Raw genomic sequence first — 207,282 nt, forward strand, 5'->3', positions numbered from 1 at the left:
ACGTTGACCCGTGCGTGCCGGTTGTCAATAACGGCGCGCACCGCCGACCAAGCCCCCCCCCTACAGAGACAGGCCCCGATGGACCCCATACCGACGACGATGAAGGCGATCGACCCTGCGGAGCCGGGCGGGCCGGAGGTCTTGCGGCTGGTCGACCGGCCGGTGCCGCGGCCCGGCGCGGGCGAGGTGCTGATCCGCGTCGCCGCCGCCGGCGTCAATCGGCCGGAGGTGATGCAGCGTCAGGGAAAATATCCGCCGCCGCCGGGCGCGTCGTCGATCCTGGGGATGGAATTGTCGGGCACGATCGTGGCGGTCGGCGACGATGTGGAGCCGTTCCAGATCGGCCAGCCGGTATGCGCGCTGGTGACGGGCGGCGCCTATGCCGAATATGCGGTCGCCCCGTTCGGGCAATGCCTGCCGGTGCCGGAGGCGGTGACGATGGCGGAGGCGGCGGCGCTGCCGGAGACGCTGTTCACGGTGTGGACCAACCTGTTCGAGCGCGCCTATGCCGCCGAGGGCGACAGCGTGCTGGTGCATGGCGGCACATCGGGCATCGGCACGATGGCGATCACGCTGGGCAAGTTGTTCGGCCTGAAGACGATCGTGACCGCGGGCAGCGACGACAAATGCGCCGCCGCCCGGCAACTGGGCGCGACCCATGCGATCAACTACAAGACGGAGGATTTCGTCGAGCGGGTGAAGGCGATCACCGGGGGGCGCGGCGTCGATATCGTGCTGGACATGGTCGGCGGCGATTATGTGCCCCGCAACCTGCAATGCCTGGCGGAGGATGGCCGCCACGTGTCGATCGCGGTGCAGCGCGGGGCGTCGGCCGAAATTCCGCTGTTCGAGATGATGCGCCGCCGCCTGACGCTGACCGGATCGACGCTCCGCCCGCGCAGCGTGGCGTTCAAGTCGCTGGTCGCCGAGGAGATCGTGCGCACCGTGTGGCCGTTCGTGGAATCGGGGCAGTTGAAGCCGGTGATGGACCGCAGTTTCCCCTTCGCCGAGGCCCCCGCCGCCCACACCCGGATGGAGGCGGGCAACCATGTCGGCAAGATCGTGCTGACGATGGAGTAATCGGGGGGAGTAACTGGGACGTGATCGGGCGCGCGGCCGGTGCCGGCGGGCACGGCGGCGGCGCCCGACCGACCGGATGATCGGTGGCGGCCGAAGGCGGTGTCCCGCCGGGCGCCAACGGCTTTACCGCCCGCGCCTTGCCCCGAAGGCCGGTTCGCACTAAGTCCGTATCACGTGTGGCCGCTCCGGAAAGGGGCGGCCCTTTCTGTTTATACGGAGTCTGCCCCCGTGGCCCAGCCCCTGATGCCCCATGCGACCGCTTCCTGGCTGGTCGACAACACCTCGCTCTCGTTCGAGCAGATCGCCGAGTTCTGCGGCCTCCACATCCTGGAGGTGCAGGCGATCGCCGACGATACCGCCGCGACCAAGCTGACCGGCCGCGATCCGGTGCGCGCGCACGAGGTGACGCAGGACGAGATCGACAAGGGTCAGGCCGACCCCGAATACCGCCTGAAGATGACCAAGGGGCCGGAACAGGTCCGCCGTACCAAGGGCCCGCGCTATACCCCGGTGTCGAAACGGCAGGACAAGCCGGACGGCATCGCCTGGATCATCCGCAACCATCCGGAAATCACCGACGGCGCGATCGGCAACCTGATCGGCACCACCCGCACCACCATCGCCGCGATCCGCGACCGCAGCCACTGGAACATCGGCAACATCACGCCGAAGGACCCGGTGACGCTGGGCCTGACGACGCAGCGCGAACTGGACGCCGCGGTGTCGAAGGCCGCCAAGGCGACCGGCGGCGATGCGCAGCCGACCGATACCCGGCTGGAGGGTGACCGCGAGGCGCTGATCGCGCAGTTGCAGGCGGAGCGCACCAATGCCGTGCGCGACCCCGACGCCGGCCCGCAGGGCGATGCGGCGTCGCAGGCACGCGCGCTGTTCGAGGACCCGTTCCGCCGCTGATCCGAAGGGGGCCACGGCCCCCTTCTTTTCATCCCCGTTGCACCGCGCCGCGACGTTGCTTACACCAATGTCAATGAGCACCGAATCTCCCTGGATCGACCATTATCGCCACCCCACGCGGTGGGATGAACCGATCCCGGTGCAGACGATGGTGACGTTGTTCGAGGCATCGGCCGCGCGGCGCGGGGCGGCGCCGCTGATTGACTTTCTCGGCCGCCGCTACAGCTATGCCGAGACGCTGGACGGCGCGCGGCGCGTGGCGTGCGGGCTGGCGGCGATGGGATACGGCCCCGGCGATCGCATCGGCCTGTTCCTGCCCAACGTGCCGCATTACGTCGCCGCCTATTATGGCGCGCTGATGCTGGGGGCGACGGTGGTGAACTTCTCGCCGCTGTATTCGGCCGGCGAACTGGCGGATCAGGTCAACGATTCCGGCACGCGGCTGCTGTTCACGCTGTCCGCCAGCGCGCTGTTGCCGACCGCGATCCAGGTGCTGGAGCGCAGCGGGCTGGAACGGCTGGTGGTCGGCTCGATCGCCGGCGCGCTGCCGCCGGCCAAGTCGCTGGTCTATCGCCTGTTCCGTCGACGCGAGATCGCGCCGCGCCCCGACGATCCCCGCATCGTCGCGTTTTCGGCGCTGATCGCGAACAAGGGCACCTGCACCGTGCCGGCGATCGATCCGGACCGCGACATCGCGCTGATCCAGTATACCGGCGGCACCACCGGCACGCCCAAAGGCGCGATGCTGACCCATGCCAATCTGGCCGCGAACGCCGAACAGGTCGCGCGGCTGGACCCCGATCGCGGTACCGGCGTCGATCGCATCCTGGGGGTGCTGCCGCTGTTCCACGTCTTCGCCAACACCTGCGTGCTGAACCGCACGGTGCTGACCGGCGGCGAGATCGTGATGCTGCCCCGGTTCGATGCCGGGCAGACGCTGGCGGCGCTGGCGCGCACCGGCGCGACCACCCTGCCCGGCGTGCCGACGATGTACCGGGCGCTGATCGACCACCCGCGCGCCGCCGCCGCCGATTTCTCGTCATTGCGCGTCTGCGTGTCGGGCGGGGCGCCGCTGCCGCTGGAGTTGAAGCAACGGTTCGAGGCGGTCACCGGCGCGACGCTGGTCGAAGGCTATGGCCTGTCCGAAAGTGCGGGCGTGGTATCCAGCAATCCCTATTTCGCGGAAGGGCGCACCGGATCGATCGGACAACCCATCCCCGGCACCGAGGTGAGGCTGGTCGACAAGGAAGACCCGACCCGGCCGGTCGCCGCCGGGGAGCCGGGCGAGATCGTCATCGCCGGCCCGCAGATCATGCTGGGATACTGGCAACGGCCCGAGGTGGACGACACGACGTTCGTCGTCGATCGCGACGGCCGGCGCTGGTTGCGGACGGGGGATGTCGGGGAGATCGACGCGGATGGCTTCATCCGGATCGTCGACCGGCTGAAGGACATGATCGCGGTGAGCGGGTTCAAGGTGTTCCCCAGCCAGATCGAGGCGGTGTTGCACCATCATCCCGCGATCAGGGAGGTGCTGGTGGTCGGGCTGCCCGATCCCTATCGAGGGGAAGCGCCCCATGCCTATGTCACCGTCGCGGACGATCAGGCGATCACCGGCGAGGCGTTGCGCGAGTGGCTCAATCCGCAACTGGGCCGGCATGAGCGGGTCGACCGGGTGGTGATCCGCGCCGCGCTGCCGAAGACGATGATCGGCAAGCTGAGCCGCAAGGACCTGCTGGCCGACATCGCGGCGGAACGCGGCTTGTAAGTCTATCAAATACGCGAACCGTGCCCCCGCATTGGGCGGGAACACGGTTCGGACGTATCGGCTATCGGATCGACACGGCGGCCTATGCCACCGGCCGAAACCGATCAGCGCGGCGGCGTGCCGGGGCTGGTCGTGGTCGGCGTGCCGGGCGCGTCGCCCATCGTGCCGGTCGTACCCATCGTTCCCGTGGTGCCGGGCGTTCCCATCGTCCCGCCCATGGTCCCGGCCGTGCCGGTGCCCATGGTGCCGCTCGGATCGGTGGGCGTCGTGGTGCCCGTGCCGGCCGAACCGGGGCGGCGGGTACGGTTGGTCGAACGCTGGCCGTTACGGTTGCCGGTGGTCGACCGCACCGACGAGTCCGGCGTGCCGGGATTCACTTGGGTGGAACCCATAGTGCCAGGGGTCGATCCGGCATTGTCGATTGTCTGGCCGGCCGTCGGCATACCGGTGCTGCCCATGGTGCCCGTGGTCGTGCCGTTCGTAGGCGATGTCGGCATGGTCTGGGCAAATGCTGCGGCAGGAATCAAGAGTCCAACGGCGATCGCCGGCAGATGAATACGCATGGTTTCTCTCCTGTATATTGTAAGAAGCCAAACGTATCTGATAGTTAACCGTTCCGTCTATTATCCGCACTGGGCGCGGTGGAGCAACGCCTGGTCGGCCAAGACCAGTGCGACCATCGCTTCCACCACCGGTACGCCGCGAATGCCGACACAGGGATCATGACGGCCACGCGTCGCGATTTCCGCCGCCGCGCCGTCGCGGGTGATGGTTTCCACCGGGGTCAGGATCGAACTGGTCGGCTTGAACGCGACCCGGAGCCGGATCGGCTGACCGGTGGCGATGCCGCCCGCGATCCCGCCGGCATGGTTGGCGAGGAATTCGGGTGCATCGGCGCCGGGTCGCATCGGATCGGCGTTCTGCTCGCCCGACAGCGCGGCGGCGGCGAACCCGTCGCCGATCTCCACCCCCTTCACCGCATTGATCCCCATGCAGGCGGCGGCCAGTTCGGCATCCAGCTTGGCATAAAGCGGCGCGCCCCAGCCGGCCGGCACCCCGGTCGCCTCGCACGCCACCACCGCCCCCAGCGACGATCCAGCCTTACGCGCGGTATCGACCAGTTCCTCCCAGCGGCGAGCCGCCACGGGATCGGGGCAGAAGAACGGGTTGCGATCGATTTCGGCCGGATCGAACGCGGCGGGATCGATCGCGTCGCCGCCGATCGCCTCCACCCATGCCCGCACCCGCACCTGCGGGATCACCAGCCGCGCCACGGCGCCGGCCGCCACGCGCGACGCGGTTTCTCGCGCCGACGAGCGACCGCCACCGCGATGGTCGCGAAACCCGTATTTCGCGTCATAGGCGTAATCAGCATGGCCGGGGCGATAGGCCTTGGCGACCTCCGAATAATCCTTCGATCGCTGGTCGACATTCTCGATCATCAGGCTGATCGGCGTACCCGTCGTCCGCCCCTCGAACACGCCGGACAGGATGCGCACCGCATCCGGTTCACGCCGCTGCGTGGTGAAGCGCGAGGTGCCGGGGCGGCGGCGGTCCAGCCATGGCTGGATATCGCCTTCCGTCAGCGCGATCCCCGGCGGACACCCGTCGACCACCACGCCGATCGCCGGGCCATGGCTTTCGCCCCACGTCGTGAAGCGCAGGACGCGGCCGAAGCTGTTCCAGCTCATGCGGCGCGCGATGCCGCGCGGGTCATGTCGCCGCGCCCCGCCAGGATGCCGGCGATCGAGATATCCTCGTCGAGCACTTCCCAATGCAGCCCGCCAGCACTGATCTCGACCTGCCGCCGCGCCTCGGCCGAACCATGGAGCAGGCGGGGAAACCACGCCAGGGGCACACCTACGGTGCGGCCATCCTCCAGCCTTACCCACATCTGGTCGTCATCGAAATCGACGCTAAGCGCCCGTGCCGAAATGGTCATGCCACGCTCCTTCAATTTCGTTCCGGCGTGCCTCGACAATGGCGGCGATCCACCGCCGGGTGCGGACATCGAAGCCATTGTTATCGGCATAGGCCACCTCGGGGTAAAGCCATAGCTTCGCATCGACGCCATCTTTCAGGACATGGATGTGCAGCGGCTCCCGCGGATCGCCTTCGTTCGAGAAGAAGTAGAACCGGAATCCCCGTTCCCGAAAGACGACCGGCATTACGCCAGTGCGATGTCGGGCGCGTCCTCGGCCTTCATGCCGATCACGTTGTAGCCGGCATCGACATGATGGATCTCGCCGGTCACGCCGCTGGCGAGATCGGAGAGCATGTAGAGGCCAGCGCCGCCGACATCCTCGATCGTCACGGTGCGGCGTAGCGGGCTGTTCAGCTCGTTCCATTTCAGGATGTAGTTGAAATCGCCGATGCCGCGCGCCGCCAGCGTCTGGATCGGGCCGGCGGAGATCGCGTTGATCCGGATGTTCTCCGGCCCCAGATCGACCGCGAGATACTTCACGCTGGTTTCCAGCGCCGCCTTGGCCACGCCCATGACGTTGTAATGGGGAATGACCTTTTCCGCGCCATAATAGGTCAGCGTCAGGATCGAGCCGCCGTTCGGCATCATCCGGCGCGCGCGCTGTGCGACCGCGACCAGCGAATAGGCGGAGATGTTCATCGTCATCAGGAAATTGTCGAGCGTGGTGTCGTAATAGCGACCGCGCAGCTGCGACTTGTCCGAAAAACCGATCGCGTGGACGACGAAGTCGATCGTCGGCCATTCCTCGGCCAGCGCGGCGAACGTGGCATCGAGCGCCGCCATGTCCGACACGTCGCAATCGAACAGCCGCGCGGTGCCCAGTTGTTCGGCCAACGGGCGGACCCGCTTGGCCATCGCCTCTCCCTGATAGGAGAAGGCGAGTTCGGCCCCCGCCGCCGACAGGGACTTCGCGATCCCCCATGCCAGCGACTTGTCATTGGCGAGGCCCATGATGAGCCCCCGTTTGCCTGCCATCAATCCGTTCACGCGATCCATCGCCCTATGCCGTCACTTGTGCCGTTGTTATCGGGGCATCGTGTAGCGCCGCTTCGGGCGGTTCCGCCAGTGCCGCGTTCAAATGCGCACCGAAAACCAGCCCCAACCCGATGATATAGAAGAACAGCAGCATCACGATGACGCCCGCCAGACTGCCATAGGTGAGATCGTATCCGCCCAGTTGCGCCAGCGCGACCGGCAGCAGCGCGGTCATGCTGACCCACCAGATCGTCGTGAAGGCGGCACCCGGCCATTTGCGGCTGTCGGTGTAGCGATACTTGGACGGGGTCACCGAATAGAACAGCATGTACAGCGCGCCGAACATGATGAGCCCGGGAATGAAGCGGGCCAGCCCGATCAGCCCGACCCAGTCCTGCGCGAACGGCAGCAGGCGATAGACGAACTGTTCCGCCGCGGTCAGCAGCCCCTGCGCCAGGAACGAGAACAGCGCGACGACGACCGAGAGGATGATGACCCCGGCCGACGACAGCCGCGATTTCCAGAAGGCGGCGGTCGCCTTCAGCCCATAGGCGCGGTGGAAGATGTCGCGGATCGTCTCGACGAAGCCGCTGACCGTCCACAGGCCGACCAGCCCCCCCAGCCACAGCAGATTGCCGGTCCGCGCCGCCAGCACGTCCGCGATCGGCTTTTGCAGCAGCGCGGCGACATCGGGCGGCAGGACATGCAGGAAGCCGTTGACGGCGCGGATCGTCTCCTCGCTCTGCCCCAGCAGCGACAGCAGCGCCGCCGCGGTGATGAAGAACGGGAACAGCGTCATCAACGCCAGATAGGCGAGGTTGCCGGCATGGGTGAAACCGTCGTTAAACACGCCGATCGCGGCGCGCTTCATCACCTCGAACGCGTAGCTGCCCGGCCGCACCTTGGCCAGCTGGCGGTCGAAGCGCGCCCGCGTGCCGTGCCGGCTGCGCGATTCGGGGGTAAGGTCATCATCGTCCACGAGGCGTTCAGACGCCCATGGCCGCCCGCGGGTTCCCCTTGTCGCGTCCCGGCCACCCCTCGACGAAGCCGCGCAGCGCCGCATCGTCGGCGGGCAATTCGACCATCAGCGTGACGAGCTGGTCGCCGCGCTCGCCGCCCTTGCGGGGAAAACCCTTGCCTTTCAACCGCAGGACCCGGCCCGAGCTGGTGCCGGCGGGAATGGTGAGCATCACCGGATTATCCACGGTCGGCGCCTTCACCTTGCCGCCCAGCACCGCCTCCGCCAGCGAGATCGGCAGGTTCAGGCGGATATCGTCGCCGTCCCGCTCGAAGAAGCGGTGCGGCTGGATATCGATCGTGACGATCGCGTCGCCCGCGCCGCCCGGCCCCGGATCGCCCTTGCCCGACAGGCGCATCTGCGTGCCGGACTGGACGCCGGCGGGCAGCTTGACCTCGATCGCCTTGCCGTCGCCCAGCGTCACCCGCTGCGGCGCGAGCGTGGCGGCATCGGTGAACGACACCTGCAACCGGTACTGGACGTCCGCGCCCTTGGGCAGGGGCTGGCGTCGCCCGAACCCGCCCTGGAAGCCACCGCGCGGCGCGCCGCCACCGCCGCCGCCGAACAGCCCCTCGAAAATGTCGCTCATATCGGCGCCGTCGCCGCCGAAGTCGAAGCCCTGCGGCCGGGCACCGGGCCCCGGGCCATAGCCGGGGCGGCCGCCGGCCGGGCCACCGCCGCCGAAGCCGAACGGCGCGGCGGGATTGCCATCGCCGTCGATCTCGCCCCGGTCGAAACGGGCGCGCTTGTCCTTGTCGGACAGCAGGTCATAGGCGTTGGTGACCTGGCTGAACCGTTCCGCCGCCTTCGGATTGTCGCGATTGCGGTCGGGGTGCAGCTCCTTGGCGAGCTTGCGATAGGCTTTCTTGATATCGGCCTCGGCCGCCGTTCGGGCGACGCCGAGGGTCTTGTAGGGATCGGCCATTCACGCGTCCTTGGTGTATTACCCGGCTATGTTGGTCGGCTATGTGGGGCAGCGCGCGGCACAGTGCAACGCACTTGCCGCCCCCCGATCGCGGACCCGTGCGTTATGCCATGCGACGACATGGAACGTGGGAGAAAAAGCATGAGCGACAAGCAACCGATGCAGGCGGCGGGCGACGGCAACAATGCGGGCCGCCCCGACGGCGTGTCCGACACCCCCGCCAAGGATGCCGGCGGCGAAAGCGGCGGCGGCGCCTATCCCAATCCGCAGACGGGCAAGAAGCCGAAGAGCGGCGATATCATGGGCCATGGCGGCCAGACCGAGATCGATTACTCCGGCCCCGGCGGCAACGGCGATGGTGGTGACAATCCCAATGCCGCGACGGGAACCTGACGACAGGGTCGATCGACGGATGATATCCCGTCATTAAGGGCGGGGCGAAGCAACCCGGCGTTCCGTGTGACGCGCTGGATTGCTTCGCTTTGCTCGCAATGACGGGAAGAAGATGCCGTCAGGGCTGGATCACCAGCCGGGCATTGAGGAAGGCCGGGATCGGGCCGTTCCAGCCGTCATCGGGACCATCGTCCACCTGATGGCGGCGATAGTCGCGGCGGGGTTCGCGCTCCTGACGCTCCGGCCGGCGATCTTCCCGCACCGGCGAGGGCGCGGCGGCGCGCGGCGGCGCGGCGGGCGCCTCCACGGGAGCAACCGCCTCGTAGGCCGATTCGTCGCGCACTGGTTCGTTGCGCACCGCCTCCGGGGCCGGACGTTCACGCCGGTTGCGGCGGGGGCGCTCCTCACGCGGGGCAGGTGCTTCCGCCACCGGTGCGGCGACCGCGACGGGTGCGTCGAGCCGCGGAATCTGCTGCCCGGTCAGCTTTTCGATGTTGGCGATGTTCTCGTCGTCGTCGGGCGCGACGAAGGTATAGGCCGTGCCGGTGGCCCCCGCCCGACCGGTGCGGCCGATGCGGTGGACATAATCGTCCGGATGCCACGGCGCGTCGAAATTGAAGACGGTGCTGACACCCTTGATATCCAGCCCGCGCGCCGCGACGTCGGACGCGACGAGGATGTTGATGTGCCCGTCCTTGAACAGGTCGAGTTCGGCGATCCGCTGTGCCTGTTCCATGTCGCCATGGATTTCGCCGGACTTGAACCCGGCCTGTTTCAGCGTCTTGTTGAGTTCGCGCACCGTCGTCTTGCGGTTGCAGAAGACTATCGCGTTGGTGACCTCTTCCTGCGCCAGGATCTGGCGGAGCCGGTCGCGCTTGGCGGCGGTCGATCCGGCGACGGGGACCACCCACTGCTTGATGTTGATGTTGGTCGACGCGGGACGTGCGACCTCGATCATCTTGGGGTTTTCGAGGAACTTGTCCGCCAGCTTCTTGATCGGCGGCGGCATCGTCGCGGAGAACAGCAGGGTCTGGCGCTGCTTGGGCAGCTTGGTGCAGATTTCCTCGATATCGGGGATGAACCCCATGTCGAGCATCCGGTCCGCCTCGTCGATCACCAGCAGCGAACAGCCGTTGAGCATGATCTTGCCGCGGTTGAACAGGTCCATCAGCCGGCCCGGCGTCGCGATCAGCACGTCGACGCCCTTTTCCAGCGCGGCGAGCTGGTCGCCCATCGACACGCCGCCGATCAGCAGCGCCATCGACAGGTTGCTGTTGACTCCGTATTTCTCGAAATTCTCCGCCACCTGCGCCGCGAGTTCGCGGGTAGGCTCCAGGATCAGGCTGCGCGGCATGCGCGCCCGGCTGCGGCCATGGGCGAGGATGTCGATCATCGGCAGCACGAAACTGGCGGTCTTGCCCGTGCCCGTCTGCGCGATGCCGATGATGTCGCGCATCATCAGCACCGACGGGATCGCCGCCGCCTGAATCGGTGTCGGCTCCGTGTAGCCGGCATCGGTGACGGCGTTCAGCAGTTCGTCGGATAGGCCGAGATCGGCGAAGGGCATGCAGTTGTCCGGATAGGAGGCGCGGTTGCCGCACCCGTGCTTGTCGGGCGCTCGCCGAAACGGCCATTAAAGTCAAGGAAAGAGCGCGATTCGCCGGCCATCCCGCCCGATGCGACGAATATTCTGCGCTATCGCCGCGCCACCAGCAGCTTGAACGCGTCGATCGCGCATTTCGCGCCGGACCGGATGCGGATGACGTCGCGGTCGGCGCACAGGCGGCCATCGGGGCCGGGACGGATATAGAGGCCGGCATAGAAATCGGCGGACCGGCAATCCCCGTCCAGCCGCGCGCGCATCCAGCGGCCGTCCCCCAGCAACAGGTCGACCGAGGCGGGGACCGCGATCACCGCACCGGCGACGTCGCCGATATCGATGCACGCCGGCCCCTTCTTCTCCTTCCAGCGGCTGGCCACCGGCGCGGGGCGCGAGATCGCGGCGGGCATGCGCGGCACCCGGACGGTGATGCGTTCATGAATCACCAGTTGCGCCGTCGCAGGCGTCGACGGGCCGGCCAGCGCGACCAGCAGGACGGGCAAGGACAGGGCCAGCAGGGCGGCGGGGATCGCGGGATGGGACATGGACTGGTGGTGACGGTGGGTCGCGGTGATTGAACGGTCGATGAACCTGCCGTCATTTTGCCGCTTTTGCCAGCGGCCCAAGCGGTTGCCAGCCCCGGTTGCCAGTCCCGGCCTGCGATCGTAGCGAGGCCGGATGACCCCTGCCCAGCAAGCGATGCTCGACGATCTGGCCCGCGATCTCGACCCGGCCGCGATCGTCACCGACCGGGACCTGATCGCGCCATGGGAAGTGGACTGGCGCCAGCGCTATCGCGGCCATGCGCCGGCCCTGCTGGCTCCGCGCGATACCGCCGCGGTGACGACGATCGTGCGCGCGGCGGCACGGCACCACGTGCCGCTGGTGCCGCAGGGGGGCAACAGCTCGATGGTCGGCGGCGCGACCCCGCCGGCGGAGGGCGATGCGCTGCTGCTGTCGTTGCGGCGGCTGAACCGGATTCGGAACATCGATGCGGCGGCGGGGCTGGCCGTGGTCGAGGCGGGGGTGATCCTGTCGACGCTGCACGACGCCGCGCTGACGCAGGGCTGGCGATTCCCGCTGACGCTGGGCGCGCGGGGAACGGCGACGATCGGCGGGCTGGTGTCGACCAATGCCGGCGGCACGCAGGTGCTGCGCTTCGGCACGATGCGCGGGCTGGTCGCGGGGGTGGAGGCGGTGATGGCGGACGGCCATGTCCATGACGGGCTGGCCGCGCTGGCCAAGGACAATCGCGGCTACAGCCTCGACCAGCTGCTGATCGGGGCGGAGGGGACGCTGGGGATCGTGACCGCCGCGACGCTGCGGCTGGCGCCGGCGGTAGTGGCGCGCGGCACCGCCTGGGCCGGGGTGGCGAGCCCCGCCGACGCGCTGACGCTGCTGCGCCAGTTCCAGCGCGCCGGGCGGGCGGTGGAGAGTTTCGAGATCATGCCCGCGGATACGATGGCGGCGGCGGTGGCGCATGTGCCCGGCGCCCGCGCGCCGCTGGCCGGCCCGCATCGCTGGCACCTGCTGATCGAGGCGACGGCGGGATCGGTGGAGGAGGAGGCGCCGGACGCGCTGCTGGAGCGGGTGCTGGCGGCGGCGACCGGCGACGGGCTGGTCGGCGACGCGACGATCGCGGCCAGCGAGGCGCAGGCCGATGCCTTCTGGCGGCTGCGCGATTCGCTGTCGGATGCGGAGCGCGCGCGGGGGCCGGCGGTGCAGCACGACATCGCGGTGCCGGTGGCGGCGATGCCCGGCTTCATGATCGACGCGGCGGCGGCCTGCGATGCGCGCTTTCCCGGCACCCACGCCTCCGGCTTCGGGCATCTGGGCGACGGCAACATCCATTTCCACGTCCGTGCGCCTAAGGGGATCGATCGCGACCGCTGGTATGCCGAAGACGCGCCGGGCATCACCGCCTTCGTCCATGATCTGGTGACGGCGGCGGGCGGCACCATTTCAGCCGAGCATGGCATCGGCCAGATGAAGCGCGGCGAACTGGCCCGCCTCGCCCCGCCGGGCCGGCTGGCGGCGATGCATGCGATCAAGGCCGCGCTCGACCCCAAGGGACTGTTCAATCCGGGCAAGTTGCTTGCCCCGCACGATCCCGCACCGTAGAGCCACAGCCCATCCGGCGAGCGGGGGGTCTGCGCGCCGCACATGACAACGGAGATTCCCGCATGGCCAGCGCGCCGCAAAACCTGCCGCTCTTCTATCAGGCGCTGGAACCGCTCTCCAGCCAGATCCATGCCGATCACCGCATCCGGCCGCAGGAAACCGCGCCGTTCCTGATCGGCCAGCACGCCGTACCGGTGACGGTCGACGAATTCCCGCTGGTGCAGCGGCACATGCCGATCGTGTTCTCCAGCGGTGACGATGCGATCCCGCTGGCGCTGATGGGCCTGAACGAGGGCAGCAACGTGTTCGTCGATGGCGAAGGCAAGCTGACCGAGACGAACTTCTACGTTCCCGCCTATGTCCGCCGCTATCCGTACATGCTGGCGCGGCTGCGCCCCGAGGCGGAAGAACTGTCGCTGTGCTTCGACCCGACCTCGCCGTCGGTCGGCGTGTTCGACGAGGGTGACCGCCTGTTCGAGAATGGCGAGCCGAGCGAGGTGACCAAGCAGATCCTCGCCTTCAACGAGACGTTCGAACAGGCCGGCCAGCGTACCCAGCAGTTCATGAACGAACTGCGCGAACAGGGCCTGCTGATGGACGGCGAAGTGACGATCCAGATCGACGGCAACGCCCAGCCGTTCATCTATCGCGGTTTCCAGATGGTGAACGAGGAGAAGCTGTCGGGCCTGCGCGGCGACCAGCTGCGCAAGATGAGCCAGTCGGGGATGCTGCCGCTGCTTTATGCGCACCTGTTCTCGCTGTCGCTGATGCGCGAGATCTTCGCGCGCCAGCAGGCGACCGGCCAGATGCCCGCGCCGCAGCTTCAGCCGGCGGGCTGATCCCGCCCTCTTGCCTTTCGGGGTGATCCGCAGTCTGCTGGGCGAACCATCCGGCAGACTGCGGAGCATTTCACCCATGACCATCGGCCGCAGCATCGGAGACGCCCCGATGCTTCGTTATTCCACCGTCGCGATGTGGTTCCACTGGACGATCGCGGCGCTGGTGATCGCGAACCTGACCATCGGCCTGTTCCACGATGCGTTGCCGGGCGGATCGATGTCCGCGCACAAGGCGATCGGGCTGACCGTGCTGGCACTGACCCTTGCCCGGATCGCGTGGCGGCTGGGCCACCGGCCCCCGCCCCTGCCCGCCACCACCCCCGGCTGGGAACGCGGCGCGGCGCATGCGACGCACTGGCTGCTCTATATCCTGATGGTGGCGATGCCGGTGACGGGGTGGATGATGGTGTCCGGTTCCGCCACCCGGCGGCCGCTCGACTGGTTCGGGCTGTTCGACCTGCCCTATCTGCCGGTCGGGCCGCAGGCGGGCGGGATCGGGCATAATGCCCATGCGATCCTCGGCTGGCTGATGCTGGCGCTGGTCGCGCTGCATGTCGCCGCGGCGCTGCGCCACCGGCTGATCCTGCGCGACGGGATGCTGGCACGGATGGCACCCGCGCTGGATCGATGATTCCCGCCAGGGCGACGACTTTTTCGTCATGGCCCTTGAACCAAATCGGCCCTCACCCATTTATCAATCGTACGGTTCTTGTGTCCCCCCTTTCGCAAGGCCGTACGACACGCTTTTAGCGTGTCTCCTCCCTGAACCTCGGCCACCTCGCGCGGATTACCGCACGAGGTGGTTTTTTTATTCGGCGGCCTGTGCCAGCGGCAGCGCCCGTGCCTCGTCGGCCAATGCATCGATCATCTCGCGCACCAGCGTGGCGGTAGCGGCCAGACCGGTGCCGGTCCCATTGAGCGCGGCGTCGAGATACAGCGAGCGATCGAGTTCGAGCTGGATGGCATGGATACCGCGACCGGGCCGGCCATGGCGCTCCACGATATACCCGCCGGCATAGGGCATGTTGGCGGCGCAGGCGATGCCGGCATCCGCCGCCACGCGCTCGACCCGCGCCGTGAACCTGGTGCCGCAACTGCGCCCGAACCGGTCGCCGATCACGACATGGGGTCCACGGGGCGACAGCGGCGGCATCGAATGGAGGTCGAACAGTATCGCGATCCCGAACCGGGCACGCGCCGCCGCCAGCAGCGCGTCGAGCGCCCGGTGATAGGGATGGTGATCGGCGGCGATGCGCGCATCGATTTCCTCGCCGGTGAACCGCCGCCGCCACAGGTCGCCCGCGCCCGAGACGCGGCGCGGCACCAGCCCCAGTCCGCTGCGCAGCTTTGCCGAGGGCTGGCGCTGTGGCACCGCACCGGCATCGACCTGCGGATCGCGTTCCCGCTCGGCGCGGTTCAGATCGATCCACGCGCGGCCACGCCGCTGGACCAGGACGGTTTCGGAGCGGCACGCGGCGGCGGCGACGCGATCGACGTACCGGTCTTCCAGTGCCGCCAGCGCGGTGACGGGCACGCGCAACGCATCCAGCAGGGCGGCGGGATATTCCCTGCCGGCATGGGAGACGGAGACGATGACCGGCGATGCCGGATCGTCGCTGCCCCAGCAATCATAGCCCTTGTCCATCGGCGGCAGCGTAAGGCGGATCGCGGCGGGTGCAAGGGGAGGTACAAAGAGGCGGCGCTGCGGCCAACGGTGGCGACACGAACGGCGCGATAACGAAAGGGGCCGCCGTGGCGATCCACGACGGCCCCTTTCAGACGATCCGAGCGATCAGTTCTTGTCGATCTTGATCGGCAGGAACCGGGCCGGGGTGCGGCCACGCTGGGCGAGGACCAGCACCTGCGGCCGGCCCTGCTGGCGGGCCTGTGCGATCGCCGCGGTCATTTCCGCGGGGCTGCGCACCGGCGTGCCGTTGATCGCCGAGATCACGTCGCCGCGGCGCAGCTTGCCGGCGGCATCGCTTGACCCGTCGACCTGCGCAACGACCACACCCTGCACGGTGGAATCGACATTCACCTGCCGGGCGATCGCCGGGGTCAGCGTCTGCACGGTGAGGCCCAGCGTGTTGCTGCCGGCAGGGGCGACCTGTCCGGTGGTGGCACCCTCTTCCTCGCTGCCGAAATCGTCACCCTGCCCGGTCAGCGCCGCCAGTTGCTGCGTCGACGGACGCGCCGCGACCGTCACGCTGGCGGTGGCGGGCCGGCCGCCACGGATGTAATCGAGCCGCGCGGTCTGCCCCGGCGTCACGTTCGACACCAGGTAGGACAGCGTCGTATCCGGCGTCACCGCCTGACCGTTGACCTTCGTCACCACGTCACCCGCGCGCAGGCCCGCCTTGGCAGCCGGACCGCCCGGCGAGACGCCGGCGAGCAGTTCGCCCTGGTTCTTGGCGATGCCGAGGGCGGCGGCGGTTTCGTCATCGACCGGACCACCCTGAAGCGTCACGCCCAGATAGCCGCGCTGGATCTTGCCGCCCTTCATCAGCGTGCTGATGATGGGCTTGGCCTCCTCGGCGGGGATCGCGAAGCCGATGCCGATATTGCCGCCCGACTGCGAGAAGATCTGGCTGTTGATGCCGATCACGTCGCCGTTCAGGTTGAACATCGGGCCGCCGGAGTTGCCCTGGTTGATCGAGGCGTCGGTCTGGATGAACCGGTCATAGGCACCGCCCTGCCCGGTCACACGGTGGACAGCGGACACGATCCCCGCCGTCACCGTGCCGCCAAGGCCGAACGGCTGGCCGATCGCGACCACCCAGTCGCCGACGCGCGCCCGCGCGGAATCGCCGAACTTCACGAACGGCAGGTTGGCGGCATCGATCTTCAGGACCGCGAGATCGGAATCCTCGTCGCGGCCGATCAGCCGGGCGGTATATTCCTTGCGGTCGTTGAGCGTGACGGTGATCGATTCCACCGTCGCCCCGCGCGCCGGCGCGACGACGTGGCTGTTGGTCACGACATAGCCATCGGGCGAAATCAGGAAGCCGGAACCGAGCGACTGGCCTTCACGCTTCTGCGGCTGGCCGCCACCGCCCTGCCCCTGACCGAAGAACTGCTCGAACGGCGTGCCGGCGAACGGGTTCGCCTGCTGCGCGGGTGCTGCGATCGACTGTTTGGTGGAGATGTTGACCACCGCGGGCTGCAGCTTCGCGACCATGTCGGCGAAGCTCATCGGCGCGCCGGCCTTGGGGGACGCGGCCTGGATCGTGCCGGGCTCGTTCTGGGCAGTCTGCGCGGTGCTCGGTTGCAGCGCGACCGTCGCGGTCGCACCGCCGAGCAACAGGGCACCGGTAATGGCGTAGGCGTAGCGCACTTTTGTCACTTCCTCTCGTTCGTCGTTCGAACCCGGCGATCTATCGCCGAAATCGGCTGAACGATGGTTGAATATGAACGGATCGGCCCGAATGGGGCCGACGCGTTCCGTCTTTAACGTCCCCGGCCCTCGAACTCCCGAAGATATGAATTGTTCGGCGACAGGATGATCGAGGTGGCACCACGCCCCTCGGTGTTGCCGTCACCCACGAAGGTACGGCGATAGGACTGCATGGCGCGGTAGAAGTCGTAGAAATCGGCGTCCTTGCCAAAGCTCTGCGCGTAGATGCGCGACGCTTCGGCATCGGCGTCCGCCTGCACCACACGGGCGCGACGCTGCCCCTCGGCGGTGATGGTGATCGCCTCCTGCTGGCGCGCGGTCTGCATCCGGCGGAGCGCGCTGTCGAGCGGCGTCCCCTCGGGCAGTTCGGCCTGCTTGATCCGCACATCGACGATCTCGACACCGTACTGGCGCGCGCGACGATCGAGCCCGGTCTGGATATCGTCCATCACCTGATTGCGCTCGGCAGTCAGCAACCGCGCGAACGGCACCTTGCCCAGTTCGTTGCGCAGCGTGGAGCCGAACAACGGACGCAACTGGTTCTGCACCCCTTCCTCGCCACCGGCGGTCGCCAGCATCAGCCGGGGATCGATGACGCGAAAGCGTGCAAAGGCGTCGACGTTCAGCCGCAACTGGTCGCTCGACAGCACCGGCGTGTTTTCCAGATCGAGGTCGAGCGTGCGCTTGTCGACCCAGGTGATGCGATCGAGGAACGGCACGCGCGCGATCAGCCCGGCGCCGGAATTGCCCGGCTGTTCGTTCGCCTGATAGCGATTGACCACCCGGATCGGCTGGGCGAGGCGATAGACCACCGCCTGCTTCGTCTCCGGCACGATCGCGAAGGTCGCGGCCGCCAAGATCACCAGCAGCAACGCGGCGATCCCGAGGAAGACGGGGTTCTTCCAGTTCAGCTCGTTCACTGGCCGGCTCCCGCCTGAACGGTGGGTTGCGGCGCGGCCTGCGCCTCGGGTGCGCGGCGCGCCTGCGGCAACGGCAGATAGGGCACCACGCTGGACGGCTCCACGATCGTCTTGTCGGATTTGGCCAGCACGGCCTCCATGGTCTCGTAATACATGCGGCGACGCGTCACTTCGGGCGCGAGGCGATACTGGGCATAGACGCGGTCGAATGCCGCCGCCTCACCCTGCGCGTTGGCGATCACCTGTTGCGCATAGGAGCGCGCCTTGTTGACCGCGCCGACCGCTTCCTGCTGGGCCGCCGTCACCTTGTTGAAATCGTCGACGATCTGCTGCGGCGCGGCGGCGCGGTTGATCGAGACGCCCTGGATGCGCACGCCGGAACGGTAGCTGTTGAGGATCGACTGCATCGATTCCGCCACCCGCTGCTCGATCGTGGTGCGGCCGGCGCCCAACGCCTGATCCAGCGTGGTGGTGGCGATCACCGCGCGCATCGCGCTCTCGGCGGCGGCGCGCACCGTTTCCTCCGGCTGGGCGAGCTGGAACACGTAGTCGCGCGGATCGCCGATGTTCCAGCGGACCGAGTAGGTGAGGTCGACGATGTTCTGGTCGCCGGTCAGCGCCAGATTGACGCCGTCGCCACGAGGGAAGTTCTCGGTGCGGAACCGCTGCACGTCCACCGTCTGCACGCGTGCGATCGGCGCGGGCGGGGTCAGCTGCACGCCCGGCTGCAAGGTGCCGGCATAGCGGCCGAAATAGGTCACGACGCCGCGCTGCTGCGGCCCGATCTGATGGATGGAGGTGAACAGCAGCCATGCGACCACGATCGCCCCGATCCCGATGCCCCACAGCGCCCGTGGATTGGCCCCGCCGGGCAGGCCGGGAAAGCCGCCGCCGCCACCGCCGCCGGGACCGCGCGCCTTCTTCAGGAACTCGTCGAGCGCGGTAGGACGCGCGGCCCCCTTGCGGCCGCCGGGGGGCAGCGCCCATGGATTGCGCGGGCCGCCGCCATTGCCGCCGTCGTCGCCGGCGCCTCCCCATGGGCCCTTGGGATTGTCGGTGGCAAGGATAGTCGGGCGCTTCCACCAGCGCGGCAGGATCGTCATGCACCCTGTATAGGAAGGCTGACGCGCGAAAAACAGTGCCAAGCGGGACCTGTGTGCCTATCTGCGCGGACATGGCCGATAAAGACAGGATGACGACCGCCATCGCGGCGGTGGCGGGCGACCGCGCGACGGTGCGGATGGATGGCGAGCGGATGGGGGTGGTGCTGGACGCCACCGGCCTGTCCCCCGCCGCCCGCGACGCGCTGGAGGCCGCGGTGCGCGCCGCCGCGCCGGGCGCGCGGGTGATCGTGACGGCGGAACGCACCGGCCGCGCGCTGATCGCGGTGGCCAGCGGCAAGGGCGGGGTCGGCAAGTCGACGATCGCCGCCAATCTGGCCATCGCCCTCGCCCGGCGCGGCCGGCGCGTGGGGATGGTGGATGCCGACATCTACGGCCCCTCGCAACCGAGACTGCTGGGCGCGGAGGGCACGCGGCCACAGGCGCTCGACCAGCAACTGATCCCGGTCGCCACGCCTTATGGCGTGCCGCTGCTGTCGATGGGCCAGCTGGTCGAGCCGGGCCGGGCGATCGCATGGCGCGGGCCGATGACGGCGGGCGCGCTAGGCCAGCTGGTGGAGGGCGCGTGGGGCGCCGCGGATACGCTGGTGGTCGATATGCCGCCCGGCACCGGCGACGTGCAGCTGACCATGGTGCAGAAGCATCGCCCGACCGGCGCGGTGATCGTCTCGACACCGCAGGATCTGGCGCTGATCGACGCCACCCGCGCAATCGACCTGTTCGTGAAGGCGAACGTGCCGATCATCGGGCTGATCGAGAACATGGCCGGTTATCGCTGCCCGCATTGCGGCGAGAATTCCGATCCGTTCGGGCGGGGCGGGGCGGAGGCCGCGGCGGCGGAACTCGGCATCCCGTTCCTAGGGCGAGTGCCGCTGGAACTGGCGATCCGCACCGCCTCCGATGCCGGTCGACCCCCGGCATGGGAGCCGGACGACACGGTCTTCGCCGGGCTGGCCACCCGCGTTGCGGAATGGCTTGCGGCCCGGTAAAACGATTACCGCAGAGGACCGAAGGAAGCGCCGCCATGCCGTTGACCACCGATGCCGATATCCACGACCTGCTCGCCGGCGCGCGCACCATCGCGCTGGTCGGCGCCTCGGACCGGCCAAACCGCCCCTCCTATGGCGTGATGGCGGCGCTGCAACGCCATGGCTACCGCGTGATCCCGGTCAATCCGCAGATCACCGGCGAACATGTCCATGGCGAATTCGTGTTCCGCGAACTGGCGCAACTGGGCGATCCGATCGACATCGTCGACATCTTCCGCAATTCCGCCGCCGCGGGCGAGGTGGTGGATCAGGCGATCGCGGCGGGTGCGAAGGCGGTGTGGATGCAGCTCGGCGTCATCAACCACGACGCCGCCGAACGTGCCGAGGCCGCAGGACTGAAGGTGGTGATGGACCGCTGCCCCGCGATCGAACTGCGTCGGCTCGGCGTACCGTCGGTGGCCTGACTCCGCCGGCATCTTTGCATCTTTATCGACCGACCCGTTTCGGCCACAATCGTGGACCAGACTGCGAATCGGGAGGTACCCATGCTACCATTGATGCTGGCCCTGATCGATGACGTGGATGCACTGGTCCGTTCCGCGCGGACGCTGACCGCCGCCGAACAGCGGTGCGTCGTCGCCGCCGATACCACCGACATCACCGTCTGCGGCCGACGCCGCGCCGACCGGTTTCGGGTGCCGTTCATCGTGTACGAACCCGGCGATCCCCGGCACGAGGGGGTCGCGGCCGAACGTCACCGGCTGCTGGCGAAGACCGATAATTGCCAGGAACGCCGCGCCATCATGGTCAGCTGCGGCTTCGTCGGCGTGACGATGACCAGCGGCGGCGGCAAGACCGCGGTGGGCGGCGCGCGCAAGCTGGCACCGTGACGATGATCGCCCTCGCCCTGCTGCTCGCCGCCGGTCAGGTCGCCACCCCGGCGATGCCGCTGCCCGCCGCGCGCACCCCCGGCACGCCGCCGCAACGGATCATCCTGAGCAATTGCCCCGACGGGGTCGACGGGGAGATCGTCGTCTGCGGCACGCCGGACAAGCCACGCCTGCCCCTGCCCGACGAACGTGGCCCGCCCGATCGGCCGATCCCGTCCAATCCGGGCGTGACGGGCATGGGCGCACTGGCCCAGACGGAAACGCCCTGCGCAACGCTGCAGGGCGGGTGTCAGGCGGGAGTGGACATATTCGGTGCAGGCACCGCCGCGATCCGGCTGGTGGGCAAGCTGATCGATCCGGACAGTTGCTGCGAGCGGCAGGGCGAATCGACCAATCCCGGCATGCTGATCAGCGACGCCGTCGGTGGCCTGAAACGGGCGTTCGGCAAGAAGCCCGACAAATCCGGCCGCGTCGCCATCTCGCTGGACGAGCCGCCCCGCGTATCGACCGAGGGCCGGCTGCTGCCCTGAAGCACCGCAAGCCTGTCCCAGCATGGCTGCCTCACCGGCGGTTCCGGTGAGGCGATAGGTATTTGTGTCGAAGTTCGATATTCGTAGGGGAAAGCGACCGCCCCCTCACCCCAAAATCGGCATCCATAGCGGCTGACCGGCGACGCTTTGCGAACCGCGCAGCCGTTCCAGCGCCTGCGCGACGCAGCGTTCCGGGCCGTCATGCGTCACGATCGCGACCAGCACCCGCCCGTCCTGCGTCGCGCCACGCTGGATCAGGCTTTCGATCGACACGCCCGCATCGCGCATCGCCGCCGCGATCTCGGCGAGCACGCCGACCCGGTCCTCGACCATGAAGCGGACATAGGCGCGGCCGCGCCGCTCGCCGCTGTCAGCCGGGTGGGGGACGGTGAGCGAGGCGGCGGGCATCGCGAAGGGAGGACCATATTCCCCGCGCGCGATATCGATCAGGTCGGCGACCACGGCGCTGGCGGTCGGCCCCTCGCCCGCGCCCGCGCCCTGGAACAGCAGGCGACCGACGAAATTGCCCTCCGCGACCACTGCGTTGGTGGATCCCGTGACGTGCGCCAGCGGATGATCGAGCGGGACGAGATGCGGATGGACGCGCTGGAACAACCCGCCCGTCCCGCTGTTGTCCGGCCCGGATTCCGCCAGCCCGATCAGCCGGATGCGATGTCCCAGCGCCGCCGCCTCGGCGATGTCGGCGCCCAGCACGTGGCGGATGCCCTGCGCGACGACATCGCCGAACGCGGGCCGGGTGCCGAACGCGACGCTGGCGAGGATCGACAGCTTGTGCGCGGCATCGATACCGTCGATGTCGAAGGTGGGGTCCACCTCGGCGAAGCCCAGCGCCTGCGCTTCGGCCAGCACCTCTGCGAAGTCGCGGCCCTCCGCTTCCATCTTGGACAGGATGAAATTGCAGGTGCCGTTGAGGATGCCGTAGACGCGGGCGATCTCGTTCGCCGCCGCGCCGTCGCGCAAGCCCTTGATGACCGGGATGCCGCCGGCGACCGCCGCCTCGAACTTCAGCGCGGCCCCGGCGCGCTCGGCCGCCTCGGCCAGTTCGAGGCCGTGATGCGCCAGCATCGCCTTGTTCGCGGTGACGAGGCCGCGCCCCGCCGCCAGCGTGGCCCGGGCCAGCGTCAGCGCCGGGCCGTCCGACCCGCCGATCATCTCCGCCACGACATCGACGTCGGGATGCGTCGCCAGCGCCGAGGTATCGTCGACCCAGGCGAAGCGCGACAGGTCGATCCCGCGATCCCGGCTCCGGTCGCGCGCGGATATCGCGACGATCTCGATCGCGCGGCCGGCGCGACGGGTAATCAGGTCGCGATTGGCGTCCAGCAACCGGACGACGCCGCCGCCCACCGTGCCCAGCCCGGCCAATGCCACCCGCAATGCTTCCGCCATCGTCGCTCGTTCCCTTGATAGAATGTTGCGACTAGGCGAGCGGGGCGGCTTTGCAAAGCGCCCGCGTTGCCGCCATGCTGTTTCGATGACGACGACCACATCCCGCCCGATCGCCGAACTGACGCTGCGCGGCGTCCTGCTCGGCGGGCTCATCACGCTGCTGTTCACCGCCGCCAACGTCTATCTGGGGCTGAAGGTCGGGCTGACCTTCGCCACCTCGATCCCCGCGGCGGTGATCTCGATGGCGATCCTGCGTTATCTGCCCGGGGCCACGATCCTGGAGAACAACATCGTCCAGACGGTGGCGTCGGCGGCCGGCACGCTGGCGGCGATCATCTTCGTGCTGCCCGGCCTCGTCATGATCGGGTGGTGGCAGGGCTTTCCCTATCTGACGACCGCGGCGATCACCGCCACCGGCGGCATCCTGGGGGTGATGTTCTCCGTGCCGCTGCGCCGCGCGCTGGTGATCGACAGCCCCCTGCCCTACCCCGAGGGCCGCGCCGCCGCCGAAGTGCTGAAAGTGGGCGCCGGCAGTCGCGAGGGCGCGGCGGAAAGCGCGCGCGGACTGTGGACGATCGTGTGGAGCGCGCTGGCGTCCGGCGGGTTCGCGATCCTGACCCAGACCCGGCTGGTCGCGGCGGAGGCGACGATGTGGTTCCGGGTCGGCGCGGGCGCGACCGGGATCGCCGGCGGCCTGTCGTTCGCGCTGATCGGCGCGGGTCATCTGGTCGGCCTGTCGGTGGGGTGCGCGATGCTGGTCGGTATCGTGCTGGGCTGGTGGATCGTGCTGCCGATCCTGACCGCCGCCGCGCCGATGCCCGCCGCCACGCTGGCGGAATGGGCGGGCGGGGTGTTCCGCAGCGACGTGCGCTTCTTCGGCGCGGGCGTGATCGGGGTGGCGGCGATCTGGACGCTGCTCCGCATCATCGGCCCCGTCATCGGCGGTGTCCGGTCCGCGATCGCGGCGTCGCAGGCGCGGGCCGGGGGCGCGATCATCGCGGACGCGGAGCGCGACCTGCCGATCGGGCTGGTCGCGCTCGTGTCGCTGGGGATGCTGGTGCCGATCGCGGTGCTGCTGTGGTCGGTGATCGCCGGAGGGCCGCTGGCGGGATCGGCGGTGGCGCTGATCGCCGGGGCGCTGCTGTTCGTCGTCGTCGTTGGCCTGGTGATCGCGGCGGTGTGCGGATACATGGCCGGGCTGATCGGGGCCTCGAACAGCCCGGTTTCGGGGATCGGCATCCTGTCCGTCCTGGCCGCCAGCCTGTTGCTGGTCGGGTTCTTCGGGCGCGGCACTCCGCCGGATACGACGCAGGCGCTGGTCGCCTATGCGCTGATCGTCACCGGCATCGTGTTCGGCGTGGCGACGATTTCGAACGACAATCTTCAGGACCTGAAGACCGGGCAACTGGTCGGCGCGACGCCGTGGAAGCAGCAGGTGGCACTGGTGCTGGGGGTGATCTTCGGATCGCTGGTGGTGCCGCCGGTGCTCAACCTGCTCGGCTCGACGCTGGGCTTCGTCGGGGCGCCGGGCGCGGGACCGAACGCGCTGGCGGCACCGCAGGCAGCGCTGATCTCCGCGCTGGCGAAGGGGGTGCTGGGCGGCGACCTGAACTGGGCGATGATCGGCTGGGGCGCACTGGCGGGGGCGGGACTGGTGGCGCTGGACGAGGGACTGGGCCGGGCCGGGCGGTTGCGCCTGCCGCCGCTGGGCGTGGGGCTGGGCGTCTATCTGCCGATGTCGGTCACGCTGACGGTGGTGGTCGGCGCGGCGATCGGCGCGGTGTACGACCGCTGGGCCAGACGGAGCGCCGATCCGGAGGCGGCGGAACGGATGGGCGTGCTGGCGGCGACGGGCATGATCGTCGGCGAAAGCCTGTGGGGCGTGGCGTTCGCGGGGATCGTCTATGCCACGGGCAGCGACGCACCGCTGGCGCTGGTCGGCGCCGGCTGGGAAGTGCCCGGTGCGATCGGCGGGACGATCCTGTTCCTTGCCCTGATCGCAACACTATATCGCCAATCGGCACGCGCCACCCGGCATTGAGCAAGCAAGCTGACCTGTCGACACCATTCAACAAACGGTTGTTAAAGTAATCTATACTGATAACATCGTATCTGTTTGGTATAACATCCGTAATGCTTCAATTACGCGGCCCGATTGATTTGCCCTATAGTTTCGATTAGGCGTTTGGCTTGCCATATGGGACGCCGCGACAATGGTTTTCAGCGTTTATCAGGTCGCACCCGAACCGGCGAACGAGGCGATCCGCGAAGCCGCCGTAATCCGGTCCGAGGCGCTGAACGCCACCGGGGTGGCGAAATTACAGGCAGTGGTCGATCGGGCCAGCGCGCTGTTCGATACCAGCATGGCCGCGATCTCGATCGTGTTCCGTGACTGGCAGTATTTGATCGCGACGAAGGGAGTGAAGCCGGGCGTCTATCGGCGTGCGACCTCCTTCTGCGGCCATGCGATCATGACCCCGGACGACGTGTTCCTGGTGGAAGACGCCGCGCGCGATGTCCGTTTTGCCGGAAACCCCAGCGTGCTGGATGATCCCGCAGTGCGTTTCTATGCCGGCGCGCCGTTGCTGGATGCGCAGGGACTGCCGCTCGGCACCCTGTGCGTGTTCGATGGGGCGCCCCGCGATGCATTGCCCCGCGTACAAACCACGATACTTGCCGCCATGGCCCGCGAGATCGTCGCGGTGCTGGGCGATCATGCGGTGATCGCCAAACCGCCCGGCGAGACCATCGAAGCCGAGAGAATCCGCCGGATGTCGATCTGACATGTGATGGACCGGCCGGCTCGACCCCGGGCCGGTCCATGACCCGTCACATGGCGGCGAGCAGATCCGCGATCGGGACGAAGGCGAACCCGATCGAACTGTCGGCGATGCCGTAAGGCAGGAACAGCCGGTCGCCGTGGCGGATCGCGCCGCAGGAATAGACGACGTTGGGGACATACCCCTCACGGTCCTGATCCTTCGCCGCCAGCAGGGGCTGCTGCATCCGGCCGATCACCTTCGAGGGATCGCGCTTGTCGAGCAGCACCGCACCGATCGAGTATTTGCGCATCGCGCCGACGCCGTGCGTCAGCAGCAGCCAGCCCTCGTCCAGCTCGATCGGCGGACCGCAATTGCCGATCTGCACCAGTTCCCACGGATATTGCGGCGTCAGAATCTTAACGCCGTCATCCCAATGGGTCAGATCGTCGGACTTCAGCAGGAACAGGTTCTCCCCGTCCGACCGGCCGATCATCATATACCGGCCGTCGACCATGCGCGGGAACAGCGCCATGCCCTTGTTGCGGCTGGCATTGCCCGTCATCGGCACCAGATCGAACGCCCGGAAATCGCGCGTGCGCATCAGTTCGGACTGGATCTGCGAACCGTTATAGGCGGTGTAGGTACCGATCCATTCCCAGCTGCCGTCGTCATGCTGGAAATGGACGATGCGCAGATCCTCCAGCCCCTTGGACTGGGCGCCGGTCATCGGGAAGATCACCGTGCCCGACAGCGTCGAATCGCGGTGGCGATAGACGGTGATCGGGCCTTCGGGCATCGTCTCGTAATCGGTGCCGACCGCGTCGGTGGCGGTCGCGAAGGGCGGTTCGGGCGCCAGCTTCATCTGGTTGCCGTCGGTAATGATCCCCTCGCGGAAGGCGACGGACGAGATATGCCCCTCCCCCACCGCGCGCATCGACATCAGGATGCGCAGCGACCCCGGCGGCATCCCGGACTGGTCGAAATGCGGCACCGCGCTGGGGTTCATCAGCGCGGCGGCGGCATAGCTGTATTCGTGGCAGAAATAGGCGCCGATCAACTGCCGTTTCTCGTCGCCGATCTCGGTGCCGTTCAGGTTCAGCAGTTCCTCGATCTCGTCGTAACGGGTCATGAAGACACGACGCGTCTGCCAATGGCGCGCCTCGAAATCCTTCAGCACCACTTCCAGCTGCTCGCGTGCCTCGGCCGGGGTCATCTTCAACACCTCGGCGACCAGCCGCTCGGTACGGCTGGGCATACCGCCGCTGCCGCCCCACGCGATATGGAAGGGCCGCACCACCACCCGTGACGGATCGGCATGCAACCGTAGTTCGTGATTGACCAGATTCATCGCAGGAACATCGCCTCGTCCGTGAGCGGCCGTCATGGCCATCGCAAGCGAGGCTATGCGACGACGCGGGATGTCCCTGCCACGGAGACGGGGCGTTGCGAAAGCCCCGAAATCGCACAATTCGCCAGTTGCAGCGCCAGGATCGACTCTGCGCCCTGGTTTCGGTTGAGTCCGGTCGGCATCAGCCCGTCGAAACAGCCGCCATCGGCCGGGCTAGCGAGCGGCAGGTCGAGGTCGTTGAGGCCGATGAACCAGCCATAGGCACGCTCCGCCTCCTGCACCCAACGCGTGTCGCCGGTCGCCTCATAGGCGGCGATGCAGGCATCGACCGTCGCCTGCGCTTCCAGCGGCTGCTGGTCGAACTGCAGGGGCGGCGAATAGGCGGGGCGGTTGAAGCTTTCCGTACCGACCGCGCGGAACCGACCCTCGGGCGAGGTCTGGCGCGCACAGATCCAGTCCAGCGTCGACAGGGCGCATTCGATCAGGTCGCGGCGGTCCAGTGCCTGTCCGGCGCGGATCAGCGCTTCCGGCAGACGGGCATTGTCATAGGCGAGAACGATCTCGAACCACTGCCACTCGGGCCGTCGCGTCTCTTCGAGCAACTGGAGGTGCATGTCGGGAAAGCGTTGCAGGATCGATCGCGACAGTTCGTGGCCCGGCTTCGCCTGCAACATCGCCGCCGCCCCCAGCATCGCGAAGGATTGCGCGCGCGGCGATCCCAGATCGAACGCGATGCTGCCGGTGGTATCGAACATCGCGCTCGCCCAGTCGCGATGCTTGGGATCGCGCGCGTCGCGGGCCGTGACACCCAGTGCCCAGAGCGTGCGGCCGTTGGAATCCTCGGACCCCTCGTCCTCGCACCATGTCCGGTCGAAGTTCATGAAATTGCGGAAACGGCGCTTGTCCGGATTCCAGGCATATTGCACGAACGAGGCGTAGATCGTGGTCCACTTGTCCCGCGCCACCGCGTCCATGTCGGCGATCGCACTGACCAGCATCAGCGCGCGGGCATTGTCGTCGATGCAATAGCCATGGCGGCGATCGGGCACCGAATAGATCGAATGCTGCAACATGCCGGTCGAGTCGCTCATGCGTTCGACCGCGGCGAAGTCGGGGGCCAGCGCCTTCAGCCCGGGAGCGGGCTTGGCGATGCGTCGCGGGCGGCCGGCTACCGCTGCCTCGGTCTCCCGCATCGTCGCTTCGGCCAGACGCGGCCAGATCATCGTGCGGCCACGGGCATAGGCCCGCGCCGCCAGCCGGTGCCGGTCGCGATCGTTGGACAGGAGGGAGTCGATCTCGCGCGCGAAGGCGGCGACGTCCCCGAAATCGACCAGCACGCCGTGCCCATCGGCCAGGATTTCGGTAGCGTGGACGTAAGGGGTCGACACCACCGGCTTGCCGATGCCGACCGCATAGGACAACGTTCCGCTCGTGATCTGGGCAGGGTTGGTATAGGGCGTCGCATAGATGTCGGCGGCTTCGAGATAGCCGATCAGTTCGTCATGCTCGACAAAGGCATCGATGAACTGGACATTGTCCGCCACGCCATGCTGCGCCGCCAGCGCCTTCAGGCGATCGCGATATTTCTCGCCCTCGTGCGCGACGAGGTTCGGGTGGGTGGCGCCCAACACCACGTACAACAAGTCGGGATGGCGCTCGACGGCGGCCGGCAAGGCCGCGATCATCGTCTCGATCCCCTTGTTGGGCGCGAGCAGACCGAAGGTCAGCACCACCTGCCGCCCCTGCCAACCGAACCGGTCCTTGACCGTGGCGGGATCGACCAGCGCCCGGTCGGGGACGCCGTGCGGGATCATCACGACCTGACGGAGATTGGCGCCATAGACGCGCTGGAGGATATCGCGTCCCCGCTCCGCCATCACGATGATCTTGGCGGCGCGGCGCAGCAGCCCTTCCAGCACGCGGCGTTCGTCCGCGCTGGGCTTCTCCAGCACGGTATGCAGCGTCACGATGACCGGCAAGGTCGTGCGGTCGAGCAGCGCGAGGATATGCTCACCGGCGGGGCCGCCATAGATGCCGTATTCGTGCTGAATCCAGATCGCCTGCGCGCCGCTCGCCTCGATCGTCCGGGCGGTGTCGAGATAGGCCGACAGATCCTGTTCGGGTATCGTGCCGACCACCGCATCGGGATAGTCGTAGCGGCCGACATGGTCGTCCATCGCGTAGACATCGACCTGCACGTCGGGAAAGCGATCGCGCACCGCGGTGTAGACATCGGTCGTGAAGGTCGCGAGCCCGCACTGGCGTGGCAGGAAATTGCCGATCAACGCCAGATGCCTGATTGCCGCCGCCTCCACCGATACCGCCATCGCCGTTCCTCTTGTCGGGTGTGGGCGCATGGATACACCACCGCCCTATCACCGCGATAAACCGTTCAGCGATCAGAAAGTTTCACCTCCGTGACGCGGTGCAGCACGATGTGTCGCCGATGACGCGTCCGAACCCCCGGAGTCTGTTTCGAAACTCGCGAAAGGGCGAGTTTCGGAGGCGCTCAGCCCCGCCCGCGATAGGGCGCGACGCCCTGATCCGGCAGCCAGCAACTGGCGGGGGGAGTCCCGGACTGCCAGAACACGTCGATCGGGATGCCGCCGCGCGGATACCAGTAGCCGCCGATCCGCAGCCAGCGCGGCTGCATCTCCTCGAACAGGCGCTCGCCGATGCCGACGGTGCAGTCCTCGTGGAACGCGGCATGGTTACGGAAGCTGCCGAGGAACAGCTTGAGCGACTTCGATTCGACGATGGTCTTGCCGGGTACGTAGTCGATCACGAGATGCGCGAAGTCCGGCTGCCCCGTCACCGGGCACAGCGAGGTGAACTCGGGCGCGGCGAAGCGCACCATATAGGTGCGGCCGGGGCGCGGGTTGGGAACATAATCCAGCACCGCCGCTTCGGGGGAGGCGGGCAGTGCGCTGGTCTGGCCGAGGTGCATAGGGGTCATCCCCGACCATGTAGGAGGTACGGACCGCGATGAAAACGCTGATCCCGATATTGGGCGACCAGCTGTCGCTCGACCTGTCGGCACTGGCGGGCGCCGATCCCGCCGACAGCGTGCTGCTGATGATGGAGGTGGCGGACGAAACCGGGTATGTGCGCCATCACCGCAAGAAGATCGTCTATATCCTGTCGGCGATGCGGCATCACGCCGCCGCGCTGACCGCGGCCGGCTGGACCGTCGATTACGTCAGGCTGGACGATCCCGATGCCGCCGACAGCTTCACCGGGGAGATCGCCCGCGCCATCGCCCGCCACGCGCCCGACCGCATCGTCGTGACGGAGGCGGGCGAGTGGCGCGTGGCGGCGATGCTCGACAGCTGGGAAACGCTGTTCGGCCTGCCGGTCGACATCCGTGCCGACACCCGGTTCGTGGCGAGCCATGCCGACTTCGCCGACTGGGCCGACGATCGTGCCACCCTGACGATGGAGTATTTCTATCGCCTGATGCGCCGGCGCACCGACCTGTTGATGGAGGGGGACAAGCCGGTCGGCGGGCGCTGGAACTTCGACAAGGAGAACCGCAAACCGGCGGCACGCGACCTGCTGATGCCCCGGCCCCACATATTCCCTCCCGATGCAATCACGCAGGAAGTGATCGATCTGGTGCAGGCCCGTTTCGCGGATCACCCCGGCGCGCTCGACGGGTTCGATTACGCCGTGACCGCCGGGGATGCCGAACGACAGGCCGCCGCCTTCTTCGCCCATGCGCTGCCGCATTTCGGCGATTACGAGGATGCGATGCTGACCGGCGAGCGGTTCCTGTGGCATTCGATCCTCAGCCCCTACATCAATTCGGGGCTGCTCGACCCGCTCGACCTGTGCCGCCGGGCGGAGGCGGAATATCGCGCCGGTCGCGCGCCGCTCAATTCGGTGGAGGGCTATATCCGCCAGATCATCGGCTGGCGCGAGTTCATGCGCGGCATCTACTGGCGCGAGGGGCCGGATTATGTCGACCGCAACTTCCTGGATCATCACCGCCCCCTGCCCGGCTGGTACTGGACCGGCGATACCGACATGCACTGTCTGGCGGAGGCGATCGGCCAGACGATGGAGACCGCGCACGCGCACCACATCCAGCGGCTGATGGTGACGGGCAATTTCGCGCTGCTGATCGGCGCGGATCCGGCGGCGGTGCATCGCTGGTATCTGGAAGTCTATGTCGACGCCTATGAATGGGTCGAGTTGCCCAACACGCTGGGGATGAGCCAGTTCGGCGATGGCGGGCTGGTGGGGTCGAAACCCTATATCTCGTCGGGCGCCTATATCGACCGGATGTCGGATTATTGCCGCCATTGCCGCTACGACGTGAAGCAGCGGATCGGGCCGGATGCCTGCCCCTTCAACGCGCTGTACTGGGACTTCATCGCGCGGCACGAGGACAGGCTGGCCGACAACCACCGCATGGCGATGCCGTACCGCACCTGGGCCAAACAGTCGCCAAAAGCACAGGCGGCCACCCGGGCACAGGCGGCGGCATTCCTCGACAGTCTCGACGCGGGGGGCGACGCCGGTTACTGATCGGCGATGGACCCGCTGGTATCCGCCGACTGGCTTGCCGATGCGCTCGGTGGCCCCGATCTGATCGTCGTCGATGCGACGTTGCTCGACCCGGCCCTGGGGCGCGATGCACGGGACGAACATCGTGCGGGGCATATTCCCGGCGCGGTGTTCCTCGATCTGGCCGCGTTGCGCGATACCGCGTCGCCTCTGCCCAACATGCTGCCGGATGCCGCGCAGGTCGCCGCGCATTGCGGCGCGCTGGGGATCGGCGACGGGATGCGGATCGTGCTGTACGACGATTCGCCGTGGCGAAGCGCGGCGCGCGCGTGGTGGTTGTTGCGCAGCTACGGCATCGGCGATGTCGCGATCCTCGACGGCGGGCTGGCGGCGTGGCGCGCGGCGGGGCATCCGCTGGAAACCGACACCGTCATTCCGGTGGCGCGCACGCTCACGCCGCGACTCGATACCGCTCGCTGGCGCGACCTGGCGCAGGTCCGCGCCAATCTGGCGAGCGGGGCGGAGCAACTGGTCGATGCCCGCTCGGCTGCCCGCTTCACGGGCGCGGAGGGCGATCCGCACGGTGCCGCCCCCGGCCACATCCCCGGATCGCGCAACATCCCCTATGCGCGGTTCTTCGACGCCGACGGCCGGTGGAAGCGCGGCGACGATCTCGCCGCGACGCTGGCCGGCCTCGATCCCGATGCACCGGTGATCGCGACCTGCGGGTCGGGCATCACCGCCGCGGTGATCGCGTTCGGCCTGCACCTGACCGGGCGCGAGGCGGCGATCTATGACGGCAGCTGGTCCGAATGGGGCCGCGATCCCTCCACTCCCAAGGCGACCGGTTCCGATGAAGCATGATCCCGATACCCGGCCGGCCACGCAGGTGGTGCAGGCCGGCCGCCGCCCGGAATGGACCGGCGGCATCGTCAACCCGCCGGTGTGGCGCGCCTCGACCATCCTGTACGATTCGGTCGCCGATCTGCGGTCGGCGGCGGGCGTCGACACGCATCATCGCCTGTTCTACGGCCGGCGCGGCACGCCGACCCAGTGGTCGCTGGCGGAGGCGCTGACGGAACTGGAGCCGGGGGCGGAGGGGACGTTCCTCTACCCGTCCGGCGTCGCGGCGATCGCCGCCGCGCTGCTCGCCACCCTGTCGCCGGGCGACGAACTGCTGGTGCCCGACAGCGCCTATGATCCGACGCGCGGCTTCGCGACGGGGATGCTGGCGCGGTTCGGCATCGCCACCCGCTTCTACGATCCGCTGGTCGGCGCCGGGATCGCCGACCTGATCGGCCCGGCGACGCGGGCGATCTTCATGGAAAGCCCCGGCAGCCTGACGTTCGAGGTGCAGGACGTGCCCGCGATCGTCGCGGTCGCCCGGGAACGCGGGCTGGTGACGCTGCTGGACAACACTTGGGCGACGCCGTTGCTGTTCCCGGCGATCGCCCACGGCGTGGACTATGCGATCCTCGCCTGCACCAAATACATCGTCGGCCATTCCGACGTGATGCTCGGGTCCGTCACCGCCGGGCCGGGCCGCTTCGCCGCCCTGCGCGACACCAGTTTCCAGCTTGGCCAGCACGTCGCGCCCGATGACGCATGGCTCGCCAGCCGGGGTCTGCGCACCATGGCGGTGCGCCTGCGCCAGCATGGAGAAAGCGCGCTGGCGATCACCCGCTGGCTGGCGGACCGGCCGGAGGTCGCCGCCGTGCTCCACCCCGCCCTGCCCGACTGTCCCGGCCATGATGTGTTCGCCCGCGATTTCCACGGGGCATCGGGGCTGTTCTCGTTCGTGCTGAACGGCGGCGACGATGCCGCGCGGGCCGCGCTGATCGACGGGCTGACCCATTTCGGCATCGGCTATAGCTGGGGCGGTTACGAAAGCCTGGCGCTGCCCGTCGACCCGCATCGCCATCGCACCGTCACCCGCACCGATCGCGCCGGGCCGATGATCCGCCTGCAGATCGGGCTGGAGGACCCCGCCGACCTGATCGCCGACCTCGACCGCGGCCTTGCCCGCTTCGCCGCCGCGCGGGGGTAAGGCAGCGACCGCTGTGTCGCCTGCGCAACAACCGGTCCCGAACCGGCTGGATCGCGCAACGAATCCCTTGTGCGGGTGCAAAGCCGCTGGCATGTCGCCCCCGTCGGCGGAAAGATCGCGCACGGGTTTGACCCGGTACAGATGCGGCATCCCCGATATGCAGGCGTGAACATCGGATTCATCCCATGAAGGGGACAACGATGCGCTTCTCGCACCTTCTGGCCGGCGGGCTTTGCCTGATGGCCGCTACTCCCGCTCTCGCGCAGGAGGAAACCGCTCCTCCCCCGCCCGTCACCGTCACCGGCTCGGTCGGCCTCGTCTCGGACTATCGCTTTCGCGGCGTGTCGCAATCGGATCGCAACCTGGCGGTGCAGGGCGGCGTGACGATCGCCCATGAAAGCGGGCTCTACATCGGCACATGGGCATCAAACCTGGCGGGCTGGGGCACGTTCGGCGGCGCCAACATGGAACTCGACCTGATCGCTGGCTACAAGCTGCCGGTCGGCGGCGGTACGCTGGATGTCGGGGCGACGTGGTACATGTACCCCTCCGGCTTCGACAACACCGACTTCATCGAACCCTATGTGAAGCTGTCCGGCACGCTCGGCCCCGCCAGCCTGACCGCCGGTGTCGCCTATGCCCCCAAGCAGGAGGCGCTGGGCGCCTGGTCGTCGACCGGCGCGATCGCCGCCAATGTCGATTACGACAACGGCATCGGTTACGACAATCCCGGCGACAAGAACGACAATCTGTACCTGTGGGGCGACGCCGCCGCCGCCATCCCGAACACCGGCCTGACCGCCAAGGCGCATATCGGTTATTCGAACGGCAACAAGGGCCTGGGACCGTTCGCGACCAGCGTCGCGCCGACCGGCGAGTATTTCGACTGGCTGATCGGGGCGGACTACGCGATCAAGGGTACGCCGCTGACGCTGGGTGTCGCCTATACCGATACCGACATCAGCAAGGCCGATTCCGCCTATCTCCAGCCCAGCTTCAGCAAGGGTCAGGACGGGGCGGGCACGATCGCCGGCGCGACGGTGGTGTTTTCGCTCACCGCCGCGTTCTGAGCGGACGGGCGGCGCGTCCCGTTCGGGGGACCGGGATGCGCCGCCCGTTAGCGCGTGATAACATCAGGTCGAACCAGATATCCGTCATGGCGGGCGCGGCGAAGCAATCCAACGTGTCCTGATCCGGCACTGAATTGCTTCGCCGCGCTCGCCATGACGGATTGGGTCAGGCCAATGTCATCCTGCCATAGACCATGAAAAAGCCCCGTCTGCGACCATCGCAGGCGGGGCTTTTTCACTACCGGTCGCGCGGGTAGCGCGTCCGTAATCACGGACGCGGCGTCGGGCTTGCCGTCGGCGCGGGGGCTGCGGTCGTACCGCCGGCGGTGGCGCGCGCGTCCTGCCCGTCGCTCGCCGGGGCGGCGACGATCGCGCGGGTGGCCGCCCCCTTGTCGACCACGTTGGTGCCGGGATCGCCGACCGACGAGCGGATGCCCGGATCGGCGGCGTCGACGCCCGCCTCGCTCAGCGTCGCGGTTTCGGCGGCGCTGCGCGGCGCGCGGCCCCCAAACAGCGCATCCAGCGTCTGCGTCTGTCCCTGCGCGTCCTGCGGACGGGCGGCGCCCGGCTGCGGCGGGACCAGCGCGTAATCGGGCGGGATCACCAGCGGTGCCTGCCGCGCGACCGCGAACTCGTCGGGCCGGGCCCGATCGAGCGACTTGCCCGCGCACCCCGACAGGAGCGCAAGCCCCGCGGCCAGAACAACGACGTTACGCATGGGGACTCTCCACAATAGGCTGAGGCTTGTCGCGGGTCAGCAGCGCACGGACGAGCAGCACCAGCACTCCCACCGTAATCGCCGCATCCGCGACATTGAAGACCAAAAACGGACGCCAGTCGCCGATATGCAGATCGGCGAAATCGACCACGAAACCGAACCGGATGCGATCGAGGATATTGCCGAGCGCCCCGCCCAGCACCAGCCCCAGCGCGATCTGGTCGGTCGGGTGCTTCTCGCGCGTCATCCACACCGCGACGCCCGCCGCGATCAGCGCGGTCATCGCGACCAGCGCCCAGCGGCTGGCGTCGCTGTCCGCCGAGAGCAGCCCCAGCGAGACGCCGACATTGGGCACGAAGCGCAGCGCGAAGAACCCGGTGATCTCGCGCGCGGCGCCGAGATGATCGATTCCCAGCGGCCCGGTGATCGCCCATTTGCTCAACTGGTCGGCCGCGAACAGCGCGACCGCCGCGACGATCCCGCGCACCGGCAGCATCATGCCACCACCGTCGCGCAACGATCGCACAGCGCGCCGTCCACCGTCACTTCGGGCAGATGCCGCCAGCAACGGCCGCACTTGTGCTTGTCCGTCGGCGTCACCGTCACCTCGACCCCGGCGGCCGGCGTGTCGCCCGGTGCGACCTCGACCGAGGCGGCGATGCAGAGTTCGGTGAACACATCCAGCCCGACCTCCTCGATCGCGCGCAGCGGCGGGGCGAGCGGGATGCGGACACCCAGATCGGCCTCCAGCCCGGTCCGCACGCGCTTTTCGCGCCGGGCGCTTTCCAGCGCGACGTTGATATCGCCGCGCACCAGCCGCAGCGTCCGCCACCGCTCGACCAGCCCGGCATCCACCGCCAGATCGGGCAGCACCGGCCATTCGAGCAGATGGACCGACGCCTCCTCGTCCGGGAAGCGCGTCTGCCACACTTCCTCGGCGGTGAAGCACAGCACCGGCGCGGCATAGCGGACCAGCGCGTGGAACAGCGTGTCGAGTACCGTCCGGTAGGCACGGCGCACCGGGCTGTCGGCGGCGTCGCAGTACAGGCTGTCCTTGCGCACGTCGAAGAAGAACGCCGACAGGTCCTCGTTGGCGAAATCGGTCAGCAGCCGGATATAGCGATTGAACTCATAGCCCGTCGCCGCCTCGCGCAGCTCGATGTCGAGCATCGCCAGCCGATGCAGGACATAGCGTTCCAGCTCCGGCATCGCCGCCGGCTCGATCTTCTCCGCGTCGGTGAAGCCGTCGAGCGCGCCCAGCAGATAGCGGAACGTGTTGCGCAGCTTGCGATAGGCGTCGGACGCGGTGGCCAGCACCTCCTTGCCGATCTTCACGTCGTCGAAATAATCGGTGGAGGCGACCCACATGCGCAGGATATCCGCACCGCTCTCGCCGATCACCTTCAGCGGATCGACGACGTTGCCGAGCGATTTCGACATCTTGCGCCCCTGCCCGTCGAGCGCGAAGCCGTGGGTCAGCACCGCGTCATAGGGCGCACGGCCCCGCGTGCCGCAGCTTTCCAGCAACGACGACTGGAACCAGCCGCGATGCTGGTCGGACCCCTCCAGATACAGGTTCGCGCGGGTGCCCTCCCCGTAGCGCGCCTCGACGGTGAAGACGTGGGTGCAACCCGAATCGAACCACACGTCGAGGATGTCGCGCTGCGGCTCGTACGCGGCCAGATCGTGGTCGCTACCCAGCAGCGCCTGATGATCCGCGGTGAACCACGCATCCGCCCCGCCATCGCGGAAGGCGGCGACGATGCGGGCGTTGACGGCCGGATCGTTCAGATACTCGCCGGTCTGGCGATGGACGTAGAGCGCGATCGGCACGCCCCATGCCCGCTGGCGGCTGATGACCCAGTCGGGACGGCCCTGCACCATCGAGGTGATGCGGTTCTCGGCCCGCGCGGGCACCCACTTCGTGGCGGCGATGGCGTCTAGCGCGATCTCGCGCAACGTGGCGCCGTTGCTGGACCCAGGCCCTTCGACTTCGCTCAGGGCGAACGGCGTAGGGGCATCTTCATCTCCACCCCCGTTCGTGCTGAGCGAAGTCGAAGCACCCTGCGCCCGGTCCATCGGAATGAACCATTGCGGCGTCGCGCGGAAGATCACCTTCGCCTTCGACCGCCACGAATGCGGATAGCTGTGCGAGAAGTCGTCGCTGGCCGCCAGCAAGGCGCCGACGCCACGCAGGTCGGTGCAGATCGGCCCGTCCGCACCGACGAATTTCTTGTTGATAACCGAGCCCTGCCCGCCCAGCCACGCCCAGTCCGCGCGGTACATGCCCGCGCCGTCGACCGCGAAGACGGGATCGATGCCGTATTGCTTGCACAGCAGGAAATCGTCCTCGCCGTGATCGGGCGCCATATGCACGAGGCCGGTGCCCGCATCGGTCGTGACGAAATCGCCCGGCAGGAACGGGCGCGGCTTGGCGAAGAAGCCGCCGAGGGCGTGCATCGGGTGGCGCGCGGTGGCGCCTTCTAGTTGCGAGCCTTTGATCGTCCAGTGTGGCGCGCTATTGATGTCTTCATTTCGAAGACCGGTACGCTTTTCAAAATCTCCGACCAAATCCATGGCAACCAGAACTTGGATCAGACGATCATCCGAAGCCATCCAATAGGCACCATACTCGATCTCAGGTCCGTAACTCAGCGCCTGATTGACCGGGATCGTCCACGGCGTCGTCGTCCAGATCACCGCATGGGCGCCGACCAGTTCGGGCGCGTTGGGCGCGTCGACGATCTCGAACGCGACGTCGATCTGGGTCGACACCACGTCCTCATATTCGACCTCCGCCTCGGCCAGCGCGGTCTTTTCGACCGGCGACCACATCACCGGCTTGGCGCCGCGATAGAGCTGGCCGCTCTCGGCGAATTTCAACAGTTCGCCGACGATCGCCGCCTCGGCGTCGTACTTCATCGTCAGATACGGGTCGGCCCAGTCGCCCATGATGCCCAGACGCTGGAACTGCTCACGCTGCACCGCGACCCATTTCTCGGCATAGGCGCGACATTCGGCGCGGAACTGCTCGACCGGCACGTCGTCCTTGTTCAGCTTCTTCGCGCGATACGCCTCCTCGACCTTCCATTCGATCGGCAGGCCGTGACAGTCCCAGCCTGGGACATAGGGCGCGTCCTTGCCCATCAGCGACTGGCTGCGGACGATGATGTCCTTCAGCACCTTGTTCATCGCATGGCCCATATGGATGTCGCCATTGGCGTAGGGCGGGCCGTCGTGGAGGATGAAGCGTTCGCGCCCGGCGCGCGCCGCGCGCAGCCGGTCGTACAGCCCGATCCGCGCCCAGCGATCGAGGATCGCCGGCTCCTTGGCGGCGAGACCCGCCTTCATCGGAAAGTCGGTCTTCGGCAGGAAGACGGTGTCGCGGTAATCCCGTTGGGGGGCGCCAGCGGGTTCGGGGGTGGGTTTGGTTGCGTCGGTCATGGGTGCCCGCCGCTTAGAACCTCCCGCGCCCGCGCACAATCGGCCTCCATCTGCGCCATCAGCGCATCGAGGCCATCGAACTTCGCCTCGGGTCGCAGATACTCGATCAGTTCGACCTCGATCGTCTGCCCGTACAGTTCGCCGGCGAAGTCGAAGAAATAGGGTTCGAGCAGTTCCTTGGGCGGCTCGAACTGCGGCCGGATGCCCAGATTCGCCGCGCCGTTCAGCACCCGCCCGTCCGCCAGCCGGCCGCGCACCGCATAGATGCCGTAGGCGGGGCGCAGATACTTGCCCATGTTCAGGTTGGCGGTAGGGTAACCGATCGTGCGGCCAACCTTGTCGCCATGTTCCACCACGCCCCGGATCGCGAACGGCCGGGTCAGCAACCGGGCAGCGGCGACCGGGTCGCCGGCGCGCAGCGCGTCGCGGATGCGGGTGGAGGACACCGGCTCGCCGTCCAGCGTGACCGGGCCGATCGCGGTGGCGTGAAAACCGTGGCGCAGTCCCGCGTCGCGCAGCAGGGCGACATCGCCGCCCTTGTGCCGGCCGAAGGTGAAATCCTCCCCCGTCACCACCCCGCCGACGCCCAGCGCCGCGACCAGCCGCCGTTCGACGAAATCGGCCGCGGTCAGCGCGGCGAGATCGCCATCGAAGCGGAACACCACCATCGCATCCGCCCCCGCTAGGGCGAACAGCCGTTCGCGCTGGTCGAGTGTGGTCAGCCGGAACGGCGGCGTATCGGGGCGGAAATGGCGCACCGGATGCGGATCGAACGTCGCGACCAGCGCCGGCCGCCCCTCCGCGCGGGCGCGCGCGATGGCGGCCCCCACCACCGCCTGATGTCCCAGATGGAACCCGTCGAAATTACCGAGCGCGACGATCCCGCCGGCAAGATCGCGCGGAATGGCCGAGCCGCCGTCAAGCCGCTGCATCGCCGCGCTCTAGCGGCGTCGAAGGCGGATGGCGAGTGGGTCCGCTATCGGACCAGTGTCACGAAGCTGTAGGCCGGCCGGTCGCCGTCCGCCGCGTGATCCTCGCGGAAAATCTCGCGCCAGCCGGTGAAGGCCGGGACGACCACGTCACCGGTCGGCGTGGCATGGACTTCGGTCAGTTCGATGCGGTCCGGGGTGAACAGCGCGAAGATCTCCGCGCCGCCGATCACCGCGGCATCGTTCCCCGCCAGCACCAGCGCATCTTTGGGGGAATGCACCACCTCCGCACCGGTGGCCCGCCACGCCGGATCGCGGGTCATCACGATATGCCGACGACCGGGCAAGGGCGCGGGAAAACTGTCGAAGGTGCGGCGACCCATCACCATCGCCCGACCCAGCGTCTGCGCCTTGAACCGTTTCAGGTCGGCCGGGATATGCCAGGGCAGGCGACCATCGATACCGATGACGCCGTTGTCGGCCCGCGCGAGGTGGAAGCTGATCATCGGTGCCTTATGGCGACACCCGACAGATTGAGACAGCCCGACCGGTAGCATCCTGCCGCGCGGGCATCCTGTCCCGTTCCGGGACCGACGCCGTCGGTCTCATCCAAATGGCGTATTGCGTGCTGGTGATGACAGCGCCCATGGCCAATTCGGCTTCATTGCCAAGGGGGTAACCGGGGGGTTTTACCATGAAGACAATATCGATACGCCGCTTTGCAACGATGGCCGGCATGGCCTGTGCAGCCTTTATCGCCGCCTCACCGGCCGCGGCAGTGGTGATGGTCGCGACATACCGGGGCACGGTGGCGGCCGGTGTGGATACGGCGGGGTTGTTCGGTGGCGGCTCGCTGGCCGGCAAGGCGTATGAGGCGATGTACACCTATAACACCGATGATTTCTCGGGCGACATCGACGGGAGTTCCTACGAAACCAAACATGTCGTTACCGGACGGTACAGCCTGACCATCGACGGGACGACGGTCGGCGACGTATCCCAGTTGACCATCCGGCTGGGCGACGAGCGCCCCGCCCGGAACGGCGCCCCGATAACTCATGATCTGGTCGGACACGGCACCCAGGTCGTGCCCGGCGATACCGGATCGCGACTTTCCCTGTTCGTGATCGACGAACTGGATTTCGTAGACGGCCTGTCGCCGACGCAGACGATCGAGTACCGGCGGGACTTCCGGTTCTTCGAAAACGGTGGGACGTTCACCTATGCCGATGGTTCGGAAATCTTTTTGGACGCGACGCGCGTCGACATCATTCCCGCTGCGATCGCGGCGGTGCCCGAGCCGGCAAGCTGGGCGCTGATGCTGGCCGGTTTTACCATGGTCGGTACGGCGATGCGGGTCCGGCGGCGGCGCGTGGCGTTCGCCTGATACGCGTAACGCGGTCTGACGACGGCGCCGTCAGACCGCGACCGGCGCCTTGATATGCGGCTGCGCGACGTAATCGTGCAGCACGAAATCGCCTTCGTCATAGCCGTCGATCGCATCGGGCCGGCGCAGTATCTCCAGCCGGGGCAACGGCCCGGGCGGGCGCGTCAATTGCAGTTCCGCCTGCTCCAGATGGTTGAGGTACAGGTGGCAATCACCGCCGGTCCAGATGAAGTCGCCCACCTCCAGCCCGCATTGCTGCGCCAGCATGTGCGTCAGCAGCGCATAGCTGGCGATGTTGAACGGCACGCCGAGGAAGATATCCGCCGACCGCTGGTAGAGCTGCAACGACAGCCGGCCGTTCGCGACATGGGTCTGGAACAGGCAGTGGCAGGGCGACAGCGCCATCGCGTGCAGTTCGCCCGGATTCCACGCGGTCACGATCTGGCGGCGGGATGACGGGTTGTCGCGGATCGTCGTGACCAAGTCGGCGATCTGATCGAGATGGCGGCCGTCCGCCGTTTCCCAGTCGCGCCACTGCTTGCCATAGACCGGGCCGAGATCGCCCGCCTCGTCCGCCCACTCGTTCCAGATGCTGACCCGGCGGTCCTGCAACCATTTGACGTTGGTGTCGCCGCGCAGGAACCACAGCAGCTCGACGATGATCGAGCGCAGGTGAAGCTTCTTGGTCGTCAGCACCGGGAAACCGGCGGACAGGTCGAACCGCATCTGATGCCCGAAGACGGAACGGGTGCCGGTGCCGGTGCGGTCCATCTGCACCGCGCCGTCGTCCAGCACGCGACGCATCAGATCGAGATATTGTTTCATGGATGCATCGTCCGGGCAGGAGCGGGGGCGGGCGATTGCAGCCGGCACGGCTTGATCGCGGCGGGTTCGGGCCGTGGCCCCTCCGCCCGGAACGTCGCCATATAGCCGCCCGCGCTGCGCATCGGCACCTGCGATACCTGCACATAGCCGACCGCGGCGAACTCGCACGCCAGCAGCGGCGGCGGCGTGCCGTGCGCCTGGGTGGGACGGTTGGCGTCGACCACTACGACCAGACCGTTCGGCTTCAGCGAGGGCCGCAGCCGCCACAGGAATTCATAGGGCTGGGCGATCTCGTGATACATATGGACCATCAGCACCCGGTCGAAACTGGCATCGGGCAGCTTGGGGTCGGCAGCCTCGCCCAGCCGGACGCTGACATTATCGAGCCGTTCGCGCGATACCCGTTCGGCCAGCTGGTCGCGGGTGGCGGCGACGATATCCTCGGCCAGCACGCGCCCGTCCTCGCCGACCCGCGCGGCGAGGCGGATCGTGTAATAACCCTCGCCCGCGCCGATATCGGCGACGGTCATGCCACGGCGGATTTCGGCCTTGTCCATCACCTGTGCGGCCTCACGCAGCCGGTCGCGCGCCTCCTCGTTCGACCACCGGGCCGAGACGATCGTCGCGACCGGGCGATCCGCGGCGGGGAACGGGCCGGGCTTTTCGGCCTCGCGCTTGATGAGCGGCTTGGAGCCGTCGCAACCCGCCGCCAGCAGCAGGAGCATCGCCAGCCCCGTCCCCCCCATCGTCATCCGTCTCAATCGACGTCCTCCACCTCGGCCACCTCACCCGTCACCCGCTGCGACAGGGCCGCCGCCATGAAGGGGTCGAGATCGCCGTCCAGCACGTCGGACGGGCTGGTGGAGGTGACGCCGGTGCGCAGGTCCTTCACCAGCTGATAGGGCTGGAGAACGTAGGAGCGGATCTGGTGGCCCCAGCCGATATCGGTCTTGCTGGCATTCTCCGCGTTCGCCGCCTGTTCGCGGATCGCCAGTTCGCGTTCGTACAGGCGGGCGCGCAGCTGGTTGTACGCCTCCGCCTTGTTCTTGTGCTGCGACCGCTGGTTCTGGCACTGCACGACGATCCCGGTCGGGATATGAGTGATCCGCACCGCCGAATCGGTGGTGTTGATGTGCTGCCCGCCCGCGCCCGATGCGCGATAGGTATCGATGCGCAGGTCGCTTTCGTTGTATTCGACCTCGATATTGTCATCGACGACCGGGTAGACCCAGACGGACGCGAAGCTGGTGTGCCGCCGCGCCGCCGAATCATACGGGCTGATCCGCACCAGCCGGTGAACGCCCGATTCGGTCTTGGCATAGCCATAGGCGTTCTCGCCCTTCAGCAGCAGCGTGGCGGATTTGATCCCCGCCTGCTCGCCCGAATGGCTGTCGATCACCTCGACCTTCAGGCCGTGGCGTTCGCCCCAGCGCGAATACATCCGGCTGAGCATCCCGGCCCAGTCCTGCGATTCGGTGCCGCCGGCACCGGCATTGACCTCGATATAGGTGTCGTTGCCATCCGCCTCGCCGGCCAGCAGCGCCTTCACCTTGTCGCGGTCGGCACGCGCGGCCAGTTCGGCGAGGCTCCTGGCCCCTTCGTCCGCCAATTCGGTATCGCCCTCGGCATCGGCCAGTTCGATCAGTTCGACCGTGCCTTCCAGTTCCGATTCGATCGCGCGCGTCGCGGCGATCGCCTCGTCCAGGCGGCGACGCTCGCGCATCACCTCCTGTGCGGCCTTCGGATCGTTCCACAGCGCCTGGTCCTCGACGCGCGCGTTGAGTTCGTCCAGCCGGCGCAGCGCGCGGTCCCAATCGAGGAACCGGCGCAGCAGCGCGAGGGCATCGTTGATCGTATCGACATGAGCCTGCGCTTCGGCGCGCATGGTAATTCTCCAACGGATCGGGGACGATCCGATTATGTAGGGATGCGGCTAGTAGATTCCGCCTTCCCTTTGCAAGAAATCGCTGTCGCGGGGTGCCTGCGTCGCCGCGGCGACGGGGGCACCGGTCGTGGCGGCGCGGGTGCTGCGGCGGCTGGCGCGGCGTGGTTCGGTTTCCGCCTTGAACGCCTCCCAGATCACCGCCGCCTTCGGATCGGACGTATCGGGCCATGCACCGAACACCGGCCGGCCGCTGCGACGATCGATCCTGACCATCCGCATCCCCGGCGGCGCCCGGAACGGCAGCTTCTCCATCCCCTCATACGCCTTCGTCGCGAACTGCTTGAAGATCGGCGCGGCGACCGTGCCGCCCTCCGCCGCGCCCAGCTTGCGGGGATTGTCGTAGCCCATATAGAGCCCGGCGATGAACTGCGGCGTACCGCCGATGAACCAGACGTCGGTCGGCCCGGTCGTCGTGCCGGTCTTGCCGAACATCGGCCGGTCCAGATCGCGCAGCACGGTGGCGGTGCCGCGCTGGATCACGCCTTCGGTAATATGCACCATCTGATATGCGGTCTGCGCGTCGATCGCCTGGCGCATCCGGCTGGCGGGACGCGGCATCGCGCCGCCGTTCCAGTCGCGCGCGTTGCAGCCGTCGCAGGCGCGCCAGTTCTCCGGCCAGATCACCTTGCCATGGCGGTCCTGCACGAAATCGATCAGCGTCGGATCGTCGCCGCGCCCCCAGTTCGCCAGCATGGCATAGGCGTTGACCATCCGCGCCACCGTCGTCTCGCCCGCGCCCAGCGCGAACGAGAGATAGGGGGGATACGTCCCCACCCCCATCCGCTTCATCACGTCGACCACGCGCGGCATCCCGGTCTGCGCGGCGGTGCGCACCGTCATCAGGTTGCGCGACTGTTCGATCCCCCAGCGCATCGTCTGCGGCCCGGCGGCGCGCATGTTGGCGAAGTTGCGGAAGCATTTCTGGCCCAGCCGCGCACCCTGATAGACGCAGAACGGCCCGTCGACGATGATCGAGGCGGGCGTCATCCCGTTTTCCAGCGCGGCGGCATAGACGATCGGCTTGATCGTCGATCCCGGCTGGCGCATCGCCTGCGTCGCGCGGTTGAACGCCTGCAACCGGTCGTCGAACCCGCCCTGCATCGCGAGGATACGGCCGGTCGCCGGTTCCTCGACCACGAAGCCGCCCGAGATGCGCGGGATGGAACGCAGCGCCCAGTCGCCGCCCAGCGGGGCCACCGCGATGATATCCCCCGGCTTGATCGCGGCGAACGCGGCACCGGCGCTGCCCTGTCGCGGCAGTTGCGCGGCGCGGCGCGGCAGCGCGCCGGTGCGGCCATTGGCGAAGCCCAGCAGCCACGTATCGCCATCGCGCTCGATCACGATCGCGGCGCGCCAGTCGTTGTAGTCGAGCGCGATGTTGGTGTTGAGCAGCGCCTGCTGCCAGTCGTCGCCCGCGATCTCGACATGGCGCAACGGTCCGTTCCAGCTGCGTTGCCCGGCATAGCGGATCAACCCGTCCCGCAACGCCTGCGTCGCCAGCGCCTGCAGCCGCGTGTCGAGCGACGTGCGCACCCACAGGCCGCCCTGATAGACGCTGTTGGGACTGGCCTTCGCGGTCTCTCCGAACTTCGCGAGCAGATGCCGGCGCACCTCCTCCACGAAATAACCGCCCATCGCGACGAAGGTCGGCGTCCGGCGCAGCACCGTGCCCAGCGGTTCGGCCCGCGCCGCCGCCGCTTGCCGCGCACCGACGAAGCCGTTCCTCACCATCTCGCGCAGCACATAGTCGCGGCGTTCCAGCGCGCGTTCGGTATGGCGGATCGGATCGTAATTGGACGGCCCCTTGGGCAGGATCGCGAGATAGGCGATCTGCGCCAGCGTCAGGTCCTTCAGTTCCTTGTCGAAATAGGCATGGCTCGCCGCCTCCACCCCGAACGCGTTGCGGCCCAGCGCGATCTGGTTGAGGTACAGTTCGAGGATCTGCTCCTTGGTCAGCGTATCTTCGATCCGCCACGCCAAGATCGCCTCCCGCAACTTGCGGGTCGGTGAATATTCGTTGTCGATCAGCAGGTTCTTCACCACCTGCTGCGTGATCGTCGATCCGCCCTTGGCGCGGCGGCCGGTGCCGATCTTGGTCACGTAATCGATCACCGCGCCCGCCAGCCCCGGATAGTCGACGCCGTGATGCTCGAAGAAGGTGCGATCCTCCGCCGCCAGGAACGCGTTCACCAGCATCGGCGGATATTCGGCATAGGCCAGCTGCACGCGCCGCTCGCGCGCATAGGTACGGATCGGCACCCCGTCGCCACCCCGGACATTGGTGGGCAAGGGCGGCTCGTAGGTGCGCAGCTGATCGACCGAGGGCAGGTCGCGGATCACCAGCACCCACAGCAGCATCAGCCCGACGGCGGCCATGGCGACGATGCCGGCCAACCCCTTCACCCACCAGCGTCCCCACCAGCGCCGGATCATGCGACGCCACCCATCATCCGGGGGATCAGGGAACAGCAATGAAAGGGGAATACGCACGCCATGTCCGGCGACGCTATACCAGTTTGGCGGCGCCTAGCCAGCCGGCAGGGTCCCGTGCGACTACCACGACGACGACGACGACGACGACGACGACGGCAGGGCGTGGCCGGATCGGACGAGCTGGTGTCATAGGGATCGCATCGACCGCCGGGCCGGTCGTGCCGTGGATCGCCCGTGCCCTGTTCGGGGTGGTCGGCGTGATCGCCCTGTTCACGTTCCCGGCGGCGGCATCACGCTGAGGCACGCTGAACGCAATATCCTACCCCGCCCCCATCCGCCGCGCGAAATGCACCTCCACCGCCCGGCGGACACTCTCGGCGATCCGCTCGCGGCCCTTCGACGAATCGAGGAAGGCGGCATCCTGCGGGTTCGAGATATAGCCCGTCTCGAACAGGATCGAGGGCATGTCGGGCGCCTTCAGGACCATCAGCGACGCCATGCGGTGGAAGCCCGGCTTCATCGGCACGAGGTCCCTGGCTTCCCGCCCCAGCAGCCGGGCGAAGTCGGCGGAATTGTTCATCGTCTCGCGCCGGGTCAGGTCGATCAGGATCGATGACACGTCGTCGCCCGCCTCGCCCAGATTGACGCCGGCGATCACATCCGCCTTGTTCTCGCGCGTCGCCAGCCGTGCCGCTTCCCGGTCGGAGGCGACATCGGAGAGGGTGTAGACCGAGGCGCCGGTCGCCGCCGCCTGGCCGACGCTGTCGCAATGGATCGAGATGAACAGGTCGGCCTTCAGGCGGCGGGCGATGCCGTACCGCTCGCGCAGCACCAGATACTTGTCGCTGTCGCGGGTCAGGGCCACCCGCACCCGGCCACCATCGAGCAGTTCGTCGCGGATCGCGCGGGCGATGCGCAGCGTCACGTCCTTTTCGCGCAGATGGCTGACCGGGTTGATCGCGCCGGGATCGACGCCGCCATGCCCGGCATCGATCACCACCAGCGGCCGCCGGTCGCCGCCGCGCACGCGTGGCAGCGGCGGCCCCTTCTTGGGCGGCGGCACCGGGATCGAGACCTTGTAGGGCGAGCGCCGGGTGAAGCGGAGCGACAGTGGCAGGAAGTCGAGCGGCCCCGCCGCGCTGACCTGCGCGAACCGGGCGGCGTCGACGGGTTGCAGCGACAGCACCAGTTCGCGCCCCTCCGCATCCAGCCCGCCATCGGCGACCACCGCGGGGCTGCGCAGGTCGAACACGAAGCGCGCGCCGCCGGGTATCCGCTGCCGCCGGATCGCCCGGACCGGACCGTCGGCCGGAACCGCCGGGACGCCGGCCCCCGACGCATCACCCAGCCCGGTGCCGCGCACATCGACCGCGATCCGGCGGGGCGATTCCATCAGCGTCGCCTGGGCGGAACTGGCCTGTCCGTCGAAATGGATCGCGATCCGCGTCGCCTCGACCGCGACCTCCATGAACGCCCACGCACCGGCCGGCAGCGATGCGAACAGCATCAGGAGCGCGAGGACGAGCGACATCCGCCATCCATGCCGTGTGCGGCCCCTCCCCGTCCAGCCCGGACCGGAGGCGCCGAGTGGCCGGGCATGACCCGCCGTTCGTCCCGTCGCGTTCATCACGATCGCCTTCCGCACCCCTCCACCGTCCGTCTGTATATCCCGCATAGCAGAGCGGTTTGGCGAAATCGCGCTTGCCGGGGCCTTAACGTCGATCACAGCCGTTGCGACGAACCGCCGGCGATGCTAGCCAGTGTCGGCACCCGTGCGTCGCCTGCGTTCATCGTTCGCCGCCGCCGGGCCGCTTGCCCGCCATCTGGCGGGCCAATCCAGGTTGACGCTCGCATGACGTATTCTCTCCCGCTGCTGCACCGCCAGGCCTTGGCCGGCGGTGCCGCGGGCGTGGGGAAGCCGCAGGGCCAGACGCCCCGGCACGGCATGCGCGCAGACGCGATTTTCCATGAACCCGGCACCCCGGCCCGATCGCGGCCGGCCGCCATTTATCATCGCGCGCGAGGGCTGCTTCGCAGGAACCGCCCGACGCGCGCGCGGAGACCATTCAATGACCACGCGTATGCTGATCGACGCACGCCACCGGGAAGAAACCCGGGTCGCCGTCGTCCATGGTAACCGGATCGAGGAGTTCGACTTCGAATCCGCCGAGCGCAAGCAGCTCAAGGGCAATATCTACCTTGCCAAGGTAACCCGCGTCGAACCGTCGCTGCAGGCGGCGTTCGTCGAATATGGCGGCAATCGCCACGGCTTCCTCGCCTTTTCGGAAATCCACCCGGATTACTACCAGATCCCCAAGGAGGATCGCGAGGCGTTGCTGGCCGAAGAGGCCGCGCATGCCGCCGAGGAAGCCGCGCTGCGCGCCGAGCAGGACGACGACGATCATGACGACGAGGAAGGCGACTTCGACGGCGAGCATGACGACGACGATACCGATCACGAGCATGACGGCGAGGATGCCCCGCCGCGTCCGCGCAAGGGCGGCGCCAATGACGATCAGGTCGAGGCACTGCGCCAGCGCCGCCAGAACTTGCGTCGCCGCTACAAGATCCAGGACGTCATCCGCCGCCGTCAGGTGTTGCTGGTGCAGGTCGTCAAGGAGGAGCGCGGCAACAAGGGCGCGGCGCTGACGACGTACCTGTCGCTGGCGGGCCGTTACTGCGTGCTGATGCCCAACACGTCGCATGGCGGCGGCATCAGCCGCAAGATCAGCAACGCGGCGGATCGCAAGCGCCTGAAGACGATCATGGCCGATCTGGCGCTGCCGCAGTCGATGGGCTGCATCGTCCGCACCGCGGGCCTTCAGCGCACCAAGGTCGAGATCAAGCGCGACTTCGACTATCTCGCCCGCCTGTGGGACGAGATCCGCGAGAAGACGCTGACCTCCGCCGCGCCGGCGCTCGTCTATGGCGACAGCGACCTGATGAAGCGCGCGATCCGCGACATCTACAACAAGGACATCGACGAGGTCGTGGTCGAGGGCGAGGAAGGCTATCGCCAGGCCAAGGACTTCATGCGCCTGCTGATGCCCGGCCACGCCAAGAAGGTGAAGCAATATGCCGATCCGGTGCCGCTGTTCCAGCGCGCGCATGTCGAGGATCAGCTGGCGGCGATGTACAACCCCGTCGTCCAGCTGAAATCGGGCGGCTATCTGGTCATCAACCCGACCGAGGCACTGGTGTCGATCGACATCAACTCGGGCCGGTCGACCCGCGAACACAATATCGAACAGACCGCGACCGCGACCAACCTGGAAGCCGCGCAGGAAATCGCGCGCCAGTTGCGCCTGCGCGACATGGCCGGCCTCGTCGTGATCGACTTCATCGACATGGATCACTCGTCCAACGTCCGTAAGGTCGAGAAGGCGATGAAGGAGGCGTTGAAGAACGATCGCGCCCGCATCCAGGTGGGCCGCATCTCGTCGTTCGGGCTGATGGAGATGAGCCGCCAGCGCCTGCGCACCGGCGTGCTGGAGGCATCGACCCGCGCCTGCCCGCATTGCGAGGGCACCGGCCTGGTCCGCACCGCCTCGTCCGCCGGCCTGTCCGCACTGCGCCTGCTGGAGGAGGAGGCCGCGCGGGGCCGCGGTTCGCTGCTGACGCTGCGCGCGTCGCAGGAGGCGACGATCTACGTCCTCAACCGCAAGCGCGCGGACATCGCCGAGGTCGAGGATCGCTACGGCGTGACGATCGAGGTCATTCCCGATCGCGAGGAAGAGGGCGCGCGCATGTCGGTGGAGGCCAGCGGCCCGCCGCCCGCCTATGCGCCCAAGATCGACGAACTGGTCCTCGAAGAGGAGGAGGACGATTACGTCGAGGAGCCCGAGATCGAGGAGGAAGAGGAGATCGAGGAGGAGGCCGCCCAGCCCGCTCCCCGTGCGCCGCGTCCGCCGCGTGAGGCACGGGCCGACGACGAGGGCGAGGGCCGCGGCAAGCGCCGCCGTCGCCGCCGTGGTCGTCGCGGTCGTCCGCTGACCGACGGTGAGCAGGCCGAAGGAGAGACGGCCGAGAGCGAGATGGCCGAGGGCGAGGATCACGAGGACGAAGCCGGCGACGAGATCGTTGCCGTCGACGCCGACGAGATCGATGCGGGCGACGACGATGTGGTCGAGACGCCGCAGGCCGAGGTGAGTGACGAGCAGGCCGAAGGCGAAGGCGGACGCCGCCGCCGTGGTCGCCGTGGTCGTCGTGGCGGCCGTCGTGGCGATGCCCCGCTGAACGGTGAGGATGCGGCGGTCACGGTCGAGGAAGCCGCCGATGCGGGCGACTCCGGCCCCGTCACCGATCCACTGGCGCTGCCCGTGCCGGAGCCGGTCGCCGTGGCGGTCCAGCCCGACGCGACGATCGTCGCGGCAGAGCCGGTCGCCGAGGCGGCACCGGTCGAGGTCGACGCGGTCGAGGCGGCGCCCGCCCCGAAGACCCGCCGTCGCCCGCGCGCGCGTCCGGCCGCACCGGTTGCCGACACCCCGCCAGTCGAGGCACCGGCGCCGGTCGAAGCAGCGGAAGAGCCTGCGCCGAAGCCGAAGCGCACCCGTCGCAAGGCGGTGGCGAGCGAGGCGGCCGAGGTCGCGCCCGTGCCCGTGCCGGAAGCCCCGGTCGCGGAGCCTGCGCCCAAGCCGAAGCGCGCCCGCCGCAAGCCGGCCGCCGACGCGGTCGCGGAGGCACCGGCGGCGGTAGCACCGCCGGCCCCCGCCCCGGCGCCCGAGGCTTCGGACGTGGCGGAAGCGGCGGACGGAGCATCGACCGGCGACGACACCGAGCAGGCCGGCGGCACGCCGCGCCGCGGCTGGTGGCAGCGGACCTTCGGGGCCTGATGCACGTCGGCGGGGCGACGTCAGCCGTGGTTCACACCGACCACGCGATGACGGCGCCCCGCCATCCTGCCCCCTGCGGAGCCGTCATGCCCCATTGCCGCCGCCCGCTTCGATCACCTCGCAACGTCCCCCGGCCGCGGGCTGATGACACCATGCCCTTCTCCTCGATCGGCTGCGCGACCATATGACGCCCCGCATGACCCGTAGCCGCCTCGCCGCCCTGTTGATCGGCGCGCTCGTCTGGGCGCAACCCGCCACCGCGCAATCGATCCTGCGCGATGCCGAGACGGAGGCGATGTTCGCGGACATGTCCGCCGGGGTCGTCAAGGCGGCCGGGCTCAACCCCCGCGACATGAAGGTCGTGCTGGTCAACGACGATTCGATCAACGCGTTCGTCGTCGGCGGGCAGGTCGTCTACATCCATTCCGGCCTGATCCAGGCGGCGGACAATGCCGGCGAGGTGCAGGGCGTGATCGCGCACGAGGTCGGGCACATCGCCGATGGCCATGTCATCTCGGGGGAGGCGGCGCAGAAGCCGGCGATGGCGATGACAATCCTGTCGATGGTGCTGGGGCTGGGCGCGATGGCGACCGGCGCGGGCATGGCGGGCGCGGGCATCATGGGGCTGGGCCAGAGCGCGGCGATGGGCAATTACCTCGCCTTCAACCGCACGCAGGAGGCGACCGCCGACGCCTCGGCGATCCGCTATCTCGCCACCGCCGGCCTGTCGGGGCGCGGGATGCTCACCTTCTTCCGCAAGCTGCAGAAGCAGGAGATGCGCTATCGCGGCCAGATCGACCCGTTCATGCAAAGCCATCCGCTGTCGGGGGAGCGTATCGCCCACCTGACCGGCGACGTGGAGGCATCGCCTTCCTACAACGCGAAGCCCGATCCCGCGCTGGAAGAACGTTTCGCCCGCGTGAAGGCGAAGCTGGCCGGATATGTGCTGCCCGCCGAACAGACATTGCGCCAATATCCGCTGGCCGATCGCTCGCTGCCGGCGCATTATGCCCGCGCCTATGCCTATCACAAGGCCGGATACCCCGACAAAGCCGATGCCGAGGCGGAGGCGCTGGTCGCGGCCAGACCCGACGACCCGTATTTCCAGGAGATCAAGGGCCAGATCCTGCTGGAGGCGGGTCGCCCGCGCGAGGCGCTGGTGCCGCTGCGCTTGGCGACCGAGGGATCACGGCAGAACCCGCTGATCGCCACCACCTTCGGCCATGCGCTGATCGCGACCGAGGACAAGGCGAACGTGCCCGAGGCGATCCGCGTGCTGCGCGTCGCCACGCAGCGCGACGACGACAATCCCTGGGCGTGGATGCAGCTGGGCACCGCCTACGAACTGACCGGGGACGAACCGCGCGCCGCGCTCGCCACCGCCGAACGGGCCAGCATGACCGGCGATCCCCGCACCGCCGTGGTCGCCGCGAAGTTCGCGATGGCCGGCATTCCCGCCAACACGCCGGACTGGATCCGGGCACAGGATATCGCCATGACCTCCGGAGACGCCGCCGCCGCCGACAAGAAGCGCCGCAAGCGATGAACCGCTGGCTCTATCCCCTGATGGCGCTGGCCGGCGGGCTGGTCGGCGCTGGCGCGGTCGCCGCGCTGGATCGTCCCGGTGACGAGGTGCGCGACTATCTGCTCGCCCATCCCGAAGTGATCCCGGAGGCGATGCAGAAACTGCAGGAGCGCGAGGCGGGCCGATCGGTGTCCGCCAACCGCACCGCGATCACCACCCCGTTCGGCAGCGCCTATGCCGGCAATCCCCGGGGCGACGTGACGCTGGTCGAATATTACGACTATAATTGCGGCTACTGTCGCGCCAGCCTGCCCGCGATCCGCCAGTTGATTGCCGAGGACCCCAAGCTGCGCGTCATCTTCCGCGAACTGCCGATCCTCGCCGAATCGAGCCGCAGCGCGGCACGGATCAGTCTGGTCGCGGCGGCGCAGGGCCGGTTCAACGCCTTCCACGACGCGCTTTATGCCGGTGGCCGGGTCAGCGATGCCAGCATCGCCGCCGCCGCGAAGACGGCGGGCGTCGATGTGGGCAAGCTCGCCGCGCTGGCGCCCCGGGTCGATGCGGAGATCGCGCGCAACATGGAAACCGCCGCGCGCCTCGGTGTCACCGGTACGCCAAGCTGGGTGATCGGCGACCGCGTATTGTCGGGCGCGTTGCCGGTCGAGGAACTGAAGCGGGCGATCGCGGCGACGCGGGCCGGCCGATGACCGACCCGATCCTGTCGATCGCGGGGGTATCCAAGACCTATGCCGCCCGCGGCAATGCCGCCGCCGTCACCGCGCTGCACAGCGTCGATCTCGATATCCGGCGCGGCGAGATCTTCGCGCTGCTGGGGCCGAACGGCGCGGGCAAGACGACGCTGATCTCCATCGTCTGCGGTATCGTCGTCCCCTCCACCGGCACGATCACCGTCGACGGGCTGAATGCGATCGCCGACTATCGACAGGCGCGCCGCCGCATCGGCCTGGTGCCGCAGGAACTGTCGACCGACGCGTTCGAAAGCGTGCTGGCCACCGTCACCTTCTCGCGCCGGTTGTTCGGGCGCTCGGCCAACCCCGCCTATATCGAGCAGTTGCTGCGCGACCTGTCGCTGTGGGACAAGCGCCATGCCAAGATCATGGAGCTGTCCGGCGGCATGAAGCGCCGCGTGCTGATCGCCAAGGCGTTGAGCCACGAACCCGATATCCTGTTCCTCGACGAGCCGTCCGCCGGGGTCGACGTGGCCCTGCGCCGCGATATGTGGGTGATGGTGCGATCCCTGCGCGACCGCGGCGTCACGATCATCCTGACCACGCATTACATCGAGGAGGCCGAGGAGATGGCCGACCGCGTCGGCGTGATCGCGGGCGGCAAACTGTTGCTGGTCGACGACAAGGCGGCGCTGATGACCAAGCTGGGCAAACGCACGCTCGACCTGACGCTGGCCGAACCGCTGGCGACGGTGCCTGCGGCGCTGGCCGCGTGGGCACCGACGCTGGAGCATGACGGGCATACGCTCCGCTACGTCTTCGACGTGACCGGAGAGAGCACCGGCATCCCGTCGTTCCTGCGCGCGGTGGCCGACGCCGGCATCCAGTTCCGCGATCTGGATACGGCGAAATCCAGCCTTGAGGACATCTTCGTCGATCTGGTGGGGGAAAAGGCATGACGATCCGCGGCTATTCTCCGCTACCTGTCGGCCTGCCCCTCCCCGGCGAAGGCCGGGGTCCAGTCGGGCGAACGGTGGTAATGACGGACTCCGGTCTTCCCGACCGGGCCCCGGTCTCCGCCGGGGTAGAAAACACGATCACATCGGGAACGGCCGGCGCATGAACCTTCATGGTATCTGGGCGATCTACCGGTTCGAGATGGCCCGGTTCGGGCGGACGATCTGGACCAGCCTGATGGTCCCGGTCATCACCACCTCGCTGTATTTCATCGTCTTCGGCTCGGCGATCGGATCGCAGATGCAGGAGGTGTCGGGCGTGCCGTATGGGGCGTTCATCGTGCCGGGGCTGATGCTGCTCGCGATCTTCTCCGAAAGCATCCTCAACGCCTCGCTCGGCATCTACATGCCCAAATTCACCGGCACGATCTACGAACTCCTGTCCGCGCCGCTGTCGCCGCTGGAAACCGTGCTGGGCTATGTCGGTGCCGCCACGACCAAATCGGTGGTGATCGGCCTCGTCATCTTCGCCACCGCGCATCTGTTCGTCGACCTGCCGGTCGCGCATCCGGTGGCGATGATCGCCTATCTGGTGCTGGTCGCCGCCGCCTTCTGCCTGTTCGGCTTCGCGATCGGCATCTGGGCGAAGGGGTTCGAGCAATTGCAGGTCGTGCCGTTGCTGGTCGTCACCCCCCTCACCTTCCTTGGCGGGGCCTTCTATTCGGTCACGATCCTGCCGGAGCCGTGGCGGACGGTGACGCTGTTCAACCCGGTCGTCTATCTGATCGACGGGTTCCGCTGGACCTTTTTCGGCACCAGCGACGTGGGCGTCGGGCCGAGCCTGGCGGTCACGGTGGCGTTCCTGCTGCTGTGCCTCGGCGCGATCACGCTGATCTTCCGGACCGGCTGGCGGCTGAAGAACTGAGCGCCGGCCACACCACCAGCCCGTTCAGGTCGATCAGTATGTGCAAAGCGATCACCAGCCACAGCGCGCCGCTGACCAGATAAACCGCGGTCATCACCCCGCCGAACGATGTGCTGGCGATCATGCCGCGCCAGCCCTGATAGCGGTGCATCGCCCCGAACAGGATCAGTGCCAGCACGAACCCCGCCATCGCGCTGCCGGTAACGATCGCGACCAGCAGTGGCAGCAGCAGGCGGAAGAATGGTTCTTCCGTGGTGCCCGCGACGATCGCCACCGCGGCGCCCCAGGGCAGTTCGGCACGCGATCGCGGCATCAAGGAGCCGGGCCGCCCGATCGGTCGCCCGCCCCGTTTCGCCCGCCATGCCGCCGCCGCCAGCCCGATCAGCGTGCCTGCCAGCGCCCCGACGATGACATCGCCCGCCGCCATATCCGGCAACCGTTGCCGGGCGGCAGCGAACTCGACCGGCAACCGCCACAACGCATCCAGTCGCCCGAGCAGCGCCAGCGCCACCAGCGTCGGCAGCGCGAACGCCATGCCGGCCCGCCGCATCCATGCCCGGTACCGACCGGCCCGCGTCGCGGCCGGGATACGCGGCCGCGGGAACCAGAACGCCGCCGCCAGCACACCCGTCAACAACAGGGACGCGAGCAGCGACGCCGGCATCAGCCCAGCCGGTGTTCGCCCTTCACCCAGCGCACCGTGCCCGACGACGCCCGCATCACGACGCTCTCGGTCGTCATGATCTTGCCCTTGCGCTTCACGCCGGCCAGCAGCGATCCGTCGGTGACGCCGGTCGCGGCGAAGATGCAGTCGCCCTTGGCGAGGTCGGTCAGGTCGTATTGACGGTTCAGGTCGGTGACGCCCCACTTGGCGGCACGGCCGCGCTCGTCGTCGTTGCGGAACAGCAGCCGGCCCTTGAACTGGCCGCCGACGCAGCGCAGCGCCGCGCAGGCCAGCACGCCCTCCGGCGCGCCGCCCGATCCCATGTACACGTCGATCGTCGTATCCGGATTGGTCGTCGCGATCACGCCCGCCACGTCGCCATCGCCGATCAGCATCACGCCGCAGCCCAGTTCGCGCAGTTCGGCGATCATCGCCTCATGCCGGGGCCGGTCGAGCACGCAGACGATGATGTCGCGCGGGGACACGCCCTTGGCTTCCGCCACCGCGCGCACGTTCTCGCTGGGCGAGCGATCGAGGTCGATGATACCCTCGGGATAGCCGGGGCCGACCGCGATCTTGTCCATATATACGTCGGGGGCGTTCAGCAGACCGCCCTTTTCCGCGATCGCCAGCACCGCCAGACTGTTGGGACCGGCGGTCGCGCAGATCGTGGTGCCCTCCAGCGGATCGAGCGCGATATCGATGGCGGGGCCGGTACCGGTACCGACCTTCTCGCCGATGAACAGCATCGGCGCCTCGTCGCGCTCGCCCTCGCCGATCACGACGGTGCCGTCCATGTCGAGTTCGTTGAGCGCGGCGCGCATCGCCTCCACCGCGGCGGCATCCGCCGCCTTTTCGTCACCGCGCCCGACCATCGGCAGGCAGGCGATCGCCGCCGCTTCGGTGACGCGCACCATTTCGAGGACGAGGACACGATCGAGGACGGAGCTGGCAGTCGCGGTCATGGTATCTCCCTCGGCACCCGGCCGATGCGTTGAACACGTTAAACAATGCGATACGCCGGCCGGCCGGTGGGGGCAAGGCCAAGCCGCCCTGCCCCGGGCCACCCCTGCGATCAGTCCCGCAGCAATTCGTTGATGCTGGTCTTCGACCGGGTCTGCGCGTCGACCCGCTTCACGATCACCGCGCAATACAAAGCCGGCTTGTCGCCGCCGCCGCCAATCGTGCCGGGGACGACCACCGCATAGGGCGGCACCTCGCCACGGAACGTCTCGCCGGTCGCGCGGTCGATGATCTTGGTCGAGGCGCCAAGGTACACGCCCATCGACAGCACCGCCCCCTCGCCCACGCGCACGCCCTCGGCCACTTCGGCCCGCGCGCCGATGAAGGCGCCGTCGCCGATGATGACGGGATCGGCCTGCAACGGCTCCAGCACGCCGCCGATGCCCGCGCCGCCCGAGACATGGACGCCCTTGCCGATCTGCGCACAGCTGCCGACCGTCGCCCAGGCATCGATCATCGACCCCTCGCCGACATAGGCACCGATGTTGACGAAGCTGGGCAGCAGTACCGCGCCCTTGCCCACGAACGCGCCGCGACGGACGATGCTGCCCGGCACCGCGCGGAAGCCGGCGGTGCGGAACGCTGCCTCGTCCCAGCCGGCAAACTTGGAGGGTACCTTGTCGAACCAGTGGGCGCTCCCCGGTCCCTCCATCACGACATTGTCGTTGAGGCGGAACGACAGCAGCACCGCCTTCTTCAGCCACTGGTTGACCCGCCAGCCGCCCTGCCCGTCCGGCTCGGCCACGCGCGCCTCGCCCCGGTCGAGCAGGGTCAGCGCCTGCTCCACGGCATGGCGAACGTCGCCACCGGTGGAAAAGCCCAGACTGGCGCGATCGTCCCAGGCGGCGTCGATGATGGCGGACAGGTCGGTCATGGGGTCTCCAGGATGGATTCGAGCCACGGCGTCAGCGCGTGGAGGTGGAAATCGATGAAGCTGCGATCCTCTTCCGGCCCCTGTTCCGATCCGTTGTCGATCCAGACGGTGGTCATGCCGATCGCCTTGGCCGGTTTCAGGTTGCGGGCCATGTCCTCGACGAACAGGCTGGCATGCGGATCGATATCCAGCGCGGCGCACAGCCCGGCATAGGCGGATGCCTGCGGCTTGGGGCGCAGGTCCATTGCGACGATGTCGTGGATCGCCTCGAAACTGCCGCCCAGCCCCAACCGGTCGAGCACTTTCAATGCATAGGGCTTGTCGCCATTGGTGAAGACCAGCTTGCGCCCCGGCAGTCGCGCCAGCGCGGCGGCGAGGGGCGCATCCTCCTCCAGCACGTCCATCTCGATATCATGGACATAAGCGAGGAAGGCGTGCGGATCGATGTCGTGTTCCGCCATCAGCCCGGCCAGCGTGGTGCCATGACCGTGGAAATACGCCTTCTGGATACGCCGCGCCTCCACCGGATCGGCGCCGGTCAGATCGGCGATGAACGCGGTCATCCGCCGGTCGATATGCGCGAACAGATCAGCACTGGCCGGATACAGCGTGTTGTCGAGATCGAAGATCCAGTTGCGGACATGGGAGAGGCGCGCGATCATCGCGTCGGCCTGTAGGCAGGTGCGGCGGCAGCGGCAAGGCGGGGGTTGATGCGCGATGCCGGACCCATGCCTACGGTTTTGCAACATTTCGGTGCCATGACCGCGATATGACCAGGACGGAACGATCACAGGGGGGGCATGGCAACGTGGATCGATCGTCATCGGAACCCCGCGTCCATCATGCCGGGACGGGGAAGGCCGCAAGGCGCGGCGCGGGCACCCTGACGCTCGCGATGCTGCTCGCCGGCTGTGGCGGCGGCGGCAGCGGGGTCGGCAGCACGCCGGCACCGCCCAGCGCGGAGATTCCGACGCCCACCGCGACGCCCGCACCCACCCTCCCCGCCACGCCGACGCCCGCCCCGACGCCTAGTGCCACGAACTACGACACCACCGAATATCGCGCGACCGTGGGTGCGGTATCGATGAACGCACTGGCCGCCTATAGCCGCGGCGCGACCGGTGCGGGGGTATCGATCGGCATCATCGACAGCGGCATCGACCTGCAAGGCGAGGAGTTTTCCGGCCGCCTGTCCAGCGCCTCCGCCGATGTCGCGGGCAATACCGGGTTCGACGACGAGGACGGCCACGGTACCGCCGTCGCCTTCACCGCCGCCGGCCGCCGCAACGGCGCCGGCACGCACGGGGTCGCGTTCGAGGCGACCGTCGTCGCGCTCCGTGCCGATCGCCCCGGCACTTGCGCGACCGCGGTCGAGGGGGACGACAGCACCGGCTGCAAGTTCGGATCGGACGCGATCGCACGCGGCGTCGATGCGGCGCGGGCAGCCGGGGCGAAGGTCATCAACATGTCGCTGGGCGGCACCAACATGCCCGCGTCGCTCCAGAACGCGATCGCCCGCGCCACGGCGGCGGGGATCGTGATCGTCATCTCCGCCGGCAATGACGGCACCGAGAATCCCGATGCCTTCACCGAGGTCGCCAACAACGCGGCGATCGCACGCGGGCAGGTCATCGTCGCCGGATCGATCGGCAGCGGCGACGCGATCTCGTCGTTCAGCGACCGCGCCGGCACGGGCGCCGCGCATTACCTGACCGCGGTGGGGGAACGGGTACGGGCACCCGACGAGACGGGCAGCGTGTTCCTGTGGTCGGGCACCTCCTTCGCCGCGCCGCAGATCGCGGGCGCGGTGGCCTTGCTGGCGCAGGCATTTCCCAACCTGTCCGGCGCACAGATCGTCCAGATCCTCTATGCCAGCGCGCGCGACGTCGGCGCCGGCGGCGTCGACCCCGTCTATGGCAACGGCGTGCTGGACCTGAGCCGCGCGTTCCAGCCGCTGGGCACCAGCAATGTCGCGGGCAGCACGGCGGCGGTATCGATGGCGGTCAACGCGACGCTGTCCGCCCCGATGGGCGATGCGCGCCAGGGCGGGCTGGGCGCGGTGATCCTCGACGGCTACGACCGCGCCTTCGCGATCGATCTGGCGCAGACGATCGATCGCGCCGCCCCGCCCCGCGCGCTGCTCGGCGCGCTGCAGTTCCGCGGGCGCCAGGTGGCCGCCGCGATCGGCGGCACCAGCGTGTCGATGACGCTCGCCCCCCGGATCGGCGGCAGCATCGCGGTGGAGCCGACCCGGCTGACCGGGCGGGAGGCCGGCATGGCCCGCGCGATCGCCGGGACGGTGACGCAGGCGCTGGGGTCGACCCTGTCGTTCGGATTCGGCATCGCGCAAGGCGCGGGCACGCTGACCGCGCAACTCGCCGGGCGACGCGAACCCGCCTTCCTGGTCGCGACGACGCCCGGTTTCGGCATCGACGGCACCGCGCGCGCCAGCGGTGCGATCCGCCAGGAATTCGGGTCCTTCGGCCTCACCGCCGCGGTGGAGAGCGGGCGGATGGCGACGCGCCGCCCTGATGGGGCACCCGGCACCGATCCCTATCTTCGCGGCGGCTTCGACCGGGCGGCGCTGTCGCTCGACCGGCGCTGGGGGCCGTTGTCGCTGCATCTGACCGGATCGCGGCTGGACGAGCGCGACACCCTGCTCGGCGCGCGGTTCGGCACCGGTCTGGGCGCGACGCGCGCGACGACCTGGTTCGCCGATGTCGATGCGCGGGTGGAGGCGGGCGACGGCTGGACGCTGGGCGGGTCGCTGCGCCGGGGCTGGAGCGAGGCGCGCGTCCGCCACGGCATCGACGGCACCGGTCAGGTCCGCACCGCCGCCTTCGCCGCCGATCTGGGCAAGGACGGCGTGTTCGGTGACGACAGCATCGGCCTGCGCATCGCGCAGCCGCTGCGCGTCACAACGGGCGGGATCGATTTCCGCCTGCCGACGCTGTGGGACTATGCCACCACCAGCGTCGCGACTTGGTCGACGCAGCGCCTGAACCTCGCCCCCGACGGCCGCGAGGTCGATGTGGAGGCCCGCTATGCCCGGCCGTTCGGCCCCGGTACGATCCAGACCAACGTCTTCTGGCGCCGCGACCCCGGCAACATCGCCGCCCTCCCCGCGGATTACGGAATGGCGGTGCGCTACGGCTTCGGGTTCTGATCGGGTACCGGACAAAGTTTTGCTTGGCCGGTGACGGGAAAATCATCGAAGCCGTCGCCGTGGCGATCGTGACGGATTACCCCATATAGACGTGATGACCCAGCTCTCGTTCCTCGATCTCGTCCCCGTCGTCGAAGGCGGCACCGTGCGTGAGGCGCTCGACCGCAGTGCCGATCTCGCCGCCCACGCCGAAAGCCTGGGCTTCGGCCGGTTCTGGGTGGCGGAGCATCACGGCATGACCGGCATCGCCTCCGCCGCGACCGCCGTCGTGATCGCGCACATCGCCGCCGCGACGCGGACGATCCGCGTCGGGGCGGGCGGGATCATGCTGCCCAACCACGCGCCGCTGGTGATCGCCGAACAGTTCGGCACGCTTGACGCGCTGCATCCCGGCCGTATCGACCTGGGACTGGGCCGGGCACCGGGATCGGACCAGCGGGTCGCGCGGGCGATGCGGCGGACGCTGACCAGCGACGCCAACGCCTTCCCGCAGGACGTGCTGGAACTGCAAAGCTATTTCGCGGATGACGGCCAGACCGGCATCTCCGCGACCCCCGGCGCGGGCGCAAAGCCGGAATTGTGGATATTGGGGTCCAGCCTGTTCGGGGCGCAGGTCGCCGCCGCGTTCGGCCTTCCCTATGCCTTCGCGTCGCACTTCGCGCCCGACGCGCTTGATCAGGCGCTGGCGGTGTACCGCCGCGATTTCCGCCCCTCCGCGCAACTCGGCAAGCCCTATGCGATGGCGGGGTTCAACGTCTTCGCCGCCGACACCGCGGCGGAGGCCGAACTGCTCGCCTCGTCGCTGCAACAGTCGTTCATCGCCTTGCGCACCGGCGACCCGCGCCAGTTGCCGCCGCCGGTCGCGGGGTATCGCGCATCGCTGGGGGCGCAGGGTGCCGCCATGCTCGATTCGGTGCTGTCCTGCTCGTCGATCGGCACCCGCGACACGGTGGCGAACGATCTGGCCGCGTTCGTGCGCCGCACCGGCGTCGACGAGGTGATGGTGACCAGCGCGATCTACGACCATGCCGCCCGCAAGCGCAGCCTGATGATCACGGCAGAGGCGGTGCGCGAGGTCGCCGCCGCCGCGTAGAGGCCGTTCCTATCCGGCCACCGGCAGGCGCAACCGCACCAGCAACCCGCCCAGATCCTCGCTTTCCTCCAGCGTGACGGTGCCTTCGTAGATTTCCGCCACGTCGCGCACGATCGCGAGGCCGAGTCCCGTGCCCGGCTTGCCGGTGTCGAGGCGAACGCCGCGATCGAAGATACGGATACGGTCTTCCTCGGGGATGCCGGTGCCGTCGTCCTCCACCAGTAGCTCGACGAACCCCGCCTCCGCCGCCACCGTCACGAACACGCTGCCGCCGCCATATTTCGCGGCGTTCTCGATCAGGTTGCCGAGCATTTCGTCCAGGTCCTGCCGCTCGACATGTACCGCCACGTCCTTGCGCCCCGCCACGTCGATGCGGACGTGGCGATAGAGGCGGGCGACCGCGCGCTCGACCGATTCGACGCTGGGCCACACCTCCGCCCGGCTGTGCGCGGAACCGCGCCGGCCGACCGCGCGGGCGCGGGCGAGGTGATGGTCGACCTGCCGCCGCATCGTCCGCGCCTCGCGCACCACCGTCTCGGCCAGATCGTCGGCATGGGCGGTGGCGGCGTTCATGATGACGGTCAGCGGCGTCTTCAGCGCATGGGCGAGGTTGCCGGCATGGCGCCGCGCCTCCTCCGCCTGCCGCTCGTTATGCTCGATCAGCGCGTTCAGTTCCTCGACCATCGGCTGCACTTCCAGCGGCATCGCCTCCGACACGCGCGACGACTGCCCGGCACGCATCCGGGCGATCTCCGCCCGCACCCGCCGCAGCGGCCACAGGCCGTAGAAGGTCTGGAGCGCGACCAGCGCCAACAAGCCAAGGGCCAACAGCGCGAACGACCGCACCAGCGTCCGCCGCAGGATGGTGATCTGCGAATCCAGCCCTTCCCGGCTCTGCGCTACCTGAAACCGCCAGCTGACCGGCGAGCCGGGCAGTCGCACATCACGTTCGACGACACGCAGTTTCTCCAGCCCGAACTGCGGGCTGTCATAGCTGTGGACGCTGCGGTCGGTGTGCGGGACGCCGTAAGCCAGCCGCCGGTCCCACAGCGACCGCGACGGGAACGGCTCGCGCCCCGGTGCCGAAACCTGCCAGTACAGTCCGGAACCGGGCTCCAGGAACCGCTGGTCCGCCGCCTCGCGCGTGAACATCACCTCGCCATCGGGATCGATCTCGGCGGACACGATCAGCGCGGTCATGACATATTCGAGCTGGTCGTCGAAATTCTGCGTCACGGCCGAGGCCAGCACCCGGTCGAGCGCAAAGCCGCCGCCCGCCAGCAGCACGGTGATCCACACCGCCGCGATCAGGATCATCCGCCGCGACAGCGACCCCGTCGCGCGGGGTCGCGGCGACCGGGGTTCGGGCTCGGTCATGGCCGGATCAGGCGTCCGGGTCTTCCAGACTGTAGCCGAGGCCGCGGATCGTGGTGATCACCTCCTGCCCCAGCTTCTTGCGGATACGTGTCACGAACACCTCGATCGTGTTCGAATCGCGATCGAAATCCTGATCGTAGATATGTTCGATCAGTTCGGTGCGGCTGACGACCTTGCCCTTGTGATGGAGCAGATAGCTGAGCAGCTTGTATTCCTGCGCGGTCAGCTTCACCGGCTCGCCCGCCTTGGTCACCTTGCCCGAGCGGGTGTCGAGCCGCACGTCGCCGGCGGTCAGTTCGGACGAGGCGTTACCGGAGGCACGCCGGATCAGCGCGCGCAGGCGGGCGATCAGTTCCTCGGTCTGGAACGGCTTGGCGACGTAATCGTCCGCACCCGCGTCCAGCCCGGCGACCTTGTCCGACCAGCTGTCGCGCGCGGTCAGCACCAGCACCGGCGCGGTCCGCCCTTCCTTGCGCCAGCGGTCGAGCACGGTCAGCCCGTCGACCTCGGGCAGGCCGAGATCGAGCACGATCGCATCGTAATTCTCGGTGGAGCCCAGATAATGCCCCTCCTCGCCATCGGTGGCGAGATCGATCGCATAGCCGGCGCCTTCCAGCGTGTTCTTCAGCTGCTGGCCCAGATTGGGTTCGTCCTCGACGATCAAGACGCGCATCTTCTCTCCAGTCCCCGTTGTGCCGGCATCCGCTAGCATGACGGACCGGTTACGGAAACGTCGCTGTCGCCTGCCTTAACGGATCGCCCCCGCGATCGTCAGCGACCGGTGCGGCCGATCACCTGCCCCGACCGGCCGTCCACATCGACCCAGATGACGTTGCCGTCGCGCAGGAACTTCAGCGTGTAGATGCCGCTGCCGCCGTCGAACTCGAAGCCCAGATATTCCGCGCCGTTCATCGTCGGCACCACCCGCCGCTCGATCTCCGGCATCGGCAGCAGCTTGCCCTGCTTGCGCGCTTTATAGGCCTGCATCTGATCGCCCCGCTTCTGCGGTTCCGCGACGGCGGGAACCGTGACGGCGATGATCGCGAGAACGAGGAGGGTCTTCATGGATGACGGGATAGCTAAAGCGCATTGAACGCGCTGTGAATGCCTCCCGCCACGAAGCTTGTGCAGTGCGGCATACGGGCAACAGCCCTATCTCGACCCCACGACAGGTTGTCGCGGGCGTCCATGCCCCCTAGGTGCCCCAAGGATATGGCCGCACCCATCCTCTCGTACGAAAATCTCGGCCTGATCCAAGGATCGGGCTGGTTGTTCCGCAAGCTCGACATCCATGTCGGCCAGCGCGACCGGCTTGCGCTGATCGGCCGCAACGGCGCGGGCAAGTCGACGCTGCTCCGCCTGCTCGCCGGACAGGTCGATCCGGACGAGGGGCGGCGCACCGTGGTGCCCGGCACCCGCGTCATCATGCTGGAACAGGACCCCGACGTGTCGCGCTTCGCGACCTTGCGCGATTATGTGGAATCGGGCGACGACGCGCCGTTGGGGCATGAGGCGAACGCGATCGCCGACCAGCTCGGCATCGATCTCGACCGGGAAGCGGCGTCGGCCTCGGGCGGCGAACGGCGCCGCGCCGCGATCGTCCGCGCGCTGGCGCAGGAGCCGGACGTGCTGCTGCTCGACGAGCCGACCAACCATCTCGACATCTTCGCGATCGACTGGCTCGAACAATGGCTGTCCCGCTACAACGGCGCGTTCATCGCGATCAGTCACGACCGCACCTTCCTGACCCGGCTGACCAGACAGACGCTGTGGCTCGATCGCGGCAATGTGCGCCGCGCCGAGATCGGGTTCGGCGGGTTCGAGGCATGGACCGAGCAGGTCCATGCCGAGGAACAGCGCAATGCCGAGCGGCTCGATGCCAAGCTGAAGATCGAGGAACACTGGCTGCACCGCGGCGTCACCGGCCGCCGCCGCCGCAACCAGGGCCGCCTGGCGAAACTGCACGAGATGCGCGCCGAACGCGCCGCGATGATGGGACCGCAGGGCACCGCCGCGATCGGGCTGGGGCATGAGGACGGCCGGTCGAAGGTGGTGATGGATGTCGACCACGTCTCCAAGAGCTATGGCGACCGCCCGATCATCCGCGACTTCTCGTTGCGCGTCACCCGCGGCGACCGGATCGGTATCGTCGGCGCGAACGGCGCGGGCAAGACGACGCTGCTCCGCCTGCTGACCGGTGAACTGGAACCCGACACCGGCACGATCAAGCTGGCCAAGACGCTGGACGGCATCGTCATCGACCAGCAGCGCCGGCTGATGGCGCCAGACAAGACGGTGCGCGACGTGCTGGCCGATGGCGGCGAATGGATCGACGTGCTGGGGGTGCGCAAGCATATCCACGGCTATCTGAAGGAGTTCCTGTTCGATCCTTCGCTGACCGAGGCGAAGGTCGGCACGCTGTCGGGCGGCGAGCGATCACGGCTGCTGCTGGCGCGCGAATTCGCGCGGCCATCGAACCTGATCGTGCTGGACGAGCCGACCAACGACCTCGATCTGGAAACGCTCGACCTGTTGCAGGAGGTGATCTCCGATTACGACGGCACCGTCCTGATCGTCAGCCACGACCGCGATTTCCTCGACCGCACCGTCACGATCACGCTGGGCCTCGACGGCAGCGGCCAGATCGACGTGGTCGCCGGCGGGTACGAGGACTGGCAGCGCCGCCGCCGTCCGCAGGCGGATGCGAAGAAATCGACGAAGGCCGTCACCGCCCCGCCCGCCCCCGCCGCGACGCGCAAGCTGTCCTACAAGGACCAGCGCGATTACGATCTGCTGCCCGCCCGCATCGAGGAGATCGAGGCCGCGATCATCCGTGACGAGGCGCTGCTGGCCGACCCCGACCTCTACCGGAAGGACCATGCCCGCTTCACCCGCCTGACCCAGGCGATCGACAAGGCCCGCGCCGAAAAGGACGCCGCCGAGATGCGCTGGCTGGAACTGGCCGAACGGGTGGAGACGCTGGGACAGGCGTGATACGCTGCCGCAACGGAGGTGCGCGATGGGTGAGATGCGACGGATCGAGATCGAGATCGACGCCGCGATGCTCGCGGCGGCGGACGATGCGGTCGAAACCGGCCGCTTCGCCGATCGCGATGCGGTGATCCGCCATGCGCTGACCTTCTGGAACAATGAAGTGGGTCGCGTACGCCAGTTGATCGACGAAGGCTTCGCCAGCGGTGATCCGATCGAAGGCAATTTCGATGCCGACGACATCAAGCGTCGGGGCAGGGCACGGCTGGCCGAACAACTCCGTCGCGCCTGACCCGCCGTGCGCATCGTCAGGAGGCCGGCGGCGCAGGACGATATCGATGCGCTATGGTCGTACACCGCGCGTCATGACATCGCCGCGGCCGATCGGGTGGTCGACCGTATCGTTCACGCGACGGAGCGGCTGCGCCTGTTCCCCCGTTCCGGCAGGGATCACGACGATTGGCAACCGGGCCTGCGGAGCGTCCCCGCATCTCCCTATATCGTCTTCTATCGTGTATCGGCCGACCGGATCGAAATCGTCCGGGTCCTGCACGGTGCCCGTGACGTCCCGATCATGACCGGCCTCGATTAAACCCCCCGCCCCTCGCGTCCCGCGACATCGACGACATATTGCCACGCCACCCGGCCCGACCGGCTGCCGCGTTGCGTCGCCCAGCGGACCGCCTCGTCGGCATCGAACGGCAGGTCGTGCGCCTGCGTATAGCCGCGCACGATGCGGAGATAATGATCCTGATCGACCGTATGGAACCCCAGGCTCAACCCGAACCGGTCGGCCAGCGCCAGATGATCGTCGACCGAATCGCGCGGGTTGATCGCGCTGTCCTGTTCGGCGATGTCGCGCGGCATCAGGTGGCGGCGATTGGCGGTGACGAGCAGGCGGGCATTGGCCGGGCGCGGTTCCGCCCCGCCCTCCAGCATCGATCGCAGCGCCCGCGCCTCCGCCGGCGCATCTACGCCCAGATCGTCGACGAACAGCGCGAATCCGCGCGGCACGGGCGCCAGCGCGGCGAACAGCGCGGGCAGCCGGTCGAGCGCCGTCACCTCGACCAGCGCGAGATCACCACCGCCACCTTGGTCGCTGGCGGCCTGTACCGCCGCCACCGCGCTTTTCACCAATGCCGACTTGCCGGTGCCGCGCGCGCCCCACAACAGCACGTCCTGCGCGGCATGGCCCGCCGCCAGCCGCGTCAGGTTCGCCACCAGCGCCGCCTTTTGCCGATCGATCCCGATCAGCCGGTCGAGCGGCAGCGGCGCGAAGCCGCGCGTCGGCACCAGCGCCTCGCCGGTCCAGCGATAGGCGGGGTGCGCGCGGGGATCGGCGGCGGGGGCGGGTGGAGGCGACAGGCGTTCCAGCGCCGCGGCGATACGGTCGAGCGGGTCCATGGCGTTCGCCCTTGCGGGGCCGCGCGCGCGGACGCAACCCGTCACGGCGACAGGTCGTACGCCTTCAGCAGATCGTACAGCGTCGGCCGGCTGATCCCCAGCAGCCGCGCCGCGCCCGAGATATTGCCGTCCGCCCGCGCCAGCGCGCGGCCGATCGCGCGCCGGTCCGCCCCTTCGCGCGCCGCGCGCAGGTTCAGGTCGGCGGGATCGGCCGGCGTGGCCAGATCGAGATCGGCGGCGGTCACCAGCTTGCCATCGGCCATGATGACCGCGCGCTTCACCCGATTCTCCAGCTCGCGGACATTGCCGGGCCAGCGCCACGCCTCCACCGCCGCGCGCGCATCCGCCGCCAGCCCGGTGACGGCCGGGTTGAGCGTCGCGGCATAGCGCGCGACGAAATGCCGGGCGAGCAGACCGGCATCGCCGGTGCGGTCGCCCAGCGCCGGGATGCGCACGACGATCTCCGCCAGCCGGTAATACAGGTCCTCGCGGAACCGCCCGTCAGCGACCATCGCATCGACATCCTGATGCGTCGCGCAGACGATCCGGGTATCCACCGCGATGCCGCGCCGCCCGCCGATCCGCTCGATCACCCGTTCCTGCAGGAACCGCAGCAGCTTGACCTGCAACGCCAGCGGCACATCGCCGATCTCGTCGAGGAACAGCGTGCCGCCCGCCGCCTGTTCGATCTTGCCCTCGGTCGTCTTCACCGCGCCGGTGAACGCGCCCTTCTCATGCCCGAACAGTTCGGATTCCAGCAGCGTCTCGGGGATCGCGGCGCAGTTGATCGCGACGAACCGGCCACGCGCACGCGGCGAGGCGTCGTGCAGCCCGCGCGCCAGCAATTCCTTGCCCGTCCCGCTCGCGCCCAGCAGCATCACCGACACATCGGCGGGGGCGACCCGTTCCAGCGTCCGCGCCACCGCCGCCATTTCGGGCGAGGCATAGAGCAGACCGCCGAACCCCGCCCCGCCTGCCCCGGCCGCCAGCCGCCGGTTCTCCGCCTCCAGCGCGTGGACGTGGAACGCACGCGCCACGATCAGCCCCAGCGCATCGATATCGATCGGCTTCTGATAGAAATCCCACGCCCCGTCCGCGATCGCGGCCCGTGCGCTGTCCCGCGCGCCGTGTCCGCTGGCGACGATCACCTTGGTGGCGGGCGCGATCGCCCGGATCGCGTGCAGCGTCGCGAATCCCTCCGCGGTGCCGTCCGGATCGGGGGGCAGGCCCAGGTCGAGTGTCACCACCGCCGGCTCGTGCAGCCGCACCGCATCGATCGCGGCGGCCCGGTCGGCGGCGATCACGACCTCGTAATCCCCATACGCCCAGCGGAGTTGGCGGGCGAGCCCGGCATCGTCCTCGACCACCAGCAAGACGGGCCGGGTCATGCCGCCACCGCCATCCCAGGTGCCATCTTGGCCGCGATCACCTGCGCGGGCGGCAACAGGATGCGGAAGACGCTGCCCTCCCCTTCGCGGCTTTCGACCTGCAATTCACCCCCCATCGTGCGCACCAGCTGCCGCGCCTCGCAGGCACCGATTCCGAAGCCATCGGGCTTGGAAGAGACGAACGGGCGGAACAGGCGGTCGCGGACGAAGCCGGGCGTCATGCCCACGCCACGATCGATCACCGCCAGCATCAGCCGGCCATCCACCCGATCGAGACGCAGGCGCACCGGTGTGCCCGGCGGACTCGCCTCGATCGCGTTCTGGACGAGATGCGACAACGCCTGTTCCAGCCGCGCCGGATGGCCCCATGCGAGCGGTGTCGCCTCGCCCTCGACCATGACCGGATGCTGCGCCCGGCGCGCCGCCGCCACGCGCGCGGCAAGTGCCGGCAGGTCGACCGGCTGCAGCGGCTCCGCCCGCGTGCCGTCATGCTGGCCCAGCCGGGCGAGCAACGTCGCCATCCGCCCTGCCGATTCACGCAGCGTCACCACCATGTCGGCGCGAAAGGCGGGATTGTCGGCATGGCGTTCGGCATTGCGCGCCACCAGGGTCAACTGGCTCGCGACGTTCTTGATATCGTGGAGCAGGAAGGCGAAGCGGCGGTTGAAGGCGTCGAATTCCTGCGCATCGACCAGCGCGGCCTGGCTGCGATCCTCCGCCAGATAGCTGGCCGCCTGCCGCCCGGCGATGCGCAACAGATCGAAATCCTCCCAGTCGAGCGCCCGGTCGACCGGTGGCCGCGCCAGCAGGATCGCCCCCGCCAGTTCCCCGCCATGGAGCAGCGGCACGATCGCCCACGCGGCGTCATCGTCCAGCAGCCATGCCGGCACCAGCGCCGCTTCCCCCGTGCCGTCGCCGGCCCGCAGCGTGTCGAGCGACACGATCCGCCCGGTCGCGCCCAGATGCCCGGCCAGCGATGCGGGCAGTGCCGCGCCGCCATCCGCCCAGCGCCAGCCGGCCCATGGCGTCAACACCCCGTCCGTCGCGACCAGCAGCAGCGCGGCGGGCGCATCGGTCAGGTCCGCGACCGCCTTGGCGATCCGCTCGCCCAGCGGGGCTGCCCCCTTCCCCGGCAGGCCCAGCGTCGTGGTGAAACGCTGCCATTCGATCCGATAGTCGTAGCGATGATCGAACAGGTGCTTGGCCGCCTTCACCCGCAGCCACACGCGCAGCCACGGCGTCGCGGTGAAGGCCAGCAGCGCCGCCGCCGCGCCACAGACGATCGCGGTCTGCACCGCGCGGGCGACGGGCGGCGACAGCATCGATGCCAGATCGACCGCCAGCGCGGTCGCCGCGACGTACAGCAGCAGCGCCAGGGCGATCAGCGCCCGGGTGGCGACGGTACGCGACACCGCCACCGATCCCTCGCCACGATGCGTCGCGGCGACGGCGAGCAGGATCGCGACCCCCATCATCACCGGCCCGCGCGCCACCACCGGCATCATCGTCCAGCGCGGACCGGCAAAGGCGAGCAACGCGATCGCCAGATCGAGCCCCCACATCGCCCCCAGCGCCAGCGCGAACAGCCGTACCCCGCCGGCCTGCGGCCCGGTCGCCGCCTGCGCCAGATGACACAGCAGCAGCAACGCGCCCGCCATCGCCATCATCCGCAGGACGTGACGGGTGATCTCCACCGCCAAGACCATGTCCTGGTCCATCGGCATCCGGGCGATCGGCGCCAGCGCCGTCGCGGTCAGGATGACGAACATCACCACCCCGTACAGCGCCGCCAGCGCTCCACCATCGGCGCGGGCACGCAGCACGAACGCCGCCATCACCCCCGTCCACGCCAAGTTGCGCGCGCCCTCCGCCAGATGCACGCTGATGTCCCATGGTTCGACCCCGGCCACGGCCAGCGCCCACAACGCGGTCAGCGCCGCCGCGGCGACCACCGCCAACGCGGGACCGGCCGTCACGTCCCATCGCCGTCGCCAGCGCGCCAGCGCCAGCGTGCCGAACAGGATCGCGGCGAGTGCATGGCCCCACAGGATCAGGACTGCCGTCATCGTCTCGTCATCACCCGCTGCAAGGGCCGTGACCCGGCCTTTCCCGCAAGGATGCCCGAAAAACGCCAATAAAGGCTGAACATGCCCGTTGGTGGCGGCAGATCGTTGGGAATTCCGGCGTTCCGCGATAAGGCCGGCGCTCAGGAGGATTCATGACCGCAAGCACCATCGTTCCCGTCATTCTTTCCGGCGGCTCGGGCACCCGGCTGTGGCCGATGTCACGGCCCGAACGCCCCAAGCAGTTTCTGCCGCTGACCGCCGACGAGACGATGCTGCAACTGACGCTGCGCCGCGCGGTGGGCGATGGCTTCGGTGCCCCCGTGATCGTCGCCAACGCACAGCACGTGGACGAGGTGGAGACGCAACTGGCCGCCGTCGGCGTCGAGGCGGCGGCGATCATCCTGGAACCGGCGGGTCGCAACACCGCCCCCGCGATCGCGCTGGCGGCGCTGGCGGCCCCCGATCCGGAGGCGGCGCTGCTGGTGATGCCGTCCGACCATGTCATCGCCGACATCCCCGCCTTTCATGCCGCGATCGCCGCCGCCCTGCCGCTGGTCAACGATGGCTGGCTGGTCACGTTCGGGATCGAACCCGATGCGCCCGAAACCGGCTATGGCTGGATCCAGACCGGCGAGGCGATCGCGCCCGGCGTCCACCGCGTCGCCCGCTTCGTCGAGAAACCGCCGCTGGACCGCGCGGAGGCGATGCTGGCGGCGGGTGGCCATGCCTGGAACGGTGGCATCTTCCTGTTCCGCGCCGACATCTATCTGGGCGAACTGGCCGCGCACGCCCCGGCGATGCTGAACGCCGTGCAGGATTCGATGCGCGCCGCCCGGCATGAAGGTATCCGCCTGTTCCCCGATGCCGCCGCCTTCGCCGCCTCGCCGGCGGACTCGATCGACTATGCGGTGATGGAGAAGGCGGAGCGGGTTGCCGTGGTGCCCGTCGCGATGGGCTGGAACGATCTGGGCAGCTGGGATGCGCTCCATGCGATCAGCGAGGTCGACGCCACCGGCAACGCGCATGGCGGCGCGGTGATCGCGGTCGACACCAGCGACTGTCTCGTCCGGTCGGACGGGGTGCGGATCGCGATGGTCGGCGTGTCCGACCTGATCGTAGTGGCGAGCGGCAACGACGTGCTCATCATGCCGCGCGGCCGCAGCCAGGAGATCAAGAAGCTGATCGAGGCGATGAAGAAGGGATGATTGTCACCGTCCGCGACCGGCCCCGGCGGCGGGGTCAGTCGCGGGCGAAGATTTCGGTATGGGGTACGACGAGGCCCAATGCCGGAAGGCTGACATCATGCGGCTGTGCAAACAGATCGTCGCGCCATGAGGTTGGGCCGAGACGCTGGATCACCCGGCTCGTTTCGTTGTGCGGATCGACGAAGACGATCGTGTCGATTGAAGCCAGGGAGCGATACTGCGACAGTTTCTCGCCCTCGTCGACCCGGGCCGTCGAGGCAGACAACACCTCGAATATGACGACAGGGTCCGTGAAGAGACGCTGTTCCTCCCGCTCTTGTGTTGCCGGGTTGCCGCAATATACGCTGACATCCGGATAACGGGCATCGGTGTCCGTCACCTCCACGCCCATGTCGGAACCATAGGGTCGACAACCCGTGCCACGAAGATTGACGTGCAGGAAGGCGAGAATGTTGGCGGCGACACGCGCATGGGCCGGCGTACCGCCGGTCATCATCCGAATTATACCGTCGACCAGTTCGTATTTCCGGTCACCCGGAAAATCGATTTCGAGAAACTGCTTTACCGTAATCGGCTGGTAAAGGGGATCATGGCGCATAGCCAGATACTATCATTCCAACGGGAATTAACAAAGGGCCGGTGGAGTGATCCACCGGCCCTTCGTCTTTGGTCAGGTCGTTCTGGTTGGCTGGCGACGGCAAAGCCGCCGCTGGACGTCGGACCGGTTCGGCGTTGCCGACCGGCCGTCCGATCCGATGCGGGTCCTGCGCCGGCATCACCGGCGCAGGACCCGCATTCGGATCAGAAGTCCATGCCGCCCATGCCGCCCATGCCGCCGCCGCCCATTGCGGGCATGGCGGGCTTGTCTTCCGGCATCTCGCTCACGGCCGCTTCGGTCGTGATGAGCAGGCCGGCGACCGAGGCCGCGTTCTGCAGCGCGGTGCGGACGACCTTGGTCGGGTCGATCACGCCGGCTTCCACCAGGTTCTCGTAGGTGTCGGTCGCGGCATTGAAGCCGATGTTCGAATCGTTGCCGTCGAGCAGCTTGCCCGACACCACCGCGCCGTCATGGCCCGCATTGCTGGCGATCTGGCGAACCAGCGCGGTCAGCGACTTGCGGACGATATCGATGCCGCGCGTCTGGTCCTCGTTGGCGCCCGTGAGCCCTTCGAGTGCCTTGGTCGCGTACAGCAGCGCGGTGCCGCCACCGGGGACGATGCCTTCTTCGACGGCCGCGCGGGTCGCGTGCAGCGCGTCGTCGACGCGGTCCTTGCGCTCCTTGACCTCTACCTCGGACGAGCCACCGACCTTGATGACCGCGACGCCGCCGGCGAGCTTGGCAAGACGCTCCTGGAGCTTCTCCTTGTCATAGTCGCTGGTGGTGTTCTCGATCTGCTGGCGGATCGCCTCGGTGCGGCCCTTGATCGCGTCGGCATCACCGGCACCGTCGACGATGACGGTGTTGTCCTTGTCGATCGTGACGCGCTTGGCGGTGCCGAGCATCGCGGTGGTCACGGTCTCCAGCTTGATGCCGAGGTCCTCGGAGATCATCTCGCCCTTGGTCAGGATCGCGATGTCTTCCAGCATCGCCTTGCGACGATCGCCGAAACCGGGGGCCTTGACCGCTGCGACCTTCAGGCCGCCGCGCAGCTTGTTGACGACGAGCGTGGCGAGCGCCTCGCCCTCGATGTCCTCGGCGATGATCAGGAGCGGGCGACCCGACTGCACGACCGCTTCCAGGATCGGGAGCATCGCCTGCAGGTTCGACAGCTTCTTCTCGTGGATCAGGATGAACGGATCGTTGAGTTCGACCGTCATCTTCTCCGGGTTGGTGATGAAGTACGGCGACAGATAGCCGCGGTCGAACTGCATACCCTCGACGACGTCGAGCTCGAATTCGAGACCCTTCGCTTCCTCGACGGTGATGACGCCTTCCTTGCCGACCTTCTCCATGGCTTCGGCGATCTTCTCGCCGACTTCACGGTCGCCATTGGCGGAGATGATGCCGACCTGCGCCACTTCCTTCGAACCGGACACCGGCTTCGAACGCGCCTTCACGTCCTCGACGACCTTCACCACGGCGAGATCGATGCCGCGCTTCAGGTCCATCGGGTTCATGCCGGCCGCGACCGACTTCATGCCTTCGCGCACGATCGCCTGCGCCAGCACGGTCGCGGTGGTCGTGCCGTCGCCGGCGATGTCGTTGGTCTTCGATGCCACTTCGCGCAGCATCTGCGCGCCCATGTTCTCGAACTTGTCCTTGAGCTCGATCTCCTTGGCGACGGTGACGCCGTCCTTGGTGATGCGCGGTGCGCCGAAGCTCTTGTCGATCACGACGTTGCGGCCCTTCGGCCCCAGCGTGACCTTGACCGCGTCGGCGAGGATGTCGACGCCGCGCAGGATGCGCTCGCGCGCGTCGCGGCTGAATTTCACGTCCTTGGCTGCCATGTGGCTACCCTTTCAGTTGAGGTTGGAAAGTCTCGAAAGTCGCATCCTACAGGGGTTATGCGCCCCGGATGCGACGTATCAGGTCAGCCGACGATCCCGAGGATGTCGCTTTCCTTCATGATGAGCAGGTCTTCGCCGTCGACCTTGACCTCGGTGCCGGACCACTTGCCGAACAGCACGCGGTCGCCGGCCTTCACCTCCAGCGGGTGGACCTCGCCGCTCTCGCTGCGGGCGCCGGTGCCGGCGGCGACGACTTCGCCTTCCTGCGGCTTTTCCTTGGCGGTGTCGGGGATGATGATCCCACCGGCCGTCTTCTCCTCCGCCTCTACGCGGCGGACGAGAACGCGGTCGTGCAACGGACGAAAGTTCATTGCTGTGCCCTTTCTGAGACTATGACAGATTTCTGGCACTCAGGGGTCCCGAGTGCCAACGCGGCTTATATGTGAAGCGCGCGCGGGACCGTCAACGGGGCAAGGGAACTAAATTCGATGGACCGTGGCGGGCAGCAGGCCCAGCCGCGCCCGCGCGCTCCACCGCCACAGCAGCAGCACCGACACGGCGGCGAGACCGGCGGCAAGACCCCACCAGATGCCCAGTCCCTGCCAGTCGAACCCGAAGCCGAGCAGCACCGCGCATCCCGCCCCGACCACCCAATAGCCGAACAGCGCGACCAGCATCGGCACCCGCGTATCCTGCAACCCGCGCAGCACGCCGGCCGCCACCGCCTGCGCCCCGTCGAACAGCTGGAACGCGGCGGCGACCCCCAGATACTGTACCGCCAGCGCGACCAGCGCGGCGTTGGCGGCGTCGTCCGGATCGACATAGACGCCGACGAACAGACGCGGCGCGATCAGCAGCAGCGACGCGGTGAACACCATGAAGCCGATTCCGACCGCCAGCGACACCGCCCCCGCCCGGCCGATCCACACCCGGTCGCCCGCGCCATACGCCATGCCGACCCGGATCGTCGCCGCCTGCGCGACGCCGAACGGCACTTGGAACGCGATCGCCGCGATCTGGAGCGCGATGGCGTGGGCGGCGACCTCGGTCACCCCGATCAGCCCCATCAGGAACCCGGCGGCGGAGAACAGCGCGCCCTCGAACGTCATCGTCAGCGCGATCGGCAGGCCGAGGCGCAGCAGATCGGCCAGCCGCGACCATTCGGTCCGCCACCAGTTGCCGAACAGGCGATAGCGGCGCAGCCGGGGATCAAGCAGCAGGATCGCCACGAAGGCGAGCATCATCGCGCTGCTGGTGACGACGCTGGCGATCGCCGACCCCTCCAGCCCCAGCGCGGGGAAACCCGCCTGCCCGAAGACGAGCAGCCAGTTGCCGAGGATGCCGGTGGCGAGGCCCAGCGCCATGACCACCATCGCCCAGCCCGGCCGCCCCAGCGCGGAGGCGGTGACACGCATCACCCCGGTCGCCACCGCCGGGATCGTCGCCCACAACAGGATGTCGAGGAACGCCCCGGTCCGTGCCGCGACGTGCGGGTCCTGCCGCGCGAGCAGCAACAGCCGCTCGCCATTGGCGAGGACCGCCATCGTCGCGAGGCCGGCGCCGATCGCCAGCCACATCGCCATCCGGAACGAGCGGCGCACCTGCCGCACCGCATGGCGACGGCGACCGAGTTCGGCGGCGATCAGCGGCGCCGCCGCCCCGACCAGCCCGATCATCGCGAAGGCGAGGACGCTGTAGAGATAGACGCCCAGCGTCGCGGCGGCGAGTTCGGTGGTGCCGAGCCGCGCGACGAAGATCACGTCGATCGAATAGACGCCCATCTGGAGCAGGTTGGCGGCGACCAGCGGCGATGCCAGCGCGATCGTGGCGCGCAATTCGGCCCGCGTCGTGGCAGGCGCGGCGGTGAGCGCGGGGGGCGGGGCGACGACAGGTTGCACGGCGCGCGCTGTAAGGGGTGCGGCGGGGGTTGGATAGCACCGCCCGACGCGGCTCGCCGCGTTAGGGATTGCGCGTAATAAAATTGCCTCTAGGCTCGCATCCTTTCACGACCAACGGGGCGCATCGACGCCCCTTCATCCCTGGGGGGACGCGAGTTCATGTTGTTCGGGCGCGTAAAGCCATTGGACGCGATTCTGGCGGCGGCGGAGCGAAAGTCGCTCCACCGGACATTGGGAGCCTTCCAGCTCACCCTGTTCGGGATCGGATCGGTGATCGGCACCGGCATCTTCGTGCTGACCGCCGCCGGCGCGCAGAAGGCGGGGCCGGGGCTGATGCTGGCCTTCGCCATCGCCGGCGCGATCTGCATCGTCGCCGCACTCTGCTATGCGGAGATCGCGGCGATGATCCCGGTCGCGGGATCGGCCTATACCTATACCTATTCGACGATGGGCGAACTGCTGGCCTGGACGGTCGGCTGGGCGCTGGTGCTGGAATATGCGGTGGCCGCGTCGGCGGTGGCGGTCGGCTGGTCCGGCTATTTCTCCGGCACGATCCTGCAACAGTTCCTCGGCATCCAGTTGCCGATGTGGCTGAGCGCCGGGCCGCTGGCGCTGGGTGGTGCTGCGGGCGGGTTCATCAACCTGCCGGCGGTGGTGATCGCCCTGCTGGTCACGTGGCTGCTGATCATCGGCACGTCGGAAAGCGCGAAGGTCAACGCGATCCTCGTCGGCATCAAGGTAGTGGCGCTGACCGCGTTCATCGCGCTGACCGCCGGCAAGATCGATACCTCGCAGTTCAGCCCCTTCCTGCCGGCGGGCGTGTTCGGCGGCTTCGGCACCGGGGTCGGCGCGGTCGGCGCGGCGGCGACGATCTTCTTCGCCTATGTCGGGTTCGACGCGGTGTCGACCGCGGCGGAAGAGACCAAGAATCCGCAGCGCAACGTGCCGATCGGCCTGATCGGATCGCTGCTGTTCTGCACCATCTTCTACATCCTGGTCGCGGCGGGCGCGATCGGCACGATCGGCGGCCAGCCGATCATGGGGCCGAACGGCATCCCCTTCCCCGCCGGATCGGAAGAACTGGCGCGCCAGTGCGCGATGGCAGAATATGCCGGGCGGCTGGTCTGCTCGAACGAGGCGCTGGCGCATGTGCTGCGCGCGATCGGCTTCGGCACCGTCGGCAACATGCTGGGCATCGCCGCCTTCGTCGCGCTACCGTCGGTGATCCTGGTGCTGCTGTTCGGGCAGACCCGCATCTTCTTCGTGATGAGCCGTGACGGCCTGTTGCCGCCGATGCTGAGCAAGGTCCATCCCAAGTGGAAGACCCCGCATGTGGTGACCGCGATCACCGGCGCGGCGGTGGCGTTCGCCGCCGCCTTCCTGCCGGTCGGCGCCTTGGCGGACATCGCCAATGCCGGCACGCTCTATGCGTTCATGATGGTCGCGTTCGCGGTGCTGATCCTGCGCCGGACGGAGGCGGACCGCCCCCGCTCGTTCCGCACGCCCGCCGTGTGGTTCGTCGCACCGGCGACGATCGTCGGCTGCATCTTCCTGTTCTTCAACCTGCCCTCGGCGGCGATGCTGGTGCTGGTGGTGTGGGGCGCGATCGGGCTGGTGGTGTATTACCTGTACGGTTACCGCACGAGCAACGTCGCGCAGGGCCGGATCGAGGTGCTGGTCGACGACGACCTGCCCTGAGACAATGGCCCTGAAGACAATGGCATTCAGCTTGATGGCCCCTCCCCTTGTCGGGGAGGGGCCTTTTTCTTAGCGCAGCGTATCGGCCAGTGCCTTCAGGTCGACCTGCGGACGGGCGCCGAAGTGGCTGATGATCTCCGCCGCGCACAGTGCGCCGAGCGTCAGCGAGCGCTCCAGATCATGGCCGCGGGTCTGTGCATGGAGGAAGCCGGCGGCGAACAGGTCGCCCGCGCCGGTGGTGTCGACCACGCGCTCGATCGGCTGTGCCGGCACCGTGACGCGCTGGCCGCCACGCACCGCACAGGCACCGCGCTCCGCCAGCGTCACCACCAGTGTCGGCACCTTGTCCTGCACTGCGGCGATCGCGGTATCGACGTCGGTCGTCTCGGTCAGCGCCATGATCTCCGCCTCGTTGGCGAACAGCACGTCGATCAGGCCCTGATCGATCAGCGTGTGGAAATCAGTGCGGTGACGGTCGATGACGAACTCGGCCGACAGGGTGAAGGCGATCTTGCGCCCTGCCTCGCGCGCCACCTCGATCGCGGCGCGCATCGCGGCGCGCGGCTCCTCCGGGTCCCACAGATAACCTTCGATATAGAGGTACGCGGCATCCGCGATCAGCGCGCGGTCCAGCGCGACCTCCGGCAGATAGTGCGACGCGCCGAGGAAGGTGTTCATCGTCCGCTGGCCATCGGGGGTCACGAAGATCAGGCAGCGGCCGGTGGTCGGCCCGCCGGCGCGGACCGACGTGTCGTAGCGGATGCCGGCGGCGCGGATGTCGTGCGCGAACACCTGCCCCAGCTGGTCGTCGGCGACCTGACCGATAAAGGCGGTGCGCCCGCCCAGCGCGGCGATGCCGGCCAGCGTGTTCGCCGCCGAGCCGCCCGAAATCTCGCGCCCCGGCCCCATCCGGCCATAAAGCGCGTCCGCCTCCTCCGCCGAGAAGATCAGCTGCATCGCGCCCTTGGTCATCCCCTCGGTCGCGAGGAAGGCGTCGTCGGTCTGCGCGAGGATGTCGACGATCGCATTGCCGATCGCGACGACATCGTAGGTAGGGGTGGTCAAGGTGGCGGACTCCGCAAAGAAGGTAGACGGTCGCCCTAGATGCGCGGGCCGGCGCAAGCAATGTTGACGCCGCCGGGGTGCCGCGCCATCCCGTTGCGATGACGCGCGCCTTCCTCCTGTCGCTGGGCCAGCTGGGCGACCGGGCGGTGCTGGGCGTGTTCGCCAAATCGCTGGCGGTGACGCTGGCGATCTTCGCGGTCGCCGGGTTCGCGCTGTGGTATGCGATGCAGGCGGTGCTGGCGCACTGGATCGGCTGGGGCGCGACCGGGCTGGCGACGGCGTTCGCGGCGGTCGTCACCGTGCTGGCGCTGTGGTTGCTGTTCCGCGCGGTGGCGGTGGCGGTGGTCGGGCTGTTCGCGGACGAGGTGGTCGCGGCGGTCGAGCGCCGGCATTACCCGGAGGCGCTGGCGACCGCGCGGCCGGTGCCCTTCGCGCGCGGACTGGCAATGGGGTTGCGATCGGCGGCACGGGTGATCGCGGTCAACCTGATCCTGCTGCCGCTCTATGTCGTGCTGCTGGCGACGGGGATCGGCACCGCCGCCGCGTTCCTGATCGTCAACGGCTGGCTGCTGGGCCGCGATCTGGGCGACATGGTCGCGGCGCGGCACATGGATGCGGGCCGCATGGCGGCGTGGCGGGGCGAGACGCGGGGGCGGCGTTTCCTGCTGGGGCTGGCCGATGCCGCCTTGTTTCTGATCCCGGTCGTCAATCTTGCCGCCCCCGTGCTGGGTGCGGCGATGGCGACGCATCTTTTCCACACGAGACGCCGATGACCCGCGCGACGATCCTGCTGGCGACCCTGCTGGTCGCGGGGTGCGCCGCCGCCCCCACCGCCCGCCCGGCCAAGGCGCCACCGATGGCGATCGCCTATCCCACGGTCGGGCTGGAACGGGTGATCGGGCAGGATGCCGACGGCCTCGTCAAGCTGTTCGGCACCCCCGACGCCGATGTCCGCGAAGGCGCGGCGCGCAAGCTGCAGTTCGGCAGCGCGATTTGCGTGCTCGACACCTATCTCTATCCCCAGACCAGCGGCGGCGCGGCGCGCGTGACGTATCTCGACGCACGCGAACCCGATGGCAGCGCGATCGACCGGGCAAGCTGCGTGGCGGCGCTGACGCGGCGCGACGGGGGGCGGTAAAAGGATCGGTTCCCGCGGAGGCGCGAAGGAGTTTGATTCTCGCGGAGACGCGGAGACGCGGAGGATTGAAGAAGGGATTGTTCGCGCAGAGGCGCGGAGGGCGCAGAGCGGGCTCGTGCGCGGCAGCGCATCCACTCATCATAGGCTTGAGGATAGAGGGCCACACTCGTGGCAGACGCTACCCCTCCGCGTCTCCGCGTGAACCTTGTTTTCCACCGCGTGGATTGCCCATCACACCCTCTTTGCGGCAAGTTCCGTAACTGCCCAGGCCGCGGCGTCGCGGACCACAAAGGCGTCGTCCGTCAGCAGTGGTTCAAGCGATGCGAGCAGTTCGACATCGCCGCTGTTGCCCGCCGCGATGCAGGCGTTGCGGACCATGCGGTCGCGGCCGATCCGCTTGATCGGAGAGCCGGCGAACACCTGCCGGAACCCGGCATCGTCGAGGCTGAGCAGGTCGGCCAGTTCGGGCGCGACCAGTTCGGCGCGCGGAGCGAACGCCATGTTGGCGGCGGCGGCCCTGGCGAACTTGTTCCACGGGCATACCGCTAGGCAATCGTCGCAGCCATAGATGCGGTTGCCGATCGCGGTGCGGAACTCCTCCGGGATCGGCCCGGCATGTTCGATCGTCAGGTACGAGATGCAGCGCCGCGCATCGAGGCGATAGGGCGCGGGGAACGCGTCGGTCGGGCACGCGGTCTGGCAGGCGTCGCACCGGCCGCACGCGCCGCCGCCGGGGCCGTCCGGCACCATGTCGAGCGTGGTGTAGATCGCGCCCAGAAACAGCCAGCTGCCCGCCGTCCGGCTGACCAGATTGGTGTGCTTGCCCTGCCAGCCGATCCCCGCCGCCTCCGCCAGCGGCTTCTCCATCACCGGCGCGGTATCGACGAACACCTTCAGGTCGTGCGCACTTTCCTGCGCCAGCCAGCGGCCCAGCGCCTTTAGCTGGCGCTTGACGACATCGTGGTAATCCTGCCCTTGCGCATAGACGGAGATGCGGCCGATCCCGCCCTCGCCGGCCAGCGCCAGCGGATCGGTGGCGGGCGCGTAGCTCATGCCCAGCGACACGACGCTGCGCACCGCCGGCCACAATCCGGCCGGGCTTTCGCGCTGATGCGCGCGTTCGGCCATCCAGATCATGTCGCCGTGCCGCCCCTCGGCCAGCCACTGGTGCAGGCGTTCTGCCGCGAGCGGCGCGGCGTTGGCGCGCGCGATGCCGCAGGCGGCGAAGCCCAGTTCGGCCGCCTTCGCCTTCAGCCGGTGTTCTAGCTTGTCATCCGCCACGCCCCCCCGCTACCACGGCGGCACGCGCCGGAGGAAGATGTTGACGATACAGGGGATGACGGCCGGCAATCAGGAATGGGCGGTCACCGCCGCAGGACTGGTAAAACGGTTCGAGGACCGCCGCGTCGTCGACGGGGTCGACCTGATGGTGCCGCGTGGCGCGATCTACGGCGTGCTCGGCCCCAACGGCGCGGGCAAGACCACGACGCTGCGCATGTTGCTGGGCATCATCGAGCCGGACGAGGGCGCCCGCACCCTGCTGGGCGAGGCGAGCCCGCGCGATGCCAGCGACCGGGTCGGCTATCTGCCCGAGGAACGTGGGCTGTACCCGGCGATGAAGGCGCGCGAGGCGATCGCGTTCATGGGCGCGCTGCGTGGCCTGTCGTGGAGCGAGGGCCGCCGCCGCGCCGCGACGATGCTGGAGGAAGCCGGCCTGGGCCATGCGATCGACGAGAAGGTGCGCAAACTGTCCAAGGGCATGGCGCAGATCGTCCAGCTGCTCGGCTCCGTCGTCCACCGTCCCGACCTGATCGTGCTGGACGAACCGTTCTCCGGCCTCGATCCGGTCAATCAGGAGAAGCTGGAGGCGCTGATCGTCGCAGAACGCGACCGGGGCGCGACCATCCTGTTCTCCACCCACGTCATGGCCCATGCCGAACGGCTGTGCGACCGGCTGGCGATCATCGCCGGCGGCAAGCGCCGGTTCGAGGGAACGGTGGACGAGGCGCGCGGCACCCTGCCCGCGCAGGTCCACTACCAGCCACAGCGCCCCGACCCCGCGCTCGCCGCGCTGTTGCCGGCCGATGCCCGGGGCGAAGGCGAAGGCTGGCGCTTCACGCTGCCGCCCGGCGGGATCGAGCCGGTGCTGGTCCGCCTGATCGCCGCCGATCACGGCATCGCCGGGCTGACGATCGAGCGCCCCGGCCTGCACGAGGCGTTCGTGCGGATCGTCGGCGGCCGCGCCGCGACCGGAGAGGCTGGCGCATGACCCGTTTCCGCCGCACGTTGCGCCAGACGCTGACGATCGCGCGCCGTGATTTCATCGCGACGGTGTTCACCCCGATCTTCCTGCTGTTCCTGTTCGCGCCGATCCTGATGGGATCGTTCGGCGCGATCGGCGGGATGGGCGCGGCCAGCATGAACGACGGCGCGGCCGACCGGTCGCGGCTGGTCGCGATCGTGCCGGCCGCCACCGCCGGGGTGATGCAGGAACAGGACAGCCGCCTGCGCGCGCTGTTCCGCCGCGACGAACGCCCCGCCCCCCTCGCCTTCCAGACCCCCGGCCGCGATGCGCGCGCGCAGGCAACGGCGGCGATGGCGGACCGCGACCACGATGTCGATGCGGTGCTGTACGGCCCGCTGGCGACGCCCACGATCCTGACCGCCCCCGGCACCCGCCGCGCCGGACCCTATCTGGAGGCGGTGGCGCAGGCGACCTTGTCCGCGCAGGCTCCGGGCGCGGTGACGGTGGCGGCGACGCGCGAACGGGCGGCCCGCACCGGCACGTCGATCGGCGGCCAGCACCAGTCGGGCTTCTTCGCGGTGTTCGGCATCTTCTTCCTGACGCTGTTCCTCGCCGGGCAGGTCGTCGGCACGATGGCGGAGGAACGCAACAACAAGGTGGTCGAGATCCTGGCGGCGGCGGTGCCGCTGGAGGCGGTGTTCTTCGGCAAGCTGATCGGCATGTTCGGGGTCGCGGTGCTGTTCGTCGGTTTCTGGGGCACGGTGGTCGGTCAGATCGCCAGCCTGTTGCCGCCGGGCGCGGCGGCGGCGATCGGCGATCTGACGCCGGCGGTCGGCGGGCCGATGTTCGCGCTGCTGTTCGCGGCCTATTTCTCGATGGCGTATCTGCTGCTCGGCTCGGTCTTCCTCGGCATCGGTGCGCAGGCATCGACGATGCGCGAAATCCAGATGCTGTCGCTGCCGATCACGCTGGTGCAGGTGGGGATGTTCGCGCTCGCCTCCGCCGCCGCGCGGATGCCGGGCAGCGGGGTGGCGATGCTGGCGGAGATATTCCCGCTGTCCTCCCCGTTCGCGATGGCGGGGCGCGCGGCGAACTCGCCCGAATTGTGGCCGCACGCGCTGGCGCTGCTGTGGCAGGCGATGTGGGTGGCGCTGTTCATCATGGCGGGCGCCCGGCTGTTCCGGCGCGGCGTTCTCAAATCCGGGAGCGGGCGGCCGTTCTGGCGGCGGCGGGCGCGGTAGGGGCGACGCGAAAAAGGAAGTGATGGTTCGCACGGAGGCGCGGAGGACGCGGAGAGAAGAAGAGAGATGGATCGCCTGCCGGCTTGTCGCCATCTTCTCGCGCAGGTCAGAATGAGGGGATAGAGGATGTGGCGCGCAACCGGCATACCGATCACACCATCTCCGCGTCCTCCGCGCCTCCGCGCGAAACCATTCTTCTCCGCAGCTTCGCCCCGAATCTTTCCCGCGCTGCGATGATCTGGCGGCGGCGCCCCCGCCTCCTATATGGTTGCGATGACCACCGATCGCCGTTCCTTCCTCGCCGCCTCCGGGCTGGGCGCCGCCGCCATCGCGCTGTTCGGGTGCCGCGACGAGGCGGTGGCGGCGGAGCGGTTTCCGGTGACGATGACCGATGCGCAGTGGCGGCAGAAGCTGCCCCCCGCCGCATACCGGGTGCTGCGCCACGAGGACACCGAACGGCCGTTCAGCAGCCCGCTGAATGACGAGCATCGCGCCGGCACCTTCCGATGCAGGGGGTGTGCGCGACCGCTGTTCGCCTCGAAGACCAAGTTCGACAGTGGCACCGGCTGGCCCAGCTTCTGGGCGGCGCTGCCCCGTGCGGTCGGTGCCCGCACCGACGGATCGATGATGATGGCGCGGACCGAGGTGCATTGCGCCGGCTGTGGCGGGCATCTCGGCCATGTCTTCGACGACGGCCCCAAGCCGACCGGCAAGCGTTACTGCATGAACGGCGTGGCGATGGCGTTCACAGTCGCCTGAGGCGTGATCGGGCGGTCAGCCTGCCGCTTGCACCGTCGGCGCACCCGCGATCAGCAGCGGCGCCTGCATCGGCTCCGCCGTCGGCGTCGGTGCCTGATCGGCATAGATGAAGCCGCTGGTCGGGTAGGTCGAGGTGCCGAGACCGCCGGTCGGGCCATACCACACCCGCACCTGGCTCCAGTCGCCCTCGGGCGACACATCCACCGCGCGGACGTCCGTCTCGACGGCGCCCCGGCGGGACCAGTTAGCGTGGGTCAGCAGTACTTCGCGAGGGGACACGATGCGCGACACCATCGCGACATGGCCGACGCGCATCCGCGCCGTCGCCTTGAACGCCAGCACCGCGCCCGGTTGCGGCGCGTCGCCGCGCGCATAGCGCCCCGCCGCCTGCCCCCACCAGGTGTTCGCGTTGCCGTGCAGCGCGATGCCGGACACCGAGCGGGCAAAGGGCGCGCACTGCCAGAACTGCGCCGCCGCCGGGGTGGCCATCATCAGGCCGCACGAAACCACCAGCGCGAAACGCACTGCCAACGCCTTCATCATGACCGGATACCCGCTCGTTCGATTGCTGTGCAGGCTGGCTACGGGCGGATCGGTTAATTGAAAATAACGATCGGAACTTTATCGGGTGAACGGTGTTTCGGCGGCGACAGTCCGCATTTCCGCCACAATCCGGCGGAACGCCAAGCGTGCTTGCCGCCCGCCCCCGCCTGTCTTACCCCATCGCCAAAATCATAGGAGAGCGCGCGATGGACACCGGCACCCTGTTTCGACTCGACGGACGCGTCGCGCTCGTCACCGGCGGCAGTCGCGGGATCGGCCGGATGATCGCGGCGGGCTTCGTCGCGCAGGGGGCGAAGGTCTATGTCTCGTCGCGCAAGGCCGAGGCGTGCGAGGAAACCGCCGCCGAACTGGGGCCGAACTGCATCCCCCTGCCCGCCGACATCGCCACCGTCGACGGTTGCCGCGCACTGGCCGCCGCCCTGGCGGAACGGGAGGGGCAGCTCGACATCCTCGTCAACAATGCCGGCGCGGCGTGGGGCGTGCCGTTCGAGGATTTCCAGGAGGCGGGCTGGGACAAGGTGATGGACCTGAACGTGAAATCACCCTTCTTCCTGACGCAGGCGCTGCACCCGCTGCTGAAGGCATCGGGCAGCGACGCGCGGCCGGCCAAGGTCATCAACATCACCTCGATCGACGGCCAGCGGCTCAACGCATGGGAGACGTACAGCTATCAGGCGTCGAAGGCGGCGCTGATCCACCTGACCCGGCGGATGGCGGCGCGGCTGGTGCAGGACGGCATCAACGTGACCTCGATCGCGCCCGGCGCTTTCCCCAGCAGCATGAACAAGGCCGCGCGCGATCACGGCGACGCGGTGGCGAAGAACATCCCCGCCCGCCGGATCGGCGTGGCAGAGGACATGGCGGGCGCGGCGATCTACCTCGCGGCGCGCGCTGGCGATTATGTGGTGGGGGAGACGATCACCGTCGACGGCGGACTGGTCCACGCTTCATTGGGGGCCAGCATCGACGGGTGAGGGATGGCGGGCGTGGAAGATGCGGGGTCACCGCCCGCATCTTTCCCGTTTTCCCGTCATCAGTGGCTGTTTCGGAAATGCGCCATCCGCAGGCGCTCGTCCGTGATGGCGGCACCGCAGTCAGATCGCTTGGATGAGCTTTAGTCGCTTGCGGCAGGAGGACCTGCCATCCGGTCAGCTGAGATGTAAATTCGCGCAACGCGGCTTGGCTGGCCAGTCGTTGGCGCAATCCTGTACCTGTTTTAAGAGACGGCCAGCTTTGCAACAGGCCGGTACTGCCGAACTATATCCGGAGCCTGTACCGGGCGTCCGTACAAATATCCCTGCGCCTCCTCGCATCCGAGCGCGATGAGCGCCTCCTCCTGTCCCACGCACTCCACGCCCTCGGCAATGACGACAAGCCCTAGACTCTTGGCCATACAGACAACGGCGCCGACGATTGCCGCATCGCCCGCTCCCTGATCGATACAAGCCACAAAGCTTCTGTCGATTTTCAGGCGTGTTAACGGGTATTTCTGGAGAAGGCCCAATGACGCAAAGCCCGTACCGAAATCATCGAAGGCCACCCCGACACCTAGCGTCTTCAACTTGCGGAGCGCCTTGGCCGAATGGCTGCTGTGCCGCAGCACCGTATTTTCCGTTATCTCGAGTTCCAGCTGATCCGCACCAAGGCCGTGACGTGCCAGCGCGTCGAGTACGACCTCGAAGAGGCGGGCGGAACGAAGCTGAACGGGGAACAGATTTACGCCCATCCTGATCCTGCCCAATCCCTCAAGTCGCCAAGCGGCTGCGGTCGAACATGCTTCGTTTATGATCCAGTCGCCCACGATCTCGGCAACCACGCTGCGTTCGAGGATATCGATGAAGGCGTGAGGCTGCAGCAAGCCATGGCGGGGATGGCGCCAACGCAACAGGGCCTCGACACCTACGAGGCTGCGATCGGCGAGCGAAACCTGTGGCTGATACCAGAGCTCGAACTCCCCGTTCGCCAAAGCCGAGCGAAGCTCCATACTCAAGCGAAGATCGTGTTCCGAGCGGCTCTGCATCGCTCTGACGAAGAACGTCCGGGCACCGCCACCCTCACTCTTGGCGCTATAAAGGGCAAGGTCAGCGCTCGACAGAAGCTGATCGGCGCTGGTGCCGTCCTTCGGTGATATCGCTATGCCGATGCTCGTGTTCACGAACACGGATTGCCCAGCCAGTTCGATGGGGGATTGCAGGCTCGCGAAAACCCAATCGGCTGTCTGCTCGATCAGACACGGGTCGGCACAATCCGGCAAAAGGATCGCAAACTCGTCGCCACCGAAACGTGCCACGAAACCGACATCTCCTGCCGCATCGTTCAGGCGCCGCGCCACGCTGGCCAGAAGTTCATCACCAACGGAGTGGCCAAGGCTGTCGTTGACGTGCTTGAAACCGTCCAGGTCCAGCATCAGCAACACGCAGGCACCCGCCTTGATCGCGTCCGACAGGCGCGCCTGCAAGGCATTCCGGTTCGGAAGCGACGTCAACATGTCGCAATGGGCCAGATGTTCAAGACGCCGTCGCGCGCGCTGCCTGTCGGTCACGTCACGGATGAGCGCGCCGAACATCGGCCGGCCCGCCTCGAACCACATCGACAGGGAAAGGTCGACGGGAAATTCATAGCCATCGGCGTGCCAGGCAAGCATCTCAACCGCTTGTCCGGCGAGACGCGCCTTACCCGTCCTTACCGCTCTGGCCAGCCCGGCATCGTGCGCTGCCCGATGCCGCTCCGGCATAATGATCGAAAGTGGCATCCCTACGGCCTGGTCGACGCTGTACCCGAACAGCGTCACTGCAGCGCTATTCCACGAGATGATAAGATTATCCTGTCCCGCACAGATCGCAGCTGTCGCAGAATTGGCGAGCATTTGCTCGTATCGATCCTGCACCCAGTGGGAGTCGATTCTGGCCCTGTTCATCCAAAAGCTCCCCCCCGGCCTTTCGCATCGATCGCAATATTAATACTAATACGACAAGAAGCAAAAAATGAATCTTGAACGTGAAATGACGGCTTCGCCATCGGACGTCGAAGCACCGCAGGACTGATGCGCGAGAACCGCTTTCGTGGCGGCCAGAAACGCCATGCAAACGGATGACCGACAGGAGATCGCTGGTCGATCGCGCCGAACACCGTCGAGCAGGAGTCAGGGCCACGCCCGACAAGAAGCGGGGCGTAGACATCGCATACGTCCTGACGCGAAAAGCCGGTGGAGGGTAGTTCTATCCGGCGGTGGTCAGCGACCTATTCCCGCTACGTTGTCGGCTGGACCGGCGGCGACCGGCTGCACCGCGATCTGGTGCCCGCCGCCTCGCCCTAGCCCCGGCGCGGGGTCAGCAGCCACACCTTCGGGCCGCCGGTCGGCTTTGCGGTGCCGTCGATCCGCACCGCGCGGATCAGGCGGACGGGGCGGAGGATCATCTGGCCCTTCATCGAATCGAAGCCGCCGCCCGATGGCTCGGCGAGGATGCGTTTCACCACCTCCATGCCGCCCACGACATGGCCGAACGCGGCATAGCCCTTGTAGCCGGGGCGGGCGTCCATCTGGGGCGTCGGCCCGACCGTCAACACGAAATTACCGCCGGCGGAGGCGGGATCGTCGCCGCGCGCCATCGAGATCGTGGCGTCGAGATGGCGGATACCGGTCTTGCTGGTCGACTCGAACGGGAAGGAGGGCAGGATGCGCTTGGCATCGGTGCGGATGCCGGCCTGCACGAACCCCCTGGTCGGATCGGCCTTGCCGCGCGCGGCGCGGTAGAAGCTGGTGTCGTCGAACCGGCCATCGTCGACATAGGCCATGAAGTTCGCGGTCGTCTTCGGCGCCCGCCGCGCGTCGAGCGCCAGCATGATCGCCCCGCGCGAGGTATCCAGCCGTACCCGCACGATCCCGGGCCGCCCGCCCGGGGCCTGCGCGGCGGCCGGCGTGAGCGCGGCGATGGCAACGATCGCGAGAGCCGCGCGAAGAGGAAGTCCGTTCATCATTTTTCTACCTCCCCGGCAAAGGCCGGGGTCCAGCTGGAATGGCGGCCGTGGTCCGTCACGGACGTCCGCCCAACCGGACCCCGGCCTTTGCCGGGGGGGTAGCGATGGTCGGCGGCAGGGACAACCGGCTTATCGTCACCGATACGGGCGCCCTACCCCGTCCCCTCAGCGCGCGATCCCGCCCGCCGCCAGCACCGCCAGCGTCACCAGTTCGCTCGCGGTCGAGGTCATCGGGGCGATCTGCACCGGCTTCTCCATGCCGATCAGCATCGGGCCGATCATGTCGTCGCCGCCCAGTTCGCGCAGCAGCTTGGCGGAGATGTTGGCGGATTGCAGGCCGGGCATGATGAGGATGTTGGCCGGGCCGGACAGCCGCGCGAACGGGAAGTTCTTCAGCTGCTTCGGGTTCAGCGCCACGTCGGGTGCCATCTCGCCTTCATATTCGAAGCTGACCTGCCGGCCGTCGAGCACCTTCACGCCGTCACGGATATTGTCGAGCCACTGGCCGTCCGGGTTGCCGAAGGTGGAATAGCTGAGGAACGCGACGCGCGGCTCATGCCCCATCCGCCGCGCGACCTGCGCGGTCTGTTCGGCGATGTCGGCCAGTTCCTCGCCGGTCGGGCGCTCATTGATCGTGGTGTCGGCCATGAACACGGTGTGGCTCTGCCCGACGAGCAGATGGATGCCGAACGGCACCTTGCCCGCCATCGGATCGATCACGCGCCGCACGTCCTTGAACGTCTTGGCATAGGTGCGGGTGATGCCCGTGATCATCGCATCGGCATGGCCGAGCTGGAGCAGGATCGAGCCGAAGGTGTTGCGGTCCTGATTGACCATCCGCTCGATATCGCGGCGCAGATAACCGCGGCGTTGCAGCCGCTGGTACAGGAACTCCACCATCTGCGGCACCAGCGTCGAGGTGCGGCTGTTGTGGACCTCGTATTCGTCGGGATTGGTCACGCCCAGCGCACGCAGCCGATCGTGCACGTCGTCGCGACCGACCAGCACGGGCACGCCGTAGCCGCCCTCCTTGAACGCGATCGCGGCGCGCAGCACCACTTCCTCCTCGCCCTCGGCGAACAGCACGCGCTTGGGATGCGCCTTCGCACCCTCATAGGCGAGCGTCAGGACCGAGGTGGTGGGGTTCAGCCGCTCGCGCAGCGACTGGCGATAGGCGGCCATGTCGATGATCGGCTTGGTCGCGACGCCCGAATCCATCGCCGCCTTGGCGACGGCGGAGGGCACGATCTCCATCAGCCGCGGGTCGAACGGCGACGGGATGATGTATTCCGGGCCGAAGCTGTGCTGCACGCCATAGGCGACCGCGACCTCGTCGGGCACGCGCTGCCGCGCCAGTTCGGCGATGGCGTTGGCGGCGGCGATCTTCATCTGGTCGTTGATGCCGGTGGCGCGCACGTCGAGCGCGCCGCGGAAGATGAAGGGGAAGCAGATCACGTTGTTGACCTGGTTGGGATAATCCGACCGGCCGGTGGCGACGATCGCATCGGGGCGTGCCGCCTTGGCCAGTTCGGGGCGGATTTCCGGTTCCGGATTGGCCATCGCGAAGATGATCGGCGACGGCGCCATGTCCTTCACCATCTCCGGCTTCAGCGCGCCCGCCGCCGACAGGCCGAGGAACATGTCCGCCCCCACCAGCGCCTCGGTCAGGGTGCGGCGCTCGGTGACGGCGGCGTGCGCGGACTGCCACTGGTTCACGTCGTCGCGGCCCTGATAGATAACGCCGGTACGGTCGCACATCAGCACGTTGTCGTGGCGCACGCCCATCGCCTTGATGAGTTCGGTGCAGGCGATCGCCGCCGCGCCCGCACCGTTCACCACCACCTTCACGTCCTTCAGGTGACGGCCGGTCAGCATGCACGCGTTGATGAGGCCGGCGGCGCAGATGATCGCGGTGCCGTGCTGGTCGTCATGGAAGACCGGGATGTTCATCCGCTCGCGCAGCGTCTGCTCGATGATGAAGCATTCGGGGGCCTTGATGTCCTCAAGGTTGATGCCGCCGAACGTCGGCTCCATCAGCTCGACCGCGTCGATGAAGCGGTTCACGTCCTCCGTCTTCAGTTCGATATCGATCGAATCGACATCGGCGAAGCGCTTGAACAGCACCGCCTTGCCTTCCATCACGGGCTTCGCGGCCAGCGCGCCGAGATTGCCCATGCCGAGGATCGCGGTGCCGTTGGAGATCACCGCGACCAGATTGCCCTTGGCGGTGTAATCATAGGCGGTCGTGGGATCGTCGGCGATCGCCTGCACCGGCACCGCGACGCCGGGGGAATAGGCGAGCGCCAGATCGCGCTGCGTCGCCATCGGCTTGGATGCGATGATCTCGATCTTGCCGGGCCGCCCCTCCGAATGGAACAGCAGCGCCTCGCGCTCGGAGAACTGGACGTTGACGGCTTCGGACATGAAGGGCTCTCCCGCAGATTTTGCGACCGTACTAGGCCCAGCGTCCGCCCAAGGGAACGCCGGAATTCAACCGATATATGGCGGAATTCCAGCCGCCCGTCGCTTTCCTGCCGCTGGCAGGCCCCAACATGTGCAGGAATCGGCACATCGCGTGAGCGGGTTGATCCCGTGGCCGATCGGCCCCCGGATCACGCGCGACGATCAGGGCCGGGGTTTCCAACCCGGCAGACGAAGGCATATAGTCGTCGCGATGAGGCATGAACCGGGCATCTTCGACGAACGCGACAACGAGGCGGTATCGCCGGGCCGCGCCCGCGTCGATATCGCCGCCGGCCGGGTCCACGATCGGGCGATCGTCGGCGAATGGCTTGCAGCGCGGCATGGCGAGGTCCAGACGACGACCATCAGCTATTCATCGTCTTTGCGAGCGTAGCGAAGCAACCGGGAGCGTCAGATGCGCGGCCACCGGGTTGCCGCGTCGCGCCGCTCCTCGCAATGACGGATCATGGTGATGTCACCCCCCACCCCGATGATGGCCCAGTACCTCGCGCTGAAGGCGGAGGCGCAGGATTGCCTGCTATTCTATCGCATGGGCGATTTCTTCGAGTTGTTCTTCGAGGATGCGCGCGTCGCCGCCGCCGTGCTCGACATCGCGCTGACCGCGCGCGGCGAGCATGAGGGCGAGCGGATCCCGATGTGCGGCGTCCCCGTCCATGCCGCCACCGCCTATCTGCAACGCCTGATCAAGGCGGGGCACCGCGTCGCGATCGCCGAACAGACCGAAAGCCCGGAGGCGGCGCGCAAGGCGCGCGGCAGCAAGGCGCTGGTCAACCGCGCGATCGTCCGCGTCGTCACCGCGGGCACGCTGACCGAGGAGGCGCTGCTGGATGCGCGCACCGACAACTGGTGCGTCGCGATCGGCGAGGTCGGCCAAGGGGCGGGGCGCGACGTGGCGCTGGCCGCCGCCGACGTATCGACCGGGCGGTTCCAGGTGATCCTGCTCGACCCCGCCGCGCTGCCCGCCGAACTGGCGCGGCTGGCCCCGGCGGAAGTCGTGGCGTCGGAGGCGGGCGATACCGCCGATCTCGCCACCACCACCCGGCCGAAGGCGGAATTCGACAGCGGCGCGGGCGAGGCGCGGCTGAAACGCCTGTTCGGGGTCGCGACGCTGGACGGGTTCGGCCAGTTCGGGCGGGCGGAACTGGCGGCGGCGGGCGGGCTGGTCGCCTATCTCGATCATACCGCGCGGGGCGCGCTGCCGTTCCTGCGCCCGCCGGTGTTGCACCGCGCCGCGACCACGATGGCGATCGACGCCGCGACCCGCGAAAGCCTGGAGCTGACGCAGACCACGCAGGGGCAGCGGCGCGGCAGTCTGCTCGATGCCGTCGACCGGACGGTGACGGGCGCGGGCGCGCGGGCGCTGGCGGCGGATATCGGCGCGCCGCTGATGGACCGGGCGACGATCGACGCGCGGCTCGATCTGGTCGGCTGGTTCCACGACGATGCCGCGTTGCGCGAACGGGTGCGCGCGGCGCTGCGCGCGCTGCCCGATATCGGCCGGGCGCTGGGGCGACTGGTCGCGGGGCGCGGCGGCCCGCGCGATCTGGGTCAGTTGCGCGACGGGCTGGACGCGGCATGGGCGCTGGGCGAGCGGATCGCGGTACCGGGCGCGCCGCCGCTGCTGGATCAGCTGGCGCCGCAATTGCGCGGGCACGGCGCGTTGATCGACCTGTTGCGCCGCGCGCTCGTCCCCTCGCCCCCGATCGAGGCGGGCGATGGCGGCTATATCGCGGCGGGATATGACGTCGCGCTCGACGACCTGCGCGATGCCGGTGCCGGCGGGCGCCGCACGATCGCCGCGCTGGAGGCGGAGTTCCGCCAGCAGACCGGCGTCACCGCGCTGAAGATCCGCCACAACAACGTGCTCGGCTATCATGTCGAGGTGCCGGCCCGCGCCGCCGATGCGCTGATGAAGCCCGACAGCGGCTTCACCCATCGCCAAACGCTGGCCGGCGTCGTCCGCTTCAACACCCCCGCGCTGCACGAAGTGGCGGCGAAGGTGGCGCAGTCGGGCGCGCACGCGCTGGCGGCGGAGGCGGCGCATCTGGAGGACCTGACCGCGCAGGCGCTGGCGGTGCGCGAGGGCGTGGCCGCCACCGCCGACGCGCTCGCCCGGCTGGACGTGGCGGCGGGCCTCGCCGAACGCGCGGCGGAGGGCGGCTGGGCGCGGCCGGTGCTGGTCGAGGATCGCTGCTTCGCGATCGAGGGCGGCCGCCATCCGGTGGTCGAGGCGGCGGTGGCGCGCAGCGGCGGCCGCTTCGTCGCCAACGACTGCCGGCTGTCGGAAAGCTCGCGACTGTGGCTGGTGACGGGGCCGAACATGGGCGGCAAATCCACCTTCCTGCGCCAGAACGCGTGCATCGCGGTGCTGGCGCAGGCGGGCAGCTATGTGCCCGCCACCACCGCCACGCTGGGGCTGGTCGACCGGTTGTTCAGCCGCGTCGGCGCGTCGGACAATCTGGCGCGGGGCCGCTCCACCTTCATGGTCGAGATGGTGGAGACCGCCGCGATCCTGGCGCAGGCGACGGCGCGCAGCTTCGTGATCCTCGACGAGGTCGGGCGCGGCACCAGCACCTATGACGGGCTGGCGATCGCCTGGGCGGTGGTGGAGGCGATCCACGAGGACAATCGCTGCCGCTGCCTGTTCGCGACGCATTACCACGAACTGACGCGGCTGGCCGAACGCTGCGACGCGCTGACGCTCCACCATGTCCGCGCGCGCGAGTGGAAGGGCGATCTGGTGCTGCTCCACGAACTGGCCGACGGCCCCGCCGACCGCAGCTACGGCCTTGCCGTCGCCCGCCTCGCCGGGATGGCGCCGCAGACGGTGGCGCGTGCCAAGGCGGTGCTGGCCAAGCTGGAGGCGGGACGCGCGAAGACCGGCGGGCTGGCGGCGGGGCTGGACGACCTGCCCCTGTTCGCCGCCGCACAGGCCGCCGACGAACAGCAATGCGACGCGATCCGCGCCGAGGTGGAGGCGATCGACGTCGACGCACTCACCCCGCGCGAGGCGCTGGACACGCTGTACCGGCTGAAGGCACTGGCGCGCGAGGGGTGAGTGCGGCACACCCGCCATCGCCCCTTTCCGCACGAGCGCGCCGTTCATGCCCACCGCCCCTTTCCGCCTCCATCCCGACCTCGATCGCCATGCCATCCGCGATGCCTATCGCCGGGACGGCCGGGTGCGGATTCACGACCTGTTGGCCGACGAGGGTGCTCTGACCCTGCGCAACTGGCTGAAGCGGCGCGAGGAATGGCGGCAGATACTGAACAGCGGCGACAAGGTGTACGAACTGGACCGCGCCACCCGCGACGGGCTGAGCGAGGCGCAACGCCGGACGCTAGACGAGGCGGTCATGGCCGGGGTGCGCGCCGGGTTCCAGTATCGCTATGAATCGATCCGCGTTCCCGATGGCATCGCCGCCCGCCTGGCCGCGGATGATCCCCTGTCGGCCTTCGCCGCCTGGCTGTCGGGCGCGGAGGCGCTGGATTTCCTGCGCGAGGTGACCGGCCACGCCGACAGCGTCTTCACCGACGCGCAGGCGACCGCCTATGCCCCCGGCGACCTGCTGACCGCGCATGACGACGCCGTGGCGGGCAAGGATCGCCGTGCCGCCTATGTCCTCGGGCTCAATCCGGAATGGCGGGCGGAATGGGGCGGGCTGCTGCTGTTCCATGACGGGGCGGACCGGGTGACGGGCATGGTGCCCGCGTTCAACACGCTGGACCTGTTGTCGGTGCCGCAGGCGCACAGCGTATCGATGGTAACGCGGGCTGCACCATCCCGGCGTTATGCCATCACCGGCTGGCTGCGTGCGCAACGCCAGCCGGATTGACGACCACCCGCATCAGGCAAGGCCCATCGCCATGGCATCCCGTTTCGAACACCTTCCCCATCGCCGCGCGATCGTCGACCGGCGGGCGCTGGCGGAAACGATCGCGGCGTTGCCCGGGGACGGTCTGCGCAACCGTGCGGTCGCGCTGCTGAAGGAGGCGCTGGCCGCCGGGCGGGCGGAGATCGCCCGGCGACTGGCGGAACGGCCGACGCGCGGGCTGGAGATCGCGGCGGCGCAGGCCTATCTGATCGACCGGCTGGTCGTGATCCTGTTCGACCTCGCCACCACCCGCCTGCATCCGGAGGGCGAGCCGATCACGCTGCTGGCGGTCGGTGGTTACGGCCGGGGCGAGATGGCGGCGCATTCCGACATCGACATCGGTTTCCTGACCCGTAACGCCCCTGCCCCCGCCACCGCGCAGGTGATCGAGACGATGCTGTACGCGCTGTGGGACCTGGGCCTGAAGGTGGGGCACAGCAGCCGGTCGCTGGACGAGATGATCCGCCAGGCCAAGGCCGACGTCACCGTCCGCACCGCCTTGCTGGAGGCACGCTTCGTGACGGGCGACGCCACGCTGTACGACGATGCCGCCCGCCGCTTCAAGGCGGAGATCCAGCGCGGCACCGAGCGGCAATTCATCGCCGACAAGCTGGCCGAGCGCGACGCCCGCCACCGCCGAATGGGCGACACCCGCTACGTCGTCGAACCTAACGTCAAGGAGGGCAAGGGGTCGTTGCGCGATCTCCACGCGCTGTTCTGGATCGGCAAGTACATCTTCGATGTGCAGCGCGCGCGCCAGCTGGTCGATGTCGGGCTGTTCACGCCGCAGGAATATCGCGGTTTCCACCGCGCCGACGATTTCCTGTGGGCGGTCCGGTGCCACCTCCACGTCATCACCGGCCGGGCCGAGGACCGGCTGACCTTCGACGTGCAGCGCGAGGTGGCGGCGCGGATGCGGTTCCACGACCGCAACGACAAGCCGGCGGTGGAACGCTTCATGCAATTCTACTTCCTGCAGGCGCGTACCGTCGGCACGCTGACGGGCGTGTTCCTGGCGCATCTGGACGAACGCTTCGCCTCGCGCGGGCGGCGGTTCGGGCTGCCGCATCTGCGTCGTTCGCCGAAGCGACTGAACGGCTTCGTGCTGGATCGCGGCCGCCTCGCCCTGCCCGACGACGGTTTCTTTCGCGACGATCCGATCCGGCTGCTCGAAATCTTCGCGCTTGCCGATGCGCACCGGCTGGAAATCCATCCGCTGGCGATGCGCGCGGCGTCGCGCGACGCCAAGCTGATCGACGAATATCGCCAGCACCCCCGCGCCAACGCGCTGTTCCTGGAGGTGCTGACCAGCCCCGGCGATCCCGAACTGGTGCTGCGCTGGATGAACGAGGCGGGGGTGATGGGCCGCTTCATCCCCGATTTCGGCCGGGTCGTGGCGATGATGCAGTTCGACATGTACCACCACTTCACCGTCGACGAGCATACCATCCAGGCGATCGGCCTGCTCGCCCGGATCGAGGCGGGGACGCTGGTGGAGGATCATCCGCTGGCCTCGGCGATCTTCGACCAGATCGTGTCGCGTCGGGTGCTGCGCGTCGCGGTGCTGCTGCACGACATCGCCAAGGGGCGCGGCGGCGACCATTCGATCCTCGGCGCGGAGGTGGCATTGCGGCTGTGCCCGCGGTTCGGCCTGACCCCGGCGGAGACGGAGACGGTATCGTGGCTGGTCCGCCATCACCTGCTGATGTCGGACACCGCGTTCAAGCGCGACCTGTCCGACTTCAAGACCATCCTCGATTTCGCCGGCACCATCGCCAGTCCGGAACGGCTGCGCCTGCTGCTGGTGCTGACGATCGTCGATATCCGCGCGGTCGGGCCGGGGACGTGGAACAGCTGGAAACGCCAGTTGCTCGCCACGCTGTTCGAATCGGCGGAGGAGGTGCTGCGCCTCGGCCACAAGCAGCGCGGCCGGGCGGAGCGGATCGCGGCGCGGCAGGAGAATCTCGCCACCGCGCTCGGCTGGGACGAGGAACGCTTCGCCGCCTTCGTCCGGCGTCTGCCCGAACCCTATTGGATCGCGGAGCCGGACGACGTGCTGGAACACAATGCCCGGCTGATGGCGGCGGCGGGCGATGCGCCGCTGTCGATCGACGCGCAGGTGTACGAGGAACGCGGCGCGACGCTGGTGACGATCTATGCCGCCGACCATCCCGGCCTGTTCTATCGCATCGCCGGGGCGATCCACGTCGCGGGCGGCAACATCATCGATGCGCGCATCCACACCACGCGCGACGGCATGGCGATCGACAATTTCCTGGTGCAGGACCCGTTCGGCCGCCCCTTCGACGACAGCACCCAACTGGCCCGGCTGCGCGTCGCGATCGAGGATGCGCTGGCCAATCGCGGCAAGCTGAACGACCGGCTGGTCGCCAAGCCATCGGCGCGGACGCGCGCGGATGCCTTCACCATCCAGCCCAACGCGCTCATCAACAACGAGGCGTCGAACCGCTTCACCGTGATCGAGGTCAACGCCCGCGACCGGCCGGCGCTGCTCAACCAGCTGGCGCAGGCGCTGTTCCAGTCAAAGGTGACGATCCATTCCGCCCATGTCGCCACGTATGGCGAGCGCGCGGTCGACACCTTCTACGTCACCGACCTGACCGGCGACCGGCTGACCGGCGCGACCCGGATCAAGGCGCTGGAAAAACGGCTGCTGGTGGCGGCGGCGGGCGATGCGGTGGACGTGGCGGCGTAGGCAGGGTCTGGCCCTGCGACGATGATGCCTATCGAGATCAAACAGCTTCCCCGGCGGAGGTCGGGGTCCAGTTGGGCGACGTACAGTTGTCGATTACTGCCGCCATTCCAACTGGACCCCGGCCTTCGCCGGGGATGAGCAGAAAGAAGAGTCGAACGCCTGACCGATGCTCAGAACCGCGAGCGCAGCGTCACACCGTAGGTGCGCGGTTCGGCGAGGAACGCCGAATAGAGCGCGTTGGAGGTGCTGCCGAACGCCTGGGTGTTCGCAACCGACCCGGCCCCCTGGAACGGGGTGTTGAACGCGACCTGGATGTAATCCTGGTTGAGCAGGTTCTGCGCCCAGAACTCGATCGCCCATAGCTGGTCCCGGCCGCGCAGACCGATGCGCGCATTGACCAGCGCGAACCCGTCCTGCTTCTTCTCCGGCGCCAGATCGGACCCGGTGTTGTAGTCGGAACTCAGCCGGCTATCGACGTAGAACAGCGCCGACAGGCCGTTGCTGCCGATATCCGGCGTCCACGCCAGCGAGGTGGTGACGACGTTCTTCGGCGCGTTCGACATCTGGCGGCCGGGCAGCAGGAACAGGGCGGGATCAAGCGCCTCGCCCGACGAACTGCCGACCAGATTGTTGCGGAAATGCGTGTCGGCATAGGTGTAGCCGGCACTGAAGGTCAGGTCGCGGATGGGGTTCATCGTCGCTTCCAGCTCGACGCCCTGCGAGATCACGCCGGCGCGATCGGCCCGGCCGGGGCAGGCGCCGGTGCCGGGCACCGCGGGGGCGTTGTCACGATCCGCGCCACCCAGATTGTCTTTGCACGACTGGATGTTCTGCACGACGAACACCGATCCGTTGAAGGTGTTCAGCTGGAAATCGGTGAACTCCTGCCGGAACGCCGCGACATTCAGGCTGAAATGGCCGCGGATATTGTATTTCGCGCCGATTTCGTAGGCGTTGACCTTCTCGGCATCGAAGCGAAGCCCCGGCGCGTCGGCATTGGTACGGGCCGCGAACACGCCGTTCGGCCCGCCCAGATCGGAGCGGTCGAGATTGTAGCCGCCCGCCTTGTACCCCTTGGCATAGGAGGCGTAGGTCATCAGCCGCGGCGTCGGCTTCCACGAGATCACGCCGGTGCCGGTGAACTCGCCATCGTCGAACCCGTCGTCCAGGTTCAGCGCGTTGAGGCCGGTCGAGGAATTGCCGGTGCAGCTGAGGGTCACGATCGCGGCCAGATACTGCCGCCCCGCCGCCGGCACCGCCTGATTGGCGATCAGGGGTGACAATATGTTCTGCTGCTGGGGACAGATCGTGTTGTTGTTGTTGAAATTGGCGCGGAAGTCCTTGCTTTCATGCGTGTAGCGCAGGCCCAGCGTCACCGAGAGCGTATCGGTGATGTTCAGGATGTTGTGCGTGAAGAAGGCGTAGTTCTCGCTGTCCTGCCGATAGACCGACCGCTGGTCGCCCAGATTGTTCAGCTGCGACAACCGGTCCAGCCCGCCCAGCACCGTGCCCGCCAGCGTGCCGAAATTCGATCCCAGCGCCTGGCGTGCGGTCGCACCGCCCAGCGCGGCGATCGGCGTGGTGCCGAGACAGCCGGGGTTGTTCTGGTTCTGGAGGAAGGCGGCCGGGTTGGCCGTCGCGACCAGCCGGCATGCCGCGAACGCACCGTAATTGGCACCGAACACGGCATTGTCGACCAGCCTCAGCTTCTCCCGCGAGTAGAAACCGCCGACCAGCCAGTCGAGCTTGCCCTCGAACAGCGAGCCGTTGAGCCGCACTTCCTGCGTGAAGGTCTTGAACTGGCGATACGCGTTGCCGTTCGCCGCCCGGTGGGTGAGATCGACATTGGTGTAATCGACATCGCCGGCATTGCCCGCCTTGTACTGGCGATAGGCGGTGATCGAGGTCAGCGTGGCACCGCCCAGATCCCAGTCGATCTGGCCCGAACCGCCATAATCCTCGGTCTTGTTGCGATAGCTCTGGCCCGGCGTCACCGCCACCTGCCGGCTGAACGGATCGGGGAAGGTGCCGGCCAGCGGGAAGACCGCGCCCTGCCGGCGCAGGATATCGACGATGCGGTTGCCGGTGTTGTACTGGATCGCGCCGGTGGTGTTCACCGTGGTCCCGTTGGTGTTGCTGGTGACGACGGTGCCGGCGGGCACCTGCGCTTCCTGCTGCCCGTAATAGACCGCGCCACAGCAGCTTTCGTTGCGGTGGGTATAGTCGCCGATCAGGCGGACGCTGAGCGCGTCGCTGGGTTTGAACAGTAGCTGGCCACGGACGAAATAGCGGTCGCGATCGTTGACCCGCGATTCGGTCCCGTTCGCGGCGGTGACGTTGCGGTAGAAACCGTCGCGCTTGTTATAGACCCCGTCGACCCGGAAGGCGAGCGTATCGCCGATCAGCGGCCCGGTCAGCCCGCCGACGAAACGGTAATTGTCGTAATTGCCATAGGTCGCCTCCGCGACACCGCCGAATTTGAATTCGGGCGCGCGCGTGACGATGTTGATGAGGCCGGCGGAGGCGTTGCGCCCGAACAGCGTGCCCTGCGGTCCGCGCAGTACCTCGACGCGTTCGATCTCGCCCAGTTCGTTCAGGCCGACGCCGGTGCGGCTGCGATAGACGCCGTCGATGAACACCGCGACCGAGCTTTCCAGACCGGGATTGTCGCCGACCGTGCCGATGCCGCGGATACGGGCGGAGGCGTTGGCCTCCGATCCTGTCGACGAGATGAGCAGCGAGGGCGCGAGCTGGTTGAGCGAGCGGATGTCGTTCGCGCCAGTGTTCTGGAGTGATTCCTGCGTCACCGCGCTGACCGCGATCGGCACGTCGGACAACGGGCTGGCGCGGCGCGTGGCGGTGACGATGATGTCGCCGACACTGGCGGCGGCATTCTCGTCGCTGGTGTCGGGGCCGGCATTGGCGTTGCCGGACTGGACCGCACCATTGGCGGTGGCGGCGCTGGGCACCTGCCGCGCCGCGCCATTGGTGGGAACAGGCTCCTGCGCCCATGCCGGCGCGGCAATCGCCACCGTGACGGCGGCAGACAGCAGGTACGCGGTCGCACGCTTCATCGCATCTCTCTCCTGGGTCGGTTTTTCGAACTTATGGTTTGATCGTTTTGTAAGGACGGAAAAGAGGGCGCGTCAATGTTTTTGAATGTCGCCCCTGCTGGACGTCCCGTTTCGGGCGGGTGGTGTCGCTGCCGGGCAACATCGTGCGGTGCAGCAATCGGGGTGCAATCGATGACGTCATTTGGCCGGCCGGCAAGCGGCCGGAAAGCCCGTCATGGCGGCATGGCGGCGTGTTCATAAGCACTTGAACGAAACGGGGCGACCGTCGCCGGCCGCCCCTGTTCACGCATCGATCGAATGGATCGGCGGACTTATTTGGGCGAGAGCACCATCAGCATCTGCCGGCCTTCCATGCGCGGATAGGCTTCGACCTTCGCGACCTCGGCCGTGTCCTGCGCCACGCGCTGGAGCACCGCCATGCCGAGCTGGCCATGGCTCAACTCGCGACCGCGGAAGCGCAGCGTCAGCTTGACCTTGTCGCCCTCGCCGATGAACTCGTGCACCTTCTTCATCTTGGTGTCGTAGTCGTGGTCGTCGATGTTCGGACGCATCTTGATCTCCTTGATCTCCTGCGTCTTCTGCGACTTGCGGGCGAGGTTCGCCTTCTTCTGCGCCTCGTACTTGTACTTGCCGACGTCGAGGAACTTGGCGACGGGCGGATCGGCATTGGGGGACACCTCGACCAGATCGAGGCCGAGTTCCTGCGCCTGCGCCTGCGCCTCACGCGTGTACATCACGCCGAGATTCTCACCCTCATGGTCGATCACGCGGACCTTGGGGCTGACAATCCATTCGTTGAAACGAGGACCGTTCATCGGCGGCGCCTGGTTGGGTCGGCGCATCATGGGAGGACGTATGGGGTAAACTCCTGTGGCAACTGCCTGCATAATATAAGGCATCGCCGGTGCTTTGGGAAGATGCCGTTCCACCCCCGCATTGGCCCGTTGCATCGCCCCCCGCCTTCGGCAAGATAGACGCCGCTGATCGGGAGGAATGGATGCGCGGACGGGTACTTGGCGTGGATGCGCGCACCGGCGACGGACTGGTCGCGGGTGACGACGGCCGCCGTTACACCTTCCAGCCCGCCGACTGGGCCAGCCGTGGCGAGCCGGCGATCGGGATCGAGGTGGATTTCGACGCCGACGACCGCCGCGCGCTCAGCATCTATCCGATTCCCGCCGCCACGCCGCCGGTCGCGGCGCAACCCGCGCCAGCGGTGCGGAACGACCGCAACAAATATGTTGCCGCCGTCATCGCCTTCCTGCTGGGCTCGCTTGGCATCCATCGCTTCTATCTGGGGCGGACCGGATCGGGCATTGCGATGCTGGTGCTGACCTGCACCGTCGTCGGACTGCTGATTACCGGGCCATGGGCGTTCATCGACATGATTCGGTACCTCGTCATGTCGGAAGACGAGTTCGCGGCACGGTATCGGCGGGATTAGAATGCGATGACATCGGCCTCACCCATCCTGCCGTAGTCCCGTCGTTGCGAGCGTAGCAAAGCAATCCAGGGCGTCACGCACCGGGCGCTGGATTGCTTTGTACGCTCGCCGACGATCAGTGGTTCATCGACCTCACGCTGCGTGAAGGCGCTTCCTCACCGCAGATCGGGTGCCTTCGCCTCGTCCGCCAGCATCGCGGCGACCTCGTCCAGCGACAGCATGGTCTGGCCCTGGCTGCCGAGTCGGCGCAGCGCGACCGTGCCTTCCTCCGCCTCGCGCTTGCCGATCACCAGCAGGTTGGGCACCTTGGCCAGCGAGTGTTCGCGCACCTTGTAGTTGATCTTCTCGTTGCGCAGGTCGGTCTCCACCCGCAACCCGGCCTTGCGTAGCGTCGCGACCACCTGCTCGGCATAGCCGTCGGCGTCCGACACGATCGTCGCCACCACCGCCTGCACCGGCGCCAGCCACAGCGGGAAACGGCCGGCATGATGCTCGATCAGGATGCCGAGGAACCGTTCGAACGTGCCCAGGATCGCACGGTGCAGCATCACCGGGCGATGGCGGTTGCCATCCTCACCGACGTAGCTGGCGTCGAGCCGGTCGGGCAGTACCCGGTCCGACTGGATCGTGCCGACCTGCCACGTCCGGCCGATCGCGTCGGTCAGATGGAATTCCAGCTTGGGGGCATAGAAGGCACCCTCGCCCGGCAGTTCCTCGAACTTCGCCTTGATCGCGTCGGACAGCGTCGACTGCTGCACCGCCTCGCGCAATTCGGCCTCGGCCACGTCCCACATCGCGTCGGAGCCGAACCGCTTCTCCGGGCGCAGCGCCAGCTTCACCGCATAATCCTCGAAGCCGAGGTCCTTGTACACGCTATCGAGCAGCTCGCAGAACTTGCGCACCTCCTCGACCAGCTGATCCTCGCGCACGAAGATATGCGCGTCGTCCTGCGTGAACTGGCGGACGCGCATGATGCCGTGCAGCGCGCCGTGCGGCTCGTTGCGGTGACAGCAGCCGAATTCGGCCATGCGGATCGGCAGGTCGCGATACGACTTGATCCCCTGCTTGAAGATCAGGACGTGCGCCGGACAGTTCATCGGCTTCAGCGCCATCAGGTCGCCTTCGCCCGACAACACCGCGCCCTCGTCCTCGGTATTGGGCACCTCGTCTGGCACCACGAACATGTTCTCGCGATACTTGCCCCAGTGGCCCGACTGTTCCCACTGGCGCGCGTCCATCAACTGCGGGGTCTTCACCTCCTCGTAATCGGCGGCGTCGAGGCGGCGGCGCATATACGCCTCCAGCTGCCGCCACAGGATGAAGCCCTTGGGATGCCAGAACACCGAGCCCTGCGCCTCCGACTGGAGGTGGAACAGGTCCATCTCCTGCCCGATCTTGCGGTGATCGCGCTTGGCGGCCTCCTCCAGCCGGAACAGGTGCTGGTCGAGCTGCTTCTTGTTGAGCCAGCCGGTGCCATAGACGCGGCTCAGCATCGCGTTCTTCTGGTCGCCGCGCCAGTAGGCGCCCGACACGCGCGTCAGCTTGAACGCCTGCGGGTCCAGCTTGCCGGTCGATACCATGTGCGGCCCCCGGCACATGTCGAGCCACCGGCCCTGCCGATAGATCGTCAGCTCCTCGCCGTCCGGCAGCTCGGCGGCCCATTCGGCCTTGAACGTCTCGCCCTGCCGCTGCCACGTCTCGATCAATTGCTCGCGGCTCCACACCTCGCGGACGAACGGCTCGTTGCGGGCGATGATGCGGCGCATCTCCTCCTCGATCGCGGGCAGATCCTCGTCGGTGAAGGGCCGATCCTTCGGCGCGAAGTCATAATAGAAGCCATCGTCGGTGGCGGGGCCGAAGGTGATCTGCGTGCCGGGGAACAGGTGCTGCACCGCTTCCGCCATCACATGCGCGAAATCGTGGCGCGCCAGTTCCAGCGCGTCCTTCTCGTCCTTCGCGGTCACCAGCGCGAGGTGCGTGTCGCCGTCGAACGGGCGCGACAGATCGCGCACCTCGCCGTCGATCCGCGCGGCGATCGCCGCCTTGGCGAGGCCGGGGCCGATCGCGGCGGCCACGTCCGCGGGGGTAGTTCCGGGCGCAACCTCGCGGACGGAACCGTCGGGCAGCGTGATGCGGAACATGGCAGACATGGGAAGAACTCACTCGGTCAGGGATGTGGCGGCTTATGCCGCTGCGCCACCCATATAGGCAAGCGGTACGGAATTCACCCGCTTCGACGCATCGCCGCCGCCCGCGCCAGCCCGGCGAACCAGCGATCGGTCGCCGTGACGTCACGGTCCCCCACCCGCCATGCCGCGATCAGCACGGGCGCCCCCGCCGGCGGCAACAGCACGCCGACGTCGCCCATCACGTTCCGATCGGTCGCGGTGGGGCGATCGGTGGTGTAGGTGCCGGTCTTGTGGCCGATCCGCCAGCCGGCCGGCAACCCGGCCTTCAGCCGCGCCGTCCCGGTTTCGCAGGCGATCAGCCACCCCATCAGGTGTGCGCGCGACGCGGCGGTCAGGACCGGGCCGTAGAGTAGCCGGTCGAGCAGACGCAGCATCGCCGTCGCGGTCGTCGTGTCGCGTGGATCGCCCGGCGGCACCCGGTTCAACGCCGGCTCGATCCGGTCGAGCCGCGTGATCCGGTCGCCCTGCCCGCGCAGCCAGGTGGTAAGGCCGGCGGGGCCGCCGATCCGGGGCAGCAGCAGATTGGCCGCCGCGTTGTCGCTTTGCGCCACCGCCGCCCGGCACAATTCGCCGACAGTCAAACGGCGTCCGTCGGCAAGCGCGGCGCGGACGGCCGGCGCATAATCGAGCAGATCGCCTGGCCCGAACGCCACGGTCCGGTCCAGCCCCTCATGCCCGCGATCGACGTGCCACAACAGGCAGGCAGCCAGCAGCCATTTGAACGTGGAGCACATCGGCACCCGCACGTCCGCCTGCGCCCCCGTCATTCGCCCGGTCGCCTTGTCGAGCGTCGCCCAGGCGGCGATCACCGGGGGAGCGGCAGCGGCGGCACCGGTTCCGACGACGCTTGCCCCGATGCCGGCCAGCACCATGCGGCGGTCCATCACGCGATCCCGAACGGCACGACCATGTTGGTCTGCGCATGGCCGATCGCCGCGCGGCCCAGATACGGTACGCCCATGTCGCGGCACCAGCGATCCATCATCGCCTCCAGCGTCTCGCCCCAGGGGGGATCGTTCGCCTGGATATTGCTGACGATGCCCAGCCGCACGCCGGCCAGCCCCTTCAGCTGCGTCGCGTTCGCGATCGTGAACAGCATCCGGTCGACGTTATAGAGCGGTTCCGACACCTCCTCGATCATCAGCACGTGATCGGTCAGATCGGGCATCCACTGGGTGCCGACCAGCGCATTCAGGATCGCGAGGTTGAAGGCGGCGGCGGGTTGCCCGGCGTCTGGCCCGGTCAGAGTCGGCTCCAGCCCTTGCCGGTCGCCGCGCAGCAGCCAGCCCAGCGTCCGCGCCACCGTCTCGTCCCCGTGTCCGCGGTTGATGTCGGTCGCCATCGGGCCATGCACCGGCCGGCCGATCCGGCGTGCGTAGAGCGCGGCGAGCAGGAACCCCATGTCCGAATAGCCGACATAGCTCTTGGCCAGCGCCGCCGGCCCCAGTGCCGGCATCACCTGCGCGAGAATGCGGTTGGAGCCGTAACCGCCGCGCGCGAACCACACCGCGCCGACGCCCGGATCGTTCGCCACTTCCAGGAACGCCGCCGCGCGCACCGCGTCCGATCCGGCGAAATGCCCTTCGCTGGCGAAGCATTGCGGGTGGAACACCAGATCGACCTCGGGATAGGCGATCGCCGCGAACGCACCCGCGCGGGCGGCGACCACCGGGTCTATCGCCCGCGCCGGGGCCACCACTGCGATCTTCACGATATGTCCCCGGCTTGCCCTATGCTGGCGATGCCGATAGCCCGCCGCCATGGAGCATCGCAAATTCTTCTTCGTCGGCATCGGGGGATCGGGGATGATGCCGCTGGCGATGATCGTCCGCGCGCGCGGCGGTGACGTCGCCGGCTCCGACCGTGGGTTGGATCAGGGCCGCACCGCCCCGAAGTTTCAGGCGCTCGCCGCGCTGGGCATCCACCTGTTCCCGCAGGACGGCAGCGGCGTGACGCCCGACCGCCTCGTCGTCGCCTCCGCCGCGGTGGAGGACAGCGTGCCCGACATGGTCGCCGCCGCACGGGTCGGCGCGCCGCGGATGAAGCGTCCGGCACTGCTGGCGACCCTGTTCAACGACGCGGTGCTGCCGATCGGGATCGCGGGCACCAGCGGCAAATCCACCGTCACCGGGATGATCGGCCTGATCCTCCATGCCTGCGGCCGCGATCCGACGGTGATGAACGGGGCAGTGATGAAGGACTTCATCCGCCCCGATGCGCCCTTCGCCAGCGCGCTGGTCGGCGGCGGCGATCCGTTCGTCAGCGAAGTGGACGAAAGCGACGGGTCGATCGCGCTCTATCGCCCGCGTATCGCGGTGCTGAACAACGTGACGCTCGACCATAAATCGCTGGACGAACTGCGCGGCCTGTTCGGCGATTTCGCGCGCGGGGCCGACCGGGTGGTCGCCAATGCCGGCGATCCGGAAACCGCCGCGCTGCTCGCCACCCTGCCCCGCGAGCGGCTGACGACGTTCGCGGTGGAGGGCCGGGCCGATCTGGTCGCGGAGAAGCTGCGCCCCGAACCCCATGCGATCGGGTTCGACCTGATCGCGGGCGAGGCGCGCATCCCGGTGCGGCTGGCGGTGCCCGGCCGCCACAACGTGTCCAACGCGCTCGCCGCGATCGGCGCGGCGGTGGCGGCGGGGGTGCCGCTGGCGCAGGCGGCACAGGCGGTGGCGGGCTTCACCGGCCTGCGCCGCCGCTTCGATCTGGTGGGCGAGGCGGGCGGCATCGCGGTGATCGACGATTTCGGGCACAATCCCGACAAGATCGCCGCGACGCTCGACACGCTGCACGACCAGCCCGGCCGGCTGCTCGTGCTGTTCCAGCCGCATGGGTACGGCCCGCTGAAGGTGATGGGGCGCGAACTGGCGCAGACCTTCGTCGATCGGCTCGGCCCCGACGATGTGCTGACGATGCTCGACCCGGCCTATTTCGGCGGCACCGTGGCGCGCGACGTGGGCAGCGGGGATATCGTCGCGGCCGTCGCGGCGGGCGGTCGCATCGCCCATCACGATCCCGACCGTGCCGATGCCGCCGCCCGCCTCGTCGCCCTGTCCCGGCCGGGGGACCGGATCGTCGTGATGGGCGCGCGCGACGATACGTTGAGCGTATTGGCGGCGGACATGCTGGCGGCGATCGCGGAGCGTGGTGCCGCCGGGTAAGAATATTTCACTGGCGGTTTTAACCGCCTGTACCTGCTCCCATATCCCCGCCTCGCTTTCCCCCCCGAGGTACTTGATTCATGCCGACCCCCGCCAGCGGCTATGCCGCGCCATCCGCCGCCGCCCCGCTCGCCCCGTTCAGCTTCGAGCGGCGCGATCCCGGTGCCACCGACGTCGCGATCGACATCCTGTATTGCGGCGTCTGCCATTCCGACCTGCACACCGCGCGCGGCGAGTGGGAAGGCACGCTCTACCCCTGCGTTCCCGGTCACGAGATCGTCGGCCGCGTCACCGCGGTCGGCAGCGACGTGACGAAGTTCGCGGTCGGCGATATCGCCGGCGTCGGCTGCATGGTCGGCAGCTGCGGCCATTGCCCGTCCTGCGACGATGGCGAGGAGCAATATTGCGAGACGACCGGCATGGTCGGCACCTATAACGGTCCCGATCCCGTGCTGGGCGGCCATACTTTCGGCGGCTACAGCGACCACATCGTCGTCGACGAGGGCTTCGTGCTGAAGGTGACGCATGACGAGGCCGATCTGGCCGCCGTCGCACCGCTGCTGTGCGCGGGGATCACCACCTATTCGCCGCTTCGCCATTGGCAGGTCGGGCCGGGGCAGAAGGTCGGCATCGTCGGACTCGGCGGGCTCGGCCATATGGGCGTGAAGATCGCCGCGGCGATGGGCGCGGAGGTGTATGTCTTCTCCACCTCGCCCAACAAGCGCGACGATGCGAAGCGGCTGGGCGCGACCGACCTGATCGTGTCGAAGGATGCCGACGCGATGGCCGAACACGCCAACAGCTTCGACTTCATCCTGAACACCGTCGCCGCGCCGCACGATCTCGACCAGTTTCTGATGCTGCTGAAGCGCGACGGCACGATGACGCTGGTCGGCGTGCCGGCCGAACCGCACCCCTCGCCCTCGGTCGGCAACCTCGTGTTCCGCCGCCGCCAGCTCGCTGGCTCGCTGATCGGCGGGATCGCCGAGACGCAGGAGATGCTCGATTTCTGCCGCGAGCATGGCCTGACCGCCGATATCGAGACGATCCGGATGGACGAGATCGAAACCGCCTACGAGCGGATGGTGAAGAGCGACGTGAAGTACCGCTTCGTCATCGACATGGCGACGCTGAAGGCCGCGTGATCGACGCTGGTCGCCACCGTTCCATGTTCCACATTTGTTCCACGTGGAACGGTGGCGATATGGTTGGCCGCGGCCGCGTCGTCGGGTAAGGCGGGGGATGAGCACCGAACGCCCCCGCCTCGCCTTCCATCTGACCGAGGGCGCCGGCCCGGTCGTGATCTTCCTGCCCGGCTATGCTTCCGACATGAACGGCAGCAAGGCGCTGGCGCTGGAGGGATGGGCGAAGGCGAACGGCCGCGCGTTCCTGCGCTTCGATTACGGCGGCTGTGGCCAGAGCGAGGGCGCGTTCGCCGACCAGACGCTGACGGGCTGGCGCGACGACGTGCTGGCGATGATCGACGATGTCGCCACCGGCCCGGTCGTGCTGGTGGGATCGTCGATGGGCGGGTGGCTGATGCTGCTGGCGGCGCGGATGCGGCCCAACCGGGTACGCGCGCTGGTGGGGATCGCACCCGCGCCCGACTTCACCGACTGGGGCTTCACCCAGGCGGAGAAGATGACGATCCTCAATACCGGCCGGCTGGAACGCGCCAATCCCTATGGCCCCGAACCCACGATCTACACCCGCCCCTTCTGGGCATCGGGCGAGGCGAGCCGGCTGATGTTCGGCACGATCGCCTTCGATGGTCCGGTGCGGCTGTTGCAGGGGCAGGCGGACCCGGACGTACCATGGAACCGCACCGTCCATCTCGCCGGGCTGTTCGGGTCGGCGGATGTCCGCACCATATTGATCAAGGACGGCGACCATCGCCTGTCGCGCGACGCCGATCTGGCGCTGCTGATCGCGACGGTGGCCGAGGTGACGGATACGTCGGGCCGGTCGGAGGGTTGATGCGGCAAGACCGATAGACGGAGCTTCCATGCATTACCTGCACACCATGATCCGCGTCACCGATCCCGACGCGACGATCGCCTTCTTCGAACTCCTCGGGCTGAAGGAGGTCCGCCGGCTGGAGAACGAGGCGGGACGGTTCACGCTGATCTTCCTCGCCTGTCCCGACGACATGAACGCGCCGGGCGAGCGTGCCAAGGCCGAAGTCGAACTGACCTATAACTGGGACCCGCAGGAGTATGACGGCGGCCGCAATTTCGGCCACCTCGCCTACCGCGTCGACGACATCTACGCGACGTGCCAGCGTATCCTAGACGCCGGCCACATCGTCCACCGCCCCCCGCGCGACGGGCACATGGCGTTCGTGAAGACCCCGGACGGCATCTCGATCGAACTGTTGCAGGACGGCACGCTGGAGCCGGCGGAACCCTGGACCTCGATGCCCAACACCGGCAGTTGGTAGGATGACGACGCCCGTCCCGCCGCTGGAGATCGTCGCGGTCCCGGTACTTGCCGACAATTACGCGTGGCTGATCTTCGATCCGAAGACGGCGGATGCCGCCGTGGTCGATCCGGGCGAGGCGGCCCCGGTGCTCGCCGCCGCCAAGGTGCGGGGCTGGCACATCTCGCAGGTGTGGACCACGCACTGGCACCCCGACCATACCGGCGGCAATGCCGACATGAAGGCGGCGGGCGCGACGATCACCGGCCCGACGGCGGAACGGGAGCGCATTCCGACGCTCGACACCTTCGTGGGGGCGGGCGACGTGGTGCGGCTGGGCAGCCATACCGCGAAGGTGCTGGCGGTACCCGGCCATACCGCCGGCCATGTCGCGTTCCATTTCGCCGACGATGCGCTGGTCTTCACCGGCGACACGCTGTTCGCGATGGGATGCGGCCGGCTGTTCGAGGGCACGCCGGCGGAGATGTGGGCGAACATGCAGGCCTATGCCGCGATGCCGGACGAGACGAAGGTGTATGGCGGGCACGAATATACCCAGTCGAACGCCCGCTTCGCCGCGCATGTCGAACCGGACAATGCGCTGATCGCCGACCGCCGCGTGGTGATCGACCGGGTGCGCGCGCTCGGCCAGCCGACGCTGCCGACCACTATCGCCCAGGAACGCGAAACCAACCCCTTCATGCGTGCCGGCTCCGCCGAACGGCTGGGCGAGTTGCGGACGCAGAAGGACAATTTCCGCAGCTGACCGCCAGCCGCCGACCCCAGCCGTCGACAGGAGACCGACCGATGCGTTGCCTCATGATCCTGGCCCTTGCCGCGACCACCGCCGGGTGCGCCGCGACCGGCACCGGCCCCGCCGATCCACCTGCGGGCGAGCGGACCTCCTACAATAACGGCCGCTCGCTCGATCAGGCGCTGGCGGGATATGTCGCGGGCGACAAGGTGAACTGCCTGCCGCAGACCCGCACGCCGCAAAGCGACAGCTATGGCCAGACGGTGGTGTATCGGTTCGGTCGCAACATGCTTTACCGCAACGACATGGGGCCGGGGTGCGAGGGGCTGGGGCGTGGCGACATCATGATCGCCAGCACGCCGATCGGCCAGTTCTGCCGGGGCGACATCGTGCAACTGGTCGACCGGACCTCGCGCTTCCCGACCGGCAGTTGCGCGTTCGGCGACTTCATCCCCTATCGAAAGGCGAAATGATGCGCGCGTTGTTCCCCCTCGCCCTGCTGGCGATCGCGATCCCCGCCGTGGCGGCGGCACCGCCGGCCAAGGAGAAAGCCAAAGAGAAGGAACGCGACTTTCTGGCCGGACGCGTGCCGGGCAAGCCGGTACGCTGCATCGACCCGCGTTCCAATCAGGGGCCGACGGTCATCGACGACAAGACGATCCTCTACAACGTCACCGGACGCCGCGTGTACCGTACCGGGCCGGTCGGCGCGTGTCCGTCGCTGCGCCCCCTGACGACGCTGATCGTGGAGATCCGGTCGGGGCAATTGTGCCAGAACGATATGTTCCGGGTGCTGCAGCCCGGCACCACGATCGCGTCCGCCTATTGCCGGTTCCAGCCGTTCGTCCCGTACGACCGGCCTAAAGCGGGATGACATGAGGGGGTTGATCCAGATGTTCGTCATTGCGAGCGCAGCGAAGCAATCCAGGTCGTCCTGGTCCGACACTGGATTGCTTCGCTGCGCTCGCAATGACGGATCAATCTGATGTCATCTGGCTCTAAAGGGTAGCTACTCGCAGTAATCCTTACTTCCTTGGCCTTCGCCGGGGAAGTAAGGCGGAGAGTACTATCTCCCCTCTACAGCACGAACCGGCTGAGATCGGTGTTGCGGGCGATGCTGGCAAGCTGGCGGTCGACATAGGCGGCGTCGATCGTCAGGGTTTCGCCCTGCCGATGTTCGGCGTCGAAGCTGACTTCCTCCAGCAGCTTCTCCATCACCGTCTGCAACCGGCGCGCGCCGATATTCTCGATCTCGCCGTTCACTTCCGCCGCGATCCGCGCGACGGCGGCGATGCCGTCGTCGGTGAAGTCGATCGTGACGCCCTCGGTCGCCAGCAGCGCGCGGTATTGCGCGGGCAGCGACGCCTTGGTGTCCGACAGGATGGCGACAAAATCCGCCTCGGTCAGGCCCCTCAGCTCCACCCGGATCGGCAGGCGGCCCTGAAGCTCGGGCAGCAGGTCCGATGGCTTGGCGACGTGGAACGCACCCGATGCGATGAACAGGATATGGTCCGTCTTCATCGGCCCGTATTTGGTCGCGACGGTGGTGCCCTCGATCAGCGGCAACAGGTCGCGCTGCACGCCTTCACGGCTGACCGAGCCGCCGCCGCGATGTTCGGACATCGCGATCTTGTCGATCTCGTCGAGGAAGACGATGCCGTTCGCCTCCGCGTCGGCCAGCGCGGCACGGCTGACCTCGTCCTGATCGAGGCGCTTGTCCGCCTCCTCCTCGACCAGCTTTTCCCATGCCGCCGGGACCAGCAGCTTGCGGCGCTTGAGTTGCTGTCCGCCGCCGAACGACTTCATCATCTCCGACAGGTTGATCATCTGCGGGCCGGCGCCCGGCACCTCGAACGGCGTCGCGGGCGCCTGTTCCAACTCGATCTCGATCTCGGTCTGGTCGAGATGGCCGTCGCGGAACCGCTGGCGGAAACTCTCCCGCGTCGCCGCGCTCGAATCCTTGCCGACCAGCGCATCGAGCAGGCGACCCATCGCCGCCTCCTCCGCCTTGTCCTTCACCGCGAGACGGCGGCGCTCCTTTTCCAATCGGATCGCCTCCTCGACCAGATCGCGGGCGATCTGCTCGACATCGCGGCCGACATAGCCGACCTCGGTGAACTTGGTCGCCTCTACCTTGACGAAGGGCGCATCGGCCAGCTTCGCCAGCCGGCGGCTGATCTCGGTCTTACCGCAGCCAGTGGGCCCGATCATCAGGATGTTCTTGGGCGTCACCTCGTCGCGCAGATCGGCGGACAGTTGCCGGCGACGCCAGCGGTTGCGCAGCGCGACGGCGACCGCGCGCTTGGCGTCGGCCTGGCCGATTATGTGCGCGTCGAGCGCGGCGACGATCGCCTTGGGAGTAAGGGACTGGGTCATGATGTGATCTCTCTCCCCTTCGATATGCCGGAGGGGTCGGGGGAAAAGTCGGAGGCGGAACGGTGGCCTAGGCGGCGCTGTCGAGCGTCTCGATGGTCAGCCGGTCGTTGGTGTAGACGCACAGGTCGGCCGCGATGCCCATCGCCTTGCGGCACAACGTCTCCGCATCGGTTTCATAATCGACCAGCGCGCGGGCGGCGGCGAGCGCATAATTGCCGCCCGATCCGATCGCGGCGACGCCGTTTTCCGGTTCCAGCACGTCGCCGTTGCCGGTCAGGATCAACGTCACGTCCTTGTCCGCGACGATCATCATCGCTTCCAGGTTGCGGAGATACTTGTCGGTGCGCCAGTCCTTGGCCAGTTCGACCGCCGCGCGGAGCAGCTGGCCCTGATGCTGTTCGAGCTTGCGCTCCAGCCGCTCGAACAGGGTGAAGGCATCGGCGGTCGCGCCGGCGAAACCGCCGATCACTTTTCCCTCCGCCCCCAGCCGGCGCACCTTGCGCGCATTGGGCTTCATCACCGTCTGGCCCATCGAGACCTGGCCATCGCCGATCACGACGACCTTGCCGCCGCGCCGGACCGAAAGGATCGTCGTGCCATGCCAGGCCGGCATGGAATTTCTGTCGCTGCTCATGGCCGCGCATATGGGGGGTCGGCGGGCGGCGTCAACGAGGGGACGAGGCCGCCGCCGATGCCGCGCGATCAGCCCAGCCGGTCGACCTTCGACTGCAACTGCGCCAGTTCCGCCTTCAGCGCGGCGATCTCGTCATCCTTGCTGGCGGTCGTGGCGGCCGCTGCCGCGGGTGCGAAGGGATTGGGCACGGCGCCCCCGACCGGCGGAAACGCGCTGGCCGCCGCGCCCAGCATCTCCAGATTGCGCTTCGCCATCTCCGCGAACGGGGTCTGCGCGAACGGGGTCTGCGCGAAGGCGCCCGCCACCGCCGATCGGAACTCCTCCTGATTGCGGCGGAAGCTGTTCATCGAGTCTTCCAGATAGCCCGGCACCATCGCCTGCATCGAATCGCCGTACATCGAGATCAGCTGGCGCAGGAAGCTGACCGGCAGCATCGCCTGACCCCGGCTTTCCTCGTCCATGATGATCTGGGTCAGGACGCTGTGGGTGATGTCCTCGTCGGTCTTAGCGTCGACCACCTTGAAGTCGCGTCCCTCGCGGGTCATCGCCGCCAGATGGTCCAGCGTGATGTAGGACGATGTTTCGGTATTATAGAGCCGGCGGTTCGCGTACTTCTTGATGATGACGCTGCCCGTGGTGTTCTGCTTCTTCATGGCTCTCCCCTTCCATGTCCTTTGAACAGCCTACACCTCGCGATGATGCGCCGCAACACGCACCGCGGCCCTTACCGCTGTTCCTGTCGATGCTGCGCAGCGAAACCGCAGCATCGCCGGACCGGCAGGCGGCGGCGCTGGCGGGACTGGCCCGGTATCAGGCGGCGACGCGGCCACCACCGCCCCCGCCACTGCCGCACGAGCGCCGGCATGGTCGTGCCCGCCTGACGGGTACCGGTGGCGGTGGGACCGGGGGCGGGCGTCCGGTGGTGCTGATCCCCTCGCTCATCAATCCGCCGACCATCCTCGACCTGTCGGCGGAAGCATCGCTGCTGCGCTGGCTGGGCGCGCAGGGCCATGCCGCCTGGCTGCTCGACTGGGGCACGCCGGATGCGGGCGAGCGCGAGATGGACATCGCCGGCCATATCGAACGGCTGCTGCTGCCGCTGCTCCGCACGCTGGACGCGCCGCCGGTGCTGGTCGGTTACTGTCTGGGCGGCACGATCGCCGCCGCGGCGGCGACGCTGATGCCGGTCGCCGGGCTGGCGACGATCGCCGCGCCGTGGAACTTCGCCGGCTATGGCGAGGCGCGGGCCGACATCGCACGGCACTGGGCGGGCGCTCGGGCGGGATGCGAGGCGATGGGGCTGGTTCCGATGGAGCTGCTCCAGACCGGGTTCTGGATGCTCGATCCCGCCCGCACCATCGCCAAGTACGAAGCCTTTGCGACGATGGCGGACGCGGCGGTGCCGGCCTTCCTTCGGCTGGAGGACTGGGCCAATGCCGGGCCGCCGCTGACGCTGGCCGCCGGGCGCGACCTGTTCGAGACGATGATCGCCGCCGACCGCCCCGGGCGCGGGGAATGGCGGGTGGCCGGCCGCACCATCGACCCGCACCGCCTGACCTGCCCCATGGTCGAGTTCGTCTCGCTCACCGACCGCATCGTCCCCGCCGCCACCGCCGCCGACCTGCCCGACCGGCGCGACGTGGCGGCGGGCCATGTCGGCATGATCGTCGGCAGCAAGGCGAAAGCCGGATTGTGGACACCGCTTGCCGACTGGATTGCGCGGCTGCCCCGCTCTACATAACCCGAAACGCCCCGAGCAACCGTCTGAGAGGATCGTCCATGAACGCCCATCCCACCGACATCGTCATCGTCGCCGCCAAGCGCACCCCCGTCGGCAGTTTCCTCGGCGCCTTCGCCGCGACGCCTGCGCACGAGCTGGGCCGGATCGCGATCGCCGCGGCGCTGGAACAGGCCAACATCCCCGCCGCCGACGTGTCGGAGGTCATCATGGGCCAGGTGCTGACCGCGGCGCAGGGCCAGAACCCGGCACGTCAGGCGTCGATGGCGGCCGGCGTGCCCAAGGAAGTGCCGGCATGGGGCGTCAACCAGGTGTGCGGCTCGGGCCTGCGCGCGGTGGCGCTGGCGGCGCAGGCCGTGGCGACGGGCGATGCCACCATCGTCGTCGCGGGCGGGCAGGAATCGATGTCGCTGTCCGCGCACGCGCAGAACATGCGCGGGGGCACCAAGATGGGCGCGGTCAGCCTGGTCGACACGATGGTGCATGACGGGCTGACCGACGTGTTCAACGGTTATCACATGGGCATCACCGCCGAGAACTTGGCCGAGCAATATCAGGTGACCCGCGCCGAGCAGGACGCCTTCTCGGTCGGCTCGCAGAACAAGGCGGAGGCCGCGCGTGGATCGGGCCGGTTCAGGGACGAGATCGCGCCGGTGACCATCAAGGGCCGCAAGGGCGACACCGTAGTCGCCGATGACGAATATATCCGTGCCGGCGCGACCATCGACGGCGTGTCGGGCGTGCGCCCCGCGTTCAAGAAGGACGGCACCGTCACCGCCGCCAACGCATCGGGCCTGAACGACGGCGCCGCCGCGATCGTCGTGACCAGCCGTACCGAGGCGGAGAAGCGCGGCCTGCCCGTGCTCGCCACGATCCGCAGCTGGGCCTCCGCCGGGGTCGACCCGTCGGTGATGGGCATCGGCCCCGTCCCCGCCACCCGCCGTGCCTTGGAAAAGGCGGGCTGGACGATCGCCGACCTCGACCTGATCGAGGCCAACGAAGCCTTTGCCGCGCAGGCGCTGTCGGTCGGCAAGGAACTGGGCTGGGATGCCGACAAGGTGAACGTCAACGGCGGCGCGATCGCGATCGGCCACCCGATCGGCGCCAGCGGCGCCCGCGTGCTGACCACGCTGATCTACGAAATGGGCAAGCGCGACGCCAAGAAGGGGCTGGCGACGCTGTGCATCGGCGGCGGCATGGGGATCGCGATGTGCCTGGAGCGGTGAGGATTTACAAATGTTGTATTGAAACAAAGGTTTGTTGCAATTTTGCAACATGACGTGTTAAAAACGTTTGTAAACAACATGTCCCTACTCATGCTATATTGCCATCATTGCTGAAATCTTTCTGACTGATGAACGACAGATGTCATTCATCGGGGGTTAAGGTGAAGATTTACGCATTTTTTGGTGCAACCGCGTTGGTTGGGTCCATGTTCTCGGCCAGTACGGTTACGGCGCAAGTTTCGGTACCCAGCGGGGTAGTGGCTGGCACACCACAAACCTCGCCAGGGGCCGAGGCGCAGCAGGCAGAGATTGTGAGTGCCGATGGCGAGGCGCGTGGTGACGGCACGATCGTTGTCACAGGGTCGCGTATTCCTCGACCGGAAACCGACGGCGTTCTGCCAGGCGTTCAAATCAACGCGGCGCAGATTCAAAGCCGTGGCTTCACCAACGCGCTTGAGGCCCTGAATGATCAGCCTTTGGTCGGCACCGGAGCAAGCCCCCTTACAGGCAATAACGGTGGTCAGCCATCGAGCCTCGGTTCGGCATTTGTTGATCTGCTTGATCTGGGAACCCAGCGTACGCTGACCCTGGTCAACGGTCGCCGTTTCGTATCCGGGAATGCTGCATCGTTGTTCGTCGAGGGTAACGCGACCGGTGCCCAAGTCGACGTTAACGTCATCCCGTCCAGCCTGATCCAACGGGTCGACGTGGTAACGGTTGGTGGTGCGGCTGCTTATGGTGCCGACGCCGTGGCCGGTGTCGTAAACTATATTCTCAGGGACGATTATGACGGTGCGCAAATTCGTGCGCAAGGCGGCCTGACGTCACGTGGCGATGCCGCCCAGTATCAGATCAGCGGTTTGATCGGCCGTAATTTCGCCGAAGGGCGCGGGAACATCACACTGGCCGCAGAATACACGCGAAATGATGGCCTACAGGCAGACTCGCGTGCGTTCCGTCTGGCACGCACCAACTCGTATACCAACCCGTTCAATGGTTCGGTTCGCAATCCGAACTTCACACCCGGTATCATTGACGTTACGGGCAGCAATAACGGCGCTTTCCTGCGCAACTCCGACGATGGCCAACCGGCCAATGCCTTCGACGCAGGCTTCATCAACCAGTCGTTGAGCTTCAACGGTACAGTGCTGAGCACGCTGGTGGCCGCCTCAGCGTTGCCCACACCGTATCAGCCTATCGCTTCGACTACGGCGCGCAGCAACTATATCACCTTCGCCAATGGCATGGCCCCGGTCGGCGTCCGGGTTGATGCGACCACGGCAACCGGTGCGGCAACGACGATCGCCACGCCAAATGCGGGGTTCTTCGGTACCACGGCGCAAATCATTCAAGGCACCCCGGGCGCCGGTTATATTTCCGGCAATGGTCTGAATGGCCGGACCAATCCTCTAGCAAATCTGCCGATCACCACATTTGCGCCCACAGCATTGCCGACCGGGATCACTCCGGCTCAGGTCTTTACTCAATTCGGCATCACCGCGCCCACTGGCGCAACGCCAACACAACTCAGCACGCTGGCAATCAACGTCCTGCAAGCGAACCGTTCGACCGCGCGTGAATTCTTCGCCGCCAATCCGAACCTTAACATCAATTATTTCGTCGGCTCGTTCGTGCCGGGCGTGCCACGCGTCGCAAATACAGACACCACCCTGGTATCGATCCGCTCCAACGCGACCGGGGGCACCGTGCAGGTGCCGGTCAATCAGGTGCTGCCGTTCGTATCCGTGCCGATCGAATTCAACGCCGATGGCAGTCTGCGGGCCTATACTTTCGCCAGCGGCATCACGCCGACCACGCCGCTGACGGTGGGCCAGGCGAAGGGATCGAACGGCGGTTTTTCCCGATCGATCGAAAACACCGTACTTCGCACCCAGCAGGACCGGTATATCGCCAACCTGAACGGTAAATTCGATCTGACCGATCAGGTAACCCTTTTCACCGAGAACACCTACGCACGGGTGCGCAACGTGGCGGTACGCAACTCTTCAAGCCAGAATTTCCTGTCGAATTCCGCTGAAAACGCCCCGCTGCTGCTCAACATCAACAATCCGTTCCTGACAGCCCAAGCGCGTTCGGTCCTGGCATCGGTAGGCGTAACGGCAAGCGCAACAAATGGCGGCAACTTCATCGTCACGCGTCAGAACCAGGACATCTTTGGAGATAACGCATTCATCAACAACAGCGAGACGTTCCGCATCCTAGGCGGGGCCCGGTCGAACTTCGACTTGCTGGGCAAAGGTTGGCGTGCAGAAGTATCGGGCACCTATGGCCGATCGGTGCAGCGCACGCGCAACACCCAGATAAACGACATTGAATACCAGCTCGCGCTCGATGCCGTTGATCAGGGCTTGGCAACGACAGGGGTGGCCAATGGCAACGTCATATGCCGCGCACAGCTTTTCCCAAGTCAGTATCTTGGCCGCACCCCGATCGGCACTACGTTCAACGTCGTTCGGCAGCCAGGCGCGGGTGGGATACCGACCGAGAGCTTCCTGACCCCGACCATCACGCAGCAGCAGATCAACGATTGCCGTCCGTTGAACCCCTTCGGCTTCAATAACATGTCTGATGCTTCGAAGAACTATGTCCGCCAAGACGTATTGTTGCGGAACAAGTCTCAACAGACATTCTTGGAAGGTACGGTCGGTGGCGGCGTCTTCGATTTACCTGCGGGTGAATTTTCCGTTGCCTTGTCGGCCCAGTATCGCAAGGAGCAGATCGACTTCCGTAGCAGCCAGCTCAATCAGCTTGGACGTGGCCGATCGGCCCCATCCTCCAATTTCGGTGGATATACGGAAACCTATGAAATCGGCGCGGAAGCACGCATTCCCCTTACCAGTGACGAATTCCTACCGTTCCTTGGCACTCTGGAATTTGATCCTGCCGTTCGTGTCGTTCAGCAGAGCGGACGTGCGGATTCATATCGTAACCGCTTCGGAACCATCATTTCGCCCCGTGCCGTCGGCGATCCGCAGACGATCTATTCACTGGCTGGCAATTGGCGGCCGATCCGCGACATTTCGTTCCGGGGCAATTATACTCGGTCGGTTCGCCAGCCCTCGGTCACGGAACTCTTCCTAGGAGGTCAGCCGAGCTTTTCGACCCCGACCGACTATTGCAGCCAAGGCAACATCGATCAGGGGACGCAGCGCACAAACCGGCGTAATAATTGCCGGGCTGCTGTAATCGCCAGCGGAAATGCGACCGATGCCGGCACTGCAGATGCCTTTCTTTCGACCTTCGTACCATTGGGCGTCGGTTTGCAGGGCACCTATGATGGTACGCCGACGCTGCAGCCGGAAAAGGGCGAGAGCTGGACGGTAGGCGGTGCCCTTACGCCGCGTTGGGTCCCAGGCTTGACCATTTCGGCTGACTATATCGACCTGCAACTGCGCAACCAGATCGTGCCCACGACCTTGGCCCAAGCGATTCAGACCTGTTACGATAGTCCGACTTTTCCGGACTCATCGGCGCAGATTGGGGTCAACACCTGCAATTCCTTCTCGCGGGATTCTGCGTTTCAGGTTGCCAACGGGTATTCGATCGGCTTCCTGAATCTTGGCTCTATCGACGTGCGGGCATTGAACATGTCGTTGAACTACCCGATTGAGTTGGGCAGCATCGGGCAACTGACGCTGCGCGGTAGCGCCTATCATCTGATACGCTACAACACCTCTGCAGCAGGCGACTTTTCTGATACCCAGCAGACTGCCGGGTCGCTGGGCCGTCCCAAGTGGAAAACGCAGCTTCAGGCACGGTACGAAAAGAGCGGTTTCTTTGGCCAAGTTACTTGGAACTGGCGCAACAAGACCCGCATTTTCTCCAGCGGCCTGCCGGCGACCAACGAACTGTATCCCTACATTACCTATTCGGCAGTCAGCCAGTTTGACCTAGCGATTGGGGGCGATGTAAACGATCGCTTCCGGATTCAGTTCGTTGCGAACAACCTGACCGATCGCAATACGGTTGGAGATCTGGGCTATCAATTCCAAGACTATATTGATCAGATCGGGCGTCGCTTCTCTGTGGCCGCAACCGCAAAATTCTGACATCAGGGTGGCCACCATTTAGTTGGTGGCCACCTTCATCATGTCAGGGCACTGGACGCCCAAAACGGGTCCCAAGCGATGTCAGCAGCTCATATTGCGACATACCGGTCAATCGAGACTGGCTCGGCAGGTGATAGTCGATAACGAGCCATTCTTCTTCCGCCAGGTTCGGTGCGGCACCAACATCCAATGCGATCAAGTCCATCGACACGCGACCGATCACCGGCAGAATGGCATCATCAAAGTATACAACCCCCTGGTTTGAGAACGCCCGGAAATACCCATCCGCATACCCAAGATTGACGATCGCCACCTCGGTGTCCTCAGTCGCCACCCATGTCGCGTTGTACCCGACGCTCTCTCCCGCCCGCACCATCCGCCGTTGCAGGACCTGCGCCTCGGGGAATACCACCTGCCGGATCGCCCCCGCCATGTCGTCCCGCGGCACACCGCCGTACAGCGCTAGGCCCGGCCGGGTCAGGTCGAACGCATAGCCCTCCCCCAATCCGATGCCGGCCGAGTTGGCGAGGCTCATCCGCCGTGCCGCCGTCCTGCCCGTCAGCGCGGCGAAGCGGGTGCGCTGCATCTCGTTCATCGGGCTGTCCTCGTCCGCGCAGGCGAGGTGGCTCATCAGCGTATCGATGGCCAGACCATCGATCAGGCCGGCGGCGATGTCGTCGGCCGAGATGCCGAGCCGGTTCATGCCGGTGTCGACCATCACGTCGCACATGCCCCCACCCGCCTCCCGCCAGCGCGCGATCTGTGCGGGCGTGTTGAGGACCGGGCGCGCGAAGCCGGCAAGCGCGGCGGGCATGTCTTCGGCGCGGACGCCGTGCAGCACCGATACCGACAGGCCAAGGGGGGCGAGTGCCTGCGCCTCCGCCCAGGTGGCGACGAAGAAGTCGCGGCAGCCGGCCGTCGCCAGCCGCGTCGCCACGCCCGTCGCGCCGAGGCCGTAGCCATCCGCCTTCACCGCCGCGCCGCACGCGGCGCGACCGCTCATCCGGTTCAGGGTCTGCCAGTTGGCGACGAGGGCCGCGCCGTCGAGGCGCAGGCGGCAGGGGGCGGGAATGTCGATCACCGGCCGCGCCTTAGGCGCACCGGCCCCGCCCGTCGAGAGAGGGGGGCCGGCGGATCAGCTACCCTTGCGACCGATCATGGCCACCCGCGCGACCAGATCGGCGCACACCGCCGGCGTGACGAATTTCGAGACGTCGCCGCCGTACAGGGCGATTTCCTTCACCAGGCGCGAGGCGATCGGCTGCAACGCGACGTCGGCCATCAGGAACACCGTCTCGACGCTGCGGTTGATCTGCTGGTTCATCCCCGCCATCTGATATTCATATTCGAAATCGGCGACCGCGCGCAGGCCGCGGACGATCACCTTCGCGCCCTCACGCACCGCGAAATCCATCAGCAACGAATCGAACGCGACGACGGTGATGTCGCCGGGCACACCCGCCACCTCGCGCCGCACCGTCTCCATCCGCTCGTCGAGGGTGAACATCGGCGATTTGGACGGATTGGTGGTGACCCCGATCACCAGCCGGTCGACCAGCGTCGCGCCGCGCCGGATGATGTCCATATGCCCCAGCGTGACGGGATCAAACGTGCCCGGATAGACGCCGATCCGGCTCACCGGTCACGCTCCACGACATAGGTGGCGACCGCGCGCAGCAGGTCCGCCTCCGCCCCGAAGCCGTGCAGATGCCGTACCGCCTGATCGACCAGCATCGTGCATTGTGCCCGGGCGCGGTCGACGCCCATCAGCGTAAGGAAGGTCTCCTTGCCCGCGCCCTCATCCTTGCGCAGCCGCTTGCCGGCGACCGCCTCGTCCCCCTCGGCATCGAGCAGGTCGTCGGCGATCTGGAACGCCAGCCCCAGATCATGCGCATAGCCGCGCAGTCCGGTACGCCCCTCCGGGGGCAGGCGACCGAGGATCGCCCCCGCCTCCACCGCGGCGCAGATCAGCGCCCCGGTCTTCATCTGTTGCAGCCGGGTGACCGTCGCCAGATCGAACCGTGCGTCCTCGGCGGCCAGATCCATCATCTGCCCGCCCGCCATGCCCGAAGGGCCGGACGCGCGGGCGAGGTCTAGCACCAATTCGGCGCGGACGAAGGGATCGGGATGCGTCGCGGGATCGGCCAGCACCTCGAACGCCAGCGCATGGAGGCAGTCGCCCGCCAGGATCGCGGTCGCTTCGCCATACACCTTGTGCGCGGTCGGCTTGCCGCGGCGCAGATCGTCGTCGTCCATCGCGGGCAGATCGTCATGGATCAGCGAATAGACGTGGATCGCCTCGATCGCGGTGCCGACCAGCGCGGCGCAATCGCGGTCCACCCCCAGCAGCCCGGCGGTCGCCATGGTAAGCAACGGGCGCAGGCGCTTGCCGCCGCCGATCGCGGCATGGCGCATGCAGGCGTACAGATCGGCGCGGGGATCGTCCGGCACCGCCAGCAGCGTGTCGAACCGGCGGTCGACCTCGATCGCGACCTCGGCGATCGCCTCGGCCAAGGTGGGGGGCAGCGTGGCGGGCAGGATCGTCATCGGCTCAGCCGGCGGCAAAGGGGCGCGTGCCCTGCGGCTTGCCCTCGGCATCCAGCCGGATCGCCTCGATCCGGGCCTGCGCGGCGTCGAGCCGTTCGGCGCAGCGGGCGCGCAGCCGGTCGCCGCGTTCGTACAGGCGGATCGATTCGTCGAGCGTCGCATCGCCGCTTTCCAGCCGGCCGACGATCCGTTCCAGTTCCTTCAGCGCATCCTCGAACGAGAGGTCCGCGACGGCGGTTTCGGTGGGCGTATCCATCAGCCCGCTATGCGACACGGGCGATGGGGTGGCAAGGATCGGCACGCGACCTTGAACGCCCCCGATAAAGACCATATGTTGGGACCCAACGATGGACAGGTCCGGATCGGGCCATGGTCCCAATATCGCGTCATGATCGCGACAAGATCATCGGAGTTTCTGGGTGAGGGTTTCGGGCAGCGATGGCGCCCGACCCGCAATCATGCGGGTCGACGCGTTTCATTTGTCTGGCCGAAGCGGTTATTCAGCAATGCTCCCTCCGTGCCCCGATCGACCGGCGGGAAAGGTAACGGATCGGGCCACGACAATGAGGGCATATCGGTGCAGCACCAGAACAACGATCACCGCGATCATCCCATCGCGGACGGGCCGTCCCCGGTGGATCAGGGCGTCACCCGGCGCGGCGTGATCGGCGCGGCGATCGCGGCGGGCGGCACGGCGATGCTGCCGGGTTCGGCGGATGGCCAGGCCCCCGAGCGGTCGGTCGACGTGCTGTTGATCGGCGGCGGCATCATGAGCGCGACGCTGGCGGTGCTACTGCGCGAACTGGAGCCGAACTGGACGATCGAGATGGTCGAGCGGCTGGACAAGGTGGCGGACGAAAGCTCCAACGGCTGGAACAATGCCGGTACCGGCCATTCCGCGCTGTGCGAGTTGAACTACACGCCGGTCAACGTCGCGGACGGCAAGGTCGAGATCAAGAAGGCGATCGAGATCAACGAACAGTTCCAGGTGACGCGCCAGTTCCTGAGCCATCAGGTCAATGCCGGCATCCTGGCCAATCCCCGGTCCTTCATCAATTCCACCCCGCACATGAATCTGGTCTGGGGTGACGAGAACGTCGCCTTCCTGCGCAAGCGGTACGAGGCACTGGGCGCCAGTCCGCTGTTTTCCGGCATGGAATTCTCCACCGACCCCGCGCAGATCGCCCGCTGGGCGCCGCTGATGATGGAGGGACGCGATCCGAAGATGAAGGTGGCGGCGACGCGCTCGCCGCTCGGCACCGACTGCGAATGGGGCGAGGTGACGCGGCAATATATCGCGTCGCTGACCAAGCGGCCCGGCTTCACGCTCAACACCGGGCACGAGGTCCGCTCGCTGGAGCGGGACGGTGCCGGCTGGCGGGTCACGGCGCGCGACATGAAGACCGATGACAAGCAGGTCATCCGCGCACGTTTCGTCTTCGCGGGTGCCGGCGGCGGCGCGCTGCCGATCCTGCAGAAATCGGGGATTCCGGAAGCGGCCGATTATGCCGGCTTCCCGGTCGGCGGGTCGTTCCTCGTCGCGGAAAAGCCCGCGATCACGCACCGGCATCTCGCCAAGGTATACGGCAAGGCGGCGACCGGATCGCCGCCGATGTCGGTACCGCATCTCGATACGCGTTATCTGGATGGCAAGCAGGTGCTGCTGTTCGGCCCGTTCGCGACCTTTTCGACCAAGTTCCTGAAGGAAGGGTCGTATTTCGATCTGCCCAAATCGGTCACGCTCGACAATTTCCGGCCGATGATCGCGGTCGGCTGGGACGATTTCGATCTGGTCGAATATCTCGCCGGCCAGCTCATCATGTCGCAGGACGACCGGATCGAGGCGTTGCAAGAATATTTTCCCGGCGCGCAGGGAAGCGACTGGCGTCTGTGGCAGGCCGGCCAGCGGGTGCAGATCATCAAGCGCGATCCCGACAAGGGCGGCGTGCTGAAGCTGGGAACGGAGATCGTCGCCTCCAAGGACGGCTCGATCGCCGCACTGCTGGGGGCATCGCCGGGTGCCTCGACCGCGCCGTCGATCATGCTCGACCTGCTGAAGAAGGTGTTCGCCAACCGGTTGGCGACGCCGCAATGGCAGTCGCGCATCCGGGAAATCGTGCCCAGCTACGGCGTGGCGCTGAACGACCATCCCGAACGGCTGGCCCATCACTGGGCCTCGACCGCGGAGACGCTGGAACTGACCGTGCCGTCACCCGCCGTCCACGTTTCCACCACGCCCCGCCCGGCGGCTACCCGTGTGAAGGTGGATCGCAGCCCCGATCTGGCGCTCTGATCCGGCTGTTCCGGCGTTGTCGCCAGCGACGTCGGAACGCGCCGGTTTCGTCGGGGAAAGGCCCGATCCGTGTTAGCGGGCTTGCCGCGCGGGCGCTTCCGGATCCCGCCTTTTCCACCGCCATCAGGGTCTGAATGGGTGGGCCGGCAAAGGGTGGCAAGCGATCCTTAGCGCCCGCCGCCGCCCCATTTGCGGATATTACCGGCCGCCGTGGCTGTTTTGCCCACCCTTGGCACCAGCCTCGGATGCGCGCTCCGGATCGTTCCTGAAGTTGCCGCCGCTTTCCTGACCGCCCTTCCGGCCTGCTTCGGAGGCTTTTTCACGATCGTTGGCGAAGTTTCCCGGATTGTTGTCGCGGCCGCCGCCGCCATTACTGTCAGCCATGATATTTCTCCTATGCCGAATGGCAAAGGCTCGACGAATAAAAGCGTTGTTCGTTGCCCGGATAGTCTGAAGAATATTTCTTACTATCAATGCTTTATGGCAATCTACGTTATTGAGCGAAGCGGCGGGGATAGGAGTTGGGCGGGCTCGATCTGCCGCCCCATGGCCAGCTATCGAAGCAGCGGGGCGGGGATTGATCGACTTGGTCGTTAAGGCATGTGACGGGATGATGCGACCAGCGCCGGATGATGCCGTTTAGAGCGGGATGACATGAGGTTGATCCAGATGTTCGTCATGGCGAGCGCAGCGAAGCAACCCAGGGCGTCTTGGTCCGGCACCGGATTGCTTCGCTGCGCTCGCCATGACGGATCGATCTGATGTCATCTGACTCTAGCCGGAGGACAAAGCGGCGATACCAAGCGCGAACCGTGCCGCTTGGCCACATCATCGAGGCATCGGATGCGCCATCGTCGCACAAACGCCACCGCCCGAGCGCCTCTTCGATCCATACGAAGAGGCGTTCGGCCGGACAACGTTCCGATGGTATCCGCGTCCGGCGCGGTGTCCCTCAGTCCGAGAAGGGATCGCGGACCAGGATCGTGTCGGCGCGTTCCGGGCTGGTCGACACCAGCGCGACGGGGCAGCGGATCAGTTCCTCGATGCGGCGGATGTACTTGATCGCCTGGGCGGGCAGGTCGGCCCAGCTGCGGGCGCCGGCGGTGGTGCCGTGCCAGCCCTCCATCGTCTCGTACACCGGCTCGACCGCCGCCTGATCGGCGGCGTGGGCGGGGAAGTAATCCAGCGTTTCGCCGCGCAGGCGATAGCCGGTGCAGATCTTCACCTCGTCCATCCCGTCGAGCACGTCGATCTTGGTGAGCGCGATGCCGGTGATGCCGCCGACCGCCGCCGATTGGCGCACCAGCACCGCATCGAACCAGCCACAGCGACGCTTGCGGCCCGTGACGGTGCCGAATTCATGGCCGCGCACGCCCAGTTGCTCGCCGGTTTCGTCTTCGAGTTCGGTCGGGAACGGGCCAGAGCCGACGCGGGTGGTGTATGCCTTGGCGATGCCGAGCACGAAGCCGACACCCGATGGCCCCAGGCCGGAGCCGCCAGCCGCCGCGCCCGCGATGGTGTTGGACGAGGTGACGAAGGGATAGGTGCCGTGATCGACATCGAGCAGCACGCCCTGCGCACCTTCGAACAGGATGCGCTTGCCGGCGCTGCGTGCCTCGTTCAGGTCCCGCCATACCGGCTTGGCGAAGGGCAGGACGAAGCCGGCGATCTCGCGCAGTTCGGCCAGCAACCGCTCGCGGTCGATCGGCGGTTCGCCGAAGCCGGCGCGCAGCGCGTCGTGGTGCGCGGTCAGCCGGTCGAGCTGCGGCCCGAGATCGTCCAGATGGGCGAGGTCGCACACCCGGATCGCGCGGCGGCCGACCTTGTCTTCGTACGCCGGGCCGATGCCGCGACGGGTGGTGCCGATCTTGCCCGCGCCCGACGCATCCTCGCGCAGGCTGTCGAGATCCCGGTGGAACGGCAGGATCAGCGCGCAATTGTCGGCGATGCGCAGCGTATCGGGGGTGGCATGGACGCCCTGTTCGCCGAGCCGCGCGATCTCCGCCTTGAGCGCCCAGGGATCGAGGACCACGCCGTTGCCGATCACCGAGGGCGTGCCGCGCACGATGCCGGAGGGCAGCAGCGACAGCTTGTAGACCTTGTCGCCCACCACCAGCGTGTGGCCGGCATTGTGCCCGCCCTGGAAGCGCACGACCATATCGGCGCGCTCCGCCAGCCAGTCGACGATCTTGCCCTTGCCCTCGTCGCCCCATTGCGCGCCGATGACCGCTACGTTCGCCATGTACAGGTTTCCCCCTGCCGGGGTCGATCCGTGCGCCCTTCGACAGGACTCGGCACACGAATGGTTCAGAGATGCGAGGGCGCGCCTAAAGCGCCGTGCCGCCGGGGTCAACCGCCAAGCGGCGGCGCGCCACCATGGCGGGGCGATCAGCCGGAGGCGGTCACCGCCTGCGCCTCGCCCGCCATCCAACGATGCGTGCAGAGCTGCGCCTCGGGCGTATCGCCCGGCTCCAGCGCCGCCACCGTCACCCAGCCGGCCGCGCGCATCGCCGCACCGTCCGCCGGCGGGGTGCCATAGGGCAGGAACAGCCGCCGCCGGTCATGCCGCACCCCTGCCCCGCCCAGCGCATCGGCATAGAGCGAGAAACCGGTGGCCGGCTCCTCGGTGCCGTCGGGATGGACGATGACATAGGTGCCGCCACGCCCCAGTTCGCGCGCGGCGCCGCCCGCAAACAGCGAGAAGCCCAGCCATGACTGATATTCGAAGCCGTGCCGTTCGGTCGGGTCCAGCGTCATCGCCACCCGGCCCGCCAGCGACGCGGCGATCGCGGCCAGCCCGTCGAGGCGGGTGGCCAGCACACCGTTACGATCGAAGGCACGCAGCCGCGTCATCGCGGTGTCGAACGGCCCCGCCGCCTCGACCAGCGGCAGATAGGCGGGGGCGATCGCCGCGACGCCGCCGGCATCCTTGGCATCCAGCCGGTCACGCAAGGCACCGATCGCGTCGGCGGCGACCGGCAACGGCCCGGCCGCCAGCGTATCGACCAGATCGGGCAACGTGAAATCGATCGACGCGTCGGTGATCCCCGCCGCCGCCAGCGCATCGACCGCGACGCCCACGACCTCGCGCGCGGCGGCGACCGAATCGAGACCGACCAGCTCCGCCCCCAGTTGCCGCCGCTCGCGCGCGGGGGCGAGTTGTGAGGCACGCAGCGTCAGCACCGATCCGGCATAGGACAGCCGCACCGGGCGCGGGTGATGCCCCATCCGCGTCGCCGCGATCCGGGCGACCTGCGCGGTCAGATCGGGGCGGATCGCCAGTGTCGCCTGCCCGACCGGATCAACGAAGCGCACCGCGCCGGTCAGCGCGCCGGCGCCTTCGTCCGGCCAACCCTGCCGACCGCTGAGGACAGGCTTCAGCCGGGCCGCCAGTTCGTCGGCGAACTCGGCGAGCGGCGGATCGACGCGTTCGTACCCGTGCAGCCGTGCCGCCTCCAGCACCCGAGCCTCGATACCGGCGGCGGCATCGGCATGGGGCGGCAGGCGATCGTGAAATCCTTCGGGGAGCAGGCCGGGCTTCGTCATCCGCGCGCTGTTAGCGGGTGTGGGCGGGGCGGGCCACCGGCAAATCCGCGGACGGCCCGATAGCGAGGGAAACGCGCATGTCCGCGTGCGGGCACACAGGCTGCGGGCGTGGTCGCGAACGGTAAAGTCACACTAAAGTCGCATCCTACAGGGGTAGTGTGTGACGTTAGGACGAATAGCCTGGCCATGGCCGATCGATAGCGCGGCGGGGCCGTGTAGGACAGCGGCGGGCGATCAGACCGCGCTGACCAGCAGCTTGTCGATCCGGCGGCCGTCGAGGTCGACCACCTCGAACCGCCAGCCCTGTTCGATGAAGCTTTCACCCTCGGCGGGCAGATGGCGGAAGGCGGCGAGGGCGAGCCCGGCGACGGTGGCGTAGTCGCGGTCCTCGGGCAGGTCGATGCCGATCCGCTCCGCCAGCCCGTCCGCCGGGGCGGTGCCGGCGACCAGCAGCGATCCGTCGTCACGCTCGACGATATCGGGTGCCTCGTCGGGATCGGCATCGGAGAAGAACGCGCCGCCGATCGCCGCAAGCAGGTCGGCGGGGGTCACGATCCCTTCGAAATGGCCGTATTCGTCATGGATCAGCGCCATCGGCACCTCGGCCTGACGAAGGGCCAGCAACGCGTCGGGCGCGTCGATCCGGTCGATCACCACCGGCACCTTGCGCATCAGCGCATTGAGGTCGATCGCCTCGCCACGCAGCAGGGCGGCGACGATGTCGCGCGCCTGCACCACGCCCGCGACGGTATCGATCGAACCGTCGCCGACCGGCAGGCGGGTATGCTGGGTGGTGATGAGCTTTTCGCGGATCGTCGCCTCGTCGGCGCGGCAATCCAGCCAGTCGACCTCGGTCCGCGGCGTCATGATCTCCCGCACCGGCCGGTCGGCGAGGCGGACGACGCCGGAGATGATCGAGCGTTCATGCTCCTCGATCACGCCCGACTTCGACGCCTCGGCGACGATCAGGTGAAGCTCCTCCGCCGTCACCTGCTCCTCGTTGTTGCGGTCGAGCCGCAGCAGGCGGAAGATCAGCGCGCTGGTCGAATCGAGCAGCCACACCAGCGGGGCGGTGATCCACGCCAGCCAGCGCATCGGAATCGCGACCAGCGCCGCCACCGTTTCGGGCGCACGCAGCGCGAACTGCTTGGGCACCAGTTCGCCGATGATGAGCGAGGCATAGGTGGTGAGCGTGATGACCAGCACGAAGCCGAGCGTCGCCGCCGTATCCGCCGGCACGCCCAGCGCCTGCAATCGCGCCGCCGTGGGGGTGCCGAGGCTGGCGCCCGAATAGGCACCGGCCAGAATACCGATCAGGGTGATGCCGATCTGCACGCAGGACAGGAACTTGCCGGGATCCGCCGCCAGCAGCAGCGCGGCACGCGCGCCGGACCGGCCACCGCGCGCCATCGCCTCCAGCCGCGCCTTGCGCGACGATACGACCGCGAGCTCGCTCATCGCGAAGACGCCATTCAACGCGACGAGCGCCAGGATGATGACGACGTCGAGCCAGGGAAAGGGGGGGAGCGGTGGTGCCATCGCCGGTGGGAACGCTCTTCGCCGATAAATGCTCATCGCACAACCGGTGATCGCACGAAGCCCCCTGTCGACATCCGCGTCAGCCGCCGTTCAGTGCGCAACCGGAACAATGGTCGCATCGTCCGGGTTCAACCCGGCATCATCGCAGGGGATGCCATCATGAAGACCAATCCGTTCCTTCTCGCCGGCCTTGCCGCCTCGCTCGCGGTCGGCGGCTGCACCACCGACCCCGATACCGGCGAGCGCCGCATCTCGAAGGCCGCGATCGGCGGCATCGGCGGTGCATTGGGCGGCTATCTGCTCGGCGACCTGGTCGGCGGGCGGCGCGACCGGACCGAAAAGCTGCTGGGCGCGGGCATCGGCGGCCTCGCCGGGGCGGGCATCGGCGTCTATATGGACAAGCAGGAACGCGAGTTGCGCGCCCGCACCGCGGGCACCGATGTGCAGGTGATCCGCCGTGGCGACGATCTGGTGCTCAACATCCCGTCGGGCATCACCTTCGCCTATGATTCGGCGTCGGTGCAGCCGCAGTTCCAGCGCACGCTGGATCAGGTCGCGCAGACGCTGGCGGAATACAACCAGACCTATATCGACGTGTACGGGCACACCGACGCCACCGGCAGCGATGCCTATAACCAGGGCCTGTCCGAACGCCGCGCGACGGCAGTGGCGGATTATCTGGCAGGCCGCGGCGTGCAGGCCGCCCGCATCGGCACCCGCGGCTATGGCAAGACGCAGCCGATCGCCTCCAACGACACCGACGCCGGCCGCGCCGCGAATCGGCGGGTGGAGATCAAGATCGTGCCGATCTCGCAGAACGACCTGCGGGGGTAATCGACTCCCGAGCGGTGACGGCCTCTCCCTCGGGCAGGAGAGGCCGTCAGCGCCGGGCCACGAAGAAATCGCGCAACAGCGCCGCCGCCTTGCGCTCGCCGATCCCGGCATAGACTTCCGGGCGATGATGGCAGGTCGGTTGACCGAACAGACGGGGGCCGTGATCGACCGCGCCGCCCTTCGCATCGGGTGCCCCGTAATAGAGGCGGGCGATCCGGGCATGGGCGATCGCCCCGGCGCACATCGCGCATGGCTCCAGCGTGACCCACAGGTCGCAATCGTCCAGTCGTTCGCGACCCAGCAACGCGGCCGCCCCCCGGATGGCCAGCATCTCGGCATGGGCGGTGGGATCGCGCAGGCCGCGCGGGGCATTGCCCGCCGCAGCGATCACGCGGCCGTCATGGACGATCACCGCCCCGACCGGCACTTCCCCCATCGCCGCCGCCTCGGCGGCGACGGTCAGGGCACGGCGCATGGGATCGGGCAGGGGAATCACCCCCCTGCCCTGCCCCGCACCCTTGCCGGGGTAAAGGGATCAGTTCGCGCTTTGCGCGTTGGCCGGCCGCTCCACCTCGATCGTCGGCACCGCCACCGTCTTGTTCTCGGTACCGACCGACACGCGCGCGACGTCCGCCTCGAATTTGGGTGCCTGCACCATGCCCGGACGGGTCTGGTCGATCGATACGATTCCGAAATACATCAATCCGGCCAGCACCAGCACGGCGATGGCAAGCAGGACCAAAAGCGTACGCATCCATCGTCTCCTAACGGTTCGTTGCCGTAACAACGCCGACCGCGCGGAGGCGTTGCATCGTCGCCGATCCAGCCATGAAGGTTGACGCCCCCGCCATGCTCGGCTACGGCCGCGACCTTTCCGGGAAGCCCCCGAAACCAGGATATTCGATCATGTCGCGCATTTGCGAGCTGACCGGCAAGGGCCGGCAGGTGGGTAACAATGTCTCCCACGCCAACAACAAGACCAAGCGTACCTTTCTGCCGAATTTGCAGAATGTGACGCTGCTGTCCGATTCGCTGGAAACCGGTGTTCGCCTGCGCGTCTCGACGCACGGCCTGCGCTCGGTCGAGCATAACGGCGGCCTGGACAACTGGCTGGTGAAGACCAGCGACGACAAGCTGTCGCTGCGTTGCCGCCGCCTGAAGCGCGACATCGTCAAGAAGCGCGCCGCCGCCACCGTCGCGGCGTAACGACGGACTTTCCCTGACGGGATCAGAGGGCGCGCCGGTCACCCCGACCGGCGCGCCCCTTGTCGTCAGCCGATCAGATCGAAGTTCAGCAGCAGCGTGCGCTGCATCGGCAGGCGATTATCGTCGGACACCAGCCACAGGGTGATCCCTTCGCCCCGCCGCGTCACGGCCACGCCTTCGATATTGTCGTGGATCACCGGTGCCTCCAGCCGGGCGATCTCGCGACCCTGCAATACGTTGCCGGCCGTGAGGGCGGCACGATCGATCACGACCAGCCGGTTCGACCAGCGGAACGGCAGCGCGAATCGCCGCTCCAGCACCAGCAGCCGCCGATCAGGCAGTTCGACCATATCGACCGGCCGGAACCCCGGGGTCGGTCGATAGGCGAAGCGAAAGGCAGGCTCCGGCACCGCAACGGGATCGCCGGACCAGACCAGTCCTTCCTGCATCGATCCGCCGTAGGGAATCGATTCGCTGATCGCGACGAAGCGGCCATCCGCCAGCCGCGCCATCGCCTCGATCCCGCCATTGCTGCGCCAGCGCGCCATGGCTGCAGGCGCCACCCCCGCTTCCGCACGGGCCAGCACCGGCGCATAGCGCCAGATCTGGTTGAACTGTTCGAACCCCACCCAGACAGTGCCGGTCGCAGGATCGATCGTCATCGATTCCGAATCGCGTTCGCGCTTGGTCCAGCCGGTATCCGGCCCGGCGGGTAGCTGACCCAATCGTACGTCGTGGACAGTCCAGTCCCGCGCCATCGTGAAACGCAGGATATTGGCGTCGTCGCTCAGCAGCGTGAACCGCCGCCCCCGCACCGCCAGCGCCGAATAGCCGCCGAACGCGGGATCGCGCCCGATCAGTTCGACACCGCCGCGATAGACCAGCGCCCCCAGATGCCGGCGCGCCGGGTCATGCGGGTCGAGTGCCACCGGCCGCACCGTCACCCGCGTGTCCCGCCCCAGCAACGCGACGCGCGCCTCCCGCGACCAGCCTGTGCCGAGCAACAGGGGCAATGCGACGACGGCGATCAGCGAACGGAGACGGGGCATCCCTCCCCTTACGGCCGTTACGCCGCCGGAAAAGGCTGAACGGGCGATAACATCCGCATTCAGGGTTGGCTCAATGCGAATCGACGAAAAGCATCGCCATGGACGACGGACAGACTGTCCCGCCGGACACCAGATACGGGAGAAAGACGATGTTCAGGAACTTCTCGCTTGCCGCCGCCGCCCTCGCGATGGGTGCTTCGACGCTGGTGCCGATCAGCACCGCCGAGGCCCAGCGCGGCTACAACCGCGGCGACCGCTATTCGCAGGGCTATCATCGTGGCCGCGACGATTATCGCGCGGCCCAGCGGTGCAAGGACGGCGGCACCGGCACGATCGTCGGCGCGATCGCCGGCGGCCTGCTCGGCCGGACCGTCGATACCCGCGGCGACCGCACGATGGGCACGTTGCTGGGTGCCGGTGCGGGTGCGCTGGCCGGGCGTGCGATCGATCGGTCCGACCGTCCCAACTATTGCCGACGGTAAGGGCCGCCGGGCCATCCGGCCCGCGCCATCCGTCCACGAGTTCCCTCGCGTAGCGTAACGAGGGCGGGGGGTCGGTGCCGAAAGGTACCGGCCCCCTTGTTCGTGCACGACGTTCTGCTCGCCCCGATCCGGTTCGATACGACCGCATCGACGGCCGGAACGGTTGCGTAGGATATCGTTAAGCCTTTCCCGGCTTTTGATCGTCGTGCGAACACAGGCTCCGGGGGGATGGATATGCTGACGCAGCGGCTTTTGGACATATTCGATGGCCATCATCGCCGCGCCACCGCGATCATGACCGCGCAGCGCGCGCTGCTGGCGCCGGGATCGGCGCCCGATCCGGCCGCACAGGCACGACATCGCTGGGAATTACTGCGCGTGCTGGTGGAGTTCCAGATCTTCAAACATCGCGACATCTTCGACCCCGTCATCAGGCAGGGCGATGCGCGAATGGCCGCGCGGGCACGGGTCCTGAAGGCGGAATGCGCCGAACTGGGGGCGGAGGTCCGTGCCTTCGTCGCCGGGTGGAGCGACGGCAGCGTCGATCGCGACTGGGACCGGTTCCGGACGGCAACACTGGCGCTGATCGCCAAGGTGGAACGCGGCCTGGCCGGGCAGCGGCAGGTACTGGCGACGATGGTCGCGCCACCGGCGCGATCCCCGGTGGCGAACGGCCCGATCCGTTAGGATCGATGCCGTCCGCCACCGTATAGATCAATACATGTGCTGGCCGCCGTTGATGCTGAGCGTCGATCCCGTCACGAAGCCGCCGTCTTCCGAACACAGGAACGCGACGCCGCGGGCGATCTCGTGCGCCTGCCCCAGCCGGCCGACCGGAATCTTGGCGACGATCTTTTCCAGCACTTCCGGCGGCACCGCCGCGACCATGTCGGTATCGATATAGCCGGGCGCGATCGCGTTGACCGTCACGCCGGCGCGCGCGCCTTCCTGCGCCAGCGCCTTGGTGAAGCCATGGATGCCGGATTTGGCGGCGGCATAGTTGACCTGGCCGTACTGGCCGGCCTGCCCGTTGATCGACCCGATGTTGACGATCCGACCCCATTTGCGGTCGCGCATCCCGGCGAAGGTTGCCTTCGCCATGTTGAAGCAACCGCCCAGATTGGTGTCGATCACCTCTTTCCACGCCTGATACGACATCTTCAGGATCGTGCCGTCACGCGTGATGCCCGCGTTGTTGACGACGATGTCGATCGGCCCGAGCTCCTCGGCCACCTGCGCGCAACCCGTTTGGCACGCATCGTAATCGGATACGTCCCACTTGTACGCCTTGATCCCGGTGCGCTCCGTAAAGGCGGCGGCGCGTTCGTCGTTGCCGGCATAATTGGCGGCGACGGTGAACCCCGCTTCCTTCAGGGCGAGGCTGATCGCCTCACCGATCCCACGCGTTCCACCCGTGACGATCGCCACTCGTGCCATGCAAACTCTCCTCTTCCCGGTTTCCGTTAACGCTACGGCAGGCGGACCCAGCCTTCAAGTTCGCGCGACAATATTTGCCGCAGCATCGCGATACCGCCATCCTCGTCGTTGAGGCAGGGAAGGTAGGCGAAGTCGGTGCCCCCCGCCTCGACGAAGGATTCGCGGCCCCGGATCGCCAGTTCCTCCAGCGTTTCCAGACAGTCGGCGGAGAACCCAGGGGCGAGGATCGCGACCTTGCGCGTGCCCGCCTTCGCCATCGCCACCAGCGTCTCGTCGGTCGCCGGCCCCAGCCATTTCGCCGGGCCGAAGCGTGACTGGAACGCGATCGTCAGCGGCCGGCCCAGCGCCTCCTGCAACAGCCGGGCGGTCTTCTGGCAATGGCAGTGATAGGGGTCACCCAGTTGCAGCGTCCGCTTCGGCATCCCGTGGAAACTGGCGATGATCGCCTCCGGCTCGAACGACAGTTGCGCCAGCGAGGTTTCGACCGATTCCTTCAGCGCCCCGATGTAGAGGGGATCGTCGTGATAGGGCGGCAGGGTGCGGATCGCGGGTTGCCAGCGCATCGTCGCCAGATGCGCGAACGCCTTGTCGTTGGCGGTCGCGGTCGTCGCGGCGCAATATTGCGGATAGAGCGGCGCGAGCAGGATCCGCTCGCACCCGGCATCCTTCATCGCCTGCACCCGGTCGGCGATGGCGGGGCGGCCGTAGCGCATCGCCCAGTCGACCAGCACGCCGGGACCGAAAGCGTCCTTCAGGCGCCCGGCCTGAGCCTTCGTGATCGCGGCGAGGGGCGATCCGTCCTCGCGCCAGACCTGGCTATAGGCATGGGCGGACTTCTTCGGCCGGGTGTTCAGGATGATGCCGCGCAAGATCGGTTGCCACGCGATCGCGGGCAGTTCGACGACGCGACGATCGGACAGAAATTCGCCGAGATAGCGTTTCACCGAGCGGGCATCCGGCGCGTCGGGGGTGCCGAGGTTCATCAGCAGCACGCCGATTTTCGGCGCGGGAACAGCGGGATGGCCGTCAGGCAGTTTCACGGGGGCAAGGGTCATGGTGCCATCCTTAGCGGCAGCGTGCGGATGCGATAGCCTGTCGCGGCGCGCACCGCGTTGGCGATGGCGGGCGCGACCGGCGGCACCGCCAGTTCGGCGACCCCGCCCGGTGCCTCGTCCGACCGGATCAGTTCGACGGTGATGTCGGGCGTGTCCGCCAGTCGTGGCAGCCACAGCGTGTCGAACCCCCGCGCCACCGCCAGCCCGCGCACAAAGCCGGTGGCGCCACCCAGCGCATGGGCCAGGCCGAAGATCAGCCCACCCTCCACCTGTTGCCGGACGAGATCGGGATTGATGACGCGGCCGACATCGACCGCCGCGACCAGCCGGTCGACGACGATGCGCCCGCCCTCGCCATGTGCCTCCGCCATCACCGCGATATGGCTGCCGCGGAAGCGGTGGGCGGCGATCCCCTGCCCGCTGCCGGCCACTCCGCCCTCCCAGCCGCCGAGCGAGGCGACGGTGGACAGGCAGCGCGCCAGCCGGGGCTCGCCACCCAGCATCCCGATCCGGAACGACACCGGCTCCGCCCCCGCCGCCAGCGCCAGTTCGTCGAGGAAGCATTCGCCGAAGAAACACGCATAGCCATGCGCGCCGCCCCGCAGATGCCCGGTCGGCACCGCGATGTCGGCAGGATGGTGGGTGATCGCGAACGCGGGCAGGCGATAGGGCGGAACCAGCCCGGCGGCGGCATAATGGTCGGTGGGATCGAGGCGCAGCGCCATGGCGGCCGGCGCGGGCAGCAGGCGCCCTGCCAGCGGCACGCCGACCGGCGGCGTCGCCAGTTGCGCCCGCCAGCCGAGGATCGCCCCGCCCGGCCCCAGCCGCGCCGCCAGCCGCGCCAATGCGGGCGGGCGATAGCGATCATGGCGCAGCGCCTCGCCCCGCGACCAGACGAGGCAGACCAGCCGCTTGAGTTCGATCGCGATCACCGCCGCCTGCATCGCGACCGTCGCGTCGAGCGCCGCGCCGAACGAGCCGCCGATCTGCATCGGGTGGACCGTCACCGCGTCCGCATCGATGCCCGCCGCCGCCGCGATCTCGGCGCGGTGGATACCCGGTGCCTCGGTCTGCATCCATACCGTCAGGCGGTCGTCGATCCACACGGCGGTCGCGGAGGGCGTCTCGATCGCGGCATGGACGGCGGCGGCGGCGCGATACTCGGCGCGGATCACCCCGGCCCCCGTCAACAGGCCGTCGACGTCGCCCTGCGCGGCGATCGTGTCGCCGTCCGTCGCCAGTGCGCGGATCAGCGATGCCTCGATCGCGGCATCGTCCAGCACCGGCCCATCGGTGGCAAAGCGGGGGGCGAGCGCATCGAGCGCGCGCTGCGCCGACCAGCCGGTGGCGGCGGCGGTCGCGACCCAGCCGGGCCGTTCGACGATGCCGACCAGCCCCGGCACCTTCTGCGCCGCCGCCCGATCGATCCGCAGCAAGCGCGAATCACCCGGCGGCCCCTGCCGGATCGCGGCATGGACCATGTCGGGCAAGCGGATGTCACCGGCATGGTCGACCGATCCGTCAACCTTGGCCGGTGCATCAAGACGCGGCAGCGGCCGGCCGATCAACGCACCCGCGCCCGCGACCCCGACCGGCGGCGGATCGGGTGGTGACAGCGCAGCGGCCGCAGCGGCGAGGTCACCGAAACGGAGGCGACGATTGCCGGTGACGACGAACCCCGCCTCAGTGCGGCACGCCGTCCATGCCACGTCCCAGCGATCGGCGGCGGCCATGCACAGCACCGCGCGGGCGGCGGCGGCGGCGGCGCGCACCGGTTCCTCGAACATGCGGATCGTGCTGGACGCGGCGGTCAGCATCGGCGCGGGCCATGCCCCGCCGCCGGTGCGCCAGCGTGCCGGCAGGGCGACGGGCATCCCCTCCAGCAAATCGGCCAGCCCCAGCGGGTTGGCGTAGCGCGGGTTGAGCGGTGCGGGCTCCACCGCCACCGTCCGCCAGTCCGCTCCCAGTTCGTCGGCGGCGATCTGGGCAAGGCCGGTCCAGCCGCCCTGCCCCGATTCGGCCTGCGGCACCGCGACGACGATGCGGCCGTCCTCCGCGATCTTCAGCCACGCGCCGACCGGATGCTCGCCCGGCCCCGCCACCAGCGTCGCCGGATAATCGCGCGGCCACAGCCCCCAGGCGGCGACCAGGCCGATGCCGGCCCCGCCGCCGATCAGCACGCCGCGTCTGGTGATCCCTGCCATGGCGTGCCCTTACCGGCGGCGGCCGGGTAAAGTCACGCGCAGGCGGTCATCGCCGCCGCGCGCACCGCATCGCCATAGGTCGCGCGCAGGCCGACCTTGTCGATCTTCTCGGTCCCCAGCCGGGGCAGCGGCGCGGGTGCGAACCAGATGCGGGCGGGTATCTTGAACGCGGCGATATGCTCCGCCAGGAACAGCGCCAGCGCCTCCTCGCCTACGCCCCCGTCGCTGTGGACGACCGCGACCGGCACCTCGCCGAACTTCTCGTCGGCCAGCCCGAACACCGCCGCCTCCAGCACGGCGGGATGCGCGTAGAGTGCGGCCTCCACCTCCTGACAGCTGATGTTCTCGCCGCCGCGGATGATGATGTCCTTCTTGCGATCGACGATGAACAGGTAATTGTCCTCGTCGAGATAGCCGATGTCGCCGGTGCGGAAATATCCGTCGGCGGTGAAGGCGGCGGCGGTCGCGGCCGGGTTGTTCCAGTATTCGCGGAAATTGCAGATCGAGCGGATCGCCACCTCGCCCCGCTCCCCCTGCGGCAGGTGGCGGCCGGCATCGTCGACGATCGCCAACTGGACCAGCGGCACCGAGGGGCGGCCGGCGGAATCGGGCTTGGCGAGATAATTGCTGCGCCAGTTGCCGGTGCCGACCGCGTTCGTCTCGGTCAGGCCATAGCCGATCAGGGGAAACGATCCGCCCATCTCCGCCTCGATCCGGCGGACATGCTCGACCGGGCGGGGCGCACCGCCGGCGGCGAAATCGGTGACGGAGGACAGGTCGTAGCGGTCGCGATCGGGGTGATTGAGAATCTCGAAGCTCATCAGCGGCACGCCGACGAAATAGCTGACCCGCTCCGCCTCGATCAGGCGCATCGCCTCGGCCGCGTCCCATTTGGACATCAGCACGATTCGCCGGCCAAGCGCGAAGCTTTGCAGCAGCACGGTGATCTCGGCGGTGACGTGGAACAGCGGGATGGTCAGCATCGTCACCGGCTGCCCCTGCGGCGCATTGCCGTCCTGCGTCGCGATGCCGAGCATCATCACCGCCTGCGACAGGAAGTTGAGCGTGCCGCCCAGCACCGCGCGATGATCGGACAGCGCCCCCTTCGATTTGCCGGTGGAGCCGGAGGTGAACAGGATCGTCGCCGGATCGTCCGGCCCCAGCGCGGGCAGGTCGCGCACGGCGGCCCCCGCGACCAGCGGGGCGATCGCCTGCGCCAGCGGCATCGTGTCGTCGATCTCGATCACGGTGGCGGCCAGACCGTCGATCCGGGCGAGCCGGCGGGCACGCGGACCATCGGCGACGATCAGCGAGCAATCGACATCGGCGATCGCGGCGGCCAGTTCCTCCGGCTGCCACCAGCCGTTCAGCAGCGTCGCGATCCCGCCCGCCATCACGATGCCCATATAGGCGACGACCCATGACGGCGAATTGCGACCGGCGATGCCGATCCGGTCGCCCGGTGCCACCCCGCGGGCGAGCAGGGCGTGGGCGACGCGTTCGGCGGCTTCCCACGCCTGCGCGAAGCTGAGCCGCTCGTCACCGGCGACCAGAAAGGTAAGCTCGCCATGCTGCGCACAATAATGCTGGAAATACTGCGTGAGCGAAGGCGGCGCGACGGTGATCGTCGGCAGGCTGGCGCCCCATCGCTCGATCGACCCCACCGGTAACAGCCCGCCCGGCGCCGTTACCGCCGCCATGGTCTCGTCCATACGCCGGTCGAGCTCGCTCCGCATTGTTCTCTCCGCTTGGTCTTGTTGTTTGACGCCACTATGGAGGCGAGACTGCCGAGGGGAAAGCCTTGATCTATCTGACTGCGGCCGCCGCCGGCCATGTGAATTTCACCGATCTGGGCCTGCACCCGGACGTGTTCTCGGTCGGCTTCTTCACGCTGCGCTGGTACAGCCTCGCCTATATCTCGGGCATCCTGATCGGCTGGTGGTACCTGCTGAAGCTGCTGGCGCAGCCGGGTGCCCCGATGGCGAAGCGGCACGGCGACGACCTCGTCTTCTACGCCACGCTGGGCATCATTCTGGGCGGGCGGATCGGGTACGTCCTGTTCTATGCGCCGGAAATGCTGCTGCATCCGCTAATGATCCTGCGGCTGTGGGATGGCGGGATGTCGTTCCACGGCGGGGTGATCGGCACCTCGCTCGGCATCATCCTGTTCGCGCGCAAGCACGGCCTTAACTGGCTGCGTATCCACGACTATGTCGCGTGCTGCGTGCCGTTCGGGCTGTTCTTCGGCCGGCTCGCCAACTTCGTGAACGGCGAACTCTGGGGCAAGCCCAGCGACGTGCCCTGGGCGATCGTGTTCCCGCGCACCGTCGCCTTTCCGCTGGCCGATCCCGCCCGCCATCCCAGCCAGCTGTACGAGGCGGGGCTGGAGGGGCTGTTGCTGTTCGCGATCCTGTGGTTCGCATTCTGGCGGACCAGGGCGCGCTATTATCCCGGCCGGCTCGTCGGGTTGTTCCTGGTCGGATACGGCCTCGCCCGCTTCACCGTCGAATTCTTCCGCGAACCCGATAGCCAGCTGCGCGCCTTCGCGGAGGCGACCGGGCTGCACATGGGGCAGTGGCTGTGCGTGCCGATGATCGCGGGCGGCGCGTATCTGATCGCCTCGTCCGCCGGCCGCCGCCAGCGGATCGAATCGATCGCGGGCATGGAGAGCGTCGCCTGACCGAGGATACCGATCCGGCCGAGCCTGCCCTCGCCGAACGCCTCGCCCGCGCCATCGCGCTGGCGGGGCCGATTCCCGTGTCGCAGTACATGGCGGCCGCCAACGCGCATTACTATGCGACGCGCGATCCGCTGGGTGTGGCCGGCGACTTCACCACCGCGCCCGAGATCAGCCAGATGTTCGGCGAACTGGCCGGTCTCGCCTGTGCCGACCTGTGGGACCGCGCCGGGCGACCGGCGGCGCATTGGGTGGAGCTGGGGCCGGGGCGCGGTACGCTGGCGGTGGATGCGCTGCGGGCGATGGGCAAGGCGGGGTTCACGCCGCCGGTCCATTTCGTCGAGACCAGTCCGGTGCTGCGCGCGGCGCAGGCGGCACGGGTGCCGGCCGCGCAATTCCATGATTCGGTCGAGACGCTGCCGGCCGACGCGCCGCTGATCGTCGTCGCGAACGAGTTCTTCGATGCCCTGCCGATCCGCCAGCTGGTGCGCGGCGGCGAATGGCGCGAGCGGCTGGTCGCCTGTCAGGATACGCTGTTCCTGCCGATCGCGGGCAAACCGGTGCCGGACGAGGTGATCCCCGCCCCCCTGCGCGATGCGCCGCCGGGATCGGTGCTGGAGGTGGCGTCCGCGACGGTATCGGTCATGCGGACGCTTGCCGCGCGGATCGCGGCGCAGGGCGGCGCACTGATCGCGATCGATTACGGTTACGAGGGGCCGGCGACGGGCGACACGTTGCAGGCGGTGAAGGCCCATGCCTATGCCAACCCGTTCGAGGCGCCGGGCGAACACGACCTGACCGCGCATGTCGATTTCACCACGCTGGCCGCCGCCGCGCAGTCGGCGGGCGCAGTGGCGTGGGGGCCGGTCGAACAGGGCGAATGGCTGGCGAAGCTGGGCATCGACGCGCGCGCCGCCGCCCTTGCCCGCACCACGCCCGACCGGGCCGACGCGATCGTCGCCGAACGATCGCGGCTGGTGCGCGAGATGGGCGCGCTGTTCAAGGTGCTGGCCGTCACCGCCCCCGGCTGGCCGACCCCGGCGGGGTTCGCATGATCGCATACCGGATGGCGGGCCCGGACGATGCGGCGCTGCTGGCGGCGCTGAGTACCCGTGCCTTCACCGAGACGTTCGGGCATCTCTATACCCCCGCCGATCTTGCCGCGTTCCTGACCGGGCTGGACGAGGCGGCATGGGCCGGGCAACTGGCCGACCCGACGCTGGCGATCCGCCTTGCCGAGGATGACGGCGCCCCTGCCGGCTTTGCCAAGCTCGGCCCGCCCGCCGCGCCGTTCACCCCGCGCGGCGCGTCGGCGGAACTGCGGCAACTCTATGTGCTGGCGCCGTGGCACGGCACCGGCCTCGCCGATGCGCTGATGGCATGGACGATCGATGCGGCGCGCGAACGCGGGGCGGCCGACCTGTACCTGTCGGTCTTCATCGACAATCCCCGCGCGCGCCGCTTCTACGAGCGCCACGGATTCGAGCGGGTCGGCAGCTACACCTTCATGGTCGGCGAACAGGCGGACGAGGACGACGTGATGAGGCTGGCGTTATGAGCGATGGGGTGACCGTCGAGGCGATCCGCGCCACCGCGCTGGGCAATATCCCGCACGGCTTCCTCGGGCGGCGCGGCGGGGTGTCGACGGGCATCCATGCCGGGCTGAACGTCGGGATCGGTTCGGACGACGAGGCGCAGGCGGTGGCGGAGAACCGCCGTCGCGCACTCGCGGCCGTACTGCCCGGCGGCAATCTCGCCACCCTTTACCAAGTCCATTCCGCCACCGTCGTTACCCTCGACACGGTTCCGGGGGAACGACCACAGGCGGATGCGCTGGTCACGAACCGCCCCGGCCTCGCGCTCGGTATCCTGACCGCCGACTGCGCGCCGGTGCTGCTGGTCGATGCCGCCGCCGGCGTGATCGGCGCGGCCCATGCCGGGTGGAAGGGCGCGGTGGCGGGCATCGCGGAGGCGACGGTCGCCGCGATGGTGGCATCGGGCGCGCGGGCCGATCGCATCGCCGCGGCGATCGGCCCTTGCATCGCCCGCGCCAGTTACGAGGTGGACGACGGTTTCCGCGACCGCGTCGCCGCGATCGATCCCGCCAACGAGCGCTTCTTCGCGGACGGGCGGCAGGGCCATCACCGCTTCGATCTGGAAGCCTTCGTCGCTGCGCGGCTCGCCGCCGCCGGGGTCGGACGGATCGAGGCGCTGGGCCTCGACACCTATGCCGACGAGGATCGCTTCTTCAGCTACCGCCGCTCCACCCATCGCGGCGAGCCGTCCTATGGCCGGCAGATCGCGATCATCGGGCTCCCCAATCCCGCGTCGGTCGTTTAGTCTCCATCGTCAGGAGATAACGATCATGGCCGACAAGACCGAAGCCGACATCACCGGCGTTCCCGCCACCCCTTCGCCCAAGGCGTCGGTGGACCGGATCGGCGGACGCAAGCTGAAACCCGCGACGATGATGATGGGCCACGGTTTCGACCCCGCCTTGTCCGAAGGATCGCTGAAGCCGCCGATCTTCCTGACCTCCACCTTCGTCTTCCCCAGCGCGGCCGCGGGCAAGCGCCATTTCGAGGGCGTGACCGGCAAGCGGCCGGGCGGCAGCGACGGCCTGGTCTATTCGCGCTTCAACGGCCCCAATCAGGAGATTCTGGAAGACCGGCTGGCGGTATGGGAGGAGGCGGAGGACGCGCTCGCCTTTTCCAGCGGCATGTCGGCGATCGCGACCCTGTTCCTGTCGATGGTGAAGCCGGGCGACACCATCGTCCATTCCGGCCCGCTCTATGCGGCGACCGAAACGCTGATCGCGCGGGTGCTGGGCAAGTTCGGCGTGACCTGGCTCGATTTCCCCGCCGGTGCGACGCGCGAGGAGATCGACGCGGTGCTGACCAGGGCCGCCACGGGTCGCGTCGCGCTGATCTATCTGGAAAGCCCCGCCAACCCCACCAACGCGCTGGTCGATATCGAGGCGGTCGCCGCCAGCCGCGACGCGATCTTCGCCGACGCGGACGAAAAGCCGCCGATCGCGATCGACAACACGTTCCTGGGGCCGTTGTGGCACCAGCCATTGCGGCATGGCGCCGATCTGGTCGTCTATTCGCTGACCAAATATGCCGGTGGCCATTCCGATCTGGTTGCCGGTGGCCTGCTGGGGACGAAGGCGCACATCAACGTCATCCGTTCGATGCGCAACACGATCGGCACGATCTGCGACCCGCACACCGCGTGGATGCTGCTTCGCTCGCTGGAGACGCTGGAATTGCGGATGAGCCGGGCGGGCGAGAACGCGGCCAAGGTCTGCGCCTATCTGAAGGATCACCCCAAGGTCGAGCATGTCGGCTATCTCGGCTTTCTGGAAGGCGCGGCGGGCAAGGAGCGGCAGGCCGATATCTATCGGCGGCATTGCTCAGGTGCCGGCTCCACCTTCTCGCTCTATCTGAAGGGCGGCGAGGCGGAGGCGTTCGCGTTCCTCGACGCACTCCGCATCGCCAAGCTGGCGGTGTCGCTGGGCGGCACCGAAACGCTGGCGAGCCACCCGGCCGGGATGACGCACCTGTCGGTCGCGGACGATCGCAAGGCGGCGCTGGGGATCACAGACAATCTGGTCCGCATCTCGATCGGCGTCGAGGATGCCGACGACTTGATCGCCGATTTCACCCAGGCGCTGGACGCGATCTGATGCCGGTCTTCACCGATATCCCGCAGGCCGATTTCGTCGCGGCGATCCGGGCGCTGGCGGCACAACTGGCCGCCGACGACTGGGCGCCGGACTTCATCATCGGCGTCGGGCGCGGCGGGCTGGTGCCGGCGGTGTTCCTCAGCCATGCCAGCGGGCTGCCAATGCTGTCGGTGGATTTCTCCAGCCAGGTCGAGGATTTCTCCGACGAACCGCTGGTCAAGCTGGCGATGCGGACGCGCGGCGGCGAACGGCTGCTGTTCCTCGACGACATCAACGATTCGGGGCGAACGATCGCGCATCTGCGCCGGGCGCTGGCCGCCGCCGGAGCGGTGCCGGGCTCGGTGCGGTTCGCGACGCTGATCGACAATATCAGTTCGGCGGAACGGGTGGATTATCGTCACCGCACGATCGACCGTCGTGAGACGAAGGACTGGTTCGTCTTCCCATGGGAGGCGGTCGCCCCCGCCGCCGCGATCGCCGCCGATGCCGCCGACGTGCCTGGGCGGATCGCATGATCCTGCTGGCGCTGGCGGCGTTCACCGCCGCGCCCCAGCACCTGACGATCGATCGGCCGGTGGGCGCTACGATATCGCGCACCCTGACGGGACGGTCGCTGATGGCATCGGGCTGGCGGCTGATGTGGGATGGCAAGAACGCCGGGCCGGGTGACGACGTCGTCCGTTTCACGATCCGTACCCGCCCGGCGGACGGGGTTGGCGTGGTCGACGAGATGGTGCAGGTCGGTGTCGGTCGCGCCGGCAGCGAGCGGGATTGCCTGACGCGGGGATTGCGCGGCGGCGGACGGGCGTTGCCCGACCGGATCATCGGCGGGCGGCGCTGGACGGTCTGGAGCAACAGCGACGCCGGGATGAGCCAGCAGGTGCAAGCGATCGACCTGCGTACCGTCCATCGTGGCCGCTGCTATGCGATCGCCCGGATCGCCTATGCGGTGAAGGCGATGGCGACGCCGCGCGGTCTGCCGCCGCAAAGCCGCGGCGCGGCGGCGATGGATCGGGCGCTGGCGAGCCTCCGGCTGCGCTGAGGCGATCAGCCGGCCGGCGTGCGATCGACGGTGCGGCCGATCGCGGGCGGGGCGACGGGACGGTCGGTGGTCAGATAGGCGGCCAGCGCATCCAGGTCACTTGGCCCGCCAGCCACGTCGCGTCCGGCAGTCAAGGTGGTGAACCCGTCGCCACCAAAGGCGAGGAAATTGTTCATCGCCACCCGGTAGGTCGCCGCATCGTTCAATGGCAGACCACCGACGCGCGGGTTCAGGATTCGCGACCCCGCCGGGCGCGAGCGATCATATGCGTAGGTGAGGCCCGCCGCCGCCAGCACGATCTTGCGATCCAGTTGCTGTTCCAGCACCGCGCGCAGCTGCGTACCCGTATAGTCCCGCACCATCAGCGTGTTGCCGAACGGCTGTACCGCATAGAGATCGCCATAGGTCACGCGACCGTCGGCATCGGGGTTCAGGCTGGTCCGGATGCCGAACGGGTTCATCAGAGCGATCTGTGCGCCGCTGGCCCGCGTCGCGGCCAGTTGCGAATCGGCGATCAGATTACCGAGCGGGGTTTCGGTCATCCCCCCGCCCTCGGACGCCTTGGCGAGCGGTGCGGTGAGCCGGCCGACCGGACGCGAAGCGAGCGGCGCGGCGGCGGCGGCGTAGCGGGCCACCAGCGCACCGACCCTAGGTTCGGGCGCGTAGCGCGGCACGGCATCGGACGGGGTGACACGACGCCCGTCCGCCCCGACATAGCCGTCGTTCTGCACAACGATGTTGCTCGCGCGCTTCGCCACTACATGGTGGGTCGCCGGATCGATCGACAGCACCGCATCGGTCACCAGCGTGCCATAGCGACCGGCGCTGGTCAGCAGGAACGGCCGCGCGGAATCGTAGGCGGCATAATCGCAGATATATGCTCGATGCGTATGCCCCGACACGACCAGATCGACTCTGGTATCCAACCGATCGAGGATCGGGCGGATCGCACCGGACAGGGCGGTGCAGTCGTTCGGTCCGCCTTTGACCGCGCCACCTTCGTGGATCAGCAGCACGATCGCATCCGCCCCTGCCGCGCGCAGGCCGGCAACCTGCGCATTGGCGGTGTCCGCCTCGTCGGCGAAGCGGATGCCGGGGATGCCGGCAGGACTGACATAGGTCTGCGTCGCGCGTGTGGTCAGGCCGATGAAACCGATTTTTACCGCTCGCGCGCCATCGCGGAATTCGCGGATCGCGGTGGCTGGAAAGGCGCTGCGGCCATCCGCCGTGATGGTGTTGCCCGCCAGATAGGCGAAGCCCGCGCCCGCGAACCGATCGAGCCGGCACGGCACGCCATTGCCGGTCTTCGCGCAGCCGCCATCCTGCAGCCGATGCAGTTCGGCGATGCCACGATCGAATTCGTGATTGCCCGCCGCGTTCAGGTCGACGCCGATCAGGTTCATCGCCGCCACGGTCGGCTCGTCGAGGAACAGCGACGACTCGATCGGGCTCGCCCCCGTCATGTCGCCGGCCGCCACGATGATCGAGCGTGGCGCCTTCGCCCGAAGATCGGCGATCGCGGCGGCCAGATAGGCCACGCCGCCCGCCGGTGCGGACACCGTCCTGCCGTCCGCGTCGGCCACGTCGATCGACAGGCCGGGCGGCTCCAGATTGCCGTGAAAATCATTGAACGCGATGACATGAACGTCGATCGGTCCCGAAATCGACCCTGCCGCGACGCCGGCGGACGGCGGCATCCGCCCCGCGCAGCCCGCCAGCACCAGCGCCGCCGCCAGCACCGCAATCCTGCGCATCAGCCGTCTCCGACCCGTTCGATATCCGCGCCCACGGCGGACAGTTTCTCTTCCAGCCGCTCATATCCCCGATCGAGGTGATAGATGCGGCTGACCTGCGTCTCGCCTTCCGCCGCCAGCCCGGCCAGGATCAGGCTCATCGAGGCACGCAGATCGGTCGCCATCACCGGTGCGCCGACCAGCCGGTCGACGCCCTTCACCACCGCGGTACGGCCCGACACGGTCACGTCCGCGCCCATCCGCGCCAGTTCGGGCACGTGCATGTAACGGTTCTCGAAGATCGTCTCGGTCAGCACGCTCGTGCCCGCCGCCTTGCACAGCATCGCCATGAACTGGGCCTGCATGTCGGTGGCGAAGCCGGGGAACGGCGCGGTCGTCAGCGTCAGCGGCTTCAGCGGCCCATCGGCGCTGACCCGCACAGCATCGCCGGCCGGCTCCACCGTCACCCCTGCCTCGACCAGCGCCGCCAGCGTCGCGCCCATGTCGTCCGCCGACACGCCGGTCAGTTCCAGCGACCCGCCGGTGATCGCGGCGGCGCAGGCATAGCTGCCCGCCTCGATCCGGTCGGGCATCACCGCATAGGTCGCGCCGTGCAGCCGGGGCACGCCCTCGATCTCCAGCGTCTCGGTGCCGATGCCCTCGATCTTTGCGCCCATCGCGACGAGGCAACGGCACAGGTCGACGATCTCCGGCTCGCGCGCGGCATTCTCGATCCGGCTGCGGCCGGTAGCGAGCACCGCCGCCATCACGACGTTCTCCGTCGCGCCGACCGACACGACCGGAAAGCGATAGCGCCCGCCGGTCAGCTTGCCGCCCGGCGCGGTGGCGCGGACATAGCCCGCCGCCATCTCCAGTTCCGCGCCGATCGCCTCCAGCGCCTTCAGGTGCAGGTCGATCGGGCGGTTGCCGATCGCGCAGCCGCCGGGCAGCGACACCCGCGCCTCCCCCGCCCGCGCCAGCACGGGACCGAGCACCAGGATCGACGCGCGCATCTTGCGCACGATATCGTAGGGCGCCTCGGTCGAGGTCAGCGTGCCCGCGCGGATCGTCATCACCCGGCCGAAATCCTCCGGCCGGGTGCCCTGGATCGCGGTCGACGCGCCGAGCTGGTTGAGCAGATGGCCGAACCCGTCGACATCGGCGAGGCGCGGCAGGTTGCGCAGCGTCAGCGGTTCGTCGGTCAACAGTGCGCAGGGCATCAATGTGAGTGCCGCGTTCTTCGCGCCGGAGATGGGCAGCCGCCCGGTCAGGCGGTTGCCGCCGCGGATGATGATGCGATCCATGCCGCCCCTCCTATCGCGCGCACGGCCATGCGCAAGCGCTGCCGGAAATTACGGTTGCCGTAACGGTGGAAGTCATTGGTTGATCGACGTTAATGCGTGATTTCGCACCCGCGGCATAACGGCATTTCATCGGGGGATCTTCATCTACGTGCTGGAAAGTAGCTTCGCCGCCCGCATCGGCGATCTGATCGTGTTGACGCCGGACGAGCAAGGTGCGCTCACCAGATTGTGCGAGCGCCAGCGCCGGCTGCGCCGCAACACCGTGCTGCTCAGCGAGAACGACCGGCTGAGCGAGCTGTTCGTGCTCAAGGAGGGCATGATGATGAGCTATGTGCTGCTGGACGATGGTCGGCGGCAGATACTGCGCTTCATCTTTCCCGGCGACGTCCTGGCGACCCCGGCGCTGGCCTATGCCAAGTCGCCCGAAACGCTGATGGCGCTGACCGACGTGGTGGTCTGCCCGTTCGATCGCGGCATGATGGCGGCGCTGTTCGTGTCGACGCCACGACTGGCGGCGGCGATCATGGCGCTGGACCAGACCGAGCGGGTGGCGATGACCGACCGGCTGGCCGCGATCGGCCGCACCTCCGCCAAGGCGCGGGTCGCGGCGCTGCTGCTGGAGATTCGCGACCGGCTGCGCACCGGCGACCGGCGGATCGGCAACTGCTTCATCCTCGGCATCACGCAGGAGGAGATCGGCGACGCCACCGGGCTGACCGCGGTCCACGTCAACCGGATGCTCCGCCAGTTGGAGGAGGAGGGAATGATCGCACGCGAAAGTGGTCGCGTGACCCTGCTCAACGAAGCGCGACTGGTCCGCACCGCCAACTATATCGACCGCCATGCCGCGATCGACCTGGGGTGGTTGCCAGCGCTGGCCTGACCCCGGTCGTTACCGCAGGGCCCAGCGCATCAGCCGCCCGACGCCCAGTGCGCCGAGCCGGATCGCCGGTCGCCCCGCCGCCGGCACGCCGAAACCGTGCATGTCCGTGGCCCAGCGGGGCATCAACTCGATCCCCGCCTGCATCATCACCGCGTTGACCGGCGCGTTGAGCAGACTGGGGGAGGGTTGCCGGATCAGCCGGCCCGCCACCGCCCGTGTCCGATCGTCCGCACGCAACGCCGGCCGCATCGCGGTGATGTACGCGGTGAGCGCGGCCCGGGTGCGAGGCACGTCGGGCGCACCCAGCCGTTCCGCGATCGTCGCCATCTCCGCGACATAGGCGTCCTGCCGCGCCACCGGCATGGTGGAATTGCGGTACCGGAGATGCGCACGCAGGAAACTGTCGACCTCGGCGGCATGGACCCAGGCGAGCAGCGCCGGATCGCCGGCGGTATAGGGCGTGCCGTCGGGCAGCGTTCCCGTCACCCGGTCGTGGATCGCCCGCACCCGGGCGATAATCCGCTCCGCCGCCTCGGTCGAACCATAGGTGGTGATGGAGATGAACTGCGCGGTGCGTTTCAGGCGCCCGGTCACGTCGCGACGAAAATCGCTGTGGTCCCATACCCCCGCCAGCGCGGCGGGGTGCAGCATCTGCACCATCAGCGAACAGACCCCGCCGATCATCATGCTGGTGAAATCGCCATGCACCGCCCACGTCGCCGATCCCGGCCCGAACAGGCCAGGATCGCCCGCCGGCCGTGTCAGATCCAGTTCGCCCGAGCCCACCAGTCCGCGGACGCGTCCGCCGATCGCCTGTCGCATATCCATGGACCGAAGATGGGGAGTGCCGACGCTCAGCGAAAGGCGGCGGCCTGCGCGACGACCCCGGCCCATGCCGCGACCTCGTCGTCGAACCGGGCGGTGACGACCAGATCGGATGCGGTGCCCGTCGCGGGATCGACCGTCACCTCGCCCTGCCATTCGAACGTCGCGTTGCCCGACAGCGTCACCATCGCATCGGCGGTGGCGACCGCGCGGACCAGCCCGCCACGGTTCAGCACGGTCACCGGCCGGTCATAGGCCCAGCGTCCGGTCAGGCAGGCGGCATAGGTGGAGGCCGCCATCGCGCTGCCGCAACTGTCGGTCAGCCCGACACCGCGTTCGAACGTGCGGACGAACAGCGAGTCCGGGCGCACCACGACGAAGCTGACGTTCGCACGGTTCGGCAACCAGTCCGGCGCCGCCTCGCACAGCCGGCCGATCCGCACCAGTTCGTCCTCGTCGACCGTATCGGTGAAGTGGACGAGATGCGGATTCGGGATGGCGAGCGCGGTGAACAGCCGGTCGCCGAGCGGCGGCACCGCGGCCTCGACGATCCGCTCCACCCCGATATCGAGCGGCCAGCGGGCGACATCCAGCGTTACCGGCCCCGCCGTCTCCCGCACCGTATAGACACCGGGGGCCAGCGGCGCGTCATGCGCGGCATCGGCCAGCGATCCGGCCAGCCGCACGCCCGCCGCCGCCACGCCCAGCGCCGCGAAACCGGCCCGCGCCACGCAGCGCACACCGTTCAGGCACGTCTCCGCCTCGGAACCATCGGCATTGAACATGCGGAACCCGATTGGATGGGTCGCATCGCCGTTCAGGAACAGCAGCAGCCCATCGCCCCCCACCGGCCCCGCCCGGTCGGCCAGCGCCCGTGCCACGCCGGCCCATGCCGCATCGGACATGGTCAGTCCGCGGGCATCGATCAACGGGAAGTCGTTTCCCGATCCGTGGCATTTGATGATCGACAGGCGCATGGGCGATGGTTCCGGCAAGAGACGTCAGTCCCCATCATGGTCATGCGCGGCGGGATGCGCCAGTTCGCTGGCCTGGGGGGCGCGGCAAATAGCGACGACTTGTCAGTGCGGAACGTTTCGCTGATAGCGACGAACCGCTCCGGTTACGATGAGGTCGTCATGATTACCGCCATCCGCGAAGTCCGCCGGGCAAAGGGGCTGACGCTCGATCAGGTCGCACAGGCCTGCGTCCCGCCCACCACCGCGCAGACGATCGGCCGGCTGGAAACGGGCACGCGCACCGTTTCGGTCGACTGGCTCAACCGCATCGCCGCCGCGCTGGGGGTGACCGCCGCGGATCTCGTCCGCCTGCCCGACCGGCACGACCTGCCCGTGGCCGCGCTGCTGGCCGGCGATGGCGCGCACGCGCCGCGTCATCCGACCATGGTGGTGCCCCCTGCCCCCGCGCCCGGCATGATCGCGGTCAGCGTGACCGGCACGGTCGGCGACTATCGGGCCGGCGACACCCTGTGGTGCGCGATGCTCGCCCCGGCCGATTTCGCCACCGCACTCGACCGCGACATATTGGTACCGATCCCCGCAGGACGTTTCGGCTTCGGTCGCTGCGTCGCGGTCGACGCAGGCGGCGTCCAAGTGCACCCTTCAGGTGGGGCACGCCTGACCATCGCGGCACCGGCATGGCTGGCGATGGCGACCACGTTGGTACGCGATTTATAACGGGGAATGATGGTGGGTGCTGACGGGATCGAACCGCCGACCGACTCGGTGTAAACGAGTAGCTCTACCGCTGAGCTAAGCACCCATGTTGCCTCCCCTTAACGCCGCGGCCCCGCTGCTGGCAACCGGGAAGCGTGGATCAGGCGATCGGCAGACCGGCGCGGCGCACCGCCGCCATATAGGCATCCATTCCGGCCAGCCCGCGGGACGACAGCGCCATGAAGGCGCGGCGGCGATCGGTGGCATCGGGTTGGCGCTGGAACAGCCCCGCCTCGGTCAGCCGCGTGATCCAGCGGAGCGCGGTGGTCGGCGCCACCGCAGCGGCGATGCACAGGCTGGATACCGACACGCGCTGCCCCTCCAGCTGCGCGGCGTACAGATCGAGCAGCATGTCCCAGGCCGGGTCCTCGAACAGGCCATCGCCAAGGAAACTGTCGCGCAACCGGCGGGTGCGGATCGCCTGACGGACCAGCTGCGGATCGATCGCGGCGGCGGGCGGCTCGAAGCCGAAGCTCATCCGCCGATCGGCGACGTTGCCCTCGTCACCCCCCGGGCGGGGTTCCCCGCGTTCGGCCAGCCGCACCAGCAGTTCGGCGATGCGGCCGATCTCGTCCCTCAGGCGGCGGAGCTCATCCTCCCCGGCCTCACCGACCCGGTCGTGCAGCCCGGCGGGCGCCACGAGTCCGGCCACCGTCAGCGCGGCGACCAGCCGCGCGGTGCCCTCGTCGCACAGCAGATGCACGGTCGGCCCGAGCAGGGCGGCGGCGATCGAATCGATCTGGCGATGGTGGAGCGTGACGACGATCTGTGGTGCCAGCCGGGCCGCGACGTCGGCGATCAACGGCAATCCCGCCTCGATCACATCGTCCCGCACGCCTTCCGCCAGTACCGCCAGCACCGGCGCGATGCCCTGCCGGTCATCCAGCGTCGCCAGTTCGTGCCAGCCGAGCCGGTCGACGATCCGCCCCCCGGCCAGGATGATCGCCTCTTCCATCGCGGCCCGGCCGCCGGGATCGGCCACCAGCACCGTATCGAACGTCTCTCGCAATCCCCGGCTCCCACCCGTCGCTCACCGACCGGCACGATGCCCCGTCATCACAGCGATTTGACGATTTCCTCCACCATCTTCTTGGCATCGGCAAGCAGCATCATCGTGTTGTCGCGATAGAACAGCTCGTTATCCACCCCGGCGTAACCGACCCCGCCCATCGACCGCTTGATGAACAGCACCGTTCCCGCCTTCTCCACATCCAGCACCGGCATACCGTAGATCGGCGAGGTCTTGTCGGTCTTCGCCGCCGGGTTGGTCACGTCGTTGGCGCCGATCACGAACGCCACGTCGGTCTGGGCGAATTCGGAATTGATGTCCTCCAACTCGAACACGTCGTCATAGGGTACGTTCGCCTCGGCGAGCAGCACGTTCATATGCCCCGGCATCCGCCCGGCGACGGGGTGGATCGCGTATTTCACGCGCACCCCTTCTTCCTTCAGCTTGTCCGCCATCTCGCGCAGGGCGTGCTGCGCCTGCGCCACCGCCATGCCGTAACCGGGGACGATGATGACCTGACTGGCCTGTCCCATCAGGAAGGCCGCGTCCTCCGCGCTGCCGCGTTTCCATGGCCGGTCGCTCGCCCCCGCGGGGCCGTCGCCGCCGCCGGTGGTGCCGAAACCGCCCGCGATCACACTGATGAAGCTGCGGTTCATGGCGCGGCACATGATGTAGCTGAGGATCGCGCCCGACGATCCGACCAGCGCGCCGGTGATGATCATCGCGGTGTTGCCGAGCGTGAAGCCCATCGCCGCCGCCGCCCAGCCCGAATAGCTGTTCAGCATCGACACCACGACCGGCATGTCCGCGCCGCCGATCGGCACGATCAGCAGGAACCCGATCGCGAACGACAAGGTGGTGATCGCCCAGAAGATGTGCGGGCTCTGATCCCGCACGAACCACGCCACCAGCCCGACGATCGCCGCCAGGATCGCGAGGTTGATGACATGGCGGCCCGGCAGCAGGATCGGCTTGCCGCCCATGTTGCCGTTCAGTTTCAGGAACGCGATGATCGACCCGGAAAAGGTGATTGCGCCGATCGCCACGCCCAGCCCCAGTTCGATCCGGCTGGCGGGATGGATGATCGCGACCGGATCGCCGATCATCGGGATCATCAGCGTCGCGATGCCGAACGCCTGCGGGTTGAGATAGGCGGCGATGCCGACCATCACCGCCGCCAGTCCGACCAGCGAATGGAACGCGGCGACCAGTTGCGGCATCGCCGTCATCGCGATGCGACGGGCGATGACGAAGCCGATCGCACCGCCGACCGCGATCGCCGCCACGATTTCCGGCAGGCTCGCGATTTCGTGCGTGACCAATGTGGTGGCGATCGCGATCGCCATGCCCGCCATGCCGAACCGGTTGCCGCGCTGGCTGGTCGCGGGGCTGGATAGGCCACGCAACGCCAGGATGAAGCAGACCCCCGCGATCAGATAGGCCAGCGCCACCCACGGGTTCGCCGCCACCTGGTGCGCGACCGCCGGTCCGTTCTCAAGCATCCTGCGCTCCCCCTGACCGGTGCCCGGTCATGCGACCGGCCGATCCTTCTTCTTATACATCGCCAGCATCCGCGCGGTGACCGCGAAGCCGCCGAAGATGTTGATGCTCGCCAGCACCACCGCGCCCAGCCCCAGCCATTTGGCCACCAGCGATCCCGCCGCCGCCGACGCGACCAATGCGCCGACGATGATGACCGAGGATATGGCGTTGGTCACCGCCATCAGCGGCGTGTGCAGCGCCGGCGTGACCGACCAGACGACGTAATAGCCGACGAAACAGGCCATCACGAAGATCGACAGGATCGCGATGAAGCTCATGGGTCGATCGTCTCCGGGATGGCGATGCCGCGAACGGCATCCTCGACAAGTTGCGGGCTGGCGATCGCCGGCGGGTTCACGCCGACAGCCTCGGGTTCACGACCTGCCCGCCCCTGGTCAGCCGGATCGCGTCGCCGATCTCGTCGCCATCGGGCAGCAGCGGGCGCCCCGCCTCCTTGTCCCAGAAGGCGCTGAGGAAATTATAGAGGTTGCGCGAGAACAGCGCGGAGGCGTCGGTGGCGAGGCGGCTGGGGACGTTGCGGTGGCCGACGATGCGGACGCCGTGGCGCACCATCACCTCGCCCGCGACCGCGCCCTCGACATTGCCGCCCTGCTCCACCGCGAGGTCGACGATCACCGATCCCGGCTTCATGCTGGCGACCTGCGCATCGCTGACGAGGCGCGGCGCGGCGCGGCCGGGGATCAGCGCGGTGGTGATGACGATATCCTGTTTGGCGATGTGGCCGGAGACGAGTTCGGCCTGCGCGGCCTTGTAGGCGTCGCTGGTTTCGCCGGCATAGCCGCCGGTCCCCTCGCCCTCGATCCCCGCCACATTCTCGACGAACACCGGCTTGGCGCCTAGCGACTGGATCTGCTCGCGCGTCGCGGACCGCACGTCGGTCGCGGATACCTGCGCGCCCAGCCGCCGCGCGGTGGCGATCGCCTGCAACCCCGCCACGCCGACGCCCATCACGAACACCCGCGCCGCCGCCACCGTGCCGGCCGCGGTCATCATCATCGGAAAGGCCCGGTCATATTCGGCCGCCGCGTCGAGCACCGCCTTGTACCCCGCAAGGTTCGACTGCGACGACAGGATGTCCATCGACTGCGCGCGGGTGATGCGCGGCATCCATTCCATCGCCAGTGCCTCGACCCCGGCGGCGGCATAACCCTCCGCCCGTGTCCGCGTCGGTTGCAGCGCGGCGACCACCCAAGCCCCCGGCTCCACCCCCGCCAGACCGGCCGGGTCGGGACCCTGCACGCCCAGGATCACCGCCGCGCCCGCCAGCACGCCCGCACGATCGGCGATCGTCGCCCCGGCATCGGCATAGGCGCCGTCGGCATGGCCCGCCGCGGCGCCCGCACCTGCCTCCACCGCCAGCGTCGCGCCCAGCGCGACGAACTTGCGGACGGTTTCAGGCGTGGCCGCGACCCGCCGCTCCCCTTCCGCCTGTTCGCGAAGGACGGCGATCCGCATCCCGGATCAGCCCGCGATCAGCCAGATCACCATGGCGGTGACGAGACCCACGGCGATCGCACCGTATTTCATCAGTCCGATCATGCGATCATAAGTCCCGACATGCGCCTTGATGTCGCCATTGCCTGCCATCTGGTGCATCCTCCGTCCGTTATGGACCGATCCTAGACAGCGATGCCCTCAGCCTCAACCCCCGTCGGCGGTGCGAATCGGATCGCGCTTAAACTCGCCTTTACTTCGGCGCGGCTATTGAACGTGCCGAACTGGGACGGAATCGACAGATCATGACGCGTAACGGCCAGCGGCTTCTCCTCCTGATTGACGACGAGCCTGCGCAGCGACGGCTGGTGGCGGCCCTCGCGGCGCGGGGTGGCTGGCGGTCGATCTTCGCCAGCGGCACCGAACAGGCGATCGCCACGCTCGGCACGCAGGACGGCATGCAGCTGGATGCGATCCTGATCGATCACTGGGCGGCCGACGCCGATGCCACCAGCCTGATCGCCGAATTGCGGGTACGCCGCCCGGCACTCCCGATCCTGATGCTGACCGCCAATGGTTCCGCCGATCAGGCGGTGGCCGCGATGCGCAGCGGCGCCAGCGATTTTCTGGTCAAGCCGCTGGCGCCCGAACGCCTGCTCGCCGCGCTGGAGGCGGCGGCGGCGGGCAGCAATACGGGCGAGCTACGCCCGCTGACGGAGAAAATCCCGGCGCTGCTCGCCTTCGACGAGATCGTCGGCTCCGCGCCCGAATTCCGCACCGCGCTGGCGATCGCGGCGAAGGCGGCGCGGGCGCGCGTGCCGGTGCTGCTGGAGGGCGAAAGCGGCGTCGGCAAGGAGGTGGTGGCCCGGGCCATCCACGCCGCCTCGCCCCGCGCCCGGCGCCCGATCGTGTCGGTGAATTGTGGCGCGATCCCCGCCAATCTGGTCGACAGCGAATTGTTCGGACACGAAAAGGGCGCGTTCACCGGCGCGTTCGAGCGCAAGATCGGCCGGGTGCGCGAGGCGGAAGGCGGCACGCTGTTCCTCGACGAGATCGGCGAGATGCCGCTCGATGCGCAGGTGAAGCTGCTGCGCCTGCTCCAGACCGGGGAAATGCATCCGCTGGGCGCCCGCCACCCGCATCAGGTCGACGTGCGCGTGATCGCCGCCAGCAACCGCCGCCTGTCCGAGGATGTGGAGGCGGCCCGGTTCCGCGAAGATCTGCTCTACCGGCTCGCCGGCGTACAGGTCACCATCCCCCCGCTGCGTGAGCGGATCGGCGATATCCCCGCACTGTCGCGCCATCTGCTTGCCCGGATCGCGCGGCAGCCGGGGCTGCGACCGCTGGGCATCACCGACGATGCGCTCGACCTGCTGGCCGGCTATGAATGGCCGGGCAATGTCCGCCAGCTCCAGAACGCGTTGTTCCGCGCGGCGGTGCTGTGCGAGGGCGACGCGCTGACCCGCTGCGATTTCCCGCAGATCGCGGCGATGGGCCATCGTCGCGGCGGCGGCCCGGTGGAGGGTGGCGGCGTCACCCTGTTCTATCCGGACGGCAACATGCGCCCGCTGGAGGATATCGAGGCGGATGTGATCCGACTCGCGATCGGCCATTATCGCGGACGGATGACCGAGGTCGCGCGCCGGCTCGGCATCGGCCGGTCGACGCTTTATCGCAAGCTGGGCGAATTGGGGATCGACAGCGCGGCGTGATGCCCCGCTACATTCACCCCCACAACCACATAATAAAATTTGTCTGCCCCGATACGAGACAATCGTCGATCACGCGCCTAGGCTCACGATCATGTCACCGACGGGTCGCACCATTCCGGCCACCGACGCCACGCTTTCGCGCCATGCCGACGCCGTCGTCGCGACGGGGCGGATATCGACGCAGGCGATGGCGGGCGGATGCCCCGTGAACGATGGCGGCCATACGCCATGATGCCGTCGCCACCGTTCGTCTTGCTCGACGATGCGCGGCCGGGGGGCGGAATGCGCCTGTACCGCGACGCGGTGGAGGTGGTGACCGCCACCGATCCCGCCGCGGTTCCCGCCGCGCTCGACCGGGTCCGCGCCGCCAGGGCTCGCGGGCTGCACGCGGCGGGATTCCTCGCCTACGAGGCGGGCTCGGCCCTTACGTCGCTGCCGGCCGATGCGTCACCGGCCGGTCCCGCCGGGGAGCCGATCCTGTGGTTCGGGCTGTTCGAGCGATGGGAGGCGGTCGATCCGGCGGTCTTTCTGCCCGACCCGGCCGGTGCCTGGATCGGCGCGCCGGTACCGCAGATCGGGCAGGCGGCGTATGAGGAGCAGGTCCGGGCCGTGCTGGCGCTGATCGCGGCAGGCGACCTGTATCAGGCCAATCTCAGTTTTCAGGCCAATGTCGCGGTCGCCGGCGATCCGCTGGCGATCCATGCCCGGTTGCGCACCCGTGCCGGCGCGGGTCACGGCGCGGTCGTCGCGACGGGCGACACCACGATCGTCAGCCTGTCGCCGGAGATGTTCTTCGAACTGACCGGCGACCGGCTGACCTGCCGCCCGATGAAGGGGACCGCCCCGCGCGGCGGCACTGCGGTGGTCGATGGCTATTTCGCCGCCGCGCTCGCCACCGATGCCAAGCAGCGTGCCGAGAACCTGATGATCGTCGACCTGATGCGTAACGACCTGTCGCGGGTCGCGATGCCGGGCAGCGTCGCGGTGCCCGCGCTGTTCGCGGTCGAGACCTATCCGACCGTCCACCAACTGACCTCCACCGTCACCGCGGCGCTGGCCCCCGGTCGCGATGCGGTCGCCGTGCTGACGGCGGCGTTTCCCTGCGGATCGATCACCGGGGCGCCCAAGCGGCGGGCGATGCAGGCGATCGCCACGATCGAGGGGCAGCCGCGCGGCATCTACACCGGCTCGATCGGCCATATCGATGCGAATGGGGATGCCGCGTTCAACGTCGCGATCCGCACGCTGGCGATCCGGGGAGATATGGCGACGCTGGGCCTGGGTGCCGGTATCGTCGCCGATTCCGACCCCGCCGCCGAGTGGGCCGAATGCCTCGCCAAGGCGCGTTTCATCGGCGAGGGCGAACAAGGATTCGCCCTGATCGAGACGATGACGTTCGACCCCGAGGACGGCATCGTCCTGCTCGACCGCCACGTCACCCGGATGCAGGAAAGCGCCGCCCGCCTCGGCTTCGCGTTCGACCGGCATGGTGCGCGCAACGAGTTGCAGGCCGCCACCTTCCGCCTGCGCGAGGCGCGGCGGGTACGGCTGCTACTGTCCCCGTCGGGCACGCTGGCGGTGGAAACGTCGCCGCTGCCGGTGCCGTTCGCCGGCCCGGCAAGGGTGGCGATCGTGCCACTGCCGGTGTCGCCCCGCGATATCCGCCTGTGCCACAAGACCAGCGCCCGCGGTTTCTACGAACGGGCCCGCCATGCCGCGGCGGCGGACGAGGTGCTGTTCGAACATGCCGGGTTGTTGACGGAGGGCAGCTTCACCTCGCTGTTCGTCGCGCGGAACGACGGGATGCTCGTGACGCCGCCGTTGCAGCATGGATTGCTGCCGGGGGTGCTGCGCGGCGAATTGATCGCCACCGGCCGGGCGGTGGAGGGGCCGGTGCGGCGGGCCGATCTGGCCGGCGGCTTCTTCATCGGCAATGCGGTGCGCGGCCTGTGCCCCGCCACTCTTGTTGCGCCAGCGAAATAGGCTATAGCGCCGCCGGCCTCCGCTGAAAGACCCATCCATGCACACTTCCGCCGCGCTCGATCGTATCAGCCCGTCGCCGACGCTCGGCGTCACCGCACGGGTGATGGAACTGAAGCGGGCCGGCATCGACGTGATCGGGCTGGGCGCGGGCGAGCCGGATTTCGACACGCCCGATTTCATCAAGGACGCCGCGATCAAGGCGATCCGCGACGGCAAGACCAAATACACCGTGGTCGACGGCACCGCCGAGCTGAAGGAGGCGATCGCCGCCAAGTTCGCGCGCGACAACCATCTAACCTATGCGCCCGACCAGATCACCGTGAACGTCGGCGGCAAGCACACGCTGTTCAACGCGATGGTCGCGACGGTCGAGGCGGGCGACGAGGTGGTGATCCCCGCGCCCTACTGGGTCAGCTATCCCGATGTCGTCCAGTTCGCGGGCGGCACCCCGGTGATAGCGCCGGCCGGCCCGGACCAGAACTACAAGCTGTCGCCCGAGGCGCTGGAGGCGGCGATCACCCCGCGCACCAAGTGGGTGATCCTGAATTCGCCCTCCAACCCGACCGGCGCGGCCTACAGCGCGGACGAACTGAAGGCGCTGGGCGAGGTGCTGCTGCGCCACCCGCATGTCTGGATCTTCGCGGACGATATGTACGAGCATATCGTCTATGACGGCTTTCGCTTCGCCACGATCGCCGAAGTAGTGCCCGAACTGTACGAGCGCACGCTGACGGTGAACGGCTGTTCCAAGGCCTATTCGATGACCGGCTGGCGGATCGGCTATGCCGGCGGCGCCCGCTGGCTGATCAAGGCGATCGCCAAGCTCCAGTCGCAATCGACTTCCAACCCCTGTTCGGTGGCGCAGGCGGCGGCGGTGGCCGCGCTGACGGGCGACCAGTCGTTCCTGGCCGGCCGCAACGATGCGTTCAAGGTGCGCCGCGATCTGGTGGTGAACGCACTGAACGCGATCCCCGGCATGACCTGCCCGACGCCGGAGGGCGCGTTCTACGTCTACCCGGCGTTCGCGCCGCTGATCGGACGGACCACGCCCAAGGGCGTGACGATCGCCGACGACACCGCCTTCGTCACCTATCTGCTCGACGAGGCGCGCGTCGCCGCGGTGCAGGGTGCGGCCTTCGGTCTCTCCCCAGCGATGCGGATCAGCTATGCCACCTCGGACGCGCTGCTGACCGAGGCATGCGCGCGCATCGCGGAGGCGTGCGCCGCGCTGCGCTGACGATCACCCGCCGCCATCGCGGGCGCTGATAACTGACACCCTGATGAACACACCGCCCAGCGGTGGTTCATTTCCGTCATCTATATGTTTCGGGACAGTCACCTTGTCGTGGCGTGGGGCATCCACGACATGACGGGCAACGTAATTCCATCGCGCATCGATCGCATCGATGGACGAACAACAGGTACAGGATCATGACCAGCTTCCTAAAATCCAGCTTTGTGTGGCAGTTCGCGGGCGGCTTTGTGCTCGGTGCGGTCGGGCTGGTCGCATTGCAGCCGGCCGAAGCGACGCACGAACTCGTCAGCCGCTTCGCCCCCACGCAGCAGGGGCGCTGACATGAACGGGGCGGGTCTGGCGCTTGCCGCCGCCGGGCTGGTGGCCACCGCGCTGATGGTCGGTCGCGCCGATGCCGAGCGCGCGGTCCCGATCCCGGCCGCGCGGACGGACGTGCCCGCCGCCCCCGGCCTGCAGACGGCGGTCTTCGCCGGCGGCTGCTTCTGGGGAATGGAGGCGGTGTTCGAGCATGTGAAGGGCGTGCGCGCCGTGACCGCCGGCTATGCGGGCGGCACCGCCGCCACGGCGACCTACGATCAGGTATCGACCGAGACGACCGGCCATGCCGAGGCGATCCGCGTCCGCTACGACCCCCGACAGGTCAGCTACGCGACGCTGCTACGGGTCTATTTCTCGGTCGCGCACGATCCGACGCAGGTGAACCGGCAGGGTCCCGACAGCGGCCCCAGCTATCGATCGGCGATCTTCCCGCAGACGCCGGCGCAGGCCACGGTGGCACGCGCCTATATCGCGCAGCTTGCCGCCGCCCGTGCTTGGTCCCGCCCGATCGCAACGCGGGTGGAGCAGGGACGTTTCTTTCCGGCCGAAGCCCATCATCAGGACTTTTTCGATCGGAACCCGTCCCACCCCTATATCGTCGCATGGGACAAGCCCAAGGTGGCGGCGTTCCGGACCGGTTTTCCGTCGCTGGTCCAGTAATCAGGTCAGCCGTCGCCCGGCGCCGCCAGTATAGCAATGAGCGCCGCGACCAGCGATTTCATCATCAGCGGCTTCACGAGGTGGGGGATCGCGGCAAACCGCGGATCGCCCTCGTCCGCGTCATACCCGCTGGCGAACAGGAACGGTACGCCCCGATCCAGCAGGGCATCGGCGACCGGATAGACCTTTTCGCCGACCAGATTGACGTCGAGGATCGCGGCATCGATCTTCTCGGATCCCTCGTCGATCAGCGCCAGCGCCCGTGCGACATCGGGTACCGGACCCAGCACGACCGCCCCCTCCTGCGTCAATGCCCGTACCAGCTGGCGGGCGAGGATATATTCATCCTCCACCACCAGAATGCGCCGATCGGTCAGCGAGCCCGATACCATCATGACCCGGTCGCCCGGCTGGCGACATGCGACACGGGCAGATCGATGTGGCAGTGAACCCCGTCGTCGGTCAGGGCGAAGGTGGTGCGGGCGTGCAACTGATACGGCAGCGCATGTTCGATCAATTCGCGCCCCTGCCCGATCCGTTCCGACGCGGCGGCGCGCATCGTCACCCCCGTCTCGCGCCAATCGATATGGAGGCGTGCGCGACCACCCCCGGTCGGCAGCGTCAGCCCCCAATGGATATGCAGCCGGGCGTCCGGCTGGCTGAGGGCGCCATATTTCAGCGAGTTCGTCATCAGTTCGTGGATCGCGAGCGCCAGCGTCTGGATACCGCCGGACCGCAGCGGCACCCGCTCCGGCCCGTCCAGCGTGACGCGCGGATCGTCTTCCGGCCGGGCGCCGATCGTGCTCAATTCGCAGCGCAGCAGTTCGTCGAACGCGATGCGCTCCAGCCCGTCGAGGCGTGACAGCAGGTTCTGCACGCGCGCCAGCGTCACCATCCGCGCACCGAACGTGTCGGCGAAATCATCCAGCCCGGTGCTGGTCGCCAGCGTGGTCTCGACCATCGCCTGCACCACGCCCATCACGTTGCGGGAACGGTGCTGCAATTCGCCAATCAGCACCGTCAACCGCTGGGCCGCGTCGCGTTCGTCGGTCACGTCCTGCACGATACCGCCGATCCGTCGGATCATGCCCTGGTCATCACGCAACGGAAAGGCGGTATTGCGCAACCAGCGAATCTTGCCGCTGCCCGGAATCCGGACACGGTAGTCATGAACGACCGAATGGCCTGCGCGCACCTGCGACATCGCTGCCGCCGCCATCTCGCGATCCTCGGGGACGACCGCTTTCAACCATTCGTAGGCCCCGTTCACGTCACCGGCGGCCCCGCCGAACAGCCTGGCGACCGCGGGACTTAGAAACTCGAATTCAGACGTGGCGGTATTGCGAATCCAAATGATATCGGACGACGCCGCCGCGAACTGCCGGAACAGCGCCTCGCTCGCCCGCAGCGCTTCTTCCACGCGGCGGCCTTCGGTTACGTCCGCCACCACGCCGCCGATCCCGACGATGTCGGCACCGGCCCGGATCGGAAAGAACTGTTCGACCCAGACCCGCTCGTCGTCGGGTACCGCCGGCGTACGGCCGCGCACTTCCACATCGAGCGACGGCTCCCCCGTCGCCAGAATGTGGCGCCAGCGCTCCAGCACCTGGTCCAGGCATTCGATATCGGGCAGGACATCCGCGGGACGCCGCCCGGCATGCTCATCCTCGGTCAGGCCATTCATCGCCGCCAGCGTGGCATTGACGCGAACGAAGCGCATGTCGCGGTCCCACACCCCGATACCCAGCGGCGCGGCACCGAACAACGCGTCAAGGATCACCGACGGCGTCAGGGGATCGGCACTGTCCCGATTGCCCGTGTCCGACGGTGTGGATGTGGGCGTTGGTGGGGGCGTGGGCGGCCGGCCCAGCGCCGTCGCGACCGCAGACCGCAGTTCATCCGACCATCGTTCGGCCGGCCCCAGCGGCGTGGCCGACCAGTCGAAGCGACCGGACGACATCCCGCCGGGCTCTGATTCACTGTCGGGAAGTAACGATCGAGGATTCATGGATATCTACGCACCGATAGACATGGGACGCGACGGCCCAGGGCGGTATGACAGGGGAAGACATTTACCCAGACCTTGCAAGTCCGACCTCTGTAGAAACTGACACATTTTGGGACACTGCTCCCCCAGATATTTTCCGTTCCGGCCGGGACCGCCCGTCGCCACGGACGATGATGATCCATGACACCGTGACGGGCGAAAGATTTCCGCTGGCTGTCGAACTGCGCTAGGCGACCGTCATGGCGACCACGATCACCTGCGATGTCGCGATCATCGGTGCCGGCCTGGCGGGCGGGCTGATCGCGCTGGCCCTGCGCGCGCGGCATCCGGGCCTGACGATCCGGCTGGTCGATGCCGGGGCGGTGGTGGGCGGGCATCATCGCTGGTCGTTCTTCGGCAGCGACATCGCTCCCGACGATCTCTGGCTGGTGAAGCCGCTGGTGACGCAAAGCTGGCCCGACCATGCGGTTCGCTTTCCCGGCCATGCCCGCACGATCCCCGAGCCCTATTATTCGATCGAGAGCGAGCGGCTGGACACGGTGGTACGCGCCGCCCTGCCCGCCGATGCGCTGATGCTGGGGCGGTATGTCGCCGCCGTGTCCGCCACCACCGTCGAACTGGCGGACGGCGACCGGATCGAGGCGACCGGCGTGATCGACGCGCGCGGGCCGGGCGACCTGACCACGCTCGATCTGGGCTGGCAGAAGTTCGTCGGGCAGGAACTACGCCTGTCCGCCCCCCATCAGGCGCCGGTGCCGGCGATCATGGACGCCACGGTGGCGCAGATCGACGGCTATCGCTTCGTCTATTGCCTGCCGCTGGGCGCGACGCGGATGTTCGTCGAGGACACCTATTACAGCGACACGCCCGACCTCGACCGCGAGGTGCTGGCCGATCGCATCCATGCCTATGTCGCCGCCCGCGGCTGGCAGGTGGAGCAGACCGCCAGCGAGGAGCAGGGCGTGCTGCCGGTCGCGATGGGGGGCGATTTCGAGGCATATTGGCGGTCGACCGGGCCGGTGGCGAAGGCGGGGATGCGCGCCGGCCTGTTCCATCCCACCACCGGCTATTCGTTGCCCGATGCGGTGCGTACCGCGTCGACGATCGCCGCCCGCCGCGATTTCGGCGGCAACGCGCTTCACGATGCGACCCATGCCGCGGCGAAGGCGACATGGAACGACCGTGGTTTCTACCGGATGCTCGACACGATGCTGTTCAAGGCGGCCGACCCGGCGGAACGCTACCGGGTGCTGGAACGCTTCTATCGCCTCTCCCCGCGGCTGATCGGCCGCTTCTATGCTGGACAATCGACGATGACCGACAAGGCGCGGGTGCTGATAGGCAAGCCGCCGGTTCCCTTTCTCCGCGCGGTGCGGGCACTGGCAGGAGTTCAGGCATGAAGCGCGCGATCGTGATCGGCGCCGGGTTCGGCGGACTGGCGCTGGCGATCCGGCTGCAATCGGCGGGGATCGACACCACCATCGTCGAGGCGCGGGACAAGCCCGGTGGCCGCGCCTATTATTGGGAACGCGACGGCTTCACCTTCGATGCCGGTCCCACCGTCATCACCGACCCTGCCTGTCTGGAGGAACTCTGGGCGCTGACGGGGCGTGAGATGCGCGACGACATCGTGCTCGATCCGGTCCTCCCCTTCTATCGCCTCAACTGGGCGGACGGGACCAATTTCGACTATACCAACGACGACCAGTTGCTGCGGTCGGAGATCGAGAAACTGCATCCGGGCGACTGGGAAGGATATCAGAAGTTCCTCGCCTATTCCGCCGGGGTCTTTCACGAGGGATATGAAAAGCTCGGCCATGTCGCGTTCCTCGACTTCGCGTCGATGATCAAGGCGGCGCCCGCGCTGGCGAAATATCAGGCGTGGCGCTCGGTCTATTCGATCGTGTCGAGCTTCGTGAAGTCGGAGAAGCTGCGCGAGGCGCTGTCGTTCCACACGCTGCTGGTCGGCGGCAACCCGATGACCACCAGCGCGATCTATGCGCTGATCCACAAGCTGGAACGCGATGGCGGCGTCTGGTTCGCGCGCGGCGGCACCAACCGGTTGATCGCGGGCATGGTCACGCATTTCGAGCGGATCGGCGGCACCCTGCGACTGGGCGATCCCGTCGCGCAGATCGAGACGCTGGGCGACCGCGCCACCGGCGTGGTGACCGAAAGCGGCTGGCGTGGCGAGGCGGATGCGATCGCGGCGAACAGCGACATCATGCACACCTATCGCGACCTGCTGTCCACCTCGCGCTCTGCTAGGCGGACCACGACCCGGCTGGCGAAGAAGAGCTATTCGCCGTCGCTGTTCGTCGTGCATTTCGGGATCAAGGGCACCTGGCCGGGCATCCCGCACCACATGATCCTGTTCGGCCCGCGCTATAAGGGGCTGCTGGCCGACATCTACGATCATGGCGTGCTGTCGGAAGATTTCTCGCTCTACCTCCACCATCCGACCGTAACCGATCCGTCGCTGGCGCCGGAGGGACATTCGACCTTTTATGCGCTTGCCCCGGTGCCGCACATGGGCAAGTTCCCGGTCGACTGGGCCGAAATCGCGCCGATCCTCGAAAAGCGCATTCTCGACGAGGTCGGGCGCCGGCTGATCCCCGACATCCATGACCGGATCGTGACCAAGTTCAGCTATGCGCCCAACGATTTCGCGCAGGACCTGAACGCGCATCTGGGCAGCGCATTCAGCCTGGAACCGGTGCTGACGCAAAGCGCGTATTTCCGGGTCCATAATCGCGACGATGCCATTCCCAACCTGTATTTCGTGGGAGCGGGCACGCATCCGGGCGCAGGTATCCCCGGTGTCGTCGGCAGTGCCAAGGCGACCGCGCGACTGATGCTGGACGCACGCTGACGGGGCGGCGGATGCGGGATATAACGACGGGTATCGCGGCGGCGCTGCTCCTCGCGGGGTGTGGCACGACGCGGTACCGGCCGGTGAGCGACCTGCCGGTCAGGATCGGACCATCCTATACGGTACGCGGCATCACCTACACCCCCGCCGCACAACCCGGTTACGACATGGTCGGTCATGCCGGCTGGTACGGCAGCGAATCGGGTAACCGTACCGCCAACGGCGAACGGTTTCGCGCCAAGGGGATCAGCGCCGCCCATCCGACGCTGCCACTACCCAGCTATGTCGAGGTGACCGCGCTCGATACCGGACGGACGATCCTGTTACGGGTCAACGATCGTGGCCCCTTCGCGCGTGGCCGCATCATCGACCTGTCACGCGGCGCGGCACAGTTGCTGGGCGTACGGGTGCAGGGACATGCCGCAGTCCGCGTCCGCCGGGTCGATCCGTCGGAACGCGACCGCGGCCGTTTGCGGCAGGGAAAGCCTGCCACGGCCCGCCCCGATACCGCGCCGGCCACACTGGCGGCCTTGCGGGCGCGACTGGCAGCGGCATCGCGATAGGTGGTATCAGACCGGTAGCGTGGCCAGTACGTCGCGCACGGTGCGAAGCCCGTCGTCGCTGGCGATCGCGATGTCGAGCGGCCGTCCACCCAGATCGTCACGATGGGTGTTGAGGAAGGCCATCACCGCGTCGCGATCCTGAAAGACCGACCATGCCGCCCCGGCGATCACCCCCTGACGAGCGGCTTCCTCGCGCGGCATCGCCGGCTTGAAACGGCTGAACCGCTTGCCTGCCATCGGCTTGCCGGTGGCAGGTGCCACCGGGTCCGGCGCGACCGACTCAGATGCGTCGAGGGCGATCGGCGCTGACGATATGGAAGATGATGAAGACGTACCGAATTCCCCGGTCGGTAAGCGAGAGCGCATATCGTCCCCCAGCCGCCGGCGCCTACGATCAAGTTGCCGTCGATCCATGACATATAGGCCAAATCGGTCTGAATGTAACCCGGCACGACCTACCCGCGATCAGGGATCGCCGATAGGTCGTGCCGTCAAGCCGACAGGGGTAGCGCGATCCGACGATCAGAATTCGTTCCAGTCGTCCCCGGCCCCGACCAGTGCCGGAACCGGTGCGGTCGGCAGGGCGCGGACCGGCGACGTATAGCCGGTCGCCCGTGCCGGTGCTGCCGGGCGTCGGATATTGGCGGAACGCCCGACCTTGAACCGGCCGGCCTGATCGGCAAGCTGCCCGACCTCACCCGCCAGATTGCGCGCGGCGGCGGAGGTTTCCTCGACCATCGCGGCATTCTGCTGGGTGGACTGGTCCATCGTGCCGATCGCCACGGATATCTGCGTGATCGCCGCCGACTGCGCCTGGTTGTCCGCCGCCATCGACGCCAGCAGTTCGTGGACCTGCGTCACGTCGCCCGAGATGTTGGCAAGTGCGCCGTCGACCTTGGTCACCGCTTCGACCGCGGTGACGATATCGGTCTGCGTGACCGTCAGCTGGTCACGCGCGCGCTTGGCTTCTTCCTCGGCGCGCATCGCGAGAGCAGAGACAAGATCGGCGACGACCGCGAAGCCACGGCCGGCATCGCCTGCCCGGCCCGCTTCGACTGCGGCGTTCATCGCCAGCACCCGCGTCTGGAACGCGATCTTGTCGAGGCCCTCGATGACGCTGTCGATGCCCTTGGCGCTGTCGCTGACGCGACCCATCGCCTGCACCGCCTCGTCCGCCACCGCACGGCCGCCACCGACCGTGGCGATCGCCTGATCGGCGCGCTCCACCGTCCGCGTCGCGGCCACCGCCGACGCCCGCAGGCGGCCGTCCATCTGCGTCACCGACGCAGCCGTCTCCTCCAGCGAGGCGGCGTTGCTCTCGGTGCGGCGCGCGAGGTCTTCGGAGGCCTGCGCGATCTCGCCGGAACCGGTGCGGATCGCCGTCGCGCTTTCCGACACCGAGCCGATCAGGTCGCGCAGCTTGGCCAGCGCCTCGTTGAAGTTCGACTTCAGCGCCGCATAGGCCGGGGGGAAGTCCGCTTCGATCGAGACGGTCAGGTCACCCTTCGACAGGTCCGACAGCTGGGTCGACACCGTGTCGACCACCATCTTCTGCTCGGCATCGGTACGGGCCTGCGCCTGATCCGCCGCGGCTTTGGCGAGGCCGTTCTCGCGGAACACCTCCACCGCCTGCGCCATCGCGCCGATCTCGTCGCCGCGCCGTGTACCGGACACCTCTACCGTATAGTCGCCACGCGCCATCACCTTCATGGTATCGGTCAGCGCGCCGATCGGCCGGCCGATCGCCCGGGTCAGCAGAAAGCAGAGCGCGACGACGGCGAACAGCAGCAGCATCCCGCCGATCATCATCGCCCGCTTGCTGGCGGTGAAGGCGGCATCCTGCGTCAGTTTGGACGCGGCGAGCAACTCGATCTGCTTGGTGCGAAGGGTCCGCAACGGCTCCAGAACCGGGGCAAGCACCTGAATCTTTCTATTGGCGCGGATGATCGTCATCGCCTGCTCGTTGCGGCCTTCGCGCGCCATCGCCATCAGCCGCGTCGCCCATAGCGGCTGCCACGCGAGCAGTTTTTCGCGCGTGGCGTTCACCAGCGCGCGATCGGCCGGATCGACGATCACCGCGTTCAGCTTCGTCAGCGCCTCGGTCATCTGACCCTGGGTCTCGGTATAGACCCCCGCATAATAATCGTCGCTGGTGATGACATAGCCACGCACCTGCGCGTTCATCCGCTGGGCCGCCATTTCGAAGGCGACCGTCTGCGAATAGATTTCCTGTGCACGCGCCGACGCATCGGTTTCGCGCCGGACGCTGGACGACGTGCTCCACACCGCTGCCAGCATCGCCGCCACGATGGCCATGTTGATCGCGAACGCGGCGACCAGTTTTCGGGAGATGGACAGGGATGTGAACATTAAGCTTCCATTCGTTGGGAATAATCAGTCCGCACGGGCATGATCAATATTGGCTGTTGACGGAGATCGGCGCGGCCTGTTCGCTCATCCGCAGGGTGCCGCGCACGCCGTAAACGGTGCTGCGTGCGCCGGTCAGCCGCTGCGCCTCGGCAGCGATCGCGCCCATCAGGTCGTCGCACAGCCGCAACCGGCGATCGAGCAGGTTGGCGTTGATCGTCAGGCGTCGCATCAGCAGATCGATCAGCTCGCGCACCTTGTCCTGATCCTCGTGGGCGAGCGTCGCCAGCCAGTCGGGCTGCTCACGGGCAAGGCGGGCGCTCTCCGCCTCCACCTGCCCCGCCAGCCGTGCCTTGGCGGCGACGATGCCGGGCAGGTCGGGATGGTTGACCGGCATCGTCAGCCGGTCGTTTTCTTCGTCGACAAGCTTGGCGAGCGAGCCGATCGCGTCGACCAGATCAATCCACATGGCTGGCGCCTCCCTGTAACCGAACGATTTCCTGCATGACGATCGGGGCAAGGCCGATGCCGCCCCCCTTCGCGATCGTGGTGCCGAGCTGTTCGGCCAGCACACCGCGAAACATCTCCTCGCCGTGCCCGCCGCCGAAGGTGTCCGACACCTCGGCGGTATCCATCATCATCTTGGTGATCTGCCCGACGAACACCGCCTCGAACGCCTGCGCGGTTTCCGCGGCGGTCTTGCCCCTGGGGCGCGGTGGGGCGGCCGGGGCGGCGGCGGCGGTCGCCGGGGTGGGTGTGGCGGCGATGTCCATCATTGTACCTCGATCGCGGCCTGAAGCGCGCCTGCGCTCTTCACGGCCTGGAGAATGGTGATCAGGTCGCGGGGCGACACGCCCAGCGTGTTCAGCCCGCTGACCAGCGATTTCAGCGAGGCGCCGCCGCCGACGATCGCCAGCGACGCGCCGGCGCCATCGTCCACCGCGACGCGGGTGCGCGGCAGCACCACGGTCTGCCCGTCGGACAGCGGCGCGGGTTGCGAGGCAACCGGGTTTTCCGACACGCTGATCGTCAGCCCCCCCTGCGCGATCGCGACCGGGCTGATCCGCACGTCCGCGCTCATCACCACGGTGCCGGAGGCCTCGTTGATGACGATGCGGGCGGGCTGATCCACCTCGACGCTCAGATTCTCGATCTCGCCCATCAGGTCGACCACGTCGCCGCGGAACGCCCCCTTGGGCGCGATCTCGACCGTGCCGGGGTCCAGCACCGCCGCCGACCCGGCGAAGCGGGTGTTGATCGCCGCGGCGATGCTGCGCGCGGTGGCGAAATCAGGGTTCTTCAGCGCCAGTTTCAGGCTGGTCGACGAGCGGAGGGCGAACGGCACCTCGCGTTCGATGATCGCGCCGCCGGCGATCCGCGCGGAGGTGGAGACGCCGCGCGTGACGCTGGCCCCCGCCCCGCGCGCGGCGAAGCCGGCGATCGCCACCGGTCCCTGCGCCACCGCATAGATCTCGCCGTCCAGCGCTCGCAGGCTGGATACCAGCAGCGTGCCGCCCTGAAGGCTGGTCGAATCGCCGAGTGCCGATACCTGCACATCGATCGACGAGCCGCGCCGCGCGAACGCCGGCATCGTCGCGGTGACCGATACGGCGGCGACGTTCGCCGGCTTCATCTTGGCATCGCGGACGTTGACGCCCATCCGCTCCAGCATCGCCTGCAACGATTCCTCGGTGAAGGGCGAATTGTTGGTGCGGTCCCCCGTACCGGGCAGGCCGACGACCAGACCATAGCCGACCAGTTGGTTGGGGCGGACGTTCTCGACATCGACGATGTCCTTGACGCGGGTGGACGCCGCGCCCGGCGTCGCGGCGAACAACGCGGCCACGGCGACGATACACGCCCTGAGGGGAAGCCTATGCATGACCAGTCTTATAGGATAGGCTTCACCCCTATCGGCGGCAGGGGGGCAAAATGCGGATCGACAATGTCGCGGCCGTCCTGCGGCAGGCGCTCATCACCGCCATGGCGGCCAAGCCCACGGGCGGCTTCCGGGCGGAGGCGGAACCCGCTCACACCACCCCGCCCCCCGCGACCGTACCGATCGCGCCTCCCACCACCTCGGTCGCGATGCTGGTGGCGATGGCGGCGAACGACCCGGTGGTGGAACAGCGCCGCAAGCTGGCGGCGGAGGCCGATCGCGGCCTGTCGCTGCTGGAACGCCTGCACCGCGATCTGGCCACGGGCGAACCGACGCCCGAACGCCTGGAGGAAATGGCCGCCTGGGTCGAGGGCTTCACCCCGCCCGACGACCCCGCCCTCGGCCCGGTCGCCCGCGAGATCGAGCTACGCGTCCGCGTGGAACTGGCGAAACACGACCTGCGGGCGTGACCGCGCAGCTATCCTTTCATCCACCATCCAGCGGAACCGAGATCGCCCGACCGTCATAACGGATCGACCTGCCGGTTCCTTCGGCCAACCCGATGCCGTTACCGGCGGCGACCTGAACGATACGGAAGAGACGCGACGTCGGCATCCCCGGATAGCGTCCCCGCCGCGAGCCGATCGTCAACATGCCCGTGCTGTCGTTCAGCGTCAGTTCGATCGTGGCGCGCTCGCCCCGACGCCAGCCTTGGCCATCACCGGCGTCGTCGTAGAGGCTGAAGCGACCATCGGCACCGCGATAGACGCGCAGCTCGATCGGCAGGTCGACTGACTGCCGGGCATATTGCACCTGCTGGCCCAGCGGCAGGATCGTCCCCGCCGTGATATGCAGGGGAATCCTCCCGATCGGGGCGGCCACCGCCTGACGGGTGCCGCCCGCGCGACGCTCCCCGGTCCAGAAATCATACCATTCCGTTCCTTCGGGCAGATACACCTGCCGGGCCGTCGCGCCCTGCTCGACCACCGGGCTGACCATGATCGACCGGCCGAACATGTACTGGTCGCGCAAATCGCGCGCGCGTTCGTCGCGCGGGAAGACCATGCCCGCCGGATACATGAACGATGCTCCGCGATCGGTGACCTGCCATGACTGCGCATAGAAGAACGGCAGGAACCGGTAGCGCAGCGCCACCGCGTCGAGCAGCGGACCACGTGCCGCCGCCGGAAAGCTGTAGATTTCCTTCCCCTGGCCGGTGCCGTGAATACGGAACATCGGATTGAACACCGCGAACTGCAGCCAGCGGGTGAACAGTTCCTGATAGCTGGCATCCCCGGGACTGCCACCGAAGAACCCGCCGATGTCGGCCGACCAATAGGGGATGCCGCTCATGGAAAAGTTGACGCCCGCCGGAATCTGCGCGCGAAACACGTCCCATCGTCCGGCGACGTCGCCCGACCAGATGATCGCGGCGTTGCGCTGTTGCCCGGCCCAGGCGGAACGGGTCAGGATGATCGGGCGCTTGGCGGCATAATCCGCCGTCATCCCGTCATGGACGGCGGTGGTATGGAGCAGCGGATACGCGTTGTAGACGGCCGCCCCCGGCCCCGCCGCCGTCGTCACGTCGCGCATTTCGCCCCAGCGACCGCCCAGTTCCGCCTCGCTGCCATCGAGCCAGTAGCCGTCGAAACCCAACCGGCCGAGCCGTTCGGATACGTACCGCCAATATGAGGCCCGCGCCGGTGCGGAAAAGGCATCGTACCAGCGCCCCTCACCGGCCGGATAGACGTTCGGATAGACCTTGGGGTACAGCCCGCCCGCCGCTTCAAGCGCCGTCGTCGTATCCAGCCCCAGGTCGAACCGCGGCCAGATCGACACGATGCTGTGCAGGTTCTGCCGGTGCAGCGTATCGAGCATCCCCCTGGGATGGGGAAAGCGTGCCGGGTCCATCCGGTGGCTGCCCCACTCACCGGGCTTCCAATATTGCCAGTCCTGCACGATCGCATCGAGCGGGATGTTCATCGCGCGATACCGGGCCGCCACGCCGAGCAGTTCGCCTTGCGAGGCGTATCGCTCTTTCGACTGCCACAGGCCCCAGGTCCAGTGCGCCATCAACGGGGCCTGCCCCGTCAATCCGCGATAGGCGCCGATCACGTCGTCGACATCGGGACCGCCGAACAGGAAATAATCGATGCCGGTGCCCGCCTGCGACCGGAACACGATGCGGTCCGTCGCCTGCGGTATCGCGACGGCGACATCGGTCACCGCCGGGTTGTTCCAGAACAGTCCGTATCCCGCGCTCGATACCAGCACCGGCACGCCGACATCGGTGTTGGCCTGTTGCAGACGGACGGTGGTGCCGCGATAGTCGAGCGATCCCGCCTGATGCTGGCCCAAACCGTAGATCGCATGTCCGCCGCCAATCTCGAACCGCTGCTGCACCGCGCCGTCGGGATCGGCTACCTCGCCGAAGAGACGGGTACCCGGATCACCCTCCCCGATCAGCGGCTTGCCATCTGCCCCGATCAGGGCGACCCGGCCATCCGCCCTGGCCACCGCCACGCGCATTGCCGGCGTCGCAACGACGAAGCGATCGGCCTCCTGGGTCATCGTCCATGCCACCCGTGCCGGCGTGCCGATCACGGCGGGGCCATCACCGGTATCGGCCATGTCCTTTCTCGATACCCTGATCCTGATCGTGCGGTCGCCCCAGATCGTGACCCGCATCACGGCGCCGGGCAGGCGGAACCATATGCCGCTGGCGTCTTTCGCCTGCACGACGACGCCACCCGATCGAGGCTGCGTTGCCTTGGTTTCCCAGGGCGCTTGTACCGCCGCCGCGGACGGGACCGGCATAAGCCCCACCGCTGCGAGACCGATCCAGACTCGGTTCATTCATCGTCCCCCGTCGCGCAGATCGATAACGTCTGCCTGGGCGGCACGATATCTCGGATGGTCAGGTGAATGATAGGGTCAGATGTTCCGGACGATCGATCGTCCGGTGATGCCGTTTCCGCGTCGTGTGCGGCGGGGCTTCGCGTCCGGTCTACCGCGTCCCCGCCCGCCGCTTGCCGGCAAGCTTCATCACATAGCTGATGACCTCCGCCACGGCGGCATAATGATCGGGCGGGATTGGGCGGTCGATTTCGACCATCGGGTAGAGCGCACGGGCCAGCGGACGGTTCTCGACGACGGGCACGCCGGATTCGATCGCCAGATCGCGGATGCGCAGCGCGACCGCGTCCAGCCCCTTGGCCACCACCACCGGCGCGCCCATGCGGCCGTGATCGTATTTCAGGGCGATGGCGTAGTGGGTCGGGTTGACGATCACGACGCTGGCGTCGGGCACCTTGCTCATCATCCGCTGGCGCGCGCGCTGCATCCCGATCTGGCGGATCTTCGCCTTCACCTTGGGATTGCCGTCGCTTTCCTTGTGCTCGTCCTTCACCTCCTGCAGCGTCATGCGCATCTTCGCCAGCCAGCTGCGCCGCTGATAGATCATGTCCGCGCCCGCGATCGCCGCCACCGCGATCGCCACGGATTTGACGAGCATGACGACCAGATGCGCCGCCGCCGCCCCGACATCGCTGGGGGCCGCGCCCACCAGCGTATCGAGCGCGGTGGCGTGCGGCCACAGCACCCACACCGCCACGGCGGCGACGATCGAGAACTTGCCCACCGTCTTGGTCAGTTCGATCAGCGCCTTCACGCTGAACAGCCGCTTCATCCCCGATACCGGCGACAGCTTGCTCCATTTCGGCGCCACCCGCGACCACGAGATCAGCATCGGCCCCTGGATCGCGCCGCCCAGCAGCGCGCACGCGATCAATACCCCGAACAGCGGCGCGAAGATCGTCGCGAGTTGCTGGACGATCCCGGTGATGAGCTGCTGCGCGCCGTCGTCGCCGAACCGGAAATCCTCCGCCCGGCCCCATAGCCGCACCAGCATCGCCCCCAGCCGGGCGAAGGCATGGACCCCTACCCCGCCCAGCACCACCAGCATCCCCGCGAAGACGGTGACGTGCTTGACCTCGGCCGAACTCGGGACGTCGCCCTTCTTGCGCGCGTCCTCGATCCGTTTGGCGGTAGGATCGTGGGTCTTCTGGTCCTTGTCCGACATGGTTCAGCCCCAGACCGACTGGATCCAGCTCGCCATCGATCCGGCGAACGCGGTCATCATCGCGCCGGACAGGGTGGCGAACAGCGCCAGCCCGAAGACGAGGTTGAGCGGCTGGGCGACGAAGAACACCTGGATCGCGGGCGCCAGCCGCGCCGACAGGCCGAGCGCGGTGTTGAAGACGATGCCGTACACGATCATCGGCGCGGCAAGGCTGACCGCCAGCGCCAGCGAGCGGCCGGCGGTCGCGAGGATCAGCTGCGTGAAATCGCCGATCGCGGGCAGGCCGCCGACCGGAAAGGTGGTGTAGGACCGCACGATCGCCGCGATCCATAGATGATGGACCAGCAGCGCCATGCACATCACCGAGGCCGCGACGCTGAGGAACTTGGACAGCGCCGCCGCCTGCCCGCCCTGCTGCGCATCGGCGAGGAGGGCGGAGGTCATGCCGATCTGGAGCGAGATGATCGATCCCGCCGTCGCCATCGCCAGGAAGAAGATGCGCACCAGCATGCCCAGGCCCAGCCCGGTCAGCAGTTCGATCATCAGGATGCCGGGCAACGCCTGCACGTCGCGCGCCGCGGGCATCACCGCGGGGGACAGCAGCCCCCACAGCCCGATCGTCATCCCGAATGCGATCATCATGCGGATGCGCCCCGGAATCGCATCCTCGGAGAACACCGGCAGCACCATCAGCACCGCCCCCACCCGCGCGAACAGCAGCAGGAACGCGGTCGCCTCCACCGGCAGGGCATCGAGGACGGAAACGGGCGGCATGTCAGCGTCGACCTCAGCCGTTGACGATGTGGTCGGAGACGACGCGGGTGAAATCGGACAGCGCATGGCCGATCATCGGCAGGGTCAGCAGCATCACCACCCCCATCGCCACCAGTTTCGGCAGAAAGGTCAGCGTCTGTTCCTGCACCTGCGTCAGTGCCTGGAACAGGCTGATCGCCATGCCGACGACCAGGGCGGTCAGCAGCAGCGGCCCGCACACCGTCAGCACCACGACCAGCGTCGCCCGCGCGATCTCGATCGTCGATTCCGGCGACATCAGATCTGCATCCGCATGATGTCGGAATAGGCGGCCACCATCCGGTCGCGCACCGCGACCACCGTGTCGAGCGCGGTTTCGGCCGCCCCCATCGCGGTGACGACGTCGATCAGGTCGCCCTTGCCCGCCACCTGCTTGGCGCTGGCCGCCTCGGCCGCGCGCATTGAGGTGGCGGCATTGCCGACCATCGATTCGACCATGTTGCCGAACCCGCCCGCCGCGCCGGCGGCACCGGCGCCGCCCGACCCCGTCTTGCCGATATCGATCCCGGCCCCGCCGGTCTTGCCGACACCCAGTGCGCGGCCATAGGCGGCAGCGGCGTCCAATGCTCCGATAGACATGATGGTGGCTCCTTATTTCAGCAGGTCGATGGTACGCATTGTCAGCGACTTGGCCGCCTCGATCGCGTTGAGATTGGCTTCGTAGGATCGCTGCGCCGCCTTCATGTCGGCGGCCTCGACCATGGTGTTGACGTTGGGCTTCAGCACATATCCTTGCGCGTCCGCCGCCGGGCTGCCCGGCTGGTAGGCGCGCTGGAACGCGGTCTTGTCGCCGTCGATCGACTGCACCTTGACCGTCTCCGCCCCCGACGCGCGGTCGAGATCGGCGCGGAAGCTGGCGACGCGGCGGCGATAGGGTTGCCCCCCCGCGGCCGGTGCGGTGGAATCGGCATTGGCAAGGTTTTCCGCGATGATCCGCATCCGCAGCGACTGCGCCCGCAGGCCCGATGCCGACACCTTCACCGCCGTGGACAGGTCCATGTGAAATCTCCCGGACGCCCCGATCGGCGCCACCCTCCATTGATAGGCAAGTTTTTCCGCCCACGGTCGGGACCCGGCAATTCTTTCCTATGATGGAGACACACCAAGGAGCTTCCATGTCCGTTCTCGACGACATCACCATCGACCTGTCGGTCGTCCTGGGATCGACCCATGTTCCCATCCGCCAGATCCTGCGGATGGGGCGCGGCGCGATGATCCCGCTCGACTGCGGCCACGACGATCCGTCGCTGGTCTATGTGAACGGCAAGCTCGTCGCCAAGGGCAAGGTGCTGGTCAACGAGGACCAGATGTCGGTCGAGGTGACCGAGGTGGTACGCGGCCCGATGCAGGGGGGGCGTTGATGGAACTCGTATCGCTGATGCGGACGATGGGATCGCTCGCCATGGTGCTGGGCCTGCTGGGCGCCGCGCTGTGGATCGTGCGCCGGTACGACATCCAGCTGCCCGGCCGTGCCGCGCTGATCCCCGGCCGCTCGACCAAGCGGGTCGAACTGGTCGAACGCATCCAGCTCGACCAGAAGCGGTCGGTCGTGCTGATCCGCCGCGACGACCGCGAGCATCTGTTCGTCCTCCACCCCGATCGCGCCACCGTGCTGGAAAGCCGCATCCTGCGTTTCGAGGAGCAGGTCGCGATGAAGGAACTGGTGCTGTGCCCCTCGCTCGATGGGGAATGGTATAATGGTTGATACTCCCCATCAGAACCGGCGGTGGAAGCGGGCCTGCGGCATCGCCCTGACCGTCGCGCTGATCTGCGCGCCCACCGCCGCCTTCGCGCAGAGCGCCTCCGTCTCGTTCGGGGAGGGCACGCTGTCGGCCCGCGCGATCCAGCTCATCATGATGCTGACGGTCCTGAGCCTGGCGCCCGGCATCCTGATGACGGTCACCTCGTTCACGCGCATCGTCGTCGCGCTGTCGCTGCTGCGCACCGGGCTCGGCGCGCAGGGGGTGCCGCCCAACCCGGTCATCATCAGCCTGGCGCTGTTCCTGTCGCTGTTCGTGATGTCGCCGACCTTCGAGAAGGCGTGGAAGGAGGGCGTGCAGCCCTATACCGCCGGCAAGATCGTCGAGGCGCAGGCGTTCGAGCGCACCGCCGAACCGTTCCGCCAGTTCATGCTCAGCCAGGTGCGCGACGACGATCTCGGCCTGTTCAACCGGCTGGCCAACAAGCCGCCCGCGCCGCGCGCCGATACCGGCCTCGCCACGCTGATGCCCGCGTTCATGATCTCCGAACTGCGCCGGTCGTTCGAGATCGGTTTCCTGCTGCTGCTGCCGTTCCTCGTCATCGACCTGGCGGTCGCGGCGGTGCTGATGGCGATGGGCATGATGATGCTGCCGCCGCCGACGATCTCGCTGCCGTGCAAGATCATCTTCTTCGTGCTGGTCGACGGCTGGGCGCTGGTGGCGGGGTCGCTGGTCCGAAGTTTCGGCACCGGCGCCTGACCCCGCTTCACTAAAAAGTTGATTCCTGCGGGCCATCCTGTATTGGCACCCCCGCATCCGCCGGGCCAAAGCCCGTCACGGATTCCGTCCGAGACAGCAGGTGCCGTGGATTCGCCACGGCTTAATCCCCTGCCGAGACGGGGTAGAGATTCGCCTGCCGTATTCCATGCGGCCGGTCCCCCTTCCCCATCGCTGGACACACCGGAGGGCCTCCGCCCCCCGGCATAACCGGATGCGTCGCTTGCGGCGCGTCCAAACGTGGAGAATGGCATGGATCGTGCTCAAAAGGCCGCGGCCGTCGCCGAACTGAACCGTACCTTCAACGAGGTGGGCGTGGTGGTTGTCACCCGCAATCTCGGCATGACCGTCGCACAGTCGACGGTCCTGCGTAACAGGATGCGGGACGCCGGCGCGACCTACAAGGTCTCGAAGAACAAGCTTGCCAGGATCGCGCTCGACGGGACCGACTATGGATCGATCAGCGACATGCTGACCGGCCCGGTCGCTCTCGCCTCCTCGACCGACCCGGTCGCCGCAGCGAAGATTGCGGTCGAATTCGCGAAGACGAACGACAAGTTCGAAATCGTGGGCGGCGCGATGGGCTCGACGCCCCTCGACGTCGCGGGTGTGCAGGCGCTCGCAACGCTGCCGTCGCTGGACGAACTGCGTGCCAAGATCGTCGGCCTCATCGTGGCACCCGCCACGAAGATCGCCACGATCACGCAGGCTCCGGCAGCGCAGATCGCGCGCGTGCTGTCCGCCTATGCGGAGAAGGAGGCAGCGTAAGCTGCCCGAGCATTCCTGGTTTTACGACACATTGGGCGATGATCGCCCGCATGGAGAATACACATGGCCGACCTGAACGCGCTCGTTGAGAGCCTGAGCGAACTGACCGTCCTGGAAGCAGCCGAGCTGTCGAAGCTGCTTGAAGAGAAGTGGGGCGTTTCCGCCGCAGCAGCGGTTGCGGCACCGGCCGCCGGCGGCGGCGCCGCGGCACCGGCTGCCGAAGAGCAGACCGAGTTCGACGTGATCCTGACCGGCGACGGTGGCAAGAAGATCAACGTCATCAAGGAAGTCCGTGCGATCACCGCGCTCGGCCTGACCGAAGCCAAGGCGCTGGTCGAAGGCGCACCGAAGGCCGTCAAGGAAGGCGTGTCGAAGGACGAGGCCGCCAAGATCAAGGCGCAGCTGGAAGCAGCCGGCGCGACCGTCGAGGTCAAGTAAGCCGCAGGATCGGGGCCACGGCCCCGATCCGAGGCCGGCCGGCGGGCATCGCCCGTTCGACGCCATGGGGCTTGTTCCCATGACGGGCCAGCGACAAAGAGGGGCGGCTTCCGCGAGGAGGCCGCCCCTCTTTCGTTACGCGGCGTGGCAGCGCGAAAAGTCACACCCGGCAGGTTCGAAAAGTCACGAAAGTCCCACCAAACGCCCTGTCGCGCAGACCCGTACCGTCGCCGTACGGCCCGTGACAGGAGGTTGGATCAGCGATGAGAAAGAGCGATGACGGGGTTATGCCAAAGCGCAGCCCTGTAGGACAGCCGGACCCGGTTCGGGACAGGCGATGAAGCAACGCGACAATCCCTATTGGCAGCGACTGCGCAAGGACAAACGCTCCAATGCGGCGGCGCTGCTGGCGGCGCTGGCGGCACTGGTGGGAACCTTGACCGTCATCTCGCTGACGGTCGGCGGGACCCAATATCAATCACGGGCCAACCCGCTCTACTGGCTGCTGATGGTGCCGATGCTATGGTGGGTGACGGGGCTCACCTCGTTCGAGCCGCGCCATGTCCGCCTGTGGAAACCGGCGCTCGCGATCGCCTGCATCGCCAGTGCGGTTGTCGCGTTCGTCGCGATGCGGGCGGCAGGCACCTGGACGGCACAGACGGTGGCGTGCGCCGTGACCGTGCTGGCCGCCGCCGCCAGCCTGTTCCTCCATCGCGGCAGCCTGGTCCAGCGCGAGGGGCCGGCGCGCTGACTTGCCTACCGCATACTGGCCCTGCCCCGGTTTGACACGCTCCCCCACCACGCCTATATCGCCGTCTTCACCACAGCTTCCGGGAAATGACATGCCGTCGCGCAGCGTGTCGATCGAATGGGAAACTGCCGGTTTCAGGACGCCGATCAGCCGACGCAGGGTTTGCGATCGGCCTTTTCGCGTCCGGTTTTTGCGCCCGTAATTCTGGCTGACCCAATCTGGTAGGGGCACTATTCATGGCGACCAAGGCGATCGACGGCGGCACGGCCCGGCGCGACAACAGGGGCGGCACCGCCAAGCGGCGCATCCGCAAGGTATTCGGCAACATCCACGAAGTCGTGCAGATGCCGAACCTGATCGAGGTGCAGCGCGAAAGCTACGAGCAGTTCCTGCGCTCCGACAAGTCCACCGGCCACGTCTCCGGGCTGGAGAAGACGCTGCGGTCGGTATTCCCGATCCAGGATTTCGCCGGCACCGCCTATCTCGACTTCGACGATTACGTCCTCGAACCCCCCAAGTTCGACGTCGAGGAATGCCGCCAGCGGGGCATCACCTATGCCGCGCCGATGCGCGTCACGCTGCGCCTGACCGCGTTCGAGGTCGATCCGGATACCGAGGCCAAGTCGGTCATCGATATCAAGGAGCAGGACGTTTACATGGGCGACATGCCCCTGATGACGGAGAACGGCACCTTCTTCATCAACGGCACCGAGCGCGTGATCGTGTCGCAGATGCACCGGTCGCCGGGCGTGCTGTTCGACCATGACCGTGGCAAGACCCACGCATCGGGCAAGTATCTGTTCGCCGCGCGCGTCATTCCGTATCGCGGCTCGTGGCTCGATTTCGAGTTCGACGCCAAGGACATCGTCAATGTCCGCATCGACCGGAAGCGCAAGCTGCCCGTCACGGCGCTGCTGTACGCGCTGGGCATGACCAGCGAGGACATCCTCAACGAATTCTACAACCGCGTCACCTATGTGCGCGGTCAGGGCGGCTGGATCATCCCGTTCGCCGCCGAGAACTGGCGCGGCGTGAAGCCGCTGTTCGACATCGTCGACGCCTCGTCGGGCGAGGTGGTGTTCGCCGCGCAGCAGAAGATCAGCCCCCGCGCCGCCAACAAGGCGGCCAAGGACGGCCTGACCGAGCTGCTGATCCCGACCGAGGAAATCTACGGCCGCTATTCCGCCTATGACCTCATCAACGAGGCAACGGGCGAAATCTATGTCGAGGCGGGCGACGAGATCGGCGCCGACAACCTGGAGGCGCTGGACAAGGCCGGGATCGAGCGGATCGAACTGCTCGACATCGACCATGTCTCGACCGGCCCGTGGATCCGCAACACGCTGAAGGTCGACAAGGCCGAGGAGCGCGAGCAGGCGCTGTCCGACATCTACCGCGTGATGCGCCCCGGCGAGCCGCCGACGCTGGAAACCGCGGAGTCGCTGTTCAGCGGCCTGTTCTTCGATCCCGACCGGTACGACCTGTCGGCGGTCGGCCGCGTCAAGCTGAACATGCGTCTCGACCTCGATGCCGAGGACACCGTCACGACGCTGCGGACCGAGGATATCCTCGCCGTCGTCAAGACGCTGGTCGGCCTGAAGGACGGCAAGGGCGAGATCGACGACATCGACAATCTCGGCAACCGCCGCGTGCGCTCGGTGGGCGAGCTGCTGGAAAACCAGTACCGCGTCGGCCTGCTCCGCATGGAGCGCGCCGTGAAGGAGCGGATGTCGTCGGTGGACGTGTCCACCGTGATGCCGAACGACCTTATCAACGCCAAGCCGGCGGTCGCCGCGGTGCGTGAATTCTTCGGCTCGTCGCAGCTGTCGCAGTTCATGGACCAGACCAACCCGCTGTCCGAAGTGACGCACAAGCGTCGCGTGTCGGCGCTCGGGCCGGGCGGTCTGACGCGTGAGCGCGCGGGCTTCGAAGTCCGCGACGTTCACCCGACGCACTATGGCCGCATCTGCCCGATCGAAACGCCGGAAGGCCCGAACATCGGCCTCATCAACTCGCTGGCGTCGTTCAGCCGGGTGAACAAGTACGGCTTCATCGAGACGCCGTACCGCAAGGTCGTCGATCACAAGGTGACCAACGACGTCGTCTATCTGTCGGCGATGGAGGAGGCCAAGCACACGATCGCGCAGGCATCCGCCGAACTGACCGACGACAACGGCTTCGCCGAGGAACTGGTGTCGTCGCGTCAGGCGGGCGAGTTCCTGATGGCGCTGCCCGACAACGTCACGCTGATGGACGTCAGCCCGAAGCAGCTGGTGTCGGTCGCCGCGTCGTTGATCCCGTTCCTGGAAAACGATGACGCCAACCGCGCCCTGATGGGCTCGAACATGCAGCGTCAGGCGGTGCCGCTGGTCCGCGCCGAGGCGCCGTTCGTCGGCACCGGCATGGAAGAGACAGTGGCGCGCGATTCGGGCGCCGCGATCTCGGCGAAGCGCGCCGGCGTGGTCGACCAGGTCGACGCCGCCCGCATCGTGATCCGCGCCACCGGCGAGGTCGATTCGGCCAAGTCGGGCGTCGACATCTACACGCTGATGAAGTTCCAGCGCTCGAACCAGTCGACCTGCATCAACCAGCGTCCGCTGGTGAAGGTGGGCGACGTGGTGATGGCCGGCGACGTGATCGCCGACGGCCCGTCGACCGAGTTCGGCGAGCTGGCGCTGGGCCGCAACGCGCTCGTCGCGTTCATGCCCTGGAACGGCTACAACTACGAAGATTCGATCCTCATCTCCGAGCGGATCGTGAAGGACGACGTGTTTACGTCGATCCATATCGACGAGTTCGAGGTGATGGCCCGCGACACCAAGCTGGGGCCGGAGGACATCACCCGCGATATCCCCAACGTCGGCGAGGAAGCACTGCGCAACCTCGACGAGGCGGGCATCGTGTACATCGGCGCAGAGGTGGAGCCGGGCGATATCCTGGTCGGCAAGATCACGCCGAAGGGCGAAAGCCCGATGACGCCGGAGGAGAAGCTGCTCCGCGCCATCTTCGGTGAGAAGGCGTCGGACGTGCGCGACACCTCGCTGCGCCTGCCGCCGGGCGTTGCCGGCACGATCGTCGACGTGCGCGTCTTCAATCGCCACGGCATCGACAAGGACGAGCGCGCGATGGCGATCGAGCGCGAGGAGATCGAGCGCCTGAAGAAGGACTCGGACGACGAGCGCACGATCCTGAACCGTGCGACGTGGAGCCGCCTGCGCGAGATGCTGCTCGATCAGGTCGCGACCGCGGTGCCGAAGGGCCTGAAGAAGGGCTCGACCATCGACATGGACCTGCTCGACAGCGTCGAGCGCCATGACTGGTGGAAGTTCGCGGTGCAGGACGACAAGGTCCAGGGCGACCTGGAAGCCGTCAAGCAGCAGTATGACGAGGCGGCCAAGCGGATCACGGACAAGTTCCACGATCGCCGCGAGAAGCTGGAGCGGGGCGACGAGCTGCCGCCGGGCGTGCTGAAGATGGTCAAGGTGTTCGTCGCGGTGAAGCGCAAGCTGCAGCCGGGCGACAAGATGGCCGGCCGTCACGGCAACAAGGGCGTCATCAGCCGCATCCTGCCGCAGGAGGACATGCCGTTCCTCGCGGACGGGACGCCGGTCGATCTGGTGCTCAACCCGCTCGGCGTGCCGTCGCGGATGAACGTCGGCCAGATCTTCGAGACGCATCTCGGCTGGGCGGCGCGCAACCTGGGTATGCAGGTCGCGGCGCAGCTGGAGGACTGGCGCGAGGCCAATCCCGACGCCAAGCCGGGCGCGATGCCCGATGCGGTCCGCAACCGCCTGATCGAGGTGTATGGCGAGCATTATGCCGACGACATCGCCGCGCGCGAGCCGGAGGAAGTCGCCGAACTGGTGCATAACATCCGCACCGGCATCCCGATGGGCACGCCCGTGTTCGACGGCGCGGTCGAGGCCGACGTCACCGATATGCTGGCGCTGGCGGGGCTCGACTCGTCGGGGCAGTCGGAACTGTTCGACGGGCGCACCGGCGACATGTTCGACCGCAAGGTCACGGTGGGCATCATCTACATGCTGAAGCTCCACCACCTTGTCGACGACAAGATCCACGCCCGGTCGATCGGCCCCTACTCGCTCGTCACCCAGCAGCCGCTGGGCGGCAAGGCGCAGTTCGGCGGCCAGCGGTTCGGCGAGATGGAGGTCTGGGCGCTCCAGGCTTACGGCGCGGCGTACACGTTGCAGGAAATGCTGACGGTGAAGTCGGACGACGTGGTCGGCCGCACCAAGGTCTACGAGGCGATCGTCAAGGGCGACGACACGTTCGAGGCCGGCATTCCGGAGAGCTTCAACGTGCTCGTCAAGGAAATGCGCTCGCTCGGCCTGAACGTCGACCTGAAGACCAGCGAACCCGGCGTCGATTCCGACGGCATCGCCATCGCGGCGGCGTGACGGATCGAGGGAGCCCGGCCCCCGCGGCCGGGCTTCACCGCCGCCTGACAAGTTTCGCCCCTAGAGGGAAGAGAACATGAACGAACTGACCAACTTCGCGAACCCGATCGCCAAGCCCGAAACCTTCGACCAGATCCAGATCGGCATCGCTTCGCCCGACAAGATCCGGTCATGGTCGTTCGGCGAGATCAAGAAGCCCGAGACCATCAACTACCGTACGTTCAAGCCCGAGCGTGACGGCCTGTTCTGCGCGCGCATCTTCGGTCCGATCAAGGATTACGAGTGCCTGTGCGGCAAGTACAAGCGGATGAAGTACAAGGGCATCGTCTGCGAGAAGTGCGGTGTCGAAGTCACGGTGTCGAAGGTCCGCCGCGAGCGGATGGGCCATATCGAACTGGCCGCGCCGGTCGCGCACATCTGGTTCCTGAAGTCGCTGCCGAGCCGCATCGGCCTGCTGCTCGACATGCAGCTGAAGCAGCTGGAGCGGGTGCTGTATTTCGAGGCGTATATCGTCATCGAACCGGGCCTGACCCCGTTGGAGAAGTTCTCGCTCCTGACCGAGGACGAGCTGCTCGACGCGCAGGACCAGTATGGCGAGGACGCGTTCTCGGCCGGGATCGGCGCCGAGGCGGTCCGCATCATGCTGGAGTCGCTCGACCTTGAGGGCGAGCGCAAGGAACTGCTCGAAGAACTGGCGACGACCAAGTCGGAGCTGAAGCCCAAGAAGATCATCAAGCGCCTGAAGGTCGTCGAATCGTTCATCGATTCGGGCAACCGTCCGGAATGGATGATCCTCGAGGTCGTGCCGGTCATCCCGCCCGAACTGCGTCCGCTGGTGCCGCTGGACGGCGGCCGCTTCGCGACGTCGGATCTGAACGACCTGTACCGCCGCGTCATCAACCGCAACAACCGCCTGAAGCGGCTGATGGAACTGCGCGCGCCGGACATCATCGTCCGCAACGAAAAGCGCATGTTGCAGGAAGCCGTCGACGCGCTGTTCGACAACGGCCGTCGCGGTCGCACGATCACCGGCGCCAACAAGCGTCCGCTGAAGTCGCTGTCCGACATGCTGAAGGGCAAGCAGGGCCGCTTCCGCCAGAACCTTCTGGGCAAGCGCGTCGACTATTCGGGTCGTTCCGTCATCGTGACCGGTCCGGAACTGAAGCTGCACCAGTGCGGCCTGCCGAAGAAGATGGCGCTCGAACTGTTCAAGCCGTTCATCTACGCGCGCCTCGACGCCAAGGGCCTGAGCATGACGCTCAAGCAGGCGAAGAAGTGGGTCGAGAAGGAGCGCAAGGAAGTCTGGGACATCCTGGACGAGGTGATCCGCGAGCATCCGGTGATGCTGAACCGCGCACCGACGCTCCACCGTCTGGGCATCCAGGCGTTCGAGCCGGTGCTGATCGAGGGCAAGGCGATCCAGCTTCACCCGCTGGTCTGCTCCGCGTTCAACGCCGACTTCGACGGCGACCAGATGGCCGTGCACGTCCCCCTGTCGCTCGAAGCGCAGCTGGAAGCGCGCGTCCTGATGATGTCGACCAACAACATCCTGTCGCCCGCGAACGGCAAGCCGATCATCGTGCCGTCGCAGGACATGGTGCTGGGCCTGTATTACCTGTCGATGATGAAGGAGGGCGAGCCGGGCGAAGGCATGCTGCTCGGCGACATGGCCGAGGTGCATCAGGCGCTCAACGCGCAGGCGGTGACGCTGCACACCAAGATCATCAGCCGCGTTCCGCAGACCGATGAACAGGGCAAGCAGTACCTGAAGCGGTATGAGACGACGCCGGGCCGGATGCTGCTGGGCGAAACCCTGCCGCACAGCCACAAGGTGCCGTTCGAAACCGTCAATCGCCTGCTCACCAAGAAGGACGTGGGCGACGTGATCGACGAGGTCTATCGTCACACCGGCCAGAAGGAGACCGTGCTGTTCGCCGACGCGATCATGGCACTGGGCTTCCGTCACGCGTTCCGCGCCGGCATCTCGTTCGGCAAGGACGACATGATCATCGCGCCGGACAAGGACAAGCTGGTCGACGAGACGCGCGATCAGGTGAAGGACTTCGAGCAGCAGTATCAGGACGGCCTGATCACGCAGCAGGAGAAGTACAACAAGGTGATCGACGCCTGGAGCCGTTGCGGCGACCAAGTCGCGAACTCGATGATGAACGAGATCAAGGCTGTCCGTCACTATGAAGACGGTCCCAACAAGGGCCGCGAGAAGGACATCAACTCGATCTACATGATGGCGCACTCCGGTGCCCGTGGTTCGCAGGCGCAGATCAAGCAGCTCGCCGGTATGCGCGGGCTGATGGCCAAGCCGTCGGGCGAGATCATCGAGACGCCGATCATCTCGAACTTCAAGGAGGGCCTGACCGTCCTCGAATACTTCAACTCCACCCACGGCGCGCGCAAGGGCCTCGCGGATACGGCGTTGAAGACCGCGAACTCGGGCTATCTCACCCGCCGCCTCGTCGACGTGTCGCAGGACTGCGTCATCATCGAGGAGGATTGCGGTACCGAGCGCGCGCTGGAGATGAAGGCGATCGTGCAGGGCGGTTCGACCATCGCCTCGCTCGGCGAGCGCATCCTCGGCCGCACCACGGCCGAGGACGTGGTCGACCCGAAGACCGGCAAGGTCGTCATCCCGACGGGCACGCTGCTCGACGAGGCGATGATCGTGACGATCGAGGGGATCGGCATCCAGGGGATGAAAATCCGGTCGCCGCTGGTCTGCGAGAGCAAGATCGGCGTCTGCGGCAAGTGCTACGGACGTGACCTCGCCCGCGGTACGCCGGTCAACATCGGCGAGGCGGTCGGCGTGATCGCGGCGCAGTCGATCGGCGAGCCGGGCACGCAGCTGACGATGCGGACCTTCCACATCGGCGGCGCGGCGCAGCTGAACGAGCAGTCCAACCTGGAGGCACCGGTCGACGGTACCGCCCAGTACAAGGACCTGCGCGTCATCATCGACCAGCGTGGTCGCCGCGTGGTGCTCAGCCGTTCGGGCGAAATCGTCATCAGCGACATGGACGGTCGCGAACTGTCGACGCATCGCATCCCGTACGGCGCCTATGTGCTGTTCGACGACGGCCATGTGCTGTCGAAGGGCGATCGCATGGCGGAATGGGACCCGTTCACCATGCCGGTCATCACCGAGAATTCGGGCGTGGTGAAGTATCAGGACCTGATCGAAGGCAAGACGCTGACCGAGCAGACCGACGAAGCGACGGGCATCGCCCAGCGCGTCGTGATCGAATACCGCACCTCGACCAAGTCGAAGGAGGATCTGCGTCCCCGCCTGACCCTGACCGGATCGGACGAAGGCGAGGCCGCCCGCTACATGCTGGCAGCCGGCGCGACCCTGTCGGTCGACGACAACGCGCAGGTCCATGCCGGCGACGTGCTGGCGCGTGTCAGCCGTGAATCGGCCAAGACCCGCGACATCACCGGCGGTCTGCCGCGCGTTGCCGAGTTGTTCGAGGCCCGCAAGCCGAAGGAGAACGCGATCATCGCCAAGGTGTCCGGCCGGGTCGTGTTCGGCAAGGACTACAAGGCGAAGCGCAAGATCGGCATCCAGCCCGAGGATGGCGGCGACGTCGTCGAGTATCTGGTGCCGAAGTCGAAGGTGATCGACGTTCAGGAAGGCGACTACGTCAAGCGTGGCGACAACCTGATCGGCGGCTCGCCCGATCCGCACGACATTCTCGAAGTGCTCGGCATCGAGCCGCTGGCGGAATATCTCGTGTCGGAAATTCAGGAGGTCTATCGTCTCCAGGGCGTGAAGATCAACGACAAGCACATCGAGACGATCGTCCGCCAGATGCTGCAGAAGGTCGAGATCATCGAATCGGGCGACACCACGCTGCTGGTCGGCGAACAGGTGGACCGCGAGGAGATGGACGCGATCAACGACAAGCTGGAGGCGGGTCAGGCACGCGCCGCCGGCAAGCCGATCCTGCTGGGCATCACCAAGGCATCGCTGCAGACCCGCAGCTTCATCTCGGCCGCCTCGTTCCAGGAAACCACCCGCGTCCTCACGGAAGCGGCAGTCCAGGGCAAGCAGGACACGCTGATGGGCCTGAAGGAGAACGTGATCGTCGGTCGTCTGATCCCGGCGGGCACGGGTGCGGGCATGAACCGCCTCCGCGTCGCCGCGAACAGCCGCGATGCCGCGCTCCGCGTCCAGCAGCGCGCCCTGTCGGCCGCGATCGTCGCGCCCGCCAGTGCCGCCGAACTCCGCGCGGCGGAAACGAAGCGGTCGCGTCGCGAGGACACCGGCACCGGCAGCGATCCGCTCGCCGAGGTGGTGCCGTCGGGCGACGGCAGCGATGCCGCCGCGGGCGAATATCTGAACGACTGATCATCCGGCGACGGGTGACGATCGAGCCGCCGTCCGGGCAACCGGGCGGCGGCTTTTTTCATGCCCCCGGCGGCATAATGTTGGTTTCGATGGCGAATCGTCCCGAAAACGACCGGTTCGTCGCTGCACTGCAACATATGCGATGCATCCCCGGCTTGTTTATCGACCCGGTTTAGGGAATGAAGCGACCATGCAATCGGCACTCCCTACCCTCATCGAACCACGCCGTTTCGGCGATGCCCGTGGCTGGTTCACCGAAGTCTATAACGAGGCGACCTTCGTCGAACGCGGGATCACCTGCCGCTTCGTGCAGGACAATCACTCGCTGTCGGTACCGATCCACACGCTGCGTGGCCTTCATTTCCAGCGAGAACCGCATGGCCAGGACAAGCTGGTCCGCTGCATCCGGGGCCGGATCTACGACGTCGCGGTCGATATCCGCAAGGGATCGCCGACCTATGGCCAGTATGTCGGGGCGGAACTGACCGCCGAAAACGGCCATCAGCTGTTCGTACCGGTCGGCTTCGCGCACGGTTTCCTGACGCTGGAGCCGGATTGCGAGGTCACCTACAAGGTGTCGTCGCTCTACGCGCCCGATTGCGATGGCGGCGTGCGCTGGGACAGTTGCGGCATCGATTGGCCGATGCCCGCCGGCACCACCCCGGAACTGTCGGCCAAGGACGTGGTCCTGCCGACGCTCGCCGATTTCGACAGCCCCTTCCCCTATGACGGTCGCCCGCTGGCGCCCCTGGCCTGAGGTAACATCATGCGCATCCTGCTCACCGGCGGCGCCGGTTTCATTGGCTCGGCCCTCGTCCGCCAGTTGATCGAACACAGCGAACACGAGGTCCTGAACTTCGACAAGCTGACCTATGCCGGCACGCTGACGACGGTCGAAAAGGTATCGAATTCCAATCGCTATCGCTTCGTACAGGGTGATATCTGCGACGGTGCCGCTGTGCGTGCCGCGATCGAGGAATTCAAGCCCGAGATCATCACGCACCTTGCCGCCGAAAGCCATGTCGATCGCTCGATCGACGGGCCGGACGCGTTCATCCAGACCAACATCGTCGGCACCTTCCAGATGCTGACCGAAGCGCGCCGTTACTGGCAGACGCTGGAAGGCGCCGCCAAGGACGCGTTCCGGTTCCACCACATCTCCACCGACGAGGTGTTCGGCTCACTGGGCGACACCGGCTTCTTCACCGAGGAAACGCCCTACGACCCGCGCTCGCCTTATTCGGCGTCGAAGGCGAGCAGCGACCATCTCGTCTCGGCCTGGGGCCATACGTTCGGTCTGCCGGTGCTTATCACCAACTGCTCGAACAATTACGGGCCGTACCACTTCCCGGAGAAGCTGGTACCGCTGATGATCGTCAAGGCGCTCGCCGGCGAAACCCTGCCGGTTTACGGCAAGGGCGATCAGGTGCGCGACTGGCTGTTCGTCGAGGATCACGCCCGCGCGCTCCAGACCGTGTTCGAGAAGGGCGCGGTCGGCCGCACCTACAATATCGGCGGCAATAACGAGAAGCAGAACGTCGAGGTGGTGAACACCGTCTGCGCGATCCTCGATCGCCTGCGTCCGCGTGCCGATGGCCAGTCCTATACGACGCAGATCGGCTATGTCGCCGACCGTCCCGGCCACGACAAGCGCTACGCGATCGACGCGACCCGCATCCGCGAGGAACTGGGCTGGGAGCCGGCCGAGACCTTCGACAGCGGCATCGAGAAGACCGTCGCCTGGTATCTGGCGAACGAGAGCTGGTGGCGCCCGATCGTGGAAAAGAGCGGCGCCGACCAGCGCCGCGGCCTCGCGGCCTGAGCGTGATCGCATGAAGCAGGTACTCGTCACCGGCGGCTCCGGTCAGGTCGGCACCGAACTCGCCCGCCACCGGTGGCCGGAGGGCTGGGAAGCGGTGGCGCTGACCCGCGCCGATCTCGACCTCGGCGATCCCGTCGCGATCGCCGCCAAGGTGGCGGAGCGGCCATGGGCGGCGATCGTCTCGGCGGGGGCCTATACGGCGGTCGACAAGGCGGAAAGCGATGTGGTGACGGCGTGGGCGGTCAACGCGCTCGCGCCCGCCGCGCTCGCCGCCGCGGCGCATGGTGCGGGTATCCCGATCGTCCATGTCTCGACCGATTACGTCTTCCCCGGCGACCGGGACGGCGAATGGGAGGTCGACGATGCCGTCGCGCCGCTGGGCGTCTATGGCGCGTCCAAGCTGGGCGGCGAACTGGCGGTGCGTACCGCCTGCCCGCGCCACGCGATCGTCCGCACCGCCTGGGTGGTGAGCGCGCACGGCAACAATTTCGTGAAGACGATGCTGCGCGTCGGTGCCGAGCGGCCGAGCCTGCGCGTGGTCGCCGACCAGCGCGGCAGCCCGACCAGCGCCGCCGATCTCGCCGCCGCGCTGGCGACGCTGACGGTGCGGCTGGCCGATGACCCGGCGGCGCCGACCGGCACCTATCATTTCTCGAACGCCGGCCCGACCGACTGGCATGGCTTCGCGGAGGAAATCTTCCGTCAGTCCGCCGCGCGTGGCGGCCCGTCACCGACGGTCGAGCCGATCACCACCGCGGACTATCCGACCCCCGCGACCAGACCCGCCAACTCGCTGCTCAGCCACCGCGCGATCGAGCGCGACCACGGCATCCGGCCGCGTGGCTGGCAGACCGCACTGGGCGACATCCTCGACGAATTATTGGGCGCACCCCATCAGGAGAAAACAGCGTGAAGGGCATCATCCTCGCCGGCGGCTCCGGCACGCGGCTCCATCCGGCGACACTGGCGATCAACAAGCAGTTGCTGCCGATCTACGACAAGCCGATGATCTATTACCCGCTGTCAGTGCTGATGCTGGCGGGTATTCGCGACATCCTCATCATCTCCAGCCCCGAATATATCGACAATTACCGCCGGATGTTCGGCGACGGATCGAACTGGGGCCTGACCATCCAGTATGCCGAACAGCCCAAACCCGAAGGGCTGGCGCAGGCATTCACGATCGGCGCGGACTTCATCGGTGACGACAATGTCGCGCTGGTGCTGGGCGACAACATCTTCTTCGGCGCGCACCTGACCGACCTGCTGGCAAGCGCCGTGGCGCGGACCGAGGGCGCGACCGTGTTCAGCTACCGCGTCGACGATCCCGAGCGTTACGGCGTGGTCGAACTGGCCGAGGGCGGCAAGGCGATCAGCCTGGAAGAAAAGCCCGAAAAGCCGAAGTCGAACCATGCGGTGACCGGGCTGTACTTCTACGACAACCGCGTCGTGCAATATGCCCGCGACCTGAAGCCATCGTCGCGCGGCGAACTGGAGATCACCGATCTCAACCGGATCTACATGGAAGCCGGCGATCTGTATGTCGAGCAGATGGGTCGCGGCTATGCCTGGCTGGACACCGGCACGCATGACTCGCTGCTGGAAGCGTCGGAGTTCGTCCGCACCATCCAGCATCGACAGGGCATCCAGGTCGCCTGCCTGGAAGAGATCGCCTACGAACAGAAGTTCATCACCGCCGATCAGGCCCGCGCCGCGGGTGAGCGCCTGAAGAAGACGGCCTATGGCCGGGCGATCCTGACGGCGGTCGACGGCTGATCGATCGATAGGCCGCCGGTCTGCGGATCGGCGGCCCATGCGGCACCGTTAGTTACCGGCGATGGGCCGGAATCGCGATCATCAGGGTGTCGCGGTTCCATCGTCGGTCGCGGCCGTGCATTCGCGTTGTGTCCTGACTTCGCTGTCGCCGTCCCGCCGGGTCAGGATCGACAGGATCCGGCATCCCCGGTCCGCCGGCCCCGCCACCACGAAGCCCCGTTCCGCGCCGTCCGTGCTGGTCCATTGCTGCATCGTACCGGTCCTGAGTGCCGCGGCGATGGCGGGCTGCATCGACTCCAGCCGCAGTGGCGCCTGGGCAGTGGCAGGCAGTATCCCGTCATCAATCGGTACGACCATCGCCGCCACCGGTGCTGGTGCGATGGGCTTTGCCACCACCGGCCGACGCGCGACCGTCCCTGCGGTGCCCGCTTGCGAATGGCGGTCGACCCGGAAGGGAATCATGTCCGGCACGGCGATGCTGACCAGATAATGCCCGGTCGCCGCCCGCGAGGCGTTCATCGCCAGCCCCAGCGTCGCCACGCCCGCGACAGAACCCAGCACGACCGCGACGGCCCCCGTCAGCGACCACCGCCGTCGCGGTGCCGTAGCGATCGCCGCCGCACGCGGCCGCGATACCGCGTAATGATCGACCCGCGTGAACGACAGCCGGCGCGATCCCGCCATCAGCGTCCACGAACGCTCGTGCCGCTGCATTTCGGGATCATGTGGATACGGCACTGGCAGCCACGCGGGGATATCGTCGTCCATCACCCGTCGATCCTACGTCGAACGCCGGATGAGACCAGCGAAAACGATCGGCCCGGACCACGGAAAAGGGCACCGTGGCGGTCGGCCACGATGCCCTTTCCCATCGTTCGCGTTCAGGCGAACACGATGCGGGTACGCCGCCGCCGTGCGCGCATCGACATGGCGACCATGCCGAACCCGGCCAGCATCATCAGCCAGGTCGCCGGTTCAGGCACCGCGAACACCAGATTGTCGACTTCCAGCGAGTTGGCGCCCGTGCTGAACCGGATCGCGCCGATCAGGCCGTCGTTGCCATCCGTGGTGTAGGTGACGCGGCGGTTCATGATCGGCGACGTGCCGTCACCGTTGGACGGGAACGGCGTCGTGAAATCGTCGCCGGAGAAGGACGCGATGATGGTGCCGCTGGTGTTCAGGATGTCGACGCCGTTATAATCGTCGATCGAACCGATATAGAAGCTGACCGAGTTATAGCCGCCGCTGGTCGATGTGATCGTCGCGTTGCCGTTCGCCTTGACCGCCAGATACTGCGATCCGTCGCTGAATGCCGGCTGCTGATATTGCAGCTCCAGCGATCCGGCCACCAGTTCCGAACTGCCCGTCAGCGGATAATCGGCCGCGAATCCCGCCGGGATCGCCGCGCTGTTGAAGTCGAATACGATGGATTCGCCCCCCGTCGTCGGCGCCGCGAACGTCGCCTCGCTGCCGAACTGCGAGATCAGCGTCGCCGCATTCGCCGGCACCGCCGCCGTAACGGCCAATGCCGCTACGGCCAGTCTTACGCTATGTACCATGTCTTCCTCTCCCGTTCCGTACTCGCACACGGCAGCCCCCTTTTTTACGTGGGATGGCTTGTCGTGTGGAAAGCCACCGATGTGGCCACGGCAAAGACAGAACAGGCATTAACCCTAAAGTAAACAAGTGGGGGGCTTCACTGCCCCGGTATCACAGTGTTTTTACAAGACATTTGTTGGTTGCCGATGATTCCGTCCCAATCCGGAACAGTGACGGGGCCGCTCTATATCAATTATCATGCCGGCCGATCACGCCGACGGATCAATAGGCAGACCGCGGAAACAGCACGGCCGCGACGGTGCGGGCCATGATGTACAGATCGAATCCGACCGACCAGTGATCGATATAGAACAGGTCGAACTCGACCCGTTTCAGCAGTTTTTCGTCGGTGTCCGTCTCGCCGCGCCAGCCATTGACCTGCGCCCAGCCGGTCATGCCGGGCTTCACCCGGTGGCGGGCGGCATATTTCTGGGTGGCCTCGCTGAACAGCACGCCCGCCACCTTGGTGGAGGGGGCGTGCGGTCGCGGGCCGACCAGCGACATGTTGCCGACGACGACGTTGATGAGCTGCGGCACCTCGTCGATGCTGGTCGCGCGAATGATGCGGCCGACGCGGGTGACGCGGGGATCGCCCTTCTGCGCCTGCCGCACCTCGTCATATTGCAGCATGTCGGTGCGCATCGACCGGAACTTCCAGATCCGGAACCGGCGATGGTTGAAGCCTTCGCGTTCCTGCTTGAAGAAGACCGGGCCAGGGCTGTCGAGCTTGATCGCCAGTGCCACCAGCGCCAGGAATGGCGCGGCGAAGAACAGGATGATCGATCCGATCAGCAGGTCCTCGGCGCGCTTCACGACCTGATCGACGCCGTTGATCGGGCGTTCGAACACCGTCATCAACGGCAGGTCGCCCAGCATCACCATCGACTGGCCCGCCATCGTGAACGACGACAGATCGGGCGCCAGCCGGATCAGCACCGGCAGCATCGCCAGCCGGCCGACCACGTTCTGCAGCTCCTCGTCGGTCGAGAACGGCATGGCGACGATCACCTGATCGACCCGCCCCGCCCGGATATCCGCCAGCAACTGCGCCACCCCGCCGCGGAACGGCGCGCAACCGCCCTCGTCGGCCACGACATGATCGTCGTAGCAGCCGACCAGATCGATCGTCAGCAGGCTGTTGGAGGCGATATAGCTCGCCAGCCGCCGTCCCTGCAGGTTCGATCCCAGGATCGCCACCCGCTCGTTGAAGACGCCGCGCCGCTTCAGCATCCGCAACGCCACCGTCTCGGCCCCGCGGATCAGCGTCAGCGTCACCGCCACCGACACGAACCAGAACACCGTCCATCCGCGCGAAAAGGATTCGGACGCCTTCAGGAAGAAGGCCAGCGTCAGCATCGCGACGCACGAGCCGATCCAGGCGGTCACCACCCGCGTCCAGCCCTGGCGCAGCGAGAAGCGCGTATCGATGTCGTAACAGCCGGTCAGTTCGGCGACCAGGGCATAGACGATCGCGCTCAGCCACGCGACGCGGACATATTCGTCCAGCGGCCGCAGATCGAAATCGACATAGGTCAGCCAGATGCCGAGCAGGCCGACGACGACGACGGCCAGCCCCTCCAGCAGACGCGCGGCGAGGCTGGACATCTCCAGCATCGCCGGCGTGCGACTGGCCCGGCGGTCCTCGCCATCTGGGCCGGTTCCGTTGCCGGAATCGAGAAGGGGCGTTGCGATCGGTTCGGTTCCCATGATTCAGCGGTTCGCTTCGTCTATCGATAACCGGTCATGATTGACAATTCCCGACATCATTCACGATCCGTCCTGATCCAACGACGCTCGCGGCGGAACACCGCCGCCAGCGACAGGCCAAGCTTCCACAGCACATAGCGGGGCACGTCGCGCCATCCCTGCAACATCGCCCCCTGCCCATGGGCGATCAGGGCGACGACGACCAGCAGCATCGCCGCCCCGGTCAACCCGCCCAGCAGGCAGAGCGCGACGAGGCCGCTGCCCATGACCAGCGCGACGCCCGCCAGCAGCAGGATCGCGACGATATCGAGCGCCAGCAGCGGCACCAGCGGCGGGGTGAGCAGATGCATCCCCAGCCAGATCATCGCCGGCCGGCCGCGCGTGATGCCCCGCCCGATCAGCGTGCCGGCATGATCGCCCGCGACCTGGAAGAAACCGGATTCCCAGCGGCGGCGCTGTACCGCCGTGCCGCGATCGTTGCTGGCGCTGCCCAGCACCACCGCAGCCGGATCGAACAGCGGCGGCCGGCCATCCAGCGTGGCGCGCACCCCCAGCATCAGATCCTCCGCGACATGCCCCGTCGCCAGCGGCAGCGCGGAAAAGATATCCCATGGAAACGCCATGCCCGATCCGGTCAGCAGCGCGGGCGCGCCCAGCCGCGCCGCGCCCAGCTGGCGTACCGCGTTCTTGACGTAGAAGGCCGCGGCGGAGAACCGCGCGGTGCTGGCATCGGTGTCGGTCAGCGCGATCGTATAGGAACCCTGCACCGGCACGCCGGCGGCGATCGCGCGTGCCGCCACGCTCGCCAGCGCGCCCGGCGCCGGCACCGTATCGGCATCGACGACGATCACGCAGGCGGGCGGATCGGCGGCCAGCGCGGCCCGCCCGTGATCGAGGGCGAAGCCCTTGCCGCGATTGACCGGATCGTGCCGTTCGATCACCCGCACGCCCGTCGCCCGCGCGACCGCGGCGGTATCGTCGGTGCAATTGTCGGCGACGACGAGGATCGCCATGCCCTCCGGCGCGCCCGCGCGCATCGCGTGCAGCACCGCGGCGATGCCGCGTTCCTCGTCATGCGCGGGCACCAGCACGACCGCCGATCGGGGATCGAACCCGGCGGCGGGTGACGGATGCGTCCGCCGCGGCATCGCGCCCAGCCCCGCCTCGACCACGAACACCGTGGTGGCGATCAGCAGCGGCGCGACGAGCAGCAGGCAGACGAGGTCGGCGATCGTCATGCGGTCTCCATATGCTTCAGCAGCGCCGCGGCGTTGGCATGCGCGTCGTGATGGGCGGCGACACGCCCCCGCCCCACCGCGCCCATCCGTTTCCGGATACCGGCATCGGTGGCCAGCGCCCCGGCCATCGCATCGGCCAGCGGGGCCGCAGCCCCCGCCGGAACGACCCAGCCGCATTGCTCGTCGACCAGTTCGGGGATGCCCGCCACCGCCGTGGTGACGACGGGCGTCCCCACCGCCAGCGATTCCATGATGACGACGGGCAACCCTTCGGCAAAGCTCGGCAGGACCATCGCGGTGGAGGCGCGCAGCTGCGCCGCGACATCGGCACCGCCACGGCTGCCGAGCAGCGCGACCTGACCCCCCAGCCCCAGCCGCTCGATCCCCCGTTCCAGTTCGTCGCGCAGCGGCCCGTCGCCGACCAGCGCGACGCGGGGCCGGATGCCCCGCTGCCCCAGCAGCGCCAGCGCCTCCAGCAGGATCGGCAGCCCCTTTTGCGGGGCCAGCCGCGCGATGCAGCAGAAGTCGAAATCGGGCTCTGCCACTCCCGCCGCCTCGTCGATCGCGGCGAGATCAACGCCGCAGCGCACCACCACGATCCGCGGCCACAACGCGACATCGACCCAGCGGCACAGCTGGCTGCGGCCGTAATCGCTGATCGCGACGACGAACCTGGCATCCGCGATCTTGCCCGCCAGATCGAGTTCGCGTGGCGCATCGAACTCGTCGGGGCCATGGACGGTGAAGCTGTACGGGATACCCGACAGCAGGTGCGCCATCCGTGCCACCGCCGCCGGATTGGTGCCGAAATGGGCGTGAAGATGGCGGACATCGGCGCGCTTCATCGCCGCCGCCAGCCAGCATGCCTCCGCCAGATAGGCGGCCCGCGCGACGAGGCCGCGCAGCGTCGACGGCGTCATCGTGCCGCCGGCGCGCCATGCCCGCCACGCCCGCCCCGGCCGGCCGATCGCGACGCATGCCGCGGTCAGGAGCAGCGGCAGCACCCGCCCCAGCACCACGGCGGTCCGCTCCCGCTCGGCCCGGTCGGCGGGGTCGGGCAGGTCGTCGGGCGCGGCGCGGATCGAGAAACGATGGACATGATGCCCCGCCGCCTCGATCCCGTCGATCTCGCGGCGGACGAAGGTATGGCTGACGGTGGGGTAGCGATTGACGAGATACGCGATATTCATGGCAAGCCGGATCGCCCCCGTTCCGCTCTGCGCCGAACAGCCAACGCGAGGAAAGGACAAAGACGATCACACGCCGCAGGTCAACGCCTTCTCGCTACGCCGCGCTTGCAAAGCCGGTCACGACATGGATTGAAGCGACGGACCGCCCGACGCCGGGCATCAGGGGAATGGCGGCACGCCGATGGACAGCATGATCGATCTCCCATCCGGCGCCGCCGTGCCGGACTGGTCGCGGGAAGCGAAGCGGCGGATGCAATGGTATCCCTCACGCTCGTTGCTGGCGGCGATCCGGTCTTATCAAACCACGCGCGGTCCGTTCGCCGGCCTGAAGCGGCGGCTGGCGATGGAGCGGCATCGCTTCTGGTCGATCGTGACCGGCGCCGATATTCCGATCGACGCGCGGATCGGCGGCGGCCTGTTGCTGCCGCACCCCAACGGCATCGTGATCTCCCCCGCCGCGACGATCGGCGTCAACTGCCTGCTGTTCCAGCAGGTGACGATCGGCGCGACCGAGGCGGGGACGCCGACCCTGGGCGATCACATCGATGTCGGCGCGGGCGCCAAGATCGTCGGACCGGTCACGATCGGCGATCGTGCCCGGATCGGGGCCAATGCGGTCGTCACGCGCGATGTGCCGGCGGGCGCGACGGTCGGCGGCATTCCCGCGCGCATCATCGGCGCGCGCGACTGATTACCGGCCGGCGATCGCCTTGAGGTGATCGATCCGGGCGGCGAAGGTCCGCTCGAAGCTGTGGTCGCGGCCGATCGCCGCCGCCGCGTCCGCCATCGCGGCCAGCCGGCCCCGATCGTCCGCCAGTACGGCGATCGCGCGGGCGGCGGCGGCGGGATCGTCCATCGCCACCGCGATGCCGACGTCACCCAGTGCCAGCACCCCGGCAAAGGCCGCATTGTCGTATCCGACGATCGGCACGCCGCAACTCAGCGTCTCCAGATAGGTGCAGGAGGGATCGTCCTGCCGGTGGCAGCACAGGAACAGGTCGACCCGCTCCTTCATCAGCGGCACCAGCACTGCGTCGAACGGCACCTTGCCGTGCAGCACGACCTGATCGCCCAGCCCCGCCGCCACGATCGCCTGCTGCATGGCGGGGCGCAGCACGCCGTCGCCATAGATATCCAGCGTGAAGGGGGTGCCCGCCCGGCGCAGCTCGACGGCGACGCGGACGAGATGATCGGCCCCCTTCATCGTCTCCAGCCGCCCCGAGAACACGATGCGTAGCGGCTTGCCCGTTCGCATCGCCCGCTGCTTGGCGTCCAGCGCGGTGGCCGCGATCTGCTGGTCATCGGTCAGCCGGCTGTCGAAATAGCGCAGGATCGACGGGCTCGACCGGCGATAGGCATCGTATCCCGGCTGGCCATTCGCCTGAAGCCCGGCCGATCCGGCGAAGGCACGACGGCGACGGCGCTCGGTCAGGATCGTCCAGACTGCGTTCTTCAGCGCCGCCAGCGAACGGCCCTGTTCGATCGCGATGATGCGCAGCCGCGTCTTCAGCGTGTATTCGATGATGAACACCACCGGTGCGTCGGTCAGGCCGGGCACCGGCAGGTCGCGGTGATTGTCGCCCGCCGCCAGCACCACCGCCGCGTCGCGGGTCAGCGCGCCGATCCCGGTCGCATCGGGATCGATGAACGCGACCTCGAACGGCAGATCGGCGGCGGCATAGTCGCGCCCGAACGCGATCTGCGCCGGATCGCCCGCCCGGATCACGCAGCGGACCGGCCCACCCCACAATCTGGCATAGAGCGCCAGTCCCTCCACCATCTTGATGTCGAGGAAGAAGCCGTCGCCCCGCGCCGCCGCCGGCACGCTGGGCATCACCACCAATACGTCGCGCATGGTCATTGGCCCGCCTCCGTCGCGTTTCGCCGCAGGCGGATCGTCGCCGGCACGCCGATCGCCAGCGCGCCCGCCGGCACGTCGGCCAGCACGACCGCATTGGCACCGATCGCCGCCCCCGCGCCGATCGTCACCCGCCCCAGGATCACCGCGCCGGCGCCCAGCTGGACATCGGCCATCAGGATCGGCGCCTCGTCCGGACGTTCGACCGTGCGCACCCCCAGCGTGCAGTTCTGCCGGATGATGCAGCGGTCGCCGATCCGGGTCGCGCCATGGATCACGATGCCGCCCTGATGCTCGATCACCACGCCCTGCCCCACCTCAGCGGTATAGGGCAGTTCGATCCCATAGACGTTGCGGCAATAGCGGAACGCCCAGCGATAGATCATCGACAGGGGCGCGCGCAGCAGCGGCGACCGCACCGTCATCCGCCACACCCCGAACCGGTGCGCCGCCAGCGCCCGCAGGCCGGGGCGTGTCCAGTCCGATCCGTTGGCGCGCCAGTCCGCCCGCCATTGCCGCCGGAGTTCACCGATGCTCATGCCTGCCGCGCTTCCGGACCCTTGTATTCGATCAGCGCACCGCGCCGTCCGCTCAGTCGACGCCAGTGGAACCGGGCGGCGCCCTTGGCCTGCGCGAACTTGCCGACCACCAGATGCACCGCCAGCGACCGCGCGAAAGCGGGGCTCACCCCCGGCTCGCGCGCCTTGCGCCGGGCGATGCGGACGATCTGCACCGGATAGAGCAGCAGGAGCAGCGCCCCCGCCCACCAGCCGACCAGCACCGCCGCCGCCACGGCCAGCAGCGGCAGCGCCACGCCCCAGGCGATCGTGCTGCGCACCTCGCGGCGCCAGTGCGGATCGCCGGCGCGGCCATGCCGCCACGCCAGTTCGGCGAAGGCGTGGCCGCTCCGCTCGGTCCGCCGCCACCATTGCCCGAAACGGGTCATCGCCGCGTCATGACGCGTCATCTCCGCGTCGATCCGCCTGATCCGCCAGCCCCGCTCCCGCAGCCGCTGGCACAGGTCGGGCTCCTCGCCGGCGATATAGTCGGGATTATAGCCACCGGCCTGATCCAGTGCCGCCCGCCGGAACAGCGCGTCGCCGCCACACGACATCGCCTCGCCCACCGGCACGTCCCATTCGTCGTCGCACATGCGGTTATAGGCGCTGGCCTCCGGAAACCGTTCGCGTCGGCGGCCGAACACCACCGCCAGTCCGGGATCGGCACGCAGCGTCGCGGCCGCCCGGTCGAGCCAACCGGCATCCAGTTCGCAATCGCCATCCACCATCTGCACGAAGGCCACGTCGCGATCCGCCAAGGTGGCCAGCCCGGCGTTGCGCGCCAGCGCGGCCGTGAACCGGGTCGCAGGCGGCAAGGTGACGACGGTCACTCCCTGTGCCTCGGCAAAGGCGACGCTGCCATCGGTCGACCCCGAATCGACATAGACGCGCGGCGCCTCCGGAGGCAGCGAGCGCAGGCAGGCCTTCAGCCGCTCTCCCTCGTTGCGGCCGATGGCGATGATGGCGACGTCGCTCACGAATGATCCTTCCACGCAGGCGGCCGATCGACCGGCCCATCCCAGCGACCGACCGCCGCCTCCCGGTCGAACCCGACGGCACCCAGTCCGTTGCGGATCAGGTCGCGCCATTCGCCCGGCGCGTGCGCGCTGTCCCGGCCGAGCCCCGCGATCTCCCGCAACCGCCAGATGCCGAATCCCGCCAGCCATGCCAGCCCCGACAGTCGCGCCCATCCCGGCCCATAGGCGCGGGCGAAGAAGCGCCGGCGCGACCGGAACCAGTAATCCGGCAGCTTGCGCTGCGCGCTCGCACCATCGACCACGCCGGTGGCGGCGCCCCCGATATGCCGCACCCGGCTGGCCGGGACGAACAGCGCGCGCCAGCCGGCGGCATGAAGGCGGTGCATCAGTTCCACCTCCTCGAAATACAGGAAGAACCCCTCGTCGAACAATCCGCAGGCGCGCAGGGCCTCCGCGCGCAGCAGCACGCTGGCGCCGGTCACCCAGTCGGCCTCGACGATGTCGTCGCCCTGCGCCTCGACGTTGATCGGCGCGACGCGGAGCAGCCGATCGAGCAGCGGCGTCCCCGCCCCGCGCAGGAATTCGCGCGCGATGGTGGGAAAGCGAAAGGCGGAGCCCAGCCGCCGCCCGTCATGGTCGATCAGCAGGCTGCCCGCCGATCCCGCGTCCGGCCGGGCATCCAGCGCCGCGACCAGCCGGGCCAGCGCGCCGGGCTCCACCTCGGCATCGGGATTGAGCAGATGGATATAGGCGGGCGGTGCCTCGTCGGCCAAAGCCCGGCGGATCGCCTGATTATTGGCCCAGCCGAACCCGCCGTTGAGCGAAAGCGGCAGGAACGACACCCAGTCGCCAAGCGCCGGTTCGGCCACCGCCGCCGCCAGCCGACCGGCCGATCCGTCGTCCGAACCGCCATCGACCAGGATCACCCGCAACCCCGGCACCGCCTCCCGCTCCCCCGCCAGCGCGGCCAGACAGGCAAGCGACAGGTCGGGCGTGCGGTAATTGACGATCACCACGGTGACCCGCGAGGCGGTCGTCGGGGTGGTCGTTCCGTCAGGGGACTTGATCGTCGATGGTCCGGTCGGCTCTAGCACATCTTACCCCCAATCGCCCGCGGACCCGTGACAGGGGGATGGGGCGATCTTCCCGTGGCGGCCTGCTGCCACGTCGTCAAACCCAAGTGAAGAAGATTCACGTGCCTGCCACATCGGGCGCGACGTTGGAACCCCGCTCTTCGGGCCAGTCTTCCCGTTAATATACATTGAAGCCCATGAGGCTTCACGGTAACTGATTGCCATGCAAACGGTCGTCAAACGAGAAAATCTCTCCATCGTGCAAGCACTTCGTGGCATAGCTGCCCTTTGGGTAGTCTTGTTTCACGCGAATGAGGGTGGGCATATACCATCCCTGCGACAAGCGCTGCCCGATCCGGTCGGATCACTTGTATTTGACGCGGGCCATTTCGGCGTCGCCATATTCTTCGCGTTGAGCGGCTTCGTCATATCTTACGGCCTGGACCGGTCTCGCGCGACGCTGGGATTTTTCGGGACCTTCATTATCCGAAGGTCGATCAGGCTCGATCCACCCTATTGGGCATCGATGCTACTATCCGTTGCCTTGATCGCCGTATCGGGGCTGGTGAAACACGAGGATTTCACGCTACCGGACTTTAGCTCGGTGTTGGCCCATCTGTTTTATTTACAGGTGATCTTGGACAAGCCCGAGATAAACAGCGTTTACTGGACGCTGACATACGAGGTACAGTTCTACCTGTTTTTCGTCGGTGCGATCGTCGCCCGATTTTACCTGAAACATGCTGTCGATACGGCGATATATATCGTCATCGATATCGCCCTGTTCCTGTGTGCGATATCGGCGGCGCTGGGATATTTCGAAAACGTCCATCCAGGGCTGTTCCTTCCCCTGTGGTCCAGCTTCTATATCGGCGTGCTGGCCCACACCGCCACCTTGTCGAAGCGGACGATCTTGGCCTTTATCGCCTTGTTCGTCGCCATGCTGTTCAACGGCGAATTCTCCATCGTAAGCGCCTTCACCGGGGCGTTTCTGCTGATGGCCATGATGTCGGGCTGGGCGAAGAATGGGATGAACTGGCGATGGCTGCAGTTCCTGGGTGGCATATCCTACAGCCTTTATCTCGTACACAATCCGGTGACCGGCGCCGTAAGCTTCGTGCTGAACCGGATACCGGTGCATGGGACGATCACCGATCTGGTCAAGCTGGTCATGATCGTCGCATCTTCTGTCATAGCCGCGTATATATTCTGGTTTGTCATCGAGAAAAGAACCCATGACATTGCCAGATCGATCACGACGACCGGTTCGGCCCTGCCATGGCAGAAACGCAAAGTGCGCCGTGATTGATATCACGGCGCACTCTACCTGGGTCGACGGGATCAGCGCCTTACCGAACCTGGCCGACGGACCGGATTATTTCCGACCCAGGGCGATGGCGGCGCGTCGCTTGGGCGTTTCGCTGAGGGGCTGTCCGGAATATTCGCGCAGGCCCCAGGCGCCGAAGCTGCTGATGGGGCTGGTGCTCGAATACAGCGTCAGCGTGTCGTTGAACCGCGTCTTCCAGTCGGTGATGTAGTTCGTGTAGATGTCGTACATCAGGTTCGACCGGTTGAGCCCACCGATACGGGTCAGGCCCCCCGTCTCCAGCAGATGCTGTCCCGCCTCATAGGCGATGTAGCGCTTGCCGTACTTCTTCGCCCAGGCGGCGTTGGCCTCGCCCTCGTTGGCCAGCGTCTTTTTGGCCTCGCCGGCCAGATCGGACAGCAGCAGGGCGGTGTTGGTCTGGTTGGTGCGCACGCCCTCGAAGAAGGAGTGACCGAAGTACGGCGCGGTCGCCAGCGCGTCGATATTGTCCGCCAGCCCCGGGGCGGTCATCACGATCTCCGCGGTCCACGGATTGCCGTGCTGCGTCGCGGCCACCCGGACCAGCTGGCCCGGACGGTCGGCGAACACCTTCGCCCAGATCCGCATCACCTCGCCGGTGCGCTGCGCATAGCGGCGCAGGTTGGCGATGAACCCGTTGTCCGACAGCTTGCGCGCCAGCCCCTCC

192 protein-coding genes, 1 tRNA gene and 1 pseudogene are annotated in these 207,282 nt (G+C 67.8%); 91 read left to right on the plus strand and 103 right to left on the minus strand.

Annotated elements, in window-relative coordinates; genetic code table 11:
- The first annotated feature begins 99 nt into the window (after positions 1–99).
- The 3 genes from IFT82_RS01885 to IFT82_RS01895 all read left to right on the plus strand — a co-directional run bounded on the left by IFT82_RS01885 (position 100) and on the right by IFT82_RS01895 (position 3,760).
- A complete protein-coding gene (locus tag IFT82_RS01885) occupies positions 100–1,080 on the plus strand; it encodes an NAD(P)H-quinone oxidoreductase (protein ID WP_244646349.1) in 981 nt (326 codons plus the stop codon).
- 228 nt (positions 1,081–1,308) lie between these two features.
- On the plus strand, positions 1,309–1,992 hold the full coding sequence (locus tag IFT82_RS01890) for a cell cycle transcriptional regulator TrcR (protein WP_192123844.1): 684 nt from the start codon (positions 1,309–1,311) through the stop codon (positions 1,990–1,992).
- A gap of 73 nt (positions 1,993–2,065) precedes the next feature.
- Positions 2,066–3,760 carry an AMP-binding protein gene (locus IFT82_RS01895; protein WP_244646351.1) on the plus strand — a complete coding sequence of 565 codons (1,695 nt, stop codon included), beginning with the start codon at positions 2,066–2,068 and terminating at the stop codon, positions 3,758–3,760.
- Between the two features lie 104 nt (positions 3,761–3,864).
- On the opposite strand, the gene IFT82_RS01900 is transcribed toward IFT82_RS01895, so the two are convergent.
- The 7 genes from IFT82_RS01900 to IFT82_RS01930 all read right to left on the minus strand — a co-directional run bounded on the left by IFT82_RS01900 (position 3,865) and on the right by IFT82_RS01930 (position 8,662).
- On the minus strand, positions 3,865–4,257 hold the full coding sequence (locus IFT82_RS01900; RefSeq protein ID WP_244646353.1) for a hypothetical protein: 393 nt from the start codon (positions 4,255–4,257) through the stop codon (positions 3,865–3,867).
- Positions 4,258–4,383: 126 nt separating this feature from the next.
- Positions 4,384–5,451, minus strand: a complete 1,068-nt coding sequence (gene aroC / locus IFT82_RS01905) for a chorismate synthase (protein WP_192123854.1) — start codon at positions 5,449–5,451, stop codon at positions 4,384–4,386.
- Positions 5,448–5,702, minus strand: a complete 255-nt coding sequence (locus tag IFT82_RS01910; RefSeq protein WP_192123856.1) for a DUF2442 domain-containing protein — start codon at positions 5,700–5,702, stop codon at positions 5,448–5,450. The genes aroC and IFT82_RS01910 overlap by 4 nt, the downstream gene beginning before the upstream one ends.
- On the minus strand, positions 5,677–5,928 hold the full coding sequence (locus IFT82_RS01915) for a DUF4160 domain-containing protein (RefSeq protein WP_192123858.1): 252 nt from the start codon (positions 5,926–5,928) through the stop codon (positions 5,677–5,679). Before IFT82_RS01915 ends, IFT82_RS01910 begins: the two co-directional genes overlap by 26 nt.
- Positions 5,928–6,731, minus strand: a complete 804-nt coding sequence (fabI, locus tag IFT82_RS01920) for an enoyl-ACP reductase FabI (protein WP_342355025.1) — start codon at positions 6,729–6,731, stop codon at positions 5,928–5,930. The genes IFT82_RS01915 and fabI overlap by 1 nt, the downstream gene beginning before the upstream one ends.
- A 13-nt stretch (positions 6,732–6,744) precedes the next feature.
- The gene (locus tag IFT82_RS01925) at positions 6,745–7,698 is read right to left on the minus strand and encodes a YihY/virulence factor BrkB family protein (protein ID WP_342355014.1); all 954 of its coding nucleotides are present in this window, start codon (positions 7,696–7,698) and stop codon (positions 6,745–6,747) included.
- Between the two features lie 7 nt (positions 7,699–7,705).
- Positions 7,706–8,662 (minus strand): DnaJ C-terminal domain-containing protein, encoded by a 957-nt coding sequence (locus tag IFT82_RS01930; RefSeq protein WP_192123865.1) that lies wholly within the window; start codon positions 8,660–8,662, stop codon positions 7,706–7,708.
- A 141-nt stretch (positions 8,663–8,803) separates the two neighbouring features.
- Here IFT82_RS01930 and IFT82_RS01935 point away from each other — a divergent pair, with 141 nt between their 5' ends.
- The gene (locus IFT82_RS01935; RefSeq protein WP_192123867.1) at positions 8,804–9,055 is read left to right on the plus strand and encodes a hypothetical protein; all 252 of its coding nucleotides are present in this window, start codon (positions 8,804–8,806) and stop codon (positions 9,053–9,055) included.
- A 118-nt stretch (positions 9,056–9,173) separates the two neighbouring features.
- Here the strand turns inward: IFT82_RS01935 and IFT82_RS01940 are convergent, their stop codons facing one another.
- Positions 9,174–10,622, minus strand: a complete 1,449-nt coding sequence (locus tag IFT82_RS01940; protein ID WP_192123869.1) for a DEAD/DEAH box helicase — start codon at positions 10,620–10,622, stop codon at positions 9,174–9,176.
- A gap of 128 nt (positions 10,623–10,750) precedes the next feature.
- Positions 10,751–11,200, minus strand: coding sequence for a hypothetical protein (locus tag IFT82_RS01945; RefSeq protein WP_192123871.1), 450 nt, complete (start codon positions 11,198–11,200; stop codon positions 10,751–10,753).
- A 133-nt stretch (positions 11,201–11,333) separates the two neighbouring features.
- Between IFT82_RS01945 and IFT82_RS01950 the strand changes: the two genes are divergently transcribed.
- The 3 genes from IFT82_RS01950 (at position 11,334) to IFT82_RS01960 (ending at position 14,246) form a co-directional block, all read left to right on the plus strand.
- A complete protein-coding gene (locus IFT82_RS01950; RefSeq protein ID WP_192123873.1) occupies positions 11,334–12,776 on the plus strand; it encodes an FAD-binding oxidoreductase in 1,443 nt (480 codons plus the stop codon).
- A gap of 62 nt (positions 12,777–12,838) precedes the next feature.
- Positions 12,839–13,615 (plus strand): SapC family protein, encoded by a 777-nt coding sequence (locus IFT82_RS01955; protein WP_192123875.1) that lies wholly within the window; start codon positions 12,839–12,841, stop codon positions 13,613–13,615.
- 109 nt (positions 13,616–13,724) lie between these two features.
- On the plus strand, positions 13,725–14,246 hold the full coding sequence (locus IFT82_RS01960) for a cytochrome b (RefSeq protein ID WP_192124306.1): 522 nt from the start codon (positions 13,725–13,727) through the stop codon (positions 14,244–14,246).
- Between the two features lie 177 nt (positions 14,247–14,423).
- Here the strand turns inward: IFT82_RS01960 and IFT82_RS01965 are convergent, their stop codons facing one another.
- The 4 genes from IFT82_RS01965 to hflK all read right to left on the minus strand — a co-directional run bounded on the left by IFT82_RS01965 (position 14,424) and on the right by hflK (position 19,032).
- Entirely contained in the window at positions 14,424–15,260 is an 837-nt protein-coding gene (locus IFT82_RS01965) for an N-formylglutamate amidohydrolase (RefSeq protein WP_192123877.1), read from the minus strand.
- Between the two features lie 147 nt (positions 15,261–15,407).
- Complete coding sequence (locus IFT82_RS01970; RefSeq protein WP_192123879.1) at positions 15,408–16,949, minus strand: Do family serine endopeptidase; 1,542 nt, start codon at positions 16,947–16,949, stop codon at positions 15,408–15,410.
- A 113-nt stretch (positions 16,950–17,062) separates the two neighbouring features.
- Positions 17,063–17,929 (minus strand): protease modulator HflC, encoded by an 867-nt coding sequence (gene hflC, locus IFT82_RS01975; protein WP_342355015.1) that lies wholly within the window; start codon positions 17,927–17,929, stop codon positions 17,063–17,065.
- Positions 17,926–19,032, minus strand: coding sequence for a protease modulator HflK (hflK, locus tag IFT82_RS01980; protein WP_192123881.1), 1,107 nt, complete (start codon positions 19,030–19,032; stop codon positions 17,926–17,928). The genes hflC and hflK overlap by 4 nt, the downstream gene beginning before the upstream one ends.
- An 89-nt stretch (positions 19,033–19,121) precedes the next feature.
- Here hflK and IFT82_RS01985 point away from each other — a divergent pair, with 89 nt between their 5' ends.
- From IFT82_RS01985 to IFT82_RS02000, 4 genes are all read left to right on the plus strand, one after another.
- Positions 19,122–20,039: an Mrp/NBP35 family ATP-binding protein gene (locus IFT82_RS01985; RefSeq protein WP_244646357.1), complete on the plus strand. Its 918-nt coding sequence runs from the start codon at positions 19,122–19,124 to the stop codon at positions 20,037–20,039.
- A 35-nt stretch (positions 20,040–20,074) separates the two neighbouring features.
- Positions 20,075–20,503, plus strand: a complete 429-nt coding sequence (locus tag IFT82_RS01990; protein ID WP_192123885.1) for a CoA-binding protein — start codon at positions 20,075–20,077, stop codon at positions 20,501–20,503.
- 93 nt (positions 20,504–20,596) lie between these two features.
- Positions 20,597–20,929, plus strand: coding sequence for a hypothetical protein (locus IFT82_RS01995; RefSeq protein WP_207105717.1), 333 nt, complete (start codon positions 20,597–20,599; stop codon positions 20,927–20,929).
- 2 nt (positions 20,930–20,931) lie between these two features.
- Positions 20,932–21,459 (plus strand): hypothetical protein, encoded by a 528-nt coding sequence (locus tag IFT82_RS02000; protein WP_192124310.1) that lies wholly within the window; start codon positions 20,932–20,934, stop codon positions 21,457–21,459.
- A gap of 105 nt (positions 21,460–21,564) precedes the next feature.
- Here the strand turns inward: IFT82_RS02000 and IFT82_RS02005 are convergent, their stop codons facing one another.
- Positions 21,565–22,869 carry a homoserine dehydrogenase gene (locus IFT82_RS02005; RefSeq protein WP_192123888.1) on the minus strand — a complete coding sequence of 435 codons (1,305 nt, stop codon included), beginning with the start codon at positions 22,867–22,869 and terminating at the stop codon, positions 21,565–21,567.
- Between the two features lie 85 nt (positions 22,870–22,954).
- On the opposite strand from IFT82_RS02005, the gene IFT82_RS02010 reads away from it, so the two are divergent.
- Both IFT82_RS02010 and IFT82_RS02015 read left to right on the plus strand, forming a co-directional pair.
- A complete protein-coding gene (locus IFT82_RS02010) occupies positions 22,955–24,910 on the plus strand; it encodes an OPT family oligopeptide transporter (protein ID WP_192123890.1) in 1,956 nt (651 codons plus the stop codon).
- A 172-nt stretch (positions 24,911–25,082) separates the two neighbouring features.
- Entirely contained in the window at positions 25,083–25,652 is a 570-nt protein-coding gene (locus tag IFT82_RS02015) for a GAF domain-containing protein (RefSeq protein ID WP_192123892.1), read from the plus strand.
- A 46-nt stretch (positions 25,653–25,698) separates the two neighbouring features.
- Here IFT82_RS02015 and IFT82_RS02020 read toward each other — a convergent pair whose 3' ends face one another.
- The 3 genes from IFT82_RS02020 to queF all read right to left on the minus strand — a co-directional run bounded on the left by IFT82_RS02020 (position 25,699) and on the right by queF (position 29,935).
- Positions 25,699–26,979: a glycoside hydrolase family 130 protein gene (locus tag IFT82_RS02020; protein ID WP_192123894.1), complete on the minus strand. Its 1,281-nt coding sequence runs from the start codon at positions 26,977–26,979 to the stop codon at positions 25,699–25,701.
- 53 nt (positions 26,980–27,032) lie between these two features.
- Positions 27,033–29,306, minus strand: a complete 2,274-nt coding sequence (locus IFT82_RS02025) for a glycosyltransferase family 4 protein (RefSeq protein WP_192123896.1) — start codon at positions 29,304–29,306, stop codon at positions 27,033–27,035.
- 182 nt (positions 29,307–29,488) lie between these two features.
- Positions 29,489–29,935 (minus strand): preQ(1) synthase, encoded by a 447-nt coding sequence (queF, locus tag IFT82_RS02030; RefSeq protein ID WP_192123898.1) that lies wholly within the window; start codon positions 29,933–29,935, stop codon positions 29,489–29,491.
- A gap of 29 nt (positions 29,936–29,964) precedes the next feature.
- Here queF and IFT82_RS02035 point away from each other — a divergent pair, with 29 nt between their 5' ends.
- The 4 genes from IFT82_RS02035 to IFT82_RS02050 all read left to right on the plus strand — a co-directional run bounded on the left by IFT82_RS02035 (position 29,965) and on the right by IFT82_RS02050 (position 34,605).
- Positions 29,965–31,509, plus strand: coding sequence for a cryptochrome/photolyase family protein (locus IFT82_RS02035; protein ID WP_192123900.1), 1,545 nt, complete (start codon positions 29,965–29,967; stop codon positions 31,507–31,509).
- A 6-nt stretch (positions 31,510–31,515) separates the two neighbouring features.
- Positions 31,516–32,352 carry a sulfurtransferase gene (locus IFT82_RS02040; protein ID WP_192123902.1) on the plus strand — a complete coding sequence of 279 codons (837 nt, stop codon included), beginning with the start codon at positions 31,516–31,518 and terminating at the stop codon, positions 32,350–32,352.
- Positions 32,342–33,535, plus strand: coding sequence for a cystathionine beta-lyase (gene metC, locus IFT82_RS02045; RefSeq protein ID WP_192123904.1), 1,194 nt, complete (start codon positions 32,342–32,344; stop codon positions 33,533–33,535). The genes IFT82_RS02040 and metC overlap by 11 nt, the downstream gene beginning before the upstream one ends.
- A 185-nt stretch (positions 33,536–33,720) precedes the next feature.
- The gene (locus tag IFT82_RS02050) at positions 33,721–34,605 is read left to right on the plus strand and encodes a TorF family putative porin (RefSeq protein ID WP_244646358.1); all 885 of its coding nucleotides are present in this window, start codon (positions 33,721–33,723) and stop codon (positions 34,603–34,605) included.
- A 268-nt stretch (positions 34,606–34,873) separates the two neighbouring features.
- On the opposite strand, the gene IFT82_RS02055 is transcribed toward IFT82_RS02050, so the two are convergent.
- Genes IFT82_RS02055 through IFT82_RS02075 form a run of 5 tightly spaced genes read right to left on the minus strand, consistent with a single transcriptional unit; the run spans position 34,874 to position 40,202 of the window.
- Positions 34,874–35,323 (minus strand): DUF3035 domain-containing protein, encoded by a 450-nt coding sequence (locus IFT82_RS02055; protein ID WP_192123906.1) that lies wholly within the window; start codon positions 35,321–35,323, stop codon positions 34,874–34,876.
- Positions 35,316–35,822 carry a signal peptidase II gene (gene lspA, locus IFT82_RS02060; RefSeq protein WP_192123908.1) on the minus strand — a complete coding sequence of 169 codons (507 nt, stop codon included), beginning with the start codon at positions 35,820–35,822 and terminating at the stop codon, positions 35,316–35,318. Before lspA ends, IFT82_RS02055 begins: the two co-directional genes overlap by 8 nt.
- Entirely contained in the window at positions 35,819–38,767 is a 2,949-nt protein-coding gene (gene ileS / locus IFT82_RS02065) for an isoleucine--tRNA ligase (RefSeq protein WP_192123911.1), read from the minus strand. The genes lspA and ileS overlap by 4 nt, the downstream gene beginning before the upstream one ends.
- Positions 38,764–39,699 carry a bifunctional riboflavin kinase/FAD synthetase gene (locus IFT82_RS02070; protein ID WP_192123913.1) on the minus strand — a complete coding sequence of 312 codons (936 nt, stop codon included), beginning with the start codon at positions 39,697–39,699 and terminating at the stop codon, positions 38,764–38,766. The genes ileS and IFT82_RS02070 overlap by 4 nt, the downstream gene beginning before the upstream one ends.
- Before the next feature lie 44 nt (positions 39,700–39,743).
- Entirely contained in the window at positions 39,744–40,202 is a 459-nt protein-coding gene (locus tag IFT82_RS02075) for a dihydrofolate reductase (RefSeq protein ID WP_192123915.1), read from the minus strand.
- Between the two features lie 188 nt (positions 40,203–40,390).
- Between IFT82_RS02075 and IFT82_RS02080 the strand changes: the two genes are divergently transcribed.
- The gene (locus IFT82_RS02080) at positions 40,391–41,083 is read left to right on the plus strand and encodes a PEPxxWA-CTERM sorting domain-containing protein (RefSeq protein ID WP_244646360.1); all 693 of its coding nucleotides are present in this window, start codon (positions 40,391–40,393) and stop codon (positions 41,081–41,083) included.
- A gap of 30 nt (positions 41,084–41,113) precedes the next feature.
- Here IFT82_RS02080 and IFT82_RS02085 read toward each other — a convergent pair whose 3' ends face one another.
- The 4 genes from IFT82_RS02085 to IFT82_RS02100 are packed head-to-tail and all read right to left on the minus strand — an operon-like array spanning position 41,114 to position 46,286.
- Complete coding sequence (locus tag IFT82_RS02085) at positions 41,114–41,908, minus strand: thymidylate synthase (RefSeq protein ID WP_192123917.1); 795 nt, start codon at positions 41,906–41,908, stop codon at positions 41,114–41,116.
- Positions 41,905–42,660, minus strand: coding sequence for a class I SAM-dependent methyltransferase (locus IFT82_RS02090; RefSeq protein ID WP_244646362.1), 756 nt, complete (start codon positions 42,658–42,660; stop codon positions 41,905–41,907). Before IFT82_RS02090 ends, IFT82_RS02085 begins: the two co-directional genes overlap by 4 nt.
- Positions 42,661–42,665: 5 nt before the next feature.
- On the minus strand, positions 42,666–43,793 hold the full coding sequence (prfB, locus tag IFT82_RS02095; protein ID WP_192123919.1) for a peptide chain release factor 2: 1,128 nt from the start codon (positions 43,791–43,793) through the stop codon (positions 42,666–42,668).
- Positions 43,794–43,841: 48 nt separating this feature from the next.
- Positions 43,842–46,286 carry a penicillin-binding protein 1A gene (locus IFT82_RS02100; protein WP_192123927.1) on the minus strand — a complete coding sequence of 815 codons (2,445 nt, stop codon included), beginning with the start codon at positions 46,284–46,286 and terminating at the stop codon, positions 43,842–43,844.
- 38 nt (positions 46,287–46,324) lie between these two features.
- On the opposite strand from IFT82_RS02100, the gene IFT82_RS02105 reads away from it, so the two are divergent.
- Positions 46,325–46,585, plus strand: coding sequence for a hypothetical protein (locus tag IFT82_RS02105; protein WP_192123929.1), 261 nt, complete (start codon positions 46,325–46,327; stop codon positions 46,583–46,585).
- 20 nt (positions 46,586–46,605) lie between these two features.
- Here the strand turns inward: IFT82_RS02105 and IFT82_RS02110 are convergent, their stop codons facing one another.
- Entirely contained in the window at positions 46,606–47,817 is a 1,212-nt protein-coding gene (locus tag IFT82_RS02110; protein WP_192123931.1) for an N-acetylmuramoyl-L-alanine amidase family protein, read from the minus strand.
- A 550-nt stretch (positions 47,818–48,367) separates the two neighbouring features.
- On the opposite strand from IFT82_RS02110, the gene IFT82_RS02115 reads away from it, so the two are divergent.
- The 5 genes from IFT82_RS02115 (at position 48,368) to IFT82_RS02135 (ending at position 55,213) form a co-directional block, all read left to right on the plus strand.
- Entirely contained in the window at positions 48,368–51,118 is a 2,751-nt protein-coding gene (locus tag IFT82_RS02115) for an Rne/Rng family ribonuclease (protein WP_192124319.1), read from the plus strand.
- Between the two features lie 196 nt (positions 51,119–51,314).
- A complete protein-coding gene (locus tag IFT82_RS02120; RefSeq protein ID WP_192123933.1) occupies positions 51,315–52,664 on the plus strand; it encodes a M48 family metalloprotease in 1,350 nt (449 codons plus the stop codon).
- On the plus strand, positions 52,661–53,350 hold the full coding sequence (locus tag IFT82_RS02125) for a DsbA family protein (protein WP_192123940.1): 690 nt from the start codon (positions 52,661–52,663) through the stop codon (positions 53,348–53,350). Before IFT82_RS02120 ends, IFT82_RS02125 begins: the two co-directional genes overlap by 4 nt.
- Positions 53,347–54,291, plus strand: a complete 945-nt coding sequence (locus IFT82_RS02130; protein WP_192123942.1) for an ABC transporter ATP-binding protein — start codon at positions 53,347–53,349, stop codon at positions 54,289–54,291. Before IFT82_RS02125 ends, IFT82_RS02130 begins: the two co-directional genes overlap by 4 nt.
- 160 nt (positions 54,292–54,451) lie before the next feature.
- Entirely contained in the window at positions 54,452–55,213 is a 762-nt protein-coding gene (locus IFT82_RS02135; RefSeq protein WP_192123944.1) for an ABC transporter permease, read from the plus strand.
- Here IFT82_RS02135 and IFT82_RS02140 read toward each other — a convergent pair.
- From IFT82_RS02140 to IFT82_RS02155, 4 genes are all read right to left on the minus strand, one after another.
- Positions 55,173–55,877, minus strand: coding sequence for a CPBP family intramembrane glutamic endopeptidase (locus tag IFT82_RS02140; RefSeq protein ID WP_192123946.1), 705 nt, complete (start codon positions 55,875–55,877; stop codon positions 55,173–55,175). The two genes, IFT82_RS02135 and IFT82_RS02140, sit on opposite strands and share 41 nt — an antisense overlap.
- Positions 55,877–56,842, minus strand: coding sequence for a class II fructose-bisphosphatase (gene glpX, locus IFT82_RS02145; RefSeq protein ID WP_192123948.1), 966 nt, complete (start codon positions 56,840–56,842; stop codon positions 55,877–55,879). Before glpX ends, IFT82_RS02140 begins: the two co-directional genes overlap by 1 nt.
- Positions 56,843–56,952: 110 nt before the next feature.
- Positions 56,953–57,774, minus strand: a complete 822-nt coding sequence (gene dapD / locus IFT82_RS02150) for a 2,3,4,5-tetrahydropyridine-2,6-dicarboxylate N-succinyltransferase (protein ID WP_192123950.1) — start codon at positions 57,772–57,774, stop codon at positions 56,953–56,955.
- A complete protein-coding gene (locus IFT82_RS02155) occupies positions 57,771–58,436 on the minus strand; it encodes a pyrimidine 5'-nucleotidase (protein ID WP_192123952.1) in 666 nt (221 codons plus the stop codon). The genes dapD and IFT82_RS02155 overlap by 4 nt, the downstream gene beginning before the upstream one ends.
- Positions 58,437–58,582: 146 nt before the next feature.
- On the opposite strand from IFT82_RS02155, the gene IFT82_RS02160 reads away from it, so the two are divergent.
- Entirely contained in the window at positions 58,583–60,940 is a 2,358-nt protein-coding gene (locus tag IFT82_RS02160) for a S8 family peptidase (protein ID WP_342355016.1), read from the plus strand.
- Between the two features lie 94 nt (positions 60,941–61,034).
- Entirely contained in the window at positions 61,035–62,033 is a 999-nt protein-coding gene (locus IFT82_RS02165; protein ID WP_192124323.1) for an LLM class flavin-dependent oxidoreductase, read from the plus strand.
- A 9-nt stretch (positions 62,034–62,042) separates the two neighbouring features.
- Here the strand turns inward: IFT82_RS02165 and IFT82_RS02170 are convergent, their stop codons facing one another.
- From IFT82_RS02170 to IFT82_RS02180, 3 genes are all read right to left on the minus strand, one after another.
- The gene (locus IFT82_RS02170; protein WP_192123955.1) at positions 62,043–63,410 is read right to left on the minus strand and encodes a sensor histidine kinase; all 1,368 of its coding nucleotides are present in this window, start codon (positions 63,408–63,410) and stop codon (positions 62,043–62,045) included.
- Between the two features lie 7 nt (positions 63,411–63,417).
- Positions 63,418–64,083, minus strand: coding sequence for a response regulator transcription factor (locus IFT82_RS02175; protein ID WP_192123957.1), 666 nt, complete (start codon positions 64,081–64,083; stop codon positions 63,418–63,420).
- A gap of 98 nt (positions 64,084–64,181) precedes the next feature.
- Complete coding sequence (locus IFT82_RS02180; protein ID WP_192123959.1) at positions 64,182–64,475, minus strand: hypothetical protein; 294 nt, start codon at positions 64,473–64,475, stop codon at positions 64,182–64,184.
- Positions 64,476–64,622: 147 nt separating this feature from the next.
- On the opposite strand from IFT82_RS02180, the gene IFT82_RS02185 reads away from it, so the two are divergent.
- From IFT82_RS02185 to IFT82_RS02195, 3 genes are read left to right on the plus strand one after another with little or no spacing between them, the layout of a single operon-like run.
- Positions 64,623–66,404: an ABC-F family ATP-binding cassette domain-containing protein gene (locus tag IFT82_RS02185; protein WP_192123967.1), complete on the plus strand. Its 1,782-nt coding sequence runs from the start codon at positions 64,623–64,625 to the stop codon at positions 66,402–66,404.
- Positions 66,405–66,429: 25 nt separating this feature from the next.
- A complete protein-coding gene (locus IFT82_RS02190; protein WP_192123969.1) occupies positions 66,430–66,693 on the plus strand; it encodes a ribbon-helix-helix domain-containing protein in 264 nt (87 codons plus the stop codon).
- 6 nt (positions 66,694–66,699) lie between these two features.
- Entirely contained in the window at positions 66,700–66,993 is a 294-nt protein-coding gene (locus IFT82_RS02195; RefSeq protein ID WP_192123971.1) for a type II toxin-antitoxin system RelE/ParE family toxin, read from the plus strand.
- Here the strand turns inward: IFT82_RS02195 and IFT82_RS02200 are convergent.
- The 3 genes from IFT82_RS02200 to prsK are packed head-to-tail and all read right to left on the minus strand — an operon-like array spanning position 66,990 to position 71,259.
- Positions 66,990–67,805, minus strand: coding sequence for a DUF815 domain-containing protein (locus tag IFT82_RS02200; protein ID WP_192123973.1), 816 nt, complete (start codon positions 67,803–67,805; stop codon positions 66,990–66,992). The genes IFT82_RS02195 and IFT82_RS02200 overlap by 4 nt on opposite strands.
- A gap of 41 nt (positions 67,806–67,846) precedes the next feature.
- Positions 67,847–69,193 (minus strand): PEP-CTERM-box response regulator transcription factor, encoded by a 1,347-nt coding sequence (gene prsR, locus IFT82_RS02205; protein WP_192123974.1) that lies wholly within the window; start codon positions 69,191–69,193, stop codon positions 67,847–67,849.
- The gene (gene prsK, locus IFT82_RS02210) at positions 69,190–71,259 is read right to left on the minus strand and encodes an XrtA/PEP-CTERM system histidine kinase PrsK (protein ID WP_192123976.1); all 2,070 of its coding nucleotides are present in this window, start codon (positions 71,257–71,259) and stop codon (positions 69,190–69,192) included. Before prsK ends, prsR begins: the two co-directional genes overlap by 4 nt.
- Before the next feature lie 152 nt (positions 71,260–71,411).
- Between prsK and IFT82_RS02215 the strand changes: the two genes are divergently transcribed.
- Positions 71,412–72,464, plus strand: coding sequence for a mannose-1-phosphate guanylyltransferase/mannose-6-phosphate isomerase (locus IFT82_RS02215; RefSeq protein WP_192123978.1), 1,053 nt, complete (start codon positions 71,412–71,414; stop codon positions 72,462–72,464).
- A 34-nt stretch (positions 72,465–72,498) separates the two neighbouring features.
- On the opposite strand, the gene IFT82_RS02220 is transcribed toward IFT82_RS02215, so the two are convergent.
- From IFT82_RS02220 to IFT82_RS02235, 4 genes are all read right to left on the minus strand, one after another.
- Entirely contained in the window at positions 72,499–73,062 is a 564-nt protein-coding gene (locus tag IFT82_RS02220) for a Uma2 family endonuclease (RefSeq protein WP_192123980.1), read from the minus strand.
- A gap of 203 nt (positions 73,063–73,265) precedes the next feature.
- The gene (gene groL, locus IFT82_RS02225; protein ID WP_192123982.1) at positions 73,266–74,912 is read right to left on the minus strand and encodes a chaperonin GroEL; all 1,647 of its coding nucleotides are present in this window, start codon (positions 74,910–74,912) and stop codon (positions 73,266–73,268) included.
- A gap of 83 nt (positions 74,913–74,995) precedes the next feature.
- Positions 74,996–75,283, minus strand: a complete 288-nt coding sequence (groES, locus tag IFT82_RS02230) for a co-chaperone GroES (RefSeq protein WP_056531718.1) — start codon at positions 75,281–75,283, stop codon at positions 74,996–74,998.
- A gap of 108 nt (positions 75,284–75,391) precedes the next feature.
- A complete protein-coding gene (locus IFT82_RS02235) occupies positions 75,392–76,810 on the minus strand; it encodes an MATE family efflux transporter (RefSeq protein WP_342355017.1) in 1,419 nt (472 codons plus the stop codon).
- A 159-nt stretch (positions 76,811–76,969) separates the two neighbouring features.
- Between IFT82_RS02235 and IFT82_RS02240 the strand changes: the two genes are divergently transcribed.
- The gene (locus IFT82_RS02240) at positions 76,970–78,508 is read left to right on the plus strand and encodes an amino acid permease (protein WP_192123984.1); all 1,539 of its coding nucleotides are present in this window, start codon (positions 76,970–76,972) and stop codon (positions 78,506–78,508) included.
- Positions 78,509–78,577: 69 nt separating this feature from the next.
- Here IFT82_RS02240 and IFT82_RS02245 read toward each other — a convergent pair whose 3' ends face one another.
- Positions 78,578–79,573, minus strand: a complete 996-nt coding sequence (locus IFT82_RS02245) for an adenosine kinase (protein ID WP_192123986.1) — start codon at positions 79,571–79,573, stop codon at positions 78,578–78,580.
- A gap of 98 nt (positions 79,574–79,671) precedes the next feature.
- Between IFT82_RS02245 and IFT82_RS02250 the strand changes: the two genes are divergently transcribed.
- Positions 79,672–80,346, plus strand: coding sequence for an EI24 domain-containing protein (locus IFT82_RS02250; protein WP_192124327.1), 675 nt, complete (start codon positions 79,672–79,674; stop codon positions 80,344–80,346).
- Positions 80,343–80,711, plus strand: a complete 369-nt coding sequence (locus IFT82_RS02255; RefSeq protein WP_192123987.1) for a hypothetical protein — start codon at positions 80,343–80,345, stop codon at positions 80,709–80,711. The genes IFT82_RS02250 and IFT82_RS02255 overlap by 4 nt, the downstream gene beginning before the upstream one ends.
- A 231-nt stretch (positions 80,712–80,942) precedes the next feature.
- On the opposite strand, the gene queG is transcribed toward IFT82_RS02255, so the two are convergent.
- Positions 80,943–81,992: a tRNA epoxyqueuosine(34) reductase QueG gene (queG, locus tag IFT82_RS02260; protein ID WP_192123989.1), complete on the minus strand. Its 1,050-nt coding sequence runs from the start codon at positions 81,990–81,992 to the stop codon at positions 80,943–80,945.
- A 37-nt stretch (positions 81,993–82,029) separates the two neighbouring features.
- Here queG and IFT82_RS02265 point away from each other — a divergent pair, with 37 nt between their 5' ends.
- The 3 genes from IFT82_RS02265 (at position 82,030) to msrB (ending at position 84,956) form a co-directional block, all read left to right on the plus strand.
- Complete coding sequence (locus IFT82_RS02265) at positions 82,030–82,980, plus strand: ABC transporter ATP-binding protein (RefSeq protein ID WP_244646364.1); 951 nt, start codon at positions 82,030–82,032, stop codon at positions 82,978–82,980.
- On the plus strand, positions 82,977–84,197 hold the full coding sequence (locus tag IFT82_RS02270) for an ABC transporter permease (protein WP_192123991.1): 1,221 nt from the start codon (positions 82,977–82,979) through the stop codon (positions 84,195–84,197). The genes IFT82_RS02265 and IFT82_RS02270 overlap by 4 nt, the downstream gene beginning before the upstream one ends.
- 273 nt (positions 84,198–84,470) lie before the next feature.
- A complete protein-coding gene (msrB, locus tag IFT82_RS02275; protein ID WP_446740936.1) occupies positions 84,471–84,956 on the plus strand; it encodes a peptide-methionine (R)-S-oxide reductase MsrB in 486 nt (161 codons plus the stop codon).
- A gap of 15 nt (positions 84,957–84,971) precedes the next feature.
- On the opposite strand, the gene IFT82_RS02280 is transcribed toward msrB, so the two are convergent.
- On the minus strand, positions 84,972–85,496 hold the full coding sequence (locus IFT82_RS02280) for a CHAP domain-containing protein (protein ID WP_192124331.1): 525 nt from the start codon (positions 85,494–85,496) through the stop codon (positions 84,972–84,974).
- A gap of 209 nt (positions 85,497–85,705) precedes the next feature.
- Between IFT82_RS02280 and IFT82_RS02285 the strand changes: the two genes are divergently transcribed.
- On the plus strand, positions 85,706–86,494 hold the full coding sequence (locus IFT82_RS02285) for an SDR family oxidoreductase (RefSeq protein WP_192123995.1): 789 nt from the start codon (positions 85,706–85,708) through the stop codon (positions 86,492–86,494).
- Between the two features lie 242 nt (positions 86,495–86,736).
- Here IFT82_RS02285 and IFT82_RS02290 read toward each other — a convergent pair whose 3' ends face one another.
- From IFT82_RS02290 to IFT82_RS02300, 3 genes are all read right to left on the minus strand, one after another.
- On the minus strand, positions 86,737–88,437 hold the full coding sequence (locus IFT82_RS02290) for a putative bifunctional diguanylate cyclase/phosphodiesterase (protein ID WP_192123997.1): 1,701 nt from the start codon (positions 88,435–88,437) through the stop codon (positions 86,737–86,739).
- A gap of 395 nt (positions 88,438–88,832) precedes the next feature.
- Complete coding sequence (locus IFT82_RS02295; RefSeq protein ID WP_244646365.1) at positions 88,833–89,498, minus strand: peptidylprolyl isomerase; 666 nt, start codon at positions 89,496–89,498, stop codon at positions 88,833–88,835.
- A 165-nt stretch (positions 89,499–89,663) separates the two neighbouring features.
- Positions 89,664–91,922: an NADP-dependent malic enzyme gene (locus IFT82_RS02300; protein ID WP_192123999.1), complete on the minus strand. Its 2,259-nt coding sequence runs from the start codon at positions 91,920–91,922 to the stop codon at positions 89,664–89,666.
- Positions 91,923–92,172: 250 nt separating this feature from the next.
- Between IFT82_RS02300 and IFT82_RS02305 the strand changes: the two genes are divergently transcribed.
- From IFT82_RS02305 to IFT82_RS02320, 4 genes are all read left to right on the plus strand, one after another.
- Positions 92,173–92,355 carry a hypothetical protein gene (locus IFT82_RS02305; protein ID WP_192124001.1) on the plus strand — a complete coding sequence of 61 codons (183 nt, stop codon included), beginning with the start codon at positions 92,173–92,175 and terminating at the stop codon, positions 92,353–92,355.
- A 96-nt stretch (positions 92,356–92,451) separates the two neighbouring features.
- Positions 92,452–95,040: a DNA mismatch repair protein MutS gene (gene mutS, locus IFT82_RS02310; protein ID WP_192124335.1), complete on the plus strand. Its 2,589-nt coding sequence runs from the start codon at positions 92,452–92,454 to the stop codon at positions 95,038–95,040.
- A gap of 46 nt (positions 95,041–95,086) precedes the next feature.
- On the plus strand, positions 95,087–95,818 hold the full coding sequence (locus IFT82_RS02315; RefSeq protein WP_192124003.1) for a 2OG-Fe(II) oxygenase: 732 nt from the start codon (positions 95,087–95,089) through the stop codon (positions 95,816–95,818).
- A 31-nt stretch (positions 95,819–95,849) separates the two neighbouring features.
- A complete protein-coding gene (locus tag IFT82_RS02320; RefSeq protein ID WP_192124005.1) occupies positions 95,850–98,573 on the plus strand; it encodes a [protein-PII] uridylyltransferase in 2,724 nt (907 codons plus the stop codon).
- Positions 98,574–98,743: 170 nt separating this feature from the next.
- Here the strand turns inward: IFT82_RS02320 and IFT82_RS02325 are convergent, their stop codons facing one another.
- Together IFT82_RS02325 and infC are read right to left on the minus strand one after the other, a co-directional pair.
- Positions 98,744–101,647, minus strand: coding sequence for a TonB-dependent receptor (locus IFT82_RS02325; RefSeq protein WP_192124007.1), 2,904 nt, complete (start codon positions 101,645–101,647; stop codon positions 98,744–98,746).
- A 311-nt stretch (positions 101,648–101,958) separates the two neighbouring features.
- Positions 101,959–102,492 (minus strand): translation initiation factor IF-3, encoded by a 534-nt coding sequence (gene infC, locus IFT82_RS02330; RefSeq protein WP_192124337.1) that lies wholly within the window; start codon positions 102,490–102,492, stop codon positions 101,959–101,961.
- A gap of 152 nt (positions 102,493–102,644) precedes the next feature.
- On the opposite strand from infC, the gene IFT82_RS02335 reads away from it, so the two are divergent.
- On the plus strand, positions 102,645–103,091 hold the full coding sequence (locus IFT82_RS02335; RefSeq protein WP_192124009.1) for a TM2 domain-containing protein: 447 nt from the start codon (positions 102,645–102,647) through the stop codon (positions 103,089–103,091).
- Between the two features lie 155 nt (positions 103,092–103,246).
- Here IFT82_RS02335 and thrS read toward each other — a convergent pair whose 3' ends face one another.
- From thrS to IFT82_RS02350, 3 genes are all read right to left on the minus strand, one after another.
- Complete coding sequence (gene thrS, locus IFT82_RS02340) at positions 103,247–105,241, minus strand: threonine--tRNA ligase (protein WP_192124011.1); 1,995 nt, start codon at positions 105,239–105,241, stop codon at positions 103,247–103,249.
- Between the two features lie 74 nt (positions 105,242–105,315).
- Complete coding sequence (gene bla, locus IFT82_RS02345; RefSeq protein WP_192124012.1) at positions 105,316–106,164, minus strand: class A beta-lactamase; 849 nt, start codon at positions 106,162–106,164, stop codon at positions 105,316–105,318.
- Positions 106,164–106,991: an LD-carboxypeptidase gene (locus IFT82_RS02350; protein ID WP_192124013.1), complete on the minus strand. Its 828-nt coding sequence runs from the start codon at positions 106,989–106,991 to the stop codon at positions 106,164–106,166. Before IFT82_RS02350 ends, bla begins: the two co-directional genes overlap by 1 nt.
- 49 nt (positions 106,992–107,040) lie before the next feature.
- On the opposite strand from IFT82_RS02350, the gene IFT82_RS02355 reads away from it, so the two are divergent.
- The 7 genes from IFT82_RS02355 to IFT82_RS02385 all read left to right on the plus strand — a co-directional run bounded on the left by IFT82_RS02355 (position 107,041) and on the right by IFT82_RS02385 (position 112,491).
- A complete protein-coding gene (locus tag IFT82_RS02355) occupies positions 107,041–108,444 on the plus strand; it encodes a glutamate ligase domain-containing protein (protein ID WP_192124015.1) in 1,404 nt (467 codons plus the stop codon).
- An 80-nt stretch (positions 108,445–108,524) separates the two neighbouring features.
- The gene (locus tag IFT82_RS02360) at positions 108,525–109,589 is read left to right on the plus strand and encodes an NAD(P)-dependent alcohol dehydrogenase (RefSeq protein ID WP_192124017.1); all 1,065 of its coding nucleotides are present in this window, start codon (positions 108,525–108,527) and stop codon (positions 109,587–109,589) included.
- Positions 109,590–109,686: 97 nt separating this feature from the next.
- The gene (locus IFT82_RS02365) at positions 109,687–110,421 is read left to right on the plus strand and encodes an alpha/beta hydrolase (RefSeq protein WP_192124019.1); all 735 of its coding nucleotides are present in this window, start codon (positions 109,687–109,689) and stop codon (positions 110,419–110,421) included.
- 28 nt (positions 110,422–110,449) lie between these two features.
- Positions 110,450–110,884 carry a VOC family protein gene (locus tag IFT82_RS02370; protein WP_192124021.1) on the plus strand — a complete coding sequence of 145 codons (435 nt, stop codon included), beginning with the start codon at positions 110,450–110,452 and terminating at the stop codon, positions 110,882–110,884.
- A gap of 1 nt (position 110,885) precedes the next feature.
- A complete protein-coding gene (gloB, locus tag IFT82_RS02375) occupies positions 110,886–111,629 on the plus strand; it encodes a hydroxyacylglutathione hydrolase (protein WP_192124023.1) in 744 nt (247 codons plus the stop codon).
- Between the two features lie 53 nt (positions 111,630–111,682).
- A complete protein-coding gene (locus IFT82_RS02380; RefSeq protein ID WP_207105719.1) occupies positions 111,683–112,090 on the plus strand; it encodes a hypothetical protein in 408 nt (135 codons plus the stop codon).
- A complete protein-coding gene (locus IFT82_RS02385) occupies positions 112,090–112,491 on the plus strand; it encodes a hypothetical protein (RefSeq protein ID WP_244646367.1) in 402 nt (133 codons plus the stop codon). The genes IFT82_RS02380 and IFT82_RS02385 overlap by 1 nt, the downstream gene beginning before the upstream one ends.
- 203 nt (positions 112,492–112,694) lie before the next feature.
- Here IFT82_RS02385 and hslU read toward each other — a convergent pair whose 3' ends face one another.
- The 3 genes from hslU to phaR all read right to left on the minus strand — a co-directional run bounded on the left by hslU (position 112,695) and on the right by phaR (position 115,280).
- Positions 112,695–113,993: an ATP-dependent protease ATPase subunit HslU gene (gene hslU, locus IFT82_RS02390; RefSeq protein ID WP_192124027.1), complete on the minus strand. Its 1,299-nt coding sequence runs from the start codon at positions 113,991–113,993 to the stop codon at positions 112,695–112,697.
- A gap of 67 nt (positions 113,994–114,060) precedes the next feature.
- Positions 114,061–114,627 (minus strand): ATP-dependent protease subunit HslV, encoded by a 567-nt coding sequence (hslV, locus tag IFT82_RS02395; RefSeq protein WP_446740937.1) that lies wholly within the window; start codon positions 114,625–114,627, stop codon positions 114,061–114,063.
- Between the two features lie 68 nt (positions 114,628–114,695).
- Positions 114,696–115,280, minus strand: coding sequence for a polyhydroxyalkanoate synthesis repressor PhaR (gene phaR, locus IFT82_RS02400; protein WP_192124031.1), 585 nt, complete (start codon positions 115,278–115,280; stop codon positions 114,696–114,698).
- An 89-nt stretch (positions 115,281–115,369) separates the two neighbouring features.
- Here phaR and IFT82_RS02405 point away from each other — a divergent pair, with 89 nt between their 5' ends.
- The 3 genes from IFT82_RS02405 (at position 115,370) to IFT82_RS02415 (ending at position 121,661) form a co-directional block, all read left to right on the plus strand.
- On the plus strand, positions 115,370–116,368 hold the full coding sequence (locus tag IFT82_RS02405) for an alpha/beta hydrolase (protein WP_244646369.1): 999 nt from the start codon (positions 115,370–115,372) through the stop codon (positions 116,366–116,368).
- Between the two features lie 38 nt (positions 116,369–116,406).
- Entirely contained in the window at positions 116,407–117,591 is a 1,185-nt protein-coding gene (locus IFT82_RS02410; RefSeq protein ID WP_192124035.1) for an acetyl-CoA C-acetyltransferase, read from the plus strand.
- Positions 117,592–117,752: 161 nt separating this feature from the next.
- Entirely contained in the window at positions 117,753–121,661 is a 3,909-nt protein-coding gene (locus tag IFT82_RS02415) for a TonB-dependent receptor domain-containing protein (protein WP_192124037.1), read from the plus strand.
- A 43-nt stretch (positions 121,662–121,704) separates the two neighbouring features.
- On the opposite strand, the gene alr is transcribed toward IFT82_RS02415, so the two are convergent.
- The 4 genes from alr to IFT82_RS02435 all read right to left on the minus strand — a co-directional run bounded on the left by alr (position 121,705) and on the right by IFT82_RS02435 (position 124,464).
- Complete coding sequence (alr, locus tag IFT82_RS02420; protein ID WP_192124342.1) at positions 121,705–122,733, minus strand: alanine racemase; 1,029 nt, start codon at positions 122,731–122,733, stop codon at positions 121,705–121,707.
- Between the two features lie 63 nt (positions 122,734–122,796).
- Positions 122,797–123,300 carry a pantetheine-phosphate adenylyltransferase gene (gene coaD / locus IFT82_RS02425; RefSeq protein WP_192124039.1) on the minus strand — a complete coding sequence of 168 codons (504 nt, stop codon included), beginning with the start codon at positions 123,298–123,300 and terminating at the stop codon, positions 122,797–122,799.
- The gene (locus IFT82_RS02430; protein WP_192124040.1) at positions 123,297–124,208 is read right to left on the minus strand and encodes a polyprenyl synthetase family protein; all 912 of its coding nucleotides are present in this window, start codon (positions 124,206–124,208) and stop codon (positions 123,297–123,299) included. The genes coaD and IFT82_RS02430 overlap by 4 nt, the downstream gene beginning before the upstream one ends.
- A gap of 4 nt (positions 124,209–124,212) precedes the next feature.
- A complete protein-coding gene (locus tag IFT82_RS02435) occupies positions 124,213–124,464 on the minus strand; it encodes an exodeoxyribonuclease VII small subunit (RefSeq protein ID WP_192124042.1) in 252 nt (83 codons plus the stop codon).
- Between the two features lie 261 nt (positions 124,465–124,725).
- Here IFT82_RS02435 and mqo point away from each other — a divergent pair, with 261 nt between their 5' ends.
- A complete protein-coding gene (mqo, locus tag IFT82_RS02440) occupies positions 124,726–126,501 on the plus strand; it encodes a malate dehydrogenase (quinone) (RefSeq protein WP_342355018.1) in 1,776 nt (591 codons plus the stop codon).
- Between the two features lie 198 nt (positions 126,502–126,699).
- On the opposite strand, the gene IFT82_RS02445 is transcribed toward mqo, so the two are convergent.
- From IFT82_RS02445 to IFT82_RS02460, 4 genes are all read right to left on the minus strand, one after another.
- Positions 126,700–126,885 carry a general stress protein gene (locus IFT82_RS02445; protein WP_192124044.1) on the minus strand — a complete coding sequence of 62 codons (186 nt, stop codon included), beginning with the start codon at positions 126,883–126,885 and terminating at the stop codon, positions 126,700–126,702.
- Positions 126,886–127,453: 568 nt separating this feature from the next.
- Entirely contained in the window at positions 127,454–128,743 is a 1,290-nt protein-coding gene (locus IFT82_RS02450) for an adenylosuccinate synthase (RefSeq protein WP_192124046.1), read from the minus strand.
- A 146-nt stretch (positions 128,744–128,889) separates the two neighbouring features.
- Positions 128,890–130,047, minus strand: coding sequence for an ATP phosphoribosyltransferase regulatory subunit (locus tag IFT82_RS02455; protein ID WP_192124048.1), 1,158 nt, complete (start codon positions 130,045–130,047; stop codon positions 128,890–128,892).
- A 234-nt stretch (positions 130,048–130,281) separates the two neighbouring features.
- Positions 130,282–131,586 (minus strand): hemolysin family protein, encoded by a 1,305-nt coding sequence (locus IFT82_RS02460; protein WP_192124050.1) that lies wholly within the window; start codon positions 131,584–131,586, stop codon positions 130,282–130,284.
- A gap of 159 nt (positions 131,587–131,745) precedes the next feature.
- Here IFT82_RS02460 and IFT82_RS02465 point away from each other — a divergent pair, with 159 nt between their 5' ends.
- Positions 131,746–132,420, plus strand: a complete 675-nt coding sequence (locus IFT82_RS02465) for an OmpA family protein (protein ID WP_192124051.1) — start codon at positions 131,746–131,748, stop codon at positions 132,418–132,420.
- Positions 132,421–132,466: 46 nt separating this feature from the next.
- On the opposite strand, the gene IFT82_RS02470 is transcribed toward IFT82_RS02465, so the two are convergent.
- Positions 132,467–132,895: a nucleoside deaminase gene (locus IFT82_RS02470; RefSeq protein ID WP_192124346.1), complete on the minus strand. Its 429-nt coding sequence runs from the start codon at positions 132,893–132,895 to the stop codon at positions 132,467–132,469.
- 60 nt (positions 132,896–132,955) lie between these two features.
- Positions 132,956–133,174 carry a hypothetical protein gene (locus tag IFT82_RS02475; RefSeq protein ID WP_192124053.1) on the minus strand — a complete coding sequence of 73 codons (219 nt, stop codon included), beginning with the start codon at positions 133,172–133,174 and terminating at the stop codon, positions 132,956–132,958.
- Positions 133,175–133,326: 152 nt separating this feature from the next.
- Between IFT82_RS02475 and rpmB the strand changes: the two genes are divergently transcribed.
- Complete coding sequence (rpmB, locus tag IFT82_RS02480; protein WP_192124348.1) at positions 133,327–133,626, plus strand: 50S ribosomal protein L28; 300 nt, start codon at positions 133,327–133,329, stop codon at positions 133,624–133,626.
- 65 nt (positions 133,627–133,691) lie between these two features.
- On the opposite strand, the gene IFT82_RS02485 is transcribed toward rpmB, so the two are convergent.
- Positions 133,692–134,675, minus strand: a complete 984-nt coding sequence (locus tag IFT82_RS02485; protein ID WP_192124055.1) for an esterase-like activity of phytase family protein — start codon at positions 134,673–134,675, stop codon at positions 133,692–133,694.
- Between the two features lie 149 nt (positions 134,676–134,824).
- On the opposite strand from IFT82_RS02485, the gene IFT82_RS02490 reads away from it, so the two are divergent.
- Together IFT82_RS02490 and IFT82_RS02495 are read left to right on the plus strand one after the other, a co-directional pair.
- Entirely contained in the window at positions 134,825–135,157 is a 333-nt protein-coding gene (locus IFT82_RS02490) for a glycine zipper 2TM domain-containing protein (protein WP_192124057.1), read from the plus strand.
- A 228-nt stretch (positions 135,158–135,385) separates the two neighbouring features.
- Positions 135,386–135,844: a hemerythrin domain-containing protein gene (locus IFT82_RS02495; protein WP_192124058.1), complete on the plus strand. Its 459-nt coding sequence runs from the start codon at positions 135,386–135,388 to the stop codon at positions 135,842–135,844.
- Between the two features lie 27 nt (positions 135,845–135,871).
- On the opposite strand, the gene phbB is transcribed toward IFT82_RS02495, so the two are convergent.
- The 4 genes from phbB to IFT82_RS02515 are packed head-to-tail and all read right to left on the minus strand — an operon-like array spanning position 135,872 to position 141,589.
- On the minus strand, positions 135,872–136,594 hold the full coding sequence (gene phbB, locus IFT82_RS02500) for an acetoacetyl-CoA reductase (protein WP_192124060.1): 723 nt from the start codon (positions 136,592–136,594) through the stop codon (positions 135,872–135,874).
- A gap of 32 nt (positions 136,595–136,626) precedes the next feature.
- Positions 136,627–137,649, minus strand: a complete 1,023-nt coding sequence (gene hemH / locus IFT82_RS02505) for a ferrochelatase (protein ID WP_192124062.1) — start codon at positions 137,647–137,649, stop codon at positions 136,627–136,629.
- Positions 137,646–139,853 (minus strand): xanthine dehydrogenase family protein molybdopterin-binding subunit, encoded by a 2,208-nt coding sequence (locus IFT82_RS02510; protein WP_192124064.1) that lies wholly within the window; start codon positions 139,851–139,853, stop codon positions 137,646–137,648. The genes hemH and IFT82_RS02510 overlap by 4 nt, the downstream gene beginning before the upstream one ends.
- A 32-nt stretch (positions 139,854–139,885) precedes the next feature.
- A complete protein-coding gene (locus IFT82_RS02515; protein ID WP_192124066.1) occupies positions 139,886–141,589 on the minus strand; it encodes a class I adenylate-forming enzyme family protein in 1,704 nt (567 codons plus the stop codon).
- A gap of 65 nt (positions 141,590–141,654) precedes the next feature.
- Here IFT82_RS02515 and lgt point away from each other — a divergent pair, with 65 nt between their 5' ends.
- The 7 genes from lgt to IFT82_RS02550 are packed head-to-tail and all read left to right on the plus strand — an operon-like array spanning position 141,655 to position 147,260.
- The gene (gene lgt, locus IFT82_RS02520; RefSeq protein ID WP_192124068.1) at positions 141,655–142,533 is read left to right on the plus strand and encodes a prolipoprotein diacylglyceryl transferase; all 879 of its coding nucleotides are present in this window, start codon (positions 141,655–141,657) and stop codon (positions 142,531–142,533) included.
- Positions 142,530–143,585: a class I SAM-dependent methyltransferase gene (locus tag IFT82_RS02525; protein ID WP_192124350.1), complete on the plus strand. Its 1,056-nt coding sequence runs from the start codon at positions 142,530–142,532 to the stop codon at positions 143,583–143,585. The genes lgt and IFT82_RS02525 overlap by 4 nt, the downstream gene beginning before the upstream one ends.
- Entirely contained in the window at positions 143,582–144,088 is a 507-nt protein-coding gene (locus IFT82_RS02530; protein ID WP_192124069.1) for a GNAT family N-acetyltransferase, read from the plus strand. The genes IFT82_RS02525 and IFT82_RS02530 overlap by 4 nt, the downstream gene beginning before the upstream one ends.
- Entirely contained in the window at positions 144,085–144,870 is a 786-nt protein-coding gene (gene pgeF, locus IFT82_RS02535; protein WP_192124071.1) for a peptidoglycan editing factor PgeF, read from the plus strand. The genes IFT82_RS02530 and pgeF overlap by 4 nt, the downstream gene beginning before the upstream one ends.
- Positions 144,871–144,895: 25 nt before the next feature.
- Complete coding sequence (locus IFT82_RS02540; protein WP_192124073.1) at positions 144,896–146,218, plus strand: cystathionine gamma-synthase family protein; 1,323 nt, start codon at positions 144,896–144,898, stop codon at positions 146,216–146,218.
- Positions 146,218–146,733, plus strand: coding sequence for a phosphoribosyltransferase (locus IFT82_RS02545; RefSeq protein WP_192124075.1), 516 nt, complete (start codon positions 146,218–146,220; stop codon positions 146,731–146,733). The genes IFT82_RS02540 and IFT82_RS02545 overlap by 1 nt, the downstream gene beginning before the upstream one ends.
- Entirely contained in the window at positions 146,730–147,260 is a 531-nt protein-coding gene (locus tag IFT82_RS02550; protein WP_192124078.1) for a hypothetical protein, read from the plus strand. Before IFT82_RS02545 ends, IFT82_RS02550 begins: the two co-directional genes overlap by 4 nt.
- Positions 147,261–147,265: 5 nt before the next feature.
- Here the strand turns inward: IFT82_RS02550 and IFT82_RS02555 are convergent, their stop codons facing one another.
- Together IFT82_RS02555 and murA are read right to left on the minus strand one after the other, a co-directional pair.
- Positions 147,266–149,014, minus strand: a complete 1,749-nt coding sequence (locus tag IFT82_RS02555) for a bifunctional metallophosphatase/5'-nucleotidase (protein ID WP_192124080.1) — start codon at positions 149,012–149,014, stop codon at positions 147,266–147,268.
- Positions 149,014–150,297: a UDP-N-acetylglucosamine 1-carboxyvinyltransferase gene (murA, locus tag IFT82_RS02560; RefSeq protein WP_192124081.1), complete on the minus strand. Its 1,284-nt coding sequence runs from the start codon at positions 150,295–150,297 to the stop codon at positions 149,014–149,016. The genes IFT82_RS02555 and murA overlap by 1 nt, the downstream gene beginning before the upstream one ends.
- 148 nt (positions 150,298–150,445) lie before the next feature.
- Between murA and IFT82_RS02565 the strand changes: the two genes are divergently transcribed.
- Positions 150,446–151,180 carry a Crp/Fnr family transcriptional regulator gene (locus tag IFT82_RS02565; protein WP_342355019.1) on the plus strand — a complete coding sequence of 245 codons (735 nt, stop codon included), beginning with the start codon at positions 150,446–150,448 and terminating at the stop codon, positions 151,178–151,180.
- A 9-nt stretch (positions 151,181–151,189) separates the two neighbouring features.
- Here the strand turns inward: IFT82_RS02565 and IFT82_RS02570 are convergent, their stop codons facing one another.
- Both IFT82_RS02570 and dapF read right to left on the minus strand, forming a co-directional pair.
- On the minus strand, positions 151,190–152,008 hold the full coding sequence (locus IFT82_RS02570) for an oxygenase MpaB family protein (protein WP_192124083.1): 819 nt from the start codon (positions 152,006–152,008) through the stop codon (positions 151,190–151,192).
- A 26-nt stretch (positions 152,009–152,034) separates the two neighbouring features.
- Complete coding sequence (gene dapF / locus IFT82_RS02575; RefSeq protein ID WP_192124085.1) at positions 152,035–152,982, minus strand: diaminopimelate epimerase; 948 nt, start codon at positions 152,980–152,982, stop codon at positions 152,035–152,037.
- Positions 152,983–153,141: 159 nt separating this feature from the next.
- On the opposite strand from dapF, the gene IFT82_RS02580 reads away from it, so the two are divergent.
- Positions 153,142–153,699 carry a helix-turn-helix domain-containing protein gene (locus tag IFT82_RS02580; protein WP_192124087.1) on the plus strand — a complete coding sequence of 186 codons (558 nt, stop codon included), beginning with the start codon at positions 153,142–153,144 and terminating at the stop codon, positions 153,697–153,699.
- Between the two features lie 10 nt (positions 153,700–153,709).
- Here IFT82_RS02580 and IFT82_RS02585 read toward each other — a convergent pair.
- From IFT82_RS02585 to IFT82_RS02610, 6 genes are all read right to left on the minus strand, one after another.
- Positions 153,710–153,784: transfer RNA gene (locus tag IFT82_RS02585), tRNA-Val, on the minus strand.
- Between the two features lie 54 nt (positions 153,785–153,838).
- Complete coding sequence (locus IFT82_RS02590) at positions 153,839–154,747, minus strand: winged helix DNA-binding protein (protein WP_244646371.1); 909 nt, start codon at positions 154,745–154,747, stop codon at positions 153,839–153,841.
- Between the two features lie 47 nt (positions 154,748–154,794).
- Positions 154,795–156,249: an NAD(P)(+) transhydrogenase (Re/Si-specific) subunit beta gene (locus IFT82_RS02595; protein WP_192124089.1), complete on the minus strand. Its 1,455-nt coding sequence runs from the start codon at positions 156,247–156,249 to the stop codon at positions 154,795–154,797.
- A gap of 27 nt (positions 156,250–156,276) precedes the next feature.
- Positions 156,277–156,567, minus strand: a complete 291-nt coding sequence (locus IFT82_RS02600; RefSeq protein ID WP_192124091.1) for a proton-translocating transhydrogenase family protein — start codon at positions 156,565–156,567, stop codon at positions 156,277–156,279.
- Positions 156,568–156,643: 76 nt separating this feature from the next.
- Positions 156,644–157,765 carry an NAD(P) transhydrogenase subunit alpha gene (locus tag IFT82_RS02605; protein WP_192124093.1) on the minus strand — a complete coding sequence of 374 codons (1,122 nt, stop codon included), beginning with the start codon at positions 157,763–157,765 and terminating at the stop codon, positions 156,644–156,646.
- 6 nt (positions 157,766–157,771) lie between these two features.
- A complete protein-coding gene (locus IFT82_RS02610) occupies positions 157,772–157,906 on the minus strand; it encodes an aa3-type cytochrome c oxidase subunit IV (protein ID WP_244646373.1) in 135 nt (44 codons plus the stop codon).
- Positions 157,907–158,049: 143 nt separating this feature from the next.
- On the opposite strand from IFT82_RS02610, the gene IFT82_RS02615 reads away from it, so the two are divergent.
- The 6 genes from IFT82_RS02615 (at position 158,050) to msrA (ending at position 163,672) form a co-directional block, all read left to right on the plus strand.
- Entirely contained in the window at positions 158,050–159,456 is a 1,407-nt protein-coding gene (locus IFT82_RS02615; RefSeq protein WP_192124095.1) for a sigma-54-dependent transcriptional regulator, read from the plus strand.
- 91 nt (positions 159,457–159,547) lie between these two features.
- Positions 159,548–159,688: a hypothetical protein gene (locus IFT82_RS02620; RefSeq protein ID WP_192124098.1), complete on the plus strand. Its 141-nt coding sequence runs from the start codon at positions 159,548–159,550 to the stop codon at positions 159,686–159,688.
- Entirely contained in the window at positions 159,685–161,439 is a 1,755-nt protein-coding gene (gene pabB, locus IFT82_RS02625; protein ID WP_192124100.1) for an aminodeoxychorismate synthase component I, read from the plus strand. Before IFT82_RS02620 ends, pabB begins: the two co-directional genes overlap by 4 nt.
- 37 nt (positions 161,440–161,476) lie before the next feature.
- Positions 161,477–162,676, plus strand: a complete 1,200-nt coding sequence (locus IFT82_RS02630; RefSeq protein WP_192124102.1) for a pyridoxal phosphate-dependent aminotransferase — start codon at positions 161,477–161,479, stop codon at positions 162,674–162,676.
- Between the two features lie 194 nt (positions 162,677–162,870).
- Positions 162,871–163,014, plus strand: a complete 144-nt coding sequence (locus IFT82_RS02635; protein ID WP_192124105.1) for a hypothetical protein — start codon at positions 162,871–162,873, stop codon at positions 163,012–163,014.
- A 1-nt stretch (position 163,015) separates the two neighbouring features.
- On the plus strand, positions 163,016–163,672 hold the full coding sequence (gene msrA / locus IFT82_RS02640) for a peptide-methionine (S)-S-oxide reductase MsrA (RefSeq protein WP_192124107.1): 657 nt from the start codon (positions 163,016–163,018) through the stop codon (positions 163,670–163,672).
- 5 nt (positions 163,673–163,677) lie between these two features.
- On the opposite strand, the gene IFT82_RS02645 is transcribed toward msrA, so the two are convergent.
- A complete protein-coding gene (locus tag IFT82_RS02645; protein WP_244646375.1) occupies positions 163,678–164,067 on the minus strand; it encodes a response regulator in 390 nt (129 codons plus the stop codon).
- Positions 164,064–165,452 (minus strand): PAS domain-containing protein, encoded by a 1,389-nt coding sequence (locus IFT82_RS02650; protein WP_192124117.1) that lies wholly within the window; start codon positions 165,450–165,452, stop codon positions 164,064–164,066. The genes IFT82_RS02645 and IFT82_RS02650 overlap by 4 nt, the downstream gene beginning before the upstream one ends.
- Before the next feature lie 467 nt (positions 165,453–165,919).
- On the opposite strand from IFT82_RS02650, the gene crtY reads away from it, so the two are divergent.
- The 3 genes from crtY to IFT82_RS02665 are packed head-to-tail and all read left to right on the plus strand — an operon-like array spanning position 165,920 to position 169,115.
- On the plus strand, positions 165,920–167,080 hold the full coding sequence (gene crtY, locus IFT82_RS02655; RefSeq protein ID WP_192124119.1) for a lycopene beta-cyclase CrtY: 1,161 nt from the start codon (positions 165,920–165,922) through the stop codon (positions 167,078–167,080).
- Entirely contained in the window at positions 167,077–168,552 is a 1,476-nt protein-coding gene (locus IFT82_RS02660; protein ID WP_192124121.1) for a phytoene desaturase, read from the plus strand. The genes crtY and IFT82_RS02660 overlap by 4 nt, the downstream gene beginning before the upstream one ends.
- A gap of 11 nt (positions 168,553–168,563) precedes the next feature.
- On the plus strand, positions 168,564–169,115 hold the full coding sequence (locus IFT82_RS02665; protein WP_192124123.1) for a septal ring lytic transglycosylase RlpA family protein: 552 nt from the start codon (positions 168,564–168,566) through the stop codon (positions 169,113–169,115).
- Positions 169,116–169,121: 6 nt separating this feature from the next.
- On the opposite strand, the gene IFT82_RS21145 is transcribed toward IFT82_RS02665, so the two are convergent.
- From IFT82_RS21145 to IFT82_RS02690, 5 genes are all read right to left on the minus strand, one after another.
- The gene (locus tag IFT82_RS21145; RefSeq protein ID WP_192124125.1) at positions 169,122–169,376 is read right to left on the minus strand and encodes an antitoxin Xre/MbcA/ParS toxin-binding domain-containing protein; all 255 of its coding nucleotides are present in this window, start codon (positions 169,374–169,376) and stop codon (positions 169,122–169,124) included.
- A gap of 261 nt (positions 169,377–169,637) precedes the next feature.
- Positions 169,638–171,485: a methyl-accepting chemotaxis protein gene (locus IFT82_RS02675; RefSeq protein WP_192124127.1), complete on the minus strand. Its 1,848-nt coding sequence runs from the start codon at positions 171,483–171,485 to the stop codon at positions 169,638–169,640.
- Positions 171,486–171,528: 43 nt separating this feature from the next.
- Positions 171,529–171,951, minus strand: coding sequence for a flagellar protein FlgN (locus IFT82_RS02680; protein WP_192124129.1), 423 nt, complete (start codon positions 171,949–171,951; stop codon positions 171,529–171,531).
- Complete coding sequence (locus IFT82_RS02685; RefSeq protein WP_244646377.1) at positions 171,941–172,258, minus strand: rod-binding protein; 318 nt, start codon at positions 172,256–172,258, stop codon at positions 171,941–171,943. The genes IFT82_RS02680 and IFT82_RS02685 overlap by 11 nt, the downstream gene beginning before the upstream one ends.
- Positions 172,255–173,364: a flagellar basal body P-ring protein FlgI gene (locus IFT82_RS02690; RefSeq protein ID WP_192124130.1), complete on the minus strand. Its 1,110-nt coding sequence runs from the start codon at positions 173,362–173,364 to the stop codon at positions 172,255–172,257. Before IFT82_RS02690 ends, IFT82_RS02685 begins: the two co-directional genes overlap by 4 nt.
- A 50-nt stretch (positions 173,365–173,414) precedes the next feature.
- Here IFT82_RS02690 and IFT82_RS02695 point away from each other — a divergent pair, with 50 nt between their 5' ends.
- Positions 173,415–173,831 (plus strand): flagellar assembly protein FliX, encoded by a 417-nt coding sequence (locus tag IFT82_RS02695; protein WP_192124132.1) that lies wholly within the window; start codon positions 173,415–173,417, stop codon positions 173,829–173,831.
- Between the two features lie 16 nt (positions 173,832–173,847).
- Here IFT82_RS02695 and IFT82_RS02700 read toward each other — a convergent pair whose 3' ends face one another.
- From IFT82_RS02700 to flgC, 6 genes are all read right to left on the minus strand, one after another.
- Positions 173,848–176,178 (minus strand): glycoside hydrolase family 31 protein, encoded by a 2,331-nt coding sequence (locus IFT82_RS02700; protein WP_244646379.1) that lies wholly within the window; start codon positions 176,176–176,178, stop codon positions 173,848–173,850.
- Positions 176,179–176,368: 190 nt separating this feature from the next.
- Positions 176,369–177,442 (minus strand): flagellar biosynthesis protein FlhB, encoded by a 1,074-nt coding sequence (gene flhB, locus IFT82_RS02705; protein WP_192124135.1) that lies wholly within the window; start codon positions 177,440–177,442, stop codon positions 176,369–176,371.
- Positions 177,443–177,445: 3 nt separating this feature from the next.
- On the minus strand, positions 177,446–178,216 hold the full coding sequence (locus IFT82_RS02710) for a flagellar biosynthetic protein FliR (protein ID WP_192124137.1): 771 nt from the start codon (positions 178,214–178,216) through the stop codon (positions 177,446–177,448).
- 13 nt (positions 178,217–178,229) lie between these two features.
- The gene (gene fliQ / locus IFT82_RS02715) at positions 178,230–178,493 is read right to left on the minus strand and encodes a flagellar biosynthesis protein FliQ (protein WP_192124139.1); all 264 of its coding nucleotides are present in this window, start codon (positions 178,491–178,493) and stop codon (positions 178,230–178,232) included.
- On the minus strand, positions 178,493–178,834 hold the full coding sequence (locus tag IFT82_RS02720) for a flagellar hook-basal body complex protein FliE (protein ID WP_192124140.1): 342 nt from the start codon (positions 178,832–178,834) through the stop codon (positions 178,493–178,495). Before IFT82_RS02720 ends, fliQ begins: the two co-directional genes overlap by 1 nt.
- Positions 178,835–178,846: 12 nt before the next feature.
- Positions 178,847–179,254, minus strand: coding sequence for a flagellar basal body rod protein FlgC (gene flgC / locus IFT82_RS02725; protein WP_192124142.1), 408 nt, complete (start codon positions 179,252–179,254; stop codon positions 178,847–178,849).
- Positions 179,255–179,370: 116 nt separating this feature from the next.
- Between flgC and IFT82_RS02730 the strand changes: the two genes are divergently transcribed.
- The 13 genes from IFT82_RS02730 (at position 179,371) to rfbA (ending at position 195,068) form a co-directional block, all read left to right on the plus strand.
- Positions 179,371–179,616 (plus strand): FliM/FliN family flagellar motor switch protein, encoded by a 246-nt coding sequence (locus IFT82_RS02730; protein WP_192124149.1) that lies wholly within the window; start codon positions 179,371–179,373, stop codon positions 179,614–179,616.
- On the plus strand, positions 179,616–179,960 hold the full coding sequence (locus IFT82_RS02735) for a flagellar biosynthetic protein FliO (RefSeq protein WP_192124152.1): 345 nt from the start codon (positions 179,616–179,618) through the stop codon (positions 179,958–179,960). Before IFT82_RS02730 ends, IFT82_RS02735 begins: the two co-directional genes overlap by 1 nt.
- Positions 179,953–180,714, plus strand: coding sequence for a flagellar type III secretion system pore protein FliP (fliP, locus tag IFT82_RS02740; protein WP_192124155.1), 762 nt, complete (start codon positions 179,953–179,955; stop codon positions 180,712–180,714). Before IFT82_RS02735 ends, fliP begins: the two co-directional genes overlap by 8 nt.
- A gap of 270 nt (positions 180,715–180,984) precedes the next feature.
- On the plus strand, positions 180,985–181,500 hold the full coding sequence (gene rplJ, locus IFT82_RS02745; protein WP_192124157.1) for a 50S ribosomal protein L10: 516 nt from the start codon (positions 180,985–180,987) through the stop codon (positions 181,498–181,500).
- 63 nt (positions 181,501–181,563) lie between these two features.
- Positions 181,564–181,938: a 50S ribosomal protein L7/L12 gene (gene rplL, locus IFT82_RS02750; RefSeq protein WP_192124159.1), complete on the plus strand. Its 375-nt coding sequence runs from the start codon at positions 181,564–181,566 to the stop codon at positions 181,936–181,938.
- A gap of 337 nt (positions 181,939–182,275) precedes the next feature.
- Positions 182,276–182,689 (plus strand): hypothetical protein, encoded by a 414-nt coding sequence (locus IFT82_RS02755; protein ID WP_192124161.1) that lies wholly within the window; start codon positions 182,276–182,278, stop codon positions 182,687–182,689.
- 236 nt (positions 182,690–182,925) lie between these two features.
- On the plus strand, positions 182,926–187,107 hold the full coding sequence (gene rpoB / locus IFT82_RS02760; RefSeq protein ID WP_192124163.1) for a DNA-directed RNA polymerase subunit beta: 4,182 nt from the start codon (positions 182,926–182,928) through the stop codon (positions 187,105–187,107).
- Between the two features lie 76 nt (positions 187,108–187,183).
- Complete coding sequence (gene rpoC / locus IFT82_RS02765) at positions 187,184–191,470, plus strand: DNA-directed RNA polymerase subunit beta' (RefSeq protein ID WP_192124165.1); 4,287 nt, start codon at positions 187,184–187,186, stop codon at positions 191,468–191,470.
- A gap of 14 nt (positions 191,471–191,484) precedes the next feature.
- Entirely contained in the window at positions 191,485–191,646 is a 162-nt protein-coding gene (locus IFT82_RS20510; protein ID WP_207105720.1) for a hypothetical protein, read from the plus strand.
- A gap of 14 nt (positions 191,647–191,660) precedes the next feature.
- Positions 191,661–192,227 carry a dTDP-4-dehydrorhamnose 3,5-epimerase gene (gene rfbC / locus IFT82_RS02770; protein ID WP_192124167.1) on the plus strand — a complete coding sequence of 189 codons (567 nt, stop codon included), beginning with the start codon at positions 191,661–191,663 and terminating at the stop codon, positions 192,225–192,227.
- A 9-nt stretch (positions 192,228–192,236) separates the two neighbouring features.
- Positions 192,237–193,292, plus strand: a complete 1,056-nt coding sequence (gene rfbB, locus IFT82_RS02775) for a dTDP-glucose 4,6-dehydratase (protein ID WP_192124168.1) — start codon at positions 192,237–192,239, stop codon at positions 193,290–193,292.
- Positions 193,293–193,302: 10 nt separating this feature from the next.
- Positions 193,303–194,205, plus strand: coding sequence for a dTDP-4-dehydrorhamnose reductase (rfbD, locus tag IFT82_RS02780; protein WP_192124170.1), 903 nt, complete (start codon positions 193,303–193,305; stop codon positions 194,203–194,205).
- The gene (gene rfbA, locus IFT82_RS02785; RefSeq protein WP_192124172.1) at positions 194,202–195,068 is read left to right on the plus strand and encodes a glucose-1-phosphate thymidylyltransferase RfbA; all 867 of its coding nucleotides are present in this window, start codon (positions 194,202–194,204) and stop codon (positions 195,066–195,068) included. Before rfbD ends, rfbA begins: the two co-directional genes overlap by 4 nt.
- Before the next feature lie 81 nt (positions 195,069–195,149).
- Here the strand turns inward: rfbA and IFT82_RS02790 are convergent, their stop codons facing one another.
- The 5 genes from IFT82_RS02790 to IFT82_RS02810 form a co-directional block, all read right to left on the minus strand.
- On the minus strand, positions 195,150–195,836 hold the full coding sequence (locus tag IFT82_RS02790) for a hypothetical protein (protein WP_192124174.1): 687 nt from the start codon (positions 195,834–195,836) through the stop codon (positions 195,150–195,152).
- 113 nt (positions 195,837–195,949) lie between these two features.
- The gene (locus IFT82_RS20700; protein WP_244646380.1) at positions 195,950–196,627 is read right to left on the minus strand and encodes an Npun_F0296 family exosortase-dependent surface protein; all 678 of its coding nucleotides are present in this window, start codon (positions 196,625–196,627) and stop codon (positions 195,950–195,952) included.
- 262 nt (positions 196,628–196,889) lie between these two features.
- Positions 196,890–198,281 (minus strand): undecaprenyl-phosphate glucose phosphotransferase, encoded by a 1,392-nt coding sequence (locus tag IFT82_RS02800; RefSeq protein ID WP_207105721.1) that lies wholly within the window; start codon positions 198,279–198,281, stop codon positions 196,890–196,892.
- Between the two features lie 149 nt (positions 198,282–198,430).
- Positions 198,431–199,612, minus strand: a complete 1,182-nt coding sequence (locus IFT82_RS02805) for a glycosyltransferase family 2 protein (protein WP_192124183.1) — start codon at positions 199,610–199,612, stop codon at positions 198,431–198,433.
- Positions 199,609–200,802: a glycosyltransferase family 4 protein gene (locus tag IFT82_RS02810; RefSeq protein ID WP_192124185.1), complete on the minus strand. Its 1,194-nt coding sequence runs from the start codon at positions 200,800–200,802 to the stop codon at positions 199,609–199,611. The genes IFT82_RS02805 and IFT82_RS02810 overlap by 4 nt, the downstream gene beginning before the upstream one ends.
- A 190-nt stretch (positions 200,803–200,992) precedes the next feature.
- On the opposite strand from IFT82_RS02810, the gene IFT82_RS02815 reads away from it, so the two are divergent.
- On the plus strand, positions 200,993–201,493 hold the full coding sequence (locus IFT82_RS02815) for a serine O-acetyltransferase (RefSeq protein WP_199860273.1): 501 nt from the start codon (positions 200,993–200,995) through the stop codon (positions 201,491–201,493).
- Here the strand turns inward: IFT82_RS02815 and IFT82_RS02820 are convergent, their stop codons facing one another.
- The 4 genes from IFT82_RS02820 to IFT82_RS02835 are packed head-to-tail and all read right to left on the minus strand — an operon-like array spanning position 201,494 to position 205,291.
- Entirely contained in the window at positions 201,494–202,663 is a 1,170-nt protein-coding gene (locus tag IFT82_RS02820) for a glycosyltransferase (RefSeq protein WP_192124189.1), read from the minus strand.
- Positions 202,660–203,199, minus strand: coding sequence for a serine O-acetyltransferase (locus tag IFT82_RS02825; RefSeq protein ID WP_192124190.1), 540 nt, complete (start codon positions 203,197–203,199; stop codon positions 202,660–202,662). Before IFT82_RS02825 ends, IFT82_RS02820 begins: the two co-directional genes overlap by 4 nt.
- Complete coding sequence (locus IFT82_RS02830) at positions 203,196–204,197, minus strand: glycosyltransferase (RefSeq protein WP_342355020.1); 1,002 nt, start codon at positions 204,195–204,197, stop codon at positions 203,196–203,198. The genes IFT82_RS02825 and IFT82_RS02830 overlap by 4 nt, the downstream gene beginning before the upstream one ends.
- Positions 204,194–205,291, minus strand: a complete 1,098-nt coding sequence (locus IFT82_RS02835; RefSeq protein WP_342355021.1) for a glycosyltransferase family 2 protein — start codon at positions 205,289–205,291, stop codon at positions 204,194–204,196. Before IFT82_RS02835 ends, IFT82_RS02830 begins: the two co-directional genes overlap by 4 nt.
- Before the next feature lie 202 nt (positions 205,292–205,493).
- Between IFT82_RS02835 and IFT82_RS02840 the strand changes: the two genes are divergently transcribed.
- Positions 205,494–206,579 (plus strand): acyltransferase family protein, encoded by a 1,086-nt coding sequence (locus tag IFT82_RS02840; protein ID WP_192124194.1) that lies wholly within the window; start codon positions 205,494–205,496, stop codon positions 206,577–206,579.
- A 66-nt stretch (positions 206,580–206,645) separates the two neighbouring features.
- Here IFT82_RS02840 and IFT82_RS02845 read toward each other — a convergent pair.
- Positions 206,646–207,282, minus strand: a pseudogene (locus tag IFT82_RS02845) (hypothetical protein); the annotation flags it as partial.

Origin of the sequence: Sphingomonas sp. CFBP 8760 (genome assembly GCF_014841615.1) — a bacterium.
Taxonomy (GTDB): Bacteria; Pseudomonadota; Alphaproteobacteria; order Sphingomonadales; family Sphingomonadaceae; genus Sphingomonas.

What these genes read in the sequence shown, in the direction of transcription:
- IFT82_RS02135 (WP_192123944.1), top strand. Translation starts at nt 54,452, where the DNA reads ATGAACCTTCATGGTATCTGGGCGATCTACCGGTTCGAGATGGCCCGG.
- crtY (WP_192124119.1), top strand. Translation starts at nt 165,920, where the DNA reads ATGGCGACCACGATCACCTGCGATGTCGCGATCATCGGTGCCGGCCTG.
- ileS (WP_192123911.1), bottom strand. Translation starts at nt 38,767, where the DNA reads ATGACCGACGCAACCAAACCCACCCCCGAACCCGCTGGCGCCCCCCAA.
- IFT82_RS02280 (WP_192124331.1), bottom strand. Translation starts at nt 85,496, where the DNA reads ATGAAGGCGTTGGCAGTGCGTTTCGCGCTGGTGGTTTCGTGCGGCCTG.
- IFT82_RS02250 (WP_192124327.1), top strand. Translation starts at nt 79,672, where the DNA reads ATGACGCGCGCCTTCCTCCTGTCGCTGGGCCAGCTGGGCGACCGGGCG.
- rfbB (WP_192124168.1), top strand. Translation starts at nt 192,237, where the DNA reads ATGCGCATCCTGCTCACCGGCGGCGCCGGTTTCATTGGCTCGGCCCTC.
- queF (WP_192123898.1), bottom strand. Translation starts at nt 29,935, where the DNA reads ATGACCCCTATGCACCTCGGCCAGACCAGCGCACTGCCCGCCTCCCCC.
- lspA (WP_192123908.1), bottom strand. Translation starts at nt 35,822, where the DNA reads ATGATGCTGCCGGTGCGCGGGATCGTCGCGGCGGTCGCGCTGTTCGCG.
- IFT82_RS02015 (WP_192123892.1), top strand. Translation starts at nt 25,083, where the DNA reads ATGGTTTTCAGCGTTTATCAGGTCGCACCCGAACCGGCGAACGAGGCG.
- IFT82_RS02165 (WP_192124323.1), top strand. Translation starts at nt 61,035, where the DNA reads ATGACCCAGCTCTCGTTCCTCGATCTCGTCCCCGTCGTCGAAGGCGGC.
- IFT82_RS01930 (WP_192123865.1), bottom strand. Translation starts at nt 8,662, where the DNA reads ATGGCCGATCCCTACAAGACCCTCGGCGTCGCCCGAACGGCGGCCGAG.
- IFT82_RS02695 (WP_192124132.1), top strand. Translation starts at nt 173,415, where the DNA reads ATGCGGATCGACAATGTCGCGGCCGTCCTGCGGCAGGCGCTCATCACC.
- IFT82_RS02755 (WP_192124161.1), top strand. Translation starts at nt 182,276, where the DNA reads ATGAAGCAACGCGACAATCCCTATTGGCAGCGACTGCGCAAGGACAAA.
- IFT82_RS02005 (WP_192123888.1), bottom strand. Translation starts at nt 22,869, where the DNA reads ATGGCGGAAGCATTGCGGGTGGCATTGGCCGGGCTGGGCACGGTGGGC.
- IFT82_RS01915 (WP_192123858.1), bottom strand. Translation starts at nt 5,928, where the DNA reads ATGCCGGTCGTCTTTCGGGAACGGGGATTCCGGTTCTACTTCTTCTCG.
- IFT82_RS02730 (WP_192124149.1), top strand. Translation starts at nt 179,371, where the DNA reads ATGTCCGTTCTCGACGACATCACCATCGACCTGTCGGTCGTCCTGGGA.
- hslV (WP_446740937.1), bottom strand. Translation starts at nt 114,627, where the DNA reads ATGAGCAGCGACAGAAATTCCATGCCGGCCTGGCATGGCACGACGATC.
- IFT82_RS02550 (WP_192124078.1), top strand. Translation starts at nt 146,730, where the DNA reads ATGATCCTGCTGGCGCTGGCGGCGTTCACCGCCGCGCCCCAGCACCTG.
- IFT82_RS02620 (WP_192124098.1), top strand. Translation starts at nt 159,548, where the DNA reads ATGTCACCGACGGGTCGCACCATTCCGGCCACCGACGCCACGCTTTCG.
- IFT82_RS02475 (WP_192124053.1), bottom strand. Translation starts at nt 133,174, where the DNA reads ATGCGTACGCTTTTGGTCCTGCTTGCCATCGCCGTGCTGGTGCTGGCC.
- IFT82_RS02800 (WP_207105721.1), bottom strand. Translation starts at nt 198,281, where the DNA reads ATGCTGGAGATGTCCAGCCTCGCCGCGCGTCTGCTGGAGGGGCTGGCC.
- IFT82_RS02320 (WP_192124005.1), top strand. Translation starts at nt 95,850, where the DNA reads ATGGCATCCCGTTTCGAACACCTTCCCCATCGCCGCGCGATCGTCGAC.
- IFT82_RS02450 (WP_192124046.1), bottom strand. Translation starts at nt 128,743, where the DNA reads ATGGCGAACGTAGCGGTCATCGGCGCGCAATGGGGCGACGAGGGCAAG.
- IFT82_RS02445 (WP_192124044.1), bottom strand. Translation starts at nt 126,885, where the DNA reads ATGGCTGACAGTAATGGCGGCGGCGGCCGCGACAACAATCCGGGAAAC.
- IFT82_RS02675 (WP_192124127.1), bottom strand. Translation starts at nt 171,485, where the DNA reads ATGTTCACATCCCTGTCCATCTCCCGAAAACTGGTCGCCGCGTTCGCG.
- IFT82_RS01995 (WP_207105717.1), top strand. Translation starts at nt 20,597, where the DNA reads ATGCTGGCCCTGATCGATGACGTGGATGCACTGGTCCGTTCCGCGCGG.
- IFT82_RS02115 (WP_192124319.1), top strand. Translation starts at nt 48,368, where the DNA reads ATGCTGATCGACGCACGCCACCGGGAAGAAACCCGGGTCGCCGTCGTC.
- prfB (WP_192123919.1), bottom strand. Translation starts at nt 43,793, where the DNA reads ATGCGCGCCGAAGCGCAGGCTCATGTCGATACGATCAACGATGCCCTC.
- IFT82_RS02540 (WP_192124073.1), top strand. Translation starts at nt 144,896, where the DNA reads ATGGCCGACAAGACCGAAGCCGACATCACCGGCGTTCCCGCCACCCCT.
- rpoC (WP_192124165.1), top strand. Translation starts at nt 187,184, where the DNA reads ATGAACGAACTGACCAACTTCGCGAACCCGATCGCCAAGCCCGAAACC.
- IFT82_RS02085 (WP_192123917.1), bottom strand. Translation starts at nt 41,908, where the DNA reads ATGAAACAATATCTCGATCTGATGCGTCGCGTGCTGGACGACGGCGCG.
- IFT82_RS02465 (WP_192124051.1), top strand. Translation starts at nt 131,746, where the DNA reads ATGAAGACCAATCCGTTCCTTCTCGCCGGCCTTGCCGCCTCGCTCGCG.
- IFT82_RS02255 (WP_192123987.1), top strand. Translation starts at nt 80,343, where the DNA reads ATGACCCGCGCGACGATCCTGCTGGCGACCCTGCTGGTCGCGGGGTGC.
- IFT82_RS02295 (WP_244646365.1), bottom strand. Translation starts at nt 89,498, where the DNA reads ATGATGAACGGACTTCCTCTTCGCGCGGCTCTCGCGATCGTTGCCATC.
- IFT82_RS02455 (WP_192124048.1), bottom strand. Translation starts at nt 130,047, where the DNA reads ATGACGAAGCCCGGCCTGCTCCCCGAAGGATTTCACGATCGCCTGCCG.
- IFT82_RS02645 (WP_244646375.1), bottom strand. Translation starts at nt 164,067, where the DNA reads ATGATGGTATCGGGCTCGCTGACCGATCGGCGCATTCTGGTGGTGGAG.
- IFT82_RS02140 (WP_192123946.1), bottom strand. Translation starts at nt 55,877, where the DNA reads ATGCCGGCGTCGCTGCTCGCGTCCCTGTTGTTGACGGGTGTGCTGGCG.
- IFT82_RS02665 (WP_192124123.1), top strand. Translation starts at nt 168,564, where the DNA reads ATGCGGGATATAACGACGGGTATCGCGGCGGCGCTGCTCCTCGCGGGG.
- dapD (WP_192123950.1), bottom strand. Translation starts at nt 57,774, where the DNA reads ATGACCGACCTGTCCGCCATCATCGACGCCGCCTGGGACGATCGCGCC.
- glpX (WP_192123948.1), bottom strand. Translation starts at nt 56,842, where the DNA reads ATGACCGCGACTGCCAGCTCCGTCCTCGATCGTGTCCTCGTCCTCGAA.
- fliQ (WP_192124139.1), bottom strand. Translation starts at nt 178,493, where the DNA reads ATGTCGCCGGAATCGACGATCGAGATCGCGCGGGCGACGCTGGTCGTG.
- IFT82_RS02355 (WP_192124015.1), top strand. Translation starts at nt 107,041, where the DNA reads ATGGAGCATCGCAAATTCTTCTTCGTCGGCATCGGGGGATCGGGGATG.
- IFT82_RS01960 (WP_192124306.1), top strand. Translation starts at nt 13,725, where the DNA reads ATGCTTCGTTATTCCACCGTCGCGATGTGGTTCCACTGGACGATCGCG.
- IFT82_RS02240 (WP_192123984.1), top strand. Translation starts at nt 76,970, where the DNA reads ATGTTGTTCGGGCGCGTAAAGCCATTGGACGCGATTCTGGCGGCGGCG.
- IFT82_RS01955 (WP_192123875.1), top strand. Translation starts at nt 12,839, where the DNA reads ATGGCCAGCGCGCCGCAAAACCTGCCGCTCTTCTATCAGGCGCTGGAA.
- rfbC (WP_192124167.1), top strand. Translation starts at nt 191,661, where the DNA reads ATGCAATCGGCACTCCCTACCCTCATCGAACCACGCCGTTTCGGCGAT.
- IFT82_RS02265 (WP_244646364.1), top strand. Translation starts at nt 82,030, where the DNA reads ATGTTGACGATACAGGGGATGACGGCCGGCAATCAGGAATGGGCGGTC.
- IFT82_RS02285 (WP_192123995.1), top strand. Translation starts at nt 85,706, where the DNA reads ATGGACACCGGCACCCTGTTTCGACTCGACGGACGCGTCGCGCTCGTC.
- pabB (WP_192124100.1), top strand. Translation starts at nt 159,685, where the DNA reads ATGATGCCGTCGCCACCGTTCGTCTTGCTCGACGATGCGCGGCCGGGG.
- IFT82_RS02605 (WP_192124093.1), bottom strand. Translation starts at nt 157,765, where the DNA reads ATGCGGATCGCCGTCCTTCGCGAACAGGCGGAAGGGGAGCGGCGGGTC.
- phaR (WP_192124031.1), bottom strand. Translation starts at nt 115,280, where the DNA reads ATGAAGAAGCAGAACACCACGGGCAGCGTCATCATCAAGAAGTACGCG.
- flgC (WP_192124142.1), bottom strand. Translation starts at nt 179,254, where the DNA reads ATGGACCTGTCCACGGCGGTGAAGGTGTCGGCATCGGGCCTGCGGGCG.
- flhB (WP_192124135.1), bottom strand. Translation starts at nt 177,442, where the DNA reads ATGTCGGACAAGGACCAGAAGACCCACGATCCTACCGCCAAACGGATC.
- rplJ (WP_192124157.1), top strand. Translation starts at nt 180,985, where the DNA reads ATGGATCGTGCTCAAAAGGCCGCGGCCGTCGCCGAACTGAACCGTACC.
- IFT82_RS02130 (WP_192123942.1), top strand. Translation starts at nt 53,347, where the DNA reads ATGACCGACCCGATCCTGTCGATCGCGGGGGTATCCAAGACCTATGCC.
- IFT82_RS02180 (WP_192123959.1), bottom strand. Translation starts at nt 64,475, where the DNA reads ATGAAGACCCTCCTCGTTCTCGCGATCATCGCCGTCACGGTTCCCGCC.
- IFT82_RS02430 (WP_192124040.1), bottom strand. Translation starts at nt 124,208, where the DNA reads ATGACGATCCTGCCCGCCACGCTGCCCCCCACCTTGGCCGAGGCGATC.
- IFT82_RS02635 (WP_192124105.1), top strand. Translation starts at nt 162,871, where the DNA reads ATGACCAGCTTCCTAAAATCCAGCTTTGTGTGGCAGTTCGCGGGCGGC.
- IFT82_RS02690 (WP_192124130.1), bottom strand. Translation starts at nt 173,364, where the DNA reads ATGCATAGGCTTCCCCTCAGGGCGTGTATCGTCGCCGTGGCCGCGTTG.
- IFT82_RS02735 (WP_192124152.1), top strand. Translation starts at nt 179,616, where the DNA reads ATGGAACTCGTATCGCTGATGCGGACGATGGGATCGCTCGCCATGGTG.
- IFT82_RS02840 (WP_192124194.1), top strand. Translation starts at nt 205,494, where the DNA reads ATGCAAACGGTCGTCAAACGAGAAAATCTCTCCATCGTGCAAGCACTT.
- IFT82_RS02190 (WP_192123969.1), top strand. Translation starts at nt 66,430, where the DNA reads ATGGGTGAGATGCGACGGATCGAGATCGAGATCGACGCCGCGATGCTC.
- IFT82_RS02825 (WP_192124190.1), bottom strand. Translation starts at nt 203,199, where the DNA reads ATGAGCATCGGTGAACTCCGGCGGCAATGGCGGGCGGACTGGCGCGCC.
- IFT82_RS02125 (WP_192123940.1), top strand. Translation starts at nt 52,661, where the DNA reads ATGAACCGCTGGCTCTATCCCCTGATGGCGCTGGCCGGCGGGCTGGTC.
- IFT82_RS02685 (WP_244646377.1), bottom strand. Translation starts at nt 172,258, where the DNA reads ATGATGGACATCGCCGCCACACCCACCCCGGCGACCGCCGCCGCCGCC.
- IFT82_RS02105 (WP_192123929.1), top strand. Translation starts at nt 46,325, where the DNA reads ATGAAAGGGGAATACGCACGCCATGTCCGGCGACGCTATACCAGTTTG.
- IFT82_RS02385 (WP_244646367.1), top strand. Translation starts at nt 112,090, where the DNA reads ATGCGCGCGTTGTTCCCCCTCGCCCTGCTGGCGATCGCGATCCCCGCC.
- IFT82_RS01900 (WP_244646353.1), bottom strand. Translation starts at nt 4,257, where the DNA reads ATGCCGACATCGCCTACGAACGGCACGACCACGGGCACCATGGGCAGC.
- IFT82_RS02530 (WP_192124069.1), top strand. Translation starts at nt 143,582, where the DNA reads ATGATCGCATACCGGATGGCGGGCCCGGACGATGCGGCGCTGCTGGCG.
- IFT82_RS02580 (WP_192124087.1), top strand. Translation starts at nt 153,142, where the DNA reads ATGATTACCGCCATCCGCGAAGTCCGCCGGGCAAAGGGGCTGACGCTC.
- IFT82_RS02090 (WP_244646362.1), bottom strand. Translation starts at nt 42,660, where the DNA reads ATGACGATGGGGGGGACGGGGCTGGCGATGCTCCTGCTGCTGGCGGCG.
- IFT82_RS02680 (WP_192124129.1), bottom strand. Translation starts at nt 171,951, where the DNA reads ATGTGGATTGATCTGGTCGACGCGATCGGCTCGCTCGCCAAGCTTGTC.
- IFT82_RS02805 (WP_192124183.1), bottom strand. Translation starts at nt 199,612, where the DNA reads ATGACGATCGCCGACCTCGTCTGCCTGCTGCTCGTCGCGCCGCTGCTG.
- IFT82_RS02570 (WP_192124083.1), bottom strand. Translation starts at nt 152,008, where the DNA reads ATGGATATGCGACAGGCGATCGGCGGACGCGTCCGCGGACTGGTGGGC.
- IFT82_RS02380 (WP_207105719.1), top strand. Translation starts at nt 111,683, where the DNA reads ATGATCCTGGCCCTTGCCGCGACCACCGCCGGGTGCGCCGCGACCGGC.
- IFT82_RS02035 (WP_192123900.1), top strand. Translation starts at nt 29,965, where the DNA reads ATGAAAACGCTGATCCCGATATTGGGCGACCAGCTGTCGCTCGACCTG.
- rpmB (WP_192124348.1), top strand. Translation starts at nt 133,327, where the DNA reads ATGTCGCGCATTTGCGAGCTGACCGGCAAGGGCCGGCAGGTGGGTAAC.
- IFT82_RS02220 (WP_192123980.1), bottom strand. Translation starts at nt 73,062, where the DNA reads ATGCGCCATGATCCCCTTTACCAGCCGATTACGGTAAAGCAGTTTCTC.
- murA (WP_192124081.1), bottom strand. Translation starts at nt 150,297, where the DNA reads ATGGATCGCATCATCATCCGCGGCGGCAACCGCCTGACCGGGCGGCTG.
- IFT82_RS02055 (WP_192123906.1), bottom strand. Translation starts at nt 35,323, where the DNA reads ATGCGTAACGTCGTTGTTCTGGCCGCGGGGCTTGCGCTCCTGTCGGGG.
- IFT82_RS02710 (WP_192124137.1), bottom strand. Translation starts at nt 178,216, where the DNA reads ATGCCGCCCGTTTCCGTCCTCGATGCCCTGCCGGTGGAGGCGACCGCG.
- pgeF (WP_192124071.1), top strand. Translation starts at nt 144,085, where the DNA reads ATGAGCGATGGGGTGACCGTCGAGGCGATCCGCGCCACCGCGCTGGGC.
- IFT82_RS02000 (WP_192124310.1), top strand. Translation starts at nt 20,932, where the DNA reads ATGATCGCCCTCGCCCTGCTGCTCGCCGCCGGTCAGGTCGCCACCCCG.
- IFT82_RS01945 (WP_192123871.1), bottom strand. Translation starts at nt 11,200, where the DNA reads ATGTCCCATCCCGCGATCCCCGCCGCCCTGCTGGCCCTGTCCTTGCCC.
- IFT82_RS02185 (WP_192123967.1), top strand. Translation starts at nt 64,623, where the DNA reads ATGGCCGCACCCATCCTCTCGTACGAAAATCTCGGCCTGATCCAAGGA.
- IFT82_RS02025 (WP_192123896.1), bottom strand. Translation starts at nt 29,306, where the DNA reads ATGGCGGTATCGGTGGAGGCGGCGGCAATCAGGCATCTGGCGTTGATC.
- IFT82_RS01950 (WP_192123873.1), top strand. Translation starts at nt 11,334, where the DNA reads ATGACCCCTGCCCAGCAAGCGATGCTCGACGATCTGGCCCGCGATCTC.
- hemH (WP_192124062.1), bottom strand. Translation starts at nt 137,649, where the DNA reads ATGACCCTTGCCCCCGTGAAACTGCCTGACGGCCATCCCGCTGTTCCC.
- IFT82_RS02720 (WP_192124140.1), bottom strand. Translation starts at nt 178,834, where the DNA reads ATGTCTATCGGAGCATTGGACGCCGCTGCCGCCTATGGCCGCGCACTG.
- IFT82_RS02050 (WP_244646358.1), top strand. Translation starts at nt 33,721, where the DNA reads ATGAAGGGGACAACGATGCGCTTCTCGCACCTTCTGGCCGGCGGGCTT.
- IFT82_RS02815 (WP_199860273.1), top strand. Translation starts at nt 200,993, where the DNA reads ATGATCGATCTCCCATCCGGCGCCGCCGTGCCGGACTGGTCGCGGGAA.
- IFT82_RS02075 (WP_192123915.1), bottom strand. Translation starts at nt 40,202, where the DNA reads ATGATCAGCTTCCACCTCGCGCGGGCCGACAACGGCGTCATCGGTATC.
- hslU (WP_192124027.1), bottom strand. Translation starts at nt 113,993, where the DNA reads ATGACCCAGTCCCTTACTCCCAAGGCGATCGTCGCCGCGCTCGACGCG.
- IFT82_RS02110 (WP_192123931.1), bottom strand. Translation starts at nt 47,817, where the DNA reads ATGTCGCTCGTCCTCGCGCTCCTGATGCTGTTCGCATCGCTGCCGGCC.
- IFT82_RS02470 (WP_192124346.1), bottom strand. Translation starts at nt 132,895, where the DNA reads ATGCGCCGTGCCCTGACCGTCGCCGCCGAGGCGGCGGCGATGGGGGAA.
- IFT82_RS02175 (WP_192123957.1), bottom strand. Translation starts at nt 64,083, where the DNA reads ATGCGCGTCTTGATCGTCGAGGACGAACCCAATCTGGGCCAGCAGCTG.
- IFT82_RS02485 (WP_192124055.1), bottom strand. Translation starts at nt 134,675, where the DNA reads ATGCCCCGTCTCCGTTCGCTGATCGCCGTCGTCGCATTGCCCCTGTTG.
- IFT82_RS02435 (WP_192124042.1), bottom strand. Translation starts at nt 124,464, where the DNA reads ATGGATACGCCCACCGAAACCGCCGTCGCGGACCTCTCGTTCGAGGAT.
- groL (WP_192123982.1), bottom strand. Translation starts at nt 74,912, where the DNA reads ATGGCAGCCAAGGACGTGAAATTCAGCCGCGACGCGCGCGAGCGCATC.
- bla (WP_192124012.1), bottom strand. Translation starts at nt 106,164, where the DNA reads ATGGACCGCCGCATGGTGCTGGCCGGCATCGGGGCAAGCGTCGTCGGA.
- IFT82_RS02610 (WP_244646373.1), bottom strand. Translation starts at nt 157,906, where the DNA reads ATGCACCAGATGGCAGGCAATGGCGACATCAAGGCGCATGTCGGGACT.
- IFT82_RS02790 (WP_192124174.1), bottom strand. Translation starts at nt 195,836, where the DNA reads ATGGACGACGATATCCCCGCGTGGCTGCCAGTGCCGTATCCACATGAT.
- IFT82_RS02305 (WP_192124001.1), top strand. Translation starts at nt 92,173, where the DNA reads ATGAGGCATGAACCGGGCATCTTCGACGAACGCGACAACGAGGCGGTA.
- IFT82_RS02630 (WP_192124102.1), top strand. Translation starts at nt 161,477, where the DNA reads ATGCACACTTCCGCCGCGCTCGATCGTATCAGCCCGTCGCCGACGCTC.
- IFT82_RS02410 (WP_192124035.1), top strand. Translation starts at nt 116,407, where the DNA reads ATGAACGCCCATCCCACCGACATCGTCATCGTCGCCGCCAAGCGCACC.
- IFT82_RS02080 (WP_244646360.1), top strand. Translation starts at nt 40,391, where the DNA reads ATGAAGACAATATCGATACGCCGCTTTGCAACGATGGCCGGCATGGCC.
- IFT82_RS01885 (WP_244646349.1), top strand. Translation starts at nt 100, where the DNA reads ATGAAGGCGATCGACCCTGCGGAGCCGGGCGGGCCGGAGGTCTTGCGG.
- mutS (WP_192124335.1), top strand. Translation starts at nt 92,452, where the DNA reads ATGATGGCCCAGTACCTCGCGCTGAAGGCGGAGGCGCAGGATTGCCTG.
- prsR (WP_192123974.1), bottom strand. Translation starts at nt 69,193, where the DNA reads ATGACCCGGCCCGTCTTGCTGGTGGTCGAGGACGATGCCGGGCTCGCC.
- IFT82_RS02555 (WP_192124080.1), bottom strand. Translation starts at nt 149,014, where the DNA reads ATGCGCAGGATTGCGGTGCTGGCGGCGGCGCTGGTGCTGGCGGGCTGC.
- IFT82_RS01990 (WP_192123885.1), top strand. Translation starts at nt 20,075, where the DNA reads ATGCCGTTGACCACCGATGCCGATATCCACGACCTGCTCGCCGGCGCG.
- IFT82_RS02120 (WP_192123933.1), top strand. Translation starts at nt 51,315, where the DNA reads ATGACCCGTAGCCGCCTCGCCGCCCTGTTGATCGGCGCGCTCGTCTGG.
- msrA (WP_192124107.1), top strand. Translation starts at nt 163,016, where the DNA reads ATGAACGGGGCGGGTCTGGCGCTTGCCGCCGCCGGGCTGGTGGCCACC.
- IFT82_RS02660 (WP_192124121.1), top strand. Translation starts at nt 167,077, where the DNA reads ATGAAGCGCGCGATCGTGATCGGCGCCGGGTTCGGCGGACTGGCGCTG.
- IFT82_RS02335 (WP_192124009.1), top strand. Translation starts at nt 102,645, where the DNA reads ATGCGCGGACGGGTACTTGGCGTGGATGCGCGCACCGGCGACGGACTG.
- IFT82_RS02290 (WP_192123997.1), bottom strand. Translation starts at nt 88,437, where the DNA reads ATGAACAGGGCCAGAATCGACTCCCACTGGGTGCAGGATCGATACGAG.
- IFT82_RS02360 (WP_192124017.1), top strand. Translation starts at nt 108,525, where the DNA reads ATGCCGACCCCCGCCAGCGGCTATGCCGCGCCATCCGCCGCCGCCCCG.
- IFT82_RS02270 (WP_192123991.1), top strand. Translation starts at nt 82,977, where the DNA reads ATGACCCGTTTCCGCCGCACGTTGCGCCAGACGCTGACGATCGCGCGC.
- IFT82_RS02370 (WP_192124021.1), top strand. Translation starts at nt 110,450, where the DNA reads ATGCATTACCTGCACACCATGATCCGCGTCACCGATCCCGACGCGACG.
- fliP (WP_192124155.1), top strand. Translation starts at nt 179,953, where the DNA reads ATGGTTGATACTCCCCATCAGAACCGGCGGTGGAAGCGGGCCTGCGGC.
- IFT82_RS02020 (WP_192123894.1), bottom strand. Translation starts at nt 26,979, where the DNA reads ATGAATCTGGTCAATCACGAACTACGGTTGCATGCCGATCCGTCACGG.
- dapF (WP_192124085.1), bottom strand. Translation starts at nt 152,982, where the DNA reads ATGCGCCTGTCGATCATCAAATGCCACGGATCGGGAAACGACTTCCCG.
- IFT82_RS01940 (WP_192123869.1), bottom strand. Translation starts at nt 10,622, where the DNA reads ATGCCCTTCGCCGATCTCGGCCTATCCGACGAACTGCTGAACGCCGTC.
- infC (WP_192124337.1), bottom strand. Translation starts at nt 102,492, where the DNA reads ATGATGCGCCGACCCAACCAGGCGCCGCCGATGAACGGTCCTCGTTTC.
- IFT82_RS01965 (WP_192123877.1), bottom strand. Translation starts at nt 15,260, where the DNA reads ATGGACAAGGGCTATGATTGCTGGGGCAGCGACGATCCGGCATCGCCG.
- prsK (WP_192123976.1), bottom strand. Translation starts at nt 71,259, where the DNA reads ATGACGGCAGTCCTGATCCTGTGGGGCCATGCACTCGCCGCGATCCTG.
- rpoB (WP_192124163.1), top strand. Translation starts at nt 182,926, where the DNA reads ATGGCGACCAAGGCGATCGACGGCGGCACGGCCCGGCGCGACAACAGG.
- IFT82_RS20700 (WP_244646380.1), bottom strand. Translation starts at nt 196,627, where the DNA reads ATGGTACATAGCGTAAGACTGGCCGTAGCGGCATTGGCCGTTACGGCG.
- IFT82_RS02515 (WP_192124066.1), bottom strand. Translation starts at nt 141,589, where the DNA reads ATGCGGAGCGAGCTCGACCGGCGTATGGACGAGACCATGGCGGCGGTA.
- IFT82_RS02300 (WP_192123999.1), bottom strand. Translation starts at nt 91,922, where the DNA reads ATGTCCGAAGCCGTCAACGTCCAGTTCTCCGAGCGCGAGGCGCTGCTG.
- IFT82_RS02040 (WP_192123902.1), top strand. Translation starts at nt 31,516, where the DNA reads ATGGACCCGCTGGTATCCGCCGACTGGCTTGCCGATGCGCTCGGTGGC.
- rplL (WP_192124159.1), top strand. Translation starts at nt 181,564, where the DNA reads ATGGCCGACCTGAACGCGCTCGTTGAGAGCCTGAGCGAACTGACCGTC.
- IFT82_RS02325 (WP_192124007.1), bottom strand. Translation starts at nt 101,647, where the DNA reads ATGAAGCGTGCGACCGCGTACCTGCTGTCTGCCGCCGTCACGGTGGCG.
- IFT82_RS02010 (WP_192123890.1), top strand. Translation starts at nt 22,955, where the DNA reads ATGACGACGACCACATCCCGCCCGATCGCCGAACTGACGCTGCGCGGC.
- IFT82_RS02215 (WP_192123978.1), top strand. Translation starts at nt 71,412, where the DNA reads ATGACCGCAAGCACCATCGTTCCCGTCATTCTTTCCGGCGGCTCGGGC.
- IFT82_RS01985 (WP_244646357.1), top strand. Translation starts at nt 19,122, where the DNA reads ATGACGACCGCCATCGCGGCGGTGGCGGGCGACCGCGCGACGGTGCGG.
- IFT82_RS02700 (WP_244646379.1), bottom strand. Translation starts at nt 176,178, where the DNA reads ATGCCGGTCCCGTCCGCGGCGGCGGTACAAGCGCCCTGGGAAACCAAG.
- phbB (WP_192124060.1), bottom strand. Translation starts at nt 136,594, where the DNA reads ATGGCACGAGTGGCGATCGTCACGGGTGGAACGCGTGGGATCGGTGAG.
- IFT82_RS01895 (WP_244646351.1), top strand. Translation starts at nt 2,066, where the DNA reads ATGAGCACCGAATCTCCCTGGATCGACCATTATCGCCACCCCACGCGG.
- IFT82_RS02405 (WP_244646369.1), top strand. Translation starts at nt 115,370, where the DNA reads ATGCTGCGCAGCGAAACCGCAGCATCGCCGGACCGGCAGGCGGCGGCG.
- IFT82_RS02490 (WP_192124057.1), top strand. Translation starts at nt 134,825, where the DNA reads ATGTTCAGGAACTTCTCGCTTGCCGCCGCCGCCCTCGCGATGGGTGCT.
- IFT82_RS02810 (WP_192124185.1), bottom strand. Translation starts at nt 200,802, where the DNA reads ATGAATATCGCGTATCTCGTCAATCGCTACCCCACCGTCAGCCATACC.
- IFT82_RS02315 (WP_192124003.1), top strand. Translation starts at nt 95,087, where the DNA reads ATGCCCACCGCCCCTTTCCGCCTCCATCCCGACCTCGATCGCCATGCC.
- gloB (WP_192124023.1), top strand. Translation starts at nt 110,886, where the DNA reads ATGACGACGCCCGTCCCGCCGCTGGAGATCGTCGCGGTCCCGGTACTT.
- rfbD (WP_192124170.1), top strand. Translation starts at nt 193,303, where the DNA reads ATGAAGCAGGTACTCGTCACCGGCGGCTCCGGTCAGGTCGGCACCGAA.
- metC (WP_192123904.1), top strand. Translation starts at nt 32,342, where the DNA reads ATGAAGCATGATCCCGATACCCGGCCGGCCACGCAGGTGGTGCAGGCC.
- IFT82_RS02495 (WP_192124058.1), top strand. Translation starts at nt 135,386, where the DNA reads ATGGATATGCTGACGCAGCGGCTTTTGGACATATTCGATGGCCATCAT.
- groES (WP_056531718.1), bottom strand. Translation starts at nt 75,283, where the DNA reads ATGAACTTTCGTCCGTTGCACGACCGCGTTCTCGTCCGCCGCGTAGAG.
- IFT82_RS02460 (WP_192124050.1), bottom strand. Translation starts at nt 131,586, where the DNA reads ATGGCACCACCGCTCCCCCCCTTTCCCTGGCTCGACGTCGTCATCATC.
- IFT82_RS02200 (WP_192123973.1), bottom strand. Translation starts at nt 67,805, where the DNA reads ATGGACCCGCTCGACCGTATCGCCGCGGCGCTGGAACGCCTGTCGCCT.
- IFT82_RS02155 (WP_192123952.1), bottom strand. Translation starts at nt 58,436, where the DNA reads ATGATCGCGCGCCTCTCCCATGTCCGCAACTGGATCTTCGATCTCGAC.
- IFT82_RS02365 (WP_192124019.1), top strand. Translation starts at nt 109,687, where the DNA reads ATGAGCACCGAACGCCCCCGCCTCGCCTTCCATCTGACCGAGGGCGCC.
- IFT82_RS01910 (WP_192123856.1), bottom strand. Translation starts at nt 5,702, where the DNA reads ATGACCATTTCGGCACGGGCGCTTAGCGTCGATTTCGATGACGACCAG.
- IFT82_RS02820 (WP_192124189.1), bottom strand. Translation starts at nt 202,663, where the DNA reads ATGACCATGCGCGACGTATTGGTGGTGATGCCCAGCGTGCCGGCGGCG.
- IFT82_RS02615 (WP_192124095.1), top strand. Translation starts at nt 158,050, where the DNA reads ATGACGCGTAACGGCCAGCGGCTTCTCCTCCTGATTGACGACGAGCCT.
- IFT82_RS01935 (WP_192123867.1), top strand. Translation starts at nt 8,804, where the DNA reads ATGAGCGACAAGCAACCGATGCAGGCGGCGGGCGACGGCAACAATGCG.
- IFT82_RS02595 (WP_192124089.1), bottom strand. Translation starts at nt 156,249, where the DNA reads ATGCTTGAGAACGGACCGGCGGTCGCGCACCAGGTGGCGGCGAACCCG.
- IFT82_RS02070 (WP_192123913.1), bottom strand. Translation starts at nt 39,699, where the DNA reads ATGCAGCGGCTTGACGGCGGCTCGGCCATTCCGCGCGATCTTGCCGGC.
- aroC (WP_192123854.1), bottom strand. Translation starts at nt 5,451, where the DNA reads ATGAGCTGGAACAGCTTCGGCCGCGTCCTGCGCTTCACGACGTGGGGC.
- IFT82_RS02100 (WP_192123927.1), bottom strand. Translation starts at nt 46,286, where the DNA reads ATGATCCGGCGCTGGTGGGGACGCTGGTGGGTGAAGGGGTTGGCCGGC.
- thrS (WP_192124011.1), bottom strand. Translation starts at nt 105,241, where the DNA reads ATGTCTGCCATGTTCCGCATCACGCTGCCCGACGGTTCCGTCCGCGAG.
- IFT82_RS02170 (WP_192123955.1), bottom strand. Translation starts at nt 63,410, where the DNA reads ATGACCGAGCCCGAACCCCGGTCGCCGCGACCCCGCGCGACGGGGTCG.
- IFT82_RS02510 (WP_192124064.1), bottom strand. Translation starts at nt 139,853, where the DNA reads ATGGCAGGGATCACCAGACGCGGCGTGCTGATCGGCGGCGGGGCCGGC.
- msrB (WP_446740936.1), top strand. Translation starts at nt 84,471, where the DNA reads ATGACCACCGATCGCCGTTCCTTCCTCGCCGCCTCCGGGCTGGGCGCC.
- hflK (WP_192123881.1), bottom strand. Translation starts at nt 19,032, where the DNA reads ATGACGATCCTGCCGCGCTGGTGGAAGCGCCCGACTATCCTTGCCACC.
- IFT82_RS02600 (WP_192124091.1), bottom strand. Translation starts at nt 156,567, where the DNA reads ATGAGCTTCATCGCGATCCTGTCGATCTTCGTGATGGCCTGTTTCGTC.
- IFT82_RS02545 (WP_192124075.1), top strand. Translation starts at nt 146,218, where the DNA reads ATGCCGGTCTTCACCGATATCCCGCAGGCCGATTTCGTCGCGGCGATC.